We start from the raw sequence: 196,101 nt of genomic DNA on the forward strand, positions 1-196,101 counted from the left end.
GGGTTACGACACCCTCCTCCAGCACGCCATCCAGGGCATCCGCGCGATGCCGGCCAAGGGCGGCAATCCTGACCTGGACGACGTCGAAGTCGCGCGCGCCATGGTCTATATGGCAAACCAGTCGGGCGCCAAGTTCAAGGAACCGGAGGCGCCTGCCGCCCCGGCGGCGGCCACCGCGGCAAACGCGGCGCCGGCTGCCGCACCGGCCGAAGCCGGCGCAGCCGCTCCTGCTGCTGCTCCCGCCGCTGCGGCGCCGGCAGCAGCTGCCGCCGCGGCTCCGGCTGCTCCGGCAGCCGAAGCGACGGCCAGCGCCAGCGGCGCCGGCAAGACCCTGTACAGCTCGGCTTGCGTCGCCTGCCACGGTGCGGGCATCGCCGGCGCGCCGAAATTCGGCGACAAGGCTGCCTGGGCGCCGCGCATCGCCCAGGGCGCCAACGTGCTCTACGAACACGCCATCAAGGGCTTCCAGGGCAAGAACGGCATGATGCCGCCGAAAGGCGGATCGAGCGCGCCGGACGCCGACGTCAAGAGCGCAGTCGACTACATGGTCGCTGCCGCGAAGTAATCCGACTCGTTCCGGGAGCCCGCGTTCGCCGGCTCCCGCCAGCATTTCCCCCATCCTCTGGTCATTTACAGACGACCAAAAAATCGTTCGCCTTTTTAACCAAGTGTCTCGTTTACACACACATTATTTGTAACAATTTCCGGGCCTCAAAATCGGACTCTGCCATAGCAGAATGCCGCTAGAAAACTACATTTGTACCCGATTCTGTTACAGATAGGCACTTAACGCGTGACAATTTTCCCGATATGCTGAGGTTTCGTTGTTTCCGAAAAGTATTATTTCGGCAACGAACACGATTCTGAAAACTACGGGGAAACACATGCAACGCGCTCGATTCACTCTGTCCATTCCGGCCGCCCTGCTTGGTCTGGCCTTCGCAGTTCCCGCCTCGGCCGCAACCTTGTCGGTTGGTCCGGGCAAGACTTACGCAACGCCTTGCAAGGCCTTTGCCGTCGCCAAGAGCGGCGACGTGGTCGAAATCACCGGCAACACGACCTATACCGGCGACGTCTGCGCCATCTACACGAGCAACCTGACCATCCGCGGCGTGAACGGCCGTCCGAAGATCAATGCCGGCGGCAAGTACGCCATGAGCAAGGGTATCTGGGTGGTCGAGGGCAGCAACATCGTCGTCGACAACGTTGAAATGTATGGCGCTAAAGTTCCCGACCGCAACGGCGCCGCACTGCGCCTGGAAGGCACCAACTTCACGCTGCGCAACTCCTTCATCCACGACAACGAAGACGGTATCCTGAGCAACGCCAACACCGCCAGCAACATCGTCATCGAATACACCGAGTTCGGCCACAACGGCTACGGCGACGGCCAGAGCCACAACCTGTACATCGGCAACAACGCCAGCCTGACCTTCCGCTACAACTACTCGCACGACGCCAACGTCGGCCACAACCTGAAGTCGCGCGCCAAGGTCAACACGATCGTGTACAACCGCTTCTCGAGCACCCCGGCGGGCCAGGTCGGCAGCACCGCCTCCGGCAAGCCGAGCTACGAGATCGACATTCCGAACGCCGGCACGTCCTACGTGATCGGCAACGTGATCGAGCAGCCGGCAAGCAACAGCAATTCGGTCCTGTTGGCCTACGGCGAAGAAGGCGCGACCAACCCGGGCAAGGACCTGTACGTCGTCAACAACACCTTCCTGAACGACGACAGCTCGCACGGCACCTTCTTCTTCATCGGTTCGGGCGTGACCACGCCTGCCCTGCTGCAGAACAATATCTTCGCGGGTACCGGCACCCTGTCCACCCAGGCCAGCGCCATCCAGAAGACCAACTACCGCGCAGCGGCGCCGGGCTTCGTGAACCGCGCCGCCTACGACCTGCGTCCGCTGGCGAGTCCGCTGGTGACCAATGCCGGTTCGGTGCCGGGGACCTCGAGCTCGGGCGTGTCGCTCAAGCCGGTGGCGCAGTACAAGCACGTCGCGGCCGGCGTGGCGCGTCCGGTGCTGGGCACGATCGACATCGGCGCCTACGAGTCGCAGTAATCCCTGCCGCGGCGCGCTCCAGCGCCGCAATGGACAAGGGCCGCATCGCTGCGGCCCTTTTTTCGTTACCGGATGCGCATCACCAGATGATCACCCGGTCCTTCGGCGCCAGGTACATCCCGTCGCCCTGCTTCACCTTGAAGGCTTCGTAGAAGCCCGGCTGGTTGCGCAGCGAACCGTTGGCGCGGAACTGGTCCGGCGAGTGCGGATCGGCCTTGATCTGCGCGATCGTCTGCTGGTCGCGCATCTTCGAGCGCCACACCTGGGCCCAGCCCATGTACAGGCGCTGCTCTCCGCTCAGGCCGTCGATCACCGGCGCCTTCTTCCCCTTCAGCGAGATCCGGTAGGCCTTGGCGGCGATCGCCAGGCCCGAGTTGTCGGCGATGTTCTCGCCCAGGGTCAGCTCGCCGTTCACGCGATAGCCCTTCAGCGGTTCGAAGGCGTCGTACTGCTTGACCAGCATCGCGGTCCTGGCCTTGAAGTTCTTGTGGTCGGCCTTGGTCCACCAGTCGCGCAGGTTGCCGTCGCCGTCGTATTGGGCACCCTGGTCGTCGAAACCGTGGCTGATCTCGTGGCCGATCACGGCGCCGATGCCGCCGTAGTTGACGGCATCGTCCGCATTCGCGTCGAAGAACGGCGGCTGCAGGATCGCGGCCGGGAACACGATCTCGTTCATCTCCGGGTTGTAGTAGGCGTTTACCGTCTGCGGGGTCATGCCCCATTCGTCGCGGTCGATCGGCTTGCCCAGCTTGTTGATCTCGTAGTCGGCGGCCCACACGCGGGCGCGCATCACGTTGCCGACCAGGTCGTCGCGCTTCACCACCAGGGCCGAGTAATCCTTCCACTTGTTCGGGTAGCCGATCTTCGGCGTGAATTTCGCCAGCTTGGCCTGGGCTTCCTTTTTGGTTTTCGGGCTCATCCAGTCGAGCTTGTCGATCGACTGTTTATAGGCGGCCAGCAGGTTCTTCACCAGCGCTTCCATGCGCGCCTTGCGCTCCGGCGGGAAGTACTGGGCCACGTACAGCTTGCCCAGCGCCTCGCCCTGCGAGCGTTCGATGGCGCCGACGCCCCGCTTCCAGCGCGGCTCGATCTCTTCGACGCCCGACAGGGTCTTGCCGTAGAAGCCGAAGCGCTCGTCGACGAAGGCCTTCGACAGGTAGCCGGCATAGGCATCGGCCACGTGCATGGAGATATAGGCCTTCCAGGTATCCAGCGAGGTCTTGTTCGACAGCTCGACGAAGGATTTCAGATAGCTCGGCTGGCCGACGATCACATAAGTCGTCTTGCCGGACAGGCCGGCGGCATCGAGCCAGGTCTTCCAGTCATAGCCGGGGGCGAGCTTGTCCAGGTCCGCCAGGCCGACCTTGTTGTAGGCCTTGATCGGGTCGCGCAGCTCGACCTTGGTCCACTGCAGCTTCGCGATCTCGGTCTCGAAACCGACGATGGACTTGGCGTCGAACACGGCGCGCGGGTTGCCGATCAGCGTCAGGGTGCGCTCGACGTGCTGCTCGTACTTCGCCTTGGCGTCGGCCAGCTTCTCGTCGTCGGCCTTCAGGTAATAGTCGCGGTCGGGCATCGCCAGGCCGCCCTGGCCGATGTCGGCGACGTACCTGGTCGAGTCCTTGTTGTCCTGGTGGATGCCGAAGTCGAAGGGCACGTTGACGCCGATCTTGCCGAGGTGGGCCAGCAGGGCCGGCAGCTCCGACTTGTCCTTCAGCGCGGCGATGCGGTCGAGCTCCCCCTTCAGCGGCGTGAAGCCCAGCTGCTCCAGGCGCGCCTCGTCCATGAAGCTGGCGTAGAAGTCGCCGATACGTTTGGCATCGGCATCCTGGGCCGCACCGTCTGCCGAGACTTTCTCGATGATGCCGCGCAGCTCGGCCAGCGAATTCTCGTAGAGCTGGTCGAAGGAACCCCAGCTGGCCTGGTCGGCCGGGATCTGCACGGTCTGCAGCCACTTGCCGTTCAGGTAGCGGTAGAAATCGTTCTGCGGACGCACCGACGGATCGATGTACTGGGTGGCGATGCCGCTGGCCAGGGCCGGGCGGGAAGCCGGCGCCGACTTGGTGGATGCACCTTCGGCGGCGTGCGCGAAGCCGGCGATCAGCGCCAGGCTCAGGGCGCTCAGGGCGAGACGTTTCATGACAGGAGATCCCTTTCGATTGAAAAAAGGCCGCGGCATGCCGCGGCCCTTGACGTCGTCACGTGGACGAAACGATTACCAGATGATCACGCGATCCTGGGGCGCCAGGTACATCTTGTCGCCCTGCTTGACCTTGTAGGCTTCGTAGAAGCCCGGCTGGTTGCGCAGCGTGCCGTTGGCGCGGTACTGGCCCGGCGAGTGCGGGTCGGTCTTCACCTGGACGATCTGCTGCTGCTCGCGCATCTTCGAACGCCACACCTGGGCCCAGCCTGCGTACAGGCGCTGGTCGCCGGTCATGCCGTCGATCACCGGGGCCTTCTTGCCCTTCAGCGAGATGTGGTAGGCCTTGTAGGCGATCGCCAGACCCGAGTTGTCGGCGATGTTCTCGCCCAGGGTCAGCTCGCCGTTGACGTGGTAGCCCGGCAGCGGCTCGAAGGCATTGTACTGGTTGACCAGCGCGGTGGTCTTGGCCTTGAAGTTCTTGTGGTCCGAGGCGGTCCACCAGTCGCGTAGGTTGCCGTCGCCGTCGTATTGCGCGCCCTGGTCGTCGAAGCCGTGGCTGATCTCGTGGCCGATCACGGCGCCGATGCCGCCGTAGTTGACCGCGTCATCCGCGTTGGCGTCGAAGAACGGCGGCTGCAGGATCGCGGCCGGGAACACGATCTCGTTCATCTCCGGGTTGTAGTACGCGTTGATGGTCTGCGGCGTCATGCCCCACTCGTCGCGGTCGATCGGCTTGCCCAGCTTGTTGATCTCGTAGTCGGCGGCCCACACGCGCGAACGCATCACGTTGCCGACCAGGTCGTCACGCGAGACCTGCAGCGCCGAGTAGTCCTTCCACTTGTTCGGGTAGCCGATCTTCGGGTTGAACTTGGCCAGCTTGGCTTGCGCTTCCTTCTTGGTGGCCGGGCTCATCCAGTCGAGCTTGTCGATCGACTGTTTATAGGCGGCCAGCAGGTTCTTCACCAGCGCTTCCATGCGTGCTTTCTTCTCGGCCGAGAAGTACTGGGCCACGTACAGCTTGCCCAGCGACTCGCCCTGCGAACGCTCGACCGCGCCCACGCCACGCTTCCAGCGCGGTTCCTGCTCCTTCACGCCCGACAGGGTGCGGCCGTAGAAGTCGAAACGCTCGTCGACGAAGTTCTTCGACAGGAAGCTGCCGTAGGATTCGATCAGGTGCAGCGACAGGTAGGCCTTCCAGGTGTCGATCGGCGTCTTGTTGGCCACGTCCATGAAGGCCTTCAGGTAGGTCGGCTGGCCCACGATCACGTAGGTGGCCTTGCCGGACAGGCCGGTGGCGTCCAGCCAGGTCTTCCAGTCGAAGCCCGGGGCGACCGTGTTCAGGTCGGCCAGGTTGACCTTGTTGTAGGCCTTGATCGGGTCGCGCAGCTCGACCTTGGTCCACTGCACCCTGGCGATCTCGGTCTCGAAGTCGACGATGGCTTTCGCGTTGGCGGCGGCGTTCTTGTCGCCGGCCATGGCCAGCATCTTCTCGACGTGCTGCTGGTACTTGGCCTTGGTGTCGGCCAGCTTCTTGTCGTCGGCCTTCAGGTAGTAGTCGCGGTCCGGCATGCCCAGGCCGCCCTGGCCGATGTCGGCGACGTACTTGGTCGAATCCTTGTTGTCCTGGTGGATGCCGAAATCGAAGGGCACGCCGACGCCGATCTTGCCCAGGTGGGCCAGCAGGGCCGGCAGCTCGGACTTGTCCTTCAGCGCGGCGATCTTGTCCAGCTCGGGTTTCAGCGGGGTCGCGCCCAGCTGTTCGAGCCTGGCCTCGTCCATGAAGCTGGCGTAGAAGTCGCCGATGCGCTGTTCGTCGGTGCCCTTGGCGCCGGCCTTGGAGGCGACGTTTTCGATGATGCCGCGCAGCTGCGGCAGGGTGTTCTCGCGCAGCTCCATGAACGAACCCCAGCTCGACTTGTCGGACGGGATCTCGACGGTCTTCAGCCACTTGCCGTTCAGGTATTCGAAGAAATCGTCCTGCGGACGCACGGACGATTCGATGTATTGGGTGGCGATGCCGGCGCTCAGGGTCTGGCCCTTGGTGGCGGTGGCTTTCGCGGCAGCGGCGGCGCCACTGCCTTCTGCGTGGCTGACGCTGGCGATCAGGGCCAGGGTCAGGGCGCTCAACAGATACTGTTTCTTCATTCTTGCATCTCCCTCGGATTGTTATGGGTTACTGGGAGCCGGCGGGATCGCCGCCGGCCCATACATCAGCTTGAATGCGTGGTCCTTGGTATTACCAGATCGTGACGCGCTCTTCCGGCTTCAGGTACATCTTGTCGCCTTCCTTGACGCCAAAGGCTTCATAGAAGGCGGCCTGGTTGCGCAGGGTGCCGTTGGCGCGGAACTGGCCCGGCGAGTGCGGGTCGGTCTTGACCTGGTTGATCTGCGCCTCGTCGCGCATCTTCGAGCGCCACACCTGGCCGAAGCCCATGAAGAAACGCTGGTCGCCGGTCAGGCCGTCGATGGTCGGCGCCGGCTGGCCGTGCAGCGAGATCTTGTAGGCCTTGTAGGCGATGGCGAGACCGGAGTTGTCGCCGATGTTCTCGCCCAGGGTCAGCTCGCCGTTCACGTGGTAGCCCGGCACCGGCTCGAAGGCGTTGTACTGCTTGACCAGCATGTCGGTCTTGGCCTTGAAGCGGGCCTGGTCTTCCGCGGTCCACCAGTTGCGCAGGTTGCCGTCGCCGTCCGACTGCGAACCCTTGTCGTCGAAGCCGTGGCCGATCTCGTGGCCGATCACGGCGCCGATCGCGCCGTAGTTCACGGCGTCGTCGGCCGCCATGTTGAAGAACGGCGGCTGCAGGATCGCGGCCGGGAACACGATCTCGTTCAGGCGCGAGTTGTAGTAGGCGTTGATGGTCTGCGGCGTCATGCCCCATTCTTCGCGGTCGATCGGCTTGCCCAGCTTGTTGATGTTGCGGTTGTAGGCGAAGGTCGCGGTGCGCATCACGTTGCCGACCAGGTCATCCTTCTTGATGGTCAGCTTCGAGTAGTCGCGCCACTTGTTCGGGTAGCCGATCTTCGGGTTGAACTTGGCCAGCTTGGCCTGGGCTTCCTTCTTGGTTTCCGGGCCCATCCAGTCGAGGTTATTGATCGATTCCTTGTAGGCGGCCAGCACGTTCTTCACCAGCTCTTCCATGCGGGCCTTGCGCTCCGGCGGGAAGTACTGGGCGACGTATTCGCGGCCCACGGCTTCGCCCAGCGCGCCTTCGACGGTGCCGACGCCACGCTTCCAGCGCGGTTCCTGTTCCTTCACGCCCGACAGGGTCTTGCCGTAGAAGTCGAAGCGCTCGTCGACGAAGGCCTTCGACAGGTACGGCGAGAACTCGCGCAGCACCTGCCACTGGAAGTAGGCTTGCAGGGTGGCGAGGTCGGTCTTGTTCAGCACCTCATTGAAGCCGGTGATGTAGCTCGGCTGGCCGACGATCACGTAGTCGACCTTGTTGCCGATGCCCGCGGCGCCCAGCGCGGCCTTCCAGTCGTAGTCCGGGGCCAGCTTGGACAGCTCGTCCACGCTCATCTTGTTGTAGCTCTTGTTCGGATCGCGCAGCTCGACGCGGGTCCACTGCACCTTCGCCAGTTCGGTCTCGAAGGCGACGATGGCCTTGGCCTTGGCGGCGGCATCCTTGTCGCCGGCCAGGCTCAGGATGTTGGCGACGTGCTGCTCGTACTTGGCCTTGATGCCGGCCATGCGCTTGTCATCCATCTTCAGATAGTAGTCGCGGTCCGGCAGACCCAGGCCGCCCTGGCGGATGTAGGTCGCGTACTTGGTCGACTCCTTGGCATCCTGGGCCACGCCGATGCCGTAGGGATTGGCGACGCCGATCTGCGACAGGTGGGCCACCAGGGCCGGGATGCCCTTCTTGTCCTTCAGCGCGCGGATGCGCTGCAGCTCGCCGGCCAGTGGCTTGGTGCCGAGGGCGTCGAGCCTCTTCTCGTCCATGAAGCTGGTGTACAGGTCGCCGATCTTCTGCTCGTCGCTGCCGGCCTTCTTGCCCGGCTTCTTCTGGTCCGCTTCGATGATGCCGCGTACCTGGCCCTGGGTGTCGTCGCGCAGCTTGATGAAGGTGCCCCAGCTCGTGCGGTCCGACGGAATCTCGGTGGTCTGCAGCCACTTGCCGTTCAGGTGGCCGAAGAAATCGTCCTGGACGCGCACGCCCTGGTCGATGTACTGGGTCTCGATGCCGGAGGTCGTGCCCGCGGCAGCGGAGTGGACATTGTCGGCGGCGCTGGCGAAGGCGGCCAGCATCGACAGGGTCAGGGTGCTCAGAAGGTAACGTTTCACGAAGGTGTCCTTGGTTGCAGGGAAAAGAACGGCTTGTGGCCATCGGCAAATGTAACACAGCCCGGCTTGCCAAAACCGGGCGCTTGTCTGGCATTTACTACAGTTTCATTACTACAGTTTCATTTCATAGCGAATGCCGAATTGGGTATATGTATGTGCTCGCGTCGCCGCGCTCTGTACCAGCGAACCGGTGTCGAGGCTGCGCGCGGTGTCGTACAGGCGCGGGTCGAGGTTGTTGGCCGACAGGCGCAGCTGCGCGTTGGCCGGCAGCTTCCACAGGCCGTAGACGTCGAACTGGCGCTTGGTGCCGGTGGTCGCCGTCTCGTTGACCGTGGTCTGCACCAAGGTCTCCGGGGTCCAGTTCAGGCTGCCGCCCAGGGTCAGCGGCAAACCCTTCGCGCGGTAGTCCAGGCCCAGGTTGGCGGTCTGCTTCGGCTGCTGGTCGAGGCGGTTGTTCGGCCCCGGGATGCCGTCCACGCGCGACCAGAAGCGGCTGTAGTTCGAGCGCACGTCGATCAGCGGCGAGGCCGGCCACAGTTCCGTCAGCGGGAACTTGGCTTCCAGCTCGAGGCCGCTGGTCCGCGCCTTGCCGATGTTGATCGGCGTGGAGACCCAGCGCGACCCCGCCAGGACGGTCTGGCGGCGCATCAGGTCGTCGATGTTGCGGACAAAGCCGCTGGCCGACAGCAGGCCGCTCTTGCCCAGGTAGTGTTCGTAGGCGAGGTCCAGGCCGGTGGCCAGCTCCGGCTTCAGGTTCGGATTGCCGGTGCGGTCCGGACGGGTGGCGTCGTTGTAGGTCGAGATAGTCGGCACCGCGATCAGGTCGTTCAGCGCCGGCGCCTTGTAGCTGCGGGTGACGCTGCCGCGCAGCTGGTCTTTCTCATGGCCGGGGATGCGCCAGACGCCGTGCAGCACCGGGCTCCAGACCTTCGAGGTGTTCTTCACCTCTGCCCCACCGGTATCGCTGGTGACGCGGATCCCTTCCCAGCGCAAACCCAGATAGGTCGAGAACTGCGGCGTGACGTCCCACTCGTCCTGCACGAACATGGCCACGCGGCGCGACTGGGCCGACAGCGAGGCGCCGCCGTCGTCGAACAGGGCGGCGGAATCGCCGGCCGCCACGTGTTGCTGGCGGCGCTTGCTGGCTTCCAGGTCCCAGCCGGCCGCGAACAGGTGGCCCTGGCCCAGCGGACGGCTGAACTTGCCGCCGGTGTTGACGCCGCTGTCGCGGCTGCTGTCGCTGTCGATATAGCGGCGCAGCGCGCTGCCGCCGGCGTCGAAGGTATTGCGGGCGGTATCGCTGTCGTTGCGGCCGCCGGTGAAGCCGAACTTCACTTCCAGGCGGGCGCCGGCCTCGCCACGGTGCAGCCAGTTGCCGAAACCGCGCAGGAAGGCCGAATGCGACTGCGAATCCGAACGCTGGCGGGCGTACTCGGGCGCGACGCTCCCCACCGGCTGGTCCAGCAGGCTGTCGGCGCCGTTGCGGCTGCGGTTGGCGACGAAGAAGGGCTGGAAGGTCAGCGTATCGCTGTTGGCGAACTTGTAGGAAAAGCGCGGCGACAGGAAGAGGCCGTCGAAGACGCCGCCGCCCTCGTCGTGGATCTGCTGGCGGCGCTCGACCGTGCCGTCCTTGCGGGTGCTGAGGTTGAGCGTATCGCTTTCGTTGTGCGGACGGTTCTGCATCAGCGAACCGCTCATCATCCAGGTGAGCGCGCCGGACTTGCCCGGCATCGCCAGCGAGACGTTGGGACCATGCCGGCCCTGCTCGATATTGTCGGCCAGGCGCAGCTGCACGTCCTTCTGCTGGTAGCCTTCGCGCAGGATGATGTTGATGGTGCCGGCGATCGCCTGGGTGCTGTGCTCGGCCACCGGGCCGCGGATCACTTCGATGCGTTCGACCTGGTCCGGCGACAGCGACTCCAGCGAAAAGCCCGGCGGCGGACGCTCGCCGTTGACCAGCATCTGGGTATAGCCATTGCCCATGCCGCGCATGCGCACCCCGCCGCCGCCGCGTCCCGGCGCGCCGCCGATGGTCACGCCGGGCAGGCGCTTCAATACTTCGCTGACACTGGTGTCGCCGTTGCGCTCGAGTTCCTCGCGGCCGAACACCATCTTGGCGGCGGTCGAGATGCGGCGCGCATCAAGGTCGTCGGCGCGCGCGCCGCTGACGGTCACCTGCTGGATCCTGGGTGCGGCCGGCACGGCCTTGTCGGTCTGGGTGGGAGTCGGTTCGGCGGCGGAGGCCGTTGCCTGGTCACTGCTTTGGGGAAGGGCCCATGCGTGTCCCGCCGTGCCCAGCAAGGCCAGGCAGGCCATCGGGATCAGTTTGCTCATGCTTGACGTTATTATCGGTTGCCCGGACTGTTGCCATCCGGTTAAACCAATTCTAGCCTTTAAGCATAGCCAAAATTGCGATCAGGCAGCCGTTGTTACTTTACGATACATAGCGAACAAGCAAGTCCCTCAAAAAAGCAACCGCTTCCTAGCCGCCGATGTTGATGCTGCCGCCACCCGGTCCGCCCATGCCGCCGCCGCCCATGCCGCCGCGGCCATGACCGCCCATCCCGCGGCCGCCACGCTCTCCTCCGCGCTCGCCGCCGCGTTCTCCGGCGGGGCGCCCTTCCGGCACCACCCGCATCAGCTGTTCGTTCACCAGGGTCGCGACCTGGCGCCGCTGGGCGTCGTCGAGGGCGTCGTTCAGGCCCAGCCACAGTTCGCGCAGCTGCCTGTCTTCCTGGACGGCGATCGCGCTCTCCGCTTCCACCAGGGCGTTCAGTTGACGCAGCTCGACGTCCGGCTTGGCCAGCAGGGTCTTGGCCTGTTCCTGCAGCGCCTCGCGGCGGTGCTGGCGCTCGCGCAGCACCGCGCGCGAACGGCTCTCGACCTGCTGCCACAGGGTCTGCTGGTTGGCGTTCAGGTTCAGCGACTTCTTGAACTCGGAGGCCATCGGCACCAGGTCTTCGGCGCGCAAGTCCATCAGCGGAACGGCAAGGCTGGCTCCCGCCGATCCGAGGGCAAGCGCAAACAGGCAGGCGCGGGCGAATCGGGCGGGCATCCGGATGGTCGTACGCATCGTCATTTGATGAGGCTCCTGGGCATAAAAAAACCCACGGGGGAAACCGTGGGTAAAGACCACTTCAAGAGTGGAGAGAGAGAAAAACTGATAAGAACTATAGGCTCGGCCCTCCCCGCTCGTTTGGACTCTTACAATTACTTACCGGGTGGAAGCTTGGGCATACAAGGATTTACAAGTTCCCCGAAGTCGTAAAGACAAAAACGCCGTTCGTGCTTTCGCAGGAACGGCGTTTTGAAGCTGACGGGTAATCGAGCGATCGATTATCGCTGCAGCTGCCTGCGCTCCGGAATCAGGTCCTGCGCGTCACCCAGGTTGTCCTTGTAGGAGTCGAAGATCTTGGCCAGCGCGTCGCGCATATTGACCTGCGGGGCCCAGCCCAGTTCCGAGACCGTGTTCTCGATCTTTGGCACGCGGTTCTGCACGTCCTGGTAGCCGGTGCCGTAGTAGGCGCCCGAGCTGGTCTCGACCAGTTTCACTTCCTTGGCGGTATCGCGGTATTCCGGATACTCGGCGGCCAGTTCCAGCATCATGTGGGCCAGTTCGCGGATCGAATAATTATTCGACGGGTTGCCGATGTTGTAGATCTTGCCGCTGGCCTTGCCGTCCTTGTTCTCGATGATGCGCATCAGCGCCTCGATGCCGTCGTCGACATAGGTGAAGGAGCGCTTCTGGGCGCCGCCGTCCACCAGCTGGATCGGTTCGCCGCGCACGATGTGGCCCAGGAACTGGGTCAGCACGCGCGATGAGCCTTCCTTCGGCGTGTGGATCGAATCCAGGCCGGCGCCGATCCAGTTGAAGGGGCGGAACAGGGTGAAATTCAAACCTTCCATGCCGTAGCCCCAGATCACGCGATCCATCAGCTGTTTCGAGCAGGCGTAAATCCAGCGCGGCTTGTTGATCGGGCCGTAGACCAGCTCCGAGTTCTCCGGATCGAATTCCTCGTCGTGGCACATGCCGTACACTTCCGAGGTCGACGGGAACACCAGGTGCTTTTTATATTTGGCGGCCGAGCGTACGATCGGCAGGTTGGCTTCGAAATCGAGTTCGAACACGCGCAGCGGCGCCTGGACATAGGTCGATGGGGTCGCGATGGCGACCAGCGGCAGGATCACGTCGCATTTCTTGACGTGGTACTCGACCCATTCCTTGTTGATCGTGATGTCGCCTTCGAAGAAATGCATGCGTGGATGACCGAGCAGTTCCGTGATGCGGTCCGTGCTCATGTCCATGCCGTAGACTTCCCAGTCGGTGGTCTCGAGGATGCGCTTGGACAGGTGGTGGCCGATGAAACCGTTGACGCCGAGAATGAGAACTTTCTTCATTTTTAAATAAGCAACATATGCACGTGAACGGGCGATTATACCATCGGGTAGGACCGAGCAAGCACGCTGAAGACCTTATCGGAACGCCATCATCAGGGTATAGGGGACGGATGCATGCGAAGTCCGGATATCAGTGTTGTAAGTTCGACTCTGCTTTAAATATTTTTCCGTCCAATGGCTGCGACGAGCATGGTATTATGTCAATCATCTTTTTAAAAAGACAACACTTACTAACAGACTGGCGGATCCGAAAAACATATTTTGCTAAACAAGCCGCACCAAATCCGTTTTTCTTTGCATGCCGCTGTTGCCGATGCGCAGGTTCGAGACAAGAAATAACAAATTAAAAATGCAGTCCACTTCTCCTAAATATACCAGAAGCATAGCTCTTCCTTTAACCATTGGCATTATCGCCAGCATCGGCTGGTTCTTGCTGACTTGGCGATATGGTTTAGATTTCGCTGACGAAGGTTATTATTGGTACGGGGCACAACGCACACTTCATGGTGAAGTGCCGATGCGTGATTTCATGGCTTATGACATTGGACGTTACCTTTGGAGCGCGGCGTTCATGCATGTTCTGGGTAGTGATGGAATTCTGGCGGCTCGCATTAGCGCCCTAGTGTTTCAGACCATGGCTGTTTGCATTGGCGTAGTACTTCTCTGGCGTGTCTCAGGAACTTCGAAGTTCGGACTAAAAGCACTTCTTCTGGTGTTTGCAGCTCTGGTTTTCAATCTGTGGGCCTCTCCCTACTATAAGGTTTTTGATTACGGCACCAGTATCCTGATCGTCGCTATATTGGTTCTGATATTGGAATCAAGCACAGGAAGAACATGGTTTTTTGGCGGCGTCATGCTCGGTCTTTCAGCCATCATGGGCCGTAACCACGGGGTGTACGGAATCCTCGCCACTGTACTTGCGGTACTCTATTTGCTGATATGTGGACAACGACTTGCCCAGCTCATGAAGCTCTCCGGGTTTTTCGTCCTAGGAATAGTCGTAGGCTTCAGCCCCACATTACTACTGGCCGGACTCATCCCCGGCTTTACCGATGCCTTCGTCGCTAGCTTGATTGATCTGGTTCAGAGCGGTGCAACGAATATTCCGCTGGTGGTACCGTGGCCGTGGAATGTTGCACCTGGATTGGGTATTTTAGTTTCGACAATGGAAATTTTGAAAGGATTATTGTTTGTTGGGCTTCTGCTTGCGCCACTCTTGACCTTCATAGTTCTGGTGAAAAATCGTCGCACCGAGTTGCCTCGATCGCAGGCGCTGTTGGCGGCTGCAGCCTTCACGGGGCTTGCCTATTCGCATTATGCTTACTCACGCGCTGACATCACCCATTTGGCTCTAGCCATTTTTCCCTTATTGATAATTCTGCTTCTTACCGGTGAGGCAATTCGCCGACCGGTTATTCTCGCGGCGAGCCTCCTTCTGATATCGACCATTGTACTCGCGCAAAAAAACCTATTCTTTGCCAACAAGATTTTAGGAAAGCCACTGGACGCCATCGAAATTACCGGCAGCAAAGTATATGTTGCCCCATATTTTAATAAACTGACAAAGGAAATGAAGGACGCATTAAGATCCGATTTGTTAAATGGCTCCGAATCCAGCCCAAACGCTGACTTTCTCGCTATTCCAAATTTTCCAACGCTATATGCGATGGAGAAAAAAAAGATGCCAATATGGGAAATATATGCATTGTGGCCCAGAAAACCTGATTTCGAAAAAACTGAAATAGCGCGTTTGAATATTGCCAAGCCCGGTGTCGTCATTCTGTCGAACCATGCTCTCGACGGCAGGGAAGACATGCGTTATAGCCTGACGCATCCGCTCATGTATGCATGGATCAATGAAAATTATCAAAAAGTTGCAACTGAGCATCTAGCCAAGGCTGAACTCGATGTGTACGTGCGAAAGAATGCCAATTAAGACGGCCGCGCGATCGATGTTTGCGGCAAAAATGAAAAGAAACCAATTTAATAACGATTTACCAAGCCAATCGACCGTCACTATAAAGGGGAAGTCATGACCGTATCAGCGAACGAACGGTATTTCAGCGAGGCCGAGCTTCAAGCAATGAATTTCAGGAAGCTCGGCCTCGGTGTCAAAATCAGCCGTGTTGCACGGTTGTACGAGCCGAAATATATGTCGATTGGGGATTATTCGATGATCGACGATTTTTGTATTCTCTCAGGAAATATTACTATTGGCCGGAATGTACATATAGCGCATGGCTGCCGAGTTATCGCCGGAATCGAAGGGGTTGAAATGGCAGACTTCTCGGGTTTGGCGTTCGGGGTGACCATATTTGCACAGTCGGATGACTATTCGGGCAATGCACTCACCAACCCGACCGTTCCGATGCAGTTTCGAAAGATACAACGTGCCCGCGTAACACTCGGGCGTCATGTAATTGTCGGCACTGGCAGCGTGGTACTGCCCGGGGTCGAGCTCGCAGAAGGCACCTCCATCGGCGCATGCAGTATGGTGACGAAATCGACACTCCCATGGTCAATTTATTTTGGCGTACCTGCAAAGCGGCTAAAGGCGCGTAGTCAGGACATGCTTGGGCTGGAGGCTCAGTACTTACAGACAAACATGCAGCCCGCCGCTATTCCTTGATAATTTTGAAATCACCGCCTCAGATGGCTAGGCGATGATTCTCATAATATTGTAGATTCCAGTAGAGCTACCCTATACCATCGCCTTCAGAACAGCTTCGATAACCGTTTCCTGAAATGACTCGACACCGACCCACAGAGGCAGGCGAATGAGGCGGTCGCTAAGCTCATCAGTCAAGTGCAATGGTCCTTCGCTGCGCGATACTTTTCTCCCGAACGGCGAGGAATGCAAAGGCACATAGTGAAACACGGCATGGACACCTAGAGCCTTCAAATCAGCAATCACTTGCGTCCGCTTTTCCAAGTTTGGTAGAAGAAGGTAATACATGTGTGCATTATGAACTACATCGGCTGGTACGAAAGGACGGCGTAACCGGCCTTCGGCAGCCAACGGCGCGAACGCCTCATGATAGCGACTCCAGGCATCAAGGCGATGTCTCGTAATTGAATCCGCCTCTTCCATCTGCGCCCACAGAAACGCCGATATCAACTCTCCCGGCAAATAGGAAGACCCGAAATCCGCCCATGTATACTTGTCTATCTGACCGCGAAAGAATTGGCTTCGGTTTGTGCCTTTTTCGCGAATGATCTCGGCACGCTCTACAAATTTCACATCATTGACGAGTAGCGCACCTCCCTCACCGGATATGATGTTCTTAGTCTCGTGAAAGGAATAGGTACCCATATGACCGATACTTCCTAGAGCTCGACCTTTATAGCTTGCCATGACTCCCTGTGCAGCATCTTCTATGACAAGAAGGTCATGGCGAAGAGCAATGTCCATGATCGTGTCCATCTCGCAGGCGACTCCCGCATAATGCACAGGCACAATCGCCTTGGTGCGTGGGGTAATTGCCGCCTCAATCTTTTTTTCATCGATATTGAGGGTATCCGGGCGAATATCCACGAACACCGGTACCGCCCCGCGGAGTACGAAAGCATTGGCAGTCGAGACAAATGTGTAAGAAGGCATGATGACTTCATCGCCGGGACCAATGTCTGCCAGCATCGCAGCCATCTCAAGAGCAGCCGTGCATGAATGAGTCAACAATACACGTGCCGATCCGGTACGGCTTTCCAGCCACCCTGCGCATCGTTTGGTAAAGCTACCGTCACCCGCCAGATGCCCGTTCGCGTGCGCTTGTGCAATATACCAAAGTTCTTTGCCGGTCATGTATGGCTTATTGAAGGGTATCGTCATGATGTCTTCTCCGCTTGAAATGGGGGTTTTGAATGCCGCTGAAATACCCAGAATTTTTGCAGCGAAAATGTAAACAGGGCGACAACTATTATCATCATCCCTTGTACCAAGTAATGTGGAAAGTGTGCATGCTCAACCAGAACAACGAGGGCCAGGAGATTGAGAAGGTAACCTAATCCATATGTAGCCAGATAACGCCAAACGAGCCTGCGGCCGTCGTCCTTGTACTCAAACGACCAGCGCTTATTGAAGAAAAATGTCTGGCACGTGCCAATCAGGAAAAGCGCGCTCATGGCCGTCTTCGGTCCCATTCCAAACCAGGTCAACAATAAGTACCATCCAAATCCAACCGAGTTTGACAGAACACCTACGATAGAAAAGCGAAGAGCTTGGCGCAATGTTGTATTCATGCGGTCTTGACCTGATTCCGCCAGCCCCAGATATAATTTGGCGCTTCGACTCCAAGGTTGAACAAAACATCGAGTACGCTGACGCCATGTTCGAATGGGAGTTCGCTTTGCGGATAGACAGGATAGCCGGAATAATCCTTCCATTCAAGCAAAACGCCGATATCGGCAAATCGCGAATGGTCAATGTAATTTTTCCCCGCAGGTCCGGAAAGATAACAGTCCGCTCCGGTTTTTTTCACTAAGTCCAGTAATCTTTCCAGACGATTCCCATCTAAGTTGAAATTTCGGGAATCGTCAAAATTCGTTTTGATTCCCAACAGCTCGCTCGCGATACTCCTGATCATATATTGATTCAATAACGACAAATTTTCCCATTTGCGAGAGCAGTAGATATCTTCGAAAAATGACCGGTAATACGTGAAGAAAGGAGCACGTTGATAGGTTTGTCGAATCGTTTCCCAATGACTATGTTGCCATCGAGCATCTGTCAACATCACGTCGCAAATCAATCTGTTCAAATTAGTACCGACGGGAATAGTAAGCCACTTTGGCCCGCTGGCAGTCATTATTTTGTTGCGATTTCGCCAATCGTTTTTCGTGTACTGAACGTCATCGTAAAAGATGAATAGATCGGCGTCGTGAATCAGATCGAAATACCCTTTCCAAGGTATATAGTTCGACTGAAGGATGACTACTTTTTTCAATTGATAGCCTTACTGTAACCGAGTGGCACTAATAACGACCAAAGCTTGAGTTTTTCACATTGCCAGGTCAGCGCCGATAGATGTCTTTGACAATATAAGTTGGCCGGTTTTGCACTTGTGTAAAAACCTTTCCAAGATAAATTCCAATGATTCCCATCGCAGTCGTCAAGATCCCCAGACTTAATGACGTCAATGCCATCATTGAGGTAAATCCGAGCATTGTGTCATTGAAAATGATTTTACGAATGACCAGATAGAAGAGATAAGCGAAACTTAACATCATAATAAACATGCCGACATTGAACATCCACACGAGCGGCAAGGCAGAAAACGAGCTAACCGCGTTCACCATGAGATTTACGCGGCGAAGTAAGGTATAACTGCTTTTGCCATCTCGTTGTTTCTTCTTGAGCGGCAAACCTATTTGCTCGAACCCTACCCAACTCATCATGCCGCCCATGAACAGATTACGATCACCTAACTGCAGTAATGCGTCGACATAACGACGGGTCATAATTCTCTCAGTCGCGATATTTTCTGGAATCTTAATATCACTCATGAGATTAAACGCTTTGTAGAAAAACCCACCGCTCAGCTTTTCGAAAATCCCGCCTTTGCGCGCTTCTTGATACCCATACACCATGTCGCATCCGGTCGCCTCACGTTTGATTTTAAAATCATGCAAAACAAGCGGAGACACCTCCAGATCACAATCAATCAGAAATACGAGCTCGCCGCGTGCATGACGCAATCCTGCCTGCATGGCGAAATGATGACCAAAGTTGCGAGATAAATCGACAACCACCAGCTCGGGAAGGTTTTTCCGATAATCAAGAGCGAATTGAACGGAACCATCTGGCGAGCCATCGTTGACTAAAACTATTTCGAAGTTCGCGCACTGAGCAGCTTCTAAAGCGCTACGGCATTGCTCTAAAAATTGCGGCAGAAACTTTTCAGATCGATACATTGTGCTGACAATGCTAATTTCGGGCAAAACTGGTGTATTCGACGGCGTGTCGGTCATTTCATTTCCTAATCATCCAAAACAGAAGATAACCTGTGCATTCAGCACAGCAACAGAAATCATTCACAGCGACTTGGCACGCACGCCTGGAGTGCGCTCGCAACTATTTACAAATCTACAAACTGCTACGTATACCTTATCAATTTGAAGAAAAAATGTTAAAACGGAATAGGGCCAATATTGCTTTCATGACGTTGTTGACCAGATTTTACATACATTCATGCAAACTTAGAAGAAAATCAAGACCCTAGTTCATTCTTTACAACAGATAATGAGCGGATCGCTACCATTAATTCTTGAAGATATCGTACATGCCTGGAAGGCAGCAATTTGTTTCTTATAGGCATCTATCGCGAGTGTTCTTGAGAATACATGCGCTCGCTCTGCAGCGGATATACTTTCAACGTCGATGTATTTGTTTGCGAAGGACCGACAGCACATGGGCTCGAAAATCAAGCACTCCGCCCTCCTCACCCTGGGTGCCATCCTCGGCGTCGCCGTCACCATGCAATTTTCCGCGCTGGCCCAGAAGACGGTGGAGAACGGCATCCCCATCGACAGCCTGCGCCAGCTCGCCGACACCTACAGCCTGATCAAGTCGGCCTACGTCGAACCGGTCGAGGACCGCAAGCTGCTGACCCAGGCCACGGCCGGCATGGTGGCCGCGCTCGACCCGCATTCCGCCTACCTCGACCGCAAGGCCTACCGCGAACTGCGCGAAGGCACCGAGGGCCGCTTCGTCGGCCTGGGCATCGAGATCGGCCAGGCCGACGACGGCAACATCAGGATCGTGTCCCCGATCGAGGATTCGCCGGCCTGGCGCGCCGGCATCAAGGCCGGCGACGTCATTTCCCGCATCGACGGCGCACTCGTGAAGAACATGGAACTCGACGACGCGATCAAGCGCATGCGCGGCGAGCCGCACACCAAGGTCGTGCTGACCATCGTGCGCGAAGGCGAAGCCGCGCCGCTGGAGATCGCGGTCGTGCGCGACGAGATCGTGCAGAAGAGCGTCAAGGGCAGGATCGTGGCGCCCGGTTATGCCTGGGTGCGGATCTCGCAGTTCCAGGAACCGACCGTGAACGACCTGGCCGCCAGGCTGGCCGCGCTGGCGCGCGAGGAACCGAACCTGAAAGGCCTGGTGCTGGACCTGCGCAACGACCCGGGCGGCCTGCTGCAGGGTGCGATCGGCAGCGCCGCCGCCTTCCTCCCGGCCGGGGCCGAGATCGTCTCGACCAACGGCCAGCTCGAGGAATCGAAGGCCCGTTTCTACGGCCGTCCCGAATACTATATGCTGGCCCGCGGCGAAGATCCGCTGAAACAGGTGCCGTCGCTGTTCAAGACCATCCCGATGGTGGTGCTGGTGAATACCGGCTCGGCCTCGGCCTCGGAAATCGTGGCCGGCGCCCTGCAGGACCACAAGCGCGCGGCCATCGTCGGCAGCCCGACCTTCGGCAAGGGCTCGGTGCAGACGATCCGCCCGCTGCCGGGCGAGACCGCGGTGAAGCTGACCACGGCCCGCTACTACACGCCGAGCGGCCGCTCGATCCAGGCGCGCGGCGTGCTGCCCGACTTCCCGGTCGACGAAAACGCCGACGGCGACGGCCTGAACGCCCTGCGCATGCGCGAAGCCGACCTCCAGCGCCATCTGTCGAACGACCGCGACCGCGAAGAAGCCACGCGCAAGGACGATATCGAGGAACAGATGCGGATCCTGGCCGCCGAGCGCCACCGCAAGCCGCTCGAATTCGGCAGCGCCGCCGACTTCCAGCTGGCCCAGGCCCTGCGCCACCTGCAGGGCCTGCCGGTGCAGCTGTCGAAGCGCGCGGGCAGCGGCGACACGCCGGGACCGCTGGCGCAGCAGGCGCACTGAAGAGCGGCTAACGAAACCTGCAGGGCAAGGCGCATCGTCGAAGACAGTACTTTGGTACGGCGAGACGTGCAACGCTGCCATGCGGGTTTTGTTAGCCGCTCGAAGCACTTTTGATGCAAGTACAGGCCGTTCCCACGGTCTGTACGATTGTGTAGAATCGGCAGATTCGCGGGAAGTTTCTCCCCGTTACCACCTTGGAAAGCCAATCATGAAACCTGTCGTCATCAGCGGCACCGGCCTGTTCACGCCACCGAATTCGATCTCCAACGACGAGCTGGTGACGGCCTTCAATGCCTACGTCGAATTGTTCAATGCCGAGAACGCGGAAAAAATCGCGGCCGGCGAAGTCACCGCCCTCGAGGCGTCCAGCAGCGCTTTCATCGAAAAAGCGTCCGGCATCAAGTCGCGCTACGTGATGGAAAAGGCCGGCATCCTCGATCCGAAGCACATGACCCCGCGCATCAAGGAACGCGCCGACGAGGAACTGTCGCTGCAGGCCGAAATCTGCGTCGCCGCCGCGCGCCAGGCCCTGGCGCGCGCCAACCGCACCCCGGCCGACATCGACATGGTGCTGGTCGCCGCCAGCAATATGCAGCGTGCATATCCGGCGATGGCGGTCGAGGTCCAGGATGCCCTCGGCATCGACGGCTTCGGCTTCGACATGAACGTGGCCTGCTCCTCGGCCACCTTCGCGATCCAGACCGCGGCCGGCGCCGTGCAGACCGGCCAGGCGCGCGCCGTGCTGGTGCTGAACCCGGAAATCACCAGCGCCCACCTGAATTTCCGCGACCGCGACAGCCACTTCATCTTCGGCGACGCCTGCACCGCGATGGTCATCGAAGCGCTTGATACCGCCACCAGCGAGCACCAGTTCGAGATCCTCGATTCGAAGCTGAAGACCAAGTTCTCGAACAATATCCGCAACAACTACGGCTTCATGAACCGCTTCGACGAAGCCGGCATCGGCCAGCCGGACAAGCTGTTCCGCCAGCAGGGCCGCAAGGTGTTCAAGGAAGTCTGCCCGATGGCCGCCGAAACGATCCGCAACACGGTGCAAGGCGCCGGCCTGAAGATCGAAGACATCTCCCGTTTCTGGCTGCACCAGGCCAACCTGAACATGAACCAGCTGATCGTGCGCATGCTGCTCGAGCGCGACGCCACCCCGGAAGAAGCGCCGGTGATCCTGGACCGCTACGCCAATACCTCCTCGGCCGGTTCCATCATCGCCTTCCACAGCTACCAGGACGACCTGCCGTCCGGCAGCAATGGCGTGATCTGCTCCTTCGGCGCCGGTTATTCGATCGGCTGCGTGGTGGTGCGCAAAAAATAAAGCGCCCAAAACTCAACAGTAACCAAGATTCTTGATAACAAAAAGAATCTTGGTAGTTCCAGTCCTACAAAGCCGCCCTCCCGATTCCTCTGGAATACGGCCTTCCCGGCGCGCATGATCTTCCTGACAGCGCATCAGCATGCGCAGCACCTGAGGAGGATCAATATGACTAAGCAAAAAGGACCGGACAGCGTCCGCGCCCGCGGTATCGCCAAGGAAAAAACCGTCCCCGTTGCGAACGGCAGCCAGCAGCCGCGGGCGCCGGGCTGGGTCGCGCCGGGTGGTGCCAACGTGCAGTCGGCGAATATCGAACAGCAAGGCGCGGCCCTGCGCTCGCGCGGTTCGCTGCAGGGCAATGGCGTCGGCGACCAGAATGTCGGCAGCCAGCGCGGCGGCGGTGGCGCCCAGCAGGCCGGCTGGAGCGCACGCCAGAGCGCCCAGCGCATGCAGGCGCGCGGCGAGGAAGACCGCCTGAACGCCTCGCGCCAGTCGGGCTACGGCGGCATGGAACAGAAGCAGGCGAGCGCATCGGGTTCGATGCAGAGCGAGCAGAAGCCTTCGGATTACACCAGCAAGAAGAGCAAGAAAGGCAGCAGCGGAGCGGGACACTGAGCGGCCCCTATCCTTGACGACAGCACGGCCGGGTGAAAATTCTTACCTGGCCGCCGCCCACAGCAGCGACAGTCCCGACGACAGCATCAAGCCGTCGACCAGCATCCTGAAGGTCGCCGGCTGCATCCTCAATACCACGGACCTGGCAAAAAACGATCCCGTCATCAGCGCCGTCCCGGCAATCAGGCCTTTCGCCACCACATCGGCCGGCAGCGCCCCGAACTCCTTGAAGGCCGTGATCTTGGACGCATACACGGCCAGCGAAGCGGCCGCCTCGGTCGCCAGGAAGGCGCCCCGCTCCAGGCCGTAAGAGGTAAACACCGGCACCGTGATCGGGCCGGTCGAGACGACGATGCCCGTCAGGAACCCGACCGGACCGCCGATCAGCGCCAGATGCCACAGGCTGAACTTGATCGAGCGGCGCGCCAGCCAGCGCCGCGCCGGCACCATCGCGATGAAAAACAGGCCGAGCACGATGTCGACCGCATGCGCCGGCAGCGCCAGCAAGGTGCGTACGCCCAGCGCCGCCCCCGGCACCGCGGTCGCGCAATAGGCGGCGCAGGCCCGCCAGTCGATCTCGCGGCGCCAGGCCAGCACCTTGCCGAGATTGCCCATCACCGCGCCGATGGCCATGATCGGCACCGCCTGCAGCGGCCCGAAGAAGATGACGAGGACCGGCATCAGCATCATCGACGATCCGGTGCCCACGATGCCGCTCACCATCCCGGCCGCCACGCCGACGAACAGCACCAGCAGCCAGGCCATCGACATGCCGTCCATTACAAACTCGCCGCCAGTTCCGCCCCTTCGCGGATGGCCCGCTTCGCATCCAGCTCGGCCGCCAGCGCGGCGCCACCGATCTTGTGGAAGCGCGGTCCAGCCTTCGGCTCATCCGAAGGCATGAGTTCCGCCAGGCTCTCCTGGCCGGCGCAGATGACCACGTTGTCCACTTCCAGCAGCTTGCGCTCGCCGCCGACCGTGATGTGCAGGCCGGCGTCGTCGATGCGCTCGTACTGCACGCCCGCCATCATCGTCACGCCGTTGCGCACCAGGGTGGCGCGGTGCACCCAGCCCGAGGTCTTGCCGAGACCCGCGCCCGGCCGCGTGGTCTTGCGCTGCAGGAGCCAGATGCTGCGCAGCGGCGTCGGCTGGTCGGCTTCGGCCAGGCCGCCCGGCGTGCCGACCTTCGGATCGACGCCCCATTCCCCCATCCATTTCGCCACCGGCAGCGGCAGCGCCTCGCGCGGGTCGTGCAGCAGGAACTCCGCGGTATCGAAGCCGATGCCGCCGGCGCCGATGATCGCCACCCGCTTGCCGACCGGCGCGCCGCCGCGCAGCACGTCCAGGTAAGACAGCACCTTCGGATGATCGATGCCTTCGATGCGCGGCATGCGTACGCTGACGCCGGTGGCCACGATCACCTCGTCGTAGCCGGCGGCGACCAGTTCGTCGCGCGTGACGCGCCGGCCCAGGCGCAACCGCACGCCGGTCAGTTCCAGCTTGCGGCCGAAGTAGCGGATGGTCTCCGCGAACTCCTCCTTGCCGGGGATGCGCATCGCCACCTTGAACTGGCCGCCGATGCTGTCGCTCGCATCGAACAGGGTCACCTCGTGGCCGCGCTCGGCGGCGACGGTGGCCGCCGACAGCCCGGCCGGTCCGGCGCCGACCACGGCGACGCGGCGCTTGCGCGCGGCCGGGCGGTACACCAGCTCGGTCTCGTGGCAGGCGCGCGGATTCACCAGGCAGGTGGCGCGCTTGTTCGCGAAGGTGTGGTCGAGGCAGGCCTGGTTGCAGGCGATGCAGGTATTGATCTCGTCGCTGCGCCCGGACGCCGCCTTGGCGACCCAATCCGGATCGGCCAGGAAGGGCCGCGCCATCGACACCAGGTCGGCGTCGCCGCGCGCCAGCAGGTTCTCGGCATCGAACGGCATGTTGATGCGGTTCGATGCCACCACCGGGATGCCGACCTCCTTGCGCAGCCGCCCCGCCACCTCGGCGAAGGCCGCGCGCGGCACCGAGGTGACGATGGTGGGAATGCGCGCCTCGTGCCAGCCGTAGCCGGTGTTCAGGATGGTCGCGCCGGCCTGCTGCAGCGCCTTCGCCACCGTCACGACTTCATCCCAGGTATTGCCGCCCTCGACCAGGTCGAGCACCGAGTGCCGGTACATGATGATGAAGTCGCGGCCGACGGCTTCGCGGATGCGGCGCACCACCTCCACCGGGAGACGCATGCGGTTTTCGATCGGACCGCCCCAGCGGTCCTGGCGGCGGTTCGTGCGCGCGCACAGGAACTGGTTCAGCAGATAACCCTCGCTGCCCATCACTTCGACGCCGTCGTAGCCGGCCTGCTTGGCCAGCTTGGCGCAGCGGACATAGGCCCTGATCGTCGATTCGATCCCGCTTTCCGTCAGCGCGCGCGGGCGGAACGGAGAAATTGGCGACTTCTGCGGCGAGGCCGACACCACCAGAGGCTGGTAGCCGTAGCGGCCCGCGTGCAGGATCTGCAGCAGGATCTTGCCGCCCTCCTCGTGCACGGCGCGGGTGACGCGGCGGTGGTTCGGCACGTCGCCGAGGAAATTGAGGGTGCCGCCGAAAGGCAGCAGCCAGCCCTGGCGGTTCGGCGAGATGCCGCCGGTGACGATCAGCCCGGCCCCGCCACGCGCCCGCTCGCGGTAGAAGGCCGCCAGCTTGCCGTAGTGGTAGAAGCGGTCTTCGAGCCCGGTGTGCATCGAGCCCATGATCACGCGGTTCTTCAGCGTGGTGAAGCCGAGGTCGAGGGGGGCGAGGAGATGGGGGTAGGTGGTGGTGGGGATGGGTGCGTTCATCCAGCCATTACAACGGTTTTTCTTGGAGTTGTGGCACTAAAAAGAAGCATCGAGAAACCGTAGCGAGCGCAAGGCTGGGTGGCCGAGAAGCGCAGTAGGTTTATCGATGCTTCATCACCTCAAACCGGATAACTCTCCGGCGACCGCAACTCCGCAAACTGCTCGATGCTGCCGATCCGCACCGTCACCGGATTCAGGCTGGCCTGCGGCGACATCGAGCGCCAGGCGAACTTCCACTCCTTCTCGATGGCCTCGGCCGCGGACTTGCTGAAGGCCAGGCCCAGGCGCGAGCGCACGCCGTATTCGACCGGGCCGTCGATGCCGGCCCAGTTGGGCAGCGTGCGCTGGACCGCGCGGTGCAGGCGTTCGCCGAATTCCTCGGTGTTGTGGATGACCAGGCAGGCGTCGGCCGGGCCGAGTACGTCGAACAGCTGCTTGTCCCAGACCTGGGAGAAGGACAGGGTCAGGAAACCGTTCGCCGGCAGCAGGCGGAACTGGCCGGCGCTGAGCGCCTGCTCCAGTTCGGTACGCATGCCGTAGCGATGCAGGGTGGGGGGACGTTGGTAGTCGTGCATGGATGACGCTTTCTATCGTGGAGGCTGCGGCGCGGTGTCATGCAGGTGCATGCGCATGTAGCGGAACGAGAGGAACACCTCGCGCAGCAGGAAAATGAAACTGGCGATCAGGGCCACCATCGCCAGCACGAACATGCCGGCGATGTAGCGGTCGAGCGGCAGGTTGGCCGTATCGTCCAGGAACAGGAAAGAGATGATCACGCAGATCAGCAGGCCGCAGGCGGTGCTGGCGGTCAGCGCGTAGTTGATCAGTTTCCAGCGCGCATACAGCACATCGAGCTCTTCATGGCACTCGGCACTGGGCGCCGTGCGCAGCTCTTCCTTGAGCACGCGGGCGCGGTCGATGATGCGCGCCAGGCGGTTCATCAGCACGGTCAGCTTGGTGGCCACGCCGGTGAGCAGGAACACGGGCGCGATGGCAAGCTGGATCACGTGACCGATGTCTTGGGTCTGGATATTCATTCGTCGCGGGCCTCGGGATCAATCGCGTTCGAAGCGGCCGTGGCGCTTGAACTGTTCGGTGGCGGCGACCAGGGCGCGCGCGATGCCGTGCTCCAGCGCGCCGTGGCCGGCGTCCGCGATCATGCGCAGGCGCGAGCCGGGCCAGGCCTGGTGCAGGCGGTAGGCCGACAGCGGCGGACAGATCACGTCGTAGCGGCCCTGCACGATCACGGCCGGCAGGTGGGCGATCCGGCCGAGGTCGCGGACCAGCTGGTCGTCCTCGAGGAAGGCCCCGTTCGCCATGTAGTGGGATTCGAGGCGGCCGACGCCGAGGTCGAGGGTGTCGGACGAGGTCTCTTCTTCCTGCGGCAGCAGGAACACGCGGCGGCCCTCGAAGCGGCTCCAGGCGCGCGCGGCCGGCCAGTACTGCTGGGGATCGTCGCACAGCAGGCGGCGTGCATAGGCCTGCAGCAGGTCGCCGCGTTCCTCGACCGGGATCGGGGCGATGAATTCGTCGTACAGCTCGGGATAGAACCACTGCACGCCGTACAGGAAGAATTCGATCTCGGCCGGGGTGCACAGGAAGATCCCGCGCAGCACGAAGCCGAGGCAGCGCTCGGGGTGCGCCTGCCCATAGGCCAGCGCCAGGGTCGAGCCCCAGGAGCCGCCGAACACCAGCCAGCGCTCGATGCCGAACAGTTCGCGCAGGCGTTCGATGTCCTCGGTCAGCAGCTGGGTCGTGTTGTTGCGCCACTCGCCCAGCGGGGTCGACTTGCCAGCGCCGCGCTGGTCGAACAGGATCACGCGGTAGGCCGCCGGGTCGAAGAAGCGCCGGTGCTGCGGCGACAGGCCGGCGCCGGGACCGCCGTGCAGGAAGATCACCGGGATCCCGTTCGGGTTGCCCACCTCCTCCCAGTAGATCGTGTGGAGGTCGTCCACGGCCAGCATGCCGTGGCGGTTGGGCAGGATGGGCGGAAACAGCGACGGCGGAATGGCGGGCATGGGCATCTGGATTTATGAAGCGACAACCGATTGTAGCGCACCGCCCGGCCGTATCGACGGTCAGAAGAAGGTGTTCAGGGCTCCGCGCACCGCGTAATCGTCGTCCACGGCCAGCAGCAGCGGCCAGCGGTCGAAGGTCGTGCACGGATGCGAGATGCCGCAGCCGACCAGGTCGCCGACGTCGAGTCCGGCCCGGCCCGGGGCGCCGGCCGTCGGGTCGTTCTCCGGCAGGCGCAGGTAGGCGTGCTGGTCGTTCATCTTGACGATCTCGCAGCCGGCCGGCAGTGCGCGCGGCGTGCCCGGTCCCGGCCGGTGGGTCCACAAGGGCACCGGCAGGCCGGCGTCGTGCGAGGCGTCGCGCTTGCCCATGGTGAGGATGGCCAGGCCGGGTTCGGGGCGCGACTGCACCACGCTCCAGATCTCCAGTGCCGGCCGCAAGCCCTCGCCCGGCGCCACGCCTTCGCGCCGGTCGAGCTTTTGCAGCTGGACCTGGTACATGCCGTGGTCGCTGGTCAGGTAGCAGCCGCTGCGCAGCACCGGCCGCAGGGGCCGCGACAGGCCGTGCAGGCCCTGGAAACCGCGCGCGACCAGGTCGAAGAAGCCGGATCCGCCGGCCGTGACCAGGATCTCCGGGGCACCGAACAGGCCTTCGTCGTCGGCTTCCAGCACCAGCGCGCACAGCTTGCCGACGAAGGCCTCGACCGCTTCCGGTTCGTCCAGCAAGCCTTCGTAGCCCTCGAAGCCGGCCAGCAGCAGGCCAGGCGCATGTTCGATGGCGCGCGCCACCGTCATCGCCTCGTCCAGCGTGCGGCAGCCGGCGCGTTTGCCGGACAGGCCGAGTTCGACCAGCACCGGCAGCGGCCGCGCCAGCGGATGGGCATCGACCTCTTCGGCCAGCCGCGCCACCCCGGCCAACGAATCGGCCAGCACGAAGCACTCGAAGTCCGGATCGCCGTGCAGGAGCTGGAGTACGGCACGCACGTCGCTGCGCGCCACCAGCTGGTTCGCCACCAGCACGCGCCGCACGCCGAAGCGCCAGGCCACCTGCACCTGCACGGCATTCGCGAGGGTGATGCCCCAGGCGCCGTTGGCCAGCTGGGCGCCGAACAGCTGCGGGCTCATGGTGGTCTTGCCGTGCGGCGCCAGCTGCACGCCGTAGCGCTCGCAGAAGGCGCGCATCCAGTCGAGGTTGTGCCTGAGCGCCGAAGTTTTCAGCAGCGCGACCGGGAAGCTGGTGTCGCCGTGCAGCACATTCCACCCCTGCACGGCGATCGCGCCCTGGCGCAACGGCGCCGTGATCGGCAAGCCCTTCACGCCGGGATGCAGGATCTGTTCTTCAAGACTGGACAGCGCAAGGCCGCCGTGGGGCAAGGGGTTCATGGATTCCTCTGAGCTTTCAATTCATCGTCCAGGTCGCGCAGCAGCAGGCCGGCGCTCGGCATGACGTCGCGCGCGCCCGGCGTATAGAAGACGCCGGTGGCGATGCCGTCCTGCTCGAGCTGGGGCAGCAGCTCGTCGACCAGTTCGTCCAGCGAGAAGGACTGCGGCTCGTAGCCGGTCCACTCGTAATCGGCGCATATTGTCGCAAATTCGCGCTCCGGCCACAGCGGAAATACCAGGCTGCCGTCTTCCTTCTTCGCCAGCGCCCAGCCGTTGCGGTACAGGCTCCATACGGTGCGGGTCTGCGCCACGCGCCGGATGAAGTATTCGTAGCGCTGCGGACCGGACAGCATCACCGTTTCCTGCACCTGCCTGGTATCGATTGCCATGCTTGCCTGCCTCCCGTGTCGTCGATGGGTCGAGGATACGATAGCGGCCGCCGGCATGGCGCCCGGTCGCGCAGTTTCTCAGTCGTCTTCCAGCAGTTGCTGCAGGCGGCGCGGATAGTGGTTCAGGAAATCGCGCGTGACGGCGTAGTGTTCGGTGTCTTCGTAGTCGACGTGGCTGATGCCGCACTCGTCGAACAGCAGGATTTTGGCGCGCGGATAGGCCAGCAGGATGGGCGAATGGGTGGCGATGAGGAACTGGGCGCCCTGCTTCACCAGCTTGTCGATGACGGCCAGCGCGGCCAGCTGGCGATTCGGCGACAGCGCCGCTTCCGGTTCGTCCAGCAGGTAGAAGCCGTCGCCGCTGAAGCCCTGCATGACGTGCATGAAGGCTTCGCCGTGCGACTTCAGGTGCAGCGAGGGCGGCCCGCCTGGCGGCAGATTGTCCAGGTAGGTAAAGACATTGAACAGGCTTTCCGCCCGCAGGAAGTAGGCAAAACGCGGCTGCCGGAAACCCTTGACCACCTTCAGGTGGCGGTGCAGCGGCGACACCTCCTGCTGCTCGCGGTGCACGTTGCGCGTGCCGCCCTCGGCCGGCATGCCCAGCGCCACTGCGATCGCCTCCAGCACGGTCGACTTGCCGGCGCCGTTCTCGCCGACGAAGAAGGTGACGTCGGGATGCGGTTCCAGCACGCCGAGTTCGCGCACGGCGGGGATCGAAAAGGGATAGCACCCGGGATCGATCTCGACGGCGGGATCGATGCTCACCGAGCGCAGATAAGGCTTGGAGGCAATGGGCATGGTGGCCTTCCGGTAACGCGGATAACAAAACACCGCCCGCAGGCGGTGTTCCGAAGCAGCAAACGGCGCAGCTTACTGCATGTGCTGGCCGCCGTTGATGGCGATGTTGGCGCCGGTCACGAAGGCGGCATCGTCCGAAGCCAGGAAGGCGACCAGGCCGGCCACTTCTTCCGGCTTGCCCAGGCGGCCCATCGGGATCTGCGGGATGATCTTCGATTCCAGCACTTCGGACGGGATGTCCATCACCATCTTGGTGCCGATATAGCCCGGCGAAATGGTATTCACGGTCACGCCTTTCCTCGCCACTTCCAGCGCCAGGGCCTTGGTGAAGCCGTGGATGCCGGCCTTGGCCGCCGAGTAGTTGGTCTGCCCGAACGCGCCTTTCGAGCCGTTGACGGACGAGATGTTGATGATCCGGCCCCAGCCGCGCTCGACCATGCCGTCGGCCACCGGCTTGGTCATGTTGAACACGGAATCCAGGTTGGTCTTGATCACCGCATCCCAGTTGACCTTGTCCATCTTCTTGAAGGTCATGTCGCGGGTAATGCCGGCATTGTTGACCAGCACATCGACCGGACCGATTTCCTGGGTCACCTTGTTTACGCAAGCCTGGGCCGAATCGTAGTCGGCCACGTCGCATTCATAGGCCTTGAAGTCGTAGCCCTGTTCGCGCATGGCAGCAAGCCAGCCTTCGGCTTTCTTGCTGCCGGGGGAGTACGTGGTCACGACCGAATAACCGAGTGCGGCCAGTTTGATGCAGATTGCTTCGCCCAAGCCACCCATGCCGCCGGTCACTAATGCCACTCTAGCCATTGTCTTCTCCTAGTTTTACGAACCTGTCGGAACCGCTTGTTATTCCCTGCTTTGCCGCCCTGCTCAGCGCTCGACCGCCAGCGCCACGCCCATGCCGCCACCGATGCACAGGCTGGCCAGCCCTTTCTTGGCATCGCGGCGTACCATTTCGTGCAACAGGGTCACCAGCACGCGGGCGCCCGAGGCGCCGATCGGGTGGCCCAGCGCGATCGCGCCGCCGTTGACGTTGATCTTCGAGGTATCCCAGCCCATCTGCTTGTTGACGGCGACGGCTTGGGCGGCGAAGGCTTCGTTGATCTCCATCAGGTCGACGTCTTCGTGGGACCAGCCGGCCTTTTCCAGGCAGGCGCGCGCGGCCGGCACCGGGCCCATGCCCATGATGGTCGGATCCAGGCCCGACAGCGAGTAGGCCTTGATGCGGGCGATCGGGGTCAGGCCCAGCTCTTTCGCCTTGGAGGCCGACATCAGGATCACGGCGGCGGCGCCGTCGTTCAGGCCGGAGGCATTGCCGGCGGTGACGGAACCTTCCTTGTTGAAGGCCGGACGCAGGCTGGCCAGGCCTTCCAGGGTGGCGCCATGCTTCGGATACTCGTCGGTATCGAAGACCGTGGTGCCCTTCTTGGAAGCGATTTCAACCGGGATGATCTCGTCCTTGAACTTGCCGGCCTTCATGGCGGCTTCGGCCTTGTTCTGCGACTGCAGCGCGAATTCGTCCTGCTCGGCGCGCGAGATCTCGAATTTACGGGCGACATTCTCGGCGGTCACGCCCATGTGGTACTGGTTGTAGACGTCCCACAGGCCGTCGACGATCATGGTGTCGGTCATCTTGACGTCACCCATGCGGAAGCCTTCGCGCGAACCGTTCAGCACGTGCGGCGAGGCGCTCATGTTTTCCTGGCCGCCGGCGATGACGATCTCGGCGTCGCCGCACTTGATGGCCTGCGCCGCCAGATGGACCGCGCGCAGGCCGCTGCCGCAGACCACGTTCAGGGTCGAGGCCGGGACACTGTCCGGCAGGCCGGCCTTGATGGTGGCCTGGCGCGCCGGGTTCTGGCCGACGCCGGCGGTCAGAACCTGACCCATGATGACTTCGCTGACCGAGGCCGGATCGATCCCGGTCCTGGCCATCAACTGCTTGATCACCTGTGCGCCCAGTTCGGTGGCAGGGATCTTCGAGAGAGTACCGCCGAATTTACCGATGGCGGTGCGGCCTGCGGCCACGATGACGACGTCTTCCATAACTTGCTCCCTTGAGTGGACGTTTAGCTGAAAGCCAACAATTTTAGATTTCGAATGAATAGCGAGTTTAAGCAAAATCAATCTTATCAGTTTATTTATGACGGGGAGATGACGTCTCAGTGAATCGTGGTATTGCAGAGTATCTTTTATTGTTCAATTTTTTATCTATGGAAATACCCGTTGCCGCTAATAACGATCCATCCTAAACCCTTTACCTTTCAAGGAAATTTCACAGTAGAATGCTCGGGCTAGTGCCAACCAGAACGTTTTATGCCCAAGAGCCCGAGTTCCCTGCCTATCGAAATAAAGATTTCCACGGTCGTGGCCATTTCGGCCATCCTGCATTCGGCCGATCCGATCGCGATCGATGCCGCACTCAAGCAGATGACCGGTGGGGTGTCGGACTTTTTCGAAGATGAATTTGCCGTCATCGACGTCGCCGGCATCGCCGACGATGCCGCCCAGGTCGACTGGCCGGCGCTGGTGGCGCTGCTGAAGAATTACCGCCTGAACGCGGTCGCGGTACGCGGCGCGCCGGCTGCGTTGCACGAAGCGATCCGCAGCCACGGCCTGTTCCTGGACGACGGTTCGAGCGGCCTCAAGGCAAGCGAGGCGCGCGCGCCCGCCGCCCGCGAGGAAAGCCCGGCCGCGCCGGCGCCCGCCGTTCCGGCACCGGCCCCCGCGCCGGCCCCGGCGGCGCCGGTCCAGGCCATGGTCGTCGACACTCCGGTGCGCGCCGGCCAGCGCATCTATGCGCGCGGTACCGACCTGATCGTCACCGCGGTGGTGAACAACGGCGCCGAAATCATCGCCGACGGCAGCATCCACGTGTATGCGCCGCTGCACGGCCGCGCCCTGGCCGGCGCCTCTGGCAATGCCGATGCGCGCATCTTCGGCCTGTCGATGCAGCCGGAACTGGTGTCGATCGCCGGCGTTTACCGCACTTTCGACGAAGGTTTTCCAAGCGAACTGTCGCGCCAGCCGGCACAAATCCGTTTGGTTGGCGACCGGATCGATATATCATCGCTGGGCTCGGCGACCCGCGCCTGAGCTCCCAGCACGGACCAGATACTGAATAGGACTGATATTTTTCATGGCAAGAATTATCGTTGTAACGTCCGGTAAGGGCGGTGTGGGCAAGACCACTTCGAGCGCGAGCTTTGCGACCGGCCTGGCGCTGCGCGGCCACAAGACCGCCGTCATCGATTTCGACGTCGGCCTGCGTAACCTCGACCTGATCATGGGCTGCGAACGCCGCGTGGTGTACGACCTGATCAACGTCGTGAACAAGGAAGCGACGCTGACCCAGGCGCTGATCAAGGACAAGCACTGCGAGAACCTGTTCATCCTGCCGGCCTCCCAGACCCGCGACAAGGACGCCCTGACCGAAGACGGCGTCGAGCGCGTGCTGAACGACCTGGTCAAGATGGACTTCGAATTCATCGTCTGCGACTCGCCGGCCGGCATCGAGCACGGCGCGCTGATGGCCCTGACCTTCGCCGACGAAGCGATCATCGTCACCAATCCGGAAGTGTCGTCGGTGCGCGACTCCGACCGCATCCTCGGCATCCTGCAGGCCAAGTCGCGCCGCGCCCAGAGCGGCGGCGAACCGGTCAAGGAACACCTCTTGATCACCCGTTATTCGCCGCGCCGCGTGGAAAACGACGAAATGCTGTCCTACGAGGACGTGCAGGAAATCCTGCGCATCCCGATGATCGGCATCATTCCGGAATCGGAAGCGGTGCTGCATGCCTCGAACCAGGGCAATCCGGCCATCCACTTCAAGGATACCGACGTGGCCCAGGCCTACCAGGACGTGGTCGGACGCTTCCTCGGCGAGGAAATCCCGCTGCGCTTCACCAACTACGACAAGCCGGGCTTCCTGCAGCGTCTGTTTGGAGCAAAGTGATATGCCTCTGCTTTCATTCCTGTTTCCCCAGAAGCAGAAAAGTGCCGGCGCGGCCAAGGAAAGGCTGCAGATCATCATCGCCCGCGAGCGCGGCGGCCGCGGCGGCCCGGACTTCCTGCCGGCCCTGCACCGTGAACTGATCGAAGTGATTTCGAAGTACACCAAGGTCAATGCGGACGACATCAAGATCTCGCTGGACCGCCAGGGCAACCTCGAAGTCCTCGACGTCAACGTCGTCCTGCCGGACGCCTGAGCATCCCGGCAAGGAGCGGCCGCGGGGGATCATCCCCGGGCCGGCTGCTCCTTGTCCGACACGGTTTTCCCCACCTCTTGCGCCACCCTGGCGCAGGCTTCCACGTGCTGGTACCCCATCTGCCGGAACAGCGCGAAGCCGATCGCCGCGGAGGCCAGCTGCCCCGCCAGCGGCACGATCTTGGTGGCCGACTTGGCCGCCAGCTTGGCGCCCGACTTCCTCAACAGCTTCAGCACCAGCTCCCTGGTAACGATCTTGCCCACCAGCGTGCCGCCCAGCGCCGCCATCGCCTGGTAGGCCGCGACCCGCATGTGCGGCTGCAGCGCCTCGATCTGCTGCGGCGTCAATCCGAAGTCCTTGTTGATGTCCTCGACCATGGAAGCGAAGCTGGCCAGGTCCGCGACCATGTCCACGCCCGGGATCGGCACCGCCGAGATGCCGGCGGAAATCGCGGCGCGCTTGCGCACCAGGGCCCGGCAGCGCTCGCGCACGCGGCCGATGTCGTCGCCGCTCAGCGGCAGCAAACTGACTGCGCCGCCACTTTGTGAATTTTTCGTGAAGATCTTTTTGAGCATCGCATTCCCCGGTTTGCTTTCGTAAGGACAGTGTAGCCGCCTGCGCCTTGGCGGCGGTTACGGCTGTGACGTTATTCCCCAACGAAAATGTAAATTTATCTGAAGCATGTGTAGATTTAGTTTTAAAAAGTCTGTTATATTCGGAAATAAGTTGTAGGAGTGTTCCTACAGTAACATTGCATATAGTCCCACCCCCGCCGAGACCGCTTCATCATGAGAATTGCAGTACTGGATAACGATACTTCGCAGGCGGAACTGATCTGCCAAGTCCTCACAGGTGCCGGACATCAATGCCAGCCCTTCGACAGCGGAAAGGAATTGCTGGGGCAGCTGCGCAAGGACAGTACCGACCTGCTGATCCTCGACTGGCAGGTGAACGACGTCCCGGGCGCGGAACTGCTGCGCCGCGCCAAGGAAAAAATGGCGCCGAACACCCCGACCATGTTCCTGGCCGGCAGCGCTTCCGAAGACGACATCGTGTCCGGCGTCACCGCCGGCGCCGACGACTACCTGGTCAAGCCGCTGCGCCGCGGCGAGCTGGTGGCGCGGGTGCAGGCCCTGCTGCGCCGCGCGTATCCGTCGCAGAACGGCGCCGAACAGCTGCAGTTCGGCCCCTACACCTTCGAAACGCGCCCGGGCCGGCTGACCATGGGCGGCGAACAGATCGACGTCACGCACAAGGAATTCAACCTGGCGCTGCTGTTCTTCCGCAACCTCGGCCGTCCGCTGTCGCGCGCCTACATCCACGAGTCGATCTGGGTACGCGAAACCGCCGTGCCTTCGCGCACCATGGACACCCACGTTTCGCGTGTACGCAACAAGCTGCGCCTGCGTCCGGAGAACGGTTTCCGCCTGGTGCCGGTGTACAGCTACGGTTATCGGCTGGAGAAACTGGGCGCCTGAAGCACTGCCGTGAAACCCTGACGCCATCGGGGTATAATGAGTGCGCTGCCCATTTTTTGACCACCCATGCAACTGCTCGCCGTCGGCCTGAATCACACCACCGCACCGGTCTCGCTGCGCGAGCAACTGGCGTTGGCGCCTGAACACCTGGGCGATGCGGTGTCGGCGGCGCGCAACTGGTTTGCCCGCCTGGATCCGCAAACGAGCAGCCGCGGCGAACACGAAGCGGCCCTGCTCTCGACCTGCAACCGCACCGAGATGTATGCCGCCAGCGACGCGCCGGAACCGCTCGACGCCTCGGCGCATTTCCTGGCCGACTACCACCGCCTGAGTTTTTCCGAACTGCGTCCCCACCTGTACATGCTGCCCCAGCATGACGCCGTGCGCCACGCCTTCCGCGTCGCTTCCGGCCTGGATTCGATGGTGCTGGGCGAGGCCCAGATCCTGGGCCAGATGAAGGACGCGGTGCGGGTCGCCGACGAAGCCGGCGGCCTGGGCACCTATCTGCACCAGCTGTTCCAGCGCAGCTTCGCGGTCGCCAAGGAAGTGCGCAGTACCACCGAGATCGGCGCCCACAGCGTGTCGATGGCCGCCGCCGCGGTGCGCCTGTCGGAACGCATTTTCGATTCGGTCAGCAGCCAGAACGTGCTGTTCATCGGCGCCGGCGAGATGATCGAGCTGTGCGCCACCCACTTCGCGGCCCACAACCCGAAATCGATCACGATCGCCAACCGCACCCTGGAGCGCGGCGAAAGCCTGGCATCGCGCTTTTCCGGCCGCGCGATCCGCCTGGCCGACCTGCCCGAACTGCTGCCGCAATTCGACATCGTGATCTCGTCGACGGCGTCGACCCTGCCGCTGATCGGCAAGGGCCTGGTCGAACGCGCGATCAAGGCGCGCCGCCACCGTCCGATGTTCATGGTCGACCTGGCGGTCCCGCGCGACATCGAGCCCGAAGTCGGCAAGCTCGACGACGTGTTCCTGTACACCGTCGACGACCTCGCCGACGTGGTGCGCACCGGCGTCGAGCACCGCCAGGCGGCGGTGGCTCAGGCCGAAGCCATCATCGAGACCCGCGTGCAATCCTTCATGCACTGGATCGGCGACCGCGCCGTGGTGCCGGTGATCCGCGACCTGCACGAATCCAGCGAGAGCCTGCGCCTGGCCGAACTCGAACGCGCCCGCAAGCTGCTGGCCAAGGGCGAGGACATCGACGCCGTGCTGGAAGCGCTGTCGAAGGGCCTCACCGCGAAATTCCTGCACGGTCCGCAACAGGCCCTGCACCGTGCCCAGGGCGACGAACGCGCGCGCCTGGCCGCCCTGCTGCCCCAGCTGTTCCGCGGCCGCCGTTAGCGGCCCGCTTCCCGCTGCGCGCGGCCTTTTTCCGGCCGCGTTCGTGTATGCTGCCGCGCTCCGGCATCTCCCTCATCCCTATCTAGTCAAAACGCTATGAAACCATCCATGCTGTTCAAGCTGGACCAACTGGCCAACCGCCTTGTCGAACTCGACGAACTGCTGGCGCTTGAGGCCGCCACCGCGAACATGGACAGCTTCCGCAAGATGAGCCGCGAGCACGCCGAACTCGGCCCGCTGGTGGCCGTCTACCACCAGTACCAGACGGCCCAGGGCGACATCGTCGCGGCCCAGGAGATGCTGGCGGATCCGGAGATGAAGGAGTTCGCCCAGGACGAGATCGAGGCGTCGAAACAGCGCCTGGCCGAGCTGGACCTGGAACTGCAGAAGATGCTGCTGCCGAAGGACGAGAACGACGAGCGCAACATCTTCCTCGAGATCCGCGCCGGCACCGGCGGCGACGAGTCGGCGCTGTTCGCCGGCGACCTGCTGCGCATGTACACCCGCTACGCCGAACGCAACCGCTGGCAGGTGGAGATTGTCTCGGAGTCGCCGTCGGACCTGGGCGGCTACCGTGAGGTGATCGCACGCATCATCGGCAACGGCGTGTATTCGAAGCTGAAATTCGAATCCGGCGGCCACCGCGTGCAGCGCGTGCCGGCCACCGAGACCCAGGGCCGCATCCACACCTCGGCCTGTACCGTCGCCGTGATGCCGGAGGCGGACGAGGTCGAGGACGTGGACATCAACCCGGCCGACCTGCGCATCGACACCTACCGCGCGAGCGGCGCCGGCGGCCAGCACATCAACAAGACCGACTCCGCGGTGCGCATCACTCACCTGCCGACCGGGATCGTGGTCGAGTGCCAGGACGACCGCAGCCAGCACAAGAACAAGGCGCAGGCGATGAAGGTGCTGGCGGCGCGCATCAAGGACGTGCAGCTGCGCGAGCAGCAGAGCAAGGAAGCGGCGACCCGCAAGAGCCTGATCGGCTCGGGCGACCGCAGCGAACGCATCCGCACCTACAACTTCCCGCAAGGCCGCCTGACCGACCACCGCATCAACCTGACCTTGTACAAGCTGGACATGATCATGGACGGCGACCTGGCGGAACTGGTCGGCGCCCTGCAAGCCGAACACCAAGCCGAACTGCTGGCCGCCCTCGGCGATTGAAACCTTAATTCGGGGTCAGAGCGCTTTTTTGGGCAATTGCTCAAAAAAGTGCTCTGACCCCGAATTAACCCCGAATTAACCCCGAATTAAGGTTCAGGCCCGATTAAGCCGGTTCATGCGAAAATCGCAAGATTGCTACTAAAGGAAGTCTCATGCCCACGTCCCGCAACGCCCTGCTCCTGATCGCCGCCGTCAGCATCGCGCTGGTCGGTGCCGCCCTTTATCTTCAGCACGTGAAGGACATGCTGCCCTGCCCGCTGTGCGTGATCCAGCGCTACCTGTTCCTGGGCATCGCGGTCTTCAGCCTGATCGGCGCCTTCGCCAACAAGATCAAGGCCCTGGCTGGACTGGCCCTGCTGTGCGCGCTGGGCGGCCTGGGCGTGGTGGGCAAGCACCTGTACGTGCTGGCGCATCCCGGCTTCTCCTGCGGGATCGATCCGATGGAGACGGTGCTGAACAAGATTCCGACCGCCACCCTGCTGCCCTGGCTGTTCCGCGCCGACGGCCTGTGCGAAGCGGCCCAGGACACGGTGCTGGGGCTGAACGTGCCGCAGTGGTCGGCCGTCTGGTTCGCGATCCTGACCCTGGCGCTGGTCTGGGTGCTGGTGCGCCGCGCACGCTGATGCTCATCGCAGCATGATGATCCAGCCCGGCACCCCCATCGGCGTCCTGCAGGCCGCGCTGCCGCTCGATCCGCTTGAAAACCGCATCCTGCTGTGCCACGCGACCGGCTTGAGCCGCGTGCAGCTGATCACCCGCGGCGACCAGCCTATCGGCGAAGACGAGGCCGCGCGCCTGGAGGAGCTGCTGCGGCGCCGCCTGGCCGGCGAGCCGATCGCCTACATCGTCGGCAAGCGCGAATTCTTCGGGCTCGACTTCGAGGTCAGCGAAGCGGTGCTGATCCCGCGGCCGGACACGGAACTGATCGTCGAACTCGCCATCGAGCGCCTGCCGCAACGGGGACGCCTGCTCGACATGGGCACCGGTAGCGGTGCGATCGCCGTGTCCGTCGCCCACGCGCGGCCGGACGCCGCGGTGACCGCGCTGGACGTCAGCGAAGCGGCGCTGGCGGTGGCGCGCCGCAACGCGGCAAAGAATGCGGCCAACAACCGGGCCGGCGTGCGCTTCCTGCACAGCGACTGGTTCAGCGCCCTCGACGCCGGCGAAGGCTTCGAGCTGATCGCCTCGAACCCGCCGTATATCGCGGCCGGCGACGAGCACCTGTCCCGGGGCGACCTGCGCTTCGAACCCGCCGGCGCCCTGACCGACCACGCGGACGGCCTGTCGGCCCTGCGCACCATCATCCACGGCAGCCCGGCCCACCTGGTTCCGGGCGGCTGGCTGCTGATGGAACACGGCTACGACCAGGCGGCGAGCGTGCGCGCCCTGCTGGACGCCGGCGGCTACCGCGAAGTGCAGAGCTGGCGCGACCTGGCGGGTATCGAGCGCGTCACCGGCGGCAGAATCGCCGAATAAACCACCCCGGCGCGGCCCGCCGGCCCCGTTTGTTACAATGGCCGGCCCACTTCCCGGAGCTTGCGATGCCTCGACTGTCCGCGCCCCGGCTGTTCGCGGCCCGGCTGACCTTCCCCCTGTTCGCTGCAACCCTGCTGGCCGCCACGGTCCTGCTGGCGCCGCCGCGCGCACTGGCGGCCGACAATCCCAAGGAACAGACACCCAAGGAGCAGGCACGCGCCCTGTTCGAGCGCGACTGGCAGTGGCGGCTGAAGAACCAGCCGGAATTCGCCACCTCGGTCGGCGACCACCGCTATGACGCCCAGCTGAGCGATACCTCGCTGGCCGGCAACGCCAAGGTGCTGGCGCACGAGCTGCGCATGCTGGAGCTGGCGCGCCAGCTCGACCGCGCCCAGCTGAACGGCCAGGACCTGCTCTCGCTCGACCTGTTCGCCGCCGACAAGGAAAGGCGGCTGGCCCGGGCCGGCTTCGTCACCTTCGACCCGCAGCCGATCACGACGCGCGACGGCATCCACATCCGCCTGCCGCAGCTGGCCGCGCAGATGCCCTTCGTGAGCGAAGACGACTACCGCAGCTATATCGCGCGCCTGAACGCGGTGCCGCGCCACATCGAGGGCATCATCGAGCAGATGCGCGAAGGAATGCGCACCGGCTGGACCGCGCCGAAAGTCGTGATGGCCGGCCTGCCGGCCCAGCTGCGCGCGCTGCGCGAACACCTGGGCGACGGCGCCCTGTCCGAACCCTTCCGCCGCCTGCCGGCCACCATTCCCCAGGAAGCGCGCGAAAAACTGGCGCTCGACGGCCAGGCCGCCGTCACCGCCCTGGCGCCCAGCCTGCAGCAGCTCGAGGAGTTCGTGCGCAACGTCTACCTGCCGGCCGCACGGACGACGATTTCCGCCTCCAGCCTGCCCGGTGGCGCGGCCTGGTACGTCTTCCTGGTCAAGAGCGCCACCACCACCGACATGACCCCGGCCGAGATCCACGCGCTGGGCCTGAAGGAAGTGGCGCGCATCCGCACCGAGATCGCGGCGCTGGTGCCGCGCACCGGCTTTCGCGGCAATCTGAACCAGTTCATCGCCTTCGCGCGCAGCGATCCGCGCCTGTTCTTCAGCGACGCCGACGCGCTGCTGAACCGCTACCGGCGCACCATCGCGCGCGCCTCCAGCCGCATGCCGCAGCTGTTCAATGCGATCCCGTCCGACGAACTGGCGGTCAAGCCGGTGCAGGCGCTGGGCGCCGAGACCCAGGGCGCGGCCTATTACGAAGCCGGCAGCGCGGACCGGATGGCGGCGCTGGTGGTGAACACGTCGCGCCTGAACACGCGGCCGATGTGGGAGATCGAGACCCTCACCCTGCACGAAGCCGTCCCCGGCCACCATCTGCAGGTGGCGCGCGCCCAGAACAACAGCGAGCTGCCGGCCTTCCGGCGCTACGGCTGGTATGGGGCCTATGGCGAAGGCTGGGCCCAGTACGCGGAAAGCCTGGGTCCGGAACTGGGCCTGCTGCGCGATCCGTTCTCGCGCTTCGGCTACCTGGCCGACGAGCTGCTGCGTGCGGCCCGGCTGGTGGCCGATACCGGCATCCACGCGATGGGCTGGAGCCGCCAGCAGGCGCTCGACTACCTGAACGCCAACACCGCCAATCCCCCCTCGGACAACGAGGTCGAGGTCGACCGCTACATCGCCCATCCGGGCGAAGCGCTGGGCTACAAGCTCGGCCAGCTGCGCTTCGCCTCGCTGCGGCTGGAGGCCCAGACCGCGCTCGGCGAGCGCTTCGACCTGCGCGCCTTCCATGACGCCGTGCTCGAGAACGGTGCCCTGCCGCTGGGCGTGCTGGAGCGCCAGGTCAGGCGCTGGATCGCCGCCCAGCGCGCGGCGCCGCAGCAAGCCGCGCCGGCGCCGGCCGGATCAGCAGCCCCCTCGGCCGCACCCTCGGCGACAGCCCCGGCAGCGCCTCCGGCCACCCCGCCGGCCGCCGCGCCGGCCAAGCCCAGCGACACATTTCAGTAATAAAAACACCACATACTGCGGAATTGGGGGGCGCCCGGCGCGCTTGGCATTTTTCGGTTAATCTCTGCACCTCATCTGCAGTATAAGAAAGGAAACACCGTGTCGCATCAACTAACACGCCGCCTGGCCCTGCTGGACGACGATGCCCACCGCGGCCTGCTGTTGCAGGGCCTGCGCGGCATCGAGCGCGAAACCCTGCGCGTCGACAGCCAGGGCCATCTGGCACGCACGCCTCATCCGGTGCAACTCGGCTCGGCCCTGACGAATCCGCAGATCACCACCGATTACGCCGAAGCCCTGCTCGAATTCATCACCCCGGCCGAGCACGACATCGGCCTGGCGATCAACCGCCTGGACGCCATCCACCGCTACGCCTACAGCAAGCTGGGCGACGAGATGCTGTGGAGCCAGTCGATGCCCTGCGGCCTGCCGTCGGAAGAAGAGATCGAGATCGCCTGGTACGGCACGTCGAACATCGGCATGCTCAAGCACGTCTACCGCCGCGGCCTGGCGCTGCGCTACGGCAAGGCCATGCAATGCATCGCCGGCATCCACTACAACTACTCGCTGCCGGAACAGCTGTGGACCCTGATCGCCCAGAGCGAGGGCATCATGGAAGAGCGCCGCCATGCGCTGCGCGACTTCCAGTCCGAGAGCTATATCGCGACGATCCGCAACTTCCGCCGCTATAGCTGGCTGCTGATGTACCTGTTCGGCGCCTCGCCGGCGCTGGCCAAGGGCTTCCTGCGCGGCCGTCCGCACCAGCTGGAAACGCTGTCCGACGACACCCTCTACCTGCCCTACGCCACCAGCCTGCGCATGAGCGACCTGGGCTACCAGAACGATGCCCAGTCCGGCCTGCGTCCGCATGAGAACAGCCTCGAAAGCTACGTCACCTCGCTGATGGACGCGGTCAACCGTCCCTACCCGCCCTATGCCGAGATCGGCACGAAGAAGGATGGCGAATGGGTGCAGTTGTCGACCAATATCCTGCAGATCGAGAACGAATACTATTCGACGATCCGTCCGAAGCGCGTGATCCGCACCGGCGAGCGCCCGGTGCAGGCGCTGTGCAACCGCGGCGTGCAGTACATCGAGGTGCGCTGCCTGGACGTCGATCCCTTCGAGCCGGTCGGCATCGCACTGGAAACCGGCCGCTTCCTGGATGCCTTCCTGCTGTTCTGCGCGCTCGAGGAAAGCCCGAAGATCAATGCGATGGAAGGACAGGTCCACGCGCGCAACTTCGCCCGCACCGTGAAGGAAGGCCGCCGCCCGGGCCTGACCCTCACCCGCGACGACCAGGAAATCCCGCTGCAGGACTGGGCGCTGGAACTGATCGAGCGCATCCGCCCGCTGGCCGAGCTGCTGGACAACGAGCACAATTACAAGGGCGCCCACATCGATTCGCTCGAAGCCCAGAAGGCCAAGGTGCTGAACCCGGCGCTGACGCCCTCGCACAAAGTGCTGGAAGCGGTGCGCGAACTCGGCTCCTTCGCCAAATTCGGCCTGCAGCAGAGCGAACTGCACGCCCAGGCCTTCCGCCGTGAGCCGCTGATGCCGGCCGAGGTGGCCGTGTTCGACGAGATGGCGCAGGCTTCGCTGGATGAGCAGCGGCAGATCGAGCAGGTCGATACCGGCAGCTTCGATGATTTCGTTGCTGCTTATAACAGCAGTACACTGTGCTGTAATAGCTGACGCAATGCCGTCGTTCCCGCGAAGGCGGGGACGACGGGACCAAGCCACCGCACGGGGAAGTCTTGCTCACCTTTTACAACGAACACCACGCCCAGCACGCCCCGCGCCACGCATCGGAAAAGCCCGAGCGGGCCGATCTCGTCGTTGCCGAGCTGAGCCGCCGTGGCCTGGGCCAGATCGTCACGCCGCACGGGGTGCCGCTGGTGTCGCTGGAGCGGGTGCACACGCCACGCTACCTGCACTTCCTGCGCAGCGCCTGGAGCGAGTGGCTGCATCTCGATCCGCGCAATGCCGAGCATGACGCCCTGCCCTCGGTATGGCCGATCCGCACCTTGCGCCACGACGTCGAGCCGGACAGTTTCGCGGCCCGCCTCGGCCTCTACTCGATGGATGTCGACACCGCGCTCACCGCCGGCACCTGGGTCGCGGCCAAGACCGGGGCCGATTGCGCCGTCAACGCGGCCCATGCGCTGCGCCTGGGCGAGCACGGCAGCTTTGCGCTGACCCGTCCGCCCGGCCACCATGCGGGCGCCGATTTCTTCGGCGGCTACTGCTTCCTGAACAATGCCGCGCTGGCCGCCCAGCACCTGCTGGACGACGGCCTGCAGCGCGTCGCCATCCTCGACCTCGACTACCACCACGGCAACGGTACCCAGAGCATCTTCTATCGCCGCAAGGACGTGCTGTTCGCCTCGATCCACGCCGATCCGCGCCAGGACTATCCCTACTTCCTCGGCCACGCCGACGAGCCAGGGGAGGCGGAAGGCCTGGGCTACAACATGAACCTGCCGCTGCCGCGCGGCGCCGGCGCCGCCCAGTGGTTCGCGGCGCTGGAGTCGGCCTGCCTGAAGATGTCGATGTTCGCGCCGCAGGCGCTGGTGGTGTCGCTGGGGGGCGACGGCTTCGGCCTCGGCAGCGCCGATTTCCTGCGCATCGGCGAGCGCATCGGCTACCTCGGCCTGCCCACCGTGTTCGTGTTCGAAGGCGGTTTCGTGGTGCCCGAGCTCGGCATCAACGTCGTCAACGTCCTCGAAGGCTTCGAGACGGCGGCCTGAATCCACAACAATTGTTTAAAGAAACAAACAAATGATTACTTGGCAATGGAGCGGCTTCGACGGCCTGACGGTCGCGCAGCTGTATGCAATGCTGGCGCTGCGCCAGGAAGTGTTCGTGCTCGAGCAGACCTGCCTCTACCCGGACATCGACGGCCTCGATCCGGGCGCCCATCACCTGCTCGGCTGGCGCGACGTGGATGGAAAACCGGAACTGGTGGCCCACCTGCGCTGTCTGGCGCCGGGCGCGAAGTACGAGGAGATGTCGATCGGCCGCGTGGTCACCAGCCCGGCTGCGCGCGGCGGCGGCCTCGGCCGCGAGCTGGTGGCGCAAGGCATCGCGCTGGCGCGGCAGCTGCACCCGGGCCACGCGATCCGCATCGGCGCCCAGGCCCACCTGGAGCGCTTTTATGCCGGCTTCGGCTTCGTCACCATCTCCGAACCGTATGACGAAGACGGCATCGCGCACATCGACATGCTGCTGGCCGCCTGACGCCGGCTACTTGAGGTGGCCCGACTTGCTCGGGTCCGGCATCAGGAAGGCGACCAGGCAGGCAATCGCGCACATGATGCTGACGTACCAGTAGAAATATGGCTCATGGCCGGCCTGCTTGAACCACAGGGCCACGAATTCGGCCGAGCCGCCGAAGATGGCATTCGCGATCGCATACGACAGGCCGACCCCGAGCGCGCGCACCTCGACCGGGAACATCTCGGCCTTGACCAGTCCGGAGATCGAGGTGTACAGGCTGACGATCGCCAGCGCGCAGAGGATCAGGACCCCGGCCATCAGCGGGCTGCCGACGCCGCGTAGTCCGAACATGATGGGTGCGGTGAAGATCGCCGCCAGGCCGCCGAAGGCGATCATCGAGGTTTTCCGGCCGATGCGGTCCGACAGCGCGCCGAAGGCCGGCTGCATCAGCATGTAGATCAGCAGGCAGACCGTCATCACGCGGCTGGCCGTGAGGGTAGTCATGCCGACCGTGTTGACCAGGTACTTCTGCATGTAGGTGGTGAAGGCGTAGAAGATCAGCGAACCGCCGGCCGTGAAGCCCAGCACGGTGACGAAGGCACGCCCGTGGTGGCGCAGCAGCGAGCCGACGCTGCCGGCCTGCTTGCTCTTGCGCTCCGATTCCGTGGTCGTCTCATGCAGCGAGCGGCGCAGGTAGAGCGAGACCAGGGCCGCGGCGGCGCCGACCACGAAAGGAATCCGCCAGCCCCAGGCGACCAGTTCGTCGTGCGACAGGAACAGCTGCAGGATGCCCAGCACCAGCAGGGCCGCCAGCTGGCCGCCGATCAGGGTCACGTACTGGAAGGAAGCGAAGAAACCCTTGCGGCCCGTCTCGGCCACCTCGCTCATGTAGGTGGCGCTGGTGCCGTATTCGCCGCCCACCGACAGGCCCTGGAACAGGCGCGCCACCAGCAGCAGCGCCGGCGCCGCCGTGCCGATCGTCTTGTAGGTCGGCAGCGTGGCGATCAGCAGCGAGCCGCCGCACATCATCAGCACCGAGATCATCATCGAGTTGCGGCGGCCGTAGCGGTCGGCGACGCGGCCGAACAGCCAGCCGCCCACCGGACGCATCAGGAAGCCGGCGGCGAAGATGCCGGCGGTGTTCAGCAACTGGGTGGTGGGATTATCTTTCGGAAAAAACGCCGATGAGAAATACAGCGCGCAAAAGGAATAGATGTAGAAGTCGAACCACTCGACCAGGTTACCCGACGAGGCGCCCACGATGGCGAAGACCCGCTGGCGTGGGGTCAGGTCGTGGATTGCATGCGCCTCTGATATGTCCGTTGTTGTCATTGCTTCCTCCGGGATGGTCCATCGAAACCTCGGCAGCAGCTGGACGACTTCCCGGACGGGTCCGCCAAGGCCAGCGCGGCCAGGCAGACTTAGCATAATGACTATTCGAAAATCGTGGCGCGCAGGAGAGAGGCGGCCCGATCAGAAGGTGATCACGAAGCGCGCCCCGCGCCCCACCGAACGGGCATGGCGCACGGTGCCGCCGTTCTCGTGCACCAGGTGGCGCACCATCGCCAGGCCGATCCCGCCGCCCTGTTTCTTGGTCGTAAAGAAGGGGGTGAAGATGTGCGCGGCCAGGCCGTCCGGCACGCCAGGACCGTCGTCGCTGACTTCGATGCGCAGGCGCGCGCCGCGCACCAGCCGCGCCGTGACCCAGGCATTGCCGGGCTCGTCCTGGCCGCCGGTGGCCTCGAAGGCGTTCTTCAGCAGGTTGATCAGGGCCTGCTCGAGCTGGCCGGGGTCGGCCATCAGTTCCAGCGACGCCGGTTCGACCGAGAACCGGACCTCGCCGCCGCGCGCGCGCCAGCCCGGCCCCACCAGCACGGCGACGCGTTCGAACAACGCATCCAGCCGCACCCGCTCGGGCCGCGCGGCCGGCACGTTCGACAGGCTGCGGTAGCTGGCCACGAAGTCGACCAGGCTGTCGGCGCGGCGCCGGATCGCGTCCAGCGCGGTGCTCAGGTCCAGGCCCACGTCTTCCGGCAGCGCGCCGCGGAATTCGCCCAGCAGGCCGTAGGCCGTGTGCGACAGCGAGGCCACCGGGGTCAGCGAATTCATGATCTCGTGGGTCAGCACGTGCACCAGCTGGCGCCAGGCGTGCAAGGCTTCGGCTTCGAGTTCGCTCTCGACCGGCATCAGGGCCGCCAGGCGCTGCGCCCTGCCCTGCAGCGTGATCGAGGATACCGCCAGCAGCGCACGCTCGGTCCCGCGTTCGCTGTCGAAGTCGATCAGCGCGCGGCGCTCGCCCGGCTGCGCCGCCAGCTGGCGATACAGGTCGGCCGGATCGCTGGCGCGGCCCGGCGCCACCAGCTTGCGCGCATTGCCGTTCAGCGGCGCCACCTGGCCGTCGCCGCCGGCGCCGTCGATGCGGAACAGCGCCACCGGGGTGTGTTCGAGACGGGCTTCCAGCACCAGCGCATTGTCGACCAGGGCCTGCTGCTCGATCGGCAGGCCGGGCGCGGGCTGGTGCGGAGTGCGCTGCAGCGCGGCCAGGCCTTCCATGCAGCGCCACAGCTGCAGCAGCAGCGGCAGCGCGGCCAGCGCGCACAGCACCGCCAGCCGCGGCGACTCGTGGATGGCGCCGGCGCCGAAGGCCAGCAGGGCGATGCCGGCGGCGGACAGCAGCGCGCCGGCCTTCAGCCGGCCGTCAGATGCCATGCTTGCCCAGCTTGCGGTACAGCGCGGCGCGGCTCAGGCCCAGCATGCGGGCCGCCAGGCTGATATTGCCCTTGGCCTTGTCGAGGGCGGCGGCGATGGTCTCGCGTTCCAGCGCGCCGAGGCGGAATGCGCCTTCGTCGTCGTCGCCCGCTGCTGCTGCTGCGGCGGCCACGCGTGGCGGCTCCGCCGGCGCCGGCATCGCCAGGCCGAAATCCTCGTAGCGGTACTCGTCCTGGGCCGCCAGGATCACGGCGCGCTCGCAGGCATGGCGCAGGGCGCGCACATTGCCCGGCCAGTGCCATCCGCACAGGCGCTCCAGGGCGCTGGGCGCCAGCTCGCGCACCGGGCGCCGGTACTGGTTCTCGTACAGCGACAGGTAGTGGTGCAGCAGGCCGGGCACGTCGTCGCGCCGTTCGCGCAGCGGCGGCACCCGGATCACGATGGTGTTCAGGCGGAACAGCAGGTCGGGGCGGAAGCTGCCCGGATCGAACAGGCGGCGTTCGTCCAGGTTCGTGGCGCTGACGATGCGCACGTCGATCGCCTCCGGACGGTCGGCGCCGATCGGCGTGACTTCGCGCCGCTCCAGCGCCGTCAGCAGCTTGGCCTGGGCCGCCAATGGCATGTTGCCGATCTCGTCGAGGAACAGGGTGCCGCCGCGCGCCGCCTGGAAGCGCCCGGCGCGGTCGCTGCGGGCATCGGTGAAGGCGCCCTTGCGGTGGCCGAACAGTTCGCTCTCGAAGGTCGATTCCGGCAGCGCGCCCATGTCGACCGCCAGGAAAGTGGCGTCGGCACGGCTTGATGCCGCATGGATCGCGCGCGCCACCAGTTCCTTGCCGGCGCCGTTCTCGCCCAGCACCATCACATTGGCTTCGGTGGGAGCGACGCTGGCGATCATCGCCTTCACGCCGCGCATCGCGCCCGAATCACCCATCAGGCCACTGGTGGCGGCGCCGCCGGCGGCCGCGGCGCGGCGCGCCAGCGCACTGTCGACGGCGGCGGCCAGGCGCGCATTGTCCCAGGGCTTGGTGATGAAATCGCCGGCCCCGCGTTTCAGCGCCTCGACCGCCAGCGGCACGTCGGCATAGGCGGTCATGGCGATCACGGCGGGCGGATGCGCCAGCCCGCGCAGGCGGTCGAGCACCGCCAGGCCCTCGGCGCCGTCGATGCGGCCGGGAGTGAAGTTCAGGTCGAGCAGCACGACGTCGGGCACCCCGCTGTCCAGCAGGCCGGCCAGGCGGGCGGGATCGTCGAGCGTCGCCACCCGGCCGTGCCGGCGGCGCAGCAGCATCTGGGCGGCGCAGGCGACGTCGATGTCGTCGTCGAGGATCAGGATGTGGGCGGTATCGGCCATTGTCTTGCCATTCTAGCAGCGCCACACTCGACAGGCGACCAGTCGCGGCCACCTGTCCGCAAGCGCACATGCATAGCTGTCCGGATCCGGACAGCCAGGCGCCGGACAAGCGGACTAGCGGCCGAAAACAGGCCAAAACAGGCCGAAGCAGGCCTGGCACGGCGCTTGCAAAAGGAATCACATCATCGTTCACAGAAGCGCATCGTCATGGATCACATTCCTCCTCCCGCCGTCACCGGCGCCGCCATGGACACCGTCGTTCCCAAACGGCGCGGCCGCCTGCTGGCACGCATCGGCATCGCCGTCGCCGTGACGGCAGTGCTGGCCTGGGGCGGCTGGCAGTTCGTGCCGCACGGCCTGCAGGTGGCCACGCGCGACGTGCGACTGGCCCGGGTCGAACAGGGCGTGTTCCGCGACGACATCGTGGTACGCGCCACCGCCGAGCCGCTCAATTCCATCATCCTCGACTCGGTGGAAAGCGGCCGCGTGGAAGAGGTGTTCGCCAGGGACGGCCAGCCGGTCAAGAAGGGCGATTTGCTGTTCCGCCTGTCGAACCCGCAGCGCAACCTGGAACTGCTGGCGCGCCAGACCGAGTACTCGCAGCAGATCTTCAACGCGGCCAACCTGCGGGTGGCCCAGGAAGCGGTGCGCACCGACCACCAGCGCCGCCTGTCCGATCTCGAATACGCGCTGAGCCAGGCCGACAAGCAGCATGCGCGCAACCGGCGGCTGGCGGCCCAGGGCTTCATTTCCGCGGTGGCGCTGGAAGAGTCGGCCGACAAGCTGGCGCAGCAGAAGCGGGCGCTGGACGAAGAGAAGCGCGCCGTCGCCACCGAGGAACAGGTGCGCGGCCGCGCGCTGAGCCAGATGGACACCGCCCTGCACGGCCTGCAGTCCGGCCTGCAGCTGGTCAGCGCCACCGTCGAGGCACTCGCGGTGCGCGCCCCGGCCGACGGCGTGCTGACCGACTTCCGCATGCTGGTCGGCCAGACCGTGCGCCCGGACCAGCATATCGGCCGCATCGACGATCCGCAGCACTTCAAGCTGAGCGCCCAGGTCGACGAGTTCTATCTCAGCCGCCTGACGGTGGGCCGGATCGGCAGCGTGACCCAGGACGGCAAGACCTATGGTTTGCGCGTCGCCACCGTCTACCCGCAGATCAAGGAGGGCCGCTTCACCGCCGAGATGGTGTTCACCGACGGCCAGCCCGAAGTGATCAGTCCGGGCCAGAGCATGGACACCCAGCTGACCCTGGGCGAGCCGGCCAAGGCCATGCTGCTGCCGAACGGCGCATTCGTGAACGACACCGGCGGTACCTGGGTGTTCGTGCTGGGCCGCGACGGCGAAAGCGTCGAGAAGCGCAGCGTGAAACTCGGGCGCCGCAACAACGCCCAGGTCGAGGTGCTGTCCGGCCTGGCCCCGGGCGAGCAGGTCATCATTTCCAGCTACACGCCGTTCGGCAAGGCCGAGCGGCTGCAATTGACGAAGTAAACTCCAATCCAACACTGAACAGAACAGGGGAACCAGGATGCTCAAACTCTCAGGCGTCAGCAAGATCCACCACGCGGGCGAAGTCCAGACCACCGCCCTCGACCGCATCGACCTCGACATCGCGGCCGGCGAATACGTGGCCATCACCGGACCGTCCGGCTGCGGCAAGTCGACCCTGCTCAGCGTGCTCGGCCTGCTGGACGTGCCGTCCTCCGGCGAGTACTGGTTCGAAGGCCAGAACGTGGCCGGCTGGAGCGAGGCGCGCCTGAATGCGCTGCGGCGCGGGAAGGTCGGCTTCATCTTCCAGAGCTTCAACCTGATCGAGGAATTGTCGGTGTACGAGAACGTCGAGCTGGCGCTCGAATACACCGGCACCCCGGCGGCCGAGCGCAAGCGCCGCGTGCAGGAGATGCTGCAGCGCCTGGGCGTGGCGCACCGCGCCGGCCACCGTCCCTCGCAGCTGTCGGGCGGCCAGCAGCAGCGCGTGGCGATCGCGCGCGCACTGGTGGCCGGTCCCGCCATGCTGCTGGCCGACGAACCGACCGGTAACCTCGACACCGCGCACGGCGACGAAGTCATGCGCCTGCTGCGCCAGATTAACGCCGAAGGCACCACGGTGGTGATGGTGACCCACTCGCCGGCGCACGCGGCCCAGGCCTCGCGCACCCTGCACCTGCTGGACGGCCGCGTGGTCGTCGACGCCCTGCAGGCGGCGTAAGGAGCGGAACATGAAGATCAATCTGCGGGACTTCCGCATCGGCTGGCGCCTGCTGGTCAAGGAGCCGGCCTTCTCGGCGGTCGTGATCCTGGGCCTGGCGGTGGGCTTCTGCGCCTGCTTCCTGCTGCTCGGCTACGTGAATCACTCGCTGTCCTACGACCGCCACGTGCCGGAGCGCGCGCAGATCTACCGTCTGATGTCGCGCTGGAACATCAGCGCCGTCGGGGAAGGCTGGAGCAACGCCGTCAGCCTGCCGGCGCGCGACGCCGCCGTCGCCAGCGGCCTGCCGCTGCAGGCCAGCGCCTTCCTGCAGCGCGACATCAACGTCAGGATCGGCAACCACGTGCAGACCATCACGATGGCCGCGGTCGACCCCGACTTCCGCACCATCTTCCAGCCGCGGGTCCTGGCCGGCGACCTTGGCGCCGCGCTGGCGCGTCCGGACACGCTGGCCGTGAGCCGCGAAACCGCGATCAAGCTGTCCGGCACGCCCGACGCGGTCGGCAAGAGCGTGCAGGTGGGCGGCCGTCCCTACCAGATCCTGGCGGTGCTGGAAGACCAGCCGGCCGCAAGCACGCTGCCCTACGATGCCCTGGCCAGCACCAGTACCACGATCTGGACCGAGGAATACCGGCAGCTGGTGACCATGAACTGGGGTTCCTCGCACGGCCCGACCTATGTCAAGCTGGCGCCGGGCGCCGATCCGCAAGCGGTGACGGAGGCGGTGCGCCGCGCCATGCTGGCATCGAACTTCTTCAAGCAGATGACGCCGGAACAAGTGGCCGCGCTGAACGGCCACGACCTGATCGAGTTCCGCCTGGGTCCCCTGCCCGGCGCCTACCTCGACCCCGACGTCAACGAGCGCTCCGACATCCACGGCGACCGCAAGACCATCTTCGGCCTGGCCGCGGTGGCGTTGCTGATCCTGGCGCTGGCCGCCACCAACTACGTCAACCTGGCCACCGTGCGCACCCTGCGCCGCCAGCGCGAGATCGCGGTGCGCAAGGTGCTGGGCGCCGGCGCCGGCGCGGTCAGCCGCCAGTTCCTGGCCGAATCGGTGCTGGTGTGCCTGATCGCCACCGCCATCGGCCTGCTGCTGGCCTGGCTGCTGCTGCCGGTGTTTGCCGACCTCGTGCAGCGCAAGCTGGACCACATGTTCACCCCGGTCTCGCTGGGCCTGTCGCTGCTGCTGGGCGTGCTGCTGGGCGTGCTGGCCGGCGCCTACCCGACCTGGTCGGCGCTGAAGGTACGTCCGACCTCGGCCCTGTCGGGGCGCGGCAACGTCGAAACCGCCGGCGGACTGTGGCTGCGCCGGGTGCTGACCGTGCTGCAGTTCGCCACCGCGATGGGCCTGACCGGCATGACCCTGGCCGTGGCCTGGCAGACCCGCTACGCCAGCAGCCTCGACCCGGGCTTCGATCCCGCGCCGCTGCTGATCGTGGAAGCCCCCGACGACATGCGCAAGCCGAACGTGCACGCCTTCCGCGACGCGCTGGCGCGCCTGCCCGGCGTGAGCGGCGTGGCCGAAAGCGGCACGCGGGTCACGGTCAACATGAACGGCACCTCGCTGCAGCGCGAGGGCGGCGCCCCGACCCAGCTCAACTGGCTCAACGTCAGTCCGGAGTTCTTCGGCGTGTATGGCTTGGCCCCGGTGGCAGGCCGCCTGTACGACGCGGCGCGCGACACCGTCAACGACCGCGACAAGGTAGTGATCAATGAGGAAGCTGCGCACAAGCTGGGCTTTGCCAGCGCCCGGGATGCGGTCGGCAAGATCATCCGCGAACCCGACGGCCAGCGCGCCAGGCAGGTGATCGGCGTGGCCCCCGACATCCGCCACCGCTCGGCGCACGAGCCGATGCAGGGCTACGTCTATTACGTGTCGCCGCGCACCAGCACCTTCACCATCCGCAGCGACCGCGACCTGGAGACGGTTCGTCACGCAATCGAGGACATGTGGCCGCGCTGGTTTCCGAACGACGTGCTGAACGTGGAGCGCATGGACGGCATCTACGCCGGCACCTATGCCGACGACCTGCGCCTGGCCAAGCTGCTGGCGGCATCGAGCGTGATCGCGACCGCGATCGCCGCCTTCGGCATCTACGTGCTGGCGGCCTACAGCGTGCAGCGGCGCGCCCGCGAGATCGTGCTGCGCAAGCTGTACGGCGCCGGCACCACCGCGGTGGGCGGCCTGGTGATGCGCGAATTCCTGGTGCTGATCGGCGCCGGCGCCCTGCTCGGCCTGCCGCCGGCCTGGCTGGCGATGCAGCACTACCTGGCCGCCTTCACCGAGCGCGCGCCGATCGGCGCCTGGACCATCGTCGGCGCCCTGCTGGTGGCCGGCGCGGTGGCGCTGGGCTCGACCTTGCGGCATACGCTGGCGGCGGTGCGGATCCGGCCGGCGCTGGCGCTGCGCGAAGGGTGAGGGCGGCATACACATGAAAATGAACCTGCGCGATTTCCGCGTCGGCTGGCGGCAGCTGCTCAAGGAGCCGGCGTATTCGGCGGTGGTGATCTTCGGCCTCGCGGTCGGCATCGCCGTGTGCTACCTGCTGCTCGGCTTCGTGCGCCATTCGTTCTCCTACGATGAGAACGTGCCCGAGCGCGAGCGCGTGATGCGGCTGATGCAGCGCTGGAACGTGGCGGCCGTCGGCAACGACTGGTCCGATTCCATCAGCCTGCCGGCGCGCGAAGCGGCGCTGGCAAGCGGCCAGCCGCTGCTGGCCAGCGCCGTCATCGACTACAACCTCGATGTGCGCGCCGGCGATGTCGTCGGCACGGTCATGGTGGCCCTGGTCGATCCCGACTTCCCGAAGATTTTCGCGCCCCGGGTGCTGGCCGGCGACCTGCACGCCGCCCTCACCCGGCCGGACGCACTGGCGCTGACCAGGGAGGCCGCCATCAAACTGTTCGGACGCGCCGACGTGGTCGGCAAGACCGTGCAGAACGACCGCCGGACCTATGTCGTGGCGGCGGTGCTGGCCGACCAGCCGGCCGCCACCACCCTGCCCTACGAGGGACTGGCCGGAACCGGCGGCACGATCTGGCCGTCCCTGAAGAATTTCAGGAACGCCTGGGGCGGCGTGGCCGGGCGCGCCTACCTGAAGCTGTTGCCGGGCGCCGATCCGCAGGCCGTGCTCGACGCCGTGCGGCGCGGCCTGAACCAGTCGCCGCTGGTCAGGCGCGACTACGCCGACCAGGTCGCGGCGCTCGGCGGGCGCGACCTGATCGAGTACAAGCTCGGGCCGATCGCCGACGCCTATCTCGATCCCGACCTGAAGGAGAACTCGCAGATCCACGGCGATCGCCGGGCGATGTTCGGACTGGCCGCGGTGGCGCTGCTGATCCTGCTGCTGGCGGCGGTCAACTACGTCAACCTGGCGACCATCCGCACCCTGGCGCGGCAGCGCGAAATCGCGATGCGCAAGGTGCTGGGCGCCTCGGCGCAGGCGGTGGCGCGCCAGTTCCTGGCCGAATCCGTGCTGGTATGCCTGATCGCCACCATGCTCGGCCTGCTGCTGGCCTGGCTGGTGCTGCCGCTGTTTTCCGACCTCGTGCAGCGCCGGTTCGACACGATGTTCCACCCCGGCGCGGTGGCGGCGGCGCTGCTGTTCGGGATGCTGCTGGGCGTGGCGGCCGGCGCCTGGCCGACCTGGTCTGCGCTGCGGGTGCGCGCCAGCGCCGCGCTGGCCGGCCGCAGCGGCAGCGAGACCGTGCGCGGCCTGTGGCTGCGGCGCTCCCTCACCGCGCTGCAGTTCGCCGCCGCCATGGGCCTGACCGGCACCACCCTCGCGGTGGCGTGGCAGACGCATTACGCCAGCACCCTCAGCCCCGGCTTCGATCCGCGCCCGCTGCTGACGCTACCCGCCGGGAACGACATGCGCGACCCACGCATGCGCGCCTTCCGCGACGAAGTGCTGCGCCTGCCCGGCGTGGCAGGGGTGGCGGAAGCGAACCTCCCGGTCACTTCCAGCAACAACATCACTTCGCTGCGCCGCGAGGGAGGCCAGGCGATCGACCTCAACCTCTACGCGGTCAGCCCGGAATTCTTCGATGTGTATGGCCTGAAGCCGCTGGCGGGACGGCTGTACAGCCCTGCGCTGGACCGGATCAACGAAACGGACAGGGTGGTGATCAACGCCTCGGCGGCGCGCAAGTTCGGCTTCGCCAGCCCCCAGGAGGCGGTCGGCAAGATACTGGGAGGAAGCGACAAGGACGACCAACAGATGCAGATCGTGGGCGTGGCGCCGGACATCCGGCACCGTTCGGCGCGCGAAGGCGAGCAGCCGAGCGTGTTCTACCTGCGCGACCGGGTGCGGATCCTGACCATCCGCTGCAGCGGCGATCCGGTGGCGGTGCAGCACGCGGTCCAGCACCTCTGGCCGCGCCACTTCCCGAACGAGCCGGTCGACGTCGTGCACATGGACCGCTTCATCGTCGACCAGTTCTATGCCGACGACCTGCGCCTGGCCAAGCTGCTGGCCGCATCGAGCGTGATCGCGACCGCGATCGCCGCCTTCGGCATCTATGTGCTGGCGGCCTACAGCGTGCAGCGGCGCGAACGCGAGATCGTGCTGCGCAAGCTGTACGGGGCAAATGGTGCGGAGGTCGGCGGCCTGGTGCTGCGCGAGTTCGCGCTGCTGGTCGGCGCCGGCGCCCTGGTGGGATTGCCGCCGGCCTGGATCGCCCTGCAGCGCTACCTGGCCGGCTTCACGGAACGGGCGCCGATCGGCGCCTGGACCATCCTCGCGGCGCTGCTGCTGGCCTTGTTGGTGACGCTGGGCTCGACCCTGCGCCACACGCTGGCCGCGGTGCGGATCCGGCCGGCGCGGGCGCTGCGCGAGTGAGACGGGGATGTGGCGTCAGCAGCTGACGCCGCAGACCTTCACGAGTTCGAGGTCGAACACCAGGTCGGAGTTGGCCGGGATGGTCGGCGGTTTTCCATTGGCGCCGTAAGCGATGACGGCCGGGATCACGATGGTGCGCTTGCCGCCCACCTTCATGCCCTGCACGCCCTGGCTGAAGCCTTCGATCACGTTGGCGCCGACGATGAATTCGAAGGGCGCCTTGCCCGGGCCGACGCTGGTGTCGAACTGGGTGCCCTTGTTGCCGGTGGCGGTGGCGCTGTACAGCCAGCCCGTGTAATTGACCAGCACGTGGCTGCCCTTGGCCGCTTCGGCGCCGGTGCCGGCGGTCTCGGCGACGATCTTGATGGTGGCGGCCGGGTTGGTCGTGTTGCCGCTGCCGGAATCGCCACCGCCGCCGCCGCAGGCGGTCAGGCTCAACATGGCGGCGAAGGCGGCGGCCAGCGGGAAGGACAGTTTCATGGTGCTCCTTGCAGAATCGGTTGAAGTTTAACTAAAGAAACTTCGACCATACCAAGGAGTCGCCATGGCTGTCTATGCGAAATTTGTACGGCTTTGTCGTCGCGCCGTCCTCAGATTTCGACTTGCGTACCCAGCTCGATCACGCGGTTGGCCGGGATCTGGTAGTAGTCGGCCGCCGTGCGCGCGTTGCGCTGCATGAGCACGAACAGGTGCTCGCGCCACGGCATCATGCCCGATCCCGGCACCGAGATCACGGTCTGGCGCGCGATGAAGAAGGACGTCTCCATCATCTCGAATTCGAGGGCCTGGGCGGCGCACAGGCGCAGGATGTCCGGGATGTCGGCTTCGTCCTTGAAGCCGTAGCTGACGTTCAGCTGGAAGCAGTTGTGGCCCAGCGCGATCACCTCGACCTGTTCGGATTCCGGCACGTAGGGCTCTTCGCGGATGTGCACCGTCAGGAACACCACGCGCTCGTGCAGCACCTTGTTGTGCAGCAGGTTGTGCAGCAGTGCGTGCGGCACGCCGTCGGTTTCGCCGCGCAGGAAGATCGCGGTGCCGGCCACGCGCGTGGGCGGGCCGACGAACAGCGACTGCAGGAAGTCGTCGAGCGGGATCGCGTGCTTTTCCAGGTTTTCGAACACCAGCTCGCGGCCGCGCTTCCAGGTCAGCATGACGGTCAGCAGGACCACGCCGATCACCAGCGGGAACCAGCCGCCGTGCAGCAGCTTCAGGGTGCTGGCCGAGAACAGCATCACGTCCATGACCATGAACAAGCCGGTGGAGCCCAGGCAGACCCACAGCGGCAGGTGCCAGCGGTAGCGGACCACGAAGAAGGTCAGGAAGGTGGTGATGAACATGGTGGCCGTCACCGCGATGCCGTAGGCGCCGGCCAGTTTATCGGACGAGCCGAAGCCGACCACCGCGGCCAGCACTGCCGCCAGCTGCAGCCAGTTGACGGCCGGGATGTAGATCTGGCCGATCTCGCTTTCCGAGGTGTGCATCACGCGCATGCGCGGCAGCAGCCCAAGCGCGATGGCCTGCTTGGTCATCGAGAAGGTGCCGGAGATGGTGGCCTGCGAGGCGATCACGGTGGCCACGGTCGACAGCAGTACCAGCGGCAGCACACTCCAGCTGCCGAGCTGGCGGAAGAACGGGTTTTCGATCGCTTCCGGATGGGTGATCAGGAGGCCGCCCTGGCCGAGGTAGTTCAGGGCCAGCGCCGGGAACACGATCATGAACCAGGCGAAGCGGATCGGCTTCTTGCCGAAGTGGCCCATGTCGGCGTACAGGGCTTCGGCGCCGGTGAAGGCCAGCACCACCGCGCCCAGCGCGATGAAGGCGATCATCCGCTCGCGCAGCATGAATTCGAAGGCGTGCAGCGGGTTCAGCGCCTGCAGGATCATTGGTGCCGCCGCAATGTTGATGATGCCCATGATCGCCAGCGCGGCGAACCAGACGATCATGATCGGGCCGAAAAAGCGGCCGATACCGGCGGTGCCGTGGCGCTGCACGCTGTACAGGATCACCAGCACCACGATGGTCAGCGGCACCACCCATTGCTCGAGGCCCGGCGTGGCCACTTCCAGGCCCTCGATCGCGCTCAGCACGGAAATCGCCGGTGTGATCACGCTGTCGCCGTAGAACATGGTGGCGCCGAACACGCCGAGCAGCATCAGCGCGTAATGCAATCGCGACGTGCGTGTCACCGAGTTCAGGGCCAGCGCCATCAGGGCCATGATGCCGCCCTCGCCGCGGTTGTCGGCGCGCAGGATCAGGGTCACGTACTTGAGCGAGACGATCATCGTCAGGCCCCAGAAGATCAGGGACACGATGCCCAGCAGGTTCGGGGTCGTCAGGACCAGGCCGTGGGTAGGGTCGAAGATGGTCTTCAGCGTGTACAGCGGGCTGGTGCCGATGTCGCCATAGACGATGCCGACCGCGGACAGGGTCAGCGCCGCGAGGCTGCTTTTCTTGTGTTGCTCACTCAAGATTTCACCATTACTTGTTTTGGTGCGTTGCACAATAGAATAATGAACATGGAAAGACAAGCGAAATTGCGTCTTTCGAAGACGCTATTGTCTCAGCGAATAGGAAAATGGCAAGCCATCAGCAGGCTCCGACGAGTTCAAGGATAATGACTTCCCCGTAACCTGTCCGCACGATCCATGAGTACCGGCATCCTGTCCGCCGCCCTTGCCTTCCTTTGCTGGGGTCTGTTTCCCTTGTATTTCCACGCCATCGGCGACGTCCCGCCCGTGCAGATCCTGGCGCACCGCATGCTGTGGTCGCTGCTGTTCCTGGTCATCGTGCTGGCCGTGCGCCGGCAATGGGCCTGGCTCGACCTGGTGCGCAAGCCGCGCGTGTTCGGCAGCTTCGTCGCCTCGGCCCTGCTGCTGAGCGTGAACTGGCTGATCTATATCTGGGCGGTCAACAACGGCCACGTGATCGAAGCCAGCCTGGGCTATTTCATCAATCCCCTGGTCAATATCTCACTCGGCTACCTGCTGCTGAAGGAACGCCTGCGGCGCGCGCAGTGGATGGCGATCGGTGTCGCCGCGCTGGGCGTGGCCTGGCTGACCTGGCAGGCCGGCACCGTACCCTGGATCGCGCTGGCGCTGGCGCTGTCCTTCGGCGGCTACGGCCTGATGCGCAAGACGGCGGCGCTGGGCGCACTGGAAGGCCTGTCCTTCGAGACCATGGTCCTGTTCCCGCTGGCGGGCGCCTACGTCGTCTGGCTGACCATGCACGGCCAGAACGCCTTCATCAACACGGACTCGAACACCACCCGTGTGCTGCTGATGGCGGCCGGGCCGATCACCGCGATCCCGCTGCTGCTGTTCGCCTCGGGCGCGCGCCAGATCCCCTTGTCCGTGCTGGGCCTGCTGCAATACCTGTCGCCGACCCTGCAATTCCTGCTCGGCGTGTGGATCTTCCACGAAGCCTTCACGGCCGACCGCCTGGTCGGCTTCGCGCTGATCTGGCTGGCGCTGGCCCTGTTCGCAGCCGAAGGCCTGCTGCGCCGCCCGACCGCCACGGCAAAAGCCTGATTCGGGGTTAATTCGGGGTCAGAGCACTTTTTCGAGCAATTTCCTGAATTCGGGGTCAGAGCACATTTTCAGGCCGGCTTCCGAGTGACGCGCAGCCGAAAATGTGCTCTGACCCCGATTTTTTACAGTATCCTGTCGTCCTCTCAACGCATTACTCAATTACTACATGGCCAATTACGTCTACACCATGAACCGCGTGGGCAAGATCGTCCCACCGAAACGCCAGATTCTGAAGGACATCTCGCTGTCCTTCTTCCCGGGCGCGAAGATCGGCGTGCTGGGCCTGAACGGCTCCGGTAAATCGACGCTGCTGAAGATCATGGCCGGCATCGACACCGATATCCAGGGCGAAGCGCGCCCGATGCCGGGTCTGAACATCGGCTACCTGCCGCAGGAGCCGCAGCTGGATCCGGACAAGACCGTGCGCCAGGAAGTGGAAAGCGGCCTGGGCGAAGCCTTCGAAGCGCAGGCCAAGCTGGAAGCCGTGTACGCCGCCTATGCGGAAGAAGACGCCGATTTCGACGCCCTCGCCAAGGAGCAGGAGCGCCTGGAATCGATCATCGCCGCGGCCGACGGCGGCAACCTGAACCTGCAGATGGAAATGGCCGCCGACGCGCTGCGCCTGCCGCCGTGGGACCAGAAGATCGGCGTGCTGTCGGGCGGTGAAAAGCGCCGCGTGGCGCTGTGCAAGCTGCTGCTCTCGAAGCCGGACATGCTGCTGCTGGACGAGCCGACCAACCACCTGGACGCCGAATCGGTCGAGTGGCTGGAGCAGTTCCTGCTGCGCTTCCCGGGCACCGTGGTCGGCATCACCCACGACCGCTACTTCCTCGACAATGCCGCCGAGTGGATCCTGGAACTGGACCGCGGCCACGGCATCCCCTGGAAGGGCAATTACTCGTCCTGGCTGGAGCAGAAGGAAGCCCGCCTGAAGCAGGAAGAAGCGACCGAATCGGCACGCCAGAAGGCGCTGGCCAAGGAACTAGAGTGGGCACGCCAGAATCCGAAGGCACGCCAGGCCAAGTCGAAGGCCCGCCTGGCCCGCTTCAACGAGCTGAGCGAATACGAATACCAGAAGCGCAACGAGACCCAGGAGATCTTCATCCCGGTCGCGGAACGCCTGGGCAACGAAGTCATCGAGTTCAAGAACGTCTCGAAAGCCTTCGGCGACCGCCTGCTGATCGACAACCTGTCCTTCACCGTGCCGCCGGGCGCGATCGTCGGCATCATCGGCCCGAACGGCGCCGGTAAGTCGACCCTGTTCAAGATGATCGCCGGTAAAGAGCAGCCGGACAGCGGCGAAGTCGTGATCGGCCAGACCGCGAAGGTGTCGCTGGTCGACCAGAGCCGCGACGAGCTGGCGAACAACAAGACCGTGTTCGAAGACGTCACCGGCGGCGCCGACATGCTGAGCGTCGGCCGCTTCGAAATGCCGTCGCGCGCCTACCTCGGCCGCTTCAACTTCAAGGGCGCGGACCAGCAGAAGGTGGTCGGCAACCTGTCGGGCGGCGAACGCGGCCGTCTGCACCTGGCCAAGACCCTGCTGCAAGGCGGCAACGTCCTGCTGCTGGACGAACCGTCGAACGACCTCGACGTCGAAACCCTGCGCGCGCTCGAAGACGCGCTGCTGGAATTCGCCGGCAGCGTGATGGTGATCTCGCACGACCGCTGGTTCCTGGACCGTATCGCGACCCACATCCTGGCCTTCGAAGGCAACTCGCAAGTCACCTTCTTCGACGGTAACTATCAGGAATACGAAGCCGACAAGAAGAAGCGTCTGGGCGAAGAAGGCGCGAAGCCGAAGCGTATCCGCTACAAGCCGCTCAGCGCTTAAGCAAACTGCGTCGATTCAGTAGTATTTGCGCCACAAAAGCTCCCTGCGGGGGGCTTTTTTTTCGCCCATAAACCGGTGCGGACCCCGTTTCGCGCAATGCTGGCAGCTTGTTGTCAGAGTGCGCGCGCCGCAATTTTTCGCGCGGAAATGGATCGGCCCGATGCGCATCTCATGTGTAGAATCGGGCGTCGTTGAGGTCGGCTCACGCCACGATGATTCATGACACGTTACCGCGATAACCGCGTTCCCGGCATGACGTACTTTTTTACGGTGCGGCTGCTGGACCGGAATAGCACTTTGCTGACGGACCATTTCTCGGCGTTTGGCGAAGCCATGCGCCAGGCGCGGATCCGCAAGCCCTTCCACGTCGATGCCTGGGTAGTCTTGCCCGATCACGCCCACGCGATCTGGACCCTGCCTCCCGGCGACCACGATTGCGCCACCCGCTGGCGCGCGGTCAAGATCGCCTTTTCGAAGGCCCTGCACAAAACCGGACTGGCGCTGGCCGGCGCAACAGACGCCACGATCTGGGAACGCCACTACCGCGACTACCGCGTCGGCGACGACGACGAGTACGCGGCCCTGATCGACTACGTGCACAGCAATCCGATGCGGCACGGCTTCTGCCAGCAGGCCGCCGAGTGGCCGTGGTCTTCGCTGCACCGCTTCGTCGCCGCCGGCTTCGATGCGCCGCAATCTCCGCTGGCGCCGCCGCCCTGGATGCCGCCGCTGCATGCGCCGGCGCGGGTGCCGCTCTGAGCGGAACCTACCAATATAAAAAACGGGACCCGAAGGCCCCGTTCTTTACGTAGGGTGGGCACACCGTGCCCACGTGTACGGTTTGCGTCGTGCTGGCTTAGAAGTTGTAGTGCGCGCCAACGGTCCAGACGTTCGACTTGGCGCCGATATCCTTCTCCTTGCCATAACGCTCGTATTCGGCGGTCAGGGCAACTTGCTGGTTCAGCTTGTACTGCACGCCCAGGGCACCGTAGGCGCCGGTATCGTTGCTCGACAGGTTCAGGCCGGCGGTGTTCAGCTTGCGCTCGCTGTGTTCGACACCGACTTTGCCGTAGGCCGAGAACTGCTCGTTGATCGGCATCGTTGCCTTGGCGGCCACGTAGTAGCTGTCGCCCTTGGTGTTGCCGTTGGCGAAGGTGTTGGTACCGAAATCGGTGTAGCCGGCTTCAGCAGCCCAGGTGCGGTTGAATTCGTAGCCGCCGTAGATCTTGCCGTTGGCCTTGTAGTCGTCCAGCTGCTTGTTCTTAGCGGAGCTGACACCGACGCCGACATAGGCGTGCGGGTTGTCGGTGAAGTTCTGGGCTTGTGCTGCGGACATGGCGGCAGCGCCTGCGATCAGTGCAACGATGAGCTTTTTCATATTCGGCATCCTTTATCTGGTTCGTCTGATTCGCGATGTAAAGTGCATCGCGATGTAGCCAAGATAACAGTGCCAAATCCTCAAGTCAGTGCCCATTTCGTAAGAACTGTAATCAGATGTTACTAAATGACCCGTTATTCAGTAATAAAATGGGCGATATTGACAGCGGTTGTATATAAATTAGGCGATGTAACGAAAAGTGAGGTTGAGCCTGGGTCCTATTGGTTTTGCAGTCTTGTTGATGCCGTGCAGCCAGTGCTGCTGCAGGGAACCAGCCATCAGCAGCAGGTTGCCGTCCGCGAGATCGAATTTGACGGTGCGTTTGCTGTGCTTGTGGCGCAGGATGAAGGTCCGGGTGGCACCGTAGCTGAGCGAGGCGATGACGGGTTGCGGGCCCAGTTCCGGTTCGTCGTCGCTGTGCATGCCCATGCTGTCGTCGCCGTCGCGGTAATGGTTCAGCAGCACGCTGTTGTAGCGGTGGCCGGTGGCGGCTTCGACTGCGCCGCGCAATTGCTCGAGCAGCGGCGTCATCGGCAGTGCCTCGAGGCGCAGGCCGGAATAGGTATAGCTGGCCTCGCCATACCAGGCCGTCAGGCGCGGCTGCAGGTGGCGCTTGCCGTACACGACGATGGTTTCGTGGCGCCAGGCGGTCTCGCGCAACAGGCGCGCGAAGACCTCGGCATTCGGGATCGGCAGGGGCAGCCGGGACAGCAGCGCCAGCTCGCCATCCTCGATCGGAATCGGCTGCAGGCCGGTATCAGGAGAAAACAGGTCCATCGAGACAATACGACAATGTGAAAGCTATGATGGCGGGATCCCATCGACAGGACATTTTCGCATGAACAAACGCCAGTTCCTCGGCGCGGCGGCAGCGGCCGGCGCCTTCCCGCTCGCCGGCCGGGCCGCCGCCGCTTCCCTGCCGGCCCTGCCGGATGGACCGGCCCTGCTGACGGTCACCGGCGCGCTGGCCCACAGCAACCGCGGCCCCTTCGATCCGGTGCTCGACCAGATGATGCACAAGCACGGCGTCAGCTTCCGCAAGGCCTGGGTGTTCGACGAAGCCGCCCTGCGCGCGCTGCCGGCGCTCACGATCCGCCCGACCCTGGAATACGACGGCAAGACGCATGCGCTGCGCGGCCCGCTGCTGACGGACGTGCTGGCGCGCGCCGGCGCCAGGCTGGAGGACAAGACGGTACTGGTGCTGCGCGCGGTGGACGGCTACAACGTCGAGCTGCCGCTGGCACAGGCGCGCGCGCGGCGCTTCATCCTCGCCACGCATGTGGATGGGAAGCCGATGCCGCTGGGGGGACTGGGACCGCTATGGGCGGTGTATGACGCCGACCGGGTGCCGGAGATGGCCGCGCTGGCTCTGCCGCAGCGGTTTGCGGCTTGTCCTTGGGCTTTGTATCACATTGAGGTTCGTTAACGACGGTCAAGCATAAGCCTCGGCCAAGCTCATGACGCGCGGCGTGACGGTAATACCAAAGTTACCAAACAAGGTATCGAGCGCCGCCAGGTTGCCGCTGCATTCCTCGCTCTTCCAGCCCTTGAACAGGTCGGTGCCGTCTTTCTGGAAGTGCAGGTCGAGCACTTTGCCTTTGTCTTTGTGGATATAGCTCTGCTGGAAGGTATTTTGGAAGCCAAGTTCCTGCAGCGCGGCCAGCACGGCATTCGGCGGATTGTCGGGATCGGTGGCCAGGAAGACGCCGAAGGTCTTGCCCGGCGGTTTGGCGGCGACATCGACTTCGTAAATGCCCGGCGCTTTGGTAACGCTGGTACTCTTCAAAAACAGCATGCGATCCTCCATGGTCGTAGGTTGCCCAGCTTATTGCACTATGGGAACTTTGTCGACGGAGCGATGCTGAATTTTTGCTTTATTGCAACAGCAAACCGACCGCGCTGCCCGCGACCAGGGCGCCGCAGGCCACCATGCCGATGACGAAACCGGCTTCGCGCTTGCTCGGATCACGGTAATAGCCCAGTGCATACAGGACGCGTCCCAGGCACCACAGCAAGCCGCCGGCCGCCGCCCAGGTATCGCCGAGGTAAGTCGCGCACAGCCACAGCGGCGCCAGCACCAGCGGCAGCTGCTCGAGGGTATTGGCCTGCACCCGCTGCGCGCTCTGGAAGGGCAAGGGGCCGTCCATGCTCGGCGCCGCCACCTTGTATCTTGCCCTCGCCACGCCGGCCATCACGCCGGTCCAGAAATAGACGCCGAGCACGGCCAGTGTGGCCCACGCGGTCAGATGCATGTCACCTTCTCCATGAATAAGAAAAACTTATGCTTAATGTCAGGCCCGGCCGGCATGCTTGCGCCGTGCCAGGTCCCAGGTCGCGCCGGCCAGGGCTTCGTAGAGCACGCCGGTGGCCGGGTCCCAGGCCTCGACGGCGGCCTGCTGGCGCGTCACGGTGGCGGCGTCGCCGCGCGCGATCGGCCCGGACAGCGCGACCTCCGGTCCCAGCCGGAACACATTGGCCAGGGTCTCGGTGGCCAGCGGCCGCGCCAGTTCGCGCGCCACGTCCTCCGGAATCCCGGCCGCCTGGTAGGCGCGCAGGGCGGCGTCGAGCACCGTGGTGAGGTAGTTCGAGGCGAACACCGAGGCCGCGTGATACACGGTCTTGGCGCTGGCGTCGATCGCCACCACGCGCGCGCCGATGCCTGCAAAGGCCGGGTTCAGCACTGCGAGCGCAGCGGCGTCCCCTTCGACGCCGCAGAAGGTGCCGTCGAAAGCCTCGGCCACCTGGCGCGGATCGGCGAAGCTGCGCACCGGGTGCACGCTGGCGACCATGGCGCCGGCGGCGCGCAGCGGCTCCAGTTCGGTGGACGCCTTGGCGCCGCTGCAATGGAACACGACTGCGCCCTGCCAATCGCCGCGCGCAGCCAGACGGCGCGCCACGTCGCCGATGCGGTCGTCGGATACGGCCAGCATCCACACCGAAGCCGGACGCAGCGCCTCGGGCGACGCGGCGGCATGGCCGGCGCCGATGAAATCCACCGCCGCCTGCGCGCTGGCCTGCGAGCGGGTCAGCACATCCTGCACCTCGAACACGCGGCGTCGATCGAACAGGCGGCCCAGCGCGCGGCCGACGTGGCCGCCGCCGACGATGTTCAGGGTGGCTGTCATCAGAAGCGCGAACCGGGCTGGCGCAGGAATTCGATCTCCTCCGGCGTCGAAGCGCGGCCGAGGATTTCGTTACGGTGCGGGAAGCGGCCGAAGCGCGCGATCACGCCGCGGTGGCGGTGCGCATAGTCGAGCATCTCGTCGAAGCCCGGGTGTTCGGCGGCCAGGTTCGTGAACAGCTCGACCGCGCGCTCCTGCATGTACGCATCCTCGGCATGCTCGAAGGGCATGTAGACGAAGGCGCGCTGCAGGGGCGGCAGCTCCTTGTGCGCGCCGCTGTCGACCAGCTGGCGCGCGGCAGCCAGGGCCAGCGTGTCGCCGGCGAAGGACTGCGGCGTATTGCGCCAGGCATTGCGCGTGAACTGGTCGAGCACCAGCAGGCGCGCGAGCACGCCTTGCGGTCCTTCGGCATCCCATTCGCGCAGGCCGCCGGCGATGGCCTGGTCGATGGCCGTGCCGAAGCGCTGCCTGACCTGGTCGTCGAAAGCGTCGCTCTTGACGAACCATTCGCGGCGCGGTCCGCCAGCAATCTCGCTGCCGGGGGGACCGAACCAGAAATCGAGTACTTCCTGGGCTTTCATCTTGTTTTCCATATCAGTTGCGGGCGTGCGAGAGCAGGAAGCCGTCCACGCCTTCGAAGTTCGACAGTTCCGTGGCCAGCGACGACAGCGGCGCGCCGGCATGGTTGGCCAGCGCCAGCGCCACGAAGCGCCACTCCTGGCAGCCCTTGTCGCTGCCGATGGTGAGCGAACCGCCGGCGATCTCGTAGCCGCGGTCCAGGGCCTGCTTGCGCAGCACGTCTTCCTCCGGCCGCACGCCGGGCTTGAAGCGCAAGGTCACCGCCACCGCCTGGCGCGAGGGCAGCATGCTCACCGCGCGGTTCAGGTAGATCATGATCATGGCCGAGAAAAAGGCCAGGCCCATCGCCGCCATGTAGAAGCCGACGCCGACCATGATGCCGATCACCGACGAGGCCCAGATCGAAGCGGCCGTCGTAAGGCCGCTGATGTTGAAGCCCGATCGCATGATCACGCCGGCGCCGAGGAAGCCGATGCCGGTGACCACGCCCTGGATCACGCGGGTCGGATCGACCAGCGCCACCGCGGCGCCATGCCCGCCGTACCAGGAGTTCGGATAGCCGGCGATGATGGTCAGCGCGCACGAGGCCATGCACACCAGGCCATAGGTGCGCATGCCGGCCGCGCGCCCGTGATAGGAGCGCTCGTAGCCGACCATCAGGCCCAGCAGCAGCGCGCCCAGCAGGTGCAGCAGCACCAGGGCGTTGGTCAGCAGCTCGGCATCCGACCAGTAGGCCCGGATCACCTCGGACGCGGTCATCACCGGGTCGTGCACGACGCTTGGATTCAAGGCTGCTTCTTCCTCACCAGCTGCTTTTCGAAAGCGGCATCGTTCTTGGTGATGCGCTTCTCGGGCTGCGGTCCGAGGCCATCGACGAACTTCACGAAGTCGTCCAGCTCCAGCGGCGGGCACAGCGGCGGCGCGCCGGCCTTCTCGGACAGGAAGAAGTGGCCGTCACCGGTACGCGCCATCGAATAGGTGGTGGTGCCGGTGCGCCTTTTCAGGCGCTCGACGGCGGCGCTGGCGCGGGTGGAACGGACGCCGGCCGCCATCTCAGATCTCCTTCGTGCGCAGTTCGAGCCAGTCGCGCGCGGCGCCGTCGACCAGCGGCAGCAGGCGCGCACGCACGCTGCGGTGGTAGTCGTTCAGCCACGCGACCTCGTCGCCGCGCATCAGGGTCATGTCGATGCAGCGGGTGTCGATCGGGCACAGGGTCAGCGTTTCGAAGCCGAGGAATTCGCCGAATTCGGTCGTATCGGCTACCATCGCCAGCACCAGGTTCTCGATGCGGATGCCCCAGCGGCCAGGGCGGTAGATGCCCGGCTCGTTCGAGGTGATCATGCCCGGCTCGATCGCCGTGTGCGGCTCCGGCATGGCGGTCGGCGAGATCACCTGCGGGCCTTCGTGCACGTTCATGAAGTAGCCGACGCCGTGGCCGGTGCCGTGGCCGTAGTCGATGCCGGCGGCCCAGATCGGCGCGCGCGCCAGGGCGTCCAGCATCGGTCCCCTGGTACCGCGCGGGAAGCGCGCCACCGACAGGTTGATCATCCCCTTCAGCACCAGGGTGAAGTCGCGCTTCTGCGCGGCGGAAGGCGTGCCGACCGGGACCACGCGGGTGATGTCGGTGGTGCCGCCCAGGTACTGGCCGCCGGAGTCGATCAGCAGCAGGCCGTCGCCTTCGATGGTCGCGCAGTTTTCCGGCGTCGCGCGGTAGTGCATGATGGCGCCGTTGGCGTTGAAGCCGGCGATGGTGCCGAAGCTGGGGCAGACGAAGCCCGGACGGCGCGCCCGCGCGGCCGTGATCTGCTCGTCGATCATGACTTCGGTGAGCGGCGCGCGCTGCGGATCCGACAGTTGCGCTTCGAGCCCGGCGAAGAAGTCGCACAGGGCGGCGCCGTCCTGCTCCATGGTGTCGCGCACGTGGTCGGCTTCCGCCGGCAGCTTGCGCGACTTGGCGAAGGTGGTCGGGTTGATCGCTTCCACCACGCGCACGTTCGCGGGCACGGCGGCGCGCATGCCGGCGGTGACGCGGCGCGGATCGAGCAGCAGGCTGCTGTTTGCGGGCAGCGCCTGCAGGGCCTGGAACGCCTGCTCGTACGGGGCGACGCGCACGCCGTCCCGCTCGAGGCGCTCGCGCAGCGCGGCCGGGACCTTGCCCTCGGCGACGAAGATGGTGGCGCCGGACGGCTCGACCAGCGCATGGGCGACGAATACCGGGTTGTAGCTGACGTCGGCGCCGCGCAGGTTGAACAGGTAGCCGATGTCGTCCAGGGTCGAGATGAAGTGGCGCTCGGCGCCGAGGTTCGCCATCGCGTCGCGGACGGCATGCAGCTTGTCGGCGCGCGCCATGGTGGCGTACGGCGCCTCGTGTTCGTAGACCGGTTCGGGCGGCAGGCCCGGACGCTCGCGCCAGATCTCGTCCAGCAGGTCGAGGTCCGTGCGCAGACGGATGCCGCGCGCCTTCAGCGCGTCTTCCAGCAGGCGCGCCACGGCCAGGCCCAGCACGCGGGCGTCGACGGCGACGGTCTGGCCCGGCTGCATGGTCTCGGCCAGCCAGTCGATGTGCAGCAGGCTGGCGCCCGAAGGGATCTTCATCAGGCGGATCTCGGTGCCCGCCAGTTCCTGCTCGGCCTGGGTGTAGTAGCGGCCGTCGGTCCAGACGCCGGCGAAATCGCCGGTGGCGATGAAGGTGCCGACCGAGCCGGTGAAGCCCGACAGCCATTCGCGGCCCTTCCAGCGTCCGGGCAGGTACTCGGACAGGTGGGGATCGGCGGAAGGAACGATGAAGGCGTCGACCTGGTGGCGCGCCATTGCGGCGCGCAGCTGGGCAAGGCGTTCGGCGCGCTGGGCGGTAGTGTCGTTTGCTGGCATGTTGAGGATGCAGATGTGTTGTGAATTCTCCAAGCTGCGTATGATACGCCCCTCTGCCAGGATGTGGCGCAGTCGGGTCATTGCGCTGGAACATCGATGTTGCGTTCTCACTGAACCAAGAGGAACACAGCCACGGACATTCTGACGGATAATCGAAGTTGCATTCTTTTTCTCACAATAAACCATGCAAGAACAGGACTTTCACTACACCCGCGCCCGCGAACTGCTCGCCCGCGCCGAGGAACTCGTCAGCGCCGATACGGTGCAAGCCGCCGTGCGCAACGTCGCCGAGGTGCTGAACCAGCGCTTCGATACCGACGCCACCGGCGAATTCCCGCTGGTGCTGGGCGTGATGGGCGGCGCGGTAGTCTTCACCGGCCACCTGCTGCCCCAGCTGAGCTTCCCGCTCGAATTCGACTACATCCACGTGACCCGCTACGGCGACCTGGACCGCGGCGGCGAAGTCGTGTGGAAGGTGATCCCGCGCCAGAACGTGGCCGGCCGCACCATCATCGTGGTCGACGACATCCTCGACGAAGGCGAGACCCTGGCCCACGTGAAGCAGCGCCTGCTCGACATGGGCGCGGCCGAAGTGATCCTGGCCGTATTCGCCGACAAGGAACTGGGCCGCGCCAAGCCGGTGCAGGCCGATATCGTCGGACTGACCATCCCGAACAAATTCGTGGTGGGCTTCGGGATGGATGCGCATGGTTACTGGCGTAACCTGCCGGGATTGTGGGTGATTAAGGAAGAGGACAAGCAGGTGGAGGAAGAGCTACCTGCGGCCGTTTGACGTCGTTCCCGCGCAGGCGGGAATGACGTGCAAAAGCTGGCGGAAAGTCGTTTCCGGCAATGCCGGAAACGACAGTCACTTGATGCTCAAGCGCTCCCGAGCCGCCTGATACTGCGCCTTCAGCCGCTCCACCATCTCCGCCACAGTCGGCACATCATCCATCAGCCCCACACCCTGGCCCGCGCCCCAGATGTCGCGCCAGGCCTTGGCGCTGCCGGAACCAAAACTCATCTTGCTCTTGTCCGACACCGGCAGGTTCTCGGGATCCAGCCCGGCCGCCACGATCGATTTTTTCAGGTAGTTGCCGTGCACGCCGGTGAACAGGTTGGTGTACACGATGTCCGCCGCGGCGGAGTCCACGATCGCCTCGCGGTAGGCATCGCTGACGTTCGATTCCTTCGTCGCCAGCCAGCGCGAGCCGATGTAGGCGAGGTCGGCGCCCATCGCCTGGGCCGCCAGGATGGCGTCGCCGGTGGCGATCGCGCCGGACAGCGCGATCGGGCCGTCGAAGAATTTGCGCACCTCTCCCACCAGCGCGAAAGGAGACAAGGCGCCCGCATGGCCGCCGGCGCCGGCCGCGACCAGGATCAGGCCGTCGACGCCCGCCTCCAGCGCCTTCTCGGCATGGCGGATCGAGACCACGTCGTGCATCACGATGCCGCCGTAGGCGTGCACCGCGTCCAGCATCTCTTGCGGCGGCGCGCGCAGCGAGGAGATGATGATCGGCACCTGGTGCTTCACGCAGACCTCGACGTCATGCGCCAGGCGGTCGTTCGACTGGTGCACGATCTGGTTGACGGCGATCGGCCCGACCTTCTTGTCCGGATGCGCTTCCTGGTAATCGCCCAGCTCGCGCTGCAGCCCGGTCAGCCAGACGTCCAGCTGCTCGGCCGGGCGCGCGTTCAGCGCCGGGAAGGAACCGACGATGCCGGCCTTGCATTGCGCGGCGACCAGCGCGGGGCCGCTGGCGATGAACATCGGCGACGCGATGACGGGTAAGGAAAGGTCTTGCAGGACGGTAGGCAGCGCCATGGATATTCTCGCGGATGGGTTGATCGGACCAGTTTTCCGATTATAGGGTCAAAAAAGCACGATCGTGCTAGATCCTTGGCTCTAATTCCAGTGCTCAGCTGTCCAGCAGCAGCTCACCCTGCAGCCGCGCCGCGCCGGCCTTTAGCAGCGCCTGCACCGCCCAGCGCGCCAGTTCGGCGGCCGGACGCGGCAGGAAGCGCTCACGCGCCAGCACCAGCAGCGGCACGGTGTCGAACAGGGCTTCCACTCCGGCCAGCGGCATGCTGCGGCGTTCCAGCAGCAGGAATTTCAGCAGTACCTTGACGGCATTCTCGGCGTTGCGCACCGGGTCGGCAGCCAAAAAATCGAGGCGGCCGTAAGCCCGCTGCAAAGCGGCGTCGACATCGGCAAACGGCGCGCCATGGCCGGGAATGACGAGACCCGGCCGCAACGAGGCGATCAGGTCGAGCGTGGCCCCCACCTCGTCGAAGCCGGGCTCGCCCGCCAGTTCGGGAAAGATCACACCGAAGCCGTTCTGCCACAGCGCGTCGCCGGCGATCAGGATGCCCTCTTCTTCGCACCAGAACAGCAGTGCGTGCGGATCGTGGCCGGGCGCGGCCAGGGCCTGCCACTGCAAGTCTCCCATGACCAGCACGTCGCCGGGGGCGACGGTCTCGTCGACGCTGAAGCGCGCGCATTGCTGGCCGGTGGCGAGGTAGCTCAGCGCTTCCTCGTCCCAGGCCCGGACTTTATCGGCTTCGGCGACGGGAACCGCGATGCGGCAAGCGAAGGCGTCCTTCAAGGCCGCGTTGCCGCCGCAGTGATCCGAATGCAGGTGGGTGTTGACGACCCTGTCCAGCGGGCGGCCATCCAATGCGTGCCGCACCAGCGCCAGGGTTTGATCGGCATGCGTGACGTAGCCGCTGTCGACCAGGGTCGTGCCGGCGCGGCCGCTGAACAGGATGTTGTTGGCGGACAGCCAGCCGCGCTCGAACACCCGCATCGAGGCCGGCAGCCGCATCACTCGAAGAGCTGCGCTTCGCGGCGCCGGATCTCGGCCCACACGGCGCGCTTGTAGTCGTCGTCGGCGCGGCCCCAGGCGACGATCTCGTCGATGGTACGCATGCAGCCTTCGCACAGGCCGGTCGAGGGGACCATGCGGCAGATGTTGATGCAGGGGGATGGGACGGGGGTTTGCTGTTCCGGATTCATGGTCATGCTGAAGCTTTCTCGATCTTGCCCGCCAGTCTGGCATTGAAGCGCGCCGGATCGATCACGACGCGCTCATGGGTGCCTTCGCAGATGCGTTCGACGTCGTCCCAGGCTTCGACCCTGAAGCGCACGCGGCGGCCGTCGACCTCGAGGACTTCGCCCTTCACGTGCAGGGTCATGCCGGGCGGCGTCGGCGCCAGGTGCTGGAAGCTGACCATGGTGCCCAGGCTCTGTTCGTTCGGCCAGTCCATATAGGGCATCATGCCGTGCAAACAGGCAAGTTCCATCATCCCGACCATATAGCCGGTAGCGAGCACGTCCGGCATGTCGAGGCAGAATGGAGTATCGTGGTAGAGCTGAGGCACCGTAGCGCGTGCAGGTACCGTGTAGTACCACTCGAAGCGGATGCCGGGCTGAAATTCGGGACGCATGGTGGGCAGATTAACGTATCCGGACGAATCGCGCTTGACCAGGAAGCTCATGGGCGTAGAGTTCGACCCTTTGGCCCGCACAGTAAGGTTGATGCAAGTTTGCCGACCAAGACTGAGCAACACTAAAAGCGCGGCCATGGCGCCGACAAAGGAGGGCTGATGTCCCTAAGTAATAAATTGCTGGCGCAAATGCGCGCCGCGACCCGTTCCCTGATGCGCCGCGGTCCGTCCGTGGCGCGCACCGTGATGCGCGAATCGATCAAGACCGCCTCCAGCATGCACCCGGCGGCAAAACAGAAAGCGGCCTCGAATCAGATGAGCTTTGATCCCGTCTCCGACATGCTGGCCGACCTGAGCCGGATCGGCCAGTCGGTCAACCCCTTCAATGTGCCGCCGCTGTCCACCGGCGCGGCCGCGATCGGCCTGCCCGGCCACTTCATCGACGGATCGTTCACCACCGACGCCGGCACCCGCGACTACAAGCTCTACGTGCCGAGTACCTATGCCGGCCAGCCGTCTCCGCTGCTGGTGATGCTGCACGGCTGCACCCAGAATCCGGACGACTTCGCGCTCGGTACCGGCATGAACGTGCTGGCCGAGGAGTGGAATTGCCTGGTCCTGTATCCAGCCCAGTCGCAGCAGGCCAATGCCCACCGCTGCTGGAACTGGTTCAATGCGATCGACCAGAAGCGCGACCAGGGCGAGCCGTCCATCATCGCCGGGATGACGCGCGACATCATGGCGCGCTACGTTGTCGATCCACAGCAGGTGTACGTGGCCGGGCTGTCGGCCGGCGGCGCGATGTCGGCCATCATGGGCACCCTGTATCCGGAGCTGTATGCGGCGGTGGGCGTGCATTCCGGCCTGCCCTTCGCGGCCGCGCACGACCTGCCGACGGCGATGGCCGCCATGAAGGGCGATTTCCGCCGGCCGAAAGGCGGCAAGGTGCGCGAGCTGCCGATCATCGTGTTCCACGGCGACCAGGACACGACCGTGCACCCGGCGAATGGCGAAGAATTGATCCGGCGCCGGCGGCGCCATGCGGCCGAGCAGGTCGCGGTCGAGCCGGGCCAGGTACCCGACGGCCACGCCTACACGCGCACGGTGCACCGCCATCCGGACGGCACGATTCATGCGGAACACTGGCTGGTGCACGGCTTCGGCCATGCCTGGTCGGGTGGCGATGCCCGCGGCACCTATACCGACGGCAAGGGTCCGAACGCGAGCCGCGAAATGATGCGCTTCTTCCGCACCCGGCGCTGACGATGCGGGCCTTACACCTTGCCGGACGACGCTTCTTGCTGTTGCGCGATATGCTGGTGCAGGCAGGCCGGACACCAGCAGCCGGGCACGGGCTGTTCCGCGCCGGATCGGGCGACGGGAACCGGAACGACCGGCGGCAAGGCGGTGCACCAGCATGGGTCGCCGCCGCCGTCCACCATGGCGCAAGCGAAGGCGGCGCCGCAACGTGTACAAATGCTCATGGCCCCACCTTAGCCGCATGAGCCGGAAAATACAACAAGCTGCCTTTATAATGCGCACTGCGACGGGCCATTGCCTGTAAAATCTCGCAAATTCTTTTTGGACCCTCAATGAACGCTACGCTGAGCACAATGACGGGCGACGACCAGAAGAACGACCTGACTGCGGTCTCGCCGCAGATCAAGGCGCAGATCCTGGCCGAAGCACTTCCCTATATCCGCAACTTCCACGGAAAAACCATCGTCATCAAATACGGCGGCAACGCGATGACCGACGAACGCCTGAAGCACGGCTTCGCGCGCGACGTCATCCTGCTGAAGCTGGTCGGCATGAACCCGGTGGTGGTACACGGCGGCGGTCCCCAGATCGACAACGCCCTGAAAAAGATCGGCAAGCAGGGCACCTTCGTGCAAGGCATGCGCATCACCGACGAAGAGACCATGGAAGTGGTCGAGTGGGTGCTGGGCGGCGAAGTCCAGCAGGACATCGTCATGCTGATCAACCACTACGGCGGCCAGGCAGTCGGCCTGACCGGCAAGGATGGCGGCCTGATCCGCGCACGCCGCATGGCGATGCCGGACAAGGAAAAGCCGGGCGAATTCCTCGACATCGGCTTCGTCGGCGAAATCGAGGCGATCAATCCGGCCGTGGTCAAGGCCCTGCAGGACGACGCCTTCATCCCGATCATCTCGCCGATCGGCTTCGGCCAGGATGGCCAGGCCTACAACATCAATGCCGACGTCGTCGCCGGCAAGATTGCGGAAATCCTGAAGGCCGAAAAGCTGATCATGATGACCAACATCGCCGGCGTGCAGGACAAGCAGGGCAATCTGGTGACCGACCTGTCGGCGCGCGAGATCGACGAGATGTTCGCGGACGGTACGATTTCCGGCGGCATGCTGCCGAAAATCTCGTCGGCACTGGATGCCGCCAAGTCCGGCGTCAATACCGTGCACATCATCGACGGGCGCATTGAACACAGTTTGTTGCTGGAAGTCTTGACCGAACAGGCCTTTGGCACTATGATCCGGTCTCACTGAAATTTTGCAGCGGTTCAAGTCGCTGCAAAATGGAAGAACGATGCCCTTGTAGCTCAGTGGTAGAGCACTCCCTTGGTAAGGGAGAGGCCACGTGTTCAATCCACGTCAAGGGCACCATCTGGAGCGGTAGTTCAGTTGGTTAGAATACCGGCCTGTCACGCCGGGGGTCGCGGGTTCGAGCCCCGTCCGCTCCGCCAGAATCGAAGAAAGAAGGTCCGACTTGTCGGGCCTTTTTTCTTTTCCGCTTTTCTTTCTTCTTCAGTAAATCCTCTCCACCTGCGCGCCCTGCTCCCGCAACAGCGCCGTCACGCTCCCGTTTCCCAGCAGGTGCAGCACGCCGACCGCGGCAAAGGTCTTCCTTTCCTGGCGCAGCAAGTGCAGCAGGCCCTCGGCCAGGCCGGCATTGCGTTCCTTGAGCAGCACCTGGTTCACGAATTTCCCGGACACGCTGGCATCCGCATCGCAGCGCGCGGCGATCGCGTCGAGGCCGGCGCGGTCGGCGCTGCTCCAGGCCTGCACCATGGCGCGCGCTTCGCGGCGCTGGGCGCCGGAGACGATCGTGCCCATCGTCTCGTCGAGGAAGCGCCAGCGCTCGGGCTCGCCCAGGCGGTCGAGCAGCGACAGCTGGCGGTCCAGCGATTCGAGTTCGAGGATGCGGGTGCCCTTCGCGCGCGCCTGGCGCGCCAGCCAGGCCTCGCTCGACAGCTGGCTGCGGTAGCCCTGCCTGGTGTACTCGGCCATCGCCAGCAGGGTCGCCAGCAGCACCGGCTTGAAGGTCCTGGCGTTGGCGGCATCGAGTCCGCCTTCCGCAAGCAGGCGTTCGAGCAGGGCGCGGCGCTCGGGATCCATGTCCTCGTAGCCGGCGCTGCCGGGCGCCAGCATGCCGTGCTCGTGCAGGGCGCGCAGCAGTTCGCGCTGCGGCTGCGCGGGATCGATCTCGAGCGCCAGGGTGGACGACTGCGCCAGGGCCTCGGCGATGCGCGGCTCGAGCGGATAGAACTCGGGCAGGCCGACGTGCAGGGTGCCGAACAGGTGCATTTCGTGGCCGTCCAGGGTAATCCGGAACAGGGCGCCGCGCTCGGCCGCCGTCGCCGTGGGACTGGCCAGCCAGAGCAGGCCGAACAGCATGGCGAAGGATCGCCAGACAATGGCGGGGACAACACGGGACATGAGCGGAGGCATACGCGCTCCTCGTCGGCATGGATAATCGGACTTGCCATTTGATTATCAAACTGCCCGATCGGCACCCTCTGCGCATGCGCACATGCGGTGTCGATATAATGCAAGGCTGCCTCCTCTTACAAAGCTTGCCGTGCCTACTCCCTCCTCCCTCGTCTGGCTGTTCGACCTCGACAACACCCTGCACGACGCTTCCCACGCGATCTTTCCGGCAATCAGCGCCAACATGAACACCTATATCGCGCGCGTGCTCGGCGACGGCACCACGCCGGCCAGCCAGGAAGCGGTGAATGCGGCGCGGCTCGGCTACTGGAAGCGCTACGGCGCGACCCTGCTCGGCATGATCCGCCACCACCAGGTCGACGCCGCCGACTTCCTGCGCGAGACCCACGACCTGAAAGCCCTGCAGGAGATGATCCGCTGGGAACGCGGCCTGTCGCGGGTGCTGAAGCGCCTGCCCGGCCGCAAGATCCTGCTGACGAATGCGCCGACCGCGTATTCGACCGAGGTGCTGCGCCACATCGGCCTGCAGCGCCACTTCGCCCACCACATCGCGATCGAGGACATGCACGTGCACCGCCAGCTGCGCCCGAAGCCGTCGACCTTGATGCTGCGGCGGCTGCTGCGCAAGCACCGCCTGGCGCCGCAGCGCTGCGTGCTGGTCGAGGACACCCTGGTCAACCTGAAGCACGCCAAGCGGGTCGGCATGCGCACCGCCTGGGTCACGCAATACCTGCGCTACGCCGATCCGAGCGGTAAAGCCCCCCTGCCGAAAATGCTAAAACGACCCGCTTATGTCGATGTCAAAGTAAAATCCGTAGTTCAGTTGCCGGCGCACCTGCGCCGGCTGCGCTCATCGACCTGAAATCCGACCTGAATACGGAGCACCACGAGAACATGGCAAGCACCAAGCCGGGCCAACGAAAACTGCAGATCCTCCAGGCCCTGGCGGCCATGCTGGAGCACCCCAAGGGAGAGAAGATCACGACCGCAGCGCTGGCCGCGAAGCTGGCGGTATCGGAGGCGGCGCTGTACCGCCACTTCGCCAGCAAGGCGCAAATGTTCGAAGGGCTGATCGAGTTCATCGAGTCCAGCGTCTTCGGCCTGTGCAACCAGATCACGGAACGGGAAGACGACGGCGTGGCCCAGGCGCATGCGATGCTGCAGATGCTGCTCTCGTTCTCGGCGAATAATCCCGGCATGACCCGGGTACTGATCGGCGACGCCCTGGTGGGCGAGGACGAACGCCTGCAACTGCGCATGAACCAGTTCTACGACAAGGTCGAACTGGCGTTCAAGGGCGCGCTGCGGGTGGCGGTCACCCAGGGCCACGGCCGCGAGGAAGACGTGGGCGCGCGCGCCAGCCTGCTGGTGTCCTATGTGACGGGACGCTGGCACCGCTTCGCCAAGAGCGGCTTCCGCCAGCACCCGGCGGAAAACAGCACGCTGCAACTGTCGCTGCTGCTGGCCGCCTGACCGGGAGCCCGAATGGACGACGGCATCTTTGCCCTGCTCGACGACGCCAGCGCGGACGGTAATCCGCCCTCCCGCTCGCGCCTGTACCGCGACTACGCCGGCATGCTGGCCTGCCACACGGTGCAGGAATGGCCGGCGCTGCTGGCGCGCCTGCAGGAAGCGCTGGCGTCCGGCCTGTACGCGGTGCCGGTGCTGAGCTACGAGCTGGGCGAACAGCTGCTCGGCATCGTGCCGCCGGCCGCGGTCCAGGATGCGCCGCTGGCCCAGGTGCTGCTGTTCCGCGGCGTCGAGCTGCTGTCGGCGGGCGAAGTGAAGAACTGGCTGGACGAACGCGCCGGCGCCGGCGGCCCGGCCGGGATCGCCGACGTGCGCAGCAACGTCGACGAGGCGGCCTTCACCCGCGCCATCGGACGCATCCGCGACTACATCGCCGCCGGCGACACCTACCAGGTCAACTACACCTACCGCATCCGCTTCGACGCCTTCGGTTCGATCTTCGCCCTGTACGCGCGCCTGCGCGAGCGCCAGCCAGTGCCCTACGGCGCCCTGATCGCCCTGCCGGACGGCCGCGCGGTGCTGTCGCTGTCGCCGGAACTGTTCGTGCGCCACGATGCCGGCCGCCTGCTGGCGCGGCCGATGAAGGGCACGGCGCCGGCCAGCGGCGACCAGGACATCGACGCCGTGCGTTCCTCGGCGCTGGCGGCCGATCCGAAGAACCGCGCCGAGAACCTGATGATCGTCGACCTGCTGCGCAACGACCTCGGACGGATCGCGCGCACCGGCAGCGTCGGCGTGCCGGCCCTGTTCGAAGTGCGCCGCTACAGCAGCGTGCTGCAGATGACCTCGACCGTCCAGGCCCAGCTGGGCGACGGCACCGGGCTGGACGCCATCTTCGACGCGCTCTACCCCTGCGGCTCGATCACCGGCGCGCCCAAGCGCCGCACCATGGAGATCATCCACGAGCTGGAGCCGGCCCCGCGCGGCATCTATACGGGCGCACTGGGCTGGATCGATCCGCCGGCCTTCGGCGCCCACTCGGCGGCCCTGTCCGGCGCGCGCTTCGGCGACTTCTGCCTGTCCGTGCCGATCCGCACCCTGGTGCTGCAGCCCGAGCACAACGGCGTGCGCCACGGCGAACTCGGGGTCGGCGCCGGCATCGTCCACGACAGCGATCCCGCCGCCGAATATGCCGAGTGCCGGCTGAAGGCGGGCTTCCTGACCGGGCTGCCGAACGGCTTCCAGATCTTCGAAACCATGTACGCCACCCGCGAGGACGGCTGCCGCCACCTCGAGCGCCACCTGGCGCGGCTGCGGGCTTCCAGCGCCTACTTCGGCTATCCCTTCGCCGAGGAACTGGCGCGGGCCGGCGCGATCGCCGCCAGCGCCGTGCTGCCGGAACACGCCCCGCACCGCCTGCGCCTGGCGCTGCAGCCGGACGGCGAGGTCGTCGTGCAGACGGCGCCGCTGACGCCGCTGGAAGGCCCGGTCGAGGTACTGTTATCAAACGAGCCGGTCGACTCCAGCGCCCTGTTCGCGCGCCACAAGACCACCATCCGCAGCCGCTACGACGCCGCCTGGAAGCAGGCCGAAAGCGAAGGCGCCTTCGACACCCTGTTCTTCAACGAGCGCGGCGAACTGGCCGAAGGCGGCCGCAGCAGCGTGTTCGTGCGGGTCGGCGAGCGCTGGTACACGCCGCCGCTGTCGTCCGGCGTGCTGCCCGGCGTGATGCGGGCCGTGCTGCTGGACGATCCGGCCTGGAATGCGATCGAATGCCCGATCTCGCGCGAGACCCTGGAGCGCGCCCAGCAGATCGTGGTCTGCAATGCCCTGCGCGGACCGCTGCGGGCGACGATTCGGCGCTGACCGAAGCATCGTGCTGCCCGCCTGCCCTAGCATGGCGGCATGAAACTGATCGATTACCTGAACACCCATTTCCTGACCCGCGAGCAGTTGCTGGCGCGCTGCGGCATCGACGAGGGCCGTCTTGGCGAACTGCAGGAGCGCGGCATGATGCCGCGGCCCGCCTACCGCCTGCGTGTCGAGCTCTCCTGCGATTCCTTCTTCGGCCCGCACGGCGAGCAGCATGCGATCGACTGGTACCCGCAAGGTGCGCCCGCCTGGGCCGGCCTGCTGGCCGCGCTGGACGATCCGCGCCAGGCTTACGAGATCTTCGCCTCGCGCTACCGGCGCCGGCTGGCGCATCTCGGAGACGAAGGCTTGATCACGGCCGCTGAGGGCTTGGGCGGCGATGCCCACATCGCGTCGGAGTGGCGGCACTTCCTGGACGGTACCTATGGCCTGTGCACCCGCGCCGGGCTGCCGGAAGAGATCGCGGCCAAGGAGGCGGCCATCGTCCTGATCCGCGAACTGACGGCCCTGGGCGCGCAGCAAGGATTAAGCGAGGAGCAGCGCCGGCGGCTGGCGGCCGCGGTCGACCTGCTCGACCGCGTCAGCGCACCCTTCGCTCCGCACGAGGTGGCGCGCAGTTCGCGCCGCCGCTGCGTCGACGAGGTGCGCGCCGCCTGGCTGCGCTAGCGCGGGCTCAGCCGCCCAGCGCGTGCTCGATCTTCGACACCAGCGCCGGATCCTGCGGCGTCACCTTGCTCGGGAAATACTCGAGCACCTTGCCGTCACGGTCGATCAGGTACTTGTTGAAATTCCATTTCGGCTGGTTGCCGGTCGCCTTGATGAGTTCGGCGTACAGCGGATTCGCGTTCGCGCCGGTCACCTGGGTGCTGGCGAACATCGGGAATTTCACGCCATAGGTGTTGTAGCAGAGGTCGGCGATCTTCTTGGCGTCTTCCGATTCCTGCTTGAAGTCGTTCGACGGGAAGCCCAGCACCACCAGACCGCGCGCCGCGTACTTGGCGTACAGGGCTTCCAGGCCCTGGTATTGCGGGGTAAAACCGCAGTAGCTGGCCGTGTTCACCACCAGCACCACCTTGCCGGCGTACTGGCACAGGTCCTGCGGCGCCTCGTCCTGCAGGCGCTTGAAGGTGTGCTTCAGCACGGCCGGGCAGGATGCCGGGGCCGCCGCGGGCGCCGCCGCGGGGGAAGCGTTCTGGGCCTGGGCAGGCGCGGTGGCGGCAACGGCGGCGCCGAGGGAGAACAGCAGGGCGATGGTCTTGGACATGGCGGCGAGAAAAGGATTAATGAAATCCCATTCTATTCCACCTTGACCTTCGCGAGGTCGGCCTTCGGCGCCGGCCACGACAGATTCATGGCCTGCATGGTCTCCAGCAGCAAATGCGCGACGATCAGGTTGCGGTGAGTCTTGGAATCGGCCGGCACGATGTACCAGGGCGCATGGTCGATGTCGGTGGCGGCGATCGCATCCTCGTAGGCGCGCTGGTAGGCGTCCCACTGCGAACGCACGGCCAGGTCGGTCGGGTCGAACTTCCAGTGCTTCTCAGGATCGTCCAGGCGCTCCTGCAGCCGTTTCTTCTGCTCGTCCTTGGAAATGTGCAGGAAGATCTTGACCACCGTGGTGCCGGATTCCGCCAGCATGCGCTCGAAGTCGCGGATGTGGGCATAGCGGCGCTTGGTCTCCTTGCCATCGATGTCGCCCAGCACGCGCGGCACCAGCACGTCCTCGTAGTGGCTGCGGTTGAAGACCGCGATCAGTCCGTTACCGGGCACATGGGCGTGGATGCGCCACAGGAAATCGTGGGCCCGCTCGCGCTCGGTCGGGGCGTTGAAGCCGGTTGCCTGGATGCCCATGGGGCTGATCTGAGAGAACAGCGTGCGCGTCGTACCATCCTTGCCGGCGGTGTCCATGCCCTGCAGGACCAGCAGCAGTTTCTGCTTGCGGCTGGCGTACAGCATCTCCTGGAAGCGGGCCACCTGGCCGATCAACTCCTCAGTAAGCGCTCGCTCACGCTGCTTGGCGCCGCCGTTGCCGTTCTTTTCGCGCAGCGGCGTCAGGCCGGCATCCTCGTCGCGCAGCTCGAGCTTCTTCGGCGCCCGGAAGCGCTCGCGGGCGTTCATGCCTGGGCATCGAGCTTGCGGTGCTCGATCAGCATGCAGTGGTTCATGACGACCTCCAGGCCGGCGGCGCGCGCCAGGTCGGCCGCGGCCTGGTTCTCGATCCCGAGCTGCATCCACAGCACGCCGGCGCGCACGTGGATGGCGTCCTTGGCGACCGGCGGCACGTCCTCGGACTTGCGGAAGACGTCGACCACGTCGATGCGGCGGCCGTCCTTCGCCAGCGCATCGGCGGCTTCCTGCAGCGTGGCGTAGACCGGGCGGCCGAGGATTTCCTGGCCGGCGTAGGCCGGATTCACGGGCAGGATCTCGTAGCCCCGGGATTGCAGGTAGTCGGCCACTTCGTAGCTGGCGCGTTCGGGTTTGTTCGACATGCCGATCACGGCGATGGTCTTGGCGGATTTCAGGATTTGTTCGATGGTTCGCATGCAGGGCTCGCTATGTTATTGTCGCGTCTAGCTTATCAGCTTTATATCGCGCTCCGGCGCATGACCCGCAATGACGATCCGCCCCGCCCTCGCCTTCTCCCTGCTGCTCGCCGCCACCACCGCCTTCGCCCAGACCTTGCCCGAGGTCGAGCGCAGCATCGTCCCCGTCGCCGCCTGGGGCGGCACGCCGGCCGACCCGGCGCAGGCGCATCGCCAGGCCATCACCCACATCACCCTGCACCACCAGGGCGAACCCTTCAGGCCAGGCACCGATCCGCGCCAGTACCTGCGCAACTTGCAGACCTGGTCGCGCAACACCAAGCACTGGCTGGACATCCCCTACCACTACATCATCGACCTCGACGGCAACATCTACGAGGGCCGCAAGATCGACTATGCCGGCGACACCAACACGGAATACGACCCGACCGGCCATGCGCTGATCGAAGTGGTCGGCAACTTCGAGGAGGTCGAGCCGAACCGGCAGCAGCTCGACGCCGTGGTGCGGCTGATGGCGATGCTGGCGCATAAATACGATGTGCCGCTGGACCACATCGCCAGCCACCGCGATTTTTCAACACAGACCGTGTGCCCCGGCGCCAACCTGTACCGCTATGTGCAGGAAGGCTACTTCCGGCACAAGGTGGCGTTGCGGCTGGCGCAGGAGCAGGCCGGCACGCGCTAGGACCGCGCCGCGCCTCAGCCTCCGCAGCTGCTGGTGTTCCACTTCCAGTCGTTGGTGAAGGGGTCGAACACGCGCGGCGCCTGCCATTTCTCGGTGCGGCCATCGGCGAAGGTGCGTACGCAGCTGCCGTTCACGCAGCGGTTGGTGCAGCTCAGGGCCTGGACCGCGCGGGTCGCGACCTGGCGCGCAGGCGCCTTGGCCTTGCGTGCGACCTCGGTCTGGGCGGCCAGCTTGTCGAAGGATGCGGGGGCATTGCTCATGCCCCTGTTGAAGGCCTTGACGGTCAGCTTGCAGGTTTCGCCGGGTTTCGCCCCCTCCTTGCAATTCGCCATGGCGGCGGCAACCGCTGCCTCCATGCTCGCTTCCATGCGCACCGACGCATAGCTTGCGGATTCGGCCACCGCATAGCCCCACTCACCGAAGTGGGTCTTTACTTCGCACCTGACCGGCTTGCCTTTCTGCTGTTTGGCGCACTCGTCGAGGGCATCGGCCCTGGCGTCGGCTTCGTTGCCGAAGTTGTAGCTGAACTGGGTCGCGACCAGCAGTCCTTTCTCGTCCATGGCATGAGCCCAGGCGCCCCAGCTGCCGCCCGACTCCCAGTACAGGGCCGTGAACTTGCAGTTCTTGTAGTTCTTGCGGCAATCCGCCATCGCCCGGGCGCGGGCTTTTTCGGGCGTATCGTCGGTGGCCGAGAACATGCCGTCGTCGCCCTTGGCCAGGGCGATCGCGCCGGGGACGGTCCGGCTGGTCAGGATCTTGCAGTTGTTGACGCGTTTGCCGCATTCCTCGAGGGCTTCCGCCTTGGCCTCGTCGAGGCTGGCGGCGTTGGTCACGGTATACGTGTAGTTGTCGTCGCCGACGGCCACGGCGGCGGCGCCGAAGGCCGTGGAGGCGGCGCCACCCAGCAGGGCGGCAAACAGGGAGGAACGGATAAGCTGCGGGAAGTTCATGGTGTGCTCTCGTCGGTTGGTTTTGATGACATCCGCATATTGCCAACCGACAACTTCCGGCACCAGTAGGCTTGCGACGAACACGGCATTCCCGGGAATGGATACGGCTTTCCCGGGAATTCGGCGGCGCTACATCTGGCGGAAGGCGTCCTGGCCCTGGTAGCCGGAGCTCACGCTCAGCACCTCGGCACGGCCCCGCAAATGCACCTGCATCTGGCCCTCGCGGCGGTGGACGGCGTCGATCCGGCGCCGGTTGACGATGGCGCCACGGCTGACCTGGATGAATTCCTGCGGGTCGAGCTGCTCCACGAGGTCTTTTACGGGAATGCGGATCAGCGCCTCGGTCTGCGGCGTGACGACCTTGGTGTACTTGGCTTCGGACTGGAAGAAGATCACTTCATCGGTGGTGATCACACGCAGGATGCTGCCGACCGAGGCCTGGATCCAGGACAGGTAGCGCGGCGCCGCCGCCACCGCGGGCGCTACGGCGGCGGGCGCGGGTGCGATGGCCGGCTGCTGGCGCAGCTGCAGCCGCGAGATCGTCTCCAGCAGGCGGCCCCGGTTGAGCGGCTTGACCAGGTAGTCGACCGCGCCGACGTCGAAGGCGTCCAGGGCATGCTGGTGGTAGGCGGTCAGGAACACGATGACGGTGCCGGGTGGCCGCACGCGCGCCACGTCCAGGCCGCTGGCCTTGGGCATATTGATGTCGAGGAAGGCGATGTCGGGCGCGTGGGTGCGCAGCGCCGCCAGGGTCGCGGCGCCGTCCGCGGTCTCGGCGACGATCTGCAGTTCGGGCCAGAGTTCGGCCAGCGCCTGTTTCAGTTCGGCGCGCAATAAAGGTTCGTCTTCGGCGATCAGGGCGGTGGGCATGGATTACGGAGTGGTTCGAGGGGAATGACGATGGTGGCGGCAAAGCCGCCGGACGGCGGCGCGCCGACTTCCAGCCAGGCGCGGTTGCCGTACATGGCTTCCAGGCGGCGGCGGATGTTCGACAGGCCGACGCCGGTGCCGCCGACGCTCGAGAAGCCGCGGCCGTCGTCGGCCACCGTCAGGCGCAGGCAGGCGTCGTCCGCGGCGGCCGCCAGCGAGATCGTGCCGCGGTCGGCATCGGCCAGGCCGTGCTTGATCGCGTTCTCCACCAGCGAGATCAGCATCGCCGGCGGGAATGGATGCTCGAGCAGCGCGTCGGTGGCGGTGAAGGTGTAGCCGAGGCGCTCACCCATTCGGATCTGCATGATCGTCAGGTAGTGGCGCGCCAGGTCCATCTCCTTGCGCACGCTGGAATGCTCGGCCCGCAGGTCGTCCATCGCGCAGCGCAGGTAGGCGATCAGGTGATCGAGCATGTGCTCGCCCGCGCCAACATCCTCGCGGTACAGGTGGCGCACGTTGGCCAGGGAATTGAACAGGAAATGGGGTTCGATCTGGGCCTGCAGGATGCGCAGCTGGGCCTCCACCGCCTGCTCGCGCAGGGCGTCGCGCTGGCGCTCGGCGGACAGCATCGAGAGCTCGGCGCGCAGGGGCTGCAGCAGGTGGGCTTCGATGTACTGCATCTGGGCCACGGCGTCGGCCGGCGGCGCGAACAGATAGCAGCGATAGATGCCGTCGCGCAGCCGGCACTCCACCTCCACTTCCGGCACCGCGTCGCTGCCGGTGCGGAGCGAGACCATCAGCTTATTCGGGCTGCAGTTCGGCCAGATCAGCTCATAGTGCAGTGCGTTCGCTTCGCGCACCGCAACCAGGCGCGGCAATCCTCCGGTCAGCGGGCGGTCGAGGCCGGGCGTGCTGCTGTCCATCAGGCGCTCCAGCCGGCGTACCAGCACGTCGTGGACTTCGCCGGCGTCGCCGGACAGGCGGACCGACTTGCGCAGCAGGCTGCCGTCGGCGACGGCGGCCAGTGCGCCGGTGGTGTAGCCGAGATGGTGCAGGCGCCACACGCCGGTCAGCAGCGCCAGCGCCGGCAGGGTCACGAGATAGCCCAGCATGCCCTGCAGGGCGTCGGGCGCGGTGACTGCCTGCCGTATCCGGGCCTCCGTCTCGACGTCGCTGTTCATGAAGATGATCGCAAGCAGGGTCAGGATGGCCACGAGCCAGAAGGCCGTGTGTTCGATGAAGGCCTGCAGTTGCAGGGCAGCCGCATAACGGCAGACCGTCCGCACCGGCGCCGGCCGCCCCAGGCGCACGGCGAAGGCGAAATACGCGGCCTGCACCAGCACGAAGCCGACGACGGCGACGATGGGAGACAAGCTGCGCAGGCTGAGAATGATCATGCCCCACACCACCACCACGATCAGCGACCATGTGGTGAGAAGGCCGACGTTGCGAAGGGTGACTGCGGTATTGCCGCGGAGCCGGAAGAGCGGGAGGGATTTGGAAGAGGACATGGAAGCTATATTTGCATGCAGCAACATTATCTTCCACTTCGATGCGACGTAGGGCACCCGTATGCCGACGGATGCCCGTTTTCAGGGAATTCGGCCGGCGTCAAGGCAGCTTCATCCCCTTGATCTCGCGCCCGCCCTGGGCCAGCACCAGCTGTCCGGGCGCCGCATCGTCGAAGCGCAGCTCGGCATCCACCTGGTTCGAAAAGAAAGTCCGCTCGTTCAGGGCGAACACCTCGACCTTCGCCTGGCCGGTGGCCTGGGTCCAGTAGCGGTCGCCGTCGCGGCTCAATTCGATCGCGAAGTTCGGCGCCAGCTGGTAGCGTCCGGCGTAGGCATCGAATTTCGCATGGTCGATCTTGACGGCCACCCGCTGCGGCGGCGCGTCGCCGGTGCGCGGGCTGACCTGGTCGGAAGTCGGGTTGTGCACCACCAGCTGGGTTGCCCGGCCCTGGGCGTCGCGGGTGAACTCGATCGACTGCAACGAACCGGGGATGAAGAAGCCGGTCTCGGAATAGGCATGCAGGGTCACCGCCGGCCGGCCGGCGCGCTGCAGCACCAGGCGCTCGCCGTCGCGGCGCACGGTGCGGGTGTCGCTCCCCTCGACGCGGTAGACGCCGGCATAGGCGTCCAGGGTCTTCGCATCCAGTTTGACTTCCTTGTACTCGGGGAAGGGATTGCCGATCGCGATCGCGGCCGCCTTGTACGCCGCCTCCCCTGCCGGCGGCAGGCCGGAATCGACGTTGCTCAGCACCGCCACATACAGCTTCTCGGTCGGCAGGCGCAGCGCATAAGTGTTGAAGCCGTTGATGCCGCCGCCATGGCCGATCATCGGGGCGCCGCGCAGCTTGCCGGTCTCCCAGCCGTAGCCGTAGCCGGTGCTGGCGCCGCCGCTCAGGGTATAGGGCGTGAAGGCGCGCTGCCAGCTGGCGGACTTCAGCAGCTTGCCGCTGCCGACGGCGGCGTCCCAGCGCGCCAGGTCGTCGACGGTGGACACCAGCGAACCGGCCGCATAGGGCTGCGTCATGCTGAGCGGCGCCGCCGGCTTGAAACCATCCGGCGCCTTCGAATAGCCGAGCGCGCGCGCCGCCTTGTCGCGCTCGTGGCCTTCGTAGGCAGTGCGCCTCATCCCCAGCGGCACGAAGATGCGCTGCTCGACGAACTTGTCGTAGGTCTGGCCGGACACCTTCTCGATGATGGCGCCCAGCAGGAAGTAGCCGGAATTGTTGTACCGGTAGCGCGAACCCGGCGCGAATTCCAGCGGATCGTCCTTGAAGGAGTCGACCATCTGCCGCACCGTGAGGTCCTTCCGCATGTTCGCCATGTAGTCCGGCTTGCCGGTGTAGCTGACGATGCCCGAGGTATGGGTCAGCAGGTGCTCGATGGTGACCTTCTTGCCCTGGCGCGGATAGTCGGGCAGGTAGACGGTGATGTCGTCGTCCAGCTTGATCTTGCCCTCGTCGACCAGCATCAGGATCGCGGTCGAGGTGAACTGCTTGGTGATGGAGCCCAGGCGCATCGGCGTGTCCGGGGCCAGCGGCTGCTTGTGCTCGACGTCCGCCAGTCCATAGGCCTTGCGCAGGATGGTCTTGCCATCCTTGACCACGATGACGGTGGCCCCCGGCGCATCGGCTTTATAGGTGGCGGACAGCACCTGGTCGATGCGCGCCGCCAAGTCCTGGCCGCCATCCGGCGCGGCGTGGACGAGGGGCGCCGCCAGCAGGACGGCGATGGCGGCGCGGACGGGGGACGGCTTGAACATGGCGGCTCCTTCTCTCTCTCGGTGGTTGTGGTCGAGACAAGATAGGAGATGTCATTACGTCAAGCAATGATTTTCCGACGAGTGGTGATTGCCGGAGATGAGCGGCTGGATCGGCGGGGCGAATGGACGGCTCAGCCGGCACGCTCGTCGCGGTGAGGCAGGCGCCAGTCCTTGCGAATGAAGTGGCAGGTATAGCCGTTCGGATGCTTGACCAGGTAATCCTGGTGTTCCGGTTCCGCTTCCCAGAACGGGCCGGCAGGTTTCACTTCGGTCACGACCTTGCCGGGCCAGAGGCCGGAGGCGTCGACGTCCTGGATCGTGTCCAGCGCGACCGCCTTCTGCGCGTCGTTGGTATAAAAGATCGCGGAACGGTAGCTGGCGCCGATGTCGTTGCCCTGGCGGTTGGCCGTGCTGGGGTCGTGGATCTGGAAGAAGAACTCGAGCAGGCGCCGGTAGCCGATTCTCTCCGGGTCGAACACGATCTCGATCGCCTCGGCGTGGGTGCCGTGATTGCGATAGGTGGCGTTCGGCACGTCGCCGCCGGAATAGCCGACCCGGGTCGACAGCACGCCCGGCATCTTGCGGATCAGGTCCTGCATGCCCCAGAAGCAGCCGCCTGCGAGGATCGCGGTTTCTTGTTTCATGTTCAGTCCTTTCAAGCCATCGTTGTGATCCACGCTAGATAAGGACGAGAAGCCGTATTTCCAGAACGGCCAGGCAATAAATAAAAAAGGCAGCCCGCAGGCTGCCTTCTTTTTCATCACTTGAAACCGCTAAAAATCAGCGGCCCTTGTGACGCAGCTTGGCGATGGCCGCCAGCTGGGCGATCGCGGCTGCCAGTTCGGCTTGCGCCTTGGCGTAGTCGATCGCGGATTCCTTGTTCAGCATCAGCTCTTCCGCCTGGCGCTTGGCTTCCTGGGCTTTCGCTTCGTCCAGGTCAGCGCCGCGGATGGCGGTGTCGGCCAGGACGGTCACGCCTTTCGGCTGGACTTCCAGGATGCCGCCGGCGACGAAGACGAATTCCTCTTCGCTGCGGCCCGGCACCTTGATGCGCACGGCGCCCGGACGGATGCGCGTGATCAAGGGGGTGTGCATCGGGTAGATACCCAGCTCACCCGCTTCACCCGGCAACGCGACGAACTCGGCTTCGCCCGAAAAGATTTGCTCTTCGGCCGAGACGACGTCAACGTGAATGGTATTTGCCATGTGTGTCCCTTAAAGGAGGCCGCTTAGGCAGCCAGCTTCTTGGCCTTCTCGATCGCTTCTTCGATGGTGCCGACCATGTAGAACGCCTGCTCCGGCAGGTGGTCCAGTTCGCCCGACGCGATCATCTTGAAGCCCTTGATCGTGTCTTTCAGCGAAACGTACTTGCCCGGTGCGCCGGTGAACACTTCAGCGACGTGGAACGGCTGCGACAGGAAACGCTGCATCTTGCGAGCGCGTGCGACGACCAGCTTGTCTTCCGGTGCCAGTTCGTCCATGCCCAGAATCGCGATGATGTCACGCAGTTCCTTGTAGCGCTGCAGGGTGCCCTGCACGGCGCGCGCGGTGGCGTAGTGCTCTTCACCGACGACCAGCGGGTCCAGCTGGCGCGAGGTCGAGTCCAGCGGGTCCACTGCCGGGTAGATACCCAGCGAAGCGATGTCACGCGACAGAACGACGGTCGAGTCCAGGTGGGCGAAGGTGGTTGCCGGCGACGGGTCGGTCAAGTCGTCCGCAGGGACGTACACGGCCTGGATCGAGGTGATCGAACCGGTCTTGGTCGAGGTGATGCGCTCTTGCAGGCGGCCCATCTCTTCGGCCAGGGTCGGCTGGTAGCCCACTGCCGACGGCATACGGCCCAGCAGTGCCGACACTTCGGTACCGGCCAGGGTGTAGCGGTAGATGTTGTCGACGAAGAACAGAACGTCCTTGCCTTCGTCACGGAAGGCTTCGGCCATGGTCAGGCCGGTCAGCGCGACGCGCAGGCGGTTGCCCGGCGGTTCGTTCATCTGGCCGTAGACCATCGCGACCTTCGAGTTGCCCAGGTTGTCCAGATCGACGACCTTGGCATCGGCCATTTCGTGGTAGAAGTCGTTACCTTCACGGGTACGCTCACCCACGCCGGCGAACACGGACAGACCCGAGTGCGCCTTGGCGATGTTGTTGATCAGTTCCATCATGTTGACGGTCTTGCCGACGCCGGCGCCGCCGAACAGGCCGACCTTACCGCCTTTGGCGAACGGGCAGACCAGGTCGATCACCTTGATGCCGGTTTCCAGCAGGTCCTGCGACGGCGACAGCTCGTCGTAGGCCGGTGCGGTGCGGTGGATCGATGCGGTGCGCTCGGCGTTGACCGGGCCGCGCTCGTCGATCGGGTTGCCCAGCACGTCCATGATGCGGCCCAGGGTCGCGTTGCCGACCGGCACCATGATCGGGTTGCCGGTGTTCTGGATAATCATGCCGCGACGCAGGCCTTCCGAGCTGCCCAGGGCAATGGTACGGACGATGCCGTCACCCAGCTGCTGCTGGACTTCCAGGGTCAGTTCGGAGCCTTCCATTTTCAGTGCGTCGTACACTTTCGGCATTGCGTTGCGCGGGAATTCCACGTCAACCACGGCGCCGATACACTGAACGATTTTGCCATCAGCCATGTTCGTTCCTTCAGATATAGTTTTAATTTCGTTACGTGAGGTCGCTTGCCTGGCTTAGCTGCTGATTGCAGCCGCGCCGGAGACGATCTCCGAGAGTTCTTTCGTGATCGCTGCCTGGCGGGTCTTGTTGTAGACCAGCTTCAGCTCGCCGATGACGTTGCCCGCGTTGTCGGTTGCGGCCTTCATCGCCACCATGCGCGCCGACTGCTCGGACGCCAGGTTCTCGGCCACCGACTGGTAGATCAGCGCTTCGACGTAGCGCATCAGCAGCTCGTCGATGACGACTTGCGCGTCCGGCTCGTAGATGTAGTCCCACGAGTGGCCGCCTTCGTCCGCCTTCAGGTGTCCAGCCGGCAGCGGGAGCAGCTGCTCGACCACCGGTTCCTGGCGCATGGTGTTGATGAACTTGGTGTAGCACAGGTACACCGCGTCCAGCTGACCATCCTGGTAAGCGTCGAGCATGACCTTGATCGGGCCGATCAGCTTTTCCAGGTGCGGGGTGTCGCCGATTTGCGTGACACTCGAAACGACCTTCACGCCGATGCGGTTCAGGAAACCCAGACCTTTGTTGCCGATTGCAACGACTTCAATGCGATTGCCCGCGGCTTCCAGCTCGCGGGTCTTCTGCGTCACCTGGCGCAGCACGTTGGTGTTCATGCCGCCGCACAGACCCTTGTCGGTCGTGACGACGATGAAGCCGACGGCTTTCGCTTTCGTGTCCTTGGCATTCGCCATGAACGCGTGGGTGTACTCCGGGTTCGCAGTGGCGAGGTTGGCCGTGATGTTGCGGACCTTCTCGCTGTAGGGACGGGCGGCGCGCATCCGGTCCTGCGCCTTGCGCATCTTGGACGCGGCGACCATTTCCATCGCCTTGGTGATCTTCTTCGTATTTTCTACGCTCTTGATCTTGCCACGTATCTCTTTGCCTGCTGCCATGAGCCCTTACTCCTTATAGGGACCGGGTCACCCCGGTCCCGCATTCCATCAAAAAGCCGCGCTTAGAACGACTTCTTGAAGTCGGCGATGGCGGCGGCCAGCGCTGCTTCGCCGTCCTTGTCCAGGGCTTTGCTGTCGTCGATCTTCGACAGCAGGGCGCCGTGGCTGGACTTCAGGAAGTTGTGCAGACCGGCTTCGAAATCCAGCACGCGCTTGACTTCGATATCGTCGAAATAACCCTTGTTGACGGCGAACAGCGAAGCGGCCATCAGCGAGATCGGCAGCGGCGAGTACTGCTTCTGCTTCAGCAGTTCGGTCACGCGGGCGCCGCGGTCCAGCTGCTTGCGGGTCGACTCGTCCAGGTCCGATGCGAACTGCGCGAACGCAGCCAGCTCACGGTACTGCGCCAGGTCGGTACGGATACCGCCGGACAGGCCCTTGATGACCTTGGTCTGGGCTGCGCCACCGACGCGCGACACCGAGATACCTGCGTTGATCGCAGGACGGATACCGGCGTTGAACAGCGAGGTTTCCAGGAAGATCTGGCCGTCGGTAATCGAGATCACGTTGGTCGGCACGAAAGCCGAGACGTCGCCAGCCTGGGTTTCGATGATCGGCAGTGCGGTCAGCGAACCGGTCTTGCCGGTCACGGCGCCGTTGGTGAAGGCGGACACGTAGTCGGCGTTCACGCGAGCGGCACGCTCCAGCAGGCGGCTGTGCAGGTAGAACACGTCGCCCGGGTAAGCTTCGCGGCCCGGCGGACGGCGCAGCAACAGCGAGATCTGGCGGTAGGCGACTGCCTGCTTCGACAGGTCGTCGTACACGATCAGCGCGTCTTCGCCGCGGTCGCGGAAGTATTCGCCCATCGCGCAGCCCGAGTAGGCCGAGATGTACTGCATGGCTGCCGATTCCGAAGCGGAAGCGGCGACGACGATGGTGTACTCCATCGCGCCATGCTCTTCCAGCGAGCGCACGATGTTCTTGATGGTCGAGGCCTTCTGGCCGATCGCCACGTACACGCAGGTCATGTTCTGACCCTTCTGGTTGATGATCGCATCGACTGCCACGGCCGATTTACCGGTCTGGCGGTCGCCGATGATCAGCTCACGCTGGCCACGGCCGATCGGCACCATCGCGTCGATCGACTTGATACCGGTCTGCATCGGCTGCGAGACGGATTCACGCGCGATCACGCCCGGGGCGATCTTTTCGATCGGAGCGGTCAGCTTGGCGTCGATCGGACCTTTGCCGTCGATCGGCTGGCCCAGTGCGTTGACGACGCGGCCACGCAGTTCCGGACCGACCGGGACTTCCAGGATGCGGCCGGTGGTCTTGACGGTGTCGCCTTCGGAGATGTGCTCGTAAGCACCCAGAATCACGGCGCCGACCGAGTCACGCTCGAGGTTCATCGCCAGACCGAAGGTGTTACCCGGGAATTCCAGCATCTCGCCCTGCATCACGTCCGACAGACCATGGATGCGGCAGATACCGTCGGCGACGGAGATCACCGTGCCTTGGTTACGAACATCAGCCGAACCTTCGAGGCCCTGGATGCGGCTCTTGATCAGTTCGCTGATTTCAGACGAATTAAGTTGCATGAGTGCTAACTCCTAATAGTTTCTTGATGCGTAGGGCAAGGGCTTGGACGCGGTAGACGGTGCAAAGATCCTCAGGCCACCAGCGCGTTGTGCATCTGCTGCAGCTTCGCGCGGACCGAGGTATCCAGCACTTCGTCACCGACGACCACGCGCACACCACCGATCAGCGACGGGTCGACTTCGACCGTGGGGTTGAGCTTGCGGCCAAATTTCTTTTCGAGCGTGGCGGCCAGCGCATTCACCTGCTCTGCCGACATCTCGAAGGCGCTGTAGACGGTCGCGTCGGCAGCACCTTCCTGTGCATTCTTCAGGGCGGTGAACTGCGAAGCGATTTCCGGCAGCAGTGCGACACGGCCGTTTTCGGCCAGCATCGCGATGAAGTTTTTCGCTTCGGCGTTCAGCGGCGATTTGACCAGCGACGCAATCGTCTCGGCCAGTTGTGCCGCCGTGACGTTCGGGTTGCCGGCAAAAGCCTGCACGTCCGGATTGGCGCCGATTTGCGCCAGTTCCGAGACGATGCCGGTCCAGGCCGCCATGTCGCCGTTCTGGGCGACACGGAACAGCGCTTCGGCGTAGGGGCGGGCGACGGTTGCGAACTCAGCCATGATCAGAGCTCGGTCGACAGGCGGTTCAGCAGGTCGGCGTGGGCCGCTGCGTTCACTTCGCGCTTGAGGATCTGCTCGGCGCCGGCCACAGCCAGTGCAGCGACCTGGCCGCGCAGTTCTTCGCGCGCGCGGGTCACTTGCTGCTCGGCGTCGGCCTTGGCACCTTCGACGATGCGGGCGGCTTCGGCGGCAGCGGTCTGCTTGGCTTCTTCGATGATTGCCTGGGCACGCTTTTCGGCGTCGGCGATGCGCTTGGCGCTTTCTTCGCGGGTCGATGCCAGTTCGGCAGCGATGCGTTTTTCGGCGGCAGCCATTTCTGCCTTGCCGCGGTCAGCTGCGGCCAGGCCGTTCGCGATCCTCTGGGCGCGCTCGTCGAGCGCTTTCATCACCGGCGGCCACACGAATTTCATCGTGACGAACACCAGGATGAAGAAGACCACGAACTGAACAAACAGAGTTGCGTTCAGATTCACGGTAAATTCCTTCTCACAAAAACGGATGCCGAACCGCAGAGGTTCGGCTCATCAGATCACTTGTCGTGAAAAGCGTGATTAGCTGGTGAACGGCTTGGCGAACACGAACAGCATGGCGATACCGACACCGATCAGGAATGCCGCGTCGATCAGACCAGCCAGCAGGAACATCTTGGTCTGCAGGGTGTTCATCAGTTCAGGCTGACGTGCCGAGGCTTCCAGGTATTTACCGCCCATGATCGCGATACCGATACATGCGCCAATTGCGCCCAGGCCGATGATCAGACCGCAAGCCAGTGCAACGAAAGAAACGTCAGTCATGAGATTTACTCCAAAAGATTGAAAATTAAAAAAACTAGGATTTTTACTACTTCTTTACTACCACTATCTTGTTCGTTCTTGCGATCGCGTCGGTCAGTGGCTCTCGTGGGCCTGACCGATATACACCAGCGTCAACATCATGAAGATGAATGCCTGGAGGAGCACGATCAGGATGTGGAAGATTGCCCAAGCCGAACCTGCAACGATTTGGCCGACGATGCCGAACGGACCCGCCAGGGCGCCGAGCAGGGCAATCAACAGGAACAGCAGCTCGCCGGCGTACATGTTGCCGAACAGTCGCATGCCGAGCGACACGGTACGTGCTGCGTATTCGATCATGTTCAACAGGAAGTTGAACGGAGCCATATAGATGCCAAACGGAGCGGCGAACAGTTCGTGGATCCAGCCGCCGACGCCCTTGACCTTCAGGTTGTAGAACAGGACCACGGCCAGCACACCCAGCGACATGCCCAGCGGACCGTTCAGGTCGGCGGTCGGGACGATGCGGAAGTGCGGCTCACCCATGCCCAGCAGGCGGAAGATACCGGCGAACAGGTCGACCGGCAGGAAGTCCAGGCAGTTCATCAGGAAAACCCAGATGAAGACGGTCAGGGCCAGCGGCGCGATGAAGCGGCGATCGCCGTGGATGATCGATTTCGACTGGTCTTCGACCATTTCGACGACGGTTTCGAGCAAGCCCTGGAAACGGCCCGGCACGCCGGAGGTCGCCTTGCGGGCGCCCAGCCACATGACGAAAACACCGACAACGCCCATCAAAATCGACCAAAACACCGTGTCATAGTTGATCACGCTGAAGTCGACGATGAAGCCCTGATGGATGTTGGTCAGGTGACCGAGGTGGTGGGTGATGTACTCTCCCGCAGTCGGCGCGTGCGCCGCGGCGTTTTCTACCGTTGGACTCGTCATTGTGAATGCCTAAATAATAAGATGATGTAACTTTTCAGCGCCACGATGAAGCCGCCCAACAGGGCCAGCCAGTTCAAATCGTGGTACACCCGCGCGGTGATCACCAACAGCGCCAGTGTTAAAGCAATCTTTACAAATTCCCAGATGAAAAATGTGGCGGGGTTCGCTCCGCCCGGCTTCCTGGCGCCGGCAAACAGGCGCACCGCCATGACAGCATTGGGAACGACACAACACAACCCGCCAAGTACCGCCGAAAACATCGCAGACCACCCCCCTAGCAGTCCGGCGATCACGCCGGCCACAACTGTTGCCATCATTTGCAGGGAGACCAAGCGCAGCATTGTTTTTGTTCTTTCGCGCCAGCCGTGTGGAACCGAGTTACGGTATGGTAATTACATGAATCAGCGGGATTATAAGGGCTTATGAAGTGCAGAGTCAAACTCTTCCGTCCTTATATCGCGTCTACAACGATGTAAAAACGACAAAGAAATTTGACGTCAAACTCGGAAAAATCCTACGAAATTCAGCGTATTACGGGCAAAGTAGTGCGATCTACCAAAAGTCCTGCGGATGCATATACCGGTGATCGATGAGGGGTGTACTGTGGGCAATTTAACACTTGCCCACAGCGTCGATGCCGATGCGGGATCAGCCGCGCAGGCGCGTCAGTACACTTTCGAGCACGTCGAGGTCGGCGAAATCGATGATCATCTGCCCGTTGCCCTTGGTTCCCATCTTGAAGGCGACCGGGGTGGCGAGGCGGTCGGACAGTTCTTCCTCGAGGCGCACGATGTCGCCCGACTTTTCCTTCTGGCGCGGGGCGGCGGCCGGCGCGTTCAGCTCTTCCAGGGTGCGGGCGACCAGTTTTTCGGTTTCGCGTACCGACAGGCGCTTCGCGATCACCTGGTTGGCCAGCGCGATCTGGCTGGCGGCGTCGACCGCCAGCAGGGCGCGCGCATGGCCCATGTCGATATCCCCTGCCATCAGCATGGTCTGTACCGGCTGGGCCAGGTTCACCAGGCGCAACAGGTTCGATACCGCACTGCGCGAGCGGCCGACCGCGTTGGCGGCCTGTTCGTGGGTGAAGTCGAATTCCGAGATCAGGCGGGCGATGCCCTGCGCTTCTTCGAGCGGGTTGAGGTCTTCGCGCTGGATGTTCTCGATCAGGGCCATCGCGGCCGCATTCTGGTCGTCGACTTCGCGCACCAGCACCGGGATCTCTTCCAGGCCGGCCAGCTGCGCCGCGCGGAAGCGCCGTTCGCCGGCGATGATCTCGTAGCCGATCTCCCCTGCTCCCGTAATCGGACGCACCAGCACCGGCTGCATGATGCCCTGGCTCTTGATGGAGGCGGCCAGCTCGGACAGCGAGCCGTCGTCCATACGGGTGCGCGGCTGATACTTGCCGGCCTGGATGCGGGTGACAGGCAGGGTGGACGGGCTGCCGCTGGGTGCGGCCGGGGTCTCGTGGGCGTCTCCGCCGAGCAGGGCGTCGAGGCCGCGGCCGAGTCCCTTCAGTTTTTTGGTTGCCATGATGTTGGACTGTTTTGTTTATATGTGGATTACATGGTCTTGATGCGCTCGACCATCTCGGCGCCGAAGGCGATGTACGCCTGCGCCCCTTTCGACGAAGGATCGAACACCACGCCGGGAATGCCATACGAGGGCGCCTCGGCCAGGCGCACGTTGCGCGGGATGATGGTCTTGAAGACCTTGTCGCCGAAGTGCTGCTCGAGCTGGCTTGACACCTGCTGCGACAAGGTCATGCGAGGATCGAACATCACCCGCAGCAGGCCGATGATGCGCAGGTCGTGGTTCAGGTTGGCGTGCACCTTCTTGATCGTGTTGACCAGGTCGGACAGGCCTTCGAGCGCGTAGTACTCGCACTGCATCGGAATGATCACGCCGTGCGCGCACACCAGGCCGTTCAGGGTCAGCATCGACAGCGCCGGCGGGCAGTCGATCAGGATGAAGTCGTAGTCGGCATCGACCTTGGCGAGAGCATCCTTCAGACGGCGTTCGCGGTTTTCCAGTTCCACCATCTCGACTTCGGCGCCGGCCAGCTCGCGATTCGCCGGCAGCACGTCGAAGCGCCCCGCTTCGCTGCGCAGCTTCGCGGTGGCGACGTCGGCCTCGCCGAGCAGCACTTCATAGATCGAGGAGGTCAGGCCGGCCTTGTTGATGCCCGCGCCCATGGTGGCGTTGCCCTGCGGGTCGAGGTCGACCAGCAGCACGCGCTGGTTCAGCTTGGCCAGTCCGGCGGACAGGTTGACGCTGGTGGTGGTCTTGCCGACGCCGCCCTTCTGGTTTGCTACGCAAAAAATTTTCGCCATGTATGCCTTCAAAAAGCCATACCGTTAATACCATTAAAACGATTTATACGATTTACTTGGTAATACGGTATAAACGGTTTATATCGTTTAGCTGCTTACCTTCTGGATGAAAACCAGGTGACGTTCCGCGCCCAGCCTGGGCACCTGCAGGGGCTCCACTTTCGTCACCTTCCATTCGGCGGGCAGCCTCTGCCGCTCGTCTTCCGGCGCCACCCCTTTCAGGGCAATGTACCGGCCCTGCTCCGCCAGCAGGTGGGAAGACCACTCGACGAAATCCGAGAGGTCGGCAAAAGCGCGCGAGGTGATGACGTCGAATTTGTCGCTCACCTCCAGTTCCTGCACCTTCATGGTGTACACGCTGACGTTGGCCAGGCCCAGTTGCGCCTTCACCTGGGTGAGGAAGGCGGTTTTCTTGTGCACGGTGTCGATCATCGACACTTTCATGTCCGGGCGGACCACCGCCAGCACGATGCCGGGCAAGCCGCCGCCCGCGCCGACGTCCAGCACGTTTTTCGCGCCTGCGAAGGCGGGTACCGCGGCCAGGGAATCGAGCAGGTGATGGGTCACCATCTGCATCGGATCGCGCAGCGAGGTCAGGTTATAGACGGAATTCCACTTGAACATCAGGGCCAGGTAATCCAGCAGCTGTTCCTGCCGGGCCGGGCTGACGTCGAGCTGCATCTCGGCGATGCCGTCGCGCAGTACCTGGGCGAGGGCGTTGCGGTCGAAATTCTTCATTCAGCAAGCTCCTGCTGCGGCCCTTCCGTCGGCACATTGGTAAAGCCCTTGGCACCGCGCTTTTTCAGGTGCACCAGCAGCAGCGAGATGGCCGCCGGGGTCACGCCGGAGATGCGCGATGCCTGGCCCAGGGTTTCCGGACGCTGTTTATCGAGCTTCTGGCGTACTTCGATCGACAGTGCCGTGATCTCCAGGTAGTTCAGGTTTTCCGGCAGTTTCAGGTTCTCGTAGTAGTCGTGGCGCTCCACTTCCCGCGCCTGGCGGTTGATGTAGCCCGAATACTTCAGCTGGATCTCGATCTGTTCCTTCACCGCCGGATCCTCGACGCCGGGACCGGCCAGCGCCTGGCCCTCGTTGCCCTGCAGGGTCATCAGCTTGTCGTACTCGACGCCGGGACGGCGCAGCAGGTCGGCCAGGTTGTACTCGCGTTCGATGGCCTGGCCGATCACGCGTTCGGATTCGGCGGCCGCCAGGATGCGCGGATTCACCCAGGTCGAGCGCAGGCGCTCCAGCTCCAGGGCCACGGCTTCGCGCTTGCGCTCGAAGGCTTCCCATTGCGCATCGCCGACGACGCCCAGCTTGCGGCCGATTTCCGTCAGGCGCATGTCGGCATTGTCTTCGCGCAGCGACAGGCGGTATTCGGCGCGGCTGGTGAACATGCGGTAAGGCTCGGCCACGCCCTGGGTGGTGAGGTCGTCGACCAGCACGCCGAGGTAGGCTTCCGAGCGGCCCGGGGTCCAGGCGTCCTTGCCCTGGGTCTGCAAAGCCGCATTGATACCGGCAAGCATGCCCTGCGCCGCCGCTTCTTCGTAGCCGGTGGTGCCGTTGATCTGGCCGGCGAAGAACAGGCCGTTGATCGCCTTGGTCTCCAGCGAAGATTTGAGCCCGCGCGGGTCGAAGTAATCGTATTCGATCGCATAGCCGGGGCGCAGGATGAAGGCGTTTTCCAGGCCGCGCATCGAGCGCACCAGGGCCAGCTGCACGTCGAAAGGCAGGCTGGTCGAGATCCCGTTCGGGTAAAACTCGTTGGTCGTCAGCCCTTCCGGCTCGAGGAAGATCTGGTGCGATTCCTTCGAGGCGAAGCGGTGGATCTTGTCTTCGATCGACGGGCAATAGCGCGGGCCGACGCCTTCGATCACGCCGGTGTACATCGGGCTGCGGTCCAGGCCATTACGGATGATCTCGTGGGTTTGCGCATTCGTGTGCGTGACCCAGCACGGCACCTGCTTCGGGTGCATGGCGACATTGCCCATGTACGAGAACACCGGCACCGGATCGAGGTCGCCGGGCTGTTCGCTCATGGCGGAAAAATCGATGCTGCGGCCGTCGATGCGCGGTGGCGTGCCGGTCTTCAGGCGGCCCTGCGGCAGCTTGAGTTCCTTCAGCCTGCTCGAGAGGGACACGGCCGCCGGATCGCCGGCGCGGCCGGCCGTGTAGTTCTGCAGGCCGACGTGGATCTTCCCGTCGAGGAAAGTACCGGCCGTGAGCACCACGGCGCGCGCGCGGAACTGCAGGCCGATCTGGGTGACGGCACCGACCACGCGGTCGCCTTCGACCATCAGGTCGTCCACGGACTGCTGGAACAGCCACAGGTTCGGCTGGTTTTCCAGGCGCGAACGAATCGCCGCCTTGTAGAGCACACGGTCGGCCTGGGCACGGGTGGCGCGCACGGCCGGCCCCTTGGATGAGTTCAGGATGCGGAACTGGATGCCGGCCTCGTCGGTGGCAATCGCCATTGCGCCGCCCATGGCGTCGACTTCCTTGACCAGGTGGCCCTTGCCGATGCCGCCGATCGACGGGTTGCAGGACATCGCACCGAGGGTCTCGATGTTGTGAGTAAGCAATAGGGTTTTTTGCCCCATGCGTGCAGACGCGAGCGCCGCTTCGGTGCCGGCATGGCCGCCGCCGACGACGATCACGTCGAATTCTGTCGGAAATAACATGATGGAATGTGCTGCGAGGAGAGTTAAGCTTGGATTATAGATTCTTTTTTCCGTGCGGCTTCGGCTCGCTCCCTAAAACCACAGAATTTTGTTTCACGTGAAACCTTTTTAGGAAGACCGATGACGCCAACCCTGCTCGCCGTTCGCGGAATGTTCGCCGCCCTCCCCGCCATCGCGGCTGCTCAGGCGCCCACGACCTTCAGCCCTTTCGACTGGGAGCTGGCCTGCGACGACACCCCTACCTGTCGCGCCGCCGGCTAGCAGGCCGGCGACACCGAGCCCGGCGTATCCGTGCTGCTGACGCGGGCAGCCGGTCCCGATCAAGCGGTCACCGCCCAGGTCGAACTCGCCGACTAGGGTGCCGAGGCCGGGACCAGGGCCGTCCAGGTGCGCATGCCGGTCGGCCGGGCGCCCGCTCGGCGAGGTCATGCTTGGCGTCGGCTCCGCGACCGGCAAGCTCAGCGCCGCACAGACCTCGGCCTTGCTTGCTGCCGTGCGGGGCAAGACCGCGGTCACATGGACCAGCTGCCGGCCGGTGTGCGCTGCTGGCTCGCGGCCTACAACGGCGCCACCTCCAGAGCGCCGCCTGGGCTACCGGCAGGTGGCGGCTGATCGCAGCTGACGGCGCCTGGCAGTTGTCCACCTTGCTTACAACCATCAAACCGACACGATGAGGCCGCACTGTTTCACGTGAAACATTACCAGCCAAGGTGACGGAAGGTATCAAAGGCTGTCTTTACAATCAGCAAGGACACCACGACGAGGAAGAGCTTGCGCACGAAACCGCTGCCGTGCTTCAGCGCCAGCCGGGTACCGACCAGCGAGCCGCCGACCTGGCACACCGCCATCACCGCCGCCAGCTTCCAGATCAGGTGACCGCTGTAGCCAAACCAGATCAGGGCCGAGACATTGCAGGCCACGTTGACGATCTTCGCCGCCGCCGAGGCGCCGAGGAAATCGAAACCGAAGAAACGGACGAACAGGAAGATCAGGAAGCTGCCGGTCCCCGGACCGAAGAAGCCGTCATAGAAGCCGATCGCGGCGCCGACCCCGACCGCCAGCAGGCGCTCCGTCATGCCGCTGTGGACCGGCGCATGCACCGAACCGAAATCCTTCTTCTTGAAGGTGTAGACGGCCACCGCCAGCAGGATCAGCGGCAGCAGGCTGCGCACGAAGTCGCCCGGCACGCGGGTCACGGTCCAGGCGCCGACGAAGGCCAGGGCGAAAGCGGCGACGGCCGCCGGCGCCGCCGTGCTCCAGGCCACCTGCACCCGGCGCGCATATTTCACCGCCGCGACCGTGGTGCCGCACATCGACGCCAGCTTGTTCGTTCCCAGCAGGGTCGCCGGCACTTCCTTCGGAAACACCGCGAAGATCGCCGGAATCTGGATCAAGCCTCCTCCTCCCACCACAGCATCGACTAGACCGGCAAGAAAGGCCGCGCAGGCCAGGGTGGCGAGATCAAACATGGGAACAAATGCATACGAGGAAACCGCCATTGTACGGTAATGAAAGAGGCTAGCTGGTGTAAGCTTGAGCAAACGCAAAACCAAAAGGAGACGCCGTCGATGAGTACCGCCATCCCCGCATTCAGCTTCAGCACCGTGTCCAGCATCGTGTCCGAACCCGGCGCCTCGCTCAGGCTCGGTCAGCTCGTCGCCGAACGTTTCCCGGGCCTGCGTCGGGTGCTGATCGTCACCGATCCAGGCTTCCTGCGCACCGGCCTGGTCGAGCCGCGGCGCGCCAGCCTGGAACGCCAGGGCATGCAGGTGGTGGTGTACTCGGATGTGCTCGCCGATCCGCCGGAAGCCGTGGTCGAGGCCGCGGCCCGCTTCGCGCGCCGCCAGGGAACGGAACTGGTGATCGGCCTGGGCGGCGGCAGCTCGATGGACGTCGCCAAGCTGGTCGCGGTGCTGGCCGGCAGCGAACAAGCGCTGGCCGAGATGTACGGCATCGGCAAGGTCGTCGGCAAGCGCCTGCCGCTGGTACAGGTGCCGACCACCGCCGGCACCGGCTCGGAAGTCACCAACATCGCCATCGTCACCACCGGCGAGACCACCAAGATGGGCGTGGTCGCTCCCCAGCTCTACGCCGACCTGGCGCTGCTCGATGCGAGCCTGACGGTCGGCCTGCCGCCGGTGGTCACCGCCGCCACCGGCATCGACGCCATGGTGCACGCGATCGAAGCCTATACCAGCCGCCACAAGAAGAATCCGCTGTCGGACATGCTGGCGCGCCACGCGCTGTCCCTGCTGTCGGCAAACATCGTCAAAGCCTGCGAGAACGGCCACGACCTCGACGCCCGCCAGGCCATGCTGCTGGGCGCCTGCCTGGCCGGCCAGGCCTTTTCCAACGCCCCGGTGGCCGCCGTCCATGCGCTGGCTTACCCGATCGGCGGCATCTTCCACGTGGCCCACGGACTGTCGAACTCGCTCGTGCTGCCGCATGTGCTGCGTTTTAATTTACCGGCCGCCAGCGGGCACTATGCGGAACTGGCCGGCATCGTCGTGCCCCACGCCAGCGGCAGCGAAGAAGCGCGCGCCCAAGCCTTGATTGTTGCGATGCAGCAGATCGCCAAGATCACGGGAGTGGAGACGACGCTGCAGCAGGTCGGCATCACGGAACGCGACCTGGACCGTCTGGCTGACGAAGCGATGCTGCAGACCAGGTTGCTGGGGAACAATCCGCGGGAGCTGACGCGCGAGGATGCGCGGGCCATCTACGCGGCGGCGCTGTAGCTTTCGATTCCGCTTTCGCGGGGACAACGTATCTAGACTTTCTTCGCCTCAAGAAAATCCAGCAGCAAGGCATTCACCCGCTCATGCGCCGTCAACTGCAGCCAGTGGTCGGCGTCGCGGATACGTTCGAAGCGGAACTCACCGTCCACGTAATGCGCCGAATCGCGCATCTGTTTTTCGCCCAGGGCCGGATCGCGGTCGCTCCAGATGCCCATCACCGGCACTTTGACGCGCGGGTAGGATTGCGGCAGCGCCAGCTTGAGGTTGGCGCGGTAATAGTTGAGCGCCGCCGTCAGCCGTCCCGGCGGACTGAGATCGCGCTTCCAGAAATCGGCCTGGCCGGGCTCGCTGGTGAACTGGCGCAGCGCGAACCAGTCCGCCGCGCGCAGCATGGCTTCGGCAATGCCCGGCATGCAGAACAGCGGGATATAGGCCATCCGCAACCGCTGCAGGATGCCGGCGTGGGCGATCGCCTTCGGGTGGCCGGTCGACAGCACCGCCAGGCGCTCGACGCGCTGCGGCACCATGGACGCCAGCTGCCAGCCGAGGATGCCGCCCCAGTCGTGGCCGACGATCGTCACCTTGTCGATCTTCAGCGCATCCAGCAGGCCCAGCAGGTCGGCCCGGATCTTGTCGAGCGTGTAGTCGAGCACGTGGGGCGGCGCATCCGTGCGGCCGTAGCCGCGCAGGTCGGGCGCCAGCGCGCGGAAACCGGCCTGGGCCAGCACCGGTATCTGCTTGCGCCAGACGATGTGGGTATCGGGAAAACCGTGCAGGAGAAGGACCACAGGCCCCTGCCCGGTCGTGGTGGCGTGCATGCGGATGCCGTTCGCATCCAGCATCAGGGATTCGTCGATCACAAGCGCCTCCTGTGTGTTAGGCCGCCCTGCTCCCGCGCTTGGCGGCATCCAGAGCCGCCGCGATCTCGCCGACGATGCCGCGCCGGAACAGCAGCACGCAGGCAACAAAGATCAGCCCGGTAACGATGCCGACCGATTCGCCGAGTGACGCAAACCATTCTACATGGGTCGCTTCGGCGAGGAAGTTCCCTACGTCGCCGAGCTTGTTTTCCAGGGCCACCACCAGGAAGGCGCCCAGCACCGGCCCGGCCAGCGTCCCCATGCCGCCCACCAGGGTCATCAGGATGACCAGGCCGGACATGGTCCAGTGCACGTCGGTGAGGGTCTCGAAGCCCAGCACCACGGTCTTGGTGGCCCCTGCGAGGCCCGCCAGGGCGCTGGAGAGCACGAAGGCCAGCAGCTTGACCTTGTCCACGTCATAGCCCAGGGAAATGGCGCGTGGCTCGTTTTCCTTGACCGCCTTCAGCACCTGGCCGAAGGGCGAATGGATGATGCGCACGATCAGCACGAAGCCGGCCACGAACAGGGCCAGCACCACGTAGTACATGGTGAGGTCGTTGCCGAGGTCGAGCAGGCCCAGCAGCTTGCCGCGCGGCACGCCCTGCAAGCCGTCCTCGCCGTGCGTGAAGGGCGCGCGCAGGGCGCCGAAGTACACCATCTGGGCCAGCGCCAGGGTGATCATCGAAAAATAGATGCCCTGGCGGCGGATCGCCAGCAAGCCCATCACGAGGCCGATGGCGCCGGCCGCCAGCACGCCCAGCACGAGGCCGGCCTCGAAGGGCAGGCCCAGCGCCGTCAGCGCGTAGCCGGTCACGTAGCCGGCGCCGCCGAAGAAGGCGGCATGGCCGAAGGACAGCAGGCCCGTATAGCCGATCAAGAGGTTGAAGGCGCAGGCGAACAGGCCGAAGCACAGCAGCTTCATCAGGAACACCGGATAGCCGACGAAGGGAGCGGCCAGGGCGACCAGCAGGGCAAGGGTGTAGCCGAGTTTTCGATTCATATCACTTTTCCTTGCCGAACAAACCTGCCGGACGCAGCAGCAGCACGATCACCATCACGACGAACACCACCACTTCCGACGCTTCCGGGTAATAGACGCGGGTCAGGCCCTCGATCACGCCCAGGCCCAGGCCGGTGACGATGGAACCGAGGATCGAGCCCATGCCGCCGATCACGACCACGGCGAATACGACGATGATGAGGTTGGAACCCATCAGCGGCGTGACGTTGATGACGGGCGCCGCCAGCACCCCGGCAAAGCCCGCCAGGGCGACGCCGAAGCCATAGGTGAGGGTCACCATCAGCGGTACGTTGACGCCGAAGGCTTCGACCAGTTTCGGGTTCTCGGTACCGGCGCGCAGGTAGGCGCCCAATCTCGTCTTTTCGATCACGAACCAGGTCGCCAGGCAGACCGTCAGCGACGCCGCGACCACCCAGGCGCGGTAGTTCGGCAGGATCATGAAGCCGAGATCGGTGGCGCCCGACAGGGCATCCGGCACGTCGAGGGTCTGGCCGGAAACGCCATAGAAGGAGCGGAACACGCCTTCCAGCAGCAAGGTGATGCCGAAGGTCAGCAGCAAGCCGTACAGGTGGTCCAGTTTATAGAGCCAGCGCAGCATCGACTTCTCGACCAGGATGCCGAACACCCCGACCAGCAGCGGTGCCAGCACCAGCATCACCCAGTAGTTCAGGCCGAAGGAGGTGACGCCGATGAAGGCGGCAAAGGCGCCCATCATGTACAGCGCGCCATGCGAGAAATTGATGACGTTGAGCAGGCCGAAGATCACGGCCAGGCCCAGCGACAGCATCGCATAGAAAGAGCCGTTGACCAGGCCCAGCAGGAGCTGGCTCAGCATGGCTTGCAGGGGGACGCCGAAGATTTGCATATGAGTTCAGGCTAAGTACGCCCGTCGTTCCCGCGCAGGCGGGAACCCAAGTTTGGCGATATGCCATGAACTTGGATCCCCGCCTTCGCGGGGACGACGGTGTAGAGTTATCGCGGGAAGTCACGTCGGGCAATGCCCGGCGTGACGGTCAAACGATTACTTCCAAGCCGAGCACTTGGATTCGGCCTTGGTCGTATAAGCCTGCGAACCCGGAATGGTCGCCACGACCTTGTAGTAATCCCAAGCCCCCTTCGATTCCTTCGGCGTTTTGACTTGCATCAGGTACATGTCGTAGACCATGCGGCCGTCCGGGCGGATTTCGCCGTTCTTGGCGAACATGTCGTTGATCTTGGTCTTTTTCAGGTGGGCCATGACCTTGTCGGCGTCGTCGCTGCCGACCGCCTTCACCGCGTTCAGGTAGTTCGTCGTGGCCGAGTAGTCGGCCGCCTGCAGCATCGAGGGCTGCTTCTTCATCTTGGCGAAGTAGCGCTTCGACCAGGCGCGGGTGGCGTCGTTCTGGTCCCAGTACCAGCCGTCGGTCAGGTACAGGCCCTGGGTCGTGTTCAGGCCGAGGGTGTGGATATCGTTGATGAACACCAGCAGGCCGGCCACCTTCATCTTCTTGGTCAGGCCGAATTCATTGGCGGCTTTGACGGAGTTGATGAAGTCGCCGCCGGCGTTCGCCAGGCCCAGCACCTGCGCCTTCGAAGCCTGGGCCTGCAGCAGGAAGGACGAGAAGTCGGAAGCGCCCAGCGGGTGCTTCACGCTGCCGAGCACGGTGCCGCCGTTGGCCTTGATGACCTCGGTGGTGTCCTTCTCGAGCGACTGGCCGAAGGCGTAGTCGGCGGTCAGGAAGTACCAGCTCTTGCCGCCCTGCTTGACCATGGTGGCGCCGGTGCCGCGCGCCAGCGCCACGGTGTCGTAGGCGTAGTGCACGGTGTAGGGCGAGCATTCCTCGTTGGTGAGCCTTGCCGAGCCGGCGCCGATGGCGATGAAGACTTTTTTCTTTTCCGCGGCAACCTTGGCCATCGCCAGGCTGGCGCCCGAATTGGTGCCGCCGATCAGCATGTCGACGCCCTGCTGGTCGAACCATTCCCTCGCCTTGCTGGCGGCGATGTCCGCCTTGTTCTGGTGGTCGGCGACGATGAACTGGATCTTCTTGCCGTTGATGGCGCCGCCCATGTCGGCGATCGCCATGCGCACCGCTTCGGCGCCGCCGTTGCCGTCGATGTCCGAGTAGACGCCGGACAGGTCGGTGATCATGCCGATCTTGATGGTGTCGCCCGAGACCTGGGCCTGGGCGGGGATGGACAAAAAGGCGGCCGCGGCGGTGGCGGCGATGGCGGTGGCGGTGGCAATGGCGGTGCGTTTCATGGGTCGTCTCCGTTAATGAAAGTTGTTATTCAAACGCCTAGCAATTCGGTGAGTTCGGGCATGCTGGCCTGCAGCTCGGCCGCGCGGATGGTCTTGACGATCTGGCCGTGCTCCATCACATAGAAGCGGTCGGCCAGCGGCGCCGCGAAGCGGAAGTTCTGTTCCACCATCACGATCGTGTAACCCTTGGCCTTCAGGGTCGTGATCATGCGGGCCAGGGCCTGCACGATGACGGGCGCCAGGCCTTCCGAGATCTCGTCCAGCAGCAGCAGCCGCGCGCCGGTGCGCAGGATGCGCGCCACCGCCAGCATCTGCTGCTCGCCGCCGGACAGCCGCGTGCCCTGGCTGTTGCGGCGCTCGTACAGGTTGGGGAACATCTCGTAGATCTCGTCCAGCGACATGCCGGCCGCCCTGCCCTTCGAGGCCGCCAGCACGGGCGGCAGCAGCAGGTTTTCCTCGGTCGACAGCGAGGCAAAGATGCCGCGCTCTTCCGGGCAATAGCCGATGCCCAGGTGGGCGATCTTGTAAGTGGGCAGGTGGATGGCCTCGGTGCCGTGGACGCGGATCGAGCCGCGCCGGGTGCCGGTCAGGCCCATGATGGCGCGCAGGGTCGTCGTGCGTCCCGCGCCGTTGCGGCCGAGCAGGGTCACGACCTCGCCCTCGTCGACGGACAGGGAGACGTCGTGCAGGATGTGCGATTCGCCGTACCAGGCCTGCAGGTCCTGGATTTCCAGTGCCGCCGCCATCAGTGCGCTCCTTCGAGTGGCGCTTCGGTGCCCATATAGGCTTCCATCACCTGTGGATTACGCGAGACTTCGGCATAGTTTCCTTCTGCCAGGATGGCGCCGCGCTGCAGTACCGAGATGCGGTCGCAGATGCCGGACACCACGTTCATATTGTGCTCGACCATCAGGATCGTGCGTCCGGCCGATACTTTCTTGATCAGTTCCGTCACCCGGTGCACGTCTTCGTGGCCCATGCCCTGGGTCGGTTCGTCGAGCAGCATCAGTTCCGGCTCCATGCCCAGGGTGGTCGCGATTTCGAGTGCGCGCTTGCGGCCGTAGGGCAGATCGGCGGTCAGGGTGTCGGCAAAGCTGCCGAGGTCGACTTCCTCGAGCAGCGCCATCGCGCGCTGGTTCAGCTGGTCGAGGGAGCGTTCGCTGCGCCAGAAATGGAAACTCGTGCCCAGCGCGCGCTGCAGGCCGATGCGGACGTTTTCCAGCACCGTCAGGTGGGGAAAGACGGCCGAGATCTGGAACGAACGGATGATGCCCATGCGGGCGATCTGGGGCGGTTTCGCGCCCGTGATGTCGCGCCCGTTGAACAGGATCCGGCCCGAGGACGGCACCAGGAACTTGGTCAGCAGGTTGAAGCAGGTGGTCTTGCCGGCGCCATTGGGGCCGATCAGCGCATGAATATGGCCGCGCTGCACCTGCAGGTCGACGCTGCTGACCGCCGTAAACCCCTTGAATTCTTTCGTCAGCTCGCGTGTCTCCAGAATGACGTCCGCCATCACTCCTCCATTGCCAAACTTACATATTTTCAGGATTCTCCAAGATACAACACATCGTTTGCTGTTGCGTCCGTGTCACGTACTGTGCAAACGCAAACCCGTTGTGCATTTTTGCGCACCCTGTGCGGCGATCAGCTGGGCCGTCTTCTCGGCGATCATCAAGGTAGGCGAATTCGTGTTGCCGGAAGTAATGAAAGGCATGACGGAAGCGTCGACCACGCGCAGCCCATGCACGCCCTTGACCCGCAATTCGCTGTCGACCACCGCCATCGGATCCTCGCGCCTGCCCATCTTGCAGGTGCCGACCGGGTGGAAGATCGTGGTACCGATCAGGCCGGCCGCCTCGGCCAGTTCCTCTTCCGTGCGGTAGTGCGGGCCCGGCTTGAACTCTTCCGGCCGGTATTTAGCCAGTGCCGGCGAGGCCACGATGCGCCGGGTCAGCGCCAGCGCCTGGGCCGCCACTTGCCGGTCTTCCGGCGTACTCAGGTAGTTCGGCGTGATTTTCGGCGGCGCGTAGCTGTCGTTCGAGGCGGCGCGCACGTGGCCGCGCGAGGTCGGGCGCAGGTTGCAGACGCTGGCCGTGAAGGCAGGAAAGCCGTGCAGCGGGTCGCCGAACTTGTCCAGCGACAGCGGCTGCACGTGATATTGCAGATTCGGCGACACCTGGCTCGCGTCGGAACGGGCGAAGGCGCCCAGCTGGGACGGCGCCATCGACATCGGCCCGCTCTGGAACAGCATGTATTCGAGGCCGATCTTCGCCTTGCCGAACCAGCTCGCGGCCGTCGTGTTCAGCGAGGGCGCGCCGGTGATGCGGTAGACCATGCGCAGCTGCAGATGGTCCTGCAGGTTTTCGCCGACGCCCGGGGAATCGACCAGCGGCTCGATGCCCTGCCTGGCCAGGCCGACGGCCGGGCCGATACCGGACAGTTGCAGGATGTGCGGCGAGCCGATCGCGCCGGCGGCAAGCAGGGTTTCGCGGCGCGCGCCGGCGCTGAAGGCCCGTCCGCCGCCGGTAAATTGCACGCCGCGGCAGACCTTGCCCTGCTCGGTCGCCTCGATGATCAGCTTTTCCACATGGCAGCCGGTCATGATGGTCAGGTTCGGACGCTGGGAAGCGGGTTTCAGGAAGGCCTTGGCCGTGTTCAGGCGGATGCCGCGGCGCTGGTTGACTTCGAAATAGGCGCAGCCGGCGTTATCGCCGCCATTGAAATCCGTGACTTTCGGAATCCCGTTCTGGGCGGCCGCCTCGCGGAAGGCGTCCAGGATTTCCCAGGACAGGCGCTGGCGCTCGACCCGCCATTCGCCGCCGCTGCCGTGGATCTCGCTGGCGCCGCCGTGATGGTCTTCGCTCTCCCGGAACAGGGGCAGCACGTTTTCCCAGCGCCAGGACGGATCGCCGCTGACCTCGGCCCAGCGGTCGTAATCGCCGGCCTGGCCGCGCATATAGATCATGCCGTTGATCGAGGACGACCCGCCCAATACCTTGCCGCGCGGGTAGATCAGCGAGCGCCCGGCCAGTCCGGGATCGGCTTCGGTGCGGAACAGCCAGTCGGTGCGCGGATTGTCGATGCAGTAGAGATAGCCGACCGGGATGTGAATCCACAGGTAGTCGTCCTTGCCGCCGGCCTCGATGAGCAAGACCTGGACCTCCGGCTTGCGGGTCAGGCGGTTGGCGAGCACGCAACCGGCGGTGCCGGCGCCCACGATGATGTAGTCGTATTCCCCTGCCGTTTCCACGCTGCCCCCTCCATGTCACACGGTTGATGCTTCGCTTCAGCAAGCTTACCAGATCGTCAAGCTGCGGCAACTGTGGATAAGCGTTTGTATATCCACAGGTACGGATTGTGCGAAAACCCGGCTTTTCGCACAATCCGATTTTTTATCCATTTTTTCCACCAAGCACATACAAGGCAGGTCCACCGGCTTATGCGGCACGTAAACGCCTGATCTTGTGGACAAAACCTTGCTTATCCACAGATGAGACCCTCCGTTAACTATTACCACTATTCTGTATACATACTTTTGGGGGTAAACCTGAGGACTCTTTCCAAAAGCCGGCCCTGGCCGAAAAAAAAATTTTCGACTTCGGCCTGGCCACAGCCCGGCGACTCATCCGGCTTCGACCGCAACAGCTGGCAAACGATCCAGTCTTGCCGACCATTGCCTGGCTAAAAAAAATTTCCGACTCCGGCAACGCCGCCTCAGCATCCGGAAAACCGGCTTCGACCTTGTCTCCAGCACGCGAAACCGGCCGCTCTGTGGACAAGCCCATGAATATCCACAGGAGCGAATGTGCGAAACCACACGACTTAGCCACAGCCGGTTTTTTGTCCAGTTTTGGTCCCCGCCAGAAACAGGCCTTGTCCAGCAGCTTCGAACGCCGGTAAACCCTTGAGCATGTGGAGAAAATCGACCTTATCCACAGATCCGGCCGCGTTTACTATCACTACCAATTTATATATCTATCCAAGTTAACTAAAACAGAGAAGCGACTTTGCGTGGACAAGACGGAAAAATCCCGCTTCGCTGTCGCTGGCGACTGGCGACTGGCGACTGACGGCAGAGCCGCTGTTCGGCAAACGCCCGATTGGTCTACAGGAAGAACGGGATACCACCGCATCGCAGGGAATGGCGATCCTGGACTGCAGACAGAAAAGAGCGAGAAGGAAGATGACGAGACGACGCGAACGCCGGCGGATGAAGCGAACGCGGCCGCTGCACAGCCGTTTCTGGCAAGTTCAGCCACCAAATCCGCTGCAAAACCACATCGTCTGTGGAAAAACGCCTGCATATCCACAGCGGCAAATGTGCAGAAGCCGGTTTTTTGCTGGCCAAAGCGTTTTTGTCCAAGATCGGTTCAAGCTGGATACAATGCTTTTCCAGCTCATCCGGCAGCACGTAAACCGTTGACGCTGTAGAAAAATCTCCGCTTATCCACAGCAGAAGCGGCGTTTACTATCTACTACCAGTTTTTATATACATCTTGTTTTATTAAAACACTGGGCAGCAAAACCGCCGTCAACCCGCCTTTGAGGCCATCCAGGACAGAAAAAACATGCGATTAGGGATCATCAGTGCCTTGCACGAAGAACAGCAGGGGCTCGTAGAAGCCATGGAAGGGCCCTACAAGCTCATCCACGGTATGCGTGAGTACTGGCTAGGAAAACTCTGGGAAATCGACGCTGTGGCCGTTTTATCGCGTATAGGCAAGGTTGCAGCTGCCATGACAGCCACCACGCTTGTGGAGAAGTTCGGAGTTACGCACATCCTGTTCACGGGCGTGGCCGGTTCCGCCGATGCCTCGGTGCGTGTCGGCGACATCGTGGTGGCCGAATCCCTGGTCCAGCACGACATGGATGCGAGTCCGCTGTTTCCGCGTCATGAAGTGCCGTTGACGGGCCTGAGCCATTTTTCCAGCGACCGCCAGATGGCGCTGGAACTCGGCCACGCCGCCCAGCGCTTCCTCGAACGCGATCTCGTCCAGGCCATCAATGCCCAGGAAAGGGCCGTATTCGGGCTGCAGGCGCCGCGGGTGCACCGTGGGCTCGTCGGCAGCGGCGACCAGTTCGTCAGCCACAGGGAGCGTATCCGGGCCCTTGGCGAGGCTCTGCCGGGTCTGCTGGCGGTGGAAATGGAAGGTGCCGCGGTCGCGCAGGTGTGTTTCGAGCTCGGCATCCCCTTCGGCGTGATCCGCACGATTTCCGACAATGCCAACGAAAACGCGGCCACCGACTTCATGCGTTTCGTGAAGTCCGTGGCCGCGCAGTATGCCTTCTACATCGTCAGGCAGTTCTGCCAGGCGAACAATCAGGCCAACAGGCTGTCCGCCGGCACGTAATCGTAGCCGAGGTCTTTCGCCACGGCCGCATGGGTCACCTTGCCCTGGCAGACGTTCAAGCCGTTCTTCAGGTGCGGATCGTCGCGCAGCGCCTGGCGCCAGCCCTTGATGGCCAGCGCGACTGCGTGGCCGATGGTGGCGTTGTTCAAGGCGAAGGTCGAGGTCCGCGCCACCGCGCCGGGCATGTTCGCCACGCAGTAGTGCACCACGCCGTCGACCACGAAGGTCGGATCGGTGTGCGTGGTCGGATGCGAGGTCTCGAAGCAGCCGCCCTGGTCGATCGCGACGTCGACCACCACCGCGCCCTTCTTCATGCGCGAAACCATGTTGCGGGTTACCAGCTTCGGTGCCGCCGCACCGGGCACCAGTACGCCGCCGATCACCAGGTCGCTTGATACCACCGCTTCCTCGATCGCGTGGGCGTTCGAGTAGAGGGTCGCGATCCGGTTGCCGTAGACCAGGTCGAGCTGGCGCAGGCGATCGACGTTTTTATCGAGAACGGTAACCCGGGCGCCGGTGCCGACCGCCATCTGCAGCGCATTCGTGCCGACCACGCCGGCACCGATGATCACCACGTGACCCGGCGCCACGCCCGGCACGCCGCCCAGCAGCAGGCCCATGCCGCCCTTCGATTTTTCCAGGTGGCTGGCGCCGGCCTGGATCGACATCCGTCCCGCCACCTCGCTCATCGGCGCCAGCAGCGGCAGGCCGCCGCCGGGGCCGGTGATGGTTTCGTAGGCGATGCAGACCGCGCCCGACTTGACCAGGGCCGCGGTCTGCTCCGGATCCGGCGCCAGGTGCAGATAGGTGTACAGGATCTGGCCTTCGCGCAGCATCGCGCATTCCTGTGGCTGCGGCTCCTTGACCTTCACGATCATGTCCGCGCGCGCAAAAATCTCCTGCGCGCCGGCGACGATGCTTGCGCCCGCCACTTCGTATTGCTGGTCTGTCAGGCCGATCTCGGCCCCAGCGCCGGCCTGGACCAGGACCTGATGCCCACGCGCCACCAGTTCGTGGACGCTGGGCGGGGTCAGGCCGACGCGATATTCATGGTTTTTGATTTCTTTCGGAACGCCAACTAGCATGTCTGTCTCCAAGTTACCAAGTTAAACAGCTGACCATGTGAAAACCGGGGCGTGCGCCCCGGTCATTTCTTTTTATGATTACAAGCTCAGCGTCATCAGGCTTGCGTTACCGCCAGCCGCCGTCGTGTTGACGCACAGGGCCCGTTCGGCCACCAGCCGCCACAGGGCGGCCGGCCGGTCCGGCAGGGTATCGACGATGCCGACGATGGCGCCGGGACGGGCCGCCAGTCTCGCCTGCAGATTTCCTTTCAAACCACGTTCGACCATCGCCAGCTGGATATCAAGGCTGTCCAGTTCGGCTTCACCGATGAAGCGCAGGCGCTCCTTCACTTCCGCCGGCAAGGTCGACAGCACCGGGTCGCGCGCATCCGCCAGCACCAGCGCGCGGTTGCCGGTGACCAGCACCGCAGCCAGCTGGTTCAGCAGGCCTTTGGTATCGCTGGCCGCGCACAGGATCGCGCCGCGCGGCACGAAGCCGAGCACGTTGCGCTCGCCGGTCGGGCCCGGCAAGGTGAGGCTGATGCCGTCCAGGGTCGTGGTGGCGTATTGCTCGGCCAGCACGGCGATATCGCCATGGCCGTTCGCCTGCGCCCAGCCCATCAGGGCGTCCAGCGCCGGATTGCTGTGGCGCGCACGCTGCAGCAGCGCCGGGGCTTCCTTCTGCAGGCGCTTCAGGTAGAGCGGACCGCCGGCCTTCGGACCGGTACCCGATTTGCCCTCGCCGCCGAAAGGCTGCACGCCGACCACGGCGCCGACGATGTTGCGGTTCACGTAGATATTGCCGACGTGGGCGCGCGAGACGATGAAATCGATGGTCTCGTCGATGCGCGAATGCACGCCCAGGGTCAGGCCATAGCCGGTGCCGTTGATGGTGTCGACCACCTTGCCCAGGTCGGCGCGGCGGTAGCGCACGATGTGCAGCACCGGACCGAAGACTTCGCGCTGCAGTTCCGCCATCGAACCGATTTCCAGCACGGTCGGCGGCACGAAGGTGCCTTGCGCCTCGAGCGCGGCCGGCAGTTCCAGCGCGAAATGGGCCCTGGCGCTGGCGCGCGTAGCCTCGATGTGGGCCAGCAGGTTCTGCTGGGCTTCGCGGTCGATCACCGGGCCGATGTCGGTGGCCAGGCGGTCCGGCACGCCGACGCGCAGTTCCTGCATCGCGCCCTTCAGCATCTTGATGGTTTTATCCGCGATGTCTTCCTGCAGGAACAGCACGCGCAGGGCCGAGCAGCGCTGGCCGGCGCTGTCGAACGCCGAGCTCAGCACGTCTTGCACCACCTGCTCCGGCAGCGCCGAGGAATCCACGATCAGCGCGTTCTGGCCGCCGGTTTCGGCAATCAAGGGGATGTCATGGCCTTCGCGCTGGGCACGTTCGGCCAGGGTGCGGTTGATCAGCTGGGCGACTTCGGTCGACCCGGTGAAGATCACGCCTTTGACGCGCGCATCGGAGGTCAGGGCGGCGCCCACGGTTTCGCCGCGGCCCGGCAGCAGCTGCAGCGCGCCCACCGGCACGCCGGCTTCGTGGAACAGCTGCACGGCGCGGTAGGCGATCAGCGGGGTCTGCTCGGCCGGCTTGGCCAGCACCACGTTGCCGGCGGCCAGCGCGGCCGCCACCTGGCCGGTGAAGATCGCCAGCGGGAAGTTCCATGGGCTGATACAAGCGACCGCGCCCAGCGCGGTCGGCGCCGAGCCTGCCGCGTCGGCGGCGGTTTCGCGGATCTCGTTCGCGTAGTAGCGAAGGAAATCGACCGCCTCGCGGATCTCGGCGATCGCGTTCGGCAGCGATTTGCCGGCTTCGCGCACGGCCAGGGCCATCAGCTCGCCCATATCGCGTTCGAACAGGCTGCCGACTCGGGCGATGATGTCGGCGCGGGCGCCGGCGCCCAGGCCCTGCCAGGCCGGGAAGGCTTGCGCGGCCGCCTGCAGCGCGGTGTCGACGTCGGCGACCGTCGCTTCGGTCACCTGGCCGACGATATCGGCCGATTGCGCCGGGTTGATCACGTTGACGGCGCCCACGGCATCCAGCGGACCGTCGACCAGCGGCGCCGCCAGGTAGTGGCGCGGGGCCGACAGCTCGGCCGCCAGGCCGCGCAACACGTCTTCGTTGGCCAGGTCGAGGCCGGCGGAGTTCTTGCGCTCGTCGCCGTACAGGTCGAGCGGCAGCGGAATCCGCGGATGCGGCAGGCATTTGGCGGCGCGCGCCTGCTCGAAGGGATCGGCCAGCAGGGTGTCGATCGGCACGCTCTCGTCGACGATCTGGTTGACGAAGGACGAGTTGGCGCCGTTTTCCAGCAGGCGGCGCACCAGGTAGGCCAGCAGGGTCTCGTGCGAACCGACCGGCGCATAGATGCGGCAGGCCTTGCCGAGCTTGTCGGCGCCCACGACCTGGTCGTACAGGGTCTCGCCCATGCCGTGCAGGCACTGGAACTCGTAGTTCGAGACGCCGTCGGCCTTGGCCCAGGTGTAGATCACGGACAGGGTGTGCGCGTTGTGGGTCGCGAACTGGGCGTAGATGACGTCGGTCGCAGCCAGCAGCTTCTTCGCGCAGGTGAGGTAGGAGACGTCGGTGTACACCTTGCGCGTGTAGACCGGGTAGCCGCTCAAGCCGTCGACCTGGGCGCGCTTGATTTCGGCGTCCCAATAAGCGCCTTTCACCAGGCGCACCATGAACTTGCGGCTGCTGCGGCGGGCGAGGTCGACCACGTAGTCGATCACGAAGGGGCAGCGCTTTTGATACGCCTGGATCACCAGGCCGATGCCTTCGAATCCAGCCAGTTCGGCGTCGAAGGCCAGCGCTTCCAGCATGTCCAGCGAAATCTCGAGGCGGTCGGCTTCCTCGGCGTCGATATTGATGCCGATGTTGTACTGCTTGGCCAGCAGCACCAGTTTTTTCACGCGCGGCAGCAGCTCACCCATCACGCGGGCGTACTGCGCGCGGCTGTACCGCGGATGCAGGGCCGACAGCTTGATCGAGATGCCCGGACCATCCTTGATGCCGCGGCCGTTCGAGGCCTTGCCGATCGCGTGGATCGCGGCTTCGTAGGAAGCGTAGTAATTCTCGGCGTCGAGTTCCGTCAGCGCCGCTTCGCCCAGCATGTCGTAGGAGTAGCGGTAGCCGCGGGTTTCATTCTCGCGGCTGTTCTTCAGCGCTTCATCGATGGTCTGGCCGGTCACGAACTGGTTGCCCAGCATGCGCATGGCCATGTCGACGCCCTTGCGGATCAGCGGCTCGCCGCCCTTGGCGATCAGGCGGGTCAGCGCCGAACCGAGACCCTTTTCGCTGCTGCTCGAGACCAGCTTGCCGGTGATGAGCAGGCCCCAGGTGGCGGCGTTCACGAACAGCGACGGCGATTCGCCCAGGTGCTTCTTCCAGTCGCCCTTGCTGATCTTGTCGGCGATCAGGCGGTCGGCGGTGTCGCTGTCCGGGATGCGCAGCAGGGCTTCCGCCAGGCACATCAGGGCCACGCCCTCTTCCGACGACAGCGAGAATTCGTGCATCAGCGCGTCCACGCCGGACGAGCGGGTGCGCTTTTCGCGGACCGCCGACACCAGGCGGTGCGCCAGCATATAGGCGTCGGCGGAAGCGGCGGCGCCCTGGGACAGCAGCCATTCGACGGCCTGGGTCTCGTCGCGGCGGTAGGCGGCGGTGATCGCGGCGCGCAGCGGAGTCTGTTCGCGTTTGGTCTCGGCCTGCAGGGCGTCGAAGGGAACGAAGGTGATGGCCGGGGTGGCGGCAATGTTCATGGAAGTTTTAGAAAAAGAATAAAAATCGGACCGGGCCCACATGTGCAAAGCGCCGGTCCATCGGGCGATGGCCGGCGCAAGCAAAAATGTGAATACATGATTCGATTGTAGAGGGAAATCTTCTGGATTAATTCTGTTTTTACAGAAGACTAGCAATAGATAGTTTTTGGTGAGAGAATTTCACCAAATAATATTTATAGTGGAGAGAGAAGAACATGCTGGACAAGATCAGCAAGAAAATCCTTGCCGAGCTGCAGAACGACGGGCGTATCAGCAACGTCGAACTGGCCGCCCGCGTCAACCTGTCGCCCGCGGCCTGCCTGGAACGCGTGCGCAAGCTGCACGAGTCCGGCTACATCATGGGTTACACGGCCCAGCTGAATCCCGTGCTGCTGGACGTATCGCTGCTGGTCTTCATCGAAGTGGTGCTGGACCGCACCACGCCGGAAGTCTTCGACGCCTTCAAACAGAGCGTCCAGCTGATTCCCGAGGTGCTGGAATGCCATATGGTCGCCGGCGGCTTCGACTACCTGGTCAAGGCGCGCGTGAAAGACATGGCGGCATACCGGGAGTTCCTGGGCAAGACCCTGCTGCAGAAGGGCGTGCGCGAGACGCACACCTATGCGGTGATGGAGGAAGTGAAGAATACGACCAAGCTGCCTATTAAATAAGCAAATCGCTTGTTAGCACCTGCGGCTTTTAAACGTCGTCATCCCCGCTTGTTTGAATAACGTGGCCCCCGCCTACGCGGGGACGACGGGGTTTAGCGGGAACGCCGCTTAAGCAATCTTCTCCATCTTCACATTCGCCTCCGAAGCCTGCGGCAGCGTCTTCTGCGCCGCGGCCGACATCTGTTCGAGGTTCTTGCGCAGCCAGCGGTGGGCCGGGCTGCGGCCGTCGCGTTCGTGCCACAGCATGTCCAGGTGCACGGCCGGCAGCTGGAAGGGCAGTTCGCGCCATACCAGCGCGTCGGCGGCGCCGGTCGAGGCGATCAGGTGCTTCGGCAGCACCGTCACCAGGTCCGAGTTGGCGACCACGCGGCCGGCGGTGAAGAACTGGTTCACGGTCAGCAGGATGCGGCGCTCGCGGCCGACCTGGGCCAGGGCCTCGTCGACCAGGCCATGGGCACGGCCCGAAAAACTCACCAGCAGGTGGTTCGCCTTGCAGTAATCGTCCAGTTCCAGCTTGCCCTGGGCCAGCGGGTGGTTCTTGCGCATCACCGCCACGTATTCGCCCGAATACAGGCGCTCATGGCGGATCGGCGAACCGGTCTCGTACGACAGCTGGGCCGCCACGCCGGGGAAGAAGCCGACGGCCAGGTCGATGTCGCCGCGCAGCAGCATCGGCCGCGGCTCGCGCGTGGTCAGCGGCACCATGCGGATATTCACCCCCTGCGCTTCCTTTTCGATCGAACGCACCAGCGACGGCAGCCACAGCGCCGCGGTGGCGTCCGCCATCGCCAGGCGGAAGGTGGCCTGGGCCTTGGAGACATCGAAGGTTTCCGGCATGACCGCCGCTTCCAGCGCGGCCAGTGCCTGGCGCACGGCCGGCCACAGCGCTTCGGCGCGCGGGGTCGGCTTGACGCCATAGGCGGTACGGATCAGGAGCTCGTCGCCCAGGCTTTCGCGCAGGCGCTTGATGGCGTTCGACACCGCGGGCTGGGTCATTGCCAGGTGGCCGGCGGCGCGGGTCAGGTTTTGCTCGGTCATGACGGCGTCGAAGACGCGGAGCAGGTTCAGGTCAAGCGTGAGGAAGCTCATGGGGTCCGTTCTGGGGCTGCGTATGTGATGTTTGCAAGTGTACCCGATTTCCATTCACGATCAATATAAGACTCATCAGAGAACGTGATTAGATTTATATGTTGCGTTGCACTATAGTTACATCGAACCTTAACGTTGAACAATTTCCTGAGCCATGTCTTTCACTGACGCCCTGTTACAAGCACCGATGACGGCTCTGCCGTTCATGCATCTTCTCACCAGCATGCTCCAGCTGGTCCTGCTGGGTGGCCTGCTGATGTTCTTCCGCCCTCTGCTGGTCGGCATCGCCCGCGCACTGATGCTGGTCGTGCGCCCGCGTCCGTCGAAGGACGAGCTGGCCGCACGCCGCAAGCTGCGCGACGCCAAACTGGCGCAACAGGCCGCCGTGGCGGTCGCCGCCCCTGCCGAGGTACGCGCGCTGCGTTCCTGACCAGTTTATACAGAATTTCTCCTTGAACGGCACCCGGGCAACCGGTGCCGTTTTTTTTCGTCCATTCACCCCGTTCATCCCTTCGTCTCCATCCCGCGCTGAGCGGGAATGAAGAATCGCGGTCGACTTCCGGTCGCTTCGGTTTTCTGGGGATTTTTTAAGCAATCGATTTAACAATTAGTCGATCTGATATGCGGTAAGCATAAATTCGAATATTCATCAACATGCGGAATGCATGAATATTGATGAGTTTTACTATGATTTTAAGAGAGGATGATTTCCTCAGAGGTGTTTTCCGTAAAGCACTCAATGCAGGCGGGCGGGAGATGGTTATCGAGCGTGTACGATGCAGATGACGGTGATTTATAGATGAGATAGCGTTACAAAGAAAGAAGTTCAAGAAGAGTAGCTGTATATGGTTGAGTTATCGTAGTTTCGATCTTATCGAAGGCATGCGCCGCCAGCGGCCTCGGCATGCCGGATGGGGTCCGACCTCATCCGGAAATCCGGCCGCTGCGCAGTCAAAAATCAGGGCGAAAAAAAACGCGGCGCCGGTTGCCCGGGGCCGCGTCAAACCAGGATGATGCGAGGGGTCTTAAATCACCTGGCTTCGCCGAGCAGGGCCGGCTTCAGCGAGCGGTCGACCGGCTTGTCGCCCAGCCAGATGCGCAGGATGGCGTTGTAGAAGTTGATGTCGGGGATGGGGTCGCCCAGCTTCTTGCCGTTCAGCTCAGCCTGGGTACCGGTGCCCGGGATCCAGTCCAGGTGCAGCACGTCGCCCTTCTTGAGGCCGTCGACCGAGGCGAACAGCTCGCCCATCTTGCCGATCTGGGCCACGATCTTCTGCTTCTCGGCCTTGTCCACGTTTTCGTTCAGGCCATCCATGAAAGCCTTGCCGAAGTCTTCGGACGAGATGTCGCGCGCCATCTGCAGGGTCACGCGGCGCGGGCCTTCCAGTTTCATGATGTCGGCGGTGGCGGTCTTCTTTTCCGGCAGGTAGAGGCCGGCGGCATAGACCTTGATGATCAGCTTGGTGCGCATGCCGGCGCCGTTCAGTTTCAGGTCCTTGCCGGCGACCTTGGCGGTGTCCTCGAACTTGTAGCCGCTGACGTCGACCGACGCCTGGGCGGGCAGGCTGATGGCGGCGGCCAGCAGGGCGCCGGCCATCATGCCTTTGACGACCAGCCGGCGCGCAAAGGAGGTATTGGAAATGGAAGTCATGTGTGTCTCCTCAGAATGAACGGTAATGCACTTGTAATTAATTGGCTTAGCCCAGCGCCAGCCGGGGTTCGGACGACGGGCGGGACGGCGCCTGCGCAGTATCCTGGTCGAGCTTGAAGACGCTGACCGCCCGCGCCAGCCGCGCCGCCTGTTCCTGCATCGCAGATGCGCTTGCTGCCGCCTCCTCGACCAGCGCCGCGTTCTGCTGTGTAGTCTGGTCCATCTCGACGATGGTCTGGCTGACCTGGGCGATGCCGGCGCTCTGCTCGACGCTGGCGGCCGTGATTTCTCCCATGATGTCGGTCACGCGGCGCACGCTCTCGACCACTTCGGCCATCGTCACGCCGGCCTGCTCGACCAGGCTGCTACCTTCATGCACTTTATCCACAGAATCGCTGATCAGCAACTTGATCTCCTTCGCCGCCGCCGCCGAGCGCTGGGCCAGGTTGCGCACTTCGGACGCCACCACGGCAAAGCCGCGTCCCTGTTCGCCCGCGCGCGCCGCCTCCACCGCGGCGTTCAGGGCCAGGATATTGGTCTGGAAGGCAATGCCGTCGATCACGCCGATGATGTCGACGATCTTTTTCGAGGAACTGGTGATGGAACCCATGGTGGCGATCACGTGCGAGACGACGGCGCCGCCGCGCGCCGCCACTTCGGAAGCCTGGGCCGCCAGCGCATTCGCCTGGCGCGCGTTGTCCGCATTCTGCTGCACGGTGCCGGTCAGTTCGCGCATCGAACGCGAGGTCTGGGCCAGGGAACTGGCCTGGGCTTCGGTGCGGCTCGAGAGGTCGAGGTTGCCGCTGGCGATTTCCCCTGTCACGCCGGCCATCGATTCGGTGCTGGTGCGGACCTCGCCGACGATGCGGATCAGGCTGTCGTTCATGTGGCGCAGCGCTTCCATCATCTGGCCGGCCTCGTCGCGGCTGCCGACCGCGATGTCGCTGGTGAGGTCGCCGTCGGCGACGCGGCGGGCGATCTCCACCACCCGGGCCAGCGGACCGGTGATGCTGCGCGTGGACAACACCGCCACCCCGAGCGACAGCAGGCAGGCCGCGCCGGCGAGAAGCAGGATCAGCATCTGGGTACGGCGGGTGACGGCGGCGGCATCCTGGCCGGCCTTCTGCATGGCCGCGTTCTGGTAGGCGACGAACTTGTCGAGCTGCTCGAAATAACGGGTTTGCTGGGGACGCAGCGAGAACATGAATTTCACCATGGCCTCGTCCTTCTTGTCCTCGTTGACCAGGCCGATGAATTTGGTCTGGGCCGGCAGGAATTTGTCCTGGATGGCGGCGATCGCCTTCAGGATGCCCTCGCCTTCGGCATCGCCGACGTGCCTGGCCAGTTGCGCCACCGCCGCGGTCGCCTTGGCGCTGCGCGCTTCGGTATTCGCCAGTTCCTTCCTGATCTGGTCCGGGTCGCTCATGATCAGGACGTTGAGCATGCTGCGCGTGGCTTCGCTCACGTCTTCCTTGACGAGGTTGGCGGCCACCGTGTTGGCGTAGCGCAGCTGCACCAGGGTTTCCATCTCCTTGTTCAGGCTCTCCATCCGCAGCCAGGAGATGGCCGCCAACAGCACCAGTAAGGCAATCACGAAGCCGAAGCCCACGGCCAGGCGCTGGCCGATCCGCATATTCCTGATCATGTGTCTCCCCATTTCCATCAAAATAGAATGGACGTGCTATTTTTTTAATAACAAATATAGCACCAATCAATTTGCCCAAATAAAATATTCGGAACTATTTCGATGTTGCGGATGCACAAGCGACGGTCATGCCGACGCCGCCAGAGAGGAAAAGGGGGGAGATTGCTGTGCAACACGGACGCCGGCGGATAAGGGCGCCGGTGTTGCGCGGATGTCATAGTCGACGCGGGGAAGGACCGGCAGGCGCCGGCCCGAATTTAGAACACGCTTTCAGGCTGCGGCCTTGGCGGCGGTCAGCTTTTCGTACTTGGCCTGGAGTTCTTCGCGGGTTTCGCGCCACTCCGGATTGAAGGGAATGCAGGCGACCGGGCACAGTGCCACGCACTGCGGTTCGTCAAAGTGGCCGACGCATTCGGTGCACTTGTGCGGGTCGATCTGGTAATACTCCGCGCCCATCGAGATGGCGTCGTTCGGGCACTCGGGCTCGCACACGTCGCAATTGATGCAGTCGTCGGTAATCAGCAAAGCCATTGTTTACAACCTCTTGCGTGAAGCTCAGGCCTTCGGTGCGGCGCCGGTGATGGCTGCGATCTTCTTCTGCAGCCAGCGGTCGACCGAAGGGAACACGAATTTGGAGACGTCGCCGCCCAGCATCGCGATCTCGCGCACGATGGTGCCGGAGATGAACTGGTACTGGTCGGACGGGGTCAGGAACAGGGTTTCGACGTCGGGCAGCAGGTAGCGGTTCATGCCGGCCATCTGGAACTCGTACTCGAAGTCGGAGACGGCGCGCAGGCCGCGCACGATCACGCGCGCATCATGCTGGCGCACGAAATCCTTGAGCAGGCCACTGAAGCTTTCGACCTTCACGTTCGGATAGTGGCCGAGCACTTCGTTGGCGATTTCCAGGCGTTCGTCGAGCGAAAAGAACGGTTTCTTGTTCTTGCTGTCGGCGACACCGACGACCAGGGTGTCGAACAGACCCGATGCGCGACGCACCAAATCCTCGTGGCCGCGGGTCAGCGGATCGAACGTACCTGGATAAACGGCTACAACCATTGCGGCTCCCTGGAGAAATGCACCTGAATAAGCGCGCATTATGCCTGAAAATTCGGCAGCCGCCCCAGGATGGGGCTGAAATTGCCGTGTTTTAGTGCAACTTCAGCAGGTGAAAGTAGACCATGCCGGCCTTGTCGCCACGCACCAGCTGCCAGCCCGACAGCCACGCCGGCGACTGGTCCTGTTCCGTTTCCGCGAACGGCAGGGCCGCGCCCGACTCCGCATACACCAGGCCGCCCTCCTTCAGCAGGCCGGCGCACAGCGGCAGGGCCTGGCTCAGGAAATCCTGTTGATAAGGCGGGTCCAGGAAGATCAGGTCGAAACGCTGGCCGCGCTGGGCCAGGTCGCGCGCGACCGCCAGCGCATCGGCGCGCAGGATCCTGACGTTGTCGGCTTTCAGCTTTTCCTTGATGGTTTCGAGCTGGCGCACCACCGGCCCGAGGGTATCGATCATGGTGACGGAATGTACGCCGCGGCTGGCCGCCTCGAAACCGAGGGCGCCGCTGCCGGCGAACAGGTCCAGGCAGTCGAGCTGGTCCCAGTCGCCCCCCAGCTGGTGGCGGATCCAGTTGAACACGGTCTCGCGCACGCGGTCGGGGGTGGGACGCAGGCCGAAGGCGTCGAGCACGGGCAGCGGCGTGCGTTTCCAGGCGCCGCCGATGATGCGCACCTGTTGCGGCGGGCCCGGACGGCGGGGATATGAAGGTTTGTGTGAGGACTTCTTTTGCATGGCCGGACTATAGCACGCAGCATGTTTGAGTCCGACGTGGGCACGGTGTGCCCACCCTACCGTATGCGCTCGTAGGGTGGGTACACCGTGCCCACGATCGCGATTATTTCCCTTGTGCCAGGGCGTTGAAATCGTTGATCCAGCCCTGCATCCGCTTCTGCGCATGCTGTTTCTGCTCCGGCGTGGTCAGCTTGATCGCGGTCATGATGAACTTCGAGGTGTTGTCCACATAGGCATCGTAGAAGGCTTTGCGTTCCGGCGCCTCCATGCGGTCGAACATGTCGCGCAGCTGGTCGTGCACGGCCGACATGGTCTGTTCCTTGTTCAGCTTCTGGTCGTGCACGCGGCGCAGCAGGGCCACGATCTTCTTCTGGCGCAGCATGCGTTCCTGCAGGAAGACGTCGTTGTCCAGCGGACGCGCATCCGAGGCCCGGCGCAGCGCCGCTTCCTGTTCGCGGCTGAAGCTGCCGAACCACAGTTCGAACTGGCTCATCGCCTTCTTGAAGCGGGCCTTGTGCTGATCCTCGACGCTGCCGCTCATGAACTCCTTGCGGAATTTGTCGTTATTCTTGGCGAACTTCTGCTCCATCTGGGCGATCTGGTCGGGCTTGATCGACATCGCCAGGTCGGCCAGCTGGGGCAGCGCCTTGAAGGCCAGCAGCTCGGTGCGCGCCTTGACGTCGCGGTAATCGGACAGCAGCTCGTCCTGGGTGACGGTACCGTCGCCGAGCTGGCGCTGCATCTTGCCCAGCAGGCCGGCGTAGTCGCGCAACTGGGTCGCGCGGTGCCACTGGAACAGGTTGTCGATGTCCTTCTTGACCCAGTCGGACTGGTCGCTGTCGAGGTCGACGTAAGCGTTCAACCACCAGTACAGCAAGGTATCGCCATGATTGTAGGTAAAGCGGATCGTGCTGCAACCTGCGGCAAGGACCATCAGCGCGACCAGAAACAGCAGGCGTGCGCGCTGGAACAACGATTGGTGCGTGTTAAAATTTTTCATATTATTCAACTACATTTTCTATTGAGAACGGCATATGAACGTAGTCATCCTCGCCGCCGGCATGGGAAAGCGCATGCAATCCGCCCTGCCCAAAGTCTTGCATCCGCTGGCGGGTAAACCGCTGTTGCAACATGTTATCAACACGGCACGCAGCTTAACGCCGAGTAAATTATGCGTGATTTATGGTCACGGCGGCGCAGCGGTCCCGAGTGCGGTTCATGAATGGGGTGTCGATGCCGGCATCGTCATCGACACCGCCCTGCAGCAGCCCCAGCTCGGCACCGGCCACGCCGTGATGCAGGCCCTGCCCCAGATCGACGAGAACGCGCCGACCCTGGTGCTGTACGGCGACGTGCCGCTGACCACCAGCGCCAGCCTGCAGCGCCTGGTCGAAGCGGCCGGCGACGACAAGCTGGCGATCCTCACCGTGGTGCAGGACAACCCCTTCGGCCTCGGCCGCATCATCCGCGAAGACGGCAAGATCGTGCGCATCGTCGAAGAGAAGGATGCCAACGAGGAAGAGCGCGCGATCAAGGAAATCAACAGCGGCATCATGGTGATCCCGACCAAACACCTGAACGGTTGGCTGGGCGCGCTGAAGAACAATAACGCCCAGGGCGAATACTACCTGACCGACATCGTGGCCCAGGCGGTGGCGAACGGCGTGCCGGTGGTGTCGGCGCATCCGTCGGCCGAGTGGGAAGTCGCCGGCGTGAACAGCAAGGTGCAGCTGGCCGAACTCGAGCGCCGCCATCAGCTGAACATTGCGAACGCACTGCTGGAACAGGGTGTGCACCTGCTGGATCCGGCCCGCATCGACGTGCGCGGCGAACTGGTCTGCGGCCGCGACGTCTCGATCGACGTCGGCTGCGTGTTCGAAGGCCGTGTCGAACTGGCCGACGGCGTGACCATCGGCGCCAACTGCGTGCTGGTGAATACGAAGGTGGGCGCGGGCGTCCAGATCAAACCCTTCTGCCACCTGGAAGACGCGATCGTCGGCGACAAATCGCAGATCGGTCCCTACGCGCGCCTGCGTCCGGGTACCGAGCTGGCCGAAGATGTCCACATCGGCAACTTCGTCGAAGTGAAGAACAGCAAAGTCGCCGCCCACAGCAAGGCGAACCACCTGGCCTATGTGGGCGATGCCGACGTCGGCTCGCGCGTGAACATCGGCGCCGGCACCATCACCTGCAACTACGATGGCGCGAACAAGTTCCGCACCATCATTGAAGACGAGGCCTTCATCGGCAGCGACAGCCAGCTGGTGGCGCCGGTGCGCGTCGGCAAGGGCGCGACCCTGGGGGCCGGCACCACGCTGACCAAGGATGCGCCGGCCGGCAAGCTGACGATTTCGCGTCCGAAGCAGTTGACGATCGAGAACTGGACGCGTCCGGTCAAGAAGAAGTAATCCACGGGCTGCGCACAGCATAGCCACAGCTTGGCAACAGCTTGAGCACAGCCTGGTCCACCGGCTTTGCACAGGGTTTTCACCCAGTCATCCACAAAGTCATCCACAGGCCCGTACGGTAATCCGACGGGCCTGTTGTCTTTATTGGTGTTTGTTTTATCAAGCTTTTCTCTGGTGGCGCCCGAAGTGACCGCGATGCTATCGGCATCGTGACTGCCGGGGTTATCCACAGCGCATGAAACGGGTATGGGCGCCCGTCGAGCGGCCGTTTTTGCCGTCAATGAAGCCCTCTGCTCACGAATTCAGCAATGTCACAATTTGTCCACATCCGATTGTGGATGAGCTGTGTATTACTTGGTCGATGGCAAAGTTTACAGGTAAACAGCTTATCCACATTATCCACAAGCCCCTGTGGATGACTTGTGCGTGACCGTCTTTTTACACCACGATGCGGGTCTCGAACTTGCTGCGGAAGGTCGAGAAATAGGCCTTCACGTTGCGCACATTCTTATGCGTGGTGAACAGGCGGTGCGCCAGCGCGTGGTAGGCCGGCATGTCGGCGACCTGCACCACCAGCACGAAGTCGGGGCCGGGCGCGACCCGGTAGCACTGCAGCACGGCGGCGTCGTCAGCGACGACGCGTTCGAACTCCTCCATGCGGTCGGCGGCTTGCACGTCCAGCGTGATCTCGACGATGGCGGTCAGGCGCGACCCCACCTTGTCCGGCGAGACAATCGCAACTTGCCGTTCGATAACACCGTTCTCGGTCAGGTGTTTGACCCGCCGCAGGCAAGTCGGCTGGGACACGTGTACCAATTCCGCCAACTCGGCATTGGTATGCGAGGCGTCAATTTGCAAGGTATTCAGGATGCGACGATCGAGATCGTCCAGGATGAGGGGCTCTGTCGACATTTTTATAAAAATTTCCTTGAAATTTGAAAGGATATTTCACATTATGCAGTTGATGAAATAATCTATCAAAAATGCCTGGATTCAGAAAGCATATTTCACGACGCCTGCTCTACATTAGTGACATCTGTTAATTTTTATTGGAGTCCCAACCATGTGCGGTATCGTCGGAGCTGTAGCCCAGCGCAACATTACCCCTATCCTGATCGAAGGCCTGAAGCGCCTTGAATACCGCGGCTACGACTCCTGCGGCGTTGCCCTGCACGTCGATGGCCGTCTGCAGCGTTCGCGCAGCACCTCGCGCGTGGCCGATCTCGAATCCCAGATCAAGGAAACCGAGCTGCAGGGCTTCACCGGCATCGCCCACACCCGCTGGGCCACCCACGGCGCCCCGGCCACCCAGAATGCCCACCCGCACTTCTCGCCGACCGAAGAAAACGCCCGCATCGCCCTGGTCCACAACGGCATCATCGAGAACCACGACGAGCTGCGCCGCGAACTGACCGATCTCGGCTACAAATTCACCAGCCAGACCGACACCGAAGTCATCGCCCACCTGGTCGACCACATGTACAACGGCGACCTGTTCGAGACCGTCCAGCAGGCCGTGAAACGCCTGCACGGCGCCTACGCCATCGCCGTCTTCTGCCGTGAAGAGCCGCACCGCGTGGTGGCCGCGCGCCAGGGCTCGCCGCTGATCGTCGGCCTGGGCAAGGGCGAGAACTTCGTCGCCTCGGACGCGATGGCGCTGGCCGGCACCACCGACCAGATCATCTACCTGGAAGAAGGCGACGTCGTCGACCTGCAACTGGCGCGCTACTGGATCGTCGACGTCGACGGCCGCCCGGCCGAGCGCGAAGTGAAAACCGTGCACGCCCATACCGGCGCCGCCGAACTCGGCCCCTACCGCCACTACATGCAGAAGGAAATCTTCGAGCAGCCGCGCGTGGTCGGCGATACCCTCGAAGGCGTCACCGGCATCATGCCGGAACTGTTCGGCGACGAAGCCTTCCGCGTGTTCAAGGAAATCGACCGCGTGCTGATCCTGGCCTGCGGCACCAGCTACTACGCCGGCCTCACCGCCAAGTACTGGATCGAATCGGTGGCCAAGATCCCGGTGAGCGTCGAGATCGCCAGCGAATACCGTTATCGGGACAGCGTCCCGCACCCGCAGACCCTGGTCGTCACCATTTCGCAATCCGGCGAAACCGCCGACACCCTGGCCGCGCTGAAGCACGCCCGCAGCCTGGGCATGGTCCACACGCTCACCATCTGCAACGTCGCCACCAGCGCCATGGTGCGCGAGTGCAAGCTGGCCTACATCACCCGCGCCGGCGTCGAAGTCGGCGTGGCCTCGACCAAGGCCTTCACCACCCAGCTGGCCGCCCTGTTCCTGCTGACCCTGACTCTGGCGCAAGTGAACGGCCGCCTGAGCGACGAGGAAGAAGCCACCTACCTGAAGCAGATGCGCCACCTGCCGGTCGCGCTGAGCTCGGTGCTGGCGCTGGAACCGCAGATCATCGCCTGGGCCGAGGAATTCGCGCGCAAGGAAAACGCCCTCTTCCTGGGCCGCGGCATCCACTACCCGATCGCCCTGGAAGGCGCGCTGAAGCTGAAGGAAATTTCGTACATCCACGCCGAAGCCTACCCGGCAGGCGAGCTGAAGCACGGCCCGCTGGCGCTGGTGACCGAAGAGATGCCGGTGGTGACGATCGCCCCGAACGACGCCCTGCTGGAAAAGCTGAAGTCGAACATGCAGGAAGTCCGCGCCCGCGGCGGCCAGCTGTACTGCTTCGCCGACGTCGACACCCACATCACCTCGAGCGAGGGCCTGCACGTGATCCGCCTGCCGGAACACTACGGCCTGCTGTCGCCGATCCTGCACGTGGCGGCGCTGCAGCTGCTGGCGTATCACACGGCGCTGGCGCGTGGTACCGATGTGGATAAGCCGCGTAATCTGGCGAAGTCGGTGACGGTGGAGTAAGAACCCGCTTTATCCCAGCCAAAATGACAAGCTTAGATTATGTTTGTTAAATCACAGCAATGTTTGTCAAATTTCAGGGATGAATATTGACGTTGATTATGCGTATCTGAAATGCGTGATCAATGGACCCATCGTTACAACTCGTGACGATGGGTATGTTTTCATAGAATGAACAGGGAGACGAATTAGTTCACGGGAAGGGTATGATTGGCGCCCGAGGAGCATTCGTCTTGCTGCATCGTATATTTCTGCTTATTTCTCAGGGACATTCCAGCGTTGCCTCATCAATTCCAGCACGTGAATGCCGTTGTCGCCGTCCTTGTTCAATTGGACAATCGCCGCATGATGGTCCATGGCGATTGCGAATGCTGACCCGACGATGCGGTTACGGTCCGTTGCTTCCATTTCGACCTTGAGTGCCAGGCTGTTCAAGGCTGCGCCGAATTGCTCAGAGGCGTCCAATCGTTGGGGCGTCACGCGCTGCACTGATTTTGGTGATCGCCGATCGGCAGTGTCTTCCCTTCCTGGCTGTCAATCTTTGGCAGCTTCACGCCGTCGACCGGGTTGCTCTGACCGGCGTTGACTTCACACCGCGCCTCGAACAACGACGACAGCGCGGGCAGCTTGTGGCAGATCGTCGCCGCGCCCAGCTCGCGGCCTTTGCGGTTGCGGCGCCACGCCAGCATGTGGCTGCGGCCGACTTGGCGGAACGCATGCGGATCCTTGATGCCGGCAAACGCCATGAATTCCTTGACGTCGGCCTGCTGGGGGCGTCGCGTCTGCGGGTTGTTGGTATTGCCGAACCAGGTCAGCGCCGGCGGCCCGTCGGCCAGCTGGTAGAAGTCGGCATTGGTCAGGCCGGTAACAGGCAGGCGCGATGTCGTAATCTGGTCATTGGAAGGCTTTTAATAAGATAGGTATAGCCGGTATGGCCGCGGCGATGAACCAAGGCGAGGTCAAACGTTCAATCAGGAAAACCATCAGACGGACCGGCCAAGGCGTATTGTGGAAGTGGTCCAGCGGCTGCTTTTTCATGTGGCTCGATATGCGGTTGTCGATGCCAACATCTTGCCGTTACGACCTGGGCGTGGTTGCACCCGTTTTCCTAATTTTTCGCGCGGTCCTGCGGAGCCCTGCCCACCGACAAACTTTACTCTTGATAATGTATTTCATCAAAGCTTGTGAGCCCATCACTGACTCGCTGGAAGTTGATGCTGTCATTATCGCCCTGTTGGGCCAGCGTGCTGCCCCTACTATTTCGCGTCCTTTTTGGAAGCCGGCTTTTCCGGTTTCTCGGCGACCTTCTCCTCAATGCGGGGATCTGGGATAAGCCATATGACCGCAACTGTGACATAGGCCAGAAATCCTAGCCATGCCGCAAACCACGACAAGAAAATGCCGATGAGATAGAGGAAAATGGACAGCTTCCCTTTACGATTACTGCCGATTGCCTCAGCAAGCTTGGCATTCTCAGGATGGTCCGACGTCAGGCCGTGTGCCAACAGCGAGTAAGACACCGCACACATGAAGAGTACAAAACCGTACGCTACGGTTGGGCCTGCCGTAAAGTGGTTTTCTCCCGTCCAGGCGGTGACAAACGGAAGCAGCGACAGCCAAAACAGCAAGTGCAGGTTGGCCCATAGCACGCTGCCATCCACCTCCTCGACAGCATTGAGGAGGTGATGGTGATTATTCCAGTGCATGCCAACGTACACGAAGCTCAGCACGTAGCTGATGAAGGTAGGCCAAAGTGGGATCAGCGCCTTGAAGTCGGCCTCATGCGGCGCCTTCAGCTCGAGCACCATGATCGTGATGATGATTGCGATGACGGCGTCACTGAAGGCTTCCAGACGGTTCTTACCCATTCGTCTTCCTTTGAGCGACCCAGTCCCAAGCTCGGTGCTTCGATGACTTCGTTTTTGCTTGAAGCTGTCTCGAGGTGCCAATCGAGCGATCATGCACCTCGATGGATACCATCACCACTCACCGCGCCGGTGGGTTTCAACCCAGCGGTACATCCCAAGAATATTCAGCGTCTTCATGGTTTCGAAGCCGGTCCAGCGTTGCACTTCCGGGCTGAATTTGACCTTTCGGTATAGCTGGTCCCATGGCTGGCCCGCGCGCACCAGGTCGAGTACCTGCTGATGCAGATTGACCATATAGGCTCGCTCTGCAACGATGTCAGCGGTCTTCGCCGGCGCGTAGTGGCCGACGTCGATCACAGCCGCATTCTTGGCGATCACCCAGTCGAGCGTCTCCATCCAGCCGTCGTAATAAAAGTCGAGGAAGTCGTTATAGGGCATCGATTTGCTTTCGCAGACGTCGGTGCATTGCAGTGCCTGATATGCCGGGAAATAGACCATCACCATGCTATCGGAGTGGCTCGGCGCGACACGGTGCAGCTGGACGTTCTCGCCGCCGAGCGTGATGGTCATGTCGGTGTCGAAGACCCTGTCCGGCAGCGCCGTCGGCAGCTTTTCTCCGACGATCGGTTCGAGCGCACGCTGGTTCGCCACGACGAGCGCACCATCCTTCTGGAACACCTGGCCACCACTGACATGGTCGGCATGGGCATGCGTGTAGACGACGTACTTCACATCGACATGGAAGCGCCGGGTGATCTCCCCCTTCAACCAGGTCGACGTGCATGTCATTGCCGGATCGATGACCAGTGCGCCTTCTTTGGTGATCAGCACGAAGCCACTGTGCAGCGTCGCGCCGCCGCCGGCGGTGTGGCGATACAGGTTCCCTTGCACGCGGATCAGGTCTCGGGGCGTGTCCGGACACGCGGCAGCGGTGAAATCGTCAAGCGTCGTACGGCTGGCGTATGCCGCCTTGTCGACGGCAGTGCCATCGTCCGTGGCCGCATGTGCTGACGACGCAGCGCAGACGAACGCCAAGCCTGCTGTGACCCGTTGCAGCCATGGTCGCCACCGCGATGCAAACTTCGGTATAGACATATCGATCCTCCTGAAGGTTGAGCTGAAACTTTCTTCATTCGACGGGCTGGATCCAGGATGGCACAGAGCAGCCCGTCGTCCAGCGACTACGCCCGTGGTGGTAACGTCGTCGCCTGCTCAGCGCCGAGCTGGCTCGTCACGGTCATGCCGATCGCCGTCCACCATTCACCAGCTGAGGTGTCGCACATGCGTGCTTCGTCCTGTGCGATGGCTTGCTGTGCCGGACTGACCAGGAATGCCTCCAGGTCGGTCACGCTGGCAAACGACATCAAAGTGACGCCGTCGATCGTGGTGCCGTACGGATGTTGGAACGGCAGCCCGCGTCCAACCGGTCCGACGTTGTGAAGTTGGGCATAGCGCCGAACGCTTTCTCCCACTGCACCTCTTACCAACGCAGCGTGCTCGTATAACCACCACTGCTGGAACGCCGCGCGGTCGACATGAGACGCCTTGACATGCAGCTTCACCAGCGTGATCGGCTCGTTGCTCTGAGGGCTTGGAACGATGACGTACTGGCGCGTCAGGATCGGGGCGATGTCCCGGAACATCACCCGGTCTTCTGGCAGAATCTTTTCGCGGAACCGGGCACTGCCCAGCACCGGCGCCACGTCCGCTTCACTGGCGAAGGCAAGATAGGCGATCCCGTCCCACTGCGGACGGGCATAGGGTGCGACGTAGCCGATGACCGTGGGCCAGAGGCGGCCATCCGGGTCGACCGGCGCACGATAGGGCGGCGCATCGGTGTGTGTCGGTCCAGCTGCGAAGCGATGCAGCTGGTCGTAGCGCAGCAGGAGGTCCAGACCACGGTCGTCCGGTTCGTCCAGGTGCAGGAATCGTGCGCCGTGTACCTTGCGCCAGTATTCGCCCCAATGTTCGAAATGCAGATGCGGTGCGGTGGCGAAGGCATTGTCATGGGCGTCCACAGCTGGATCCGCCAGCGGCGAACCGGAGCGATCCAGCACGTGGCCCTCGGCGCGAGAGCGCTCGTTCGTCGGCGTCGCATCGGCGCGCGACAACAACGAGCAGATCACCGTTAATGGCTCCGTGCTCATGCCGGCCGGTACTGCGTCCACTTGGGGCTGGTTATTGGGTGGCTGTTGCATGCTGGGCTCTCGGAAAGGGTTTGTGGAGGAACGAAAAGATCAATGCGGCCGCGCCGCACACGGCACCGAAGCCGAACAGGCCCGCGCTGCCGGCATGGGCCCATGCCAGGTTGCCTACCGCGGCGCCGGCCGCCATACCAACGGTGGCACCGGTCATCAATAAGCCGTTCAGGCGGCTGCGGGCCTGTGGATTGATGCCGCTGACAAGCGCTTGATGCGATGCGAAGCCGGCCATGACGCCGAGGTCGAACAGCACGGCACCGATGGCCATGATCCACCAACTGGGCGGCGCCAATGTCATGCCGGCAAAGGCCACGATGACGAACGCGCAGCCGACGCGGATGGCAAGCAAAGGACCGCGACTGTCCGCCAGGTGGCCGAAGATCGGGGCAGCGAGGGCGCCAGCGACGCCAGCGATACCATAGCTGCCGGCCACGCCTGCACCGAACTGGAATGGAGGCGCCGCCAGTACAAGCGCGAGGCACGACCAGAACGCCCCAAGGGTCGCCGCCAGCAACGCCTGGACGATGACCGACAGGCGTAACTCGCGCGAGTCGCGCCAGAAGGTCCACAGGCTACCCAGCAAGGCACCGTAGCTGCTGCTGTGCGGTGGCTCCGTATCCGGTACCGCAAAACTCGTAATGATCATTACGACCAGCATCAAGCCCGCTGCGACCAGCTGCATCTCGCGCCATCCGAACAGGTCGGCGACCCAGCCACCCAAAGTGCGCGACAGCAAAATCCCGCTGAGCAAGCCCATTGTGACGGTGCCGACGGCTCGTCCGCGCGATTTTTCGGGGGCCAGTTGGGCTGCGACGGGAACGAAATCCTGGCCAACGCTGCCGAGCAGGCCGACGACGGCACTCGACAGGATCAGGACAGCCAGTGTCGGCGCTTGCCAAGCTACCAGCAGGGCAACGACTAGGATGGCAGACTTTGCGAGGATTAAGCGCCGCCGCCTTATCGCGTCGCCCAGTGGCGCAAGCAGCAGCATGCCAAGCGCGTAGCTCAGCTGCGTGGCGGTCGGCAGCCAGCCGACCTGCTCCGAACTCACGCCCAGGTCGGACTGGATGACAAACAAGCTTGGTTGAAGATAGTAAACGTTTGCAACGCCCAGGCCAGCGCAGACGGCCAGCAGGAACAAGGCGCGGCCGGAGGCAACGCTAGGGGAAGAATGGCTCATCGATAGACTCTCAGTTGCTGCAGTCGCTCATGGACTGCGTGAACGAATATTCTATTGGAGCTAGAATTAGTGATAAATACGATTTTTTTCGCAACTAAGTTGAACTAGATTCACCAATAGGATGCTGTATGCCTGAGTTTGATCCATTCCGTGGTACTGCCGTTTTCCTCGAGGTGGCAGACGCCGGCAGTTTTACGACGGCGGCCGAACGGTTGGACATGACCAAGTCCAACGTCTCAAAAAGCATCAGTCGGCTGGAAGCCAGTCTTGGCGTGCGCCTGTTTTATCGCACGACACGACGGCTGACGCTGACCGAGGAGGGACGCGTGTACAGCGATGCATGCCGCCGCGCTCGCAGCGAATTGCACGACGCACAAGCCTCCTTTGCGTCACCACACCGTCTGATGGCCGGCAACCTGCGAATTAGCCTGCCCGTCATCTTCGGCCGCCATTGGGTGCTGCCGGAACTTCTCGACATCGCCTTGGAACATCCTGGCCTGGAACTGGACATCAGCTTGACCGACCGCGTCGTGGACCTTGTCGAAGATGGCGTCGACCTGGCGATCCGGGTCGGACCTTTGGTGGATAGCGCGTCGCTGGTGGCCAAGCTCCTGGGCGTGCAACAGGCTGTCCTGAGCGCTTCGCCCGAATACCTAGAACGGTATGGCGCGCCCCGCAGCCTTGTCGACCTTGAACAGCACAGCTGCCTGACCTTTGGTCGTCGAGGACAGACCCGCCCGTGGTACTTCCTTGATGAGCGAGGCCATCCCGTTCCGTTGCCGGTGCGTGGCCGCATCGGCATCAACGACAGTGAAGGCATCATGGGTGCGGCTCTCGCGGGACTCGGGGTTTCCCTGCTATCCGGCTGGTTGGTGAATCCCCACTTGGAGTCCGGCAGGCTGGTACGAATACTGCCCGAGGCAAGGCCGCAGGGTTTTCCGATTTACGCGGTGTGGCAAAAGAGCCGGCATCTATCGCCGAAAGTGAAGCATATCGTGGCGTTGCTGGCAGAGCGTTTCAGCGCGCTGCCCTGGACCAGTGTGCCGTAGTGAGCAAGGCGGCGCTGTGACTGCTCGACACGGCACCGATCAGCACTTGTCCTAATACGGCGGCGCGCCGAACGTCGGGGCCAGAAACTCGGAAACCATTTGCGTCCGCCGTGACCGAAGGCGATTTTCCGGCGATAGCAACTGGATGAACGTTTTGGACGGCGTCGAGGATGCGTCCCATTCGCGAGCGCTGCGGCTACAAGCGTCTCCGCGCTGTTGCTGTGCAGTGTTCCACCGACGGCGATCTGCGCGTAGGCCTCCTCAGCGCTCTGCCGGAAGTACCATTTCTGCTTGCCATACAGGCCTTTGTACAGCAGGCAATTATGAAAGTTGCCAGGAAATTGAAGGTTATTTTCTTTCGCCACCAATCACTTCTGACAACTTTATCTCGCGCTTTCTTGCTGTTGATCCGATTTCCTGGCCGCACGGCACAGCCTTTTCTTTGGCGTGGCTAGTGCGGCCTGATGGTTCTCGGAGTCAGCTTGAAACGCTGAAGCGAACACATGTGGTGGAAAACGGTGGTTATCGTTTAGTGCTTAATTCACAAGCTCAAGCCGCAGCCGGTGCGATCAACGAAGCGGCTAAGAAAAGCTGCGGCTTCCTCGCCACGGCTTTTAGGCGTGCCCATTGCCTGCTGGATGACCATAAAACGCCCGTCCAGCAGGCGGAGACCATTGAAGCGCCGCGTGTCGGCTTCCAGTTGCTGCTTGACGCCGGCCGCGACTTCAGCGCGAAGTTCTAAGAAAGTGTCGACCACGGTAGGGGAAGTGGGCGAACGTTCAATTTGCGCATACTGCAGCGTACGCGTCAGGAACAAGTCATAAGCGCTGCCTTTACCTACTACGACACGGTGCGCGGCTCGGTCGACTTCCTCGTTCGCGCCGACGAAATCGGCTAGCGCTCGGGTTATCCGGGCGTGACGATCAAGCCAACTGACACGCTCAGTCCGAGGGCCACATTGGCCGCAACGAAGACGCCGGAGCGGCACACGCAGCCACACAGGTTGCCCCAGCATTGGCAGCTCGCGGATGATCCGTGTCCCAGACTCGTGCACCCGGTAACAATGGTGGCCGCAACCACCACACACCATCGGCGCTGATGGGCAGCGTCGCAGAACGATCCATATAGCACCAGATCGGCGCTCCAGTTTTGCTGCAATAAAGCCTTCCCAGAACGGGAGCTCGAGATTATGATCCGTCATGAAAAGCGGTAAGCTGAGTCAGGTTTCGTTGGTCGCACAACAAGTCTAGCTCTTCTTTACCGCTTTCTTCATTTTGAGGTTACTTCCCGCTAATCCGTGAAGAACCATTTTTTTCGTCATGTTCCCGCTTTCACTCCTGCTCCGGCAACACCGAAGAATGATGGCCAGTAATCAACCACTGCTCCCCATCCCATCGGTAAGTAAAGGTATAACGCGCAGGCACCACCTGCCCGGTCCTGCCGAAGGTGAAGGTGTACAGGCCGGCATCGACGGCGACGTTACAGCCGAGGTAGATGCGCCGCAGGTCGATCTTGCCCGACGGTTCATTGAGCAGGAAAGTCTCGAAATACTCCTCTCTTTCCGCCGGCGTCAGCTTGGGCTGGCTGGACACGGTCGCCAGCAGGATGGCGTCGTCCGCATAGTTGGCCACGACCTTGTGCGGATCACCCGACTCCAGCGAGTCGTTCCAGCGGTCGAACAGGGCCGCGATCTTCTTTTCGGAGGTCGGCTTGCACTTTTCCGTGCGCGGTACGTGGGTGTAGGTCTTGCCGGGGTAAGCGGGTGGCGAGGAGCAGCCGGCCAGCGCCAGGGCTGCAACCAGGGTCAGCAGTTTCATGGCGGATCTCCTTTGATGGCTTCAGGTCAGGGATCACTCATCAATATGCGGGCCTATCATAGGACCGTGCTCGACCAGCTCCGGCGCGCTTGAACTTATGTCGCCTAAACGCTGCAAACGCACTTGCAGCCGGGCGGATAATGCGACAGAACTGCCCGTTCAGAATGTTTCAATTGTGTTAATACACAGCAGACAGTTGTCTTAGAATCTTCCCGGATACTTTCGCAAAACTAAGTTTGCATCGAGCTACTACAGCTGGCGCCGGCAATGCGGCCGGCAGACTGTTGCGCCGCCGCATGCTAAGCTGACACACTTACGAGGAGTGAATCGATGAACGAACTGGTCAAGACGGGGATTACCGGACTGGACGAGGTACTGCACGGAGGCATTCCCCGCAATAACAACCTGATCGTCGAAGGTCCGCCCGGCTCGGGCAAGACCTCGCTCGGGCTGGGTTTCATCTACCACGGCGCGCTCGACTACGACGAACCCGGCGCCATCGTGTCCTTCGAGCTCGATCCCGCCAAGCTGCTGCGCGATGCCGCCGGCTTCAACTGGGACCTGCAGGGCATGATCGAGCAGGGCAAGATCAAGATCATCCAGACCAGCCCGGCCGTGCTGCTGAGCGAGTTCCGCAGCGACGACGGCGCCTTCGCCGCCTCACTCGTCGCGATGGGGGCCAAGCGCCTGCTGATCGACGGCCTGACGCCGCTGCGCCTGTACGCCGACATGCACGACATGCCCTTCCGCGAAGACGTGCACCTGCTGATCGAAGGCCTGACGCGCCTGGGTGTGACCACCATGGTCACGGCGGAGAAGGACGAGTCGATGACCGGCGTGCTGGCGCATGAGCGCTTCGTCTTCGACACCATCATTTCGCTCACCTTCGGCGAGGCGCGGCGCCGGATGCATCGCCGCCTCACGGTGACGAAGTCGCGCGGCCAGGATTTCATCGGCGGCAGCCATACGATGCGCATCGAACCGCAGACCGGCGTGCATGTGTATCGCCGCGCGCAGTCGCGTCCGGTTGCCTCGCCCGACCAGCCCACCTCGGAACGGCGGCTGTCGACCGGCTCGCCGGCCATCGACAAGATGATGGACGGCGGCATCTACGAGGGCTCGGTGACCTTGGTCAGCGGCATTTCCGGCACCGGCAAGACCGTGTTCAGCGTCCAGTTCCTGACCGATGCCATCAAGAATGGGCACAAGGCGCTGCTGGTGAGCCTGGACGAACATCCGCGCCAGCTGATCCGCAATGCCAAGTCGCTCGGTTTCGACCTTCAGGGCCTGATCGACGACCGCAAGCTGTTCATCCATTACGAGTCGCCCCTGGAACTCGAACTGGACGTGCACTTCGACCGCATCGTCAAGCTGGTCGAGCAGGAAAAGATCGACTGTATCGTGCTCGATTCGGTGGCTGTGTATGAAATGACCAGCGCCGACGAGGTTGCCGATTACCTGTACGCGTTGGCGAGCTTCTTCAAGAACCGCCTCGCCACGACCCTGTTCAACTACGAAAGCCCGGAACTGCTGGGCGTTTCGCAGATCAGCGAGGAACTGAAGGGCTCGCACCTGGTCGACAACATCATCCTGCTCAACTACGTGGAAATCTCGACCGTGCTGCGCCGGGCCCTGGCGGTGCCGAAGGTGCGCGGCAGCCGCAATGTGCAGGTCACGCGCGAATACGAAATCGGCGTCGGCGGCCTGGTGCTGATCGATGAAGACCGCAACGATATCCCGGCCGTGCCGCAATTGCCGTTCTCGTCCTACTACGGTTTGCTGTCGCGTTCACCATCGCGCCAGAGCCCGGCGATCGAAGAAGCCGTGGCCAACGGCGCTCCTCTGCCCGACTCGGCGCCCCTGCCGGCCGAAAAGCCCAGGTGATCAAGGCCGAACTGCCAGACAACACGCCGGTCGACTGGGACGACTGGCATACGCCGCTACGTCAGTTCACGGAAGCGACGGGCCTCGTCACGTCCGCCTATGACGCGGCGGGCGTGCGCCACATCGGTCCGCTGACGGGATCGCGCATGTCGAACTTGCTGGCGGAGCGCTCGACCCTGTGGGCCGAGGATGGCCCCGGCACGGCCTTCGAACGCACACTGGTGCGCGAGGCGTGCGCGCGGGCGGATTCCGCCTCCGGGCAATTCGGCGAAGGCTTCCGCGTGTGCGCCCAGCCGCTGCTGTTGCACGGCCAGGTCTACGGCGTGCTGGTGTTCGGCTGGCGCTTCGCCGACTTCAGCTCGCCGCTCGCCTGCGAACGTATCGCCCAGCAGATCGGGCTGGCCGGCCACCTGCTATGGAACGAGGCGCGGCTCGATGCGCCCGTGTCCGACAAGCGCATGAGCACCTATGCCGGGCTCCTGAAAACCCTGTCGAGTACGCTCGACCGCCAGCGCGAAACCATCGATGACCTGACGCGCGTGAACCGCACCCGCGAACTGTTCCTGGCGACTGTCTCGCACGAGATGCGCACGCCGCTGTCGGCCCTGTCGATGCGCATCGAACTGCTGCTGCGCACGATTCCCGATCTGCCGCCGAAAGCGGTCAGCGGGCTCGAGGCCATGCGCGTGCATGTGCGCCAGGAAGCCGGGATGGTCGAAGACCTGATCGACGCGGCGCGTACGCTGACCGGGCAGATGTCGATCACCCGCACGGCGGTCGTGCTGGGACAGGTCTTGCGCGACGCCATCTCGACCGTGGAACCGCATGCGCACGCAAAGCAGATCCTGCTGCAGGTGACGCCGGCCGATTACGGCGCCCCGATCCGCTTCGAGGCGGATGGCCGGCGCCTCCAGCAGGTCATCTGGAACCTGCTGTTCAACGCGGTGAAATTCACGCCGGTGGGCGGCGTCATCCGCATTGCCATCCGGCGGCTCGATGGCATGGTCGAGATCGACATCGCCGACTCCGGCCAGGGTATCGAAGCGGAAGACCTGCCGCACGTGTTCGGCGCCTTCAGGCTGCAGCAACACGACAACGCCAGCGGACTGGGGCTGGGCCTGTACATCGCCCGCCGCATCGTCGAGCTGCACGAGGGCACGCTCAGCGTCAGCAGCGCCGGCCGTGGCCAGGGCGCCACCTTCTCCATTCGACTGCCAGTCGTGGCAGACCCGCCTTCCAAGCCTTAGATCAGGGCCACTTTCCTCCACTCTTTAGCCTCTGAGTTCGATCAAGAAGCGGCGCCAGCTTTGTCACGATAGTAGCTGATGCCGGAAGAGCCGCTTCGTGCTCCGGTACACGCCTCAGACACGCAACGCGCATCGCGCATCGCAATTCATTTCAGGCAAAAGGAGAAACACCATGGAACATTCGTTCATCGAGGCTGACGCCAAGCTCGAAGCAAGTCCCGCCCAGACCCGGACCCTGGACACCATGATGGAAGACATGCGGAACATGCCGCCGCCCGCCCAGAATCTTTCGGCGCAACCGCGCATGAAGCCTTTCCTGCCGACCATGCCCTCGGCCGACTATGCGGAGATGAAGGCCAGGCTGCAGGAAGCGGGGGCGACGGCCGACAAGCCCGCCGACGTGCAGACCGCCCTGCATGCCGAAGCGCAGCCGCGCGTCCCGATCGTGCTGGTCGGGCCGAATTTCCAGGGCGCCTCGAATGTCGACGGGCTCACGCCGCCCGACACCCATGGCGCGATCGGACGCGAGCATTTCGTCGAGGTCACCAATTCGCACATCGACATCTATGCGCGGGATAACCCGACCCAGCGCACCAGCATTTCGCTGGCGGCCTTTTTCGGCTACACCGCCCAGATCCTGTTCGATCCGCGCGCGGTGTACGACACCACCTGGAACCGCTGGATCGTGACCGCCGTCGCCTTCCAGGAGTCGGCCACGCGCCAGCTGTATTTCATCGCCGTCTCGACCTCGTCGAATGCGGCGGGCCCGTATTTCATTTATGGACTGAACGTCACTTTCGCGGCCGGCGATTTCTGGGATTATCCACAACTCGGCATGGACCAGGATTCGATCATCCTGACGGCAAATATCTTTGCCGCCTCCGGCGGCTTCCGTGGCGCCGACATGTTCGCCGTCGCCAAGGCGCGCCTCTATAACGGCCTGGGCTTCGCGGTGCCCGTGTTCACCGGCCTGCGCGGCACGCTGGCGCCGCCGAACGTCCTCGATCAGAACGCGCGCACCTACCTCGTCGCGGCGGCGGGCGGCAGCGCACTGAGCCTGTACACCCTGACCAACTCGAGCCGGCCGAACGGCATCCAGTTGAGCGGGCCGGTGAACGTCCCCGTGGCCGCGTATTCGGCGCCGCCGGACGCGCCGCAGCCCGGCACCAGCGCGTTGCTCGATACCCTCGACGGCCGCTTCGTCAATGCCAGTACGCAGATGGGCAACTCCCTCTGGCAGGTGCACACGATCAACCTGGTCGGCTATGCCGCGCCCAGGTTTTACGAGATCAATACCGCCACCAATTCGATCATCCAGAGCGCCTTCTTCTTCGGCACCTCGACCTCCTTCGATTTCAATGCCTCGATCGCGGCGAACGCCGGGGACGATATCTTCGTGACATGGACGATGACGGATCCGAGGAACGGCACCAATGCCCAGGTGCGCTTCTCCGGCTACGACCATAACGACGGCCTGCCGTATATCCTTGGACCGGGCACGGCGGCATTCACGAGCCCGACCTGGTACGGCGGCGGCCGCTGGGGCGACTACTCGGCGGTGACGCTCGACACCCGCAACGCCAGGCGCGCATGGCTGGTCAACGAGTATGTCCAGAGGAACCAGGACTGGACCAGCCGCATCGTCGGCTTCGGCTTCGCTACCTAGCGTCAGGCTCGGCTTCATTATTGTCCCTTGACGATCTTCCAGATGCCGTTCGAGGTCAGCACGTACAGCTCGCCCTGCCCGTCCCGGCCGAAGGACTGCACCTGGCCGGGCTTGGCGATGTTCCAGTCGCGCTGTTCGGAGGCGGCCAGGCCGGAGGCCAGGAAACTGCGCACGAAACCGGCGCAGTAATCGGAATAGAAATAGCGACCGGCCAGCTCGGGGATCGCCGTCCCGCGGTACACGAAGCCGCCCGTGATCGAGCACGGACTGCCGGAATCGGCATGGCTGTACTCGAGCACCGGCAGCGCCAGGCCGCTGCGGTTGCAGCTGGCCGCCTGGTAGCAGGTGCTGCCTTCCATGATCTTCCATCCATAGTTCAGCCCGCCCTGCGACGCCGGCGCCAGGTCGATTTCCTCGCGCTGGCTCTGGCCGACGTCGGCGATGTAGATCTTGTCGGCATCGAAAGTGAAACGCCAGGGGTTGCGCAGGCCGTTCGCCCAGATCTCCGGCCGCACGTCCGCCTGGCCAAGGTAGGGATTGGTGGACGGGATCCGGTAAGGCAGTGCGGAGCTGGCGCTGCTCACGTCCAGGCGCAGCATCTTGCCCAGCAGTGAACCCAGGTTCTGCGCATTGCCGTTCGGATCGCCTTCGGAACCGCCGTCGCCGGTGCCGAGGTAGAGAAAGCCGTCGGGACCGAAGGCGACCAGGCCGCCGAAGTGATTGATGTAGGTCGGGTGCGGGATCCGGATGATGGTCAGTGCCGACGCGGCATCCGCACGGTCGGGATCGCCGGACACCGTGTAGCGCTCGACCACGATGTCGTGATTCGCATTCGTGCGGTAGACATAGAAGCGGCCGTTGGTCGCATAACCGGGATCGAAGGCCATCGACAGCAATCCGCCCTCGCCGGCGACGTCGGTGACGCTGCGCAGGTCGAGGAAGGGCTGGGCCAGCAGGCTGCCACCCTGCATGACCAGGATGCGGCCGGCGCGTTCGACGATGAACTGGCGCGCGTCGCCCGGCGGTGCGGTGAGGAAGGTGGGACTGGACAGGTTACTGGCGAAGGGGGCCAGCGCCAGGGTGAGGGCGGCGGGCGGCGGTGCGGGAGGCACCGGCGTGCCGCTGCCGGACGTGCCCCCACTGCCGCCGCCGCCGCCGCAGGCGGTCAACAGTATGGACAAGGGGATAAGGATGCGCCAGGAAAGCATGGGAGCCTCCGGATCGGTCGCCAGACGCGTGTTGCCGCAGGATGAAGCAAACCTGCCACTGGCGGCGCGCGCTTGACGCCGAAAATCGCGAAAGGGTGGTGTCCGCCTGAAAAGCGGTGCATAATATGGCGCTTGTCTTCTGTCTTATATAAGACTTGGCCATGCGGCAAACATGATCCGCATGGCGAAAAGCTCCTCGCGTCGGAGTAGATCGGTTAGGATCATCGCCTGACATCATCGCCTGATGGCGTGCGCGATCCGCGAGCCCAGACAGTTGATATCTTTTTAGTATTAGTTTCCCTTACCTTCGCGAACACCGAGGAAAAAGCGTATGAGCAGCGATTCGACCATCATCTACACCCTTACCGACGAGGCGCCCCTGCTGGCAACCCACGCCTTCCTGCCCGTCGTCAGCACCTTCACCAAGCCTGCCGGCATCACTATCCAGGAAAGCGACATCTCGGTCGCTGCCCGTATCCTGGCCCAGTTCCCCGAGCGCCTGACGCCGGAACAGCGCGTGCCCGATGCCCTGAGCGAGCTGGGCAAGTTGACCCTGACGCCGGAAGTCAACATCATCAAGCTGCCGAACATCAGCGCCTCGGTCGGCCAGCTGACCGCCGCGATCAAGGAACTGCAGGGCAAGGGCTACAACCTGCCCGACTACCCGGCCGATCCGAAGACCGACGAAGAAAAAGAAATCAAGGCCCGCTACAGCAAGTGCATCGGCTCGTCCGTGAACCCGGTCCTGCGCGAAGGTAACTCCGACCGCCGCGCACCGAAGGCCGTCAAGGAATACGCCCGCAAGAACCCGCACTCGATGGGCGAATGGTCGCCGGCCTCGCGCACCCACGTGTCGCACATGACCCACGGCGACTTCTACCACGGCGAGAAGTCGATGACCCTCGACCGCGCCCGCGACGTCAAGATGGAACTGCTGACCAAGAGCGGCCAGACCATCGTGCTGAAGCCGAAGGTCTCCCTGCAGGACGGCGAGGTCATCGATTCGATGTTCATGAGCCGCAAGGCCCTGCTGGACTTCTACGAACAGCAGATCGAAGACGCGCGCAAGACCGGCGTGATGTTCTCGCTGCACGTGAAGGCGACCATGATGAAGGTCTCGCACCCGATCGTGTTCGGCCACGCCGTGCGCATCTTCTACAAGGACGCCTTCGCAAAGCACGGCGCCCTGTTCGACAGCCTGGGCGTGAACGTCAACAACGGCATGGCCGACCTGTACAACAAGATCGCCACCCTGCCGGATTCGCAGCGCGAAGAGATCATCCGCGACCTGCACGCCTGCCAGGAGCACCGTCCGGAACTGGCCATGGTCGACTCGGCCAAGGGCATCACCAACTTCCACTCGCCGAACGACGTGATCGTCGATGCGTCGATGCCGGCCATGATCCGTGCCGGCGGCAAGATGTACGGCGCCGACGGCCGCCTGAAGGAAGTCAAGGCCGTGCTGCCGGAATCGACCTTCGCCCGCATCTACCAGGAGATCATCAACTTCTGCAAATGGCATGGCGCTTTCGATCCGAAGACCATGGGCACCGTCCCGAACGTGGGCCTGATGGCGCAGCAGGCCGAGGAATACGGTTCGCACGACAAGACCTTCGAGATCGCCGAAGACGGCATCGCCAACATCACCGACCTCGCCACCGGCGAAGTCCTGATGTCGCAGAACGTCGAGAAGGGCGACATCTGGCGCATGTGCCAGGTGAAGGACGCACCGATCCGCGACTGGGTCAAGCTGGCCGTCACCCGCGCCCGCAACTCGGGCATGCCGGCCGTGTTCTGGCTGGACCCGTACCGTCCGCACGAGAATGAACTGATCAAGAAGGTCAAGACCTACCTGAAGGATCACGACACCACCGGCCTGGACATCCAGATCATGTCGCAGGTGCGCGCGATGCGCTACACCCTGGAGCGCGTGGCCCGTGGCCTGGACACCATCTCGGTAACCGGCAACATCCTGCGCGACTACCTGACCGACCTGTTCCCGATCCTGGAACTGGGCACCAGCGCCAAGATGCTGTCGATCGTTCCGCTGATGGCGGGCGGCGGCATGTACGAAACCGGCGCCGGCGGCTCGGCACCGAAGCACGTGCAGCAGCTGACCGAAGAAAACCACCTGCGCTGGGATTCGCTGGGCGAGTTCCTGGCACTGGCGGTGAGCCTGGAAGACATGGGCATCAAGACCGGCAACGCGAAAGCCAAGCTGCTAGCCAAGACCCTGGACGCCGCCACCGGCAAGCTGCTGGACAACCGCAAGTCGCCGTCGCCGAAGACCGGTGAACTCGACAACCGCGGCAGCCAGTTCTACCTGTCGCTGTACTGGGCCCAGGAACTGGCCGCGCAGACCGAGGATGCCGAACTGGCCGCCTACTTCGCGCCGCTGGCCAAGTCCCTGGCCGAGAACGAGCAGAAGATCGTGGCCGAGCTGCTGGAAATCCAGGGCAAGCCGGTCGACATCGGCGGCTACTACCAGCCGGACAACGCCAAGGTGAAAGCCGTGATGCGTCCGAGCGCGACCTTCAACCAGGCGCTGGCTTCGGCTGCCTGATAGAAGCAGGTCCTCCACGGAGGACCGGGGCCTTGAATCCGTCAGGGCCGCGCTCCAAGTTTGCAAGCGTTTCGACAGCGCGAACAGAACTTGGGGGAAAAAAGCGCCAGTGGCGCTTTTTTCGCTTTCGCGGGGACGACGTTTTCGAGGCTCAATAAGTCTCCACACTCACCGATAGCAACTCCACCGGATTCCCACCCCCCATGCCGTGATGTCCCATCATCGCGTGCATCGGCACCACCCGCAATCTCAGCGTGTCATGCCCCGCCAGTGCCTGGGCCGTGCCTGCCTGGTTCAGCTTCTCGCCGAGCGGCAGCGCGTACGACAGCGCACCGCAGCTGCCGTGGCCGCCGATCATGGTGATGGTCGCCAGGTAGAAGGGACTGCCGGGTTCCACCTGCGACGGGTCGTCCGGGCCGTTGAGGATGACGACGAAAGCGTCGTGCACCATCTCCGAAAAATTCAGCACGATATTCGCCACCAGCGTCGCGCCCATGGCGCCGGCCTGGGCCAGGGTATTCGCCGGCAGCTGGACCGTCGCGCTGGCCGGTTTTGCCGCCCCGATCACCTGGTTGAGCACCTTGCCGGGGTAGACACGGCGCGCCGTCGCCCTGGGCCGCGGCTGGCTGCCGGCGCGCCGCACCACCTCTTCTCCGCTGCCTGGCTCATAGTCGTAGCCGAAGGCCTCCATCCAGATATAGTCTTCGGCGCGGGTTCTGGTGACCGGCCGGCCCTGGCTGTCGACGAAGAACACGATCGGTTCGCGCGCCCAGCGGTAGTAATCGGTGTTCCTCTCTTCCGCCGACTTCTGCTCGTCCGGCAGGTCGGTGCGCAGCTCTGAGCCGCTGGGCAGGATTGGCAGTCCGAGGATCTGCTGCTTGCGCGTCCAGACGTCCCACAGCCGGTCCAGGTTCGCATGGTGCAGGAAGAAGATCGGGTCGACCGGCGACAGGAAGTTGGTCATGAAGCCCTGGGCATCCATGAAGTTGCAGTCGCGCGAACCCACGCAGCGGTGGATCGAATTGTGCGGCCGGCCCTCGATGATGCCGAAGCCGGCCATGGTGTGGTGGTTCGCGCTCTTGGGGCTGCCGAAGGTCGTGAAGTCGGGCGCGGCCAGGGCGGCCTGGATGGTGGCCGAGGAGACCGCGTCGATGGTGGCGGCCGACAGCGCGGGCAGCTCGCGCCGCATCCCGCGTGCGCGCGACTGCTCGTAGAACAGCGGGCCGGACGGATCGCCGACGATGTCGAACATGATGTCGTCGGCGAAGCGGAATTTGCGGATCAGGAGCTGGCCGTAGCGGGAATTGCGGTCGAAGACGCCGCCGGGCGAGGTCCAGTAGTCCGTGTTCGTGAGCGCCGTCTTGAGGCGGTTTTCGAATTCCTGGGCGTTCGGGATATAGGCTGGATGGTTCGGGTCGAGCACGTCGTCGAACATGCCGCCGGGGACCTTCTGTTCCGCCGTCCAGTCCCAGTACGGCAGGGCGAACTGCGGGTCGCCGCTCAGCTCACGGCAGATCTGCTCGAACCAGCCCAGGTAGCCGCGGTGCCAGGGCAGCAGCCACCAGTTGCCGTGCGGGCAGTCGAGCGTGTGCACCATCGCGTGGCGGTACCAGTTGCGCGGATCCTCGGGCGGCAGCGCCAGCATGGCGCGCACAGCCTTGGCATAGCTCTGCAGCATGCGCGCACCCATCTTCGAGGTGGACGCGTTGTAGCGGCGGTAGCGCGCCGGCCTGGCCGCCGCCTGCCCGAATGCGGAGCCGAGCGGCAGCATGCCGGCGCCAAGGCCGAGGGCGGCGGTTTTGAGGATGGTGCGGCGTGACGGACCGAACGCATGGCTTGCTTGTCGAATCATGGCGTGCTCTCCGAATGAGATATGCTCGCTGTGCATCCAGGAAAGATGCGAACCCAACTGGCATACTCGACCAGCCTAGCTCGTCTGTTTTATGCACCTGATGGCAAAGCTCAAGCCGGCTCAGCAATACAAAATAAACATGGAAAAGGATGTGATCGTTGACGAATCCATGATCACTGGTGCCGGACTCGGACAAGTGCTGGCGCTGGCCGACGGCGCACCGCATGTCGAGGCCATCGCGGGCATGGGCCTGGCCGGCGAGCGCCATGCCGACCCGCTGTCGTCGCGCCAGGTGCTGCTGGCCGGTGCCCCGGCCTATGCCGATTTCGAACTGCCCACGCAGGCGCTGGGCGAGAACCTGTTGGTCGACTTCGACACTTCGCGGCTGGTCTCCGGCAGCGTGCTGCGCATCGGCGAAGCGGTCCTGCTGCGCCTGATGTTCCAGTGCGAAGCCTGCGGCCACCTCGATGCCTTCCAGGCCGGCGTGGCGGCGCGGATCGGCCGGCGCCGCGGTGTGCTGGCGCGCGTGCTGGCCGGCGGCGTCATCCGGCCCGGCGACCGCATCCGCGACCTGGGCCGCATGCTGCCGGGCTGGGATGAGGACTGGCGCCTGCGGGTGGCCCGGGTGCTGCGCGCCGCGCCGGACGGGATGGTGCTGAGCCATGCCCGGCTGGCGCGCCTGGCCGGGGTGCAGTCGAGCTACTGCCGCGCCTTCCCGCGCCTGCTCAAAAGCCTGGGCCTTGCCGGCAAGGCGGTGTCGAGCCAGGCCGCGGCGGGCCTGCGCTGCTGGGACGGCGAAGGCCTGTTCGACGACGAGGGCGGCTACAGCGAATTCAGTTCGTAACGCACGTCGCGGCGGTCCGCGTGCTGGGGCCCGTCGACCAGATAGGCATCCCAGCCCAGGCGGCCGAACTGGGAGCCATCCCGCAAGGTGACTTCGCACACGTCGGCCGCGCGCAGCACCAGCTCCACTTCGTATTCGAGGGTCACGCCGGTGAACAGGGTCAGCAGGGAGTGCAGGGCTTTCGCCGCCAGGCCGCCGGGCAGGAAGGCGCCGAAGCTGGTGCGGTCCAGCGGTCCGATCACGAGGCGCAGGCGCAGGTCGCGCTGCCACACGCGCACGCCCGCCATCGCGCCCGCGCCCAGCACGGCGGTGGCCTGGCCGAGGATGGTCTGCTGCGCGGGCGGCACCTCGTACCATTGGCCGACGAACTGTTCGGCCGCCACCGGCTGGCCGAAGTATTCGCCCAGCACGCGCGCGAGCTGGCTGCTCGAGGCCGGCCGGTGCCGGATCGCTGCGGCGAAGTAGCCGACCGATTCGTCCAGCACCGCGCCGTTGTGTCCTTGCGCCAGGCGCCGGCGCAGCGCGGCATTGCCGAAGCCGGCCAGCCCGAGCAGCAGGGGCAGGAAGCTGTCCCTGCCCTCGAGCTGGTACTTGAAGGGCAGCCGGTATTTGCGCCAGGCTTCGTAGAACAGGGCCAGCGAGCGGTTCGAGAAGGTGTCGAGGAAGGCGCGCGGGCCTTCGTCCTTGTGGCGCTGCTCGTGCTCGGCGATGCGTTCGTTGTAGTGGGCCGGCAGTACGCCGTTGCAGCCCAACAGGCCCATGAAGGCGGGCGTGAGGTGGACGTGGCGCAGGCTTTCGTCGTCGTGGGTCTCGAGGTGGATGGCTTCGAGCTGGCTGGCCGGAAAGCCGTGCGAGGTCGAATTCCGGAAGCGCAGCACCTGTGCCACCGGGTCGGGCCGGGACTGGCGCTGGCGCCTGAGCCAGAGCTCGAGCAGGCGCACCGCCTGGAAGTATTCGAAGCGCCAGGGTTCCTTGAACAGGCGCTCGATTACAGCAGGCTCGAATCGCCGCTTCTTGGCGAACATGCGAGTAACTCCTCTCCGGTCTTGTGCGAGACGATGGTCAGCCTGGTAAAGCTGTTGGCGTGGACGTAGAGGGCCAGGAAGCGTTCGATCAGGTGGGCGAAGGCGTGGATGCCGCTGCCGACGAAGGCTTCCTCGTCGATGGTCAGGCGCACCTCGACCCCGCGCACCAGGCAGGTGAACGGATTCCCCGGCAGCCAGGCGCTGGCGGGCTTTTGTTCGATGCCATTGACGCCGGCGATCTGGCGCTGCGACGAGGCCGAGCGCGGCAGGTCGTACAGGGCCAGCATCTCGCGGAAGGCGTCGATGCCGTCCGAGGTCAGCGACAGGTGGTTCAGCGACAGGTGGGAAATCAGCCGCCAGTGGGTGCCGCGCCCGTGCTCGAAGCGCCAGGAATTGGTGGGCTTGCGCAGGAAAGCGATCGACTTCACGCTGGATCCGCCTTCGAGGAACAGGTCGCCGCCGCGCTGGCCGTAGGCGAGCTGGGAAGGCAGGTCGCGGTTGGTGCAGATCAGTTCGAGGTTCAGCGTGTCGGTCTCCACCGCGGCCGGATCGAAGTCGACGTCGACGATCGTGATCTGGGTCTCGAAGCCCGGGCTTTTATCGCGCAGGGTCTCGTCGCGCCGCAGCGCCCAGTAATGGCCGCTGTTATCCGGTGCCTGCGCATGCTTGAGTGAATAGAAGGGCTGGTATTCGATGATGGATTCGCCCTGCGGTGTCTGGCGCACCAGCGAGACCGACTCGATCGTCTGCACTTCGTAGGCGAAGGCGCGGCGTCCATCGGCCAGCACCGGATAGCTGGCGCTGGCATGGGTCAGGCGGATCGGTTCTCCCTTCTGGCGGAACAGGTTGACTACCGGGGTGCAGCCGAGCAGCACGTTGTTCGTCGACAGCGTTTCCAGCATGCGCGCGGTGTTCGAATCGGCGCGCAGGCCGGACAGCGCCAGGTGCAGGGTGAGCGTCCTGCTCCCCGCCGGCAGCGCACCCGCCAGCGCGGCGAGGTCGATGTCGAAGAAGTTGAATTTCTCGGGGAAGCAGAAGTACTCGGTCAGCAGCCGGTAGGCGGGATGGGAGCGCGCCGGGAAGTCGATCAGGGCATCGTCGTCGTCGAAGCCGGCGGTGTGGATCGGGATCGCGTCCAGCGGCACCCAGCGCCCGCTGCGGTCGGCTTCGGCCCAGGCGGCGACGGTACGCATGAACAGCGCATCGCGCAGGGCCGCGCAGAACGAAGGCTCGCCGTCGATGAACACGCGCAGCCGCCCCAGCTGCAGCTGGCCGGGCGCCTGCTCGCCGGTGGCGGCGAGGGTGATCCTGAGCCCGGCGCCGGCGCCGCCCGGCAGCCTTACCGCTTCCGGGCAGCGGATGATGGCGGAAAACGATGCCTCGGCGAGTTCCAGCGGCGCCACGCAGACCGGGTAGACGGTGCGGAAGGTGCAGGCGGCGCCGCGCACCGGCCGGGTATTCAGCTGGGTGCCGCGCGGGACGATGCTGGCGCCGGTCTGCTGCGCGGCGGCGGCGGCGACGTCCATGCGCGCGATCGAGCACGATGGGAAGGGCCGCAGGTAGTGCGGGTACAGCACCTCGAACAGCGCCTCGGTGAACTCGGGATAATCGTCGTCGAGGCGCTTGGCGATGCGCGCATTGAGCAGCGCGAAGGACTCGATCATGCGCTCGATGTGCGGGTCCTCGCATACCTCGCCGCTGATCAGGAGGCGGCCGGCGATCTTCGGGTAGCGTTCCGCGAAGTCGCGCAGGTTGCGGCGCAGGTAGCCGAGCTCGCGCTCGTAATACGGCAGCAGCTGTTCCATCTCAGGTCCCCGCCGTTCGTCCGGCCTTGCTGATGCTGTACTGGAGCGTGGAGCGCTGCAGCACGGCGTCGAAGTTGACCGGCTCCTGCGAGCTGCTGGCCACCAGCAGCGCCGTGATCGAGAAATTCAGGCGGTTCACCGCGCCCTCCCTGATCTCGAGCGAGGCTTTCACGTTGCGCAGGCGCGGCTCGTGGCGGCCGATGACCTGTTCCAGGCAGGTGCAGATGTGGGCGCGGTCGGAGGGACTGGACAGCGAGCGGTCGGCGAAGTCGCTCAGTCCGTAGTTCAGGATCGAGCTGCTGCATTCGGGGTAGTCCTCGAGCAGCGCTTCCGGGATCACGGCACGGGTGTTCAGCAGGGCCTCGAGGTCGCGCGCGACCGCATCCTTCAAGTCCTCGGCCGAGATCCGCGACACCGTGGCACTGCCGGCGCCACGCGTCGGCACACCGAGCAGGCGGTCGAATAAACCAGGCGTGAAACCCTTCATCGGCATCCCCTCGCGTGATCGAGCCGAGAGTCTTACATAGTCGCTGCCGAAAAAATAGTTCAGTTGGGAAGGCGCTACCAAAACATTGAGCGGGAGCAAGACCCAACCGGGTTCCCGTAAAAAGGGCGCCACGAAAAAGCTATGGTGGTGGACTCGACAGGAGGGAACGCGACATGAACAGCAAGGTACTTTGGGGCGAGGGCCTGCTGCTGCGTCCGCAGCACTTCCAACGCCAGGACCAATACCACGAACACCGTCTCTACAAGAGCATCGATGCCGTTCATCCCTATGCCTGGGGCGTGGAGCGGCTGGAAGTCGACCGCGACGCCCTCGGCAGCAACGTGCTGCGGATCCTGGCGCTGGCGCTGCGTTTCCAGGACGGCGAACTGGTCGACGCGCCGGGACCGGACGAGCTGCCGCCCACGGTCGACCTGAACCTGCTGCAATCCCGGCACAACCAGCAGAGCGTGACCTATTATGCCGCCCTGCCGGGCCTGAAGCCCTTCAGCGGCAACTTCGTTCCGCCCGGCGAGGACAGCAACACGGCCCGCTTCGTGCAGGCGAACCACGAGACGCCCGACCTCTACACCCAGGCCTCCCCGGCCCAGCTGGCCTACCTGAAGAAGGCGGTGCGCCTGGTGGCCGAGTTCGAGCCGCGCGATGCCTACACCTGCTTCCCGCTGCTGCGCCTGCGCCGCGCCGCCACCGGCGGCTTCGAGCTCGATCCTGGCTTCGTGCCGCCCAGCCTGTCGGTCGGCGCCGCGCCGATCCTGCACCTGCAGCTGCGCCGCCTGCTGGACGCGCTGCAGGCCAAGGTCAGCGCCCTGTACGGCCACCACCACGAGCCGAGCCGCAACGTGATCGAGTTCCGCTCCGGCGACATGTCCTCGTTCTGGCTGCTGCACACGGCCAGCACGTCCTGCGCGGCGCTGACCCATTATCTGCACCATCCTGACCTGCATCCCGAGCGCCTGTACGAGCAGCTGCTCGCCACCGCCGGTGCCCTGATGACCTTCTCGAAGAGCTGGACCCTGGCCGACCTGCCGCCCTACCAGCATGCGGACCCCGCCCCGGCCTTCCTGAAGCTCCACCAGATCGTGCGCGAGCTGCTCGATACGGTGATCTCGTCGAAGTACTTCGCCATCGTCCTCAGCGAGGTGCGGCCCAGCTACCACCACGGCATGCTCGACTCGGGCAAGATCGACGACAAGACCACCTTCTATATCGCCGTCTCGGCCGACATCCCGGCGCTGGAGCTGGTCGACACGGTGCCGCTGCGCTTCAAGGTCGGCGCTCCCGACGACGTCGAGAAATGCGTGCTGTCCGCCCTGCCCGGCGTGCGCCTGCAGTACGCGCCCCAGCTGCCGGCCGCGGTGCCGGTGCGCCCCGACACCTGCTACTTCGTGCTCGAATCCAAAGGGCCGATGGTCGAGCGCATGCTGCAGGCGCAGTCGGTGTCGATCTACGTGCCGTCGGGGATGAAGGAGCTCAAGCTCGAACTGCTGGCGGTGGCGGCCTGAGATGGGGAACATCTTCGGCGAAGGACTGAGCCAGCACGCGCGCCTCGTCACGCTTGCAAGCGCACAGGATGGCGGCCTGCCCGAATCGCTTGTGGTGGAGCGCTTCACGGGCCGTGAGGGTGTCAACGAACTGTTCTGCTTCGAGATCGATGCGCTGAGCGTGTCGGCCGATCTCGAGCTGTCGGCCTTCATCGGCGAAGCGCTCAGCATGGCGATCCTGCAGCCGGACGGCAGCCGGCGTGCATGGCATGGCCTGTGCACCCAGGCTTCATGGATGGGCGCGGACGGCGGCATGGCACGCTGCCGCCTGCGGCTGGAGCCGGCGCTGTCGCTGCTGGCACTGCGTCGCGACAGCTATATTTTCCAGGACAAGAATGCGCGCGACATCGTCACCGAACTGCTGATGGATTATCCACAGCTGCGCTTCGACTTCGACCTGACGCAGCCGCTGTCCACGCGCCCGGTCTACACCCAGTACCGCGAGAGCGATCTCGCCTTCTTCATGCGGGTGCTGGCCTCGGAGGGCCTGAGCTGGCGCTTCGAGCACGACCAGGATACGCACCGCCTGCTGATCTTCGACGGCAAGGCGCCGGCGCCCGCGACGCCGGGCGGCGACACCATCCGCTTTCACGGCGTGCGCGCCACCGAGCAGGACGACAGCATCGACGTCTTCGGCGCGCGGCGCCAGGTCGCGGCCAACGGCGTCGCCATCAGCAGCTGGAATCCGGCGCAGCTGATGGCGCCGGGCGCGGAGCAGCAGTCCCACCTGGATGCCGGCGACTTGCCCGGCATGGCGATCTACGACGGCAGCGGCGAGCGCATCGCGGCCAGCAGCGACGAAGCCGGCCGGCACAGCCAGCTGATGCTGCAGGCGCTGGAGCTGGACAACAAGCGTTTCGAAGGCGCGGGCTCGGTGCGCCGGCTGGCGGCCGGGTATGCCTTCAGCCTGAGCCAGCACGAGCGCTATCCGGAGGGGGAGAACGCCTTCGTCGTGTTGTGGGTGCGCCATGAGGCGCGCAACAACCTGCGGATGGCCGTTATCGATGGCATCGACGGTATCGACGGCATCTACCGCAATACCTTCGCATGCGTGCGTGACGTAAGCGCCATCGTCCCGGATGCGATGACCGCGCCGCAGCCCTGCACCGCACCCGGACCGCAAACGGCGCTGGTAGTCGGGCTGCCCGATGCGGTGGCCACCACCACGCGCGATCACCAGGTGAGGATCCAGTTTCCCTGGCAGCGCGGGCGCAGTCCGAATCCCGGCGGTATGGCCCACAACAGCGACGCCGAAGGCTGCGCTCCCGGCGACGACAGCTCGGGCACCTGGGTGCGCGTGGCCGAAGCGCTGGCGGGGCCCAACTGGGGCACGCAGTTCACGCCGCGCATCGGCACCGAAGTGCTGGTCGACTTCATCGAAGGCGACATCGACCGCCCGGTGATCGTCGCCCAGCTCTACACCGGATCGCACCCGCCGCCGTTCGCCGCCGGCGTCGATTCCGGCATCACGCATGCGGGCGTGCTGTCCGGGATCCACACGAATAACTTCGACGGCGGCTGGAACCAATGGCAGCTCGACGACACCCAGGGCCAGCTGCGCATGCGCCTGGCCACCAGCAGCGCGGCGACCCAGCTGAACCTCGGCTACCTGGTCGACCAGCCGCCCGGCGCGGCCCAGCGCGGACGCTATCGCGGCAGCGGTTTCGAGCTGCGCACCGATGCCTGGGCCGTGCTGCGCGGCGGCGAAGGCGTGCTGCTGTCGACCAGCGCGCGCGCCGACGGCGCATCGACCCAGATGGATGCGGCGGAGGCCCTGTCGCTGTTCAAGGGCGCGCGTTCGCTGAACGATGCGATGGCCGGCGCAGCCTCCCAGCAGCAGGCTTTGTTCAGCAAGGAAGCGGCGAAAGCGCAGGCGGATTTCATCGAACAGATCGATCCGCAGGCGAAGGGCAGGTACGCCGGCGCGATCGGCGGCCAGCCGGCCTTGAAAGCGCAAGCGGGCACGCGCGAGCCGGATGCGGGGCAGCCGGTGGAAAAGTTCGGCGCGGCGATCGTGCTGATGGACGCGGCCGCCGGCATCAACTGGGCGACGCCCGCCTCCACCGTCATCTACGCCGGACAGCAACTGCACTGGACCACGCAATCGGACCTGCACATGACGGCGGCGCATACGGTGTCCTCGGTGGCTGGCCAGGCCGCCGGCCTGTTCGCGCACAGCGGCGGTATCCAGGCCATCGCCGGCAACGGGCCAGTGTCGCTGCAGGCGCATACGGACCAGCTGGAGATCCTGGCGGAAGGGGCGGTGACGGTCATTTCCGTCAACGACAGCATCGAGATCAAGGCCAAGGACAAGATCGTGCTGCAGGCGGGGCAGGCAGCGGTGACGCTGGCGGGTGGGGATATTACGTTTGCCTGCTCAGGGAAGTTCAGTGTGAAGGGTGGGCAGCATTTGTTTGAGGGTGGGGAGAGTGTGCCTGCGGTGCTGGCGCCTCTCCCTGGCGGCAAAGCGTAGGTATTCAGATGCGGGTTCCGTTGTGCCGGCAGCTTCAGGGATTAATCGGTTTTCGTCAGCTCGAGGCCATCGACGACCATTTTCCACTGCGCGCCATCTTGATACGGCGGTTTGCTTACGACGAAAGTCGTCGCCATGGGGCCCAACCCTACTTCGAAATTGTCTCCGTTGAACCCTTTTAGTGGGCCATCCACTGAGGTCGTGCCACCGTCCTTTAAACGTTTGTACTTGACGGAGCCGTCTTGCGTAATCAGCAGATACATCGCCTTTTCTTGCCACTCGCCGACATACAAGGATTTTTCTTTTGGAACGGGCTTGCCGCAGCCGGCCAAGGAACCCAGCAGGGGAAGTAACACCAGCAATTTTGGATATTTCATGTGCGCCTCCATGCAGAGTGATCGGGTTTTTCAACAGGGACCAAGGCTTGCCAAGATATAGCAGCGCTAAAGTCGATACTTGCGCGACGTCATCGCGATTGCCTTGAGTCACGATTAATTGTGGAATGTTTTGAGAGGAGATTCATATGGCAGGACCATTGATCAGACTCGGTGACAAAATCTCCCACGGCGGCAGCGTCATCGAAGCGTCGCCATACAGCGATATCGATGGCGTCGGCATCGCACGCATGGGTGACAAGGTCAGTTGTTCCAAACACGGCACGGTCACGATCGCCAGCGGAGACACGACCTTGATCGTCGACGGCAAGCCGGCCGCGCGCGACGGCGACAAGACTTCTTGCGGCGCTGTCCTGATCGCAGGTCAGCAAACCACCCATCGACAAGATCTGAGCGCGACGATGTCCACACATCCTGCCTTGCCAGCCGGTGAGCGCGTACTGCCTTCCTGGCTCAAATCCCTTTTTCTGGCCACCTTTGTCGTTGTCGCCTGCTGGGGAAGCGCGATCGTTTACTGGCGCACGACCAAAGCCAACCCGGCAACGGGCGAATTGCTGTTCTACCTGCTCGGATTGCCAGCTTGCCTGGTCCTGATGGGCTTCATTGGCCGAAAGCTGATTGCCCGACCGGCCGCCGCGCCAACCGCTACCACCGTTTCCACGCCAGCAAAAGCATCGACCGCGCCGTCGCAAACCCGTCCGCTGGCCATATTGGCGGCCTCGCTGCGGCTGCCGCATGGCGCATCGCCCGAAGAATTGGCCTCGGCCATCGCCGGTAACAAGGCGCGCGCCGATCTCGACAAGGAATTGGTCGATGAGGATGGCTTTCCCATCATGGCAGCGCGCTGCAATCACGCCGTGGACGAAGCGCTGCGAGACGAAATCGGGGAATGGCTGGCCCTGAATGGCATGAGCGGGCTGCAGTTCGATGACGAGCAATGGCGTGCGTTGACGCTGGCAAGCGCCGTGGTTGCCGAACTGGCCGCACAGGCTGCGGGACCAATCCTGTACCAGGTGGATACACAGGCAAGGCTGCAATTGATACCGTTATTGCCGGCTGAATGGGATGTCGCACAAGGCCGCGCGGCCGGCATATGGCTCAAGCAGACCGTGGCACGCTACGGCTGGCCAGGCGACCATGTCATCGTGACGACGGAAGTCCCTGCGCTTGCGGGGGATGTTTCCCCGTCAGCGGTAATCAATCGGCTGGCTCACAGCGCTGGTGCGGAGAATGCGCCATTGATCGCCATGGTCGTGGCGTTCGCTTCGCATATTGGCGACGAGTCGGTGGCGCGCTGGGCGGCGAATGGTTCCCTGTTCACGTCATCGCAGCCTCATGGACATATTCCAGGCGAAGGCGCGGTCGGGTTTCTGATGACCGATCAGCTCAGCCTGGCCGAATCCTCGACGATTGCGCTGCTGGATGGAATCGAAGAAGCGTACCTGGATTCGTCGGCCGACGAGACCAAGCGTGTCGACTCCAGCTTGCTGGGGGAATTGTCGGAACGTGCCTTCAAACGCAGTGGGATCGATGCTTCCGATGTGGCGATGGTGATTGCCGATACCGGGCAGAGCTCGAGCCGCGTACTCGAATTATTGGCGCTGAAGGCGGCCGGGTTATCCCGGCTGGACGAAACGGATGACATGGTCCGTGTTGGCGTCGCCAGTGGGAGATGCGGTGCGGTTTCATTTTTTGCTGCGCTGGCGTTGGGGCGCCATTTCACGCTTGAGCGTGGTGCGCCGGTGCTTTGTGTCGGTAATGAAGATCCGTATCGCAGGATGGTTGCGCTGGTGCGATCTTCTGACCTTCCTTCCTGATGATTGACGATTTTTGAAGGTATTGGCCCATGAAGCGTACTTCCGTATTTATCAGCGTTCTGATCTTGTCTACTGGATTTCAGTCCAGCACGGTGTCGGCCCGCGCGGACACGTCGCCAGCGCAGCGGCCTTCGAATGCCGAGCTTGACGCGCGCATCAAGGCGTTGATCGCGAAGGTGAAGAGATCATTACGTCCGCTGAAGGGTGGCTCCTTCGAGATGGGGGATTGGGGGACTGAGACTGGCCAACATTACGATCCTGATACCTGGTCCCGCCCTTTGCACAAGGTGACCTTGGATGGGTTTTCGATGATGGCTTACAAGGTGACGTATGACGACTTCGATGTATTCACGGACGTGACCGGCAATGAACGTATCAATATGGACAAATTCAGTATCGGTAGCCGGCAGCCTAGGCGTCCTGCTGGGGTCAGTTGGTATGGCGCCAAGGCATATTGTCAGTGGCTGGGAAAGCTGACCAATCTGTCATTCGATTTGCCCTCAGAAGCGCAATGGGAATACGCCGCCCGATCAGGTGGAAAACGTGTTCTATTCGCTACCGATAATGGAAAAATAGATCGCCCTCGAAATTTTCCGAAAGATTGGCGTCACGAGATAAAGCAACCGCCGCCGCCGGAGGTCGGAGGGTTTCCTCCCAACCCAGCTGGCCTATACGGTATGTCTGAGGATAGCGGAGAATGGGTCAACGACTGGTTTGATGAGGAATATTATAAAAACTCACCGAAAAGCAACCCTTCCGGACCCGCTAATGGGCTTAAGAAAGTATTGCGGGGAAGTGTGGGAGGATATGCTGAAATTTCGGCAATGGTATTCATGAGAACCTCGGCGATACCGCAGCCACAGCATGAAACTTATCCAAACGGCTTTGATTATGAAAAAAGAGTCGAAGTGCCATTTCCCGGGTACTCTGGTTATATAGATCAGAATTTTCGCTGCGTTATCAGTGGCGTAAAGAAAACTAAGTAAAATACCCGGGGTGATGGAGTGGAAACTCTGCAACTCGAAACTCAGGGTCGTCATTGCGAAGGAATGGTCTACCTTTTAAAGGGCTTGCTGCCGCTAGCCGAACCTCGCAGCGAGTAACACAGTTCTCGAAAGTCGTTCCCATAGTGACAGAGTTAATCGACTGAACTGCTTGATTTTGATCTGATTTCTGACCAATCGAGAACGTAACTCTCTCAAGGGTCTTGCTGAGATGCCTAGTCGATTGTGCTGTCGTCAGTATTTCGTTAATTGAAAATGCAACAGATTTTCGCAAATGATCATTTGTTGCGCTGGATGCTTTGGACGCTTCAATAAGACTTTTGATTAATGCGCCTCGCGATTCCGGCGGCAAATAGGAATGCCAACCCCAGCCGGATTTTAATCTCTCTTCTATTGTTTTAATAAATCGGGTGCCAACTTGTTGGATTGCAGAGCTGGTTTCGTTATACATATTTTCAATCATGCTGGCTTTGACTCTAAAAAAACTCTCAAGTGATCTGCCTGTGGCAGTGGTGAGATACAAAATTTGATTAAATATGTAAAAATCAGCTTCGCCAATCAATTGAGGTATTTTTTTATAATCAGCTTGTTTTAATTGATGAGCGATGCACATGAAAAATTGAGCAATTTGTTCTAAGCCAACGTTTGCGCCTACGCTGCCCGAACCTCCCAAACCTAAGCACGCTCCTGCTTTCGCCGCAATCACGAAATTCCCGTTACGGTAAGCACATTCGAAGCCCAGCGTCGCTGCAAGCCCCTGAATTAGAGCGGCATCAGCGCTGACTGTCGCCATATCGACATATGCTGCAAGCGCCTTGTTGACATCTGCCTTCTTGGGCTTTCCCGGGTTAATAAACCCTTCCGGATTCAACCACTGCAAGGCTCCTGCCAAGCTCACTCCTTCCTTCAGCCCGGTAAATAACTTAACCTCACCCTTTGCCCCGACCTTGGCCTTGGTACCGCTCTGATTCTTTGGTGTGCCTCGTAATCCCTGCCTGTCTCCCGTTACCATCAACGAAGCTCCTGCTTCAAGTGCGATACTTGCTCCAGCGAGTGCATATAACGTCAGGTCACCGCGCAACCGGAAGTAGCCAAGATCAAGCGGCTGATCAATGACGGTCGTGTCCAAATGCCAGCCCGCAGCGTGCGGCAGATACATGATGGTCTCGACCTTGGCCTCCCCCACGGCAAAGGAAGCCTCGGCATTCGCCTTGATGCTGAACTGTGCGGCCTTTGCAGCCCGTTTGAAGCGCTGGGCCATGGTCTTGTCGCGCTTGTCGAAGAAGTTGCCCTGGCACGGCATGAAGGTGGCCTCAGCGCCGGCGCCTGCCGTCCAGCGCAGGAACTGGGCTTCCGGCTTCATGTCGACTACACGGTAAGGATTGTTGGGATCGCTCTTTTCCGCGCCAACGATGCCTTCGATGATTTCTTTCTGTCCACGCTCCAGGAAGCTAGTTGCCGAGGCGCCCATCACCTTGGCCCAGTCCGTCAGGATGCCGCTGAAGTGATCTGTATCTTTTGGTGCCCATTTCCATTTCTTCTCAAACTTGGCTTTATCCTGCACCTGGTTCGCAATGCGTTTCCGAACCTCTTGCACATTAAGCGTCGTGCCGTTGAAGACCTTTTCTTTCGGGGCCTTTTTTCGCTCGGTCGAACCTTCGACCATGTACACGCGTTTGTCATCCAGGGCTTTCTTCAACGACTGGGCGCTGACGTAAATCGGTGTATGCGTTCTTCCTTCCATCCGTTTCATCGTCAGCGGAACAAGCTCGACCAGCTTCTTCGGATCCGTTTTCAGATTCGTGATCGCCTCCACCCGTTTTTTTGCCGCTTCGCTCTTTTGCGACAGCGTATTCAAGGCTGCATCAAGCTCTTTCTGCGCTCGTGCAATGTCGGCTTTCGCCGAATTCGGTTGCTCCAGCAGGTGCTGCAGCGCGAGGGATTTTTCGGTGACCGCCCGGTTGGCATCTTGCAGCTCTTCGATGGCGGTCTTGTTCTCATGCCCATCCTTGCGGCATTCCAGCCACTCGTCCGGATAGAGTGCGATGAAAGAGTTGTCGTCCGGACGGTAGAGCAGGACCCCATCCGTCAGCGTATGCTCGAACTCGATATAAGTGTCGCGAGACGTGGTCGTCGGGGTGGATTTAACGGCAGCAAGCGATTCGCTCATCATGACGCTCCGGTAGGGATATCACTCGTCTTTGGGCAGGTACAGCTTGAGGTCTTCCCTCTTTGCCGTAAAAATGCGCTGGGTGCGTCCCAGGGCATCGGTGATGCCTTCGATCGTGACGCCGCCGGCCGATTCCAGCCGGTAGCGGACGTAGGCCATCGGTTCTTTCGTCTCTTCATTCCTGATGACGAAAGCTTCGTTATAGATTTCTGTGGCTTTGGGCAGTGCGGGAACGCTGGCACTCCCATCCTTTGGCCCCGCCAGCTCTTTCATGCCCGCTTTGAATTCCACCTTCCCCGGCGCATGCAGCATGATGTTGCCGCCTTCGAGCTTGAGGCAGGCGCCCTGGGCGGTCAGCAGCACATGCTGTTTGCCGACAGCCTTCACGCTGGCGGCAATACTTGCCACCGTAATGCCTTTGTCGGCCGTGAGATGCGTTTCACCGGACTGGCTTTGGCTGCTCAGCTTGCCGCTTGCCGCATGCAGCAGGATCCCGGTTTCCTGGTTCGGTTTGTCCCTGGCGTTTGCCTTGCCATACGTGAACAGGCTGATCCCTGCGACAGCGGCACGATAGCCACTGCCTCGTGCGGCAAAGTTGATGTCCTGGCCGACGCAGATCGTCGTCGTGGCGCCCGCCGTCAGTACTGCATCCGCCGGCGTCAGGACCACGATGCCGTCGGGACTGGAGAGCTGAAGCTGCGGCGAGGGCCAGGCAATCGTGTCCTCGCCGACCGTGCCGATCACCTCGGCGCTGTCCCTCATCCCGGTGATGGCGCTCGCGTCATTCAGCGCCGCATTGTGCCTACCCGCCGTCCCCGCCAGACTCTCCTGCAACTCCCGGCTCGCATCGATTTGTCCGCACGCCCCGCGCGCGTCCATCTGCGCGCCACCGGCCAGGCGGTCCGCCGACAGCAGCATCCCCTTCCCGGCACGCAAGGCCAGGCCGTGCGCGGTCTTCAGTTCCGCACCGAGGCCGGCCGTCTTGATGCGCTGGTTGTCCGTCTGGTGCCGCAGATGGCCAAGGTTCAGCTCCGCGGTGCCCTGGTGGGCGTTCGCATGCCGCTGCAGCGATACGCGGGCCTGGCCGGGGCTGTCGTCGAACACCAGCTGGCTATAGGCTTTCGTTCCCAGCTGGCTGGCCTGCATGGCCTGGCTTTTCAGGCCGGACAGCACGGCCGGATGCGCGTGTGCGCCGGCCTCGCCCGGGAACCAGGGCGGCGCATTGCCGGTCGCCGGACCGGCGCCGTGATTGCGGGTGTTGTGCTGGGCGTCCCGGGCGCCGGCGCCGTTGTAGAGCGCGCCGATCACCACGGGGCGGTCGATGTCGCCTTCCAGGAAGTCGACCAGCACCTCCTGCCCGACGCGCGGCAACGCGTGGCTGCCCCAGTTCGCACCGGCGATCGGCGCCAGCGGCGTGGCGACGCGTACCCAGGTGCCGGCGCTGTCGTCGCCAGGCGCTCCCGTATGTCCGTCGGAATGAGGATGGTCCAGGCGATTGTGGCCGTCCGCGCCGCGCTGCCAGTGGAACTGCAGCTTGATCCGGTGATCGCGGTCGGTGTGGATGACTGCGCCGGGCGGGCCGACCACGATGGCGGTCTGCTGGCCGCGGATGGTGGGCCGCGCATGCGGTGAAGGATGGCTGCGGTAGGGAATGCTGCTGCGGATGGCGTCGATGCGATTGCGGTACAGCGGACGTTCGCCGGGCCGGGCGAGGTATGCCCGAGCATCCGAGGCCGGAGGCTCGCCAACACGCCCGGCGATTTCCGCCTTTATCTCGGCGCTCAGGTTGTTATGCATCAGGTGGCGCGCGCGGGTGACGAGGAAGCGGCGCTCGTCCTCGTTTTCCGTATCGTGCACGGCGTGGCCCGACAGCGTGAATGTCGTTCCCGGCGCGAGGGTGCGCACCGTGCCGGCGCCGGTGAAGACCTCGCCGCGCGCTTCCAGGGCCTGCAGCCGGCGGTCGGCCAGGCGCTGGCCGTGGCTGCGGTTCGGATAGGCGTACTGTCCCGGCATGTCGCGCAGCGCCAGTTCCTCTTCCCCTGCGTGCATCGAGGATGAGAAGACGGGGCGGCGATCGAGACTGCGGTAATCCCAGCTGGCGAGTTCGATCGCATTCGTCTGCTGCCGCACTTCGCAGCGCCAGCGGTCCATGCTGTCTTCCTTCATCACCGCACCTGGCTGGGTGTAGCGCACGGCCGGCTGGATATTGGGGAGGAAGACGCCGTTGTGGTCGGCGATCACCATCCGGTGACTGCCCAGCCCCGGGCTGCCTGGATCGCCTTCATGCTCGAAGTAATAAAACAGGCCTTCCTCGCTCATCAGGCGCTCGATGAATGCGAGGTCGCTTTCCTGGTACTGCGTGGCCAGGCTGCGCTTCGGATAGCTGCCGGGGGCGGCGAGATCGAAACGCCAGTCGGGAACCAGCCGGCCACGTCCCTGCCATGCCTTGAGAACCGTGTCGACGATGTCGGGAACGCTCATGTCCTGGAAGATGCGGCTGTCGCGGGTATGCGCCAGGAAGGTGCTCCACGGCTGCAGGCTCAGCGTATAGCGGGCCATGCCGCCATTGGCGCCGTTCAGTTCCGCCACCGTCAGGTAGCCGTGGAAGGCGCGCGGCCTGCCGGCGTCGACGGTCAGCAGCTCGAGCAGGGCCGGTTGGCCGATCAGGGCGCGCAGCGAAATCCCGGCATCCAGCGACAGGGCCGTGATCGTGAATGCATACCCTTCGCCGATGGCTTCCTCGCCGCGAATGGATTCGGCCAGCAGCCGGTCGGGACCGAGACGCGTGTGCAGGCGCAGCAGGCGGCTGGTGTCGGAAAAGAAAGCAGGAAATTGTGCAGGCATGAATGCTCCCGGGCGGCAACGGAAGCATTTGAAGCCGGATTTACTTGGACTCTATTGACTGCTCGCAAGACGCTTTGATTCAGGCCAGATCATCCATAGTTGCCCTATTGAAACCTTGTCATTTACGCTCTACACTGCTCCGATGCCCGCACCCAGCCGCCGGCCTGGAGCGCGTCGTCATCCACCATCCATTCATCAGGAGTGATCATCGATGGACACCACACTGCAGACCCGAAAACCGATCGATGCCCTCACGTCCGAGGATCTGGAAGCCTTCGCGATCTGGGAATTTGCCATCGATGAGGAGGCGGACGACGCGCAGGACGAGACCTGGATCCGGCCGCTCGATCGCGCCACGATTCCGCGCGACGCCTCTTCGCTATCGATCGCTGCCGATTTCGTGGCTGCCGACGGCACGTCTTACATCGGCATCGTCGCCCTGTCGACCGATGAGGAGATCGCCATCGATGGCGCCGGCCTGCTTGCCGACGGCACCTATGTGTATGCCGCACACGGCGAGAAAACGCCGCTCAGGTACAAGACCAGTGCCGCCAGCGAGCTCGGCAAGCCTCCCGGCGGCATCTATCCCTTGCGCTTCACGCTGCGCGCGTTACTGGAAGGCGAAGCCGCCCCCCGCAGCGGCATCTTCGCCTGAGCGGCGCCCAGAGGGTCAGCGCACGCGGCGCATCGACGAAATGCGGTTGTTCATCCCTTCCAGGAAGGGATAGCGGCCGGGGCCGTACACCACGCACTGGCCGCGGAAATCGCCGTGTTCGCAGAATTCCCAGCGGCCTTCGTAAATGATGATGGAGCCGGCGCGGTCGTTGAAGCCGACGTCGTTCAGCGAGCGGAAATCGCCGGACAGGCTGACGGCCGGGCCTTCGAAGCGCTGGCCGGAGAACAGCTGGACGGCGTCGCCGCCACGCGGGCCGCCGCGTTCGTCGCGGTCCCCGCGCCAGCCCGGTCCGCCGCGGCGGTCGTCACGGTCGTAGCCGCGGCCGCCGCGCGAGATTTCACGCAGCGAGGAGATGCTGTCGTTGAAACGCGGCAGTTCGCGATACTCGCCGGGGCCGAACTCGGCGCAGTAGCCGCCGAAATCCCTGTCTTCGCAGACTTGCCATACGCCCGAACGCACGATGATGCTGGAGGCGCGGTCGTTGAAGCCGATGTCGGCCAGGTTGTAGGCGTCGCGGTTGATGGTGACGCTGGGGCCGCGGAAGTTACTATCGGTGAACAGCGTGATCTCGCCGGCAAAGGCGGCGTGGGCAAAGGTCGCCAGCACGGCGGCGGCAGCTAACAGGCGTTTCATGTGATCTCCATCGATGCGTTCTGTGCGCCCATGCCGGCGCCTGCGTATTCAACGCGGCAGGAGGGTAGCACGAGGACATGGCTTTGTAACAAATTTCTACTGCCGCAGCGGGCAGGCGGCGCCCGGCTCGTCCAGTTCGCGCGCCAGCCCGGCGCGCAGCAGGTTCAGGCCGGCGATGCGGGCGTCGATATCGGCCAGCTTGCGGCGCAGGGCTTCTTTCAGTTCCTGTGCCGAGTCCTCGGGCGTCGCCAGCAGCGGCATGCCGGCTTCGATCTCGGTCAGGGTGAATCCGAGCTGCTGGGCGCTGCGCAGGTAGCACAGCCATTGCACGGCTTCGGGCGGGTAATCCCGGTAGCCGTTGTCGCGGCGCCGGGGCTGCAGCAGGCCGCGCTTTTCATAGAAGCGCAGGGTATCCCGGCTCAGGCCGGTGGCGGATGCCAGTTCTCCGATTTTCATGGGCGTTCACAGAAGGGCTTGACCCTGGAGTGTACTCCACGGTTGATGATCTCTGGAACCAACCCAAGGAGATATCATGAACCTGCACACCTACCTGAAGATCGTCCGCGCCAGCGCCTGGTACGATCTGCTGCTCACCGCCTGCTTCGCCACGCCCTGGACCTTCGCCCTGGCGCACGAGCACCTGTCTGCCGTCAACCAGTGGCTGGGCGGCGCCGCGCTGCCGGCCTTTTCTCCCTTCCACATCCTGTTGGCCTGCATGATGGGCAGCATTGTGCTGGTCTGGAGCGTGCTGCGCCTGCATGCGACGACGCCGCTGCTCGGGCGCTACGACGGCGTCGGCCGCTTCCTGTTTTCGATGTGGATGACCTGGGCGCTTGTGCAGACCGGCGCACCGCTGCTGTGGCTGTTCGTGGTGCCGGAATTTATCTGGGGCGTGGTGCAATGGACGCCCATCGACAAAGCGGCCGCTCAGGATGGCAACAGCACCGCGCGCGCCCCTTTGACCAGCGCCGCGCCCATGCGTTCCAGCCTCGGCGGCTGAATCCGCCAGGCATGCCAGTGCAGGGACACGTCCAGGTGCAGGTCGGGCGTCAGGTCGGCCAGCACCCCGGCCTTCAGCAGTTCCGCACACTGTTCCAGCGGCAGCAGGCCATAGCCCAGGCCGAGCCGGACCGCGTTGGCGAACGGGTCGCTGGCCGGCACGTAGTGGAAGGGATAGGCCCCTTCCGGCAGGCCGAAGTGCTGCAGCAGGAAGGCGGCCTGCAGCGAGTCCTTGCGGTCGAACACGACTACCGGCGCCTTCCTGGCCGCCTCGCGCGTAAAACCGTCGGGGAACCAGCGCCGCGCAAAGTCCTTCGATGCCACCAGGCGGTAGCGCATGGTGCCCAGCGGCGTCACCGTGCAGCCGCGCATCGGCTCGGGTTCGCCGGAGATGCAGGCCAGGGCGCGGCCCTGTTCCAGCAGCGTAAAGGTATGCCACTGGTCGTCCAGCACGAATTCGACCAGCAGCTGTTCCGCAGCCAGCACCGGTGCCAGCACCGGCAGCAGCCAGGTGGCGAGAGTGTCGTTGTTGACCGCCAGCGGCACCCGTACCGGCAGCTCGTCGTTCTCCACCTCGGCCAGGAACTCGGCTTCCAGCAGGGCGCGCCGGCGCAGGAACTGCAGCAGGCGCATGCCGGGCGCGGTCGGGCGGCAGGGACGGGTGCGGATCAGCAGCGGCGTCCCGAGGTCGTGCTCGAGCGCCGAGATGCGCTGCGACACCGCCGAGGGCGTGATGCTCAGCTGGTGGGCGGCCGCCTCCAGGCTGCCGCTGTCGACGGCGGCCAGGAAGGCTTCGCTGCGGCGTGGATCGATCTTCATGGATTAGCAAAATTTACGATAGCTTAGATTTCGTTAATGTAATTGAAGATTCACCGCGGGACGACGATCCTCTCGATATTTACGCACCGGGGATCGAACAATATGTTTTCGCAGCAGGTATTTCTACAGGGATTGGGCATGGGCGCGAGCCTGATCATGCCGATCGGCGCCCAGAACGCGCACGTGATCCGCACCGGCGTCAGCGGCCGGCACGTGGGGCTGACGGTGGCGGCCTGCGTGCTGGTCGACGTCACCCTGATCGGGCTCGGCATGGCAGGCCTCGGCAAGCTGGTGGAATCGTCGGACTGGCTGCTGGCGGGGGCGCGCTATGGCGGCGCCCTGTTCCTGCTGTGGTACGGCCTGCGCTGCTGGGCGAGCGCGTGGCGCGGCGCCGGTGCCGGACCGGCGGCTGCGGGACAGCAGGCGTCCACCGCCCGCCGCGCCCTGGTGACGGTGATGGCGATGTCGCTGCTGAATCCCCACGTCTACCTGGATACCGTGGTGTTGCTGGGCGCGGTCGGCGGCAGCCTGGCGGCCGGGCACCGCGGGGCCTTCGCGGCGGGGGCGATGACGGCTTCGCTGCTGTGGTTTTCCCTGCTCGGCCTGGGCGCGCGCCGCTGCGCCTTGGTGCTGGGACGGCCGGCGGTGTGGCGCGCCATCGAAGCCTTTACGGGGACGACCATGCTGGTGCTGGCCGTGCTGCTGCTGAGAGACGCCTGACTCAGGCGGCCAGCGGATCGGGCGGCAGCTTCCCTGCCAGTTGCTTGCCGCCTTCCACCGACATCTGGGCCGGCAGTGCGACCCCGTTCTTCACCGCGGTCAGCTCGGCCAGGATCGACACCGCGATCTCATAGGGCGTCTTGCTGCCGATGTACAGGCCGATCGGTCCGTGCAGTTTGGCGATCTGTTCTTCGCTCAGGTCGAATTCGCGCAGGCGTTCGCGGCGCCGCGCATTGTTCACGCGCGAGCCGATCGCGCCCACGTAGAAGGCGTCGGTCTTGAGCGCCTCCATCAGGGCCAGGTCGTCCAGCTTGGGGTCGTGGGTCAGCGCGATCACGGCGCTGCGGCTGTCCAGCTTCATCTCGAGCACGAGGTCGTCCGGCATCGCATGCACGACCTCCACGCCCGGCAGGCTCCAGCTGCCGCGGTATTCCTCGCGCGGGTCGCACACCGTCACCTGGTATTCGAGTCCGACCGCGATCTGGGCCAGGAACTGCGACAGCTGGCCGGCGCCGATGATCAGCATGCGCAGGCGCGGGCCGTGCACGCTCACCAGGCTGCCGTCCGCCATGCGCAGCTGGTCTTCGGGCGATGCCGCCGACAGCTCGACCGCACCGGATTCCAGCTGCAGGCTACGGCGGGTCAGCACGCGGCGCTGGGCCAGGGCCAGCAGTTCATCCATGCGGCTGTGCGGGCCGAGCGGCTCGACCACCAGCTGGATGGTGCCGCCGCAGGGCAGGCCGAAGCGGTGCGCTTCGTCGGCCGAAATGCCGTAGGTGACCACTTCCGGCGTCGTGCGCGTGATGCCGTGCTCGCGCACCGCCGCGATCAGGTCGTCCTCGATGCAGCCGCCGGAGACGGAACCGACCACCATGCCATCGGCGCGGATCGCCATGGTCGCGCCTTCCGGCCGCGGGCTCGAACCCCAGGTGCGCACCACGGTCACGTACTCGCAGGGGATGCCGTCACGGATCCATTGCGCGCAGGCGTGCAGCACTTCGAGGTCGATACTGTCCATTCGGTTTCCTTTTCCAGCGTGTTGAAGCGATTGCAGACCGCATGCTAACGCAAAGCGCGCATCGGCGTTACGGCTGCTGTCCCAGCACCTGCCGGACGGCCAGCTCGATGCTGTCGTAAGGGACGGCGCCGCGCAGCGCCAGGGCCTGCTCCCAGGGCGCGCCGGCGCGGCGCAGGAACAGGATCGGCACGCCGGACACGCCCAGCGCCTGGGCGCGCCGCTCGTCGTCCAGCACCGCGGCCGTATGCCGTCCTTCCTGCAGCGCCTGGCGCAGGGCGCCGGGGTCGAGACCGGATTCCCGGCCGATCGCGCACAGCACCTCGACGTCGCCGATGTCGCGCCCCTGTTCGAAGAAGGCGCGGAACAGCGCCTCGTGCATGGCGGCGAAGCGCCCGTGCGAATCGGCGAACGCGGCCGCCTCCAGCGCCAGCCGGCTGCGCGGCTGCACCGGCGGCAGCTTCAGGCGCATGCCGCGCTGTTCGGCCATCGGATAGACAGCGCGGTTCCAGGTGCTGTGCAGGTACTCGCCGTCGGGGTCGAGCGTGGGCTTGGGATCCGGACGCAGTTCGAAGGCGCGCCAGACCACCGTGATCCGGTCGCCGAACGCTTGCTGCAGGCGCTGCAGGGCAGGCAATTCCAGGTAGCAAAACGGGCAGACGTAGTCGCTCCAGACGTCGATGCGGATGGGGGTGCTGGTGTCGGTATCCATGGCCCATCCTACCGCGTCGGGCCGGCGGCGCGCGCACGCGTTCCGGCCAGGCGCCGTTCAGGCGTCCGCGTATTCGGCCTCGATCTCGTCCTTCCGGTTGCGCGCCGAGATATCGAGGATCACGGTGGCCTTGAAGCTGTGGCTGGGGTGGGCCGCGCGGTGCTTGGCGAACCAGAACACCTCTTCGCGGTCTTCGTCCTCGTGCCAGGTGGCGATCACCTTGTGCTCCTCGGGGACGTCCTCGTAGTCGAAGGCTTCCAGCGCCGCATCCTCGACCATGTCGTGCCAGGCTTCGCAATCCTTGCCCCAGGCCAGCAGGTAACGGCAGCCGGACGCCACCAGCCAGCGGCTGATCTCCGCCTGCCAGAGTTCCGTGACCTCTTCCTCGGCCAGCACGATGGCGAGGAAGGGAGACAGGTGGGCGAGCGCGGGTGCTTCGCTGCCGGGCGGCAGCTGCAGGTAAGTCAGGATTTTCTTTTGCATGATGGCGGGAGCTTAACATCGGCGGCCGCTCCGTGTGCGCGCCCGAGCGAGGTCAACCGCCTCGCCGGTGGCGCGTTGCTGGCATACTATGCCGTCACCGATCCAGGAGTCTCCACCTTGAAGAAATCCGCATCCTTCGCGCTTGCCGCCGCCCTGCTGGCGGGCGCGAACTTCGCCCAGGCCGCCATTCCCGTGTATGGCTTCGTGGTCAAGAACACCTACCCGCACGACCCGCAGGCGTTTACCCAGGGCCTGTTCATCAAGGATGGCCAGCTGTTCGAGAGCACCGGCCAGAAGGGCCAGTCCTCGCTGCGCCGGGTCGACCTCAAGACCGGCAAGGTGCTGCAGAAGAAGGAACTGGCCGACGAATACTTCGGCGAAGGCTCGACCCCGGTCGGCGACACCATCGTCAACCTGACCTGGCAGTCGAACGTCGGCTTCATCTTCGATGCCAAGACCCTCACCATGAAGGGCCGCTTCAACTACAAGGGCGAAGGCTGGGGCCTGGCCAGCGATGCGACGAACGTCTACATGAGCGACGGCAGCGCCGAGATCCGCATCCTCGACCCGAAGACGCTGGAAGAGCGGCGCCGCATCAGCGTGACGGCCGAGGGCAAGCCGATCACCCAGCTCAACGAACTCGAGATGGTGGACGGCGAACTGTTCGCCAACGTCTGGGGCACGGACGTGATCGCGCGCATCGACCCCGCCAGCGGCAAGGTGGTCGGCTGGATCGACCTCACCGGCCTGCTGCCGCCGGCCCAGCGCGGCACGGCCAATGTGGATGCGGTCCTGAACGGCATCGCCTACGACGGCAAGCATCACAAGCTGTACGTGACCGGCAAGCTGTGGCCGAAGCTGTTCGAGATCGAGCTGGTGCAGATCCGGCGCTGAGCCAGCTTCACGCGTGGGCGCGGGGCGCCCACCCTACCTTACGGCGATGACCACTTTTCCGAAGTGCGAGCCGGATTCCATGTGGCGGTAGGCCTCCCGCGCCTGGTCGAAGGTGAACACGCGGTCGACCACCGGCTGCAGGCCGCTGGTGTCGGCGAAGCGCATCACCTGTTCCAGCATGGCCCGGCTGCCGACGAAGATGCCGACCATGCGCTTGGCGCTGGCCAGCAGGGTGGCCGGATTGACTTCGCCGCCGAAGCCGCTGACGCCGCCGATGATGGCGACCGTGCCGCCCATCGCGCACGAGGATACCGAGCGGTTCACGGTGCCCTGCCCGCCCACTTCCAGCACCACGTGGGCGCCGGCGCCGTGGGTCAGGCGCAGCACCTCTTCCTGCCATTCCGGGAAGGTGCGGTAGTTGATCGTGTGATGCGCGCCCAGTTCGCGGGCGCGCTGCAGCTTCTCGTCGCTGGACGAGGTGATGATGGTGCGCAGGCCGGCCGCCCTGGCCAGCTGCAGGCCGAGCACCGAGACGCCGCCGGTCCCCAGCAGCAGCACGGTGTCGCCGGGACGGACCTCGTTGCTGGATACGAAGATCGCATTCCAGGCGGTCACGCCGGCGCAGGGCATGGTCGAGGCGTCGACGAAGCTCATCCCCGGCGGGATCTTCACCAGCGCGTCTTCGGGCAGCACCACTTCCTCGGCCAGCATGCCGTCGATGTCGCCGCCCAGCGCGTGGCGGATCTTGTCCGGCCCGGTCGGACCGTCCTGCCAGTAAGGGAAGAAGGAAGCGGCCACGCGGTCGCCGGCCTGCACCCGGCTCACGCCCGCCCCCACCGCCAGCACTTCGCCGGCGCCGTCCGAGCAGGGAATGATCGGATCGTCGACGGTGACCAGGTAGTTACCGCTCGCGACCATCAGGTCGCGGTAGTTCAGCGACACCGCATGCACGCGCACGCGCACTTCGCCCATGCCCAGTTCACGCTCGGGAAAATCCACGCACTGCAGCCCGTCGATGCCATCGCCGGGAAGAATCTGGTAAGCCCGCATCATTGCCCTCCGTCCATCGATGTTGCGGCTGCGGACGTCGGCGCCCGCACGGCCGGGACATCATTGTGGACTCAATGATCAGTTGGACGGCGCACGAAAAAAAGGCCCGTCCCGCGGCAGGACGAGCCCGTGTGTGAAGCGTGGGCGTGCTTACACGCGGCGTACCGGATTGCCGTGGTAGGTCTGCTTCATGAAACGCGACTGCACTTTTTTCAGCAGATAGCCGGCAAGGGCCATCATGATCATTTTGCGCATGATTATCTGGCCGCCGGCGCACCGCTCGCGTGGCGGCCTGGCTGGCCGATCAGTTGGCCGCCACCACCGCTTTCTGCGCCGGAATGAAATCGCGCAGCACCGCTTCGCGCATCAGCCTGGGCGGCAGGATGCCCTGGGCGATGATGAAGTCGTTGAAGGCTTTTAAATTGAAACGCTCGCCCAGCTCGATCTCGGCCAGGGTCTTCAGTGCGCGCAGTTTCACGTAGCCGTAGTAGTAGGCGGTGGCCTGGCCGGGGCTGCGGAAGGAATAGCGGTCCACTTCCGATTGCGCGAAGGGTTCCGACAGCACCACTTCCTTCATCAGGAAATCCTTGGCCTGTGCCGGCGTCATGCGGCCCAGGTTGATCTGCGGGTCGAGCATCGCGCGCGCCATGCGCAGCAGGCGCGCATGCAGCGACACCAGCTGGCCCTCCGGCGGCATATACGGCAGCACCAGCGCTTCCGAATACAGGCCCCAGCCTTCGACGTTGGTGCTGTTGAAGGCGAAGCGGGCACGCGCCACCGACATGCCCTGCTCCACCATCGACGCGAACTGCAGCTCGTGGCCGGGACGTGCCTCGTGCGCGGCCAGGGTCCAGGACATCGCGGCGAAGTCGAAGTCGTTCATCTTTTCCTTCGACTTCGCGTTCGGGTTCGACAGCGGAATCACGAACTCGCCGTATTCCCCGGTATTGCCGATCATGCGCGGCGGGTTCATGAAGGGCGCCGGCGTGCGCGCCGCCTCGGCCGGGGTCGCGGTGCGGATATTCGCGTCGCGCGTGGGCAGGGTCACCAGCCCGTGCTGGCGGATGATGCCCTCGATGTCCTTCAGGCGCTCGCGGTAGAAGGACAGCAGCTGGTCCGGCGGGATCGAGGTCTTCTTCAATTCGCGCATCACGTCGCGGTAGTCGCCGGACTTCAGGCCCCGCTGGGCGGCGATGGTGTTGGCCACCACCTGCATCTGGTCGCGCACTTCCTGGAAGTCGAAGCTGGCGCGCTCGATCATCTGCTCCGGCGCGATGTCGACGCCGACGTTGCGCAGGCGGTTCACATACACCGCTTCCGGCAGCCGCACGTCCTTGCGTGCGCGCGGCAGGATGCGGCTCTTCACGAAAGCGTCGTAGTCGTTCACCTGCTGGCGCAGCGCCGCGAAGTCGGCTTCCCAGCCGCTGAGCTTGGCCTTCCTGAAGAGGTCTTCGATGCCGTCCAGGTAGGTGGCGTTGTTGTTCAGCCCATCCTCGACCTCGCCGATATACGGCCCGATCAGCGACCTGTTCGCCAGCCGCTCCTCGGTGCGTGCGCGCACCAGGGTGGCGATCGGCGTGTAGCCGCTCTCCTTGCCGGCGTAGCGCTTCAGGCGCACCAGGGCCAGCTTCTGGCGCTCCGGCTTGTTGCGCGGGTCGAGCAGGGCGCGCAGGCCGCCGTACACCAGCTCACCGACATTGGTGTAGTCCAGCAGGTACTGGCGCTCCAGCTTCATCGAGGCGATCTGCTTTTCGCGCGAGTCGATCAGTATGTCGAGGTCCTGCCCCACCTTCGGATCCTTCTCGGCGGCGCGCTGGCGGCGCAGTTCGAGCAGGCGCTTTTCGGTGTCGGCCAGTTCGCGCTCGTAGTCGCGCGGCTTGTAGTCGGCAACCATGGTGTCGAAGCTTTCGTCGCCCAGCGAGGTCGAATCCTCGGGGTGGTATTTGCCGGTGTCCTCCAGGACCGGCTGGGTGTAGGCGTCGCTGCGCGCGACCCAGGCCGGAGGCGCAGCGAATGCGCTGCCGGATGCGAGAACCAGGGCAAGACCGAGACCAATGCGGGACATGACCATCCTTTGGAAAAGAGATCCCGCATTCTAGACCGGCTTGCTGACCATGAACCAGAAAATGAAGACGAAGGCGATGAAGGCCGGCACCCCCAGCGCGACCCAGGTCCTGAAGTACTTCCAGTACAGCGGCGGCAAGGTCGCGGCGCCGCTGCGCACGGCCTCCGCCGCGATATCGCGCAGGCGCATCTGCAGCCACACCACCGGCAGCCAGCAGGCGCCGGCCATCGCGTAGAGCGCGAGCGACCACATGATCCACTTGCTATGCAGCGGATAGCCGGCCAGGTGGATCATGGCGAAGCCGGTGGCCGGTTGCAGGATCGCGGTGGTGGCCGTGAACAGCCAGTCGGCGATCACCACGTACTTGCTGACCACGGCGATCGCGCGCACGTCGCGGCTGAGGTTCGCGAACAGCATGTACCAGGCCGAGCCGATGCCGGTGCCGAACAGGAAGGTCGACGACAGGATGTGCAGCCATTTGACGACGACGTAGTCCATCATGTTTCCTCATCTTCGAGCTGGTACAGCAGCCAGATCGCGGCCAGCATCGGCAGGTTTTTGGTGAGCGGCCCGTAGGGGTGGACCAGGAATTCGGGCAGCTTCCACGCGATCGCCACGGTATAGAAGCCGATCAGGCCTAATTGCGCCAGCCATAGCCAGCGCCGGCGTTTCAGGCCCAGGATGCCGAGGCCCAGCAACAGGTCGAAGGCCGAGGCACCGTACAGCATCAGCGGCCGCAATGCTTGCGGGATGCCGGTGCGGGCCAGCAGCTCATGGCTGTCCGCCACCGGATACACGAAGGCGGAGACGATGGCGGTGACGATCCACACCAGCGCGATGCTGATGCGCAGGATCGGCAGCAGCCAGTCCAGCTTTGCGCGCGCACGTTCGGCGCGCGGCTCCAGCACGAAGGAGGCGATCGGCCGCGCCGGCCGTCCCAGCAGGCGCAGCAGCGGTCCGGGGTCGCCGCTGTTGCCGCGGTCGAGCATGCGCAGCGCTTCCGGATCGAGCAGGCCGCCCGGCAGCCAGCGGCCAAAGCGGGCCAGCCCGCGCGCGATGCCGCCGGGCAGGCGCAGCACGCGCAGCCGTCCCATGCCCATCGAGGCGCGCAGGGCCGCCAGGTAGCCGGTGAAGGGCAGCGCCTCGGGGCCGACGAGCGGGATGCGCCGGGTGCCGCCCTCGTGATCCTGGTCCTGGTCGAGATACAGGCGCCGGCGCAGCAGGGCGACGATGGCGGCGGCCACGTCGTCGACGTGGACCGGCTGCACCAGCTGGGGCGCGTCGCCGAAACGGAGCGCGAAGGGCATCGAAGCCAGCGCCTTGAACACGCGCGCACTGGCGCCGTCGCTGCCGTAGACCAGCGAGGGCTGGACGATGGCGGCGCGCACCGGCAGCGAGGCCAGGTAGTCGTCGGCGGCCTTCTTCGACAGGTGATAGGCGGTATCGGCCTCCTGGTCGGCACCCAGCGCGGACAGCTGCACGACCATATGCACTTCATGCGATTCGGCGCAGGCGGCGAACAGCGCGCGCGGGGCCTGCACGTGCAGTCTGTCGAAGGTCTGGGCGCCGCTTTCGCGGAAGATGCCGACCGTGTTGATCACGGCCTCGATGCCCGACAGGCGCGCCAGCCAGGCGGATTTATCGGTATCTTTCGTGAAGTCGGCATGGATGAAGGACAGGCGCGGATCGTCGGTCTTTGTTACCCGGCGCACCGCGCAGACGACCTCATGGCCTTCCGCCAGCAGTGCCTGCAGCAGGTGTTGCCCGATGAATCCGCTTGCGCCGGTCAGCAGAATCCGCATTCACTTACCTTTCTTGTACTGAGCTTTCTTGCATCGAGGACGATATGGAACCATGGAAAACTGCATTCCAGCGCGGCCTGGTCGGCGGCGTCACTTCCAGCCTGCTGTCGACCGCGGCGCTGGCCGCGCTCGGCAAGCGCGAAGCCGGCAGCGCCTATGCGCCGACCAATGCCGTCAGCCACTGGATCTGGGGCGACAGCGCAGCCGATCACCACGAACTGTCGGCGCGCTACACCCTGCCCGGCTACCTGATCCATCACGGCAGCGCGACGTTCTGGTCGGTGATCTTCGAGCGCCTGTGCGGCGACGTGCTCGACCGCAACAAGCCCGCGCTCACGCTGGGCGTCGGCACCGCGGCCTCGGCCGTGGCCTGCTTCGTCGACTACCAGCTGACGCCGGACCGGCTCAAGCCCGGCTACGAAAAACACCTGTCGCCGCCGGCGCTGGCCGTGGTGTATGGCGCATTCGGTGTCGGGCTGGCGCTGGGGGCGATGCTGTGCCGCCGTGGGTGATCGCTTGAGGGGAGTGTAAGCGAGATGGGGAAAAGGCGGCGGCACACGTCATTCCCGCCTGCGCGGGAATGACGTTTACACGCCGGATGACGATGACACGTCAGAAGGTGTAGTTGGCCCGAGCGTAGACATACCGCCCGCCCGTGCCAAACGGCGTGTAGTTCGCAAACGGCGTGTTGCTCGTCGTGTTCAGCGACGGCGGCAGCGTTTCCGAGTACTGGTCGAACAGGTTGTCCGCGCCGAGGGCCAGGCTCAGCTTCGGCGTGACGGCATAGCGCGCCTCGAGGTCGACGATGGTATGCGGATGGATCAGGAAGTCGAAGGCCTGGGTGGTGCCCGGGGACAGCACTTCGCCGTAGCGGGTGGCGCGCGCGGTCACGCCCCACTGCGCCAGCTTCCAGTTCACGCTTGCCGTGATCTTGTTCTTCGGCTGGCCCTTCTCCAGGGTCAGCACGTTCAGGCGGTCGAACAGCACCGGCGCCGGGTTCAGGGCCGCCAGCTGGGCGGTGGTCGGCACCTTGGTGACGTCGGTCTTGTTGAAGTTGCCGGCCAGGGTGAAGTCGAAGCGGCCGCTGGCGCCCAGGTTCAGCGGGTAGTTGGCGACGATGTCGACGCCGGTGGTCTTGGTGTCGACGCCGTTGATGAAGAAGCGGCCGCCGCCCACGCCGGTAAAGCCGCGCGAGACGATGTAGTCGCGCACCGCCGCCGAGGTCAGGTTCTCCGACAGGATGATGCGGTCGCTCACGTTGATGCGGTAGGCGTCCACCGTCAGCGTGAGCGGATCCAGGCGCATCACCGCGCCCAGCGAGAAGTTGGTCGACTTCTCGGCCTTCAGCGGCTTGGCGCCGAGCGCCACCGCGACCGGATCGGTCGGCTTGAAGGTGGTGATCTCGAAAGGCACGCCGTTGATGAAGTTGGTCGAGGTCGAGGTGAAATTCTGCTGCTGCAGCGAGGGCGCGCGGAAGCCGTTCTGCACCGCGCCGCGCAGGGCGAAGGTCTTGTTGAAATCGTAGCGCGCCGACAGCTTGCCGGACAGGTTGTTTCCGAAGTCCGAGTAATGCTCGCCGCGCACCGCAACCGAGGCCAGCAGCTGGTCGGTGACGTTCGCTTCGAGGTCGACGAAGGCGCCGACCGCGTTGCGGCTGGCGTCGGTGGCGTTGGCCGGACGGAAGCCCGGGAACACCTGGGCGCCCGGCGCGGCCGGGGTGCCGTTGGCCAGCACCACGCCGCCGTAGCGGTAGGAATCCGGTTCGCCGGCGTTCAGCTGGTAGCCTTCGCGGCGCGCCTCGATGCCGACCGCCACGTTCAGCGGCGAGGCCAGGCCGCCGGCGTCCACCTTGCGCACCCCGGTCAGGTTCAGCACGGTCTGGTCGTAGCCGAAGCCGCCGGCGTCGAACACGGTCTTGCTGGTCGGGCCGATCGAGCGGTTCAGGGTGTTCTGGATCTCGTAGCTCAGCTTGTTCTTGCCGTAGACGATGGAGGCGTCCATGTCCCAGTCGCCGGCGGTCCAGGTCGTGCCGGCGGCGGCGCTGTAGTCGTCGACGGTCGGCGCGATGATCGGCAGGAAGCCGTCCGGATAGATCGACGGGATGTTGCGCGCATCCTGCGGCGTGCGGAAATAGCCGGCCGAGCGGGCGTCGCGTTTCTGGTAGCTGGCCCAGCCGTAGACCTTGACGTCGGCCGTGATGTTGTTGCCGGCATTGACGAACAGGGTCGACTGCTTGACCTCGGGCTCGCCGTACCAGGCGTCGAAGCGGTTGATGGTCAGTTCGCGCGGATCGTAGGCGGTGCCGACCTTCGGATACAGCTGGCGCATGTCGTAGCCGGCGCGTTCCGTGTGTTCCTGGTTCTTGTATTCGGCGGCCAGGGTGATGTAGCCGGTTTCGCCCCAGGGCAGGCCCTTCCAGGCGCTGACGGTGGCGGTCTGGCCGTCGGTGCGCTTGCGCGAGTTCGGCGCGGTCCAGGAGGCACCGGCCGGGGCCACGTCGTTCAGCAGGTCGTATTCGGTCTTGTGGACGCCGTACACGACCGTGCCTTCGCCGCCGCTGCGGTCGGTGCGCAGGCGGACGTTGACCACGCCCGAGATCGCATCGGAGCCGTACTGGGCGGCGGCGCCGTCGCGCAGCACCTCGATCGTCTTGACCATGCTCGAGGGGATCGTGTTCAGGTCGACCGAGGCCGAGCCGCGGCCGATGCTGCCGTTCAGGTTGACCAGCGAGGAGGCGTGGCGGCGCTTCGAGTTGACCAGCACCAGCGACTGGTCCGGCGCCATGCCGCGCAGGGTGGCCGGGCGGATGGTGTCGGTGCCGTCGGTCAGCGAGGGACGCGGGAAGTTCAGCGAAGGCAGGGCCGTCGACAGCGCCTGGTTCAGTTCGGTGGAGCCGGTGGTTTTAAGGGACTCGGCGGAGATGATGTCCACCGGCGAGGCGGTGTCGAGGGCGGTACGGTTGGCCACCCGGGTGCCGGTCACCACCACGGTGGCGGTGCCGCCGGATGTGGCGCTGGGGCTGGCGGCGTCCCCTGTTTCCTGGGCCTGCGCGGCGGCGCCGGCAAACAGCGAGGCAATCGATAAGGCGAGTACGGTCTTTTCCGGTGCAAATCGTTGTTTCATCTCTTGTTCCTTCTTGTTGGGATGCGCTTTTCAACAACGATACTGTCCGGCATGTTTACCGTTGTCAATTAACCCAAGTTGCGCAGATGTAATTACGCAACAGGGGGCGCATGTCAGGAAGGTGTAAGGGAGTGATTAGCCCGTCGTTTTCGCGCTAACTCGTCCCCGCGAAGGCGGGGACGACGTAACTATGTTCGCGGGAGATGGCTCAGTGCTTGCCGCGCAAGCGCTGGAAAATACTCACCCCCAGCAGCACCACGGCCCCGACGATCACCCCGGCCACGGCATCGATCAAGGTCGGCGCCACGGCCGCCAGCAGGCCGCCGATCGCCGGCACCCCGGCCACCGCATGCGCCGCGCCTTCGGCCAGGTGGTGCAGCGGTTCGAAGGCGTGGCCGATGATGCCGCCGCCGACCATGAACATGGCGACGGTGCCGATCACGGACAGCGCCTTCATCAGGCGCGGCGCCGCGGCCAGCAGCAGATTGCCGATGGCGCGCGCGGCGGCGCCGCTCTTGCGGCTCAGGTACAGGCCGAGGTCGTCGATCTTGACGATGCCGGCCACCACGCCATAGACCCCGATCGTCATCGCGATCGCCACCGCCACCAGGGCCGCGACCTGGGCGCCGAAGGAGGCGCCCTGCTCGTTGACCACGCCCAGCGCGATCACGATGATCTCCGCCGACAGGATGAAGTCGGTGCGCACCGCGCCCTTGATCTTCTCCTTTTCCACGTCGCGCATGTCGGCGTTGGCGGCCAGCGCCTGCGCCAGTTCTTCTTCGTGGGCGGCGTCCTCGGCTTCGCTGTGCAGGAATTTGTGGGCCAGTTTCTCGAAGCCTTCGAAGCAGAGATAGGCGCCGCCCACCATCAGCAGCGGCGTGATCGCCCACGGGATGAAGGCGGAAATCGCCAGCGCCGCCGGCACCAGGATCGCCTTGTTCTTCAGCGAGCCCACCCCCACCGCCCACACCACCGGCAGTTCGCGGTCGGCGCTGACGCCCGTGACCTGCTGGGCATTCAGCGCCAGGTCGTCGCCCAGCACGCCGGCGGTCTTCTTGGCCGCCACCTTGCTCATCAGGGCGACGTCGTCGAGGACGCTCGCAATGTCGTCGATTAATGCCAGCAAACTACCTGCAGCCATTGTCTTGCTCCCAATATCAATATGGCCACATCTTAACTGAGGCATCACAGCTTCTTCACACGGTTCAGGCGCGTTATTTGCGTTTCATCCCCGGAAATCTGCATCTCGTCGCTTTCCGGCGGAAGGGCCCCGGCGCCGTACGTATAGTGCCAACATTGGCTGCGGTACAGCAGCCTTGCCGACCGAAGGAGATGCCATGACCACGAACCTCGCGAATTTCGCCAAACTCGATCTGCCGGTCGCGCCGCGCCGCCGTGCCCGTCCGCCGAAGCGCAAGACCCGCATCACGATCTACCTCGACGACGAGGTGCTGGACGAGTTCCGCTCGCGCGCCGAGCGCACCGGCACCGGCTACCAGACCCTGATCAACGCCGCCCTGCGCACCCGACTGGCTGTGCAGGAGGCTCCCGCCGTGCCCGCCTGAACCTGCCGAAAACGCAGGAAGCCTGTGGCGACAGGGCGTACGGCTTACGTACGCCCTGTTAATAGATTACACAGGGCAATTAATTATGCTAATCTTCCGGCTCTTTCAACCCGGAGGATTTATGAAAAAAGGCGAACTGATCGCTGAATTTGCGAAGCGTACCGAAATGTCGGGTGCCGCTGCGAACGAAGCAGTGAACACCATCATCGACATCATCACCGAGCGCCTGAAAAAGGGCGACACGGTCGGTATCACCGGCTTCGGCACGTTCTCGGTCACCAAGCGCGCTGCCCGCAAAGGCCGCAACCCGGCAACCGGCGAAGTGATCAAGATCGCTGCGTCGAAGACCCCGCGTTTCGCTGCCGGTGCGACCCTGAAGGCCGCCGTCAACCCGAAGAAGAAGTAAGCTGTTCCCGTGGCATGGCCGCAGCCCGGCGCCATGCCGGCCGCTGCGCGCCACGCCCGTTTCCGCATTCCGCACCCCCGCCTCTCCCCACCCGCCCGAATTCCCCCATGCCTTTTTCCACCTGGATCGCGTTCGTCATCGCCGGCATCCTGATCGCCCTGTCGCCCGGCTCCGGCGCCGTGCTGTCGATGTCGCACGGCCTGGCCTATGGCCTCAAGAAAGCCAGCGCCACCGTGCTGGGCCTGCAGCTCGGCCTGATCCTGGTGCTGGTCATCGCCGGCGCCGGCGTCGGCTCGCTGGTGCTGGCCTCGGCATCCGCGTTCACCGCGGTCAAGATCGCCGGCGCCCTGTACCTGATCTGGATCGGCATCGGCCAGTGGCGCTCGAAAGCCCGGGCCACCGACGTCTCCGCCGCCGGGCTGGATGCCCATCCGCCGTTCGGCCGTCGCGTGCTGACCGGCTTCCTGACCAATGCCACCAACCCGAAAGGGATCATCTTCATGGTCGCGGTGCTGCCCCAGTTCATTTCGAAGGACGGGTCGATGCTGCTGCAGCTGGCGATCCTGGGCGTGACCATGGTCGCCATCGACACCACCGTGATGCACGGCTACGCCTTCCTGGCCTCGAGCATGCAGCGTTTCTTCCGCGACGAGCACGCGGTCAAGATGCAGAACCGGTTCTTCGGCGCCGTGCTGGTCGTCATGGGTTGCCTGCTGTTCCTGGTAAAACGCGCCCATGCATGATCTCCATGTCGAAATAACTATTTCGCAACGATTTGTAACGATGGTCGTCGTTCCGCGCCCGGATGCGTTATTACAGGGTAAACCCGGGGTATAACCGAATAACAGTTCACGCTGGAGACGTCGCGATGTCCAATCCGATCCTGAAGACGGCCGTGCTGCTGGCCTTCACCACCTTTTCCGCGCTGGCCGTGGCCGCGGACGATCCGCCGGCTCGCGTCGGCCGCGTTGCGCTGACCCAGGGTTCGGTCGGCATCGGCGGCGACGTCGGCGGCGAGATGACCCAGGCCCAGGTCAACTGGCCGGTCACCACGGGCAATATGATCACGACCGCGCCCGGCGCCCGCACCGAACTGCGGGTCGGCTCGACCTCGGTCCGCCTGGACGGCGATTCCTCGCTCGAAGTGATCGAACTGGATGACGACAGCATCCGCCTGCGCCTGCACTACGGCAGCGCCAGCGTGCGCATCCTGAACCCGGACGTGCTGCGCGGCTTCGAAGTGCTCACCCCGCAGGCGCGCGTGCGCATGCAGCAGCCGGGCCGGCTCCGCATCGACGCCGAGCGCGTGCGCGACACCAGCACGGTGAACGTGTTCGACGGCGTCGCCGTGGTCGAGTCCGCCGGCTCCCAGCTGGCGGTGCGGGCCGGCAAGCGCCTCGAGGTCACCGAGGACGACATGCGCACCGCCGGCGCCGTGCAGGACGCCTTCGACAGCTGGTCGTTCTCGCGCGACCGCATCGAGGACAACGCCACCTCGGCACGCTACGTGACGTCCGAGATGACCGGCTACGAAGACCTCGACCGCTACGGCAACTGGCGCAGCGACAGCGAATACGGCCCGCTGTGGATCCCGGCGGTCGCCGCCGACTGGGTGCCCTACCGCGACGGCAGCTGGACCTGGATCGATCCCTGGGGCTGGACCTGGGTCGACAATGCGCCCTGGGGCTATGCGCCCTTCCACTACGGCCGCTGGGTCTACGTGAACCGCCGCTGGGCCTGGGCACCGGGCGGCCGCGTCGAACGTCCGGTATGGGCGCCGGCCCTGGTCGGCTGGGTCGGCGGCGCCGACTGGAACATCACTTTCCGCGACCGCAGCCGCCGTCCGGGCTTCGGCTGGTATCCGCTGTCGCCGCACGACCGCTACGTGCCCTCCTACCACGTGTCCGAGGACCGCCTGCGCTGGCTGAACAATCACGTGCGGCCCGATCCGCGCCGCGGCCGCGACTACCGCCCGGAGGGCCTGACCGTGGTGCCGCGCGACCGCTTCGGCCCCGGCGGCCGGGTCAACGTGCCGAAGGCGCCGATCGCCACCGTGCCGCCGGCGCTGGTGCACAACGGCCAGAACCTGGGCATCCCGGCGGCCGGCGCGCCGCCCGCCCCGCCCAACCGGCCTCACCGCGGCGGCAATGTCGACCGCGACCACGATGGCCGTCCGGACCGCCTCGAAGCCAACCGCGGCGACCGCAACGGTGACGGGATCCCCGACCGCTTCCAGAACCGCGCCGACCGCAACGGCGACGGCCGCCCGGAGCGCATCGAGCCGAACCGCATCGAGCCGAACCGAGTCGAGCCGAACCGCCCGGACCGCGAGCGCGCCGATCGCAATGTGAACGGCCGCCCGGAGCGCATCGACACCGCCCGCATCGAGCGCGACGGCTTCGTGCGCCAGCGTCCGAACGTGCAGACGCAGCACGGCGCCGTGCAGCAGCAGGCGCCCGGCCTGGTGCCGCTGCCGGTGCCGGCCCAGCCGCAGCCGGTGGTCAGCCCGACGCCGCACATCTCGCCGGCGCCGCAGCCGCTGACGGCCAACAGTCCGCAGCTGCAGGGGGCGCAGCCGGCCGCGCCGGGCTGGCAGCGCCAGGAACGCCGCGACTGGGAAGAAGGCCGCCGCGATCGCCGTGAGGGCCGCGATGGCGACGAGCCGCGCCGCGAACGCCGCGATAACAGCGAGCCGCACGAGCGCCGCCCGGCACCCGCACCGGTATCGGCCGTGATGCCGGCCGCGCCGGTCCAGCAGGCCCCCGTGATGGCGCCGCCCCAGCCGGCGCCGCGGCCGGTCACGGAAGCGCGCGTCGAGCGTCCGCACCGTGAGGAGGAACGTGTCCGTGAAGCGCCGCAGCGTGCGGCGCCGCCGCCGCCGCCCGCACCGGCTCCTGCGCCGGCCGCCGCCCCGGCTCCGGTGGCGCGCCCTGCTCCGCCGCCGGTCCAGGCCAGCGCGCCGCCGCATGCGTCCAACCCGCGCGCCGAAGAGCGCAAGCGCGGCGGCGAAGAACGCGAGCGCCATTCGGACCGCTGATCCGCGTAATCCCCACCGGGAACGCGCCACCGCCGTTCCCGGAGCGCCTTCCGGCGCATGTCGGGGACTTTGGCTACAATGCAGGTTTTACAGGAGTGCCCATGGACCCGAAAGAATCCCTCATCGAATACCCCAGCGATTTCCCGATCAAGGTGATGGGCGCGACGCATGAGGCCTTCGCCCCCACCATCCTCGAGCTGATCGTCCTGCACGACCCGACTTTCCATGAAGGCAAGATGGAAGTGCGTCCGTCGTCGAAAGGCGCGTATACCGGCCTGACCGTGACCGTGCGCGCCACCAGCCGCGAGATGCTGGACAAGCTGTACACCGAGCTGTCCGCGCATCCGATGGTCAAAGTCGTGCTTTAAGCAACAGGAACAGGGGGCTTGCCGGCACGGGACATGAGGCTGGCTTATAATGTCGAGGCATTCCATTCCTGTCCCCACAGTTTCCATGCCAGCGAACCGCCCTGCCCTCCGTGAGCTCGGCCGCGCAGATTACGACACCGTCTTCGCCGCCATGCGTGCCTTCACGGACGCGCGCACGCCCGATACCCCCGACGAGCTCTGGATCGTCGAGCACCCGCCGGTGTACACCCTCGGCCTGGGCGCCGATCCCGGCCATATCCTGAGCGCGCACGGGATCCCCGTGGTGCAGACCGACCGCGGCGGCGAGGTGACCTACCATGGTCCCGGCCAGGTCGTGATCTACCTGCTGATGGACCTGCGCCGCAACAAGCCGGGCGGCAAGCTGTACGCGCGCCAGTTCGTCAACAAGATCGAGCAGGCGGTCATCGATGTGCTGGCGGCGTATAATCTGGCGGGCGAACGGGTCGAAGGGGCCCCCGGCATCTACATGGCCGATGGACCGAGCAAGGGCGCCAAGATCGCCGCCCTCGGCCTGAAAGTGCGCGGCAACGGCTGCACCTACCACGGCGTGTCGCTGAACGTGGCGATGGACCTGGCGCCCTTCACCTGGATCAACCCTTGCGGCTATTCCGGACTGGCCACGGTGGACATGCGCAGCATGGGCGTGGAAGCGCCGCTCCACGACGTGCAGCAAGCCCTGGCGCAGGCCCTGGTCCGGCACCTGTCCGCGGACGACATTCCGGCCGCAACGAACAAACCAACCGAAACCCTCCCTGGGTAAAGAGCACATGACTTCCGAAATCGAAACCGGCACCGCCGCAGCAGCTGCCTACAACGCCAGCGAAAAGCAAAAAGGCGCGAGCAAGACGTCGCGCATCCCGATCAAGATCGTACCGATCGAGCAGCACGAGCGCCTGAAGAAGCCGGACTGGATCCGCGTGAAGGCCGCCACCGCCTCCTCGCGCTTCTACGAGATCAAGGACATCCTGCGCGCCAACAACCTGGTGACGGTGTGCGAGGAAGCCAGCTGCCCGAACATCGGCGAATGCTTCGGCAAGGGCACCGCCACCTTCATGATCATGGGCGACAAGTGCACCCGCCGATGCCCCTTCTGCGACGTCGGCCACGGCCGTCCGGACCCGCTGGACGTCAACGAGCCGGGCAACCTGGCCAAGACCATCGCCGACCTGCGCCTGTCCTACGTGGTGATCACCTCGGTCGACCGCGACGACCTGCGTGACGGCGGCGCCGGCCACTTCGTCGAGTGCATCCAGAAGACCCGCGCCCTGTCGCCGAACACCAAGATCGAAGTGCTGGTGCCGGACTTCCGCGGCCGCCTGGAAAAGGCGCTGGACATCTTTGCCGACGGCCTGCCGGACGTCATGAACCACAACCTGGAAACCGTGCCGCGCCTGTACAAGGAAGCGCGCCCGGGCGCCGACTACCAGCACTCGCTGGTGCTGCTGCGCGACTTCAAGAAGAAGTACCCGAACGCCGTCACCAAGTCCGGCCTGATGGTCGGCCTGGGCGAGACCGACGAGGAAATCCTCGAAGTCATGCGCGACATGCGCGCCCACGACATCGACATGCTGACCATCGGCCAGTACCTGGCGCCGTCGAACTCGCACCTGCCGGTGCGCCGCTACGTGCACCCGGACACTTTTAAAATGTTCGAAGAGAAGGCCTACGAGATGGGCTTCGTGCACGCGGCCGTGGGCGCGATGGTGCGTTCGTCCTACCATGCGGACCAGCAGGCGCATGAGGCGGGCGTGGCTGCGTAACAAGCCGCTTTTTCTCTGATCGACATGCGTGGGCGGAGGCCGCCCACCCTACGGGATTCAAACCGGCAGGGTGGGCGGCCCCCGCCCACGCTTTTTCATTCCGTGCCTTGCCGAACGTGGCCCGCGTGCCAACCGCGCTATATTGGACTCAACCCAAGCCTGTGCATAAAAAAACATGAGCCAACACCCTTCCCGTCACCCCGCCAACGACAACGCCGACGATACCGAGTACGACGACAACTTCCTCGAACACGACCTGAAGCTGGCCCAGCGCGGCGTCGAGCTGGTCAGGATGGAAGGGCGCGTCTTCCTGCGCCTCAACGGCGCGGTGCGCGTGGACGGCCTGCACGTCGACTACCGCCTGGTGCCGGCGCGTGGCGTGCTGGCCAAGCCGAGCAAGTGGCGCAAGATGGACCTCGGCGCGCGCCGCGCACTCATCGAAGAACGCGCGACCCGCGACACCATCGACGACCTGAACCAGGAAGTCGAGGAATTCGTGCGCGACATCGCCGACCGGTGCGAGGAAGCGGGCTTCGATCCGATGCTGTTCCTGCACGTGCTGGAAGAACTGGAGACCTCCGAGCCGGCCGAGTACGTGTTCGAGCGCATCCGCCAGCGCCTCGAACACGCCGTCGAGCGCGACCAGGAAGAGCGCCACGCCGCGCGCACCAAGGAAAGCATCAACCTGGCCGAGTACCCGCAATCCTTCGAAGTCGCCAGCAAGATGGCGCGCCGCTTCATCGCCCTGCTGGGGCCGACCAATTCCGGTAAGACCCACCGCGCGATGGAACACCTGGCCCAGGCGGAAAGCGGCGTCTACCTCGCCCCGCTGCGCCTGCTGGCGCTGGAAAACTACGAGCGCCTGCAGAGCGTCATACGTGAAGACGGCGAGCCGCTGGCCGTCAGCCTGGTCACGGGCGAGGAGCGGCGCCTGGCCGAGAACGCGACCCACGTCGCCAGCACCGTCGAGATGCTGGATACGAAGACGAGGGTCGAGGTGGCGGTGATCGACGAGATCCAGATGCTTGCCGACCGCGACCGTGGCGCCGCCTGGACCGCGGCCGTGTGCGGGGCGCCGGCGTCGGTCGTCTACCTGGTCGGGGCGCCGGAAGCGCGGCGCGCGATCGAGGCCCTGGCCGACAGGCTGGAGTGCCCGCTCGAAGTGCACGTGCTCAAGCGCAAGGCGCCGCTGTCGATGGAACCGGTCGCGGTGCGCAGGCTGAAGAACCTGCGGCGCGGCGACGCCGTCATCGCCTTCTCGCGCCGCAATGTCCTGATGTGGCGGGACATGATCACGGAGATGGGCCTGTCGGTGGCGACCGTCTACGGCAACCTGTCGCCGGAAGTGCGGCGTGCCCAGGCCGAGCGTTTCCGCGAAGGCCAGGCCGACATCGTGGTCGGCACCGATGCCATTGCCATGGGCTTGAACATGCCGATCCAGCGCATCGTGATGACGACGGCCGTCAAGTACAACGGTGTCGAAGAGGAAGAGATCTCGGCCGCGCTGGCCAAGCAGATCGCCGGACGGGCAGGGCGCTACGGCGTGCATGAAGAAGGTTTCGTGGCCGGCTACGACGACGAGACGCACGACATCATGCGCTCACTAATGAAGGAAAAGATCCCGCCAGTAAGAGCCAGCGGCTTCGCGGTGGCACCGTCAATCGAGCAATTGCACAGGATATCGTCGGTAACCGGCGAGACCTCGCTGGTGAAACTGCTGAAGCGCTTCGTGCACAACATCGATGTCCCGGACGGCTTTTTTTACCCGCGCATCACCGAGGAGCAGAACGAGCGCGCCGAATGGCTGGATACCCTCGACCTGAGCGTGGCCGAAAAGTTCACGATGTCCCTGGTGCCGATCTCGACCCGCGTCCCGACCCTGGAAAGCGCCTGGAGCCACTGGGCGCAGTCGCTGGCGAAGCGCAAGATCTGCAAGCTGCAGCCTCACCCGCAGGAACTGTTCTGGCAGAACCTGCAGGAAGTCGAGGACACCTGCCGCATGTACTCGGCCTATGCCTGGCTGGGTTATCGGATGCCGGAATTCTTCCCCAGCATCGAGCTGGCCCAGCAACTGGCGCGCGAAGCTTCCGAGCGCGTCGATTCCCTGCTGCAGCAACAGAATGCGGCGGCGCGCAAGCGGCAATCGAAGCGGGAGCGCTGGTAGGCGCTTAATAAGTCCGCCGGGCGGAAAGGCCCTTGGCGTCCAGCTTCTGCACGCCCGGAATGCCCTGCAACTTGTCGAGCAGCGTATGAAAATCGCTTTCCGACATGCGCGAAAACGAGATCAGCACATCGTCCATGTTCGGGGCTTCCTTCTGCTGCTGGACGATGAAGGTGTTGATGCGGCTGGGTGGCGGACACAGCGGCAAGATAGAGCCCGCCGCCACCGTCCACAGGCCGTGACGCGCAATCAGTTCGAGGGTAGGGAGCAATGCCGGTCCTCCGTCAGGCCGGTTTCCCCTGCGGCAAGATCTTGTCGACCGCCGCCAGCCATTCCTCCCACAGTGCTGGATCCCGGGTCTGGCCGTCGGCGTCGAGCTTGTATTCGCTGACCAGGTCGGCCAGGTCGCTGGATTCGGTCAGCTCGACCTCGCGTTCGAGGAAGGCCAGCATGGCCCGGTAGGCTTGCTCGACCGTCATCGTCGTATTCGCTGCGCTCATGCTTCCTCCTGCTGTCCTTGCCGACAGCATAGCGCGATCAGGGCCGGCAGCGCGCCGTGATGCCGGTCCCATTCGCGCCCGCCACCCGGATATCCGAAGGCGGGATGCCTTTGCCCTTCACGATGGTGTGGCCGCCGACATAGCGCAGCGGCAATTCTTCGCCGGCGTAATCGGCCAGGCCGTGGGGCACGTAGATGGCGAAGCGATAATCGAGGTTCGGGTAGGCGCCATGGTGGAATACCTGGCTGGACGGACCTTGGTGGATTTCGGCCGCGATGGCATCGGCGATGGCGGCGGTGTCGGTGCGCGCGTTCAGGTCGATGCTGTCGTCCAGCCTCAGGGTGTAGGGACGCAGCGGGCCGAAGCGGCGGCCGTCGTACTGGACGCGGAAGCGGTCGGTGTCGTAATAGAAGGCGGGCACGGCGCCGGTGACATCCACGCTGCACAGCACGAACACGGCCCAGAAGCCCTGCGATTCCAGCGGCTGCACGAAATGGATGGCGTCGTTGCGTTTCAGCGCGATCGGGTTGTGGAAGTCGATCCGGTGCACGTTGGCGACGTGCTGGTAACGCAGGATGACGGTATCGCGCAGTTCGGTATCGACGCTCGCGCAGCCTCCCAGCAGCAGCGGGAACAGGAGGGCGGACGTGAACGGCTTGCGCATGAGTTTTCCTTTGCCAGCGAACGCGTCAAGCTTGGGGCAAGCAAACAGGTACGGTTTGCGGGAGGTCAGGGGTGCGCGGATGTGCTTCAGCTTGCGGTCAGCGATTTCTGCAGCAGCGCGTGCAACGACGCGAAGTCCGGCTCGCCCAGGTAACGTTTGAGGATCTTGCCATCCTTGCCGATGACGAAGGTGGTCGGCGTCATTGCCACGTCGCCGAATTGCTTGGCCAGGTCGCCGCCGGAATCGAGCGCGACCTTGAAAGGCAGCTTGCGTGTTTCCGCATAGTTCAGGACATAGTTCGGCGGATCGTAGCTCATGGCGACAGCGACGAATTCCAGGCCCTGCTTGCGGAACTTGTTATAGGTGTCGACCATCTGCGGCATCTCCTTCACGCAAGTGGCGCAGGAAGTTGCCCAGAAATTGACCATCACGACCTTGCCGCGCAAGTCCTGCGAGCTGATCTTCTGGCCGTCGATGCTGATGAAGGTGACGTTGGGCGCAGTCGGCTGCTGGTCGAAGGCGGCAACGCCGATACCGGCGATCGCGAGCACGGCGGCGCCGATGGCGGCCGGCTTGATCCAGGAGCGGTTGGAACGGGGTGCGGTCATGGCTTCATCTCATCCGTGAACGGGCGACAAGTCATTATAGACCCGTCGCCAGTTCCCGTGGATTACTGCGCCTGCGGCGGTTGCTGCGGTTGCATCGCGCGCAGGTCTTCTTCGCTGATGTATTCGAAGATCTTGACCACGCGGATCACACCCGACACGCCTTGCGCCACCTGGGCCGCGATATTGCCTTCGCGCTGGGTCACCAGGCCCATCAGGTAGACATTGCCGCGTTCGGTGACGACCTTGAAGGAGTTGGCGGACACCGTCTGCTTGTCGGCCAGGCTGAGCTTGACCTTGCTGGTGATCAGGGCATCGTTCGAACGCGAGGTATAGCTCGACGGTCCGGCGACGACCAGTTCGTTGATCACGTTGTCGACGTTGGTGATGCCGCGCACTTCGTTCTCGACGGCGCGCTTCATTTCCTCGTCGCGCACTTCGCCGGTCAGCAGCACCTTGCGGTTGTAGCTGTTGATGTTGACGTGGCCGGCATCGCCGACGATCTGCGGCATGCGGGTTTCGGCCTTCACGGCGATCGCCTTGTCCTCGGTCTGCGCGCCCAGCGTGCGGCGGTCGGTGGTCGCCAGCGCGCCCGTGACCACGCCGCCGGCCACCACGGCCACGCAGCCTTGCAGCGAAGCCATCAGGGAAGCGAGCACGGCAGCGGTGAGGACGGCTTTCTTAACTTGCATCTTCTTCTCCGAACAGGGCGACGTCGATGCCGTCGCAGATACTGTGGATCGCGACCAGGTGCACTTCCTGGATGCGCGCGGTGCGTGCGTGCTGCACGTTGATATGCACGTCGGCATCGGTCAGCAGCTTGCCCAGCTTGCCGCCGTCCTTGCCGGTCAGGGCGACGACGCGCATCTCGCGCTCGAGCGCCGCTTCGACGGCGGCCAGCACGTTGCCGGAATTGCCAGACGTCGAGATGGCCAGCAGGATGTCGCCGGCCTGGCCGAGGGCCTGCACCTGCTTGCTGAAGATCTCGTTGAAGCTGTAGTCGTTGCCGACCGCCGTGATGATCGAGGTGTCGGTGCTCAGCGAGATCGCGGGCAGCGGGAAACGCTCGCGCTCGAAGCGGCCGACCAGTTCGGCAGCGAAGTGCTGGGCGTCGCCGGCCGAACCGCCGTTGCCGCATGCCAGGATCTTGTTGCCGTTGGACAGGGCATTGAACATCAGTTCGATGGCCTGCGAAATGGGTTGTGCCAGAAGCTGGCCCGACTTCAGCTTGAGTTCGGCGCTTTCCTGGAAATGAGCGAGGATGCGTTGAGTATTCATGGTCGAAGATTATAGTGCAGTGGCAACGCCTACCGCACAAGTGGCGTAAGAAATGCTTACATTTCAGGCGGCGTCGATGGCGTTCCGTAACCATTCCAGCCTGCCGCCATCGATGGCGACGACGTCGATGCGGCAGGGCGGCATGCGCCTGAAGCGCTGCAGGTAGACCTGGGCGGCGCGCAGGATCCGGCGGATTTTCGCTGGGGTGATGCTGGCGGCGGCCCCGCCGCGCGAACGGTCGGCGCGCTGGCGCACCTCGACGAAGACGAGGGTGTCGCCTTCGCGCATGACGAGATCGATCTCGCCCAACTTACACCGGAAGTTCGCTTCGATCAGCACCAAACCGTGGCGTTGAAGATACGCCAGTGCCGATTCTTCTCCTTGCCGACCCTGTTCCTGCTTCTGCGACAGGCGGGCCGGCCACATGTCAGGGCCCCGCGTTCGCGGGTTCGAAGTTGCCGTCTCGGTAGATCGCCATGGCTTCGCGCCGCCGCAGGCGCTGGCTGCCGGCATCGACCTCCAGGTGGCCGGTGACGCCGTCGATGATGAAGGGCGAGCCCGGGCGCAGGCCCAGTTCGCGCGCGACCAGGAAGGCGTCGATGCCGAGCGCGTACAGGCGGCTCATGGTCAGCGACTGTTCCGAATCGATGGGACGCGGATACACCATCACCGCCGGGTTGTCCGGCCGGATCAGCCAGGGCAGGTCGACCACGCGCAGGCCGTTCAGCTCGGCATACGAGGTGCCGGGAGCACGGCCCGGATTGCCGGCGCCGCCGGTGTACAGGGGAATCGCGGTGCCGGTCTGGGCCCGTACCTGGCGCAGCTCGACCACGTCGAGCGCGGCGAACAGCACTTCCGGCGGATCGATTTCCAGGCGGGTCTTGAGCTCGGAGATGGCGAGCGGGTCGGCGCGGCCGCCGGCAGAGGGCAGCTTATAGCGCTGGCCCGTATGGCCGAGTTCGCTCCAGCGCGCCTCGAAGGCGCTGGCCGCGCGCTGGGCCCAGGCGGCGTTGCCGGTGAGGATCAGTACCCGTCCCTGCGGATGTTCGCGCGCCGCCCAGTCGGCAGCCTGGCGCGCCTCGTCCTCGATCGAGAGACCGGCCACGACCATGCCGCGCGGCAAGGAGCCACGCACTTCGGGATGATTCAGGGCAACGGTCGGCAGGCTCAGCGCGCCGCCGGCGGCGAGTGCGCTGACGGCGGGACGGGCCAGCGGACCGACGATGACGTCGTGCGAGGCGGCGGCGCGGGAATAGGCGGCGAGGGCATCGTCGGCGCCGTCGCCGGTGGCGACCAGGTCGACCGCGATGCCGGCGCCGTCACGCTCGGCGCTGGCCATGAAGCCGGCGCGCACGGCATCGGCGGCCGCGCCCAGGCTCGGGGAATTCATCGGCAGCAGCAGGGCGACGCGGACCGGACCGCCAGCCCTGGCGGCGGCCGGAGGCGGATTGGGAGATTCATGGCCCGGCAGCTGGATCGGCGCGGTCTGCACCGGCGCCGATTCCACCTCGCGCGGCGGCGGCACATAGGCCGGCGCCGGTGGCGGCGCATACTCCGGGCAGGCGTAGTCGCCGCTCCTGGGACTTGTGTTTGCGCCCCCGGGCGCGCACAATCGCTGCGGCTCGTCGAGGCTCACCGTGGTGCAGCCGGTCAGCAGCGCAACCGTCAGTCCCGTCGCCAGGCCCGCGCCCAGCGCTTTCAGTTTTTTAATCAGCATCCGATCCCCACATGACCGCCATTCAGTCCAGCCAGATCGCCCAATTGCCCGTTCTGGGCGAAGCAGCCCAGCAGTCGTATCCTACCGCAACGCTTTACGTGGTGGCCACACCGATCGGCAACGTCACCGACATCACCCTGCGCGCCCTGCACCTGCTGCTGATCGCCGACGTCGTCGCCTGCGAGGACACGCGCAAGACCGGCGCCCTGCTGACCCGCTTCGGCCTGAACAAGCAGATGGTGGCGGCCCACCAGCACAACGAGCGCGAGGTGGCCGAAAAGCTGATCCAGCGCCTGCGCGCCGGCGAGCGCGTGGCCCTGGTGTCGGACGCCGGCACGCCGGCCGTCTCCGACCCCGGCGCCCGCATCGTCGACGCGGTGCGCGCCGAAGGCTTGAACGTGGTGCCGGTGCCCGGCGCCTCGGCGGCGGTCACGGCGCTGTCGGCCAGCGGCCTGGTGAACGACCGCTTCCATTTTGTCGGCTTTTTACCCGCCAAAGCGAAGCAGCGCGAAACCGAACTGGTCCGGCTCAAGAGCGAGACCTCGACCCTCGTGATCTATGAGGCACCGCATCGCATCACCGACTGCGTCGAAGCCCTGGCCGCCGTGTTCGAGCCGACCCGCCAGGTCGTGTTCGCGCGCGAGCTGACCAAGATGTTCGAAGAAATCCACCGCTGCCCCCTCGGCGAGGCGCTGGCCTGGGTCAAGGCCGACCAGAACCGCGAGCGCGGCGAATTCGTGGTGCTGGTCGAAGGCGCGGCACTGGCCGACGATGCCGGCGATGCGGAGGCGGAGCGCATCCTGCAGATCCTGCTGGCGGAGTGCTCGGTGAAGCAGGCGGCCAATTTGACGGCGCAGATTACGGGGCGGAAGAAGAATGCGCTGTATGAGCGGGCTTTGCAGATCAAGGGCGAGTGAGGACTCCTGTATTAACGTTCCCGAATAACCACCGTCGTTCCCGCGAAAGCGGGAACCCATGCTGAAGTGCCGAAGTCGATTCAGTGAGCTCGTTGCGTATCAACAGGTTTCGGTAGCTCAGTATGGATTCCCGCCTGCGCGGGAATGACGAAGCGGCGGTTACCACTTACACCCACTATCCTTCTTATCCATCGCCAGAAAAATCGGCGCCAGCAATCCACCCGGTACCCCATCCTTGCAATCCGGCCGCTTGGCGCCCTTGATGGCGCGCTCGAACTTGCTCTCGGTCTGCAAGGGCGGCGGCGGCAGCCTTTCCAGCGCCGTGCCCACCTTGGCAGGATCCGGCTCGTTCGCCACCTTGCGCGCCACGCTGCGCGCGGCGTCGAGGTTGAATTGTGGCGCCGGCGCCGGGTCCGCGGATGAAGGCGATGCGGGCGGCGCCTCGACGGCGAAGGGTTTGTCCTTGGCGGCTTCCGGCTGCGGCGGCACGGCGATGATGCGGCGGGGCGGGCGGGCGCGCGGCACCGGCTTCGTTTGGTCTTGCGGCTGTACCGGCGGCTCGGCCGGCTCCGCAACCGGCGGCGCCTGCGGCGCCTGCAGGCGCACGGTCAACGGCTCGCTTGCGGGCGCGGGCAGGGCGGCCGGCCGCGGCTGGCGGTAGATCGATAACAGCAGCGCATGCACGGCCAGCGAGATGGCGATGCCCGCCGCCACGCGCCGCAATTGCTTGCGGTCGGGGAGGGCGTCGAAGCCCGGTTCCGGAAAATGGCCAATCATGGCTGTCATGACAAACTCCCATCGATTCCTGTGCCGGAAAGCCGCATCCGCACACATTTGCGCGCATTCTCGGGTACTTTCCTTGACCGCGACCTCTGCGGAAGGGTATGATCGTTGTCTTCGGAGTGTAGCGCAGCCCGGTAGCGCATCTGGTTTGGGACCAGAGGGTCCAAGGTTCGAATCCTTGTACTCCGACCAAGTATACCGAAAAGGCCGACAGTGAATGCTGTCGGCCTTTTTTCATGTGCGCTCAGCATGAGCGCACTCTTGTGGGTGAAAGTCCCGCCGCAAGCTGACCACAGCGAGCGAAGCGAAGCACAACTGCGGAAGGGTGACCAACTGTGGGAAGGAAGTGTGGAGCGAAACTGCGAGCCGATGGACAAGAACCGGATACAAGGCGCTGCCAAGCAGGGCGAGCGGGCATGAAACCGCAAAGCTCTTGTGGTC

Annotated in this window: 182 protein-coding genes, 3 tRNA genes and 3 pseudogenes (1 of these 188 running past the window's edge); 69 read left to right on the forward strand and 119 right to left on the reverse strand. The window is 64.3% G+C overall.

The window, feature by feature from the left end; genetic code table 11:
- A protein-coding gene (locus AC1DOQ_RS02875; protein WP_477360098.1) for a c-type cytochrome crosses the window boundary here: on the forward strand, positions 1-565 show its 3' portion. It extends 353 nt beyond the left edge of the window; 565 of the gene's 918 nt are visible here — the last part of the coding sequence; the start codon falls outside the window, past its left edge; the stop codon is at positions 563-565.
- A 319-nt stretch (positions 566-884) separates the two neighbouring features.
- The gene (locus AC1DOQ_RS02880) at positions 885-2,069 is read left to right on the forward strand and encodes a right-handed parallel beta-helix repeat-containing protein (protein ID WP_477360100.1); all 1,185 of its coding nucleotides are present in this window, start codon (positions 885-887) and stop codon (positions 2,067-2,069) included.
- Between the two features lie 79 nt (positions 2,070-2,148).
- Here the strand turns inward: AC1DOQ_RS02880 and AC1DOQ_RS02885 are convergent, their stop codons facing one another.
- The 6 genes from AC1DOQ_RS02885 to AC1DOQ_RS02910 form a co-directional block, all read right to left on the reverse strand.
- Positions 2,149-4,209 (reverse strand): M13 family metallopeptidase, encoded by a 2,061-nt coding sequence (locus AC1DOQ_RS02885; RefSeq protein WP_477360102.1) that lies wholly within the window; start codon positions 4,207-4,209, stop codon positions 2,149-2,151.
- A 75-nt stretch (positions 4,210-4,284) separates the two neighbouring features.
- A complete protein-coding gene (locus tag AC1DOQ_RS02890; protein ID WP_477360104.1) occupies positions 4,285-6,357 on the reverse strand; it encodes a M13 family metallopeptidase in 2,073 nt (690 codons plus the stop codon).
- Between the two features lie 91 nt (positions 6,358-6,448).
- Positions 6,449-8,497, reverse strand: a complete 2,049-nt coding sequence (locus AC1DOQ_RS02895) for a M13 family metallopeptidase (RefSeq protein WP_477360107.1) — start codon at positions 8,495-8,497, stop codon at positions 6,449-6,451.
- 111 nt (positions 8,498-8,608) lie between these two features.
- Positions 8,609-10,831 carry a TonB-dependent receptor plug domain-containing protein gene (locus AC1DOQ_RS02900; protein WP_477360109.1) on the reverse strand — a complete coding sequence of 741 codons (2,223 nt, stop codon included), beginning with the start codon at positions 10,829-10,831 and terminating at the stop codon, positions 8,609-8,611.
- Between the two features lie 148 nt (positions 10,832-10,979).
- Positions 10,980-11,576, reverse strand: a complete 597-nt coding sequence (locus AC1DOQ_RS02905) for a hypothetical protein (RefSeq protein ID WP_477360111.1) — start codon at positions 11,574-11,576, stop codon at positions 10,980-10,982.
- A gap of 257 nt (positions 11,577-11,833) precedes the next feature.
- The gene (locus tag AC1DOQ_RS02910; RefSeq protein WP_477360113.1) at positions 11,834-12,895 is read right to left on the reverse strand and encodes a bifunctional UDP-4-keto-pentose/UDP-xylose synthase; all 1,062 of its coding nucleotides are present in this window, start codon (positions 12,893-12,895) and stop codon (positions 11,834-11,836) included.
- A gap of 349 nt (positions 12,896-13,244) precedes the next feature.
- On the opposite strand from AC1DOQ_RS02910, the gene AC1DOQ_RS02915 reads away from it, so the two are divergent.
- Complete coding sequence (locus AC1DOQ_RS02915; RefSeq protein ID WP_477360115.1) at positions 13,245-14,831, forward strand: hypothetical protein; 1,587 nt, start codon at positions 13,245-13,247, stop codon at positions 14,829-14,831.
- A 96-nt stretch (positions 14,832-14,927) separates the two neighbouring features.
- Positions 14,928-15,524, forward strand: coding sequence for an acyltransferase (locus tag AC1DOQ_RS02920; RefSeq protein ID WP_477360117.1), 597 nt, complete (start codon positions 14,928-14,930; stop codon positions 15,522-15,524).
- Positions 15,525-15,596: 72 nt separating this feature from the next.
- Here the strand turns inward: AC1DOQ_RS02920 and rffA are convergent, their stop codons facing one another.
- The 4 genes from rffA to AC1DOQ_RS02940 all read right to left on the reverse strand — a co-directional run bounded on the left by rffA (position 15,597) and on the right by AC1DOQ_RS02940 (position 18,862).
- On the reverse strand, positions 15,597-16,724 hold the full coding sequence (rffA, locus tag AC1DOQ_RS02925; protein ID WP_477360119.1) for a dTDP-4-amino-4,6-dideoxygalactose transaminase: 1,128 nt from the start codon (positions 16,722-16,724) through the stop codon (positions 15,597-15,599).
- Positions 16,721-17,134: a GtrA family protein gene (locus AC1DOQ_RS02930; RefSeq protein WP_477360121.1), complete on the reverse strand. Its 414-nt coding sequence runs from the start codon at positions 17,132-17,134 to the stop codon at positions 16,721-16,723. The genes rffA and AC1DOQ_RS02930 overlap by 4 nt, the downstream gene beginning before the upstream one ends.
- Positions 17,131-17,838, reverse strand: a complete 708-nt coding sequence (locus AC1DOQ_RS02935) for a WbqC family protein (protein WP_477360123.1) — start codon at positions 17,836-17,838, stop codon at positions 17,131-17,133. The genes AC1DOQ_RS02930 and AC1DOQ_RS02935 overlap by 4 nt, the downstream gene beginning before the upstream one ends.
- A gap of 67 nt (positions 17,839-17,905) precedes the next feature.
- Positions 17,906-18,862 (reverse strand): glycosyltransferase family 2 protein, encoded by a 957-nt coding sequence (locus AC1DOQ_RS02940; protein ID WP_477360125.1) that lies wholly within the window; start codon positions 18,860-18,862, stop codon positions 17,906-17,908.
- Positions 18,863-19,301: 439 nt separating this feature from the next.
- Here AC1DOQ_RS02940 and AC1DOQ_RS02945 point away from each other — a divergent pair, with 439 nt between their 5' ends.
- From AC1DOQ_RS02945 to AC1DOQ_RS02955, 3 genes are all read left to right on the forward strand, one after another.
- Entirely contained in the window at positions 19,302-20,735 is a 1,434-nt protein-coding gene (locus AC1DOQ_RS02945; RefSeq protein ID WP_477360127.1) for a S41 family peptidase, read from the forward strand.
- Positions 20,736-20,943: 208 nt separating this feature from the next.
- Positions 20,944-22,065 (forward strand): beta-ketoacyl-ACP synthase III, encoded by a 1,122-nt coding sequence (locus AC1DOQ_RS02950; protein ID WP_477360129.1) that lies wholly within the window; start codon positions 20,944-20,946, stop codon positions 22,063-22,065.
- Positions 22,066-22,230: 165 nt separating this feature from the next.
- Positions 22,231-22,677, forward strand: coding sequence for a hypothetical protein (locus AC1DOQ_RS02955; protein WP_477360131.1), 447 nt, complete (start codon positions 22,231-22,233; stop codon positions 22,675-22,677).
- Between the two features lie 42 nt (positions 22,678-22,719).
- Here the strand turns inward: AC1DOQ_RS02955 and AC1DOQ_RS02960 are convergent, their stop codons facing one another.
- The 10 genes from AC1DOQ_RS02960 to AC1DOQ_RS03005 form a co-directional block, all read right to left on the reverse strand.
- A complete protein-coding gene (locus tag AC1DOQ_RS02960; RefSeq protein ID WP_477360419.1) occupies positions 22,720-23,442 on the reverse strand; it encodes a sulfite exporter TauE/SafE family protein in 723 nt (240 codons plus the stop codon).
- Between the two features lie 14 nt (positions 23,443-23,456).
- Complete coding sequence (locus AC1DOQ_RS02965) at positions 23,457-25,502, reverse strand: 2,4-dienoyl-CoA reductase FMN-binding domain-containing protein (RefSeq protein ID WP_477360133.1); 2,046 nt, start codon at positions 25,500-25,502, stop codon at positions 23,457-23,459.
- Positions 25,503-25,621: 119 nt separating this feature from the next.
- Entirely contained in the window at positions 25,622-26,077 is a 456-nt protein-coding gene (locus tag AC1DOQ_RS02970) for a hypothetical protein (protein WP_477360135.1), read from the reverse strand.
- A gap of 12 nt (positions 26,078-26,089) precedes the next feature.
- Positions 26,090-26,539 (reverse strand): DUF2721 domain-containing protein, encoded by a 450-nt coding sequence (locus AC1DOQ_RS02975; protein WP_477360137.1) that lies wholly within the window; start codon positions 26,537-26,539, stop codon positions 26,090-26,092.
- 18 nt (positions 26,540-26,557) lie between these two features.
- The gene (gene pip / locus AC1DOQ_RS02980) at positions 26,558-27,520 is read right to left on the reverse strand and encodes a prolyl aminopeptidase (protein ID WP_477360139.1); all 963 of its coding nucleotides are present in this window, start codon (positions 27,518-27,520) and stop codon (positions 26,558-26,560) included.
- 60 nt (positions 27,521-27,580) lie between these two features.
- On the reverse strand, positions 27,581-28,900 hold the full coding sequence (locus AC1DOQ_RS02985; protein WP_477360141.1) for an amino acid deaminase: 1,320 nt from the start codon (positions 28,898-28,900) through the stop codon (positions 27,581-27,583).
- The gene (locus AC1DOQ_RS02990; protein ID WP_477360143.1) at positions 28,897-29,289 is read right to left on the reverse strand and encodes a DUF2750 domain-containing protein; all 393 of its coding nucleotides are present in this window, start codon (positions 29,287-29,289) and stop codon (positions 28,897-28,899) included. The genes AC1DOQ_RS02985 and AC1DOQ_RS02990 overlap by 4 nt, the downstream gene beginning before the upstream one ends.
- A 78-nt stretch (positions 29,290-29,367) precedes the next feature.
- Complete coding sequence (locus tag AC1DOQ_RS02995) at positions 29,368-30,087, reverse strand: AAA family ATPase (RefSeq protein WP_477360145.1); 720 nt, start codon at positions 30,085-30,087, stop codon at positions 29,368-29,370.
- A 72-nt stretch (positions 30,088-30,159) separates the two neighbouring features.
- Complete coding sequence (phbB, locus tag AC1DOQ_RS03000) at positions 30,160-30,900, reverse strand: acetoacetyl-CoA reductase (RefSeq protein WP_477360147.1); 741 nt, start codon at positions 30,898-30,900, stop codon at positions 30,160-30,162.
- A 63-nt stretch (positions 30,901-30,963) separates the two neighbouring features.
- On the reverse strand, positions 30,964-32,139 hold the full coding sequence (locus AC1DOQ_RS03005) for an acetyl-CoA C-acetyltransferase (RefSeq protein ID WP_477360149.1): 1,176 nt from the start codon (positions 32,137-32,139) through the stop codon (positions 30,964-30,966).
- Positions 32,140-32,409: 270 nt separating this feature from the next.
- Here AC1DOQ_RS03005 and minC point away from each other — a divergent pair, with 270 nt between their 5' ends.
- From minC to minE, 3 genes are read left to right on the forward strand one after another with little or no spacing between them, the layout of a single operon-like run.
- Positions 32,410-33,189, forward strand: a complete 780-nt coding sequence (minC, locus tag AC1DOQ_RS03010; protein ID WP_477360151.1) for a septum site-determining protein MinC — start codon at positions 32,410-32,412, stop codon at positions 33,187-33,189.
- A gap of 43 nt (positions 33,190-33,232) precedes the next feature.
- On the forward strand, positions 33,233-34,048 hold the full coding sequence (gene minD / locus AC1DOQ_RS03015) for a septum site-determining protein MinD (RefSeq protein ID WP_477360153.1): 816 nt from the start codon (positions 33,233-33,235) through the stop codon (positions 34,046-34,048).
- 1 nt (position 34,049) lies between these two features.
- Complete coding sequence (gene minE, locus AC1DOQ_RS03020; protein WP_230025312.1) at positions 34,050-34,301, forward strand: cell division topological specificity factor MinE; 252 nt, start codon at positions 34,050-34,052, stop codon at positions 34,299-34,301.
- 29 nt (positions 34,302-34,330) lie between these two features.
- Here the strand turns inward: minE and AC1DOQ_RS03025 are convergent, their stop codons facing one another.
- Positions 34,331-34,825, reverse strand: coding sequence for a DUF697 domain-containing protein (locus AC1DOQ_RS03025; RefSeq protein WP_477360155.1), 495 nt, complete (start codon positions 34,823-34,825; stop codon positions 34,331-34,333).
- Between the two features lie 264 nt (positions 34,826-35,089).
- On the opposite strand from AC1DOQ_RS03025, the gene AC1DOQ_RS03030 reads away from it, so the two are divergent.
- The 9 genes from AC1DOQ_RS03030 to AC1DOQ_RS03070 all read left to right on the forward strand — a co-directional run bounded on the left by AC1DOQ_RS03030 (position 35,090) and on the right by AC1DOQ_RS03070 (position 45,030).
- On the forward strand, positions 35,090-35,779 hold the full coding sequence (locus AC1DOQ_RS03030; protein ID WP_442123849.1) for a response regulator transcription factor: 690 nt from the start codon (positions 35,090-35,092) through the stop codon (positions 35,777-35,779).
- Positions 35,780-35,845: 66 nt separating this feature from the next.
- Positions 35,846-37,132: a glutamyl-tRNA reductase gene (hemA, locus tag AC1DOQ_RS03035; protein WP_477360157.1), complete on the forward strand. Its 1,287-nt coding sequence runs from the start codon at positions 35,846-35,848 to the stop codon at positions 37,130-37,132.
- A 96-nt stretch (positions 37,133-37,228) separates the two neighbouring features.
- Positions 37,229-38,305: a peptide chain release factor 1 gene (gene prfA / locus AC1DOQ_RS03040; protein WP_477360159.1), complete on the forward strand. Its 1,077-nt coding sequence runs from the start codon at positions 37,229-37,231 to the stop codon at positions 38,303-38,305.
- A gap of 152 nt (positions 38,306-38,457) precedes the next feature.
- Complete coding sequence (locus AC1DOQ_RS03045; RefSeq protein ID WP_477360161.1) at positions 38,458-38,928, forward strand: disulfide bond formation protein B; 471 nt, start codon at positions 38,458-38,460, stop codon at positions 38,926-38,928.
- Between the two features lie 16 nt (positions 38,929-38,944).
- Complete coding sequence (prmC, locus tag AC1DOQ_RS03050) at positions 38,945-39,781, forward strand: peptide chain release factor N(5)-glutamine methyltransferase (RefSeq protein WP_477360421.1); 837 nt, start codon at positions 38,945-38,947, stop codon at positions 39,779-39,781.
- 65 nt (positions 39,782-39,846) lie between these two features.
- Complete coding sequence (locus AC1DOQ_RS03055; RefSeq protein ID WP_477360163.1) at positions 39,847-41,790, forward strand: DUF885 domain-containing protein; 1,944 nt, start codon at positions 39,847-39,849, stop codon at positions 41,788-41,790.
- Between the two features lie 99 nt (positions 41,791-41,889).
- A complete protein-coding gene (gshA, locus tag AC1DOQ_RS03060) occupies positions 41,890-43,485 on the forward strand; it encodes a glutamate--cysteine ligase (RefSeq protein ID WP_477360165.1) in 1,596 nt (531 codons plus the stop codon).
- A 62-nt stretch (positions 43,486-43,547) separates the two neighbouring features.
- Positions 43,548-44,540, forward strand: a complete 993-nt coding sequence (locus AC1DOQ_RS03065) for a histone deacetylase family protein (RefSeq protein WP_477360167.1) — start codon at positions 43,548-43,550, stop codon at positions 44,538-44,540.
- 31 nt (positions 44,541-44,571) lie between these two features.
- A complete protein-coding gene (locus tag AC1DOQ_RS03070) occupies positions 44,572-45,030 on the forward strand; it encodes a GNAT family N-acetyltransferase (RefSeq protein WP_477360169.1) in 459 nt (152 codons plus the stop codon).
- Positions 45,031-45,036: 6 nt separating this feature from the next.
- Here the strand turns inward: AC1DOQ_RS03070 and AC1DOQ_RS03075 are convergent, their stop codons facing one another.
- The 3 genes from AC1DOQ_RS03075 to AC1DOQ_RS03085 form a co-directional block, all read right to left on the reverse strand.
- Positions 45,037-46,341, reverse strand: a complete 1,305-nt coding sequence (locus AC1DOQ_RS03075) for an MFS family transporter (protein WP_477360171.1) — start codon at positions 46,339-46,341, stop codon at positions 45,037-45,039.
- A 141-nt stretch (positions 46,342-46,482) separates the two neighbouring features.
- A complete protein-coding gene (locus AC1DOQ_RS03080) occupies positions 46,483-47,718 on the reverse strand; it encodes a sensor histidine kinase (protein WP_477360173.1) in 1,236 nt (411 codons plus the stop codon).
- Complete coding sequence (locus AC1DOQ_RS03085) at positions 47,708-49,069, reverse strand: sigma-54-dependent transcriptional regulator (RefSeq protein WP_477360175.1); 1,362 nt, start codon at positions 49,067-49,069, stop codon at positions 47,708-47,710. The genes AC1DOQ_RS03080 and AC1DOQ_RS03085 overlap by 11 nt, the downstream gene beginning before the upstream one ends.
- A gap of 207 nt (positions 49,070-49,276) precedes the next feature.
- Here AC1DOQ_RS03085 and AC1DOQ_RS03090 point away from each other — a divergent pair, with 207 nt between their 5' ends.
- The 4 genes from AC1DOQ_RS03090 to AC1DOQ_RS03105 are packed head-to-tail and all read left to right on the forward strand — an operon-like array spanning position 49,277 to position 56,122.
- Positions 49,277-50,560, forward strand: a complete 1,284-nt coding sequence (locus tag AC1DOQ_RS03090; RefSeq protein WP_477360177.1) for an efflux RND transporter periplasmic adaptor subunit — start codon at positions 49,277-49,279, stop codon at positions 50,558-50,560.
- A gap of 37 nt (positions 50,561-50,597) precedes the next feature.
- Positions 50,598-51,278, forward strand: coding sequence for an ABC transporter ATP-binding protein (locus tag AC1DOQ_RS03095; RefSeq protein WP_442123861.1), 681 nt, complete (start codon positions 50,598-50,600; stop codon positions 51,276-51,278).
- 10 nt (positions 51,279-51,288) lie between these two features.
- Positions 51,289-53,700: an ABC transporter permease gene (locus tag AC1DOQ_RS03100; RefSeq protein WP_477360179.1), complete on the forward strand. Its 2,412-nt coding sequence runs from the start codon at positions 51,289-51,291 to the stop codon at positions 53,698-53,700.
- 13 nt (positions 53,701-53,713) lie between these two features.
- Positions 53,714-56,122: an ABC transporter permease gene (locus tag AC1DOQ_RS03105; RefSeq protein WP_477360181.1), complete on the forward strand. Its 2,409-nt coding sequence runs from the start codon at positions 53,714-53,716 to the stop codon at positions 56,120-56,122.
- A gap of 15 nt (positions 56,123-56,137) precedes the next feature.
- Here AC1DOQ_RS03105 and AC1DOQ_RS03110 read toward each other — a convergent pair whose 3' ends face one another.
- Together AC1DOQ_RS03110 and AC1DOQ_RS03115 are read right to left on the reverse strand one after the other, a co-directional pair.
- Entirely contained in the window at positions 56,138-56,602 is a 465-nt protein-coding gene (locus AC1DOQ_RS03110) for an FKBP-type peptidyl-prolyl cis-trans isomerase (RefSeq protein ID WP_477360183.1), read from the reverse strand.
- Between the two features lie 110 nt (positions 56,603-56,712).
- Positions 56,713-58,590, reverse strand: coding sequence for a potassium transporter Kup (locus AC1DOQ_RS03115; protein ID WP_477360185.1), 1,878 nt, complete (start codon positions 58,588-58,590; stop codon positions 56,713-56,715).
- Between the two features lie 177 nt (positions 58,591-58,767).
- On the opposite strand from AC1DOQ_RS03115, the gene rarD reads away from it, so the two are divergent.
- The 3 genes from rarD (at position 58,768) to AC1DOQ_RS03130 (ending at position 62,242) form a co-directional block, all read left to right on the forward strand.
- A complete protein-coding gene (rarD, locus tag AC1DOQ_RS03120; RefSeq protein WP_477360187.1) occupies positions 58,768-59,649 on the forward strand; it encodes an EamA family transporter RarD in 882 nt (293 codons plus the stop codon).
- A gap of 166 nt (positions 59,650-59,815) precedes the next feature.
- On the forward strand, positions 59,816-61,483 hold the full coding sequence (gene ettA, locus AC1DOQ_RS03125; RefSeq protein ID WP_477360189.1) for an energy-dependent translational throttle protein EttA: 1,668 nt from the start codon (positions 59,816-59,818) through the stop codon (positions 61,481-61,483).
- A 219-nt stretch (positions 61,484-61,702) separates the two neighbouring features.
- A complete protein-coding gene (locus tag AC1DOQ_RS03130; protein WP_477360191.1) occupies positions 61,703-62,242 on the forward strand; it encodes an REP-associated tyrosine transposase in 540 nt (179 codons plus the stop codon).
- 97 nt (positions 62,243-62,339) lie between these two features.
- Here AC1DOQ_RS03130 and AC1DOQ_RS03135 read toward each other — a convergent pair whose 3' ends face one another.
- Complete coding sequence (locus AC1DOQ_RS03135; protein ID WP_442123869.1) at positions 62,340-62,861, reverse strand: porin family protein; 522 nt, start codon at positions 62,859-62,861, stop codon at positions 62,340-62,342.
- A gap of 180 nt (positions 62,862-63,041) precedes the next feature.
- A complete protein-coding gene (locus AC1DOQ_RS03140) occupies positions 63,042-63,638 on the reverse strand; it encodes an alpha-ketoglutarate-dependent dioxygenase AlkB family protein (RefSeq protein WP_477360193.1) in 597 nt (198 codons plus the stop codon).
- Between the two features lie 61 nt (positions 63,639-63,699).
- Here AC1DOQ_RS03140 and AC1DOQ_RS03145 point away from each other — a divergent pair, with 61 nt between their 5' ends.
- Complete coding sequence (locus AC1DOQ_RS03145; RefSeq protein WP_477360195.1) at positions 63,700-64,287, forward strand: putative pterin-binding protein; 588 nt, start codon at positions 63,700-63,702, stop codon at positions 64,285-64,287.
- Between the two features lie 6 nt (positions 64,288-64,293).
- Here the strand turns inward: AC1DOQ_RS03145 and AC1DOQ_RS03150 are convergent, their stop codons facing one another.
- The 7 genes from AC1DOQ_RS03150 to AC1DOQ_RS03180 all read right to left on the reverse strand — a co-directional run bounded on the left by AC1DOQ_RS03150 (position 64,294) and on the right by AC1DOQ_RS03180 (position 69,433).
- Entirely contained in the window at positions 64,294-64,656 is a 363-nt protein-coding gene (locus AC1DOQ_RS03150) for a hypothetical protein (RefSeq protein WP_477360197.1), read from the reverse strand.
- Positions 64,657-64,735: 79 nt separating this feature from the next.
- On the reverse strand, positions 64,736-65,113 hold the full coding sequence (locus AC1DOQ_RS03155) for an MAPEG family protein (protein WP_477360199.1): 378 nt from the start codon (positions 65,111-65,113) through the stop codon (positions 64,736-64,738).
- A 39-nt stretch (positions 65,114-65,152) separates the two neighbouring features.
- Complete coding sequence (locus AC1DOQ_RS03160) at positions 65,153-65,986, reverse strand: Rossmann-like and DUF2520 domain-containing protein (RefSeq protein ID WP_477360201.1); 834 nt, start codon at positions 65,984-65,986, stop codon at positions 65,153-65,155.
- Positions 65,986-66,564: a DUF924 family protein gene (locus tag AC1DOQ_RS03165; RefSeq protein ID WP_477360203.1), complete on the reverse strand. Its 579-nt coding sequence runs from the start codon at positions 66,562-66,564 to the stop codon at positions 65,986-65,988. Before AC1DOQ_RS03165 ends, AC1DOQ_RS03160 begins: the two co-directional genes overlap by 1 nt.
- A 13-nt stretch (positions 66,565-66,577) precedes the next feature.
- Entirely contained in the window at positions 66,578-67,321 is a 744-nt protein-coding gene (locus AC1DOQ_RS03170; protein WP_477360423.1) for an MgtC/SapB family protein, read from the reverse strand.
- Positions 67,322-67,347: 26 nt separating this feature from the next.
- Positions 67,348-67,614, reverse strand: coding sequence for a hypothetical protein (locus tag AC1DOQ_RS03175; protein WP_477360205.1), 267 nt, complete (start codon positions 67,612-67,614; stop codon positions 67,348-67,350).
- Between the two features lies 1 nt (position 67,615).
- Positions 67,616-69,433 carry an aminopeptidase P family protein gene (locus AC1DOQ_RS03180; protein WP_477360207.1) on the reverse strand — a complete coding sequence of 606 codons (1,818 nt, stop codon included), beginning with the start codon at positions 69,431-69,433 and terminating at the stop codon, positions 67,616-67,618.
- A 184-nt stretch (positions 69,434-69,617) separates the two neighbouring features.
- Here AC1DOQ_RS03180 and AC1DOQ_RS03185 point away from each other — a divergent pair, with 184 nt between their 5' ends.
- Positions 69,618-70,226 carry a hypoxanthine-guanine phosphoribosyltransferase gene (locus tag AC1DOQ_RS03185; protein ID WP_477360209.1) on the forward strand — a complete coding sequence of 203 codons (609 nt, stop codon included), beginning with the start codon at positions 69,618-69,620 and terminating at the stop codon, positions 70,224-70,226.
- 75 nt (positions 70,227-70,301) lie between these two features.
- Here the strand turns inward: AC1DOQ_RS03185 and AC1DOQ_RS03190 are convergent, their stop codons facing one another.
- The 4 genes from AC1DOQ_RS03190 to AC1DOQ_RS03205 form a co-directional block, all read right to left on the reverse strand.
- Positions 70,302-71,258 (reverse strand): NAD(P)H-dependent flavin oxidoreductase, encoded by a 957-nt coding sequence (locus tag AC1DOQ_RS03190; RefSeq protein ID WP_477360211.1) that lies wholly within the window; start codon positions 71,256-71,258, stop codon positions 70,302-70,304.
- Between the two features lie 94 nt (positions 71,259-71,352).
- The gene (locus tag AC1DOQ_RS03195) at positions 71,353-72,258 is read right to left on the reverse strand and encodes an MBL fold metallo-hydrolase (protein WP_477360425.1); all 906 of its coding nucleotides are present in this window, start codon (positions 72,256-72,258) and stop codon (positions 71,353-71,355) included.
- Positions 72,258-72,449, reverse strand: coding sequence for a DUF1289 domain-containing protein (locus AC1DOQ_RS03200; protein ID WP_442123927.1), 192 nt, complete (start codon positions 72,447-72,449; stop codon positions 72,258-72,260). Before AC1DOQ_RS03200 ends, AC1DOQ_RS03195 begins: the two co-directional genes overlap by 1 nt.
- Before the next feature lie 2 nt (positions 72,450-72,451).
- Complete coding sequence (locus AC1DOQ_RS03205) at positions 72,452-72,880, reverse strand: thioesterase family protein (protein ID WP_477360213.1); 429 nt, start codon at positions 72,878-72,880, stop codon at positions 72,452-72,454.
- Between the two features lie 159 nt (positions 72,881-73,039).
- On the opposite strand from AC1DOQ_RS03205, the gene AC1DOQ_RS03210 reads away from it, so the two are divergent.
- Positions 73,040-74,143 (forward strand): extracellular catalytic domain type 1 short-chain-length polyhydroxyalkanoate depolymerase, encoded by a 1,104-nt coding sequence (locus AC1DOQ_RS03210; RefSeq protein ID WP_477360215.1) that lies wholly within the window; start codon positions 73,040-73,042, stop codon positions 74,141-74,143.
- An 11-nt stretch (positions 74,144-74,154) separates the two neighbouring features.
- On the opposite strand, the gene AC1DOQ_RS03215 is transcribed toward AC1DOQ_RS03210, so the two are convergent.
- A complete protein-coding gene (locus AC1DOQ_RS03215) occupies positions 74,155-74,364 on the reverse strand; it encodes a cysteine-rich CWC family protein (protein WP_477360217.1) in 210 nt (69 codons plus the stop codon).
- 108 nt (positions 74,365-74,472) lie between these two features.
- On the opposite strand from AC1DOQ_RS03215, the gene argB reads away from it, so the two are divergent.
- The 3 genes from argB (at position 74,473) to AC1DOQ_RS03230 (ending at position 75,599) form a co-directional block, all read left to right on the forward strand.
- Positions 74,473-75,402, forward strand: a complete 930-nt coding sequence (gene argB, locus AC1DOQ_RS03220) for an acetylglutamate kinase (protein ID WP_197416498.1) — start codon at positions 74,473-74,475, stop codon at positions 75,400-75,402.
- Positions 75,403-75,444: 42 nt separating this feature from the next.
- Positions 75,445-75,519: transfer RNA gene (locus AC1DOQ_RS03225), tRNA-Thr, on the forward strand.
- 3 nt (positions 75,520-75,522) lie between these two features.
- Positions 75,523-75,599 (forward strand) — tRNA-Asp (locus tag AC1DOQ_RS03230).
- 61 nt (positions 75,600-75,660) lie between these two features.
- Here the strand turns inward: AC1DOQ_RS03230 and AC1DOQ_RS03235 are convergent.
- Complete coding sequence (locus tag AC1DOQ_RS03235) at positions 75,661-76,584, reverse strand: TraB/GumN family protein (protein WP_477360219.1); 924 nt, start codon at positions 76,582-76,584, stop codon at positions 75,661-75,663.
- Positions 76,585-76,666: 82 nt separating this feature from the next.
- On the opposite strand from AC1DOQ_RS03235, the gene AC1DOQ_RS03240 reads away from it, so the two are divergent.
- From AC1DOQ_RS03240 to AC1DOQ_RS03255, 4 genes are read left to right on the forward strand one after another with little or no spacing between them, the layout of a single operon-like run.
- Positions 76,667-77,446, forward strand: a complete 780-nt coding sequence (locus AC1DOQ_RS03240; protein WP_477360221.1) for a pyrimidine 5'-nucleotidase — start codon at positions 76,667-76,669, stop codon at positions 77,444-77,446.
- 32 nt (positions 77,447-77,478) lie between these two features.
- On the forward strand, positions 77,479-78,057 hold the full coding sequence (gene slmA, locus AC1DOQ_RS03245) for a nucleoid occlusion factor SlmA (protein WP_477360223.1): 579 nt from the start codon (positions 77,479-77,481) through the stop codon (positions 78,055-78,057).
- A 12-nt stretch (positions 78,058-78,069) separates the two neighbouring features.
- Entirely contained in the window at positions 78,070-79,920 is a 1,851-nt protein-coding gene (locus AC1DOQ_RS03250) for a chorismate-binding protein (protein WP_477360225.1), read from the forward strand.
- A 39-nt stretch (positions 79,921-79,959) separates the two neighbouring features.
- Entirely contained in the window at positions 79,960-80,592 is a 633-nt protein-coding gene (locus AC1DOQ_RS03255) for a DUF6058 family natural product biosynthesis protein (protein ID WP_477360227.1), read from the forward strand.
- 7 nt (positions 80,593-80,599) lie between these two features.
- Here the strand turns inward: AC1DOQ_RS03255 and AC1DOQ_RS03260 are convergent, their stop codons facing one another.
- The 3 genes from AC1DOQ_RS03260 to AC1DOQ_RS03270 are packed head-to-tail and all read right to left on the reverse strand — an operon-like array spanning position 80,600 to position 82,469.
- Complete coding sequence (locus tag AC1DOQ_RS03260) at positions 80,600-81,190, reverse strand: glutathione peroxidase (protein WP_477360229.1); 591 nt, start codon at positions 81,188-81,190, stop codon at positions 80,600-80,602.
- A 32-nt stretch (positions 81,191-81,222) separates the two neighbouring features.
- On the reverse strand, positions 81,223-82,044 hold the full coding sequence (locus tag AC1DOQ_RS03265; RefSeq protein ID WP_477360231.1) for a PPK2 family polyphosphate kinase: 822 nt from the start codon (positions 82,042-82,044) through the stop codon (positions 81,223-81,225).
- Positions 82,041-82,469, reverse strand: a complete 429-nt coding sequence (locus AC1DOQ_RS03270; protein ID WP_477360233.1) for a CoA-binding protein — start codon at positions 82,467-82,469, stop codon at positions 82,041-82,043. The genes AC1DOQ_RS03265 and AC1DOQ_RS03270 overlap by 4 nt, the downstream gene beginning before the upstream one ends.
- Positions 82,470-82,539: 70 nt before the next feature.
- Between AC1DOQ_RS03270 and AC1DOQ_RS03275 the strand changes: the two genes are divergently transcribed.
- On the forward strand, positions 82,540-83,154 hold the full coding sequence (locus AC1DOQ_RS03275; RefSeq protein WP_477360235.1) for a peptidoglycan recognition protein family protein: 615 nt from the start codon (positions 82,540-82,542) through the stop codon (positions 83,152-83,154).
- Between the two features lie 14 nt (positions 83,155-83,168).
- Here the strand turns inward: AC1DOQ_RS03275 and AC1DOQ_RS03280 are convergent, their stop codons facing one another.
- From AC1DOQ_RS03280 to AC1DOQ_RS03370, 19 genes are all read right to left on the reverse strand, one after another.
- Positions 83,169-84,104, reverse strand: coding sequence for a DUF4189 domain-containing protein (locus AC1DOQ_RS03280; protein ID WP_477360237.1), 936 nt, complete (start codon positions 84,102-84,104; stop codon positions 83,169-83,171).
- Between the two features lie 129 nt (positions 84,105-84,233).
- A complete protein-coding gene (locus AC1DOQ_RS03285; protein WP_477360239.1) occupies positions 84,234-84,974 on the reverse strand; it encodes a LytR/AlgR family response regulator transcription factor in 741 nt (246 codons plus the stop codon).
- Positions 84,959-86,371 carry a sensor histidine kinase gene (locus tag AC1DOQ_RS03290; protein WP_477360241.1) on the reverse strand — a complete coding sequence of 471 codons (1,413 nt, stop codon included), beginning with the start codon at positions 86,369-86,371 and terminating at the stop codon, positions 84,959-84,961. Before AC1DOQ_RS03290 ends, AC1DOQ_RS03285 begins: the two co-directional genes overlap by 16 nt.
- Before the next feature lie 214 nt (positions 86,372-86,585).
- Positions 86,586-88,244, reverse strand: coding sequence for a serine hydrolase (locus tag AC1DOQ_RS03295; RefSeq protein WP_477360243.1), 1,659 nt, complete (start codon positions 88,242-88,244; stop codon positions 86,586-86,588).
- A gap of 131 nt (positions 88,245-88,375) precedes the next feature.
- Positions 88,376-88,888 carry a peptide-methionine (S)-S-oxide reductase MsrA gene (gene msrA, locus AC1DOQ_RS03300; RefSeq protein ID WP_477360245.1) on the reverse strand — a complete coding sequence of 171 codons (513 nt, stop codon included), beginning with the start codon at positions 88,886-88,888 and terminating at the stop codon, positions 88,376-88,378.
- Between the two features lie 136 nt (positions 88,889-89,024).
- Complete coding sequence (locus tag AC1DOQ_RS03305) at positions 89,025-89,450, reverse strand: F0F1 ATP synthase subunit epsilon (RefSeq protein ID WP_477360247.1); 426 nt, start codon at positions 89,448-89,450, stop codon at positions 89,025-89,027.
- A gap of 23 nt (positions 89,451-89,473) precedes the next feature.
- Positions 89,474-90,877, reverse strand: coding sequence for a F0F1 ATP synthase subunit beta (gene atpD, locus AC1DOQ_RS03310; RefSeq protein WP_442123899.1), 1,404 nt, complete (start codon positions 90,875-90,877; stop codon positions 89,474-89,476).
- A gap of 54 nt (positions 90,878-90,931) precedes the next feature.
- On the reverse strand, positions 90,932-91,813 hold the full coding sequence (atpG, locus tag AC1DOQ_RS03315; RefSeq protein ID WP_477360249.1) for a F0F1 ATP synthase subunit gamma: 882 nt from the start codon (positions 91,811-91,813) through the stop codon (positions 90,932-90,934).
- Positions 91,814-91,875: 62 nt separating this feature from the next.
- Complete coding sequence (gene atpA / locus AC1DOQ_RS03320; protein ID WP_477360251.1) at positions 91,876-93,411, reverse strand: F0F1 ATP synthase subunit alpha; 1,536 nt, start codon at positions 93,409-93,411, stop codon at positions 91,876-91,878.
- 71 nt (positions 93,412-93,482) lie between these two features.
- Entirely contained in the window at positions 93,483-94,016 is a 534-nt protein-coding gene (locus tag AC1DOQ_RS03325) for a F0F1 ATP synthase subunit delta (RefSeq protein WP_477360253.1), read from the reverse strand.
- Positions 94,017-94,018: 2 nt separating this feature from the next.
- The gene (locus AC1DOQ_RS03330) at positions 94,019-94,489 is read right to left on the reverse strand and encodes a F0F1 ATP synthase subunit B (protein WP_477360255.1); all 471 of its coding nucleotides are present in this window, start codon (positions 94,487-94,489) and stop codon (positions 94,019-94,021) included.
- A 78-nt stretch (positions 94,490-94,567) separates the two neighbouring features.
- The gene (gene atpE / locus AC1DOQ_RS03335) at positions 94,568-94,810 is read right to left on the reverse strand and encodes a F0F1 ATP synthase subunit C (RefSeq protein ID WP_091665119.1); all 243 of its coding nucleotides are present in this window, start codon (positions 94,808-94,810) and stop codon (positions 94,568-94,570) included.
- Between the two features lie 93 nt (positions 94,811-94,903).
- A complete protein-coding gene (atpB, locus tag AC1DOQ_RS03340) occupies positions 94,904-95,737 on the reverse strand; it encodes a F0F1 ATP synthase subunit A (RefSeq protein WP_477360257.1) in 834 nt (277 codons plus the stop codon).
- A complete protein-coding gene (locus AC1DOQ_RS03345) occupies positions 95,734-96,078 on the reverse strand; it encodes an ATP synthase subunit I (protein WP_477360259.1) in 345 nt (114 codons plus the stop codon). Before AC1DOQ_RS03345 ends, atpB begins: the two co-directional genes overlap by 4 nt.
- A gap of 307 nt (positions 96,079-96,385) precedes the next feature.
- Entirely contained in the window at positions 96,386-97,267 is an 882-nt protein-coding gene (locus AC1DOQ_RS03350; protein ID WP_477360261.1) for a ParB/RepB/Spo0J family partition protein, read from the reverse strand.
- A 29-nt stretch (positions 97,268-97,296) separates the two neighbouring features.
- Positions 97,297-98,067 carry a ParA family protein gene (locus tag AC1DOQ_RS03355; protein ID WP_477360263.1) on the reverse strand — a complete coding sequence of 257 codons (771 nt, stop codon included), beginning with the start codon at positions 98,065-98,067 and terminating at the stop codon, positions 97,297-97,299.
- 87 nt (positions 98,068-98,154) lie between these two features.
- On the reverse strand, positions 98,155-98,805 hold the full coding sequence (gene rsmG / locus AC1DOQ_RS03360) for a 16S rRNA (guanine(527)-N(7))-methyltransferase RsmG (protein ID WP_477360265.1): 651 nt from the start codon (positions 98,803-98,805) through the stop codon (positions 98,155-98,157).
- Positions 98,802-100,748, reverse strand: a complete 1,947-nt coding sequence (gene mnmG, locus AC1DOQ_RS03365) for a tRNA uridine-5-carboxymethylaminomethyl(34) synthesis enzyme MnmG (RefSeq protein WP_477360267.1) — start codon at positions 100,746-100,748, stop codon at positions 98,802-98,804. The genes rsmG and mnmG overlap by 4 nt, the downstream gene beginning before the upstream one ends.
- A gap of 698 nt (positions 100,749-101,446) precedes the next feature.
- On the reverse strand, positions 101,447-102,217 hold the full coding sequence (locus AC1DOQ_RS03370) for a sulfite exporter TauE/SafE family protein (protein WP_477360269.1): 771 nt from the start codon (positions 102,215-102,217) through the stop codon (positions 101,447-101,449).
- A gap of 111 nt (positions 102,218-102,328) precedes the next feature.
- Here AC1DOQ_RS03370 and AC1DOQ_RS03375 point away from each other — a divergent pair, with 111 nt between their 5' ends.
- Positions 102,329-103,486, forward strand: a complete 1,158-nt coding sequence (locus AC1DOQ_RS03375; RefSeq protein WP_477360427.1) for an iron-containing alcohol dehydrogenase — start codon at positions 102,329-102,331, stop codon at positions 103,484-103,486.
- Between the two features lie 32 nt (positions 103,487-103,518).
- Here the strand turns inward: AC1DOQ_RS03375 and AC1DOQ_RS03380 are convergent, their stop codons facing one another.
- From AC1DOQ_RS03380 to AC1DOQ_RS03410, 7 genes are all read right to left on the reverse strand, one after another.
- On the reverse strand, positions 103,519-104,346 hold the full coding sequence (locus AC1DOQ_RS03380; protein WP_477360271.1) for an alpha/beta fold hydrolase: 828 nt from the start codon (positions 104,344-104,346) through the stop codon (positions 103,519-103,521).
- Positions 104,347-104,362: 16 nt separating this feature from the next.
- The gene (locus tag AC1DOQ_RS03385; RefSeq protein WP_477360273.1) at positions 104,363-105,346 is read right to left on the reverse strand and encodes a branched-chain amino acid ABC transporter permease; all 984 of its coding nucleotides are present in this window, start codon (positions 105,344-105,346) and stop codon (positions 104,363-104,365) included.
- Position 105,347: 1 nt separating this feature from the next.
- Positions 105,348-106,232, reverse strand: coding sequence for a branched-chain amino acid ABC transporter permease (locus AC1DOQ_RS03390; protein WP_477360275.1), 885 nt, complete (start codon positions 106,230-106,232; stop codon positions 105,348-105,350).
- Positions 106,233-106,388: 156 nt separating this feature from the next.
- Entirely contained in the window at positions 106,389-107,606 is a 1,218-nt protein-coding gene (locus tag AC1DOQ_RS03395) for an ABC transporter substrate-binding protein (RefSeq protein ID WP_477360277.1), read from the reverse strand.
- Between the two features lie 29 nt (positions 107,607-107,635).
- A complete protein-coding gene (locus tag AC1DOQ_RS03400; RefSeq protein ID WP_477360279.1) occupies positions 107,636-108,352 on the reverse strand; it encodes an ABC transporter ATP-binding protein in 717 nt (238 codons plus the stop codon).
- Entirely contained in the window at positions 108,352-109,119 is a 768-nt protein-coding gene (locus tag AC1DOQ_RS03405) for an ABC transporter ATP-binding protein (protein WP_477360281.1), read from the reverse strand. Before AC1DOQ_RS03405 ends, AC1DOQ_RS03400 begins: the two co-directional genes overlap by 1 nt.
- Positions 109,120-109,194: 75 nt before the next feature.
- Positions 109,195-110,856, reverse strand: coding sequence for a GMC family oxidoreductase (locus AC1DOQ_RS03410; RefSeq protein ID WP_477360283.1), 1,662 nt, complete (start codon positions 110,854-110,856; stop codon positions 109,195-109,197).
- A gap of 761 nt (positions 110,857-111,617) precedes the next feature.
- On the opposite strand from AC1DOQ_RS03410, the gene AC1DOQ_RS03415 reads away from it, so the two are divergent.
- Both AC1DOQ_RS03415 and AC1DOQ_RS03420 read left to right on the forward strand, forming a co-directional pair.
- Entirely contained in the window at positions 111,618-112,037 is a 420-nt protein-coding gene (locus tag AC1DOQ_RS03415) for a hypothetical protein (RefSeq protein WP_477360285.1), read from the forward strand.
- Positions 112,038-112,174: 137 nt separating this feature from the next.
- Positions 112,175-112,957: a 5'-methylthioadenosine/adenosylhomocysteine nucleosidase gene (locus AC1DOQ_RS03420; RefSeq protein WP_477360287.1), complete on the forward strand. Its 783-nt coding sequence runs from the start codon at positions 112,175-112,177 to the stop codon at positions 112,955-112,957.
- Here AC1DOQ_RS03420 and ald read toward each other — a convergent pair.
- Together ald and putA are read right to left on the reverse strand one after the other, a co-directional pair.
- Entirely contained in the window at positions 112,927-114,042 is a 1,116-nt protein-coding gene (ald, locus tag AC1DOQ_RS03425; RefSeq protein ID WP_477360289.1) for an alanine dehydrogenase, read from the reverse strand. The two genes, AC1DOQ_RS03420 and ald, sit on opposite strands and share 31 nt — an antisense overlap.
- Before the next feature lie 78 nt (positions 114,043-114,120).
- On the reverse strand, positions 114,121-117,786 hold the full coding sequence (gene putA, locus AC1DOQ_RS03430; protein ID WP_477360291.1) for a trifunctional transcriptional regulator/proline dehydrogenase/L-glutamate gamma-semialdehyde dehydrogenase: 3,666 nt from the start codon (positions 117,784-117,786) through the stop codon (positions 114,121-114,123).
- Positions 117,787-118,001: 215 nt separating this feature from the next.
- Between putA and AC1DOQ_RS03435 the strand changes: the two genes are divergently transcribed.
- A complete protein-coding gene (locus tag AC1DOQ_RS03435; protein ID WP_435570377.1) occupies positions 118,002-118,457 on the forward strand; it encodes an Lrp/AsnC ligand binding domain-containing protein in 456 nt (151 codons plus the stop codon).
- Between the two features lie 108 nt (positions 118,458-118,565).
- Here AC1DOQ_RS03435 and AC1DOQ_RS03440 read toward each other — a convergent pair whose 3' ends face one another.
- Complete coding sequence (locus AC1DOQ_RS03440; protein ID WP_442123922.1) at positions 118,566-119,546, reverse strand: LysR family transcriptional regulator; 981 nt, start codon at positions 119,544-119,546, stop codon at positions 118,566-118,568.
- Between the two features lie 187 nt (positions 119,547-119,733).
- On the opposite strand from AC1DOQ_RS03440, the gene AC1DOQ_RS03445 reads away from it, so the two are divergent.
- The gene (locus AC1DOQ_RS03445) at positions 119,734-119,976 is read left to right on the forward strand and encodes a hypothetical protein (protein WP_477360292.1); all 243 of its coding nucleotides are present in this window, start codon (positions 119,734-119,736) and stop codon (positions 119,974-119,976) included.
- Positions 119,977-120,576: 600 nt separating this feature from the next.
- Here AC1DOQ_RS03445 and AC1DOQ_RS03450 read toward each other — a convergent pair.
- The 6 genes from AC1DOQ_RS03450 to AC1DOQ_RS03475 form a co-directional block, all read right to left on the reverse strand.
- The gene (locus AC1DOQ_RS03450) at positions 120,577-121,197 is read right to left on the reverse strand and encodes a chalcone isomerase family protein (protein WP_477360294.1); all 621 of its coding nucleotides are present in this window, start codon (positions 121,195-121,197) and stop codon (positions 120,577-120,579) included.
- A 46-nt stretch (positions 121,198-121,243) separates the two neighbouring features.
- On the reverse strand, positions 121,244-122,842 hold the full coding sequence (locus AC1DOQ_RS03455; RefSeq protein WP_477360296.1) for a methyl-accepting chemotaxis protein: 1,599 nt from the start codon (positions 122,840-122,842) through the stop codon (positions 121,244-121,246).
- Between the two features lie 270 nt (positions 122,843-123,112).
- Positions 123,113-123,373 (reverse strand): YfhL family 4Fe-4S dicluster ferredoxin, encoded by a 261-nt coding sequence (locus AC1DOQ_RS03460; protein WP_441935128.1) that lies wholly within the window; start codon positions 123,371-123,373, stop codon positions 123,113-123,115.
- Positions 123,374-123,397: 24 nt separating this feature from the next.
- Positions 123,398-123,901 carry a pantetheine-phosphate adenylyltransferase gene (gene coaD / locus AC1DOQ_RS03465; protein ID WP_477360298.1) on the reverse strand — a complete coding sequence of 168 codons (504 nt, stop codon included), beginning with the start codon at positions 123,899-123,901 and terminating at the stop codon, positions 123,398-123,400.
- A 91-nt stretch (positions 123,902-123,992) separates the two neighbouring features.
- Positions 123,993-124,631: a 16S rRNA (guanine(966)-N(2))-methyltransferase RsmD gene (rsmD, locus tag AC1DOQ_RS03470; RefSeq protein ID WP_477360300.1), complete on the reverse strand. Its 639-nt coding sequence runs from the start codon at positions 124,629-124,631 to the stop codon at positions 123,993-123,995.
- Between the two features lie 103 nt (positions 124,632-124,734).
- Positions 124,735-125,631, reverse strand: coding sequence for a DUF6279 family lipoprotein (locus AC1DOQ_RS03475; protein WP_477360302.1), 897 nt, complete (start codon positions 125,629-125,631; stop codon positions 124,735-124,737).
- Between the two features lie 34 nt (positions 125,632-125,665).
- Here AC1DOQ_RS03475 and glmU point away from each other — a divergent pair, with 34 nt between their 5' ends.
- Complete coding sequence (gene glmU, locus AC1DOQ_RS03480) at positions 125,666-127,039, forward strand: bifunctional UDP-N-acetylglucosamine diphosphorylase/glucosamine-1-phosphate N-acetyltransferase GlmU (protein WP_477360304.1); 1,374 nt, start codon at positions 125,666-125,668, stop codon at positions 127,037-127,039.
- A 438-nt stretch (positions 127,040-127,477) separates the two neighbouring features.
- On the opposite strand, the gene AC1DOQ_RS03485 is transcribed toward glmU, so the two are convergent.
- Complete coding sequence (locus tag AC1DOQ_RS03485; RefSeq protein WP_477360306.1) at positions 127,478-127,951, reverse strand: Lrp/AsnC family transcriptional regulator; 474 nt, start codon at positions 127,949-127,951, stop codon at positions 127,478-127,480.
- A gap of 151 nt (positions 127,952-128,102) precedes the next feature.
- Between AC1DOQ_RS03485 and glmS the strand changes: the two genes are divergently transcribed.
- A complete protein-coding gene (gene glmS, locus AC1DOQ_RS03490) occupies positions 128,103-129,932 on the forward strand; it encodes a glutamine--fructose-6-phosphate transaminase (isomerizing) (protein WP_477360308.1) in 1,830 nt (609 codons plus the stop codon).
- Positions 129,933-130,184: 252 nt separating this feature from the next.
- On the opposite strand, the gene AC1DOQ_RS03495 is transcribed toward glmS, so the two are convergent.
- The 7 genes from AC1DOQ_RS03495 to AC1DOQ_RS03525 form a co-directional block, all read right to left on the reverse strand.
- Positions 130,185-130,364 (reverse strand): hypothetical protein, encoded by a 180-nt coding sequence (locus AC1DOQ_RS03495; RefSeq protein ID WP_477360310.1) that lies wholly within the window; start codon positions 130,362-130,364, stop codon positions 130,185-130,187.
- A 41-nt stretch (positions 130,365-130,405) separates the two neighbouring features.
- Positions 130,406-130,675, reverse strand: coding sequence for a hypothetical protein (locus tag AC1DOQ_RS03500; RefSeq protein WP_477360312.1), 270 nt, complete (start codon positions 130,673-130,675; stop codon positions 130,406-130,408).
- 148 nt (positions 130,676-130,823) lie between these two features.
- A complete protein-coding gene (locus AC1DOQ_RS03505) occupies positions 130,824-130,967 on the reverse strand; it encodes a hypothetical protein (protein ID WP_477360314.1) in 144 nt (47 codons plus the stop codon).
- 218 nt (positions 130,968-131,185) lie between these two features.
- Positions 131,186-131,797, reverse strand: coding sequence for a TMEM175 family protein (locus AC1DOQ_RS03510; RefSeq protein WP_477360316.1), 612 nt, complete (start codon positions 131,795-131,797; stop codon positions 131,186-131,188).
- Positions 131,798-131,908: 111 nt separating this feature from the next.
- Complete coding sequence (locus AC1DOQ_RS03515; protein ID WP_477360318.1) at positions 131,909-132,892, reverse strand: MBL fold metallo-hydrolase; 984 nt, start codon at positions 132,890-132,892, stop codon at positions 131,909-131,911.
- A gap of 86 nt (positions 132,893-132,978) precedes the next feature.
- Complete coding sequence (locus AC1DOQ_RS03520) at positions 132,979-133,995, reverse strand: EthD domain-containing protein (RefSeq protein ID WP_477360320.1); 1,017 nt, start codon at positions 133,993-133,995, stop codon at positions 132,979-132,981.
- Positions 133,976-135,178, reverse strand: a complete 1,203-nt coding sequence (locus AC1DOQ_RS03525) for an MFS transporter (protein WP_477360322.1) — start codon at positions 135,176-135,178, stop codon at positions 133,976-133,978. The genes AC1DOQ_RS03520 and AC1DOQ_RS03525 overlap by 20 nt, the downstream gene beginning before the upstream one ends.
- A gap of 128 nt (positions 135,179-135,306) precedes the next feature.
- Between AC1DOQ_RS03525 and AC1DOQ_RS03530 the strand changes: the two genes are divergently transcribed.
- A complete protein-coding gene (locus AC1DOQ_RS03530; protein WP_477360324.1) occupies positions 135,307-136,227 on the forward strand; it encodes a LysR family transcriptional regulator in 921 nt (306 codons plus the stop codon).
- A gap of 541 nt (positions 136,228-136,768) precedes the next feature.
- Here the strand turns inward: AC1DOQ_RS03530 and AC1DOQ_RS03535 are convergent.
- The 3 genes and pseudogenes from AC1DOQ_RS03535 to AC1DOQ_RS03545 form a co-directional block, all read right to left on the reverse strand.
- Positions 136,769-137,113, reverse strand: a pseudogene (locus tag AC1DOQ_RS03535) (type 2 periplasmic-binding domain-containing protein); the annotation flags it as partial.
- Between the two features lie 81 nt (positions 137,114-137,194).
- Positions 137,195-137,428: pseudogene (locus AC1DOQ_RS03540) on the reverse strand (transposase family protein); the annotation flags it as partial.
- Positions 137,429-137,558: 130 nt separating this feature from the next.
- Positions 137,559-138,044, reverse strand: coding sequence for an SgcJ/EcaC family oxidoreductase (locus tag AC1DOQ_RS03545; RefSeq protein WP_477360326.1), 486 nt, complete (start codon positions 138,042-138,044; stop codon positions 137,559-137,561).
- Between the two features lie 330 nt (positions 138,045-138,374).
- Between AC1DOQ_RS03545 and AC1DOQ_RS03550 the strand changes: the two genes are divergently transcribed.
- From AC1DOQ_RS03550 to AC1DOQ_RS03560, 3 genes are all read left to right on the forward strand, one after another.
- A complete protein-coding gene (locus tag AC1DOQ_RS03550) occupies positions 138,375-139,928 on the forward strand; it encodes an ATPase domain-containing protein (protein WP_477360328.1) in 1,554 nt (517 codons plus the stop codon).
- A complete protein-coding gene (locus AC1DOQ_RS03555) occupies positions 139,925-141,175 on the forward strand; it encodes a sensor histidine kinase (protein ID WP_477360330.1) in 1,251 nt (416 codons plus the stop codon). The genes AC1DOQ_RS03550 and AC1DOQ_RS03555 overlap by 4 nt, the downstream gene beginning before the upstream one ends.
- Before the next feature lie 172 nt (positions 141,176-141,347).
- Complete coding sequence (locus AC1DOQ_RS03560; RefSeq protein ID WP_477360332.1) at positions 141,348-142,841, forward strand: hypothetical protein; 1,494 nt, start codon at positions 141,348-141,350, stop codon at positions 142,839-142,841.
- A gap of 17 nt (positions 142,842-142,858) precedes the next feature.
- Here AC1DOQ_RS03560 and AC1DOQ_RS03565 read toward each other — a convergent pair whose 3' ends face one another.
- Entirely contained in the window at positions 142,859-144,049 is a 1,191-nt protein-coding gene (locus tag AC1DOQ_RS03565) for a PQQ-dependent sugar dehydrogenase (RefSeq protein ID WP_477360334.1), read from the reverse strand.
- A gap of 331 nt (positions 144,050-144,380) precedes the next feature.
- Here AC1DOQ_RS03565 and AC1DOQ_RS03570 point away from each other — a divergent pair, with 331 nt between their 5' ends.
- The gene (locus AC1DOQ_RS03570) at positions 144,381-146,612 is read left to right on the forward strand and encodes an NADP-dependent isocitrate dehydrogenase (RefSeq protein ID WP_477360336.1); all 2,232 of its coding nucleotides are present in this window, start codon (positions 144,381-144,383) and stop codon (positions 146,610-146,612) included.
- A gap of 151 nt (positions 146,613-146,763) precedes the next feature.
- Here the strand turns inward: AC1DOQ_RS03570 and AC1DOQ_RS03575 are convergent, their stop codons facing one another.
- Positions 146,764-148,464 carry a tyrosinase family protein gene (locus AC1DOQ_RS03575; RefSeq protein WP_477360338.1) on the reverse strand — a complete coding sequence of 567 codons (1,701 nt, stop codon included), beginning with the start codon at positions 148,462-148,464 and terminating at the stop codon, positions 146,764-146,766.
- A gap of 169 nt (positions 148,465-148,633) precedes the next feature.
- On the opposite strand from AC1DOQ_RS03575, the gene AC1DOQ_RS03580 reads away from it, so the two are divergent.
- Positions 148,634-149,308 (forward strand): MOSC domain-containing protein, encoded by a 675-nt coding sequence (locus tag AC1DOQ_RS03580; RefSeq protein ID WP_477360340.1) that lies wholly within the window; start codon positions 148,634-148,636, stop codon positions 149,306-149,308.
- On the opposite strand, the gene tssG is transcribed toward AC1DOQ_RS03580, so the two are convergent.
- Genes tssG through tssE form a run of 3 tightly spaced genes read right to left on the reverse strand, consistent with a single transcriptional unit; the run spans position 149,287 to position 152,625 of the window.
- Complete coding sequence (tssG, locus tag AC1DOQ_RS03585; protein WP_477360342.1) at positions 149,287-150,333, reverse strand: type VI secretion system baseplate subunit TssG; 1,047 nt, start codon at positions 150,331-150,333, stop codon at positions 149,287-149,289. The genes AC1DOQ_RS03580 and tssG overlap by 22 nt on opposite strands.
- Positions 150,297-152,138: a type VI secretion system baseplate subunit TssF gene (gene tssF, locus AC1DOQ_RS03590; protein ID WP_477360344.1), complete on the reverse strand. Its 1,842-nt coding sequence runs from the start codon at positions 152,136-152,138 to the stop codon at positions 150,297-150,299. Before tssF ends, tssG begins: the two co-directional genes overlap by 37 nt.
- Position 152,139: 1 nt before the next feature.
- Positions 152,140-152,625, reverse strand: coding sequence for a type VI secretion system baseplate subunit TssE (tssE, locus tag AC1DOQ_RS03595; protein ID WP_477360346.1), 486 nt, complete (start codon positions 152,623-152,625; stop codon positions 152,140-152,142).
- A 173-nt stretch (positions 152,626-152,798) separates the two neighbouring features.
- Between tssE and tssK the strand changes: the two genes are divergently transcribed.
- The gene (tssK, locus tag AC1DOQ_RS03600) at positions 152,799-154,145 is read left to right on the forward strand and encodes a type VI secretion system baseplate subunit TssK (protein WP_477360348.1); all 1,347 of its coding nucleotides are present in this window, start codon (positions 152,799-152,801) and stop codon (positions 154,143-154,145) included.
- A gap of 1 nt (position 154,146) precedes the next feature.
- Entirely contained in the window at positions 154,147-156,657 is a 2,511-nt protein-coding gene (locus AC1DOQ_RS03605; protein ID WP_477360350.1) for a type VI secretion system Vgr family protein, read from the forward strand.
- A 41-nt stretch (positions 156,658-156,698) separates the two neighbouring features.
- Here the strand turns inward: AC1DOQ_RS03605 and AC1DOQ_RS03610 are convergent, their stop codons facing one another.
- Complete coding sequence (locus tag AC1DOQ_RS03610; protein ID WP_477360351.1) at positions 156,699-157,034, reverse strand: hypothetical protein; 336 nt, start codon at positions 157,032-157,034, stop codon at positions 156,699-156,701.
- A gap of 146 nt (positions 157,035-157,180) precedes the next feature.
- Between AC1DOQ_RS03610 and AC1DOQ_RS03615 the strand changes: the two are divergent.
- Together AC1DOQ_RS03615 and AC1DOQ_RS03620 are read left to right on the forward strand one after the other, a co-directional pair.
- Positions 157,181-157,429 (forward strand): annotated as a pseudogene (locus tag AC1DOQ_RS03615) (PAAR domain-containing protein); the annotation flags it as partial.
- Between the two features lie 1,469 nt (positions 157,430-158,898).
- Positions 158,899-159,855 carry a formylglycine-generating enzyme family protein gene (locus AC1DOQ_RS03620; protein WP_477360353.1) on the forward strand — a complete coding sequence of 319 codons (957 nt, stop codon included), beginning with the start codon at positions 158,899-158,901 and terminating at the stop codon, positions 159,853-159,855.
- Here AC1DOQ_RS03620 and AC1DOQ_RS03625 read toward each other — a convergent pair.
- Positions 159,848-162,046, reverse strand: coding sequence for a hypothetical protein (locus tag AC1DOQ_RS03625; protein WP_477360355.1), 2,199 nt, complete (start codon positions 162,044-162,046; stop codon positions 159,848-159,850). The genes AC1DOQ_RS03620 and AC1DOQ_RS03625 overlap by 8 nt on opposite strands.
- A gap of 18 nt (positions 162,047-162,064) precedes the next feature.
- The gene (locus AC1DOQ_RS03630; protein WP_477360357.1) at positions 162,065-164,887 is read right to left on the reverse strand and encodes a type VI secretion system Vgr family protein; all 2,823 of its coding nucleotides are present in this window, start codon (positions 164,885-164,887) and stop codon (positions 162,065-162,067) included.
- A gap of 211 nt (positions 164,888-165,098) precedes the next feature.
- Between AC1DOQ_RS03630 and AC1DOQ_RS03635 the strand changes: the two genes are divergently transcribed.
- The gene (locus tag AC1DOQ_RS03635) at positions 165,099-165,542 is read left to right on the forward strand and encodes a hypothetical protein (RefSeq protein ID WP_477360358.1); all 444 of its coding nucleotides are present in this window, start codon (positions 165,099-165,101) and stop codon (positions 165,540-165,542) included.
- 15 nt (positions 165,543-165,557) lie between these two features.
- On the opposite strand, the gene AC1DOQ_RS03640 is transcribed toward AC1DOQ_RS03635, so the two are convergent.
- Together AC1DOQ_RS03640 and AC1DOQ_RS03645 are read right to left on the reverse strand one after the other, a co-directional pair.
- Positions 165,558-166,196, reverse strand: coding sequence for a beta/gamma crystallin-related protein (locus AC1DOQ_RS03640; protein ID WP_477360360.1), 639 nt, complete (start codon positions 166,194-166,196; stop codon positions 165,558-165,560).
- Positions 166,197-166,292: 96 nt separating this feature from the next.
- Complete coding sequence (locus AC1DOQ_RS03645) at positions 166,293-166,652, reverse strand: MerR family transcriptional regulator (protein ID WP_477360362.1); 360 nt, start codon at positions 166,650-166,652, stop codon at positions 166,293-166,295.
- 76 nt (positions 166,653-166,728) lie between these two features.
- On the opposite strand from AC1DOQ_RS03645, the gene AC1DOQ_RS03650 reads away from it, so the two are divergent.
- A complete protein-coding gene (locus tag AC1DOQ_RS03650; RefSeq protein WP_477360364.1) occupies positions 166,729-167,196 on the forward strand; it encodes a hypothetical protein in 468 nt (155 codons plus the stop codon).
- Here AC1DOQ_RS03650 and AC1DOQ_RS03655 read toward each other — a convergent pair.
- Complete coding sequence (locus tag AC1DOQ_RS03655; protein ID WP_477360366.1) at positions 167,124-168,014, reverse strand: LysR family transcriptional regulator ArgP; 891 nt, start codon at positions 168,012-168,014, stop codon at positions 167,124-167,126. The two genes, AC1DOQ_RS03650 and AC1DOQ_RS03655, sit on opposite strands and share 73 nt — an antisense overlap.
- Before the next feature lie 138 nt (positions 168,015-168,152).
- On the opposite strand from AC1DOQ_RS03655, the gene AC1DOQ_RS03660 reads away from it, so the two are divergent.
- Positions 168,153-168,734: a LysE/ArgO family amino acid transporter gene (locus tag AC1DOQ_RS03660; protein WP_477360368.1), complete on the forward strand. Its 582-nt coding sequence runs from the start codon at positions 168,153-168,155 to the stop codon at positions 168,732-168,734.
- Between the two features lies 1 nt (position 168,735).
- On the opposite strand, the gene AC1DOQ_RS03665 is transcribed toward AC1DOQ_RS03660, so the two are convergent.
- The 3 genes from AC1DOQ_RS03665 to AC1DOQ_RS03675 form a co-directional block, all read right to left on the reverse strand.
- Complete coding sequence (locus AC1DOQ_RS03665) at positions 168,736-169,752, reverse strand: XdhC family protein (RefSeq protein ID WP_477360370.1); 1,017 nt, start codon at positions 169,750-169,752, stop codon at positions 168,736-168,738.
- 67 nt (positions 169,753-169,819) lie between these two features.
- Positions 169,820-170,461, reverse strand: coding sequence for a DsbA family oxidoreductase (locus AC1DOQ_RS03670; RefSeq protein WP_477360372.1), 642 nt, complete (start codon positions 170,459-170,461; stop codon positions 169,820-169,822).
- A gap of 57 nt (positions 170,462-170,518) precedes the next feature.
- Positions 170,519-170,944, reverse strand: a complete 426-nt coding sequence (locus AC1DOQ_RS03675; protein ID WP_477360374.1) for a DUF7684 family protein — start codon at positions 170,942-170,944, stop codon at positions 170,519-170,521.
- A gap of 117 nt (positions 170,945-171,061) precedes the next feature.
- Here AC1DOQ_RS03675 and AC1DOQ_RS03680 point away from each other — a divergent pair, with 117 nt between their 5' ends.
- A complete protein-coding gene (locus tag AC1DOQ_RS03680) occupies positions 171,062-171,838 on the forward strand; it encodes a glutaminyl-peptide cyclotransferase (protein WP_477360376.1) in 777 nt (258 codons plus the stop codon).
- Positions 171,839-171,871: 33 nt separating this feature from the next.
- On the opposite strand, the gene AC1DOQ_RS03685 is transcribed toward AC1DOQ_RS03680, so the two are convergent.
- From AC1DOQ_RS03685 to AC1DOQ_RS03700, 4 genes are all read right to left on the reverse strand, one after another.
- The gene (locus AC1DOQ_RS03685; RefSeq protein ID WP_477360429.1) at positions 171,872-172,888 is read right to left on the reverse strand and encodes a zinc-dependent alcohol dehydrogenase family protein; all 1,017 of its coding nucleotides are present in this window, start codon (positions 172,886-172,888) and stop codon (positions 171,872-171,874) included.
- Between the two features lie 304 nt (positions 172,889-173,192).
- Positions 173,193-174,953, reverse strand: coding sequence for a DUF885 domain-containing protein (locus AC1DOQ_RS03690; protein WP_477360378.1), 1,761 nt, complete (start codon positions 174,951-174,953; stop codon positions 173,193-173,195).
- A gap of 30 nt (positions 174,954-174,983) precedes the next feature.
- The gene (locus tag AC1DOQ_RS03695; protein WP_477360431.1) at positions 174,984-175,451 is read right to left on the reverse strand and encodes a DUF2269 family protein; all 468 of its coding nucleotides are present in this window, start codon (positions 175,449-175,451) and stop codon (positions 174,984-174,986) included.
- A complete protein-coding gene (locus AC1DOQ_RS03700; RefSeq protein WP_477360380.1) occupies positions 175,451-176,755 on the reverse strand; it encodes an SDR family oxidoreductase in 1,305 nt (434 codons plus the stop codon). Before AC1DOQ_RS03700 ends, AC1DOQ_RS03695 begins: the two co-directional genes overlap by 1 nt.
- Before the next feature lie 44 nt (positions 176,756-176,799).
- On the opposite strand from AC1DOQ_RS03700, the gene AC1DOQ_RS03705 reads away from it, so the two are divergent.
- Complete coding sequence (locus AC1DOQ_RS03705) at positions 176,800-177,267, forward strand: hypothetical protein (RefSeq protein ID WP_477360382.1); 468 nt, start codon at positions 176,800-176,802, stop codon at positions 177,265-177,267.
- A gap of 100 nt (positions 177,268-177,367) precedes the next feature.
- Here the strand turns inward: AC1DOQ_RS03705 and AC1DOQ_RS03710 are convergent, their stop codons facing one another.
- Complete coding sequence (locus tag AC1DOQ_RS03710; protein ID WP_477360384.1) at positions 177,368-179,878, reverse strand: TonB-dependent receptor plug domain-containing protein; 2,511 nt, start codon at positions 179,876-179,878, stop codon at positions 177,368-177,370.
- A gap of 208 nt (positions 179,879-180,086) precedes the next feature.
- Positions 180,087-181,019, reverse strand: a complete 933-nt coding sequence (locus tag AC1DOQ_RS03715; protein WP_477360386.1) for a DUF808 domain-containing protein — start codon at positions 181,017-181,019, stop codon at positions 180,087-180,089.
- Positions 181,020-181,215: 196 nt separating this feature from the next.
- On the opposite strand from AC1DOQ_RS03715, the gene AC1DOQ_RS03720 reads away from it, so the two are divergent.
- The 8 genes from AC1DOQ_RS03720 to AC1DOQ_RS03755 all read left to right on the forward strand — a co-directional run bounded on the left by AC1DOQ_RS03720 (position 181,216) and on the right by AC1DOQ_RS03755 (position 189,199).
- Positions 181,216-181,443: a BrnA antitoxin family protein gene (locus tag AC1DOQ_RS03720; protein ID WP_441935172.1), complete on the forward strand. Its 228-nt coding sequence runs from the start codon at positions 181,216-181,218 to the stop codon at positions 181,441-181,443.
- Between the two features lie 121 nt (positions 181,444-181,564).
- Entirely contained in the window at positions 181,565-181,849 is a 285-nt protein-coding gene (locus AC1DOQ_RS03725; protein WP_322402589.1) for an HU family DNA-binding protein, read from the forward strand.
- 107 nt (positions 181,850-181,956) lie between these two features.
- A complete protein-coding gene (locus AC1DOQ_RS03730) occupies positions 181,957-182,592 on the forward strand; it encodes a LysE family transporter (RefSeq protein WP_477360388.1) in 636 nt (211 codons plus the stop codon).
- A 125-nt stretch (positions 182,593-182,717) separates the two neighbouring features.
- Positions 182,718-184,886: a DUF6600 domain-containing protein gene (locus tag AC1DOQ_RS03735; RefSeq protein ID WP_477360390.1), complete on the forward strand. Its 2,169-nt coding sequence runs from the start codon at positions 182,718-182,720 to the stop codon at positions 184,884-184,886.
- Positions 184,887-184,987: 101 nt separating this feature from the next.
- A complete protein-coding gene (locus AC1DOQ_RS03740) occupies positions 184,988-185,254 on the forward strand; it encodes a DUF493 family protein (protein WP_477360392.1) in 267 nt (88 codons plus the stop codon).
- An 85-nt stretch (positions 185,255-185,339) separates the two neighbouring features.
- Positions 185,340-186,035, forward strand: a complete 696-nt coding sequence (gene lipB, locus AC1DOQ_RS03745; protein WP_477360394.1) for a lipoyl(octanoyl) transferase LipB — start codon at positions 185,340-185,342, stop codon at positions 186,033-186,035.
- Positions 186,036-186,042: 7 nt separating this feature from the next.
- The gene (gene lipA, locus AC1DOQ_RS03750; protein ID WP_477360396.1) at positions 186,043-187,035 is read left to right on the forward strand and encodes a lipoyl synthase; all 993 of its coding nucleotides are present in this window, start codon (positions 186,043-186,045) and stop codon (positions 187,033-187,035) included.
- Between the two features lie 175 nt (positions 187,036-187,210).
- Positions 187,211-189,199 (forward strand): helicase-related protein, encoded by a 1,989-nt coding sequence (locus AC1DOQ_RS03755; RefSeq protein WP_477360398.1) that lies wholly within the window; start codon positions 187,211-187,213, stop codon positions 189,197-189,199.
- A gap of 4 nt (positions 189,200-189,203) precedes the next feature.
- Here the strand turns inward: AC1DOQ_RS03755 and AC1DOQ_RS03760 are convergent, their stop codons facing one another.
- From AC1DOQ_RS03760 to AC1DOQ_RS03795, 8 genes are all read right to left on the reverse strand, one after another.
- Positions 189,204-189,467: a hypothetical protein gene (locus tag AC1DOQ_RS03760; RefSeq protein WP_477360400.1), complete on the reverse strand. Its 264-nt coding sequence runs from the start codon at positions 189,465-189,467 to the stop codon at positions 189,204-189,206.
- A gap of 13 nt (positions 189,468-189,480) precedes the next feature.
- The gene (locus tag AC1DOQ_RS03765) at positions 189,481-189,696 is read right to left on the reverse strand and encodes a hypothetical protein (RefSeq protein ID WP_477360401.1); all 216 of its coding nucleotides are present in this window, start codon (positions 189,694-189,696) and stop codon (positions 189,481-189,483) included.
- 37 nt (positions 189,697-189,733) lie between these two features.
- The gene (locus AC1DOQ_RS03770) at positions 189,734-190,360 is read right to left on the reverse strand and encodes a hypothetical protein (RefSeq protein ID WP_477360403.1); all 627 of its coding nucleotides are present in this window, start codon (positions 190,358-190,360) and stop codon (positions 189,734-189,736) included.
- A gap of 86 nt (positions 190,361-190,446) precedes the next feature.
- Positions 190,447-190,968 carry a peroxiredoxin family protein gene (locus AC1DOQ_RS03775; protein ID WP_477360405.1) on the reverse strand — a complete coding sequence of 174 codons (522 nt, stop codon included), beginning with the start codon at positions 190,966-190,968 and terminating at the stop codon, positions 190,447-190,449.
- A 62-nt stretch (positions 190,969-191,030) separates the two neighbouring features.
- Positions 191,031-191,657, reverse strand: coding sequence for a BON domain-containing protein (locus AC1DOQ_RS03780; RefSeq protein WP_441935184.1), 627 nt, complete (start codon positions 191,655-191,657; stop codon positions 191,031-191,033).
- Positions 191,647-192,243: a phosphoheptose isomerase gene (locus tag AC1DOQ_RS03785; RefSeq protein WP_441935185.1), complete on the reverse strand. Its 597-nt coding sequence runs from the start codon at positions 192,241-192,243 to the stop codon at positions 191,647-191,649. Before AC1DOQ_RS03785 ends, AC1DOQ_RS03780 begins: the two co-directional genes overlap by 11 nt.
- 63 nt (positions 192,244-192,306) lie before the next feature.
- Entirely contained in the window at positions 192,307-192,669 is a 363-nt protein-coding gene (locus AC1DOQ_RS03790) for a YraN family protein (protein ID WP_477360407.1), read from the reverse strand.
- Position 192,670: 1 nt separating this feature from the next.
- Positions 192,671-193,960, reverse strand: coding sequence for a penicillin-binding protein activator (locus AC1DOQ_RS03795; RefSeq protein ID WP_477360409.1), 1,290 nt, complete (start codon positions 193,958-193,960; stop codon positions 192,671-192,673).
- Positions 193,961-193,971: 11 nt separating this feature from the next.
- On the opposite strand from AC1DOQ_RS03795, the gene rsmI reads away from it, so the two are divergent.
- The gene (rsmI, locus tag AC1DOQ_RS03800) at positions 193,972-194,877 is read left to right on the forward strand and encodes a 16S rRNA (cytidine(1402)-2'-O)-methyltransferase (protein ID WP_477360411.1); all 906 of its coding nucleotides are present in this window, start codon (positions 193,972-193,974) and stop codon (positions 194,875-194,877) included.
- A 159-nt stretch (positions 194,878-195,036) separates the two neighbouring features.
- Here rsmI and AC1DOQ_RS03805 read toward each other — a convergent pair whose 3' ends face one another.
- Positions 195,037-195,663, reverse strand: a complete 627-nt coding sequence (locus tag AC1DOQ_RS03805) for a hypothetical protein (RefSeq protein ID WP_477360413.1) — start codon at positions 195,661-195,663, stop codon at positions 195,037-195,039.
- Between the two features lie 112 nt (positions 195,664-195,775).
- Between AC1DOQ_RS03805 and AC1DOQ_RS03810 the strand changes: the two genes are divergently transcribed.
- Positions 195,776-195,852: transfer RNA gene (locus AC1DOQ_RS03810), tRNA-Pro, on the forward strand.
- Positions 195,853-196,101 lie beyond the last annotated feature (249 nt).

The sequence above is a fragment of the Massilia sp. 01N417 genome (assembly GCF_056399645.1).

What these genes read in the sequence shown, in the direction of transcription:
- AC1DOQ_RS02880 (WP_477360100.1), top strand. Translation starts at nt 885, where the DNA reads ATGCAACGCGCTCGATTCACTCTGTCCATTCCGGCCGCCCTGCTTGGT.
- AC1DOQ_RS02885 (WP_477360102.1), bottom strand. Translation starts at nt 4,209, where the DNA reads ATGAAACGTCTCGCCCTGAGCGCCCTGAGCCTGGCGCTGATCGCCGGC.
- AC1DOQ_RS02890 (WP_477360104.1), bottom strand. Translation starts at nt 6,357, where the DNA reads ATGAAGAAACAGTATCTGTTGAGCGCCCTGACCCTGGCCCTGATCGCC.
- AC1DOQ_RS02900 (WP_477360109.1), bottom strand. Translation starts at nt 10,831, where the DNA reads ATGAGCAAACTGATCCCGATGGCCTGCCTGGCCTTGCTGGGCACGGCG.
- AC1DOQ_RS02905 (WP_477360111.1), bottom strand. Translation starts at nt 11,576, where the DNA reads ATGACGATGCGTACGACCATCCGGATGCCCGCCCGATTCGCCCGCGCC.
- AC1DOQ_RS02910 (WP_477360113.1), bottom strand. Translation starts at nt 12,895, where the DNA reads ATGAAGAAAGTTCTCATTCTCGGCGTCAACGGTTTCATCGGCCACCAC.
- AC1DOQ_RS02915 (WP_477360115.1), top strand. Translation starts at nt 13,245, where the DNA reads ATGCAGTCCACTTCTCCTAAATATACCAGAAGCATAGCTCTTCCTTTA.
- AC1DOQ_RS02920 (WP_477360117.1), top strand. Translation starts at nt 14,928, where the DNA reads ATGACCGTATCAGCGAACGAACGGTATTTCAGCGAGGCCGAGCTTCAA.
- rffA (WP_477360119.1), bottom strand. Translation starts at nt 16,724, where the DNA reads ATGACGATACCCTTCAATAAGCCATACATGACCGGCAAAGAACTTTGG.
- AC1DOQ_RS02930 (WP_477360121.1), bottom strand. Translation starts at nt 17,134, where the DNA reads ATGAATACAACATTGCGCCAAGCTCTTCGCTTTTCTATCGTAGGTGTT.
- AC1DOQ_RS02940 (WP_477360125.1), bottom strand. Translation starts at nt 18,862, where the DNA reads ATGACCGACACGCCGTCGAATACACCAGTTTTGCCCGAAATTAGCATT.
- AC1DOQ_RS02945 (WP_477360127.1), top strand. Translation starts at nt 19,302, where the DNA reads ATGGGCTCGAAAATCAAGCACTCCGCCCTCCTCACCCTGGGTGCCATC.
- AC1DOQ_RS02950 (WP_477360129.1), top strand. Translation starts at nt 20,944, where the DNA reads ATGAAACCTGTCGTCATCAGCGGCACCGGCCTGTTCACGCCACCGAAT.
- AC1DOQ_RS02955 (WP_477360131.1), top strand. Translation starts at nt 22,231, where the DNA reads ATGACTAAGCAAAAAGGACCGGACAGCGTCCGCGCCCGCGGTATCGCC.
- AC1DOQ_RS02960 (WP_477360419.1), bottom strand. Translation starts at nt 23,442, where the DNA reads ATGGCCTGGCTGCTGGTGCTGTTCGTCGGCGTGGCGGCCGGGATGGTG.
- AC1DOQ_RS02965 (WP_477360133.1), bottom strand. Translation starts at nt 25,502, where the DNA reads ATGAACGCACCCATCCCCACCACCACCTACCCCCATCTCCTCGCCCCC.
- AC1DOQ_RS02970 (WP_477360135.1), bottom strand. Translation starts at nt 26,077, where the DNA reads ATGCACGACTACCAACGTCCCCCCACCCTGCATCGCTACGGCATGCGT.
- AC1DOQ_RS02975 (WP_477360137.1), bottom strand. Translation starts at nt 26,539, where the DNA reads ATGAATATCCAGACCCAAGACATCGGTCACGTGATCCAGCTTGCCATC.
- pip (WP_477360139.1), bottom strand. Translation starts at nt 27,520, where the DNA reads ATGCCCGCCATTCCGCCGTCGCTGTTTCCGCCCATCCTGCCCAACCGC.
- AC1DOQ_RS02985 (WP_477360141.1), bottom strand. Translation starts at nt 28,900, where the DNA reads ATGAACCCCTTGCCCCACGGCGGCCTTGCGCTGTCCAGTCTTGAAGAA.
- AC1DOQ_RS02990 (WP_477360143.1), bottom strand. Translation starts at nt 29,289, where the DNA reads ATGGCAATCGATACCAGGCAGGTGCAGGAAACGGTGATGCTGTCCGGT.
- AC1DOQ_RS02995 (WP_477360145.1), bottom strand. Translation starts at nt 30,087, where the DNA reads ATGCCCATTGCCTCCAAGCCTTATCTGCGCTCGGTGAGCATCGATCCC.
- phbB (WP_477360147.1), bottom strand. Translation starts at nt 30,900, where the DNA reads ATGGCTAGAGTGGCATTAGTGACCGGCGGCATGGGTGGCTTGGGCGAA.
- AC1DOQ_RS03005 (WP_477360149.1), bottom strand. Translation starts at nt 32,139, where the DNA reads ATGGAAGACGTCGTCATCGTGGCCGCAGGCCGCACCGCCATCGGTAAA.
- minC (WP_477360151.1), top strand. Translation starts at nt 32,410, where the DNA reads ATGCCCAAGAGCCCGAGTTCCCTGCCTATCGAAATAAAGATTTCCACG.
- minD (WP_477360153.1), top strand. Translation starts at nt 33,233, where the DNA reads ATGGCAAGAATTATCGTTGTAACGTCCGGTAAGGGCGGTGTGGGCAAG.
- minE (WP_230025312.1), top strand. Translation starts at nt 34,050, where the DNA reads ATGCCTCTGCTTTCATTCCTGTTTCCCCAGAAGCAGAAAAGTGCCGGC.
- AC1DOQ_RS03030 (WP_442123849.1), top strand. Translation starts at nt 35,090, where the DNA reads ATGAGAATTGCAGTACTGGATAACGATACTTCGCAGGCGGAACTGATC.
- hemA (WP_477360157.1), top strand. Translation starts at nt 35,846, where the DNA reads ATGCAACTGCTCGCCGTCGGCCTGAATCACACCACCGCACCGGTCTCG.
- prfA (WP_477360159.1), top strand. Translation starts at nt 37,229, where the DNA reads ATGAAACCATCCATGCTGTTCAAGCTGGACCAACTGGCCAACCGCCTT.
- AC1DOQ_RS03045 (WP_477360161.1), top strand. Translation starts at nt 38,458, where the DNA reads ATGCCCACGTCCCGCAACGCCCTGCTCCTGATCGCCGCCGTCAGCATC.
- prmC (WP_477360421.1), top strand. Translation starts at nt 38,945, where the DNA reads ATGATCCAGCCCGGCACCCCCATCGGCGTCCTGCAGGCCGCGCTGCCG.
- AC1DOQ_RS03055 (WP_477360163.1), top strand. Translation starts at nt 39,847, where the DNA reads ATGCCTCGACTGTCCGCGCCCCGGCTGTTCGCGGCCCGGCTGACCTTC.
- AC1DOQ_RS03070 (WP_477360169.1), top strand. Translation starts at nt 44,572, where the DNA reads ATGATTACTTGGCAATGGAGCGGCTTCGACGGCCTGACGGTCGCGCAG.
- AC1DOQ_RS03075 (WP_477360171.1), bottom strand. Translation starts at nt 46,341, where the DNA reads ATGACAACAACGGACATATCAGAGGCGCATGCAATCCACGACCTGACC.
- AC1DOQ_RS03080 (WP_477360173.1), bottom strand. Translation starts at nt 47,718, where the DNA reads ATGGCATCTGACGGCCGGCTGAAGGCCGGCGCGCTGCTGTCCGCCGCC.
- AC1DOQ_RS03085 (WP_477360175.1), bottom strand. Translation starts at nt 49,069, where the DNA reads ATGGCCGATACCGCCCACATCCTGATCCTCGACGACGACATCGACGTC.
- AC1DOQ_RS03090 (WP_477360177.1), top strand. Translation starts at nt 49,277, where the DNA reads ATGGATCACATTCCTCCTCCCGCCGTCACCGGCGCCGCCATGGACACC.
- AC1DOQ_RS03095 (WP_442123861.1), top strand. Translation starts at nt 50,598, where the DNA reads ATGCTCAAACTCTCAGGCGTCAGCAAGATCCACCACGCGGGCGAAGTC.
- AC1DOQ_RS03100 (WP_477360179.1), top strand. Translation starts at nt 51,289, where the DNA reads ATGAAGATCAATCTGCGGGACTTCCGCATCGGCTGGCGCCTGCTGGTC.
- AC1DOQ_RS03105 (WP_477360181.1), top strand. Translation starts at nt 53,714, where the DNA reads ATGAAAATGAACCTGCGCGATTTCCGCGTCGGCTGGCGGCAGCTGCTC.
- AC1DOQ_RS03110 (WP_477360183.1), bottom strand. Translation starts at nt 56,602, where the DNA reads ATGAAACTGTCCTTCCCGCTGGCCGCCGCCTTCGCCGCCATGTTGAGC.
- rarD (WP_477360187.1), top strand. Translation starts at nt 58,768, where the DNA reads ATGAGTACCGGCATCCTGTCCGCCGCCCTTGCCTTCCTTTGCTGGGGT.
- ettA (WP_477360189.1), top strand. Translation starts at nt 59,816, where the DNA reads ATGGCCAATTACGTCTACACCATGAACCGCGTGGGCAAGATCGTCCCA.
- AC1DOQ_RS03130 (WP_477360191.1), top strand. Translation starts at nt 61,703, where the DNA reads ATGACACGTTACCGCGATAACCGCGTTCCCGGCATGACGTACTTTTTT.
- AC1DOQ_RS03135 (WP_442123869.1), bottom strand. Translation starts at nt 62,861, where the DNA reads ATGAAAAAGCTCATCGTTGCACTGATCGCAGGCGCTGCCGCCATGTCC.
- AC1DOQ_RS03140 (WP_477360193.1), bottom strand. Translation starts at nt 63,638, where the DNA reads ATGGACCTGTTTTCTCCTGATACCGGCCTGCAGCCGATTCCGATCGAG.
- AC1DOQ_RS03145 (WP_477360195.1), top strand. Translation starts at nt 63,700, where the DNA reads ATGAACAAACGCCAGTTCCTCGGCGCGGCGGCAGCGGCCGGCGCCTTC.
- AC1DOQ_RS03150 (WP_477360197.1), bottom strand. Translation starts at nt 64,656, where the DNA reads ATGCTGTTTTTGAAGAGTACCAGCGTTACCAAAGCGCCGGGCATTTAC.
- AC1DOQ_RS03155 (WP_477360199.1), bottom strand. Translation starts at nt 65,113, where the DNA reads ATGCATCTGACCGCGTGGGCCACACTGGCCGTGCTCGGCGTCTATTTC.
- AC1DOQ_RS03160 (WP_477360201.1), bottom strand. Translation starts at nt 65,986, where the DNA reads ATGACAGCCACCCTGAACATCGTCGGCGGCGGCCACGTCGGCCGCGCG.
- AC1DOQ_RS03165 (WP_477360203.1), bottom strand. Translation starts at nt 66,564, where the DNA reads ATGAAAGCCCAGGAAGTACTCGATTTCTGGTTCGGTCCCCCCGGCAGC.
- AC1DOQ_RS03170 (WP_477360423.1), bottom strand. Translation starts at nt 67,321, where the DNA reads ATGACCGCGTCCGAGGTGATCCGGGCCTACTGGTCGGATGCCGAGCTG.
- AC1DOQ_RS03175 (WP_477360205.1), bottom strand. Translation starts at nt 67,614, where the DNA reads ATGGCGGCCGGCGTCCGTTCCACCCGCGCCAGCGCCGCCGTCGAGCGC.
- AC1DOQ_RS03180 (WP_477360207.1), bottom strand. Translation starts at nt 69,433, where the DNA reads ATGCCAGCAAACGACACTACCGCCCAGCGCGCCGAACGCCTTGCCCAG.
- AC1DOQ_RS03185 (WP_477360209.1), top strand. Translation starts at nt 69,618, where the DNA reads ATGCAAGAACAGGACTTTCACTACACCCGCGCCCGCGAACTGCTCGCC.
- AC1DOQ_RS03190 (WP_477360211.1), bottom strand. Translation starts at nt 71,258, where the DNA reads ATGGCGCTGCCTACCGTCCTGCAAGACCTTTCCTTACCCGTCATCGCG.
- AC1DOQ_RS03195 (WP_477360425.1), bottom strand. Translation starts at nt 72,258, where the DNA reads ATGCGGCTGCCGGCCTCGATGCGGGTGTTCGAGCGCGGCTGGCTGTCC.
- AC1DOQ_RS03200 (WP_442123927.1), bottom strand. Translation starts at nt 72,449, where the DNA reads ATGAATCCGGAACAGCAAACCCCCGTCCCATCCCCCTGCATCAACATC.
- AC1DOQ_RS03205 (WP_477360213.1), bottom strand. Translation starts at nt 72,880, where the DNA reads ATGCGTCCCGAATTTCAGCCCGGCATCCGCTTCGAGTGGTACTACACG.
- AC1DOQ_RS03210 (WP_477360215.1), top strand. Translation starts at nt 73,040, where the DNA reads ATGTCCCTAAGTAATAAATTGCTGGCGCAAATGCGCGCCGCGACCCGT.
- AC1DOQ_RS03215 (WP_477360217.1), bottom strand. Translation starts at nt 74,364, where the DNA reads ATGAGCATTTGTACACGTTGCGGCGCCGCCTTCGCTTGCGCCATGGTG.
- argB (WP_197416498.1), top strand. Translation starts at nt 74,473, where the DNA reads ATGAACGCTACGCTGAGCACAATGACGGGCGACGACCAGAAGAACGAC.
- AC1DOQ_RS03235 (WP_477360219.1), bottom strand. Translation starts at nt 76,584, where the DNA reads ATGCCTCCGCTCATGTCCCGTGTTGTCCCCGCCATTGTCTGGCGATCC.
- AC1DOQ_RS03240 (WP_477360221.1), top strand. Translation starts at nt 76,667, where the DNA reads ATGCGGTGTCGATATAATGCAAGGCTGCCTCCTCTTACAAAGCTTGCC.
- slmA (WP_477360223.1), top strand. Translation starts at nt 77,479, where the DNA reads ATGGCAAGCACCAAGCCGGGCCAACGAAAACTGCAGATCCTCCAGGCC.
- AC1DOQ_RS03250 (WP_477360225.1), top strand. Translation starts at nt 78,070, where the DNA reads ATGGACGACGGCATCTTTGCCCTGCTCGACGACGCCAGCGCGGACGGT.
- AC1DOQ_RS03255 (WP_477360227.1), top strand. Translation starts at nt 79,960, where the DNA reads ATGAAACTGATCGATTACCTGAACACCCATTTCCTGACCCGCGAGCAG.
- AC1DOQ_RS03260 (WP_477360229.1), bottom strand. Translation starts at nt 81,190, where the DNA reads ATGTCCAAGACCATCGCCCTGCTGTTCTCCCTCGGCGCCGCCGTTGCC.
- AC1DOQ_RS03265 (WP_477360231.1), bottom strand. Translation starts at nt 82,044, where the DNA reads ATGAACGCCCGCGAGCGCTTCCGGGCGCCGAAGAAGCTCGAGCTGCGC.
- AC1DOQ_RS03270 (WP_477360233.1), bottom strand. Translation starts at nt 82,469, where the DNA reads ATGCGAACCATCGAACAAATCCTGAAATCCGCCAAGACCATCGCCGTG.
- AC1DOQ_RS03275 (WP_477360235.1), top strand. Translation starts at nt 82,540, where the DNA reads ATGACGATCCGCCCCGCCCTCGCCTTCTCCCTGCTGCTCGCCGCCACC.
- AC1DOQ_RS03280 (WP_477360237.1), bottom strand. Translation starts at nt 84,104, where the DNA reads ATGAACTTCCCGCAGCTTATCCGTTCCTCCCTGTTTGCCGCCCTGCTG.
- AC1DOQ_RS03285 (WP_477360239.1), bottom strand. Translation starts at nt 84,974, where the DNA reads ATGCCCACCGCCCTGATCGCCGAAGACGAACCTTTATTGCGCGCCGAA.
- AC1DOQ_RS03290 (WP_477360241.1), bottom strand. Translation starts at nt 86,371, where the DNA reads ATGATCATTCTCAGCCTGCGCAGCTTGTCTCCCATCGTCGCCGTCGTC.
- AC1DOQ_RS03295 (WP_477360243.1), bottom strand. Translation starts at nt 88,244, where the DNA reads ATGTTCAAGCCGTCCCCCGTCCGCGCCGCCATCGCCGTCCTGCTGGCG.
- msrA (WP_477360245.1), bottom strand. Translation starts at nt 88,888, where the DNA reads ATGAAACAAGAAACCGCGATCCTCGCAGGCGGCTGCTTCTGGGGCATG.
- AC1DOQ_RS03305 (WP_477360247.1), bottom strand. Translation starts at nt 89,450, where the DNA reads ATGGCAAATACCATTCACGTTGACGTCGTCTCGGCCGAAGAGCAAATC.
- atpD (WP_442123899.1), bottom strand. Translation starts at nt 90,877, where the DNA reads ATGGCTGATGGCAAAATCGTTCAGTGTATCGGCGCCGTGGTTGACGTG.
- atpG (WP_477360249.1), bottom strand. Translation starts at nt 91,813, where the DNA reads ATGGCAGCAGGCAAAGAGATACGTGGCAAGATCAAGAGCGTAGAAAAT.
- atpA (WP_477360251.1), bottom strand. Translation starts at nt 93,411, where the DNA reads ATGCAACTTAATTCGTCTGAAATCAGCGAACTGATCAAGAGCCGCATC.
- AC1DOQ_RS03325 (WP_477360253.1), bottom strand. Translation starts at nt 94,016, where the DNA reads ATGGCTGAGTTCGCAACCGTCGCCCGCCCCTACGCCGAAGCGCTGTTC.
- atpE (WP_091665119.1), bottom strand. Translation starts at nt 94,810, where the DNA reads ATGACTGACGTTTCTTTCGTTGCACTGGCTTGCGGTCTGATCATCGGC.
- atpB (WP_477360257.1), bottom strand. Translation starts at nt 95,737, where the DNA reads ATGACGAGTCCAACGGTAGAAAACGCCGCGGCGCACGCGCCGACTGCG.
- AC1DOQ_RS03345 (WP_477360259.1), bottom strand. Translation starts at nt 96,078, where the DNA reads ATGCTGCGCTTGGTCTCCCTGCAAATGATGGCAACAGTTGTGGCCGGC.
- AC1DOQ_RS03350 (WP_477360261.1), bottom strand. Translation starts at nt 97,267, where the DNA reads ATGGCAACCAAAAAACTGAAGGGACTCGGCCGCGGCCTCGACGCCCTG.
- AC1DOQ_RS03355 (WP_477360263.1), bottom strand. Translation starts at nt 98,067, where the DNA reads ATGGCGAAAATTTTTTGCGTAGCAAACCAGAAGGGCGGCGTCGGCAAG.
- rsmG (WP_477360265.1), bottom strand. Translation starts at nt 98,805, where the DNA reads ATGAAGAATTTCGACCGCAACGCCCTCGCCCAGGTACTGCGCGACGGC.
- mnmG (WP_477360267.1), bottom strand. Translation starts at nt 100,748, where the DNA reads ATGTTATTTCCGACAGAATTCGACGTGATCGTCGTCGGCGGCGGCCAT.
- AC1DOQ_RS03370 (WP_477360269.1), bottom strand. Translation starts at nt 102,217, where the DNA reads ATGTTTGATCTCGCCACCCTGGCCTGCGCGGCCTTTCTTGCCGGTCTA.
- AC1DOQ_RS03385 (WP_477360273.1), bottom strand. Translation starts at nt 105,346, where the DNA reads ATGAATCGAAAACTCGGCTACACCCTTGCCCTGCTGGTCGCCCTGGCC.
- AC1DOQ_RS03390 (WP_477360275.1), bottom strand. Translation starts at nt 106,232, where the DNA reads ATGCAAATCTTCGGCGTCCCCCTGCAAGCCATGCTGAGCCAGCTCCTG.
- AC1DOQ_RS03395 (WP_477360277.1), bottom strand. Translation starts at nt 107,606, where the DNA reads ATGAAACGCACCGCCATTGCCACCGCCACCGCCATCGCCGCCACCGCC.
- AC1DOQ_RS03400 (WP_477360279.1), bottom strand. Translation starts at nt 108,352, where the DNA reads ATGGCGGCGGCACTGGAAATCCAGGACCTGCAGGCCTGGTACGGCGAA.
- AC1DOQ_RS03405 (WP_477360281.1), bottom strand. Translation starts at nt 109,119, where the DNA reads ATGGCGGACGTCATTCTGGAGACACGCGAGCTGACGAAAGAATTCAAG.
- AC1DOQ_RS03420 (WP_477360287.1), top strand. Translation starts at nt 112,175, where the DNA reads ATGCGATTAGGGATCATCAGTGCCTTGCACGAAGAACAGCAGGGGCTC.
- ald (WP_477360289.1), bottom strand. Translation starts at nt 114,042, where the DNA reads ATGCTAGTTGGCGTTCCGAAAGAAATCAAAAACCATGAATATCGCGTC.
- putA (WP_477360291.1), bottom strand. Translation starts at nt 117,786, where the DNA reads ATGAACATTGCCGCCACCCCGGCCATCACCTTCGTTCCCTTCGACGCC.
- AC1DOQ_RS03435 (WP_435570377.1), top strand. Translation starts at nt 118,002, where the DNA reads ATGCTGGACAAGATCAGCAAGAAAATCCTTGCCGAGCTGCAGAACGAC.
- AC1DOQ_RS03440 (WP_442123922.1), bottom strand. Translation starts at nt 119,546, where the DNA reads ATGAGCTTCCTCACGCTTGACCTGAACCTGCTCCGCGTCTTCGACGCC.
- AC1DOQ_RS03445 (WP_477360292.1), top strand. Translation starts at nt 119,734, where the DNA reads ATGACGGCTCTGCCGTTCATGCATCTTCTCACCAGCATGCTCCAGCTG.
- AC1DOQ_RS03450 (WP_477360294.1), bottom strand. Translation starts at nt 121,197, where the DNA reads ATGACTTCCATTTCCAATACCTCCTTTGCGCGCCGGCTGGTCGTCAAA.
- AC1DOQ_RS03455 (WP_477360296.1), bottom strand. Translation starts at nt 122,842, where the DNA reads ATGATCAGGAATATGCGGATCGGCCAGCGCCTGGCCGTGGGCTTCGGC.
- AC1DOQ_RS03460 (WP_441935128.1), bottom strand. Translation starts at nt 123,373, where the DNA reads ATGGCTTTGCTGATTACCGACGACTGCATCAATTGCGACGTGTGCGAG.
- coaD (WP_477360298.1), bottom strand. Translation starts at nt 123,901, where the DNA reads ATGGTTGTAGCCGTTTATCCAGGTACGTTCGATCCGCTGACCCGCGGC.
- rsmD (WP_477360300.1), bottom strand. Translation starts at nt 124,631, where the DNA reads ATGCAAAAGAAGTCCTCACACAAACCTTCATATCCCCGCCGTCCGGGC.
- AC1DOQ_RS03475 (WP_477360302.1), bottom strand. Translation starts at nt 125,631, where the DNA reads ATGAAAAATTTTAACACGCACCAATCGTTGTTCCAGCGCGCACGCCTG.
- glmU (WP_477360304.1), top strand. Translation starts at nt 125,666, where the DNA reads ATGAACGTAGTCATCCTCGCCGCCGGCATGGGAAAGCGCATGCAATCC.
- AC1DOQ_RS03485 (WP_477360306.1), bottom strand. Translation starts at nt 127,951, where the DNA reads ATGTCGACAGAGCCCCTCATCCTGGACGATCTCGATCGTCGCATCCTG.
- glmS (WP_477360308.1), top strand. Translation starts at nt 128,103, where the DNA reads ATGTGCGGTATCGTCGGAGCTGTAGCCCAGCGCAACATTACCCCTATC.
- AC1DOQ_RS03500 (WP_477360312.1), bottom strand. Translation starts at nt 130,675, where the DNA reads ATGGCGTTTGCCGGCATCAAGGATCCGCATGCGTTCCGCCAAGTCGGC.
- AC1DOQ_RS03505 (WP_477360314.1), bottom strand. Translation starts at nt 130,967, where the DNA reads ATGAAAAAGCAGCCGCTGGACCACTTCCACAATACGCCTTGGCCGGTC.
- AC1DOQ_RS03510 (WP_477360316.1), bottom strand. Translation starts at nt 131,797, where the DNA reads ATGGGTAAGAACCGTCTGGAAGCCTTCAGTGACGCCGTCATCGCAATC.
- AC1DOQ_RS03515 (WP_477360318.1), bottom strand. Translation starts at nt 132,892, where the DNA reads ATGTCTATACCGAAGTTTGCATCGCGGTGGCGACCATGGCTGCAACGG.
- AC1DOQ_RS03520 (WP_477360320.1), bottom strand. Translation starts at nt 133,995, where the DNA reads ATGCAACAGCCACCCAATAACCAGCCCCAAGTGGACGCAGTACCGGCC.
- AC1DOQ_RS03525 (WP_477360322.1), bottom strand. Translation starts at nt 135,178, where the DNA reads ATGAGCCATTCTTCCCCTAGCGTTGCCTCCGGCCGCGCCTTGTTCCTG.
- AC1DOQ_RS03530 (WP_477360324.1), top strand. Translation starts at nt 135,307, where the DNA reads ATGCCTGAGTTTGATCCATTCCGTGGTACTGCCGTTTTCCTCGAGGTG.
- AC1DOQ_RS03545 (WP_477360326.1), bottom strand. Translation starts at nt 138,044, where the DNA reads ATGAAACTGCTGACCCTGGTTGCAGCCCTGGCGCTGGCCGGCTGCTCC.
- AC1DOQ_RS03550 (WP_477360328.1), top strand. Translation starts at nt 138,375, where the DNA reads ATGAACGAACTGGTCAAGACGGGGATTACCGGACTGGACGAGGTACTG.
- AC1DOQ_RS03560 (WP_477360332.1), top strand. Translation starts at nt 141,348, where the DNA reads ATGGAACATTCGTTCATCGAGGCTGACGCCAAGCTCGAAGCAAGTCCC.
- AC1DOQ_RS03565 (WP_477360334.1), bottom strand. Translation starts at nt 144,049, where the DNA reads ATGCTTTCCTGGCGCATCCTTATCCCCTTGTCCATACTGTTGACCGCC.
- AC1DOQ_RS03570 (WP_477360336.1), top strand. Translation starts at nt 144,381, where the DNA reads ATGAGCAGCGATTCGACCATCATCTACACCCTTACCGACGAGGCGCCC.
- AC1DOQ_RS03575 (WP_477360338.1), bottom strand. Translation starts at nt 148,464, where the DNA reads ATGATTCGACAAGCAAGCCATGCGTTCGGTCCGTCACGCCGCACCATC.
- AC1DOQ_RS03580 (WP_477360340.1), top strand. Translation starts at nt 148,634, where the DNA reads ATGATCACTGGTGCCGGACTCGGACAAGTGCTGGCGCTGGCCGACGGC.
- tssG (WP_477360342.1), bottom strand. Translation starts at nt 150,333, where the DNA reads ATGTTCGCCAAGAAGCGGCGATTCGAGCCTGCTGTAATCGAGCGCCTG.
- tssF (WP_477360344.1), bottom strand. Translation starts at nt 152,138, where the DNA reads ATGGAACAGCTGCTGCCGTATTACGAGCGCGAGCTCGGCTACCTGCGC.
- tssE (WP_477360346.1), bottom strand. Translation starts at nt 152,625, where the DNA reads ATGAAGGGTTTCACGCCTGGTTTATTCGACCGCCTGCTCGGTGTGCCG.
- tssK (WP_477360348.1), top strand. Translation starts at nt 152,799, where the DNA reads ATGAACAGCAAGGTACTTTGGGGCGAGGGCCTGCTGCTGCGTCCGCAG.
- AC1DOQ_RS03605 (WP_477360350.1), top strand. Translation starts at nt 154,147, where the DNA reads ATGGGGAACATCTTCGGCGAAGGACTGAGCCAGCACGCGCGCCTCGTC.
- AC1DOQ_RS03610 (WP_477360351.1), bottom strand. Translation starts at nt 157,034, where the DNA reads ATGAAATATCCAAAATTGCTGGTGTTACTTCCCCTGCTGGGTTCCTTG.
- AC1DOQ_RS03620 (WP_477360353.1), top strand. Translation starts at nt 158,899, where the DNA reads ATGAAGCGTACTTCCGTATTTATCAGCGTTCTGATCTTGTCTACTGGA.
- AC1DOQ_RS03625 (WP_477360355.1), bottom strand. Translation starts at nt 162,046, where the DNA reads ATGATGAGCGAATCGCTTGCTGCCGTTAAATCCACCCCGACGACCACG.
- AC1DOQ_RS03630 (WP_477360357.1), bottom strand. Translation starts at nt 164,887, where the DNA reads ATGCCTGCACAATTTCCTGCTTTCTTTTCCGACACCAGCCGCCTGCTG.
- AC1DOQ_RS03635 (WP_477360358.1), top strand. Translation starts at nt 165,099, where the DNA reads ATGGACACCACACTGCAGACCCGAAAACCGATCGATGCCCTCACGTCC.
- AC1DOQ_RS03640 (WP_477360360.1), bottom strand. Translation starts at nt 166,196, where the DNA reads ATGAAACGCCTGTTAGCTGCCGCCGCCGTGCTGGCGACCTTTGCCCAC.
- AC1DOQ_RS03645 (WP_477360362.1), bottom strand. Translation starts at nt 166,652, where the DNA reads ATGAAAATCGGAGAACTGGCATCCGCCACCGGCCTGAGCCGGGATACC.
- AC1DOQ_RS03650 (WP_477360364.1), top strand. Translation starts at nt 166,729, where the DNA reads ATGAACCTGCACACCTACCTGAAGATCGTCCGCGCCAGCGCCTGGTAC.
- AC1DOQ_RS03655 (WP_477360366.1), bottom strand. Translation starts at nt 168,014, where the DNA reads ATGAAGATCGATCCACGCCGCAGCGAAGCCTTCCTGGCCGCCGTCGAC.
- AC1DOQ_RS03660 (WP_477360368.1), top strand. Translation starts at nt 168,153, where the DNA reads ATGGGCGCGAGCCTGATCATGCCGATCGGCGCCCAGAACGCGCACGTG.
- AC1DOQ_RS03665 (WP_477360370.1), bottom strand. Translation starts at nt 169,752, where the DNA reads ATGGACAGTATCGACCTCGAAGTGCTGCACGCCTGCGCGCAATGGATC.
- AC1DOQ_RS03670 (WP_477360372.1), bottom strand. Translation starts at nt 170,461, where the DNA reads ATGGATACCGACACCAGCACCCCCATCCGCATCGACGTCTGGAGCGAC.
- AC1DOQ_RS03675 (WP_477360374.1), bottom strand. Translation starts at nt 170,944, where the DNA reads ATGCAAAAGAAAATCCTGACTTACCTGCAGCTGCCGCCCGGCAGCGAA.
- AC1DOQ_RS03685 (WP_477360429.1), bottom strand. Translation starts at nt 172,888, where the DNA reads ATGCGGGCTTACCAGATTCTTCCCGGCGATGGCATCGACGGGCTGCAG.
- AC1DOQ_RS03690 (WP_477360378.1), bottom strand. Translation starts at nt 174,953, where the DNA reads ATGTCCCGCATTGGTCTCGGTCTTGCCCTGGTTCTCGCATCCGGCAGC.
- AC1DOQ_RS03695 (WP_477360431.1), bottom strand. Translation starts at nt 175,451, where the DNA reads ATGGACTACGTCGTCGTCAAATGGCTGCACATCCTGTCGTCGACCTTC.
- AC1DOQ_RS03700 (WP_477360380.1), bottom strand. Translation starts at nt 176,755, where the DNA reads ATGCGGATTCTGCTGACCGGCGCAAGCGGATTCATCGGGCAACACCTG.
- AC1DOQ_RS03705 (WP_477360382.1), top strand. Translation starts at nt 176,800, where the DNA reads ATGGAACCATGGAAAACTGCATTCCAGCGCGGCCTGGTCGGCGGCGTC.
- AC1DOQ_RS03710 (WP_477360384.1), bottom strand. Translation starts at nt 179,878, where the DNA reads ATGAAACAACGATTTGCACCGGAAAAGACCGTACTCGCCTTATCGATT.
- AC1DOQ_RS03715 (WP_477360386.1), bottom strand. Translation starts at nt 181,019, where the DNA reads ATGGCTGCAGGTAGTTTGCTGGCATTAATCGACGACATTGCGAGCGTC.
- AC1DOQ_RS03720 (WP_441935172.1), top strand. Translation starts at nt 181,216, where the DNA reads ATGACCACGAACCTCGCGAATTTCGCCAAACTCGATCTGCCGGTCGCG.
- AC1DOQ_RS03725 (WP_322402589.1), top strand. Translation starts at nt 181,565, where the DNA reads ATGAAAAAAGGCGAACTGATCGCTGAATTTGCGAAGCGTACCGAAATG.
- AC1DOQ_RS03730 (WP_477360388.1), top strand. Translation starts at nt 181,957, where the DNA reads ATGCCTTTTTCCACCTGGATCGCGTTCGTCATCGCCGGCATCCTGATC.
- AC1DOQ_RS03735 (WP_477360390.1), top strand. Translation starts at nt 182,718, where the DNA reads ATGTCCAATCCGATCCTGAAGACGGCCGTGCTGCTGGCCTTCACCACC.
- AC1DOQ_RS03740 (WP_477360392.1), top strand. Translation starts at nt 184,988, where the DNA reads ATGGACCCGAAAGAATCCCTCATCGAATACCCCAGCGATTTCCCGATC.
- lipB (WP_477360394.1), top strand. Translation starts at nt 185,340, where the DNA reads ATGCCAGCGAACCGCCCTGCCCTCCGTGAGCTCGGCCGCGCAGATTAC.
- lipA (WP_477360396.1), top strand. Translation starts at nt 186,043, where the DNA reads ATGACTTCCGAAATCGAAACCGGCACCGCCGCAGCAGCTGCCTACAAC.
- AC1DOQ_RS03755 (WP_477360398.1), top strand. Translation starts at nt 187,211, where the DNA reads ATGAGCCAACACCCTTCCCGTCACCCCGCCAACGACAACGCCGACGAT.
- AC1DOQ_RS03765 (WP_477360401.1), bottom strand. Translation starts at nt 189,696, where the DNA reads ATGAGCGCAGCGAATACGACGATGACGGTCGAGCAAGCCTACCGGGCC.
- AC1DOQ_RS03770 (WP_477360403.1), bottom strand. Translation starts at nt 190,360, where the DNA reads ATGCGCAAGCCGTTCACGTCCGCCCTCCTGTTCCCGCTGCTGCTGGGA.
- AC1DOQ_RS03775 (WP_477360405.1), bottom strand. Translation starts at nt 190,968, where the DNA reads ATGACCGCACCCCGTTCCAACCGCTCCTGGATCAAGCCGGCCGCCATC.
- AC1DOQ_RS03780 (WP_441935184.1), bottom strand. Translation starts at nt 191,657, where the DNA reads ATGCAAGTTAAGAAAGCCGTCCTCACCGCTGCCGTGCTCGCTTCCCTG.
- AC1DOQ_RS03785 (WP_441935185.1), bottom strand. Translation starts at nt 192,243, where the DNA reads ATGAATACTCAACGCATCCTCGCTCATTTCCAGGAAAGCGCCGAACTC.
- AC1DOQ_RS03790 (WP_477360407.1), bottom strand. Translation starts at nt 192,669, where the DNA reads ATGTGGCCGGCCCGCCTGTCGCAGAAGCAGGAACAGGGTCGGCAAGGA.
- AC1DOQ_RS03795 (WP_477360409.1), bottom strand. Translation starts at nt 193,960, where the DNA reads ATGCTGATTAAAAAACTGAAAGCGCTGGGCGCGGGCCTGGCGACGGGA.
- rsmI (WP_477360411.1), top strand. Translation starts at nt 193,972, where the DNA reads ATGACCGCCATTCAGTCCAGCCAGATCGCCCAATTGCCCGTTCTGGGC.
- AC1DOQ_RS03805 (WP_477360413.1), bottom strand. Translation starts at nt 195,663, where the DNA reads ATGACAGCCATGATTGGCCATTTTCCGGAACCGGGCTTCGACGCCCTC.